This window comes from Mesorhizobium loti CJ3sym, assembly GCF_000472785.1.
GTDB classification, from domain to species: domain Bacteria; phylum Pseudomonadota; class Alphaproteobacteria; order Rhizobiales; family Rhizobiaceae; genus Mesorhizobium; species Mesorhizobium loti_E.
In genome coordinates this window covers 1-225,945 of sequence record NZ_AXAL01000007.1, presented here as the reverse complement: position 1 = coordinate 225,945, position 225,945 = coordinate 1, and the positions used below count along the sequence as shown (strand labels likewise).

Sequence of the window (225,945 nt, the reverse complement as noted above, 5' to 3'; positions counted from 1 at the left end):
CGACTCGTAACGCGGCTTGAAGCCGTCGAGCACATGGCTGCATGCCTGGGTATGGACGCCTTCGGTGCCAAACAGGTCTTTGATGCCCAGCGGAATGCCTTCCAGCGCACCGCCCTCGCCCTTGACCAGCCTGGCGTCGGAGGCCTTTGCCATATCGCGCGCTCTGTCGCCGGTGACCGCGACATAGGCATTGAGCGCCGGATTGGCGCGATCGATCGCTGAGAGATAGGCCTCGGTAATCTCGGTCGCGGTGATTTCCTTGCCGCGCAGCTTGGCGCGGGCCTGCGAAATCGTCAGTCGGGTCAGGTCGCTCATCAAAGGCTCTTTTCGTAAAAAACCGACCATTCGGAATCGGGATAATCCAGCACCGGGCCGCAGCGCGAAAATCCGGCACGTTCGTAGACGGTCCAGGCGGCGGGATGACGATCGCCCGTCTCCAGCACCAGCCGTTTCAGCCCTTCATCGCGGGCCAGCGCCTCGACCCGTTCGACGATCTTGGCGCCGATCTTGCGGCCGCGATGCGAGGGCCTGGTATACATGCGCTTGACCTCGCCGATGGCGTCGCCATGGCGCTTCAGCGCACCACATCCAATAGCGATGCCATTGTCGCGGGCGATGAAAACGGTCGTGTCCTGGCCCGCCATCTGTTCAACCGTCAAATGGTAGCAATGCTCCGGCGGCGTCAATTCGAGCAAGGTCTCATTGAGTTCTTTGACCAGGCCGCGCACATCGTCTTGCAGCGGCGTCTCGATGGCGATCTCGATGGCCATCGGCGCCTTACTCCACGACCTTTGGCACGAGGAAGAAATTCTCTTCGGTCGCCGGCGCATTGGCGACGATGTCGGCCGCCTTGTTGCCGTCGGTGACAACATCCCGGCGCTTCTTCATTTCCATGGGCGTCACCGAGGTCATCGGTTCGATGCCGGAAACATCGACCTCGTTCAGCTGCTCAACGAAGCCAAGGATAGCGTTCAGCTCGCCGGTCATGCGTTCGGCATCTTCTTCGCTCACCGCGATGCGGGCGAGACGCGCGACGCGCTTCACAGTCTTGACATCAACGGACATGTATTTGCCTCGGGGAAAAACCAGTCCGGGCTATAGCGGCGCCGCGCGCGGCGCGCAACATGCATCGTGCCGGACGCAGTGCTAGACCGCCGCGCTGACCCGGTCCTTGGGGCGCCGCAGCGGGTTGGGCAACTCAAACAGTCGCTTCTTTGCCGAACACATGCTGCATGCGTCCTCGTCTTCAAGCGCGGCGAAGGCCTGCAGTTCCGCGTTGGAACAGCCTGGCTCAAGCGGTCGATACGCCAGATAGGGATCCCACTTGCCGGAAAGGCGGTATTTTGCCTTCTGCATCGGCAGATAGGCGAGAGGCGCGCACTTCCAGATCTGCCCGGCGTGGAGTTGCTTGCATTGGCGAGCCGGGCAGATTTCCCAACTGGCGCGAGGATCGCCATCCTCGAAGGGCAGCATGGCGTCGCCGAAGCCTTCGTAGCGACGAGTCCAGTTCTTGTCGGAGGGGCGGATCTCGGTCTGCAGCCCGTGTTCCCGGCGCCACGCCTCCAGGAGATCGAAGACCGGTTTCAATCTCTCCTGGTACTCCTCCGAACCATGATGAACCGAGACGGTCAGCCGGGCGTTGCGATCGGCGGCGAGAATCGCCGGCAATGTCGGGTGACGGTGCAGGAAGAAGCCATTGCTGACGATCTCTATGCGGGTATCAGGCCAGTGCCGGCGGACCAACCCGACGAAGGATGGCAGCTGCGGGTGAATGGTGGGCTCTCCGCCCAGGATGTTGAACCACGTGACCGATACGCGTCGACTCCAAAGTCGCATCCAGCGGTCCGCCTCCTCAAGCGAAACGGTGCCGGAATGGGCGTGATTGGAATAGTGCGAACAACTTTCGCAAGACAGATTGCAGCCATGCGCGACGTGCAGTTCCAGTTTTGGGAACACCGGTCGCTCGCGGCGAAAAAGCGACCTGACACGTTTCAGCATCGTCATGGCAGGGCAACGCCCTCGCACAGATAGTAGCTGCCGCTGTTGCCGCTGGCCTCGCTTTCGTCGTCGATGGGCCGGACCGAGACGAGATCAACCTGAGTCGGGTTCATTTGCGTCACCGAGAGCACGTCTGGAAAGACATAGCCCGGCTCCTGGCAGATGGCTGTCACCGCCCAGCTTGGCGAGCGTGTTGCCTTGCTGATCTGAACGAACTCGCAATTGTATTCAACGCCTTGCAGGCCGTGCGCCGACAACACGACATTGCCGGCGTCGATCAGCGTCTGCAGCGTATCCTTCTTGGCCTGTGCACAAAGCTCCTCGGACTGGAGGTAGACGCCTTCGATGAAGTCATCGGCGGCAAGCGCCGGCGACGCCGCGGCAAACATCGAAATGAAAAGAGTTTGCCGCAACGCCATGGATTTGTTCCGCTTTAGCCGTCTCTAGATCGTAATCGTCTCACCAATCTTCGGCAACGCTATTTCGACGCCGGACCCTTCCAGGCCGGCCTGGAATTTCTCGGCCGTCGGATCGATCATTGGAAACGTACCGAAGTGGCAAGGAACCACCGTTTCGAACTTGAAGAAGCGGCGGCAGGCGAGTGCCGCCACAGCACCGCCCATGGTGAAACGGTCGCCGATCGGCACGATGCCGATCTTGGGCTCATGCAACTCGTTGATCAACGCCATGTCGGAGAAGATGTCGGTATCGCCCATGTGGTAGAGAGTCCGGTCTTCCGGGAAATGCAGGACGAGACCGCCCGGATTGCCGAGATAGGTGTTCTTGCCCCCGTCTTCGCCAAACGAAGAGGAGTGCAGCGCCTGGACGAATGTCGTGGTGAAGCCGCCGCAATCGACCGTGCCGCCAATGTTGCCGGGATTGATCTTGTTGCCGTCGGCACCCTTGCCGACCAGATACATGCAGATCTCGAAATTGGCGACCAGCTGGGCGCCGCTCTTGCCGAGGACTTCCAGCGCGCCGCTGATGTGGTCGCTGTGCCCGTGCGTCAGCAGAACATGCGTTACTCCCTCCGCCGGTCCTTCCCAGCCGCCCGTCCAGGACGGATTGCCGACCAGATAGGGGTCGATGAGGATCTTGGCGTCGCCGGTTTCGATACGGAAGGCCGAGTGGCCGTACCAGGTCAGTTTCATGAATGCTTTCCTCGATTTTTGCCAGGCCAAAGGATAGAACGCCGATAGCCCCGAGATCAAAGGGTTACTGTGCCCATTGCGCGTTTGACAAAACACGTGGTGGTGAAAAGGCGAAGGACCACCGTTGAGCATTATCACGATCGAAGAATTGCCGGCCCGGCTTGCCGGCGGAAAAACATTGGCGGGGCTCGATCTCGGCGACAAGACGATCGGCGTTGCGGTTTCCGACCGGAGATTCTCTTTCGCTCATCCGCGCCCGGTCATCATGCGAAGGAAGTTCTCGCTCGATGCCGCAGTCCTGCTGGCCTTGATGCAGAAGGAGAACGTTGGCGCGGTGGCGATCGGGCTGCCGATCAACATGGATGGTTCGGAAGGTCCGCGTGCGCAGAAGTCACGCGCCTTCGTACGCAACATGGCGCAGCTGAGCGACCTGCCCTTCGTGTTCTGGGATGAGCGGCTGTCGACGGTCGCCGCCGAACGGACGCTGATCGAAATGGATTTCTCGCGCGCCAAACGCGCCGGCAAGATCGATTCGGCGGCCGCGGCCTTTATTCTGCAGGGAGTTTTGGACCGGCTTCAGTCACTCGATGCAGCCGATCGAACGGGACAGGACCCGCCCAGCGCCGTCTGACCCAGCCGGCGATTTCGCGGCGGCGGCGAAACGCCCATAACGCCATCAGCAGAAACCCGTCGAAGATGCAGGCCTTGGCCACCATGCCGGGGATGATCGCCGGATCAATGCCGAGCATCTGGCCATAGAGCTGGAACACAAAATCATGCAGTTGCCGGGTCAGCATGACATAGCCGAAATTCATGTCGTTGAGCGACAGGTAGAACCAGCCCCAGAACAGCGCCATCGGTGCCGCCCACAATGCGAAGATATAGCGCATCAGCTGCCTCCCTTGCCGTTCGGTCCGGTTCGGCCCGATATCATGGAGAGCAGCGAATTGTGGGCTGCCGCCTTCGCCATGCCGTGTGCCGTGGCGCGAAAATCGGCGTCATCCGACACGGCTGCCGAGCGCCGCTCGGCGAGCATCGCGACATAGGAGGCCAGAAGTGCGGCGAGTTGCACGGCCACCACCATGAACAACCCGTTGATGCCTTGGGCCGCGCCGCCGATCAGGATCATCGACATCACACCAGAAGCGGAAATGAAAGCGATGCGCACCACGCTGTCGGCACCGGGGCTCGCCGCATCGTTGATCAGCGTATCGATAAAGGCCCAGAAGAACAGCACCGACACGACCAGCAGTGCAACCGCCAGCGGCGCGACCACGACGATGTTTTCCAGATTGACGAAGCGGGCGCTCTCTATGGTCACGCCCAGCACGCCAAGCGCTGCCGCAACACCGCGGTTTCCATCGATGCAGATCAGCGCCAGCAGGGCGAAAACGATCGCCCAGTGCACAGACAAAAAGGAGGTCAATACGTGTCGCATCGTGGTTCCTGCTTCGGCAGGAATAACAGTGGGCTTTGCCGCCCGCCGCCGCAACGGAAACCATTTGTTAAGGTTAACGGCCATCCACAGGGCGCACGACGATGCCCTCAGACGTTTCCAAATCCAGCGACGAGCCGCTCGCGGCTCAGTTCACCGGCGGATAGAGCGTATCGATGATCATGCGCGCGTCGTGGCGCGAATCGAGCATACCGTAGGTGTTGCGCCACTGACCGGCCAGGCGCGTCTCGACGAAGGCATCGGCAATCCGCCCTGCCCCAAGCCGGCGCAGCTCGGCCGCCGCGGCTGACAGCGCCAGCTGTTCCGTCAGTAACCGGGCTGAGCCCTCGTCGGTTGAAGCAACCTGCATCGCCGCCTTCAGAACGCCGACCGTGCCGCGTCCGCCGGCACCGAGATCACGGTCTATCCCCCCCAGCACCTCTTCGAACAGGCCGGGCGCGCGGCCAAGCACACGCAGCACGTCGAGCGCCATGACATTGCCCGACCCTTCCCAGATCGCGTTGACCGGGGCCTCGCGATAGTAGCGGGCGAGCGGCGCTTCCTCGACATAGCCGTTACCGCCAAGGCACTCCATCGCTTCGTAAAGCAGTGCTGGCGCGATCTTGCAGACCCAGTATTTGACGACCGCCGTCATGGCGCGCGCAAAGGCCGCCTCGCCGCGATCGCCCGCCGCCTCGTCGAAGGAGCGCGCCAGCCTAAACGACAGCGCGGTTGCCGCGGCGACATCCAGCGCCATGTCGGCCAGCACGCGCTGCATCAGCGGCTGCTCGATCAAGGCCGAGCCGAAAACCTGTCGATGGCGGGCATGATGAACCGCTTCCGCCAGCCCTGCCCGCATGATGGCCGAGGATGCCACCGCGCAGTCGAGCCGGGTCAAAGTCACCATGTCCATGATAGTCTTCACGCCGGCGCCGGGTTCGCCGACCATTTCGCCGATGGCGTTGACGAATTCGACCTCGGAAGACGCGTTGGAGCGGTTGCCGAGCTTGTCCTTCAGCCGCTGGAAGCGGAAGCCATTGCCCGATCCGTCGCCAAGAACACGCGGCACCAGGAAGCAGGACAGCCCTTCCGGCGCCTGCGCCAGCACCAGGAAGGCGTCCGACATCGGCGCCGACATGAACCATTTGTGCCCAGTCAGGCGATAAAAACCGCTGCCGGCGCGCTCGGCCCTCGTCACATTGGCACGCACATCCGTGCCGCCCTGCTTCTCGGTCATGCCCATGCCGAGCGTCAGCCCGGTCTTCTCCACCGGCGGCTTCTGGCTCTGGTCGTATTTGCGCGTCGTCACGCGCGGCGCCCATTCGCGAAACAGCTTTGGGCTGGCCATCAATGCCGCCAGCGAGGCGCTGGTCATGGTGATAGGACAGAGGTGCCCCGTTTCGAGTTCGGCGGTCAGATAGAAACGCGCGGCACGCACCTGGTGGCGACGGCCGATCTCGGCGTCACCATTTTCCCAGACCGAGGAATGCAACCCGTTCGCCACCGAACGACGCATCAGGGCGTGGTAAGCGGGATGGAACTCGACCAGGTCGAGGCGCCGCCCCTGGCGGTCATGTGTCCTCAGTTTCGGCGTCTCGACATTGGCGAGGCGTGCCAGTTCCTGTGCTTCCTGGGTCAGCACGAAACGGCCAAGCCCGTCGAGTTCCCTGCGCACCGGATCGGAAAAGCGCTCGGCAAGCTGGATCAGCAACGGATCGCCTCGCCAGGCGTTGCCGCCCGTCAGCGGCGGCGGCTGGTTCGTTACGTCGTCGGTCACGCCCAATCCTTCAATCCGTAGAAAGGTCCCTGTCGTGCGAAAGCCACGAATCCGAGGCCATCGGCTAGATATAGCCAAGCGTTGCCGCGCGCGCGACGAAAATACCGGGGAGAACGGCGCCAATGTAAAGCTGGTGCTTGCAGGCGCAAAATCCGCACCCTATAGCACCCCCTTGAGATGACCGACGCTTCGTCCCTGCCACTCTATCCTCACCGCCATCTTCTGGGCATCAGCGACCTTTCGCCCGCCGACATCGAGCTTTTGCTCGATCGGGCGGATCTGGCGGTCGCGATTTCGCGGCAGTCCGAGAAGAAAACCTCGACGCTGCGCGGCCGCACCCAGATCAACCTGTTCTACGAGGCATCTACCCGCACGCAGTCCTCGTTCGAGCTGGCCGGAAAGCGGCTCGGCGCCGATGTCATGAACATGTCGGTGGCGAGCTCCTCGGTGAAAAAGGGCGAGACCCTCATCGACACGGCGATGACGCTGAACGCCATGCGGCCCGATATATTGATCATCCGCCATCAGTCGGCGGGTGCGGCGGCCCTTCTGGCCCAAAAAGTCGGCTGCTCCGTCGTCAATGCCGGCGATGGCGCGCATGAACACCCGACACAGGCGCTGCTCGACGCGCTGACCATCCGCCGCGCCAAGGGTCCGCTGTCGAAGCTGATCGTGGCGATCTGCGGCGACATCCTGCATTCGCGCGTGGCGCGTTCCAACATCATGCTGCTCAACGCGCTCGGCGCACAGGTTCGGGTCGTCGCCCCTTCAACGCTGCTGCCCTCCGGCATCGAACGAATGGGTGTGATTGTCACGCGCTCGATGGCCGAAGGCCTGAAAGACGCCGACGTGGTGATGATGCTGCGCCTGCAGCGCGAGCGGATGGAAGGCGCCTTCGTGCCTTCGGTTCGCGAATATTTCCGCTATTTCGGCCTCGACGCCGAAAAGCTGAAGGCCGCCAAGGATGACGCCATGGTGATGCATCCTGGCCCGATGAACCGCGGCGTCGAGATTGCCTCGGAAATCGCCGACGGCCCGCAAAGCGTCATCCAGGAACAGGTGGAAATGGGCGTTGCCGTGCGGATGGCGGTGATGGAAGCGCTGCTCGACCCCCGCCGTAATCAAGAAGGCCGTAATCAAGAGGGCCGCGGCGCATGAGCACGACGGTCTTTGAACGCGCCCGCATCGTCGACCCCTCGCGCGGCATGGACGAAGTCGGCTCCGTCATTGTCGATGGTCGCAAGATCGTTGCCGCGGGCAAGGCGGCGTTGAACCAGGGCACCCCCGAGGGCGCCATAACAATTGATTGCGCCGGCAAGGCGATCATTGCCGGCCTGGTCGATGGCCGCGTCTTCATCGGTGAGCCCGGCGGCGAGCATCGCGAAACCATCGCCTCGGCGAGCGTCGCGGCGGCAGCCGGCGGCGTCACCTCCATCGTCATGATGCCCGATACCGACCCGGTGATCGACAATGTGGCGCTGGTCGAGTTCGTGCTGCGCACCGCCAAGGACACGGCTATCGTCAACGTCTTTCCGGCGGCGGCGATCACCAAGGGTCTCGCCGGCCGCGAGATGACCGAATTCGGCCTGCTGCGTGAGGCTGGCGCCGTCGCCTTCACCGATGGCCGCCACACCATAGCAAGCGCGCTGGTGATGCGCCGCGCACTGACCTACGCCCGCGATTTCGGCGCCACCATCGTGCATGAAACCCAGGATGCCGACCTCGGTTCATCAGGCGTCATGAACGAGGGTCTGTACGCCAGTTGGCTCGGCCTTTCCGGCATTCCGCGTGAAGCCGAATCGATCCCGCTGGAGCGCGATCTGGCTTTGGCCCGTCTGACGCGCGGTTCCTATCATGCGGCAAAAATCTCGACGGCGATGGCAGCAAGCGCCGTGACACGCGCCAAAGCCGATGGTGCTGCCGTCACCTCAGGCGTGTCGATCCACAATCTGTCGCTCAACGAAAACGATGTCGGCGAATACCGCACCTTCTTCCGGCTGACGCCGCCGCTGCGCGCCGAGGAAGACCGGTTGGCGATGATCGAGGCGGTCAGGGACGGCACCGTCGACATCATCGTCTCCTCGCACGATCCACAGGATGTCGACACCAAGCGCCTGCCCTTCGCCGACGCGGCCGCCGGCGCCATCGGATTGGAGACGCTGCTTGGCGCTGCCTTGCGGCTGTACCACAATGGTGACGTGCCCTTGCTGCGGTTGGTCGAAACCCTGTCTACCGCGCCGGCAAGACTGTTCGGATTGCCAGGCGGCACACTGAAGCCGGGTGCTCTTGCCGACCTTGTGCTTGTCGATCTCGATGAACCCTGGATCGTCAGTGAAAGCGGCATTCGCTCGCGCTCGAAGAACACCTGTTTTGAAGGCGCGCGCCTGCAAGGCAAGGTCTTGCAAACACTGGTGGCGGGCCGCACAGTGTTCTCGGCATAGATCGGGAACGGGCGTCGCGCCTGATGCGGTCGACTAGGGGGAAATGCGGGGGAAACAATGACTTACGGCCTCATCCCAGCGTTGGTGTTCGGCTATCTCTTAGGCTCGATTCCGTTCGGCCTGCTGCTCACCCGCGCGGCCGGCCTTGGTGACGTGCGCAAGATTGGCTCCGGCAACATCGGCGCCACCAACGTGCTGCGTACCGGCAACAAGGGTCTTGCCGCCGCGACCTTGTTGCTCGATGCACTGAAAGGCACGGCCGCCGTGCTGATTGCTGGCCATTTCGCGCCGGAAACGGCGGTCTGGGCCGGCCTCGGCGCCTTTCTTGGTCACCTATTTCCGGCCTGGCTCGGCTTCAAGGGCGGCAAGGGCGTCGCGACTTACCTCGGTGTGCTGATCGGCCTTGCCTGGCAGGTGGCGCTGATCTTCGCCGTCGTCTGGCTGGTGATGGCGTTCCTATTCCGGTTCTCATCGCTTGCAGCGCTGACGGCAGCCGTCGTCGTGCCGATTGCCCTGTATTTCATGAGCACCCCGCAGATAGCCGTCCTGTTCGTGGTGATGAGCGTCATCGTCTTCATCAAGCATAGGGCGAATATTTCGCGCCTGCTTGCCGGCACCGAGGGCAAGATCGGAGCCAAGGGGTGAGCGAGCACGCCACCGCGATGAGCGAGCCTGCCGCCGGGCCGCGCCTCAGCGACCGGCAGCGGCTGAGCTGGCTGCGGCTGATCCGCACCCAGAATGTCGGCCCCGCCTCCTTTCGCGACCTGATCAACCGCTTCGGGTCCGCCGAGGTGGCGCTGGAAATCCTGCCGGAACTGATGATTTCGGGCGGTGCCAGTCGGATCGCCCGCATCCCGTCCATTGCCGAAGCCGAGGCCGAACTGGAAGCAGCCCGCAAGGCCGGTGCGCGCTTTGTCGGCATCGGGGAGCCCGACTATCCGCCATTGCTTAGAAACATGGACAATCCACCGCCTCTGCTGGCGGTGAAAGGCAATGCCGCCGTGTTCCGGTTGCCGGGGGTTGCCATTGTCGGTGCCCGCAACGCATCGCTGGCCGGCATCAAGATGGCGCGCATGCTGGCTGCCAGTCTTGGCGGCGACGGCTACGGCATCGTGTCGGGGCTGGCGCGCGGCATCGATACGGCGGCACATCAGGGCAGTCTGTCAACCGGCACGATCGGTGTGCTGGCCGGAGGCCTCGACCTGCCCTACCCGCCCGAAAATGCCGGTCTGTGTGACGAGATTGCCGAGCGCGGCGCCATCATCTCCGAAATGCCGTTCGGCTGGCAGCCGCGCGCCCAGGATTTTCCGCGCCGCAATCGCCTTGTCGCGGGCGCCGCCCTTGGGCTGGTGGTGGTCGAGGCGGCGCAGCGTTCGGGATCGCTGATCAGCGCCAGGCTTGCCGGCGAAATGGGCCGGCTGGTCTTTGCTGTTCCCGGCTCGCCGCTGGACCCACGCGCGGCCGGCACCAACGGCCTGCTCAAGGACGGCGCCACCCTGGTCACCGAAGCCTCCGACATTTCCAGGGCAATCGCGCCGTTGACCGGCATGCGCGCGCCGGAAATGCCTCCGTTTGAAGACCCGCCGGATTTCTCGGCCACACCGCCGCCCGGCGAGAGCGACCGCGCCCGCGTCATCGAGGCACTCGGCCCGACGCCGGTGTCGGTCGACGAGATCATCCGCCACACCGGCCTGCACCCCGCCCAGGTCTTCATGGTGTTGCTGGAATTAGACCTCGCAGGTCGGCTCGAACGCCATGCCGGCGGTAATGTTTCGCTGGTTTTCGGGGACGGCTGAGCGCGACCGTCAATGGCGGTTGCGGCCCTTCCCGCCGGTCTCTGCATAATCCGCTGTGTTGGCTCCAAACAAATCGTTCTCGACAGCCTTGCGCCAGACTGCGTCGGCGTCTGCGGGACGCAAAGACTCAGCTGCCGTCTTGGCATCACCGCTTAGTGGCTCAGAGCGCCGCCTAAGCCAGGCGGGCATGATTTCCCGGATGAGGCTTGTCAGTTGCGTCATTACAAACTCCTTTCCATGCGCGCCTGAAGCAGGAGTGGCTCGGGTGCCATCCAGTTCATTTCGCCATTGCGGCCAGCGTGGCCGCGGTCTCGCGTCTGCTCATCCCGTCCAACCAGGCCAAGGCCGCATCCACACCGGCCAGCACAAAAGGTGCCGCTGTCGATCCATGCGGCTTTATGCGAACCGAGATGCCGTCCAATTCGTTGACGACCTCGAACCCGTTCTCATCGGATGTATCGTCACCGAGGAACACCGGCCGCCGTCCCCTGAAGGCCGGAACTTGCATGAAGCGCCGGATGGCTGCTCCCTTCGCCGCCTCCAGCGGCATCAGCTCCACACCGGCATTTCCGGCCAAGACCCGATATCCCGCGGGTAACTTGTGCAGTGCCTGTTCGACCAACTCAGTCGCCCGCTGCAGCAAATGCGGGGCCGCGCGCGTGTGAATGGCCAGGATCGGGCCCTTGCGCTCGATATAGACCTCCGCATTGTCCAGTTCCGTCGCGATTTCGTTGGCAAGTGCGGCGATGTCAGCCGGTTCGCTGGCCGCCTCGACCGGCCCATCACGCGCCAGCCTGTGTTCGAGGCCATAGAGGCCGGCGGCGCGCAATCTGAGGGGCTGGAAGAGATGGTCGACGGCGGCGATCGAGCGTCCCGTGATGAACGCCAAGGCTCCGTCCAATTGTGTTTCAAGCCGTGCCAACAGCATGCGCAGCTCCTCACTGACAACCACCGCATCGGGATGTGCGGCATGTTCGAGAAGCGTGCCATCGATATCGAGGAACAGGCTCCATGGCCCTTGCGGGACGACGGGTTCCGGAAGGTTTGACGATATCGACATCACAGTGCCGCCACGCGTTTGCGTTCGAGCAGTGATATTACGTTGGCAGGGATCGTGGGAGCAGCGCCGACGGCTCGGTCGACTGCATCACGCTTGCGCAAACGCGCCGCGTCGAGAAGCATGCTGCCTGCCCATCGATAGACATTGTTTTCGCGCACGATCTCGCGCATGCGTCGCATGCGCTGGGTTTGCTCGTCTGGCGACATGGTCAAGGCCTGCAGCAGGACGTCACCCATCATTGCCGCGTCATAGGGATTGACGATCAGCGCCTCCAGCAGCTCCTTGGAGGCGCCGGCGAACATGCTCAGCAGCAAGACGCCTTGCTCATCGTCGCGCGCGGCGACAAACTCCTTGGCAACCAGGTTCATGCCGTCATGCAGGCTGGTGACCATGCAGACGTCGGCGGCGCGGTAGATTTCGTAGACCTGCAGCTGCGAGTGATGTTCCGTGACCATCAGGACGGGCGTATAGCCTTCGCGGCCATAGCGCTGGTTGAGATCCTCGGCATGGCGCATGCACTCTTCGTACAATTGCTGGTAGGCGGGCAAGGTTCCGCGGCTGGGCGCCGCGATCTGCAGGAACGACACCTTGCCGATCCATTCCGGGTGAAGCGTCAGCAATTCATCGAGCGCGTTGAAACGATCGAGGATGCCCTTGGTGTAGTCCAGACGCTCAACGCCGACGCACAGTTTGACATGTTCTGCCAGTCCGAATTTCTCGCGAACCTGGCGACGGCACTGCGCCACGTCTGGCAGCTTGTCCAGTTGCGGCGGCGACCATTCGATTGAAATCGGATAGGCGTGAACCAGACTGATCTGGCCGCCATAGGAGATGGCCGAATCCTCGCGCTCGATCCTGCTTTCCAGGAAACGGTCGACGCTGTCGATGAAGTTGTTGCAATGGAACTGGGTGTGAAAGCCGACGATTGAACTGCCGAGCAGGCCCTCAAGGATCTTCTCACGCCACGGGCAGATGCTGAACACTTCCGAATTCGGCCAAGGGATGTGCCAGAAGGTGATAATAATCGCCTCAGGCAGGCGCTCCCGGATCATTCGCGGCAGCAGTGCAAAATGGTAATCCTGGACCAGCACGATCGGCCGCTCGTTACGGGCTTCCGCTACGACAGTGTCGGCGAATTTGCGGTTGACCGCTTCGTAGGCTTCCCAATCGTAGGCACGGAATATCGGCCGGGTGAAGGCGATATGGCACAGCGGCCAGAGGCCCTCATTGGCAAAGCCGAGATAGTAGCCTTGCTGCTCTTCCTCGCTCAGCCAGACGCGGCGCAACGTGTAGGAAGGATTGTCAGGCGGCACCTCGATCCGGTCGTTCTTGTCGACCACAAGCGCGTCGGCCGAACCGCCGCCATAGGCGATCCACGTGCCCGCACAGGCGCGCGTTATCGGCTCCAGGGCGGACACGAGCCCGCTGGCGGGTACGACCAGCTCGATGTCGTCGCCCTTGCGGTTGTGGATGTACGGCTCACGATTCGAGACGACGATCACCTGGGCATCGGGCAGTTCCGTGGCCAGTATGTGGCGCAGCGTCTCGGGCGACCACTGTGCCAGCGCGGCGACGGTGGACTGCCCATTCTTCTCGAATTCCGGCACCGGGCTGGGAGCCGGATCGGCCTTCACAGCAGCAAGCCTGCGGCTCCTGCGCGACCGCACCATCATCGTCATCAGCGCAATAAACAGGACGCCAACAGCTACAAGGATGAAGAGCCACAATGCGAAGATGGGAATGACCAGGGACGAACTGTTGTCGGGCATTAAAATCGATTACCTTTCAATGGGATACCGAACAGACTCCATCTTCTGGAACTTCGGCGCCCATAGTCTGTTGACCAACGCCCCACCACGCATGATGGTTCCGGTTTTTCAGCTCCTCACCACAAGAGGCACCAGCCCCTCATGCGGCTCGGCGAGGAAAGCGCCAACACGATCTCCGACGCGCTGGAACGTCAGATCCACCGTCGCCTGCCCGACCGAAAGATGACGAAGGACGAGGCTGTCGATGCCGATCGGCAGGCGCGGCCGGGTAACATGGATCTCGCCTGCCCAGCCATCGATCTGAAGCCCGAGGCACGACTGCATGAGCATGAAGGCGGAGCCGGCGGACCAGGCTTGCGGCAGGCACGCCACCGGATAGGCAATCGGCGCTTCGCCAGCCGCGCGCGTAAAACCGCAAAACAGTTCCGGCAACCGCATGTTGAAATGAACGGCGGATTCGAAGGTCCCACTCATCAGCCGCACCACATCGTCGCGGATACCGTATCGCGCCAGTCCGGCGGCGCAGATCGCGGTATCGTGCGGCCAGATCGACCCGTTATGATAGGACATCGGATTGAAGAAGATCGCGTCGTCCGCCAGCGTTCTCAATCCCCAGCCGGAATGGAACGAGGCCGACAGCAGCTGGTCGGCGACCATGCGTGCGCGATCAGGGCTGGGAAGGCCGACGTAAAGCAGGTGACCGGCATTGGATGTGCGCACCTTGCAAGGTTGACCCTCGCCGTCCAGTGCCAGCGCATAGTAGCTCAGGTCTTCGATCCAGAAATGGCGTTCGACTTGCTGGCGAAGTGTATCGGCGCGTATTTCCCACCCCTCCGCCCGCTCCGTTTCGCCACGCAGCCGCGCCAGTTTCGCCAACCCCTGGAACGCCGCGAAGACGTAGCCCTGCACCTCGACCAGTGCGATTGGCCCCTTCGGAATGCTGCCATCGGCGTGAAAGACGGAATCAAAACTGTCCTTCCATCCCTGGTTGGCCAGGCCGGATTCCGCAGCGCGCTGGTAGGTGAGGAATCCTGTCGAACGGCTCGCCGTTTCGATCCACTCGGCCGCGGCACACAGCGAGGGCCACAGCGTATCGATGAAGGCTGTGTCCCCCGTGCGATCCGCATAGGCGCAGGCAAGATGGATGTAGAGCGGCGTCGTGTCGACACCGCCATAGTAACGGCCGAAAGGCAGCTCGCTGAGCGCCACCATCTCGCCCTTGCGGGTCTCGTGCATGATCTTGCCGGGTTCGGAATCGCTGAACGGCGAGGTCTCGGTCGCCTGGTGCTGGGCAAGAAACGCCAGAACGCCTCGCGCCAGCCCGGGATTGAGCCAAAGCATCTGCAGGGCTGAAATCACACCGTCGCGGCCGAAGGCGGTGGAGAACCACGGAATGCCGGCATAGGGATAAGGCCCGGTCGGCAGTTCCGTCGTGAGCAGCGCGACATCGGCGCGAGCCCGAGCCATCCAGTCGTTGAAGACGCGGCCCGAACTGTGCAGTGTCGCACCATGCCGGCGTTTGGCGCGCATGCCGAACCGAGCGCGGGCGGCCGCAGCGCGAAACCGGCGGCTTTCGGGGCGTTCGTCTGTCTCATTGCCCACTTCCAGGTAAAGCGTCTGGCTGCTGCGCTTGGTGACGGCGATGACGAAATCCGCCTGGTCGGCCGTCAGCTGATCGGGCGTCTGTGAAAATGATATCGCCGATGTCCGCACCACGTCGTCCAGGCCATCGTAGCGCAGCACGACCGCGTTGCGGGCAATCTCGGCCGTGTGGGCAGTTCCACGCTTCGCGCGGGTCGAGCCCCGGACCTCGAACATGTCGCGGAAATCGGCACCAAAGCGCAGCGACAGCAGGATCGTCGAATGCTCCCTGCTGTAATTGGAGAGCGTTATGCGCTCATACAGCCTCTCCTCCCACAGCAGCCGGACGCGCTCGATATGGATCGCGCCTTGCGGAATCTGGCGGCCCGCGGCGCTCTCGATCGGCAGATTGGTCAAATTGGTGGTGAACAGGACATTGTCCTGGCTAAGCGACGCGCCAAGCAACGACGTCGACCGCCCGCCAACGGTGAGGCGAAACTCGGAAAGCACGCGCGTGTCGTCGCGGAAGAACCCGTCGCCAACGCCGCGTATGTCACCATAGGCATCGGCGACGACAAAGCAGTCGCCGTGCTTGAGGGCGAACTGCCTGTGCGGCTCCCGGGGCGCTGTCTCATCGAGAGACGCCAGTGCTATCGCTGGATCGAGCGTGCGCTCGTCAAGTTGGCTGATGGTCAAAGTGGCCTGTCCCTGTTCATTCCGAAGACGACGCCGCTACGAGGCCTTGGCGTGACCGCCGGCGTCGACCAGCTCCGCGTAAGCAGCGGCGTAATCCTGACCCATCCTGCGGGCTGAAAAGCTCCGCTCGAACACGGCCCTGACGCGCCGCCTGTCGAGCTGCAGGAGAGCCGGCATCGAGGCAACGGCATCCTCGATGGTTTCGACGACGAAACCAGTGACTCCATCACCGACGATCTCGGGCATGGCACCGCAATTCCAGGCCATGACAGGTGTCCCGCAAGCCATCGCTTCGATTACGGCAAGACCGAACGGCTCCGGCCAATCGATCGGGAAAAGCAGAGCGGCCGCGTTTCCGAGAAACGCCGTCTTCTGCTCCTCATTGATCTCGCCGACATATTCGACCTGGTCGCCATCGATCATCGGTTGGACTACCTCCTCGAAATAGGCGCGATCGTCGGCACCGACCTTGGCCGCGAGCTTGAGCTTCAGGCCGGTACGGCGGGCGATCTCGATCGCCCGATCCGGCCGCTTGTCGCGCGACATTCTGCCAAGAAACGCAAGATAGCCGCCATCAGGGCCTGTCTCGAAATTGGGTCTGTAGAGATCGACAGGCAGCCCGTGGTGGATTGTCGCCAGCCAGTTCGCCGATGCAAACCGCGCCCGCTGGCTGCGGGATATGGAAATCATCGGGAACCGCGGGAACCGATCATAGGCTTGTGCCAGGTCCGCGTAATCCAGCCTGCCATGCGGCGTCGTCACCGTGCGCTGCGGCATATCGCGGAAAAACGGAAAATGCAGGAAATGGCTGAGATGGAAGTGGATAACGTCGAAATCGTCGGCCCGTTTCCTCACCTCGTCCAGCATCGACAGATGCGCCGCGATCTCGGATTTCAAAGGACGGGGATCGAGACGAAGCGCCCGTTCACGGCATGGCACAAGCTTGGCAGAGGTCTTCGTATCGCCGCTGGCAAACAACGTCACGTCATGGCCAAGATCGACGAGACCCTCGGTCAGGTAGGAGATGATACGCTCGGTACCACCATAAAGCCTTGGCGGCACCGATTCGTATAGTGGTGCGACATGGGCAATCTTCATGGCCCGGCCTTCCCTCAATGAGCTGGTCATGGAACCCAATGCTTCAGCAGCGGGATCGTTCCTCCATCAGTGGAAGATGCGTCGGATGATTGATCCGTTCCCCGTTTGATGTTCGATCAAGCCGCCCTACTTCGTCTTGGTGATGCCGACACTCACGGCAGCCCAAGGAGGCCGAGGTGCAGGAACCCAGGGATGTTGCAGCCCGACGCCTGAGCATGATCATCGAACAATATGTCGAGGCCAGAAAACGGCACTATGGCTTCGTGTCCACGGACCAGGCTGCCATGGTTATCCGCAAGATCCTGAAACCCACCCTTGCGGACCCAGCCCTCACCGACCGCCAGCTCGATGATATGGTCGCTGCACTGGCCGTAAAGAACGGCTTGGCGGTCATCTTCGATCGCGGCGCCAGAGGATCGGCCATCGAGGCCGACCTCAACAGGAAGGAACCGGCGATGCGAGCACCAACGGAGATCTCGGATGTTGTCGGCGCAGTGGATGCCATCCTGCGCGGCCAGATCGCCCCGCTTTCGATGAGCGCGATAGTCTCGCTGCTGCGCGAACGGACCGGCACCAAGCGCTCGGACGCGGATCTGGAAGGCCTGATTGCCAAGAAGGCCGCCGTTCTGGACGTGCATCTGTCGCGGAGCGTCTGAACGGTCAAAGCGCGTTGCAGAGGTTCACGGGCAAATCAAAGGCGCTGGTAAGTCCTTTGACAATGGTGAGCGCGATGGGATTCGAACCCATGACCTACTGATTAAAAGTCAGTTGCTCTACCGGCTGAGCTACGCGCTCCCGCGAGCCCGAAAAGGCGGCCCTCGAAATTGCGCGGAACATAGGGAGAGTGCCTCGACCGGTCAACCGGAAAAAACGGACCCGGGAGCCAAGCTTTTCCGGCGTCGTCGCCTTGCCCAAACGGCCACTTCGATCGAGGGAGATACAAGCTTGAAAGAGCCATTGGCTGAGCACTTTGCAGTCCTAGTGTTAGGCAAGAGAAACATTACAGATCAGTAACTTGGTGTTTTGGGAGGAACCATCCCGTGTATTGCTCGTTGTCTCGCCACAAGGGACGTCAATCACCCTTTCGAAGGAGAAGACAATGAACAAGATCGTAACGGGTATACTGGCGACCACTTTGTCAGTTTCGTTTGGAGCAGCCGCAGCCATGCCGGCCAATGCGGCGCAAATGTTCGTGCCGCAGGCGGCATCGACTTCGAGCGACGTGCAGAGCGTCGACTACAAGCCTTGGATGAAGAACCACCACGGCAATCGCAATTTCGGCAACCGCAATTTCGGAAATCGCAATTTCGGCGGTCGTAACTTCGCCCGCAACAATGATGGCGGCGGCTTCTGGAATGGCCATCGTGGCTATCGCGACTACCATCAGGGTTATCGTCGTCACGGCGACTATTGGTTCCCGCTCGCGGCCTTCGCGACTGGCGCCCTGATCACCGGTGCGATCGTCAACAGCGAGAACAACCGCTACGAAGGCAACTCGCATGTGCAGTGGTGCTATGACCACTATCGCAGCTATCGTTCTTCGGACAACACTTTCCAGCCGAATTACGGTTCGCGTCAGGAGTGCCGTTCGCCTTACTGATCCAAGGGTGAGTATCAGTAGACAACAAGTGTGAGTAAGGGACCCGCGTCGGAAACGGCGCGGGTCTTTCTTATGCGCTCAAGGTCCTGCGCACGGCGTCGCGCCAGCCTGCGAGTTTCGCTGCACGGTCGGCGCCTTCCATCTCCGGCTGGAACCGCCGCTCCAATGCCCAGCTTTTCGCGAACTCTCGTGCCTTCGGCCACACACCCGCCTTTGAGCCAGCAAGCCAGGCCGCACCCAGCGCCGTCGTCTCCAGAATGGTCGGGCGATCGACCGGCGCGTCGAGAATGTCGGCCAGCCGTTGCATGGTCCAGTCGGACGCCACCATGCCGCCATCGACCCTGAGCACTGTCCTGGCCGAAGCCCCCTTCCAGTCCTTGCGCATGGCGTCGAGCAGGTCGCGTGTCTGGTAGGCGACGGCCTCCAGGGCGGCGCGGGCAAATTCGGCCGGTCCGGAATTGCGGGTCAGCCCGAAGATCGCGCCGCGTGCCTCCGCATCCCAATGCGGCGCGCCGAGACCGACAAAGGCTGGCACCAGATAGACATTCTGCGTCGGATCAGCCTCGGCAGCCAGTTTGCCGCTCTGCTCGGCCTTGCTGATCACCTTGATACCATCACGCAGCCATTGCACGGCAGCCCCGGCAATGAAGATCGAGCCCTCCAGCGCATAGGTGGTCTTGCCATTCAGCCTATAAGCAATGGTCGTCAGCAGCCGGTTCTTGGAGCGCACGAGATCCGTGCCGGTGTTGAGCAGCGCGAAGCAGCCAGTGCCATAGGTCGATTTCATCATGCCTGGCTCAAAGCAGGCCTGACCGATGGTGGCGGCATGCTGATCACCGGCAACGCCAAGGATCCTTATCTCCGCGCCAAACAGACTTTTCTCCGTGATTCCATAATCATCGGCGCAATCCTTTACCTCGGGAAGCATTCTAGCCGGGATGTTGAGAATGCCCAGAAGCTCATCGTCCCAGGCGTTTTTCTCGATGTTGTAGACCAGCGTGCGCGAGGCATTGGTGGCATCGGTGGCGTGAACCTTGCCGCCAGTCAGCCGCCAGATCAGAAAACTGTCGATGGTACCGGCGAGCAATTCGCCCTTCTCGGCGCGGTTCCTGGCGCCCTTCACCTTGTCGAGCATCCAGGCGATCTTGGTGCCGGAAAAATAAGGATCGAGCAGCAACCCTGTCTTGCGGGTGAATTTCTTTTCCAGGCCCTGCTTCTTCAGTTTCTGGCAGAGCGGCGCGGTGCGCCGATCCTGCCAGACGATGGCGTTGTGGATCGGCTTGCCTGTCGCTCTGTCCCAGATGACGACGGTCTCGCGTTGATTGGTGATGCCGATGGCGGCCACTTCGGAGGCGTCACGACCTGCCTTCTTCAACGCGGCCTTCACGGTCGTCAGAACACTTGCCCAGATTTCTTCCGGATCGTGCTCGACCCAGCCCGAGGCCGGATAGTGTTGGGCGAATTCCTGCTGCCCGCTGCCCACGACTTTCATCTGGCCATCGAACAGGATCGCTCGGGTCGATGTCGTTCCCTGGTCGATCGCCAGCACAAAACCACTCATTCCCGCATCCTCCGCCTCGATACAAAGAAGGGAGACGGCAACGCGCCGCCTCCCCAATTTCACACGGGCGCGAACGCCCGCATAGACAGTCTTACTTCTGCCAGCTCTTGACCAGCTCGTCGTAGTTGATGGTGATCGGCTTGTCCTTCTCCTTCTCGAGCTTCAGCTGAGGCGCCAGATTGCCGCCCTTGACCGCGTCGGCGTTCCAGTAGGCAAGGTCATGCTCTTCGGCCATCTTCGGTCCGATGTCGCCCTGGACACCGGATTTCTCGATACGGGCCATGACTTTTTCCTGATCGGCGCAGAGCGAATCCATGGCTTCCTGCGGTGTCTTGGCACCCGAAGATGCGTCACCGATGTTCTGCCACCAGAGCTGCGCCAGCTTCGGATAGTCCGGCACGTTGGTACCGGTCGGCGTCCACTGCACACGGGCCGGCGAGCGGTAGAACTCGATCAGACCGCCGAGCTTCGGCGCACGTTCGGTGAAGCTCTTGTCATGGATGGTGGAGTCGCGAATGAAGGTCAGGCCAACCTGGCTCTTCTTCACGTCGACGGTCTTCGAGGTGACGAACTGCGCATAGAGCCAGGCGGCCTTGGCGCGGTCGGTCGGCGTCGACTTCATCAGCGTCCAGGAACCGACGTCCTGATAGCCGAGCTTCATGCCGTCCTTCCAGTAGGAGCCGTGCGGAGACGGCGCCATGCGCCACTTCGGCGTACCGTCGTCGTTCATGACCGGCAGGCCGGGCTTGACCATGTCGGCGGTGAACGCGGTGTACCAGAAGATCTGCTGGGCAACATTGCCTTGCGACGGCACGGGGCCGGATTCGGAGAAGGTCATGCCCTGGGCTTCCGGCGGCGCATAGGCTTTCAGCCAATCAAGATATTTCTGGATGGCATAGACCGATGCTGGTCCATTGGTGTCGCCGCCGCGCGCGGTGCACGAGCCGACAGGCCGAGAATTCGCATCGACCTTGATGCCCCATTCGTCGACCGGCAGGCCGTTCGGCAGGCCCTTGTCGCCGTTACCGGCCATCGACAGCCAGGCGTCGGTGAAGCGCCAGCCGAGCGACGGATCTTTCTTGCCGTAGTCCATGTGGCCATAGACCTTCTTGCCGTTGACGTCACGGCCCGTGAAGAATTCGGCAATGTCCTCATATGCCGACCAGTTGACCGGCACGCCGAGATCGTAGCCGTACTTGGCCTTGAAGTCGGCCTTGTTCTTCTCGTCGTTGAACCAGTCATAACGGAACCAGTAGAGGTTCGCGAACTGCTGGTCCGGCAGCTGGTAGAGCTTCTTGTCCGGCGCGGTGGTGAACTTGGTGCCGATGAAGTCGTCGACATCGAGCATCGGATCGGTAACGTCCTTGCCTTCGCCCGCCATCCAGTCGGTCAGGTTGCGCACCTGCTGGTAGCGCCAGTGGGTGCCGATCAGATCGGAATCGTTGACCCAGCCGTCATAGATGTTCTGGCCGGTCTGCATCTGGGTCTGGATTTTTTCGACGACGTCGCCTTCCTGGATGACGTCATGCGTGACCTTGATGCCGGTGATGGCGGTAAAGGCCGGTGCCAGCACCTCTGATTCATACTTGTGGGTCGTCAGGGTTTCCGAGACCACCTTGATATCCATTCCGGCGAAGGGCTTGGCAGCGTCGATAAACCACTGCATTTGCTTTTCCTGGTCGGCGCGGGAAAGCGTCGACACGCCGCCTATCTCCTTGTCCAGAAAGGCTTTTGCCTCGTCCATCCCTGCATAGGCATTGCCTACGCCGAGCAACAGGACAAGGGCCGTTGTTGATGTTAGAAATTGCCGTCGCATGTGTTTCCTCCACTGTTTCAGGTTTCAAGTGCGATCTGGAGCGGCGGCCGGCACGCTGCCGCTCCAACAGTTTCTCCCTCTATACGTACCGGAACACGCCGATGGCGTAGACCACGGAGAGAGCGAGAGCCCACCAGAGGCTCGGTCCGACAAGACCCAGCCAAGCGAGATGGATAAAAGCGCTGCCGAGCAGCGATAGGAACAGGCGGTCGCCGCGCGTTGTTTCGAAGCGCAGCACGCCGACGCGCGGATTGCCGCCCGGCGAGGCGTATTCCCAAGCACCCATGCCGACCAGCAGCAGGGCGATGACGGCAAAAAAAGCGGCCGTCGGCCAGGTCCATGCCATCCAGGAGAAGTCGAAGTTCATGATCACACCCTCCCTAGGGCGAAGCCCTTGAAGATGGCGTTGCGAACGAACTCTTGCGTTCGTTTCATTATACCCTCCCTAGGGCGAAGCCCTTGGCGATGTAGTTGCGCACGAACCAGATCACGAGCGCGCCTGGGATCAGCGTCAGCACCCCTGCGGCGGCCAGCAGTCCCCAATCCATGCCGGAAGCCGATACAGTGCGGGTCATGGTTGCGGCGATCGGCTTGGCATCGGTCGTGGTCAGCGTACGGGCGATCAGCAGTTCCACCCATGAAAACATGAAGCAGAAGAAGCAGGCGACGCCGATGCCGCTGGCGATCAGCGGCATGAAGATTTTCAGGAAGAAGCGCGGGAACGAATAGCCGTCGATATAGGCGGTCTCGTCGATCTCCTTCGGCACGCCCGACATGAAGCCTTCGAGGATCCACACTGCCAGCGGCACGTTGAACAGGCAGTGGGCGAGCGCCACCGCGATGTGTGTGTCGATCAGGCCGAAGGCCGAGTAGAGCTGGAAGAATGGCAGCGCGAACACCGCTGGCGGCGCCATGCGGTTGGTCAAAAGCCAGAAGAACAGATGCTTGTCACCAAGGAAGCGGTAGCGCGAGAACGCGTAAGCCGCCGGCAGCGCCACGGACACCGAAATCACCATGTTCATGACCACATAGGTGATCGAATTGATATAGCCGGAATACCAGACCTTCTCGGTGAAGATGGTGACATAGTTGGCGATCGTAGGCTGATGCGGGTAGAGCGTCAGCGAATTGACGATCTCCGCATTGGTCTTGAAGCTCATGTTGATGAGCCAGTAGATCGGCAGCAAGAGCACGATGATGTAGAGCGTCGGCACGATCCACCACCAGCGCGATTCCTCGCCCCGCCGGCGCATGCGCCTGTCGAGATCGCTTTGCGACAGCGTACTGGCGAGACCTTCCGAGGCGGTCCCGTTCATCGCATTGCGCTCGGTTCGTTCATTGGCGCCGGCCATTTCAGCGCTCCGCGTCGTAATTAGTCATCACGGTGTAGAACACCCATGACAACAACAGGATGATGAGGAAGTAGACCAGCGACATCGCCGCCGCCGGACCGAGGTCAAACTGGCCGAGGGCGGTCTTGACCAGGTCGATGGACAGGAACGTCGTCGAGTTACCAGGGCCACCACCGGTGACGACGAAGGGTTCGGTGTAGATCATGAATGAGTCCATGAAGCGCAGCAGCACGGCGATCAGAAGCACGCGCTGCATCTTCGGCAGCTGGATGTAGCGGAACACCGCCCAGCGCGAGGCACCGTCGATTTTGGCTGCCTGGTAGAAGGCATCCGGGATCGAGACCAAGCCGGCATAGCAGAGCAGCACGACGAGGCTGGTCCAGTGCCAGACATCCATGATGATGATCGTCACCCAGGCGTCGAAGGGATCCTGCACATAGTTGTAGTCGATACCGATCGCGTTGAGGTAATAGCCCATGAGCCCGATGTCGTTGCGGCCGAACACCTGCCAGATCGTGCCGACGACGTTCCACGGGATCAGCAGCGGCAGCGACATCAGGACGAGGCAAACCGGCACGCCCCAGCCTTTTTTTGGCATATTGAGCGCGATGAAGATGCCAAGGGGCACTTCGATCGCTAGGATGATGAAGGAGAAGGTCAGGTTGCGGACCATCGCTTCCCAGAAGCGGCTGGACGACAGCAACTCCTCGAACCATTCGGTGCCGGCCCAGGTGAAGACATTGTTGCCGAACGTGTCCTGCACCGAATAGTTGACGACCGTCATCAGCGGGATGACGGCGGTGAAGGCCACCAGCACCAGAACCGGCAGCACGAGGAACCAGGCCTTGTTGTTCCAGGTCTTGTCCATCTATGCCCCCATCTCGACACGCCAGGAATCGGCATAGATGTTGATGCCCGCCGGATCGAAGCGTACCTTCGGCTCAGCCGGAACGGTCTCGTCCTCGCCGATGACGGCCGCGATGTCGCGGCCTTCCAGTTTGGCGCGCACCACCTTGTGGCGGCCGACATCCTCGACCTTGCTTATCGATACGGCCATGCCCTCGCGGCCGAGCCTGATATATTCGGGGCGGATGCCGAGCTCGACAGCGCCGTTGGCCGTCTTCGGAGCGCCCGGCAACTCGATCCGCTGCGAGCCGAGCGTTGCCGTCTTGCCCTCGATCGCCACCGGCATGACGTTCATCCCTGGCGAACCGATGAAATAACCGACAAAGGTGTGGCGCGGCCGCTCGAACAGTTCCGCCGGCGTGCCGATCTGGACGATGCCGCCATCATACATCACCACAACCTGGTCGGCGAAGGTCAGCGCTTCGGTCTGGTCGTGCGTGACATAGACCATGGTGTAGCCGAAGCGGCGGTGGAGCTGCTTCAATTGCGAACGCAGCACCCACTTCATATGCGGGTCGATGACGGTCAGCGGCTCGTCGAAGAGGATGGCGTTGACGTCGGAGCGCACCAGGCCGCGACCGAGCGAGATCTTCTGCTTCTGGTCGGCGGTCAGGCCCCTCGCCTTCTTCCTGGCCCAGGACGCCAGGTCGATCATCTCCAGCGTCTCGCGCACCTTGCGATCGACGTCTGCCTCCGGCACGCCGCGATTGCGCAGCGGGAAGGCCAGATTGTCGTAGACGGTCATGGTGTCGTAGATGACCGGGAACTGGAACACCTGCGCGATGTTGCGTTCCTGCGTCGACAGATTGGTTACATCCCTGCTGTTGAACAGCAGCTGGCCGTGCGAGGGATGCAGCAGACCCGAAATGATGTTGAGCAGCGTGGTCTTGCCGCAGCCTGACGGCCCGAGCAGCGCATAGGCGCCGCCATCCTCGAAAGTGTGATGCACTTCCCGGAGCGCGAAATCCGCATCCTTCTGCGGGTTCGGCAGATAGGAATGCCTGACATGATTGACGTCGATGCGCGCCATGGCTTGCTCCCTATGCCGCTAGCTTCGGCGCGCTGACGGCGCGGCCTTGCCCGTCGAAGACCATGATGTGACGCGGGTCGATGAACACCTCGATCACTTCGTCGGTCTCGAAATCGCGGATGCCGTGAGTCAGCATGACCCAGCGGACGTCGGCGAAGTCGAGATGGATGAAACTCTCCGACCCCGTTATCTCGGTGATCGTGACCTTGGCCCGCACCGGCACGGCGGAGGCATTGGGCCGTTCGAGCGAGAGATGGTGCGGCTGGAAGCCGACCGTATAGTTGCCGTCGGCTATGCCGACGAGTTCCGCGGGCACCGGCAGCTTGACCCCGCCTTCAAGCAGGAAGTCGGCGCCCTTCTTGGCCAGCACGATAGTGTTGAGCGGCGGATCGGCGAAGGTTCTCGCCGTCACCAGATCGATCGGCTTGCGAAACACGTCGATGGTCGACCCGAACTGGGTGATGCGGCCTTCCGACAGCGTTGCCGTGTTGCCGCCGAGCAGCAGCGCCTCGTGCGGTTCGGTGGTGGCGTAGACGAAAATGGTGCCGGCGGCGGCAAAGATCCTCGGCAGTTCGGCCCGCAACTCCTCGCGCAATTTGTAGTCGAGATTGGCCAGCGGTTCGTCGAGCAGCACCAGGCTGGCATTCTTGACGATGGCGCGGGCAAGCGCGGTGCGCTGCTGCTGGCCGCCCGACAGGCTGAGCGGCGTGCGGTCGAGATAAGGCGTCAGCTTGAGCAGTCCCGCGGCCTCGCGCACCTGGCTGTCGATCCTGGCCTGCTCGACGCCGGCTACCCTGAGCGGCGAGGCTATGTTTTCATAAACTGTCATCGCCGGATAATTGATGAATTGCTGGTAGACCATCGCGATCTTGCGCTTCTGCACCGGCGTGCCGGTGACATCCTGGCCGTCGAACCAGACCGAGCCGGAGGTCGGCACATCGAGACCGGCCATGAGCCGCATCAAGCTGGTCTTGCCGGACAGTGTCGGTCCAAGCAGAACGTTGAGCGAGCCGTGCTGAAGCGTCAGCGACACGTCGCTGATGTGCTCGACCGCACCAACTGTCTTGGTGACGTTCCTCAGTTCAAGCATGACGCCTCCTCCCAGGCTTGCTGCATCACCTCAAGACCCTCTTCATTCGGCCGCCGCCACATGCTGCCGGCTTATGCCGCGCATAAATTCATCAAGCGCCGCCACCTGCTCGCGGCTGAGATGCAAGCCGCGCTTGGTCCGGCGCCACAGCACATCTTCAGATGTCACAGCCCATTCGTTTTCAATGAGATAGCGCACCTCTGCCTCATAGAGGTGGCCGCCGAAGTCCCGGCCAAGATCGGCATTGGACTTGGCGAGACCGAGCAGAACCTGGGCACGCGTCCCATAGAGCCGCGTCAGTCGGCGGGCGAGCCGGGCATCGAGAAACGGATAGGCCGCCTTGAGCTTTGCAACCTGCGCGTCGAAACCGGTAGCCGGGAAGTCGCCGCCCGGCAGCGGCGCATTGGAAGTCCATGGCTTGCCGCGCTTGCCGAGGAAACCTTCAATCTTTTCCAGCATCGATTCCGACAGCCGGCGATAGGTGGTGATCTTGCCGCCGAAAGCATTGACGATCGGGGCCGCGCCCTCGCCGCCCTCGGCCTTCAGCACATAGTCGCGCGTCGCTTCCTGTGCCTTGGAGGCGCCGTCATCGTAGAGCGGGCGCACGGCCGAATAGGTCCAGACGATGTCCGAGCGCTTGACGGGTTGCGCAAAGTATTCGCTGGCCGCGGCACAGAGATAATCGATCTCGGTGTCGCTGATCTTCACGTCGTGCGGATCGCCGGGATAATCCTGGTCGGTGGTACCGATCAGCGTGAACTCATCCTCGTAGGGGATGGCGAAGATGATGCGCCCATCCTTGTTCTGGAAGAAATAGGCACGCGGATCGTCGAATTTCTTGGCGATGACGATATGGCTGCCCTGCACGAGGCGAACATTGTGCACATCGTTGAGGCCGACGACGCCGGAGAGTACATGATCGACCCACGGTCCGGCGGCATTGACCAGCAGCCGGGCCTTGACCTCTTCGGTCTCGCCGCTCTGCAGGTTCTCGATCTTGATCGTCCAGATGCCGCCTTCGCGGCGCGCGCCAACAACCTTCGTGCGGGTCCGGATCGTCGCGCCCCGATCTGCGGCATCGCGTGCGTTAAGCGCGACCAGCCGCGCGTCATTGACCCAACCATCCGAATACTCGAAAGCTTTTTTAAACAGCGGCTTCAGAGGCTTGCCCGCCGGATCGTTGGTCATGTCCAACGTCTTGGTCGCCGGCAGCAATTTGCGACCGCCAATATTGTCGTAGAGAAACAAACCGAGCCGGATCAGCCAGGCGGGACGCAGGCCCTTGGCATAGGGCAGCACAAAGCGCATCGGCCAGATGATGTGCGGCGCGTTCTTCCACAGAACCTCGCGCTCCATCAGCGCTTCGCGCACAAGGCGGAATTCGTAGAATTCGAGATAGCGCAGGCCGCCATGAATGAGCTTCGTCGAGCCTGAGGAGGTTCCGCTGGCGAGATCGTTCATCTCGGCCAGAAAGACAGAAAAACCGCGCCCAACGGCGTCACGGGCGATGCCGCAACCGTTGATTCCGCCCCCTATGACGAAAATGTCCCGGACTGAAGATGTGTCCACCGAACTCCTCCACGATTTCGCATTGCACCATTTGTGGCTTTTTACGAAACCGTGGCGGAATTATTTCGAAATGAGAACGAATGTCAAACGAAATATCACAAACCCGTGAGAGGCCTGTGACGGCGCCTAGGCGAGCGATGTCTCGATCAGTTGAACCTCTGCTTCCTGGCAGATCTTGCGCACGGACGGGATGTCGCAACGGTCGGTGATGAAAGTGTTGACCTGGGAGAGGTGGCCGATGCGCACCGGTGCCGTCCGTTCGAATTTGGTCTGGTCGGAAACCAGAATCACATGCCTGGCGTTGGCAATGATCGCCTGCGCCACCTTGACCTCACGGAAATCGAAATCGAGCAGGGCGCCGTCATGGTCGATGGCCGAGGCACCGATCACGGCGTAGTCGACCTTGAACTGCCTGATGAAATCGACGGCCGCCTCGCCGACGACGCCACCGTCCGAACCCCGCACCACCCCACCGGCGATCACCACCTCGATCGAGGGATAAATGCGCATCCTGTTGGCAACATTGATGTTATTGGTGATGACCATCAGGCCGCTATGGTCGAGCAACGCCTTGCTGACCGACTCCGTCGTGGTGCCTATGTTGATGAACAGCGAGGCATTGTCGGGTATCAGCCTGGCCGCAGCGCGCCCGATTGCCTCCTTCTCGTCCGCCGCGATCTTGCGTCTGGCCTCATACTCCATGTTCTCGATACCGGACGGGAACAATGCGCCACCATGGATGCGCGAAAGCAGCCGCTGATCGCAGAGATCGTTGAGGTCCTTGCGTATGGTCTGCGGCGTCACGTTGAAGTGGTTAGCCAGATCATCGACCAGCACGCGGCCATGGTCCTTGGCCATCTGGATGATCTCGGCATGACGTGGCGACAGATACATTGAGAACCTCCCCGTTTTCGTTTTTCTTGTCTATAGCGGAAAACGAAAGCGATGGGAAGGTGTAAGCCGGCTAATTGAAATCGCCTGATTGCAAAGGCAAACCGCCGTGCAATGCCGACTGAGTGCGTCAGACCTGTTCGACGGCTTTTCGGGAAACGGTGACTGCCTTGCCGGGCGAACGTATCATCAGGAACGTGCCGGACCAGTAGCCCTTGATCCGCCACGTTCCCTCAATCTCCGTGGCATCACCATTCAGAACACCGCTATATTCAACCGGATGTGGGTTCCGTTTGAGGTTGTCATATGTCTTGACGAACGTGACGATGGCCCCCGCGCAATCTCCCAGTATAGTCGCGTAAACCATCGAACCATCCAGCGAAGACGCGGGTTCGTGGACTGCACCTGTGAGCCTTGTAGCGGTCTCGATCAGCGTCGCAACAAACGAGACCGGCTCCAGGCTGCGCGGATAAAAATATCGCCCGTGCCAAATGCCTGTCAGGCTTTCTGTTGTTTTCTCGCCATTCGCGCTCACATTGGCCCTCTAAGGCAGTGCGGTGACCCTGATCCCCGTTCTCATGTTTTGTTGTCAGGCGACAAGTGATCTTGCGCATTCGCAAATCACATCGAAGGCAGTATCGACATCTTGCGCCGTTGCCTCGAACTGGCCGACCTGAAAGCGGATTGCCACATGGCCATCGACCCTCGTCTGCGTCAGGTAGATACGGCCATCGTCGTTGATCGCATTGACCAGCCGCAAATTGTGCTCGTCGGCGTCAGCGCTTGGCGCCGCCTTGTGCCTGAACGAAAACAGCGACAGCATCGGTTCGCTGACGATCTCGAAATCCGTCTCCCTTGCCAGCCGTGCGGCAAGGCCCTCGCTCCATGCGACATGGTTGCGGATGATGGTGCGCAGGTTTTCCAGTCCGTGCGCACGCAGCAGGAACCACAATTTCAAGGCGCGGAAGCGGCGGCCAAGCGGCACCGACCATTCAGAATAGTTGATGATGCCGTCATGGCCGTGAGTCCTGAGGTAGTCCGGCTTGATGGCCAGCGTCCTGACATGGCTTTCGGGATCGCGCAGGAACTGGATCGAGCAGTCGAACTGCGCGCCGAGCCATTTGTGCGGATTGAAGACGATCGAATCAGCGCCTTCGACACCGGTCCAGAAATGTCGGTATTCCGGACAGATCATCGCCGATCCGGCCCAGGCCGCGTCGACATGGAGGTAGAGGCCGTGCCGCCTGGCGACATCAGCGACGGCCGCAATGTCGTCCGTACCGCCGGTGCTGGTGCCGCCAACGCAAGCAATGATGCCAGCCGGCAGCAGCCCGGCTTTCCGGTCAGCAATGATGGCTGCCTCCAGGGCTGCGGTATCCATGGCGCGAAAACGGCCGGAGACCGGAATGCGCACCAGATTGTCCTCGCCGATGCCCGAAACCCAGATCGCCCGGTCGATCGAGGTGTGCACCTGATCCGAGGAATAGATGCGCAAGCGCCCCTGCCCGGCCAGTCCCTTTTTGTTGCCTTGCCAGTCGAGTGTACGCTCGCGCATGGTCAGTACGGCGTTGAGTGTTGCCGAAGACGCAGAATCCTGGATCGCCCCGGAAAAACCTTCGGGCAGGCCGAGCGCCTGACGCATCCAGTCGACGATGCGCGTTTCGAGTTCGGTCGCCGCCGGCGACGTCTGCCAAAGCATGCATTGCGCAGCCATTGCCGAGACCAGGTACTCGGCCACCACCGAGACGGGTGCCGCATTGGCCGGGAAATAGGCGAAGAAGCGCGGATGCTGCCAATGCGTCATCCCCGGTACGATCTTGTCTTCGAAGTCGGCGAAGATCTTTTCCATCGGTTCGGCGTCTTCGGGCGGGGATGCTTCAATGCTCCTGAAAATTTCGCCCGGCGTGATGACAGGTCTTACAGGCCGATCGCGAAGGCCAGCGCGGTAATCGGCGCCCCAGTCGGCGGCGCGCCTTGACCAGTCGCGGAATTGCTCGTTGTCCATGTGTCCTCCCAGCGCGGCGCTAAGCCCAGCCGTTGAATTTTTGATTAACATGTTAAATACAATGAGGCAACTGCGGCCCCGATTGTCCGCCCTACCCCGGGAAATCCGGCAGGCTGGCAAAGGCCGTCTTCAACGCATTCGACCAACCGTCGGAGATCGTGCGGTAATATTGGTCATCCTGGCCGATCCGCTTCTTCAGGCCGACGTTGAAAGCGTCCTTTTCCAGGAACAGCAGGTCGAGTGGCAAGCCGACCGAAAGATTCGATTTCAGCGTCGAATCGAACGATACCAGCAGCAGCTTCACGGTCTCGGCGAGGCTCATCGTGCGCTCATAGGCGCGGATGATGATCGGCTTGCCGTACTTGGTCTCGCCGATCTGGAAGAACGGCGTGTCGTCGGTCGATTCGATAAAGTTGCCCTCGGGATAGATCATGAACAGCCGTGGCGGGCTGCCCTTGATCTGGCCGCCCAGAATGAAGGAGGCGTTGAAATAGGAATCGGCCTTCTCGCCGGCGGGCGACGAATGCGCGATCACCTCTTTGACCGTGTCGCCGACCAGCCGAACCGTCTGATACATGGATGGCGTTTCAAGCAGTGTGGCGCGGCGGTCCGCCACGGCTTTCGTGCGCTCTTCGAGCAGGCTGACCACCGCCTGTGTCGTCGCCAGATTGCCAGCCGACATCAAGACGATGACGCGCTCACCCGGCTCTTCCCAGACATGCATCTTCTTGAAGGTCGAGATCGAATCCATGCCCGCATTGGTGCGCGTGTCCGACATGAACACGAGCCCCCGATCGATCTTGAGGCCGACGCAATAGGTCATGGAATCTCTTCTGGCGCTAATCCTTGGCGGATTACTGCTCTACCGTGACGGTGACCGCAAGTTGTTCTTCCGCCTGTCCCAGTCGAATTCCCGACACCGGCGTGGCGTCGCGGTAGTCACGGCCCGTTGCCACCTTTACATAACGTTCGTCGGGAGAAATGCCATTGGCGGCGTCGAAGGCAACCCAGCCCAGACCCGCAACGTGGGCTTCGGCCCAGGCATGGCTTGCCGCCTGTTCGACCGTCGCATCCAGCATCAGATAGCCGCTGACGTAACGGGCCGGAAAGCCCATGGCGCGCGCCGCGGCAGCAAAGATATGGGTGTGGTCCTGGCAGACACCGGTCTTGAGCGCCAAGGCCTGCTCGGCCGGCGTCGCCGCATTGGTGGTACCGGGCGTATAAATCACCCGCTCGCCGATGACAGCCATCAGTCGGTGAAGCCGTTCAATATCGGTTCCCTTGCCGACCGATGCGGCGAGTTCGCGAACCCCATCGCCGATCGCCGTCAATGGCGTTTCATGACTGTAGAGCCAGAGCGGCGTAAAACCCTGGTGTGGTCCGGAAACGCCCGCGGTGTCGCGTGTCACCACTTCGCCAGCCGCTTCCACCGTGATGAAATCGCGTTCGCCCTCGACGCTCAACAGCCTTGTGTCGTTGCCGAAATGGTCGACAAAGCGAACCTCTTCGCGCGCGCCCTCGATGGTCAGCGCCCAGGACAGGACGGTCTGCGTCGATCCACTGACCGGAAGCAGCCGCAGCCGCTGTAGCAGATACTGCACCGGCGCATCGTAGCGGTATTCGGTCCGGTGGGTGATCTTCAGCCGCATTTCAATTAAACCGGTAATCTTGCGCGATCTCGTCGCCGAGCTTGGTATTGTCTTGAATGAAATTGGCCAGGAATTCGTGCAGGCCGGCGTCGAATATGTTCTTGATCGATCCTGCCCTCAGCATCGACTGTGTCCTTTCGACTGTCGCGTGGCAGGCATGATGTTCGCCGTAGTCGTCACTGAGGAATTTCAGATGTTCCGACAGGAAGCGGTAACAGAAAGTCAGCGAGCGCGGCATACGCACATTGAGGATAAGGTAGTCAGCGATGTTCGTCGGCTTGTATTCGGCGTCGTAGACCCAGCGGTAGGAGCGATGCGCCGACACCGAGCGCAGGATCGATTCCCATTGATAATTGTCGAGCGTCGAGCCGACCCAGGAGATCGACGGCAACAGCACATAGTATTTCACGTCGAGGATGCGCGCCGTGTTGTCAGCGCGCTCGACATAGGTGCCGAGCTGAGAGAAGTCGAAGATTTCGTTGCGCAGCATGGTGCCGTAGAACGAGCCGCGGATCAGCGCTGTCTCGCGCTTGATCGCGTCGAGGACGCTTGGCAGATCGCGCTCGTCGATGGGTCGTGCCAGCATCCGCTTCAACGACATCCAGGCTTCGTTGATGCTTTCCCATGTCTCGCGTGTCAGCGCGGTACGCACCATGCGGGCATTGTTGCGGGCCGTCTCGATCGATGACATCGTGCTCGACGGGTTCGATGTGTCGCGCAGCAGGAAATCCGACACGTTGGCTGCAGTGTATTCCGAATACTTCTGCTTGAAGGTGACGTCGGAGCCGGCGCTGAGCAGCACCGAATTCCACTCTTCCGAAGCGCTCTGGGTGCGGGTCAGCGCCATGCGCAGCCCGGCGTCGACCAGCCGCGCCATGTTTTCCGCCCGCTCGATATAGCGGTTCATCCAGTAAAGCCCGTTGGCGGTCCGGCCTAAAAGCATCCAAACCCCTTCAAATGAAAATCAATCATCCAACACCCAAGTGTCTTTCGTGCCGCCACCCTGCGAAGAATTCACAACCAGCGAGCCTTCCTTGAGCGCGACGCGCGTCAGTCCGCCCGGCACGATCTGGATGCGGTCGGAGACCAGCACATAGGGCCTGAGGTCGACATGGCGCGGCGCCAGGCCCTTTTCCGTCAAGATTGGACAGGTCGACAGCGCCAGTGTCGGCTGGGCGATATAGTTCGAAGGCTTTGCCGCCAGCTTCTTGGCGAACGCCTCGCATTCCTTCTTGGTCGCTGCCGGCCCGACCAGCATGCCGTAGCCGCCGGAACCATGCACTTCCTTGATCACCAGTTCGTGGATGTGCTCGAGCACATATTTCAGACTGTCCAGCTCCGAACAGCGCCAGGTCGGGATGTTGCCGAGGATCGCCTTGCGGCCGGTATAGAATTCGATGATCTCCGGCATGTAGGAATAGATTGCCTTGTCGTCGGCGATGCCGGTGCCCGGCGCATTGGCGATGGTGATGTTGCCGGCGCGGTAGACATCCATGATCCCGGGTATGCCAAGGGCTGAGTCTGGCCGGAAGGTCAGCGGGTCGAGGTATGAATCATCGACGCGGCGGTAAAGCACGTCGATCTGCTTGTAGCCTTCGGTCGTGCGCATCGCGACATGGCCGTCGACGACGCGCAAATCCTGACCCTCGACCAGTTGAACGCCCATCTGGTCGGCCAGGAAGGCGTGTTCGAAATAGGCGGAGTTGAAACTGCCGGGCGTCAGCACCGCGATCGTCGGCGCGCCCTTGGTGCTTTGCGGGCGCACTGCCGCCAGCGACTGGCGCAGCAGCTGCGGGTAGTTCTCCACCGGCCGCACCTTGATCTTCTGGAACAGCTCGGGGAACAGCTGCATCATCGTCTCGCGGTTCTCCAGCATGTAGGAGACACCGGACGGAGTTCGCGCATTGTCCTCCAGGACATAAAACTCGTCCTCTGAGATGCGCACGATATCGACGCCGATGATGTGGGTGTAGACGCCGGCCGGCGGCCGCACCCCGATCATCTCAGGCAGGAAAGCCTCGTTCTTGGCAATCAGGTCCCTGGGAACGCGGCCGGCGCGCAGGATCTCCTGACGATGGTAGATATCGTCTAGGAAGGCATTCAGGGCCTGAACGCGCTGCTCGATGCCTTGCGTCAGGCGCCGCCACTCATTGCCTGAAATGATGCGTGGAACGATATCGAACGGGATCAGCCGTTCGGAGGCTTCCTGCTCACCGTAGACGGCGAAGGTGATGCCGGTCTTGCGGAAGACGCGTTCGGCATCCTGCATCTTCTCGGTAAGCCTGGCTGGATCCTGCTCCTTCAGCCAGCGGTCATAAGCCGAATACGGTCTTCTCAATCCGGAGACTTCCGGAAGCATTTCGTCGAACGCTGCCAATCGCATACTCCCCTGTGACACCATTTCAATGGCGTCGCCGGAGAAAATCAAGCGCAATCGGCGATTTGGCGGAAGCGGGCGATCAGTATGTTTCGGCTGCCTAAAATTTAGGCAGGAGAAACATAGCCTTGGTCAGGCTTTGCCCGACGCCCAGGCAGATACGTTGCCTGGCTAGAAGGCGCGAAACGTGACGACCGTAAACGTATCCTTGATGCCAGGGAGAATCTGCACCTTCTCGTTGACGAAGTGGCCGACATCCTCCTCGTCATCGACGTAGAATTTGGCGAGCAGGTCGTAATTGCCGGCGGTGGAGTAGATTTCCGAGGCGATCTCGGCATCGGCAAGCGCGCTGGCGACCTCATAGGATTTGCCCAGCTCGCATTTGATCTGCACGAAAAACGCCTTCATGGCTTCGTCCCGCTAAACGTCCAAGTCCAAGCGGCCCTTCTGGCAGACTGGAGGCGGGCTTTCAAGCGTTGGAATCCGCACTTAGCCGGCGCGGGCCTTGGCCACGGCCTCACGCAGCTCCGCAACCGGCATGCCGCGCTTGAACAGCCTGCCACCGATCACCAGCGCCGGCGTGCCCTGCAGCCTGAAGGCCGTTGCCTGGGCATCGTTGCGCGAGAGCAGTGCGTCGATCTCCGGCTGGCGGGTGGCAAGGCCGGCGCGTGCACCGGCGACATCGACACCGATCGCGCGGAGAATATCGTCGGTGCGATGCGCGGAAAGCCCACGTTCATTGGCCATCAGCGCATCCACCGCGGCTGCATAGTGCTCACCGGCCGACAACGCCATCCGCGCCGCGTCGCGCGAGATGTCGCCGAAGATCGGCCAGTCCTTCATCACCAGCCGGATGCCAATATCCTCTGCCATTAGCTTCTTCAGTTCGACAAAGACGAGCTTGCACACCGGGCACTGGTAGTCGACGAATTCCGCAATGGTGACGTCGCCTGAGGGATTGCCGAGCGCCGGTACAGCCGGATCGAAGGCAACTTCGGTAACCGTCGGCGCCGTCCTCGCCCAGGCCGGCAGCGGTGCCAAGGCAACAAGGCTGCCGGCAGCTTTCAGCAAGAAGCGTCGATCAACCGACTGCGTGAAAATCATTCGTCCCATGGGTTTTGCACGCTCTCTCCCCCAGCCTACGATGAACGCCCTGCCTTAACGGAAGCTTAAGCATACGGAATCCAGCACGGCGAGACGAATATTGGCAGTCGCTGAAACCGTGGAGCGCTGTTGCGCGTATGTTAGGTTGTCGCCTGGAACAGCTTTCCGGAGGCATCTTTCGAGGGACAACGGAGACAGGCCATGCGCCGCCCCTTTTTCGCATTCGCATTCGTCATGCTGGCTTCCTCGGCATTTGCCGGCGACGCCGAGATCAAGGCGGGCCAGACTGTCATCGACGGCCAGCTGAAGGCTCTCATCGCCAATGACGGCGCCCGGGCCTACAGCTTCGCCGCTCCCAATGTGAAGCAGATCTTCCCGACCGTCGACGCTTTCATGAACATGGTGACCAATGGTTACCCGCCAGTGCGCAAGCCACAGTCCTATTCTTTCGGCAAGGTCGAGCAGACAGGCCCGGGTTCGATTGTCCAGCAGGTGCTGATCGTCGGCCCCGACGGCAAGGATTACGAGGCGGTCTACACGCTGCAGCAGCAGCCCGACGGCACATTCCAGATCACCGGCTGCAGCTTGCGGGCGTCCAACTCGCTGAGCACCTGAGGTTTACAGGACGGGGATATCGCCCCTCGCCCAGCCTTCCGTGATCTCAGCCCCACGCGCCTCGAAGCTGCCAATCCCGATCGCGGCGCGGATGTCCTGCATAAGCTTTTGATAATACGAAAGATTGTTCCAGGTCAGCAGCATCGCCCCAAGCGCCTCTTGCGAGCGCACCAAATGATGCAGATAGGCGCGCGAATAATCGCGCGCCGCCGGGCAGTCGCTTTCCTCGTCCAGCGGGCGCGGATCGTCGGCATGGCGAGCGTTGCGCAGATTGACCTTGCCGCGCCTTGTATAGGCAAGGCCGTGGCGGCCGGCCCGCGTCGGCATCACGCAATCGAACATGTCGATGCCGCGCGCCACCGATTTCAGGATATCGTCGGGTGTGCCGACGCCCATGAGATAGCGCGGCTTGTCGTCAGGCAGTTCCGGACAGGTGATGTCGAGCATTTCGAGCATCACCGCTTGCGGCTCGCCAACGGCCAGCCCGCCGACAGCATAGCCCTTTAGCTCCATCGCGCTCAGCGCCTGCGCCGAGCGCACCCTCAAATCTGTATTGTCGCCACCTTGCACGATGCCGAACATCGCCTTGCCCGGTTGGTCGCCAAACGCCGTCTTGCAGCGCTCGGCCCAGCGCAGCGATAATTCCATGGCGCGCTCGATCTCCTTCAACTCGGCCGGCAGCGCCGTGCATTCGTCGAGTTGCATCTGGATGTCAGAATCAAGCAGCCCCTGGATCTCGATCGAGCGCTCCGGCGACATTTCGTAGGCTGCGCCATCGATATGAGAGCGGAAGGTGACACCCTTTTCGGTCAGTTTCCTCAATTTCGACAATGACATCACCTGAAAACCGCCGCTGTCGGTCAGGATCGGATGCGGCCAGCGGGCAAATTCATGCAAGCCGCCAAGCCGCGCCACGCGCTCGGCGCCCGGCCGCAGCATCAGATGATATGTGTTGCCCAGGATGATGTCGGCGCCGGCACCACGCACCTGGTCCATATACATCGCCTTGACGGTGCCGCCGGTGCCGACCGGCATGAAGGCGGGTGTGCGGATCTCGCCACGCGGCATGTCGATCAAACCGTGCCGCGCCTTGCCGTCGGTGGCGAGGACCTTGAAGCTGAACGGCTTAGCCATTGAATTCCTTGTCGTGGATCGGCGCGTCAGGCGCCTGTCTGTCGAGCGATTGACGATATTGCACGCAGCCGCGCATGAATTTGGGCCAGGGTGGCACGGCGATCGACGGCTCGGTCTTTTCAGGCAGCAGATCGCACAGATCGGGATGATGCCAGCAGAGATCATGGCTCGATGTGTCGCGATGTGCGCGAATACCGGCGCGCAGTTTCTTCACCTCGGCGATCAGGGCCTCGCGATCAAGGGTCTGCAGGTCATCGTCCATCGCTAATCTCCGCGCGATAAAGCAGGCTTGCGTCTCCATAGGAGTAGAACCTGTAGCGGTTCTCGATGGCATGCGCATAGGCGGCCCGCATCGTCTCGAGGCCGCTGAAAGCCGAAACCAGCATGAACAACGTCGAGCGCGGCAGGTGGAAATTGGTCATCAGCATGTCGGCGGTGCGAAAGCGGTAGCCGGGCGTGATGAAGATGTCGGTCGGGCCGGACCACGCGGGCAACATACCGTCCTCGCGTGCCGCACTCTCCAGCAGGCGCAGCGAGGTCGTACCGACCGCAATGATGCGCCCGCCCTTCGCCTTGGCCGCGTTCAGCGCATCGGCGGTCGCTTCGCTGACCGAGCCGATCTCGGCATGCATCTTGTGGTCGGCGGTGTCGTCCGCCTTGACAGGCAGGAACGTGCCGGCGCCGACATGCAAGGTGACGAAGCGGCGCTCGACACCTCTGGCGTCGAGTGCCGCAAACAGCTCCGGCGTGAAATGCAGGCCAGCGGTGGGCGCCGCAACGGCGCCTTCCTTCCGGGCATAAATGGTCTGGTAGTCGGCCCGGTCGCGCTCATCGTCGTCACGCTTCGACGCGATATAGGGCGGCAACGGAATATGCCCGACGGCGTGCAGCGCCTCGTCGAGGAAAGGCCCCGACAGGTCGAAGCCGAGCAGCGCCTCGCCGCCCTCGCCCTTCTCGATCACCGTTGCGTCGAGCTGGCCTAGGAAACAGGAATTGCCGTCATGGCCGAAATGGATGCGATCGCCGGCGGCAATGCGCTTGCCCGGTCGCATGAAGGCCAACCAACGGTCCGGCGCCACGCGCATGTGCAGCGTCGCTTCGACCTGCGCCTGTGCTTCGCCGCGCCGCCTTATGCCTTTGAGCTGGGCCGGAATGACCTTGGTGTCGTTGAACACCAGCACATCGCCGGCTCTGAGCATGGACGGCAGGTCGCCAACTGTCCGGTCATCGAGTGCCTCGCCCGGTTTGACCACCAGTAGCTTGGCACTGTCGCGTGGCTCCGCCGGGCGAAGCGCGATGCGCTCCTCCGGCAGGTCGAAGTCAAAGAGATCGACACGCATCAGTAGAGCCGGACGAGCAGCGCTCCGGCCAAGAGCAGCACCGCGCCGGCGATGCGGCCGAGCGAGATTTCACGTACCGCAACGCCGAGGAAGCCGATGCGGTCGATGAGCATGCCGGCCAGCAATTGGCCAGCCACCAGGAACGCCATCAGGGCAGCAGCACCGATGCGCGGCGTCAGGATCGTGGAGAGCGTCACATAGAAGCCGCCGAGCATGCCGCCGGCGACGAACAGCCAGGGCGCAGGCGCTTTCCAGTCGAGCGAAATGCCTTGCAGCTTCACCACCGTGACGGAGATGATGCCGAGCACGACCGCGCCCGACAGGAACGAAAACGCAGCCGCCGCGACCGGGAGGCCCAGGCCGCGAGCGAGCTGCGAATTGATCGGTGCCTGAATGGCAATGAAGGCGCCGGACAGGATGCCGAGAAGCGACCAGACGACGCCCATCATTGTCGTTCTACCTTACTTGACGTCGGCCGCGACCTTCAGCGACACGATCTTGTCGGGATCGACCACTGGCTCGCCGCGCTTGATCTTGTCGACATTGTCCATGCCTTCGATGACCTGGCCCCAGACCGTGTACTGGCGGTTCAGGAAGGCTGCGTCGTCGAAGCAGATGAAGAACTGCGAGTTGGCCGAGTTCGGGTTCTGCGAACGGGCCATCGAGCAGGTGCCACGGCCATGGTTGGCGTTGGAGAACTCGGCCTTCAGGTCCGGCTTCTCGGAACCGCCCATGCCAGCGCGGGATGGAGCAAAGGTGGGCTTGCTCGAATTGCCGAACTTGACGTCGCCGGTCTGCGCCATGAAGCCTTCGATCACGCGGTGGAAGACCACCCCGTCATAGGCGCCTTCCCTGGCCAGTTCCTTGATGCGGGCGACATGGCCGGGAGCCAGGTCGGGGAAAAGTTCGATGACGACCTTGCCCTTGGTCGTTTCCAGGATGAGCGCGTTCCCGCGGTCCTTGATCTCAGCCATGTCAGATGTCCTTTTTTCTCAAAAACAGAATTATTTGTCTGCGGCGATGCGCACCTTGATCATCCGGTCGGGGTCGGAAACCGTACCGTTGTCGGCCTCGTCACCCTTCTTGATCTTGTCCACCAGCTCCATGCCGCTGACGACATTGCCGACGATAGTGTACTGGCCATCGAGCGGCGGCGCCGGCGCGAACATGATGAAGAACTGCGAATTGGCGGAGTTCGGGTCCTGCGAGCGGGCCATGCCGACCACGCCACGCTTGTAGTGCTCGGTCTGGGAGAATTCAGCCGGCAGGTCGGGCAGATCGGAACCACCAGTGCCGACGGCCTGGGCATTAAAGCCCTTTTTCATGTTGCCGAACTTGACGTCGCCGGTCTGCGCCATGAAGCCGTCGATCACGCGGTGAAAAGCGACATTGTCATAGGCATGGTCACGCACGAGCTTCTTGATCTGCGCGACATGCTTGGGCGCGAGATCAGGCCGAAGCGCGATGGTGACGTCGCCATCCTTCAACGTGACGATCATGGTGTTTTCCGGATCAGCGGCATAGGCCGAGACCGATGCGGTCACGAGACCGGCAAGCACAACGAGGAACGAGGCAAGCTTTTTCAGCTGCATGAGGATTTTTCTCCGGACTTATTTTGCGAATTTGGCTGCGAGCGCGCCGGCAACAGCGGCCGGCACGAAGGGGCGGATGTCGCCTCCCATCGAGGCTATCTGGCGCACAAGTGTGGCGGTAATGGTGCGTACCGACGGGCTGGCGGGCAGAAAAACCGTCTGCAGCTCGGGCGCCATGGTTTCGTTCATGCCGGCCATCTGCATTTCGTAATCGAGATCGGTGCCATCGCGCAGGCCGCGGATCATGATCGAGGCGCCCTCTCTTCTGGCAGCATCAATGACCAGCCCGTCAAAGGCGACCACCCTGATGCGGGCGCCATCCCTGCCGAATTCGGCTTTCGTGGCGGCTTCGATGAGCTGCACCCGCTCCTCGAAGGAAAACAGCGGCCTCTTGCCCGGATGAATGCCGATGGCGGCATAAACGATATCGGCAACCGCCAACGATGCCTTCAGCACGTCGAGATGGCCGTTGGTCAGCGGGTCGAAGGAGCCGGCATAAAGGGCGGTGCGTTCAGTCATGGCAGGTGCTTCTAGCGAGCCTCTCTCGCAAAGGCAAATCCGATTGGCGCAACGGCCGTGAACCTTTTCCGGCGCATGAACGACAGATGAACACGCTGATCACGAACCCTTCACCCAGCGTTCACTAGATTGCACCTTAATAAGATGAAACCAAAATCCCATTTATCCGTTGTAAGGCGCAGGAGAACACGCAAATGCTGATCTACATGCTCGCCACCGCAATGACCGTCGCCATGCTGATCGCCACCGTATTTGGGCTGCATCAGGAGGCACAACGCGTCCGCGTCAAGGCAACCACCAAGCGCTTCGAAGGCTTCGGCCCGCGCGAGCCGTATCGTCACTACTAAACTCAGTCCAGACTTGCTGCCGCGCCGGCAAATGGGCCGGCGTTGCTATGTCAAAACCTGGTCCGGCACTTATTCAGCGCTATCCGGACCAGCGTCAGTTCCAGAAGTAGGCTCAGCGCCACCCTCGACGATCTCTTCGCTTTCCTCGTCAGATTGCGGCTCCGAGATCCGCTCGACCGAAACCACCTTTTCACCTTCAGCCGTGTTGAAGATGGTCACGCCCTTGGTGGCGCGGCTGGCAAAACGGATGCCGTTGACCGGCACCCGAATGACTGTGCCGCCGTCCGACACCAGCATGATCTGGTCATCATTGCCGACCGGGAAAGTCGCCACCAGCCGGCCGATCTCCGCCACTTTCGACACGTCAGTGGCGCGAATACCCTTGCCGCCGCGGCCGGTCAGGCGGAAATCGTAAGACGAAGAGCGCTTGCCGTAGCCATATTCGGTCACCGTCAGCACATACTGCTCATGTGCCTTGAGGAACTCATAGCGCTCGTCGGAAAGCTCTGTCTCCTCGCCGACCTCTTCATTGGTCAGCGCGATCTCTTCCTCTTCGCCGGCCGCGATACCGGCGGCAGTCCGCCGTTCGGCCGCCGCCCGCTTGAGATAGGCGGCACGTTCGGCCGGCGGCGCATCGACATGCTCGATCACCGACATCGAGATGATGCGGTCGGTCTCGGCCATGGTGATGCCACGCACGCCGACCGAATTGCGGCTCTGGAAGACGCGCACGTCGCCGACCGAGAAGCGGATGCACTGGCCGGAGCTGGCGGTCAAAAGCACATCGTCATTATCGGTGCAGGTTTCGACGCCGAGAATCTCGTCGCCCTCCTCCTCCAGCTTCATGGCGATCTTGCCATTGCGGTTGACCTGGACGAAGTCGGACAGCTTGTTGCGGCGCACGGTGCCGCGTGTGGTGGCGAACATCACGTCGAGTTCGCCCCAGCTGGTCTCGTCCTCGGGCAGCGGCATGATCGTGGTGATGCGCTCGCCCTGCTCCAAAGGCAGCATGTTGATCAGCGCCTTGCCGCGTGACTGCGGATTGCCGATCGGCAGCCGCCAGACCTTCTCCTTGTAGACGATGCCGCGCGAGGAGAAGAACAGCACCGGCGTGTGGGTATTGGCCACGAACAGCCTGGTGACGAAATCCTCTTCCTTGGTCGACATGCCCGAGCGGCCCTTGCCGCCGCGACGCTGCGCCCGGTAGAGCGACAGCGGCACGCGCTTGATGTAGCCGGAATGGCTCACCGTCACGACCATGTCCTCGCGCTGGATCAGGTCCTCGTCTTCCATGTCCGCGCCACCATCGGTGAGCTCGGTGCGGCGTGGCGTGCCGAACTCGTCGCGCACGGCGGCGAGCTCGTCCTTGACGATCTGCTGAACGCGCGCGCGCGACGACAGGATGTCGAGGTAGTCCTTGATCTCGTCGCCGATCGTGTTCAGCTCGTCGGCGATTTCGTCGCGGCCGAGCGCGGTCAGGCGCTGCAGGCGCAGTTCGAGGATGGCGCGCGCCTGTTCCTCGGACAGATTGTAGGTACCGTCCTCATTGATGCGGTGGCGCGGATCATCGATCAGAAGGATCAGCGATTCGACATCGCCGGACGGCCAGCGCCGCTCCATCAACTGTTCGCGCGCCGTCTGCGGATCCGGCGCGGTGCGGATCAGCTTGATGACCTCATCGATATTGGCAACAGCGATGGCAAGGCCCACTAGCACATGGGCGCGGTCGCGCGCCTTGCGCAGCAGGAATTTCGTCCGCCTTGTGATGACTTCCTCGCGGAAGGACACAAAAGCCTTCAGCATGTCGGTCAGGTTCATCACTTCCGGCTTGCCGCCGTTCAGCGCCACCATATTGGCGCCGAAGGAGGTCTGCAGCGGCGTGAAACGGTAAAGCTGGTTGAGGATGACGTCGGCGACCGCATCGCGCTTCAGCTCGATGACGACGCGATAACCCTGGCGGTCGCTCTCGTCGCGGATGTCGGAAATGCCCTCAATGCGCTTGTCGCGCACCAGTTCGGCCATCTTCTCAATCATCGACGACTTGTTCACCTGATAGGGAACTTCGGTGATGATGATCGACTCGCGGTCATTGCCGCGCGCCTCGATGTTGACCTTGCCGCGCATGACGATAGAGCCGCGGCCGGTCGAATAGGCACTGTAGATGCCGGAACGGCCAAGCACGATGCCGCCGGTCGGGAAATCAGGCCCCGGAATGATCTCCATCAGCGCCGGCAGGTCGATCGCCGGATTGTCAATGACAGCGATGGCGCCGTTGCAGACTTCGCCCAGATTGTGCGGCGGGATGTTGGTCGCCATGCCGACGGCGATGCCGCCAGAGCCGTTGACCAGCAGATTGGGAAAGCGCGCCGGCAGAACCTTGGGTTCGGTGTCCGAGGCATCATAAGTGTCCTGGAAATCGACGGTATCCTTGTCGATATCCTCCAGAAGCTCATGCGCGACCTTGGTCAGCCGCGATTCGGTGTAGCGCATCGCTGCCGGCGGATCGCCGTCGATCGAGCCGAAATTGCCCTGCCCGTCGATCAGCGGTACGCGCAGCGACCAGTCCTGCGCCATGCGCACCAAGGCATCATAGATCGAGGCATCGCCATGCGGATGGTATTTACCCATCACGTCGGCGACCGGGCGCGCCGACTTCACATATTTGCGATTCCAGTGATAACCGCTCTCATGCGCCGCATAGAGAATGCGGCGATGCACCGGCTTCAGGCCATCGCGCACATCGGGCAGCGCACGGCTGACGATCACGCTCATGGCGTAAGAGAGATAGGAGTTCTGCATCTCCTCGATGATGGAGATGGGCTCGATGCCGGTGGGGCCGCCGTCGGCGCCGCGCGGGGGTTTTTGGTCGGTCAAATCGGATCACAATCTAATCAGGAATCACTGACCGCTTATATAGGAAGCAACGCCGAAACTCCAATGTTCACGGCACTTTTCCAGTGTCATTTTTGGTGGTAATTTCAAAAGGATACCGCACATTGCGACGATATGGCCATCACGCTTTTCGCCGCCACCAAGGCAAAAGCCGGCAATGGACCAATTTCCCCGAACAAAAGCCGTGAGCACCATGAATTGGAGCCAGTGGCTGCCTTTGCGGGCGCTGAGCGGCTGGCAGCCCCGGGATCTCAATGGTGATCTGATCGCCGGTCTGACACTGGCCGCGATCGCCATTCCCGAGCAGATGGCAACGGCCCGGCTCGGTGGCTTTGCCCCCGAGATCGGCTTCTTCGCCTTTGTTGCCGGTTCCGTGGCGTTCGCCCTGTTCGGCGCCAATCGCCATCTTTCAGCCGGCGCGGACTCGACCATCACGCCGCTGTTTGCCGGCAGCCTGGCACTGCTTGCCACTGCGGGTTCGCCGCACTACCTGGCGCTGGCCGCCATGTTGGCGCTGATGGTCGGGCTGATTGTGACGGTCAGCGGTGTCTTCCGCCTTGGCTGGATCGCCGATCTGTTGTCGGTTCCGGTCACGACAGGTTTTCTGGCCGGCATCGCCGTCCACATCATCGTTTCGCAAATGCCCGGACTGCTCGGCCTGCCTTCCGAAACCGGCGAAACCTTGAGACGAATCAGTGAGATCACCGGTAGTCTCCACCTCACCAACCCCTGGAGCCTTGGGCTCGGCCTTGGCGTGTTCGCAATCGTGTTCGGTGCCGAGCGCATCAGCGCCCGCATTCCCGGCGCCTTGATCGGCATGGTACTCGCCACGACAGCGGTAGCCGTCTTCGGCCTCAAGGATCGCGGCGTCGAGGTGCTTGGCGCCTTGCCCAACGGCCTGCCGCAGCCCGGCCTGCCACTTGCAAGCTTCGACGATGTGCAGGCACTGGTTCCACTGGCGCTGCTGATTTCAATCGTTGTCATGGTGCAGACGGCGGCCACCTCGCGTTCCTTTGTGCCGGAACAGGGCGACCCCGACGTCAATCGGGATTTCGTCGGTGTCGGCGCCGGCAGCATCGCGTCCGGCCTGTTCGGCGCCTTTGCCGTCAATGCCAGCCCGCCGCGCACGGCCATCGTCTCCCAGTCGGGCGGCCGCTCGCAGCTGTCAGGTCTGATTGCCGCGGCCATCGTGCTGGTGCTCGGCGCCTTTGGCGGCGGTCTGCTCGCCGATGTGCCGCAGGCCGCCCTTGCGGGTGTCCTGATGTTCGTTGCCCAGCACATATTGCGCTGGAAGGTGTTCGCCAATGTCTACCGGCAGGCGCCTGTCGAATTCGTGTTGATCCTGATCACCATGGCGGCGATCGTCGTGTTGCCGATCGAGACCGGCGTGGCGGTCGGCATCGGCCTGTCGCTGCTGCACGGGATCTGGAGCGCCACCCGCACGCTGCCGATCGAACTCGAACAGGTGCCGGGAACTTCAGTGTGGTGGCCGCCGGGCAAGCCAAGTGCTGGCGAACAATTCTCGGGCGTGCTGGTGGCGGCCTTCCAGGCGCCACTCTCCTTTGTCAATGCCGACCGCTTCAAGCGCGGCCTTTGCGATCTTATCGACGCCAGGAACGAAACCGTGAAACTGGTCGTGCTGGAGGCCAGCAACATCGTTGAAATCGATTACACCGCCGCGCAGGCGCTGAAAGACACCATCACCCATTGCCGCAAGACAGGCGCGATTTTCGCTATCGCCCGGCTGGAATCGCTGCGCGCCCAGGCGGCTTTGGCGCGGTTCGGCATTGCCGAGCTCGTCGGCCCGCAGCGGATTTTTCACAGTGTCGATGCAGCGATCAAATCACTTGGTCCGGGGACACAGCAGCAGCAAGAGCAGGATGGAGCGCCATGATTGACCCCCGAGAACCCAGTGTCACGCCGGTTCCCGTCGCCGAACTGAGGCCGACGCAGATAACGGTTGGCATGCGGGAAGTTGCGCTGAAGCGCCAGATGATCCGGGCGCAGGACGCCAGGAAGAAGACCGGCGCTTTTCTCGGCAGACACATGGTGCCGGTCGTATTGGGCCCCAAGAATCGCAATTACGTCACCGATCACCATCACCTCGCTCGCGCCCTCCTCGAGGAAGGTGTCAAGGACGTGCTGGTGACCGTGATCAGCGACCTGTCCGCGCTCGACAAGGACGCGTTTCTTTTCGCGCTCGACAACAGAGGCTGGATGCACCCGTTCGATGAGAACGGCCGGCGCCGCGATTACTCGGCAATTCCAAAGACAATCGGCGAGCTGATCGATGATCCTTACCGGAGCATGGCGGGCGAACTGCGCCGGATGGGCGGTTTTGCCAAGGACACGACGCCGTTCAGCGAATTCATCTGGGCAGATTTTTTGCGCCGGCGCATCGCCAGGGATGTCGTGGCCAAGAGCTTCGACAAGGCGATGAAAGTGGCGCTGACACTCGCCAAGGGCAAGGACGCGGACTACCTGCCGGGTTGGTGCGGACCGACGTCGGATTGAGCTTGTCTCCATCGAGCCACCCGCATGCCGGAACTGCTTGATCGGCGGGCGCGACAAGCGCTTGGCGTCTCGCCCATGATGCTTCGGAAACGGCGGTTGAAGGTCGACAGGTCGTTGAAGCCCGCCTCGAACGCGATTGTCGAAATGGCCTCGTCCGACAGGCGCAGCCGCACCGCCGCTCTGTGTAATCGCGTTTTGAGCAGGAACTGGTAGGGCGTCATCCCGGCAACCTGCCGAAAAATGCGCAGGAAATGATAGGGGCTGGTCGCCGTCTCATCCGCCAGTGCCGACAGCGAAATCGGCCCGTCGGCATCGAGTTCGATGCGCCGCACCGCTTCAGCTACCCGTTTCTGGTCGCGGCGGCTCGGCGCGCGCCTGACCGGCGAGACGCCGGAAGCCGTGGCCACGGCGGCGGCGGCAATGCGCAAGGAGAGTTCCTCGAAGGCACCCTTGTCGGCCATTTCGCGCGCGGCCTCCGCCTCGGCCAGCAACGGCGCCAGGGCCGGCAAGGGCGGCAGGCGCGGCGCCCCGAAGGTGAGCGTCCTGGCGCCCGGCACGCCGGCGACGATCCGCTCCAGTTGGGCCGGCTCGAAATGGAACGAAAGGCAACGGTCGCCGCAGCCATGCTCGTGTCCGCATTCATAGCAGGTACCGGAATTGCCGAGCAGCAGGCTGCCTGGCGCCAGCATCGCCGTGCCTTGCTGCGCGCGGTAACGGAACGTGCCGCTGGTCACGGCCGCGACGCAGAAATCCTGATGGGCTTCCTCGAACGGCCGGTCACCCACACCGGCCGTGCAGATCACATCCGCCACGTGCCAGCCCGGTCCCGATGCGAGCGTGCGGGTCGTCGCTGTCATGGCTGAAATATAGCAATTTTTCCCAAGCCCTGAACCCCGTCAGCGCCTACTCCTTGCGGTCTCCTGACACGAAGAGAGACCGCAGCCATGTTCGACCCCTTTGCTGAAGCTTTGCACAGTCCCGGACCGATCGGCGGGCTTGGTGAAAAACTGAACCTTTACGGTCGTTTCGTCGGCGCCTGGACCTTCGACGCCTCGCGCCACATCGAGGACGGCACCGTGCTGACCGGGCGTGGCGAGGTGCATTTCGGCTGGGTGCTGGAAGGCCGCGCCATCCAGGACGTCTGGATCCTGCCCGCGCGGAACGCCGGTCCCTCGCCTTCGCTCGGCAAATGGACTTTCTATGGCACAACGCTGCGGGTCTATGATCCCGGCGAGGACGCCTGGCACATTTTCTGGAGCGATCCGCGCAATCAGTATTTCAGCCGTCAGTTCGGCCGCGCCGAGGGCGACGCGATCGTGCAGGTTGGCGCCGACGGCACCGGCTCCGCGGTACGCTGGAGCTTTTCGCGCATCACGAAAGACAGCTTCCGCTGGCTCGGCGAGCGCTCTCACGACAATGGCCAGACATGGCGGCTCGAAGTCGAGTTCCTGGCACGGCGAGCGAATGAAGATCGATAAGCTTTTGAAAGGTCTATCGAAATGGTAGGTAACGATCCTTCGCGCTGTCCCACCAGCATAAAGGCTGAGCCTGGCATTTCACGGCCAGAGCCTGTTTTCAGTGCTCCCGCTTTGCTCTACCAATACCGTGGTACGGGCTCGGCCCGGTGGGAGGGGTCAGCGATGCCGAGTTTCGACAGCCTGTTCAATGCCTTCGTCACCATTCTGGTGACCATTGATCCGCCCGGGCTGGCGCCGCTGTTTCTCGCCGTGACACGCGGCATGAACCGCGACGAGCGCCGTCAGGTTTCGGTGCGCGCTTCGATCATCGGCTTCCTGGTGATGGCGCTGTTTGCTGTTGCCGGCGCCTCGATCCTGTCGGTGTTCGGCATCACCTTGCCGGCCTTCCGCGTCGCCGGTGGATTTCTGCTGTTCTTCATCGCCTTCGAAATGGTGTTCGAGCGCCGCCAGGACCGCAAGGAAAAGATCGGCGACGTCGCCATCACCAAGGACATGATCCACAACATCGCCGCCTTCCCGCTGGCGATCCCGCTGATCGCCGGTCCCGGCGCCATTTCGGCGACGGTGCTGCTCTCCGGCTCGTTTCAGGGTTTTGCCGCGCAGGCCGCACTGGTCGGCATCATCTTCGTCTGCCTCGCCATCACCTATCTGGTGTTCGTGCTGTCGGAACGCATCGACCGCATCCTCGGCCAGACCGGCCGCTCGATCCTGACCCGGCTGCTCGGCGTCATCCTGGCGGCACTGGCGGTGCAATTCGTCGCCGACGGCATCAAAGCACTGATGGCGGGGTGAACAGCAGTCCCTACTGCCCTACTGCCCTACTGCCCTGCCGTATCAATCACTTCAAAATCATGCGTGATCGTGGCCGTCTTGGCCATCATGGCGGAGGCGGAGCAGTATTTTTCGATCGACAGGTCGATCGCCCGCTTGACCTTGTCCGACGACAGCGCCCGGCCCTTGACGATGAAATGCATGTGGATGCGTGTGAACACCTTTGGATCGGTCTCGGCCCGATCGGCATCGAGTTCAACGACGCAGTCCTCGACCGCCTCGCGGCCCTTCTCGAGGATATGGACGACATCATAGGCCGAACAGCCGCCGGTGCCGATCAGCATCAGTTCCATCGGGCTTGGCCCCGGCGTCTTGCCATCAGGGCTGGAGGCTGTGCCGAGCACGATCTTGTGGCCACTGCCGGATTCGCCGACGAAGGTGCGCTCTTCGACCCATTTTACCCGTGCCTTCATCTAACTCGTCCTTTCAGTCCTTTTGATCCCAAATCAACAATGCAAAACCCCGAAAGTCCATGCAGGACTCTCGGGGCGTATCGATCCCACGGCGTCAGCCGTTTGGTATTTGCTTGCAATCAGAACGGGATCTCGTCGTCCAGCTCGCGTGACGAACCGCCACCGCCGCCCCTTGGAGCGCTGCCGCCGCCACGGTTGAAGCTTTCGCTCGGGCTGGACTGGCCGAAATCGGAACCACGGCTGCTGCCGCCACCGGCATAGCCGCCGACCTGGCCGCCCTCGCCCTGGCCGCGCGCGTCGAGCATCTGCAGCTCGCCGCGGAATTTCTGCAGCACGACTTCCGTCGTGTACTTGTCGGCACCGGTCTGGTCCTGCCATTTACGCGTCTGCAGCTGGCCCTCGACATAGACCTTCATGCCCTTCTTCAGATACTGCTCGGCCACCTTGGCGATGCCCTCATTGAAGATGACGACATTGTGCCACTCTGTCTTTTCCTTGCGCTCGCCGGAATTCTTGTCGCGCCAGCTTTCCGACGTGGCGATGCGGATGTTGACGACCGGCTCGCCCGAGTTCAGGCGGCGGATTTCAGGGTCGGCGCCGAGATTGCCGACCAGAATGACCTTGTTGACGCTACCCGCCATGATTTTTCTCCGCGCTCATCCGAAACAAATTTTTGTCGCAGCACCTTACAGCTTGCCGACAGTCACCGCCTGCTAAGGCTGGCTTTTCCCACAAGGTTTTTGTTCCCTTTTCGTTCCTATATGCATGACCACTGATTGTCAAGGAATGGCAGCAATGGCCGAAGCCATCATATGGGTCTCAAAACAGCGCTTGCCAAATCAATAAGTATCGACTTATGCTTTTGCGATGATCGAAGCAGAGATTTTCCGCGCCCTGGCCGACCCAACGCGCCGCGCCGTCTTTGAGCGTCTCGCCACAGCCGAGATGAGCGTGTCGGAATTGCGCAACGGCCTGACAGTATCACAGCCGGCCGTATCGCAGCATCTGGCGGTGCTGCGTGGCGCCGGCCTGGTGGTCGAGCGGCGGGCCGGCCGCAACGCCTACTATCGCGCCGATCCGCAGGGACTTGCTCCCTTGCTCTCCTGGATCGACCGCTACCGGACCTTCTGGCCGGAGCGCATCGAAAGGCTGAAGACGGTTTTGAAGGACATGGATCAATGAATAGCAAAAACGAAATCGCCGAGGATGCGCTGGAGTTCGAATATGATCTCGCCGAACCACCGGAAAAGGTATGGCGGGCACTGACCGTGCCGGAACTGCTGGCCGCCTGGATGATGCCGAACGACATCAGCCCGCAGACCGGCAGCCATTTTGCCTTTGCCGGACCGGACGCCGCGATCAAATGCGAAATCCTCGCGGCCGAGCCGGAGCGCCTGCTGCGCTATTCCTGGCGCGAGCAACCACGCGATGCGTCGCGACAGGACCCGCTCGACAGCACCGTTACCTTCACACTCGCCCGCACCGTTTCCGGCGGCACGCATCTGCGCATTGTCCATGACGGCTTTGCTGGGAAAGCGATGCCTGCTGTTGCCATGGCGGGCGCCGGCTGCCGGCTCTCGCTGGGTTTGAGGGGTACTAGAAAGCCCATCGCCGCCAACACACCGCACCTTCTGCTGCGCGCGGCCTGAACACGGAATCGGAGACAAAAAATGAGCGGTATTGCCAGTCTGGTGCCGATGGTGATCGAGCAATCGAGCCGCGGCGAACGCGCTTTTGACATTTTCTCGCGGCTGCTGCGCGAGCGTATCGTCTTCATCAACGGCGAGATCAACGACGATGTCTCAGCCCTTGTCTGCGCGCAGCTTCTGTCGCTGGAGTCGGACAATCCCGACAAGGAGATATCGCTCTACATCAACTCGCCGGGCGGCGTGGTGACCAGTGGCTTCGCCATCTACGACACAATGCAATATATCAGTTGCCCGGTGTCGACCGTATGCATGGGGTTTGCCGCGTCGATGGGGTCGTTCCTGCTGATGGCCGGCACGGCGGGGCGGCGCATTGCGCTGCCCAACGCCACAATCCTGCTGCACCAGCCGCTCGGCGGCTTCCAGGGTCAGGCCTCCGACATCCAGCGCCACGCCGAGCGCATTGGCAAGACCAAACGCCATATGGCCGAACTCTACGCGCAGCATTGCGGCCGCAGCTATGAGGAGGTCGAACGCACGCTCGACCGCGACCATTTCATGACCGCCCGCGAGGCCCAGGCATGGGGCATCGTTGACCACGTCTTCGACACCCGCAAAAAGGCTGCGTGAAGGCAAGGCAGGATCGAATTCCCCACCGGGTGTCAAAGATTTGAGGACGCCGGGCTGGTTCCCTTAGCGGCACGTCCCTATAATCCCGGCATGACCGACACGCATCCGCCCAGAACATCGCACCGTGTTGTCGCTGCTGCAGTGCTGGCTATCGCCGGCCTCGTGTCCGGCACGGCACTCGCCGAGGACGCGTCATCATCGACGCAGAAAAGCACCCTGCCGGGCGTGAGTGGCGACTATCGCATCGCCAAGCCGGCGCCACAGCCCGAGCCCGACGATGCGCTGCCCGCTGACGGCAACGGTACGTTCAAGATCGGCAATACTGATGTCAGGATCGGCGGCAGCATAACCCTCGATGTCGCCACCGGCGGGATCAAACCACCAAGGTAGGGTAACCGCGTCGCGGTTAGCCCAGGCTCCGCGCAAAAAACAGCCCCGCCGTGCCTAGGCAAACGGACGGGGCTTTTCTGGATATCAAATCCACTTTTGCCGGGAGTGTACTGCCGGCGTTTGATTTCGGATGCTTCGCGGCATCAGCCGACGATCCGACTAGCAGTCTCTGATTTTTGGGGGATACGGCAGGTCACGGTTTGTCGGGCGGCGCAAACGCTCGGCCCTGGCACTTATGCCTGCCGCGGCTCCAGTGATACCTGGAACCCTAGGGGACTGTCAGGTGGCGTCATGGCCCCGCTCCTCTGTCCGTTGCGATAGTGTCGTCCCGAAGCACAAATCGCAGATGCCTGCGGCGTCTCGCAGACCGCCCCCTGGGCGGCGAGGCCATCAAAAGACGGCCGACTTCGTTTGACTTCAGGAGTCTGCTCCCCTGATTCGGAGACGTCAACCTTCAATAGCCGGTTACGGAAAAAAGTGATCGCGGGACGCATAACGGAGCCGGGCTGGTACATAGGATTTGTCAGGAGCGTGTTCGGCCTTTGTTCTTTCCGCTTGCCCCCTCGCGCGAAAGACGGTTAAACGAATTCGTCGAGAATTGTGGCGTCTCTCGACGTGGCGGCAAAAACACCTACATAGGGGATGGCCGGGAAAAACCCGCCAATCCCACGAATTCCAGATTTGAGGCGGCGACCGGCGATGGCCGACCATAAGTATCTTTCCATTCGCGGGGCGCGCGAACACAATCTCAAGAACGTCGATCTCGACCTGCCGCGTGACAGCCTTATCGTCATGACCGGCCTGTCGGGCTCCGGCAAATCGTCCCTCGCCTTCGACACCATCTACGCCGAAGGCCAGCGCCGTTATGTCGAGAGCTTGTCGGCTTACGCCCGGCAATTCCTCGAAATGATGCAGAAGCCTGATGTCGACCAGATCGACGGCCTGTCGCCTGCCATCTCCATCGAGCAGAAGACCACATCGAAGAACCCGCGCTCGACGGTCGGCACCGTCACCGAAATCTACGACTATATGCGCCTGCTGTTCGCGCGTGTCGGCATCCCCTATTCGCCGGCCACCGGCCTGCCGATCGAGAGCCAGACGGTTTCGCAGATGGTCGACCGCGTGCTGGCAGTCGAGGAAGGCACGCGCCTGTTCATCCTGGCGCCGATCGTGCGCGGCCGTAAGGGCGAGTACCGCAAGGAATTGCTCGAACTGCAGAAGAAGGGGTTTCAGCGCGTCAAGGTCGACGGCGTCTTTTACGAAATCGCCGATGTTCCTGCGCTGGACAAGAAGTACAAACATGATCTCGACGTCGTCGTTGACCGCATCGTCGTGCGCGGCGATCTGGCGACAAGGCTTGCAGACTCCATCGAAACGGCGCTGAAGCTCGCCGAAGGGCTGGCGGTGGCCGAGTTCGCCGACAAGCCGCTCGATTCCAGCCAGACCGGCGAGGATTCAGTCAACAAGTCGAAGAACGAGACGCATGAGCGCATCCTGTTCTCGGAAAAATTCGCTTGCCCGGTGTCCGGCTTCACCATTCCGGAGATCGAACCGCGGCTGTTTTCCTTCAACAACCCGTTCGGCGCTTGCCCGACCTGTGATGGTCTGGGCAGCCAGCGTGCTATCGATCCCAATCTTGTCGTGCCTGACGAGAACGCATCACTGCGCGACGGCGCGGTCAGCCCGTGGGCGAAGTCGAGTTCGCCCTATTACGTGCAGACGCTCGAGGCATTGGGCAAGGCTTACAATTTCAAGCTCGGCGATAAGTTCAAGGATTTGAGCACGGAAGCCCAGGACGCGATCCTGCGCGGCACCGGCGAGCGCGAACTCACCTTCCAGTATGATGACGGCCTGCGCTCCTACAAGACGACCAAGACCTTCGAAGGCGTCATCCCCAATCTTGAACGGCGCTGGAAAGAGACGGAATCCGCCTGGATGCGCGAGGAGATCGAGCGCTTCATGTCGGCGACGCCCTGCCCCGTCTGCAAGGGCTACCGGCTGAAACCCGAGTCGCTGGCGGTGAAAATCGCCGGCAAACATATCGGCGAAGTCACCGAGCTTTCGATCCGCAAGGCCGACCAGTGGTTCACCGACCTGCCGCCACATCTCAACGCCCAGCAGAACGAGATCGCGGTGCGCGTGCTGAAGGAAATCCGCGAGCGCCTGCGCTTCCTCAACGATGTCGGGCTCGACTATCTGACGCTGTCGCGCAATTCCGGCACACTGTCGGGCGGCGAGAGCCAGCGCATCCGGCTGGCGTCGCAGATCGGTTCGGGTCTGACCGGCGTTCTCTATGTGCTGGACGAGCCGTCGATCGGCCTGCATCAGCGCGACAATGCGCGCCTGCTCGATACGCTCAAGCATTTGCGCGACATCGGCAACACGGTGATCGTCGTCGAACACGATGAGGACGCCATCCTGCACGCTGACTATGTCGTCGACATGGGCCCGGCCGCCGGTATCCATGGCGGCGAGATCATCGCCCAGGGCACGCCGCAGCAGGTGATGGCCAACCCCAATTCGATCACCGGCAAATATCTGTCGGGAGCACTCGAAGTGGCGACACCCGGTGTCCGGCGTGAGGCAAAGAAGGGCCGGCGGCTGAAGGTTGTCGGCGCGCGCGGCAACAATCTGAAGAATGTCACCGCCGAAATCCCGCTTGGCACCTTCACCGCCGTCACCGGCGTGTCGGGCGGCGGCAAGTCGACATTCCTCATCGAGACACTGTTCAAGGCGGCCTCGCGCCGCATCATGGGTTCGCGCGAGCATCCGGCCGAGCATGACCGCATCGACGGCCTGGAATTCCTCGACAAGGTCATCGACATCGACCAGTCGCCGATCGGCCGCACGCCGCGTTCGAACCCCGCCACCTACACCGGCGCCTTCACGCCGATCCGCGACTGGTTCGCAGGCCTGCCCGAAGCCAAGGCGCGCGGCTATCAGCCCGGGCGTTTCTCGTTCAACGTCAAGGGCGGCCGCTGCGAGGCCTGCCAGGGCGACGGCGTCATCAAGATCGAGATGCACTTCCTGCCAGACGTCTACGTCACCTGCGATGTCTGCCACGGCAAGCGCTACAACAGAGAGACGCTCGACGTGCTGTTCAAGGGCAAGTCGATCGCCGACGTGCTCGACATGACGGTCGAGGAAGGCGTCGATTTCTTCGCCGCCGTGCCCGGCGTGCGCGACAAGCTGGAGACGCTGAAGCAGGTTGGGCTGGGCTACATCCATATCGGCCAGCAGGCGACGACGCTGTCGGGCGGCGAAGCGCAGCGCATCAAGCTTGCCAAGGAATTGTCGCGCAAGGCGACCGGCAAGACGCTCTACATCCTCGACGAGCCCACCACCGGCCTGCATTTCCACGACGTCGCCAAGCTATTGGAAGTGCTGCACGAACTGGTCGACCAGGGCAACACTGTAGTCGTCATCGAGCACAATCTTGAAGTGATCAAGACCGCCGACTGGGTGCTTGATCTTGGCCCCGAAGGTGGCGATGGCGGCGGCGAACTGGTTGCCCAGGGCACACCGGAAGCGATCGTGCGCGAAAAGCGCAGCTACACCGGCCAGTTCCTCAAGGAGCTGCTGGAGCGACGCCCCGGAGGCAAGCGCGAAGCGGCGGAGTGATGGCTGAGGATGGTCTCATTACGGTCGAAAGCCGTTTTGGCGTGACCGAAACCATCGACCGCCTGGTTGAGGTGGTGAAACGCGCGGGGCTGCTTGTGTTTGCCCGCATCGATCATGCAGCCGGCGCGCGCGATGTCGGCGCGTGGCTGCGGCCGACCGAGCTGCTGATCTTCGGCAACCCCAAAGGTGGCACGCCGCTGATGCAGGACAGGCAGCTTGCAGGCATTGACCTGCCGGTGAAGGCGCTGGCCTGGGAGGATGAACAAGGCAAGATCTGGCTTTCCTACAATGATGCGGACTGGATCGCCGAGCGCCATGGCCTGGGCAACGCCAGCCGTGCCGCGGTCTCGGCCATTGCCGCCGGCATGGAAAAGGTGATCGCCGCTGCCGCTGAAATGGATCAATCATGAGGCTTGCCCGCTCCGAAGATCTCGCCGCGATCGTCGCGCTGACCGAAGCGGCCTACGCTCCCTATGACGCTATACTCGACGCACCGCCGATCCCGGTTACCGAGGACTATGCGCCGCGCATCGAGCATGGCGAAGTCTGGCTTTTGGAGGATGACGGCGCGCTTGCCGGCCTGCTCACACTGGTGCGGCATGAGGATCACGCGATGATATGGCGAAGGCGGTCAACGAGAGCACGACAGCCTGATTTTTTCTCAATTCGGGAGGACAACAATGAGCAAATCGGGAACAATCCGCTCCGGCATGGGCGGCTGGACCTTCGAGCCCTGGGACACGTCCTTCTATCCGGACAAGTTGTCGAAGGCCAAGCAGCTGCAATATGCCAGCCGGCAGGTGCCCAGCATCGAGGTGAACGGCACCTATTATTCCAGCTTCAAGGAGCCGACTTTCCTCAAATGGGCAGCTGAATCGCCGGACGGTTTTGTCTATTCGCTGAAGGGCAATCGTTTCGTCACCAACCGGCGCGTGCTGAGCGAAGCCGGTGAATCGATGATGCGCTTCCTCGGCTCTGGCGTTGTAGCACTCGGCGACAAGCTCGGGCCGATCCTGTGGCAGTTCGCGCCGACCAAGAAATTCGATCCCGACGATTTCGAAGCCTTTTTGAAACTGCTGCCGGAAAAGCAGGATGGCGTCGCGCTGCGCCACGCGCTCGAAGTGCGCAACGATAGCTTCATCGTGCCGGAATTCGCGGCACTTGCCCGCAAATACAAGGCGGCGATCGTCTATGCCGACCATGCCAAATATCCCGATATCGCCGACGTGACCGGTGATTTCATCTACGCGCGCTTGCAGACCGGCTCGGACGACAATCCCGATTGTTACACGCCAAAGGGTCTCGATGAATGGGCGGCGCGTGTAAAAACCTGGGCGGAAGGCAAGCAGCCAACCGATCTGCGGCGCGCCGATCCAGCCACCGACGCACCGGTGCAGCCACGCGACGTGTTCGTCTACTTCATCACCGAGGGCAAGGTGCGCGCGCCGTTCGGAGCGATGGCGCTGATGAAACGCGTGGCCGATTGACGAGCATCGATCTGTATCCGGCTACATGCTATGCGCGAGCCACATACGCGTTTTACGTGTAGTAGAGGCGCTATTCGTGGCATCTTCGCCACCATCGTAACCTTATCGACACTTCCTTCCTGCATGAATACGGCGACGCGAAGCCACAGAGCTGGAGCCGCCGCCGGCAGGGAAATAGGGGCATGTCGCTCGACTACACTTCACTTCTGCTGGCTGTCGGGTTCTCCGCCGCGTGCCTCAGCCTGACATTGTTCGGCATGTGGCTGACCGCCCGCTCGGAAAAATTCTTGCTGACATGGGCGATCAGCCTGGTGTTCGTGGTCGGCGATATCTTTGTCTATGACGCCTATATCGACATGCCGGGGCGCCTGCTCGGCATAGCCACGCTTGCTTTGTTGCTGCTCGGTTTCTCAACCATGCTGGGTGCGGCCTACCAGTTCCGAACCGGTGGCTCGCCGCTGCCGCGGGCGATGCTGGGCTGCGTTTCGCTGGTGGTGGCGCTGCCTGCCATGGCTTTGGGCTATGATGGCCTTGGCTTCATGTTCGAGAACATGTTCGCCGCCTTGCTGCTGTTTGCGACGGCGCTCGAATACTGGAGAGGCCGCGACGAGGCTCCTGCCCTGACCATCGGCATCACCGCGCTCTATTCGGCGACGGCCACCTCCTTCGCGCTCTGCGCCATGGTTCTTGCCTGGGATGGAAAACTGATTCTCGGCCACGCACCCAGCAACTGGGCCGAGGAGCTGAGCCTCATCGTGGTTATCGCCAGCATGACGGGTATTGGCGCCCTGTCGCTTGCTCTCAACCAGGGGCGTCTAGCCAGGCACCACCGCCGCAACGCCTTGACCGATCCCCTGACCGGCCTGCTCAACCGGCGCGCGCTGTTCGACGTGCATGGCCATGTCCCGGTCGGCGCCTTCACCGCGGTAGTCGTCTTCGACCTCGACAATTTCAAAGCCATCAACGACGAATTCGGCCACGCGGCCGGCGACGAGGTGCTGAAGGTGTTTGCGAGCGAGCTTGCCGGCAATCTTCGCCAGACCGACGTCGCCGCGCGCATGGGCGGCGAGGAATTCGCACTGGTGTTGAAGCGCACCCTGCCGCAAACGGTTGAGGAAGCAGCAGAACGCATCCGGACCGCTTTCGCGACGCGCCTGATAGAGACCGAAACCGGCTCCCTGACGTGCACGGTCAGTGCCGGGTTTGCGTTTGGCAGCAAAGAGGGCCTCAGCTTCGACAAGGTGCTCAGCGCCGCCGACAAGGCGCTCTACGATGCCAAACGTGGCGGCCGCAACCGCGTCACCGCCTCTCCATTGCGACGCGCTGGCTGACCGCGCGTATCGATGCCGCGCCAGTGATTGTTGGATAGCGGCTCTATGCCGCCATGACGATCTCGTTGAAGGCATCAAGGTCGACATAAAACACCTTGGTGATCTCATCGATCAGATCATCGTAATCGCAGCCCTGTGACCTCAAGATATTGATGGCTGCGATGATGTCGACGCGTTCGGTAAGCCGCCGCTTCTGGTAGTCTTCGACGTAACGTTCCATGGCTGTCCCTTGGCCTGTGTGCTCAAACGCGTTGAACGACAGAGATCGCAGGAGGGAAGCTAGGAAGCCTTGCTTGCGTGGAACTTGCCCAGGCCGCGCCTCGATCTGCGATAAACCAGACTGATACGGAAGCGGCCGACTCACAAAGCCAAGAAAAGACTAGCACGCGATATTGCACGTGCCAGAGACACGGATGACGGACGGAAGAAATATTGAACTTGCCAAGAGCCTCGGACCGTCACCGGAAGTCCAGAACCGATTCTAGACAGTAAGGAACTTCCGAACATCAGCGCGGTCTAAATCTTCCGCAGGGCCGGTATGGACGATCTGGCCACGATCCATGATGTTGACCTCGTCGGCCAGTTCACGGCAGAAATCCAGATACTGTTCGACCAGCAGCACGGCAATGCCGGCCTGATCACGTAGATAGCGGATGGCCCGGCCGATATCCTTGATGATCGATGGCTGGATGCCTTCCGTCGGCTCATCCAGCACCAGAAGTTTCGGCCGCATCACCAACGCCCTGCCGATGGCGAGCTGCTGCTGCTGGCCGCCGGAGAGATCACCGCCGCGACGGCCGAGCATCTGCTTCAGCACCGGAAACAGTTCGAAGACGTGCGCCGGCACATTGCGGTCGGCACGCTTCAACGGAGCAAAGCCCGACTCGAGGTTTTCGCGCACCGTGAGCAGGGGAAAGATCTCCCTGCCCTGCGGCACGAATGCGATGCCCGACCGGGCGCGATCATACGCCGCGCTCCGGTCGAGCGCCTTCCCCTCGAAGGCAACGCTTCCGCTCGTCAGCCGGTGGTGGCCGACGATCGATCTCATCAAACTGGTCTTGCCGACGCCGTTGCGGCCGAGCACGCAGGTGATCTTGCCCGCGCCCGCCTTCAGCGACACGCCGCGCAGCGCCTGGGCCGCACCGTAGTGGAGCGTGGCGTTGGAAACTTCGAGCATGTCAGCGCCTTTTCCAGAAGCGGAGGAAAGACAGATCGAAGCGATGGAACTGCACACGCCACACCATGCTCATCTCCCCAGATAGACTTCGACGACGCGCTCGTCGGCCGATACGAAATCGAGTGTGCCTTCGGAGAGCACCGAGCCCTCATGCAGGCAGGTGACCTTGACGTCGAGTTCGCGCACGAAATGCATGTCGTGCTCGACGACGATGACCGAATGGTCCCGCGCAATGTCCTTGAGCAGCCGCGCGGTCTCCTCGGTCTCGGCATCGGTCATGCCGGCGACCGGCTCGTCGACCAGGAGCAGCTTGGGGTCCTGCGCGAGCAGCATGCCGATTTCGAGCCACTGTTTTTGGCCGTGGCTGAGATTGGCCGCTAGGTCGTAACGCTTAGCACCAAGCCTTATGATGCCAAGAATGTCATCGATCTGCCGCGCCTCGGCAGCCGAGCGGCGGTGGAACAGCGCCGGGAAGATCGAACGCGGTCCCTTCAGCGCCAGCATCAGATTCTCCTCGATCGTGTGGCTTTCGAACACCGTCGGCTTCTGGAATTTGCGGCCGATGCCCATCATGGCGATCTCGGCCTCGTCATGCTTGGTGAGATCGATCTGGCCGTCGAAGAACACCTCGCCCTGGTCCGGCCGGGTCTTGCCGGTAACGATGTCCATCATCGTCGTCTTGCCGGCGCCGTTGGGGCCGATGATGGCGCGCATCTCGCCCTTGTCGAGCACCAGCGACAGATTGTTGATGGCGCGGAAACCGTCGAAGGAGACCGAGACGCCGTCGAGATAGAGGATGGTGTTCGACTTGCTCATGGTCGCTTACTCCGCCGCCTGCGGTTCAGGGTCGGACCAGGACCATTCGCCTGGATTTCTCGCCGGCGAGCGAGCGGGCTTCGAGGTCGCGTGCGCCACTCCAACCTCGGTGCCGGCTTCTTCAGCGACGGAGGCCGCGCGCAACGCCTTGGCATTGCCGCGCCAGGAATCCCACATGCCGATAACGCCCTTCGGCAAGAACAGCGTGACGGCAACGAACAGGCCGCCCAGCGCAAACAGCCATAGTTCCGGCAGCAAGCCGGTGAACCAGGACTTCCCGGCATTGACGAGCAGCGCGCCGATGATCGGCCCGACAATGGTGCCGCGCCCGCCGACGGCCGCCCAGATCACCACCTCGATCGAATTGGACGGTTCGAATTCGCCGGGATTGATGATACCGACCTGCGGCACGTAGAGCGCGCCGGCAATGCCGGCCATGACGGCCGACACGGTAAAGGCAAACAATTTCACGTTCTCCGCGCGCCAGCCGAGGAAACGCGTGCGGCTCTCGGCGTCACGAACCGCCATCAGCAGCTTGCCGTATTTGGAACCGACGATCGCCCATGTGACGAACACCGCAAATGCGAGCATCACAGCGCTTGCGGCGAAAAGGGCCGAGCGCGTCGCGTCAGCCTGCACGTTGAAGCCCAGAATATCCTTGAAATCGGTCAGGCCGTTATTGCCACCGAACCCCATGTCGTTGCGGAAGAAGGCCAGCAGCAGCGCATAGGTCATCGCCTGGGTGATAATCGAGAGATAAACGCCTGTGACGCGGCTGCGGAAAGCGAACCAGCCGAAGACGAAAGCGAGCAGGCCTGGCACCGCCAGCACCATGATCGCGGCGAACCAGAAATGATCGAACCCGGTCCAGAACCAGGGCAATTCCTTGTAGTTCAGGAACACCATGAAATCAGGCAGGACCGGATTGCCATAGACGCCGCGCGAGCCGATCTGGCGCATCAGATACATGCCCATCGCATAGCCGCCGAGCGCGAAGAAGGCGCCATGGCCGAGCGAGAGGATGCCGCAATAGCCCCAGACAAGATCGAGCGCCAAGGCAAGCAGCGCATAGCAGAGATATTTGCCGGTCAGCGCTACGATATAGGACGGGATGTAGAAGGTGCTGGTCGGCGCAACAGCCAGGTTGAGCACCGGCACGATGATGGCCACCGCCAGCAGGAGGAAGATGGTGATGGCGATGCGGCGGTCCGCGCCGGCGGCAAAGAAGCGCCCCGTGATCATGCTTCCACCGCCCTGCCCTTGAGCGCGAACAGGCCGCGCGGACGCTTCTGGATGAACAGGATGATCAGCACCAGCACGACGATCTTGCCGAGCACGGCGCCAGCATAGGGCTCAAGAACTTTGTTGACGATGCCGAGCGAAAAGGCACCGACCAGTGTGCCCCAAAGATTGCCGACGCCGCCGAAGACGACGACCATGAAACTGTCGATGATGTAGCCGCGGCCGAGATTGGGCGAGACATTGTCGATCTGGCTGAGCGCGACACCGGCGATACCGGCAATGCCGGATCCCAGCGCAAAGGTCAGCGCGTCGACCCATGGCGTCCTGATGCCCATCGAGGCTGCCATGCGCCGGTTGGCGGTTACGGCGCGCATCTGCAACCCCCAGGGCGTGCGCTTCATCACGTAGAGCAGCACGCCAAAGACGGTAAGCGCAAAGACCAGGATCCAGAGCCGGTTCCAGGTGACGGCAAGCTGTCCGACATTGAACGAACCCGACATCCACGAGGGGTTGCCGACTTCCTGGTTGGTCGGTCCGAAGATCGAGCGCACCGCTTGCTGCAGGATCAACGAGACGCCCCAGGTCGCCAGCAGCGTTTCCAGCGGCCGACCATAAAGGAAGCGGATGACGCCACGCTCGATGACCAGGCCGACAAGTGCGGCGACCAGAAAGGCCAGTGGCAGAGCGATGACCAGCGACCAGTCGAACAGGCCGGGATATGAGGTGCGGATCACCTGCTGCACAACGAAGGTCGTGTAAGCGCCGAGCATGACCATCTCGCCATGCGCCATGTTGATGACGCCCATAACGCCAAAGGTGATGGCAAGGCCGATTGCCGCCAGCAGCAGCACCGAGCCCAGTGAAATGCCGTACCAGATGTTCTGGCCGGCATCCCAGAAAGCCAGCGTCGAATTGATGCTCGCGATTGCGGCCGTCGCCGCTTCCTTGACTGCTCCAGAGGCGTTGGCCTCGACGGAGGTGAGCAGCGAAACCGCGTTGCGGTCACCACGCGCACCAATCAGGGCGATCGCGGCGAGCTTGTCTGCTTCGGGCTTGTCTGAAACCAGTATGGAAGCAGCACGCGCCTGCTCCAGCAAAGCTTTGACGCTCGCCACGCTTTCACCGGCGATCGCTGCGTCGAGCGGCCCGATGTTGGCGGCATCAGGTGTCTTGAACATGGTGTCGGCGGCGGCGATGCGGACAGTCGGATCCTTGGAGCCAAGCGTCAACGTGCCCAATGCATCGCGGACGGTGCGGCGTAAGGTGTTGTTGACGCCGATCTGGGTTAAGTCATCCGCGGAAGCCTCGCCTGCGGCCTCGCCGCTGATCGGGTCGAAAAGCTGGATGCTGTCGCTGCCTTCCTTGCCGACAAACACCATCGAGTCGGCCGCGCGAATGTAAAGATTGCCGTCCGCCAATGCAGCAAGCGACCGTTCGACAGCCGGATCGCCTGTGGCTGTCAGCTCAAGAACGATAGCTCCCGTCTCGGAAAAGTCCGCCGCTGTCGCGAATTTGGCGATGATTGCACGCAGATCGGCTTCCGCAGCGCCCGAAGACGACAGCGTCGCCAGCAGGAACAAGAGCGTCAGGCCCATCGCATGGAAAATCTTCATCGGTTTTTGGTGACCCTTGAAGGTTGAATGGGCGTCCGGACGGTGGAGGAAACCGTCCGGACGCACGCGGTCTTGGGCATGGACCTCAAGGTCCAAGCCCGGGGAGGATCAGTTGGTGCCCTTGCCGCCGCACTTGCCGGTTTTGACGTTGAAGTTGCCGCAGCTGAGCGGCGCGCGCCAATCGGAGATCAGGTCCTTGGAGTCGGGCAGATAGTCGGACCATTCGTCGCCCATCACCAGACCCGGCGTCTTCGAGACCGTCTGGAACTGGCCGTTGGCCTGGATTTCACCGATCAGCACCGGCTTGGTGATGTGGTGGTTCGGCATCATCGTCGCATAGCCGCCGGTCAGGTTCGGCACCGAAACGCCGATCATGGCATCGATGACCTTGTCCGGATCGGTGGTGCCGGCCTTTTCAACCGCCTTCACCCACATGTTGAAGCCGATATAGTGGGCTTCCATCGGGTCGTTGGTGGTGCGCTTGTTGTTCTTGATGAACTTGTGCCAGTCGGCGATGAACTTCTTGTTCTCGGGCGTGTTGACGCTCTCGAAATAGTTCCAGGCTGCGAGATGGCCGACCAGCGGCTTGGTGTCGAGACCGGCCAGCTCTTCCTCACCAACGGAGAAGGCCATGACCGGGATGTCCTCGGCCTTGATGCCCTGGTTGCCGAGTTCCTTGTAGAACGGCACATTGGCGTCACCATTGACGGTCGAGACGACAGCGGTCTTCTTGCCGGCAGAACCGAACTTCTTGATCGCCGAGACTTCGGTTTGCCAGTCCGAGAAGCCGAACGGCGTGTAGTTGGTCATGATGTCTTCAGCGGGAACCCCCTTCGACTTCAGATAGGCTTCGAGGATCTTGTTGGTGGTGCGCGGATAGACGTAGTCGGTGCCTTCCAGCACCCAGCGCTTCACCGAGCCGCCGTCCTTGCTCATCAGATAGTCAACGGCCGGAATGGCCTGCTGGTTTGGAGCCGCGCCCGTATAGAACACGTTGCGTTCGCTTTCCTCCCCCTCATACTGGACGGGATAGAACAGGATGTTGTCGAGTTCAGAGAACACCGGCAGCACCGATTTGCGCGACACCGAGGTCCAGCAGCCGAACACCGCCGCCACCTTGTCCTTTGAAATCAGCTCGCGCGCCTTTTCAGCGAACAGCGGCCAGTTGGAAGCCGGATCGACGACCACGGCCTCCAGCTTCTTGCCGAGCAGGCCGCCCTTGGCGTTCTGTTGCTCGATGAGCATCAGCATGGCGTCCTTCAGCGTCGTCTCCGAAATCGCCATGGTCCCCGAAAGCGAATGCAGAATGCCAACCTTGATCGTGTCCTCGGCCGCCCTGGCGGGTGCGGACATCAGCAGGCCGGCAGCGACCACGCTTGCCGAAAACATTTTTGTTATTGTAGAGAAACTACCCCTCATACCGAAGACTCCCAAGCTGGTTGATTGCACCGCAACAATGCAATGCAACCCCCATGCCAACTGCTCGGGCGATGTTTAAAAGGCAAAATATCCTAACATTCTCAAGCGGTTATTATATTAGTTTGCGTAAATGTAAGAAAGCCGGTTAACAATTGGTTGAGGGAAATTTGCGCAGCGCAAAAAGGCAATTGCCTAATTTTCGCCCAAATTGGCCGTGTGCCTATATTTTGATCCCGACAGCCAAATCGCAAACAGCGGATGTTGCGGCACAGCGCGTAAATAGGGCAAGCTCCCCCTCCAACCGGGCGACGTCATGGCTTCCCTGATTTCACGCATCTTTATCGGCATGGCGCTTCTGACGGCAGCGACCGGTGCCGCACGGGCCGACTTCAGCGACGGCAAAATGCCAGACGGCACCTATCACTGCGAAGTCTACCTGCTCGGCATGTTCCTCAACCTCGGCGACATCACCATCAAGGGAAATGTCTACACCGGCCCAGTCACATTCGGGGCCGCCTTGCAGGCTTACAATTATCAGATGGATGCAAACGGCGTGATCTCGTGGCTCGGACCGCTCGGTGGCTACACCGCCGGTGGCAACGCGCTGTCGATGACCCAGGCAACGCTGGATGGCCAGAACCCGCCCTCCTTCGACATCATCATGAAACAGCCCGACGGCGCCTTCACCGCCTCGACCTGCACCCGGAGCATCGCTCAATAGATGCTTGTCGGGCCGCAACCACCGGCTCTGTAGGCAGCAAGCACGGGCAGCCGGTTGGCGCCTGCTGCCAACAAAAAGGCGGAACGCGTTTTTCGCGTTCCGCCTGGAGGTTTGGGAGGTGGTTAGATCGTCTTTGCCGACATTTGCGACGCGATGTACTCCGCCTGGCGGATCGCCAGAGACACGATGGTCAGGGTCGGGTTTTCGGCCGCGCCAGTCGTGAACTGGCTGCCGTCCGACACGAACAGGTTCTTGATGTCGTGCGTCTGGCCATGCTTGTTGACGACGCCGTCCTGCGCCTTCTCGCTCATTCGGTTTGTGCCGAGATTGTGGGTCGAGGGATAGGGTGGCGTCGGGAAGGTGCGTGTGGCGCCAACCGCATCGTAAAGCGCCGTGGCCTGCTTGTAGGCATGGTCGCGCATCGCCGTGTCGTTGGGGTGGTCGTCGAAATGCACGTCGGCAATCGGCATGCCATGCGCGTCCTTCTCATCCTTGTGCAAGGTGATGCGGTTTTCCTCGCGCGGCATGTCCTCGCCGACGATCCACAGGCCGGCCATGTGGTCGTAGTGGTCGAGCGCCGTGGTGAAGGAGCGTCCCCAGCCGCCTGGATTGAGGAAGGCGGCCATGAACGGCAGGCCGAGCGACAGCGTCTCGAACTCGTAGCCGCCGACAAAACCGCGCGATGGATCATGGCGCGCCTCGTCGCGGATGATGCCGGCCATGGTGGTGCCGCGGTACATGTGCACAGGCTTGTCGAAGATGGCATAGACCGAGCCGGTGGTGTGGCGCATGTAGTTCTTGCCCACCTGCCCCGACGAATTGGCGAGGCCGTGCGGGAACTTGGCCGACTGCGAATTCAGCAGCAGGCGCGGGCTCTCGATGGAATTGCCGGCAACGGCAACGATGCGGGCTTTCTGCTCTTGCAGCTTGCCGTCCTTGTCGGCGTAGACGACACCGGTCACCTTGCCTGAGGCATCATGGTTGATCTTGATCACCATAGAGTTCGGCCGGACTTCGAGATGGCCTGTCGCTTCACCCTTGGGGATTTCGGTGTAGAGCGTCGACCATTTGGCGCCCCATTTGCAGCCCTGGAAGCAGAAGCCTGTCTGCTGGCAGGAGTTGCGGTCGTCGCGCTCGACCGAATTGATCGCCATGTTGCCGGTGTGGCATTCCTTGTAGCCGAGCTTGTCGGCGCCGGCCTTCAGCACTTTGAAGTTGTTGTTGCCCGGCAATCGCGGCCAGCCATTGGTTCCGGTCACACCCATCTTGGCTTCCGCCTTGGCGTAGTACGGCTCCATTTCGGCCAGCGTGACCGGCCAGTCCAAAAGGTTCGCGCCTTCCAGCTTGCCATAGGTCGACGCTGTCTTGAACTCATGCTCCTGGAAGCGCAGCGAGGCGCCCGCCCAGTGCGTGGTCGAACCGCCGACCGATTTGACGATCCAGGCCGGCAGGTTCGGGAAATCCTTGGCCACGCGCCAGTCGCCGGACGTCGTGCGCTTGTCCGTCCACGCCAGCTGGGCGAACGAACCCCACTCATCGTTGATGAAGTCTTCATATTCGTGGCGCGCGCCGGCCTCGAGGATAACGACGTCGACGCCTTTCTGCGCCAGTTCGTTGCCGAGCGTGCCACCGCCGGCGCCCGAGCCGATGATGACGACCACACCATCGTTTTTCAGATCAAATGAAGCTGCCATGGTTTCCTCCCATGAATTCCTGTTTGCGGGTTACTGGAACGATCGAGGCTCAGAGCCACTCGATGTCGCTGAAACCGCGCGCGATATAGCCACCCTTGGAGTAGGACTCGCCCTCGTAGCCGAAGATCGGCCACACCTCCTGCTGGTTGTAGAGGCTCACCACCAGGCCGCCACGAACCGTCTGGAAGAAGGGCGTCTTCTCTATCTCGGTGAGCAGCGCCACACGCTGCTCCTCCCAGCCGAGCCCGCGATAACCACCCTTGCCGGCCTTCTTGTCGAGTTCGGCAATTCCCTTCTCGATCAGCTCCTTGTGGGCCGGATCCTTGGCGGCTGTCTCGTCATGACCTTTGACAGCGATGGCGTAATATTTGTCCGGCACCTGGTCGTGCGGGTAGATATCGCGCGCCACCTGGATCAGCGTCGCCATCGTCTCGGGCTTCAGCGTTGAGGTTTCCAGCCCCCAGGCCTGTTCCGGGTTGATGACGGCGCTGCCGGAGATGACGAGCAGCGCACCGATGCTACCGCGCTTGAGAAGTTCACGACGCGAAAGTCCAGGCTTCCCGTCATAGATCGTGACCATTTGTTTCCTCCCTGCTTGCTATTTGCACCCCTAGGAGTGCCGTTGCTGGCGTCCGCGCCGATGGGCACGGCCGAATAATCCCCCTATTGGAAGCGTCCTCCACGCTGCAGGACCTCGATCTTGTAGCCGTCGGGGTCCTCGATGAAGAAAAAGCGGGCGATGAGCGTACCGTCACGGTTGAACTCGACGATCTTCTTCGGGTTGAGGCCGAGCGCACCGATACGGTCGTGTTCAGTGTCGAGGTCGGCGACCGAGACCGCGAGATGGCCGTAACCGTCGCCAAGTCCGTAAGGCTCGCTCCGGCCCTTGTTCACGGTCAGTTCAAGTTCGAACCCTGTCTCGGCGTTGCTGAGATAGATGAGTGTGAAGGTCTCGAAGTCCAGCCTGTCGGCGATATCGAGCCCAAAAGCGTTTCTGTAAAAATCAACGGATCGGGCCTCCTCGAGAACCCGGATCATGGAATGAATCGCCTTCGCCAAATCAGTCTCCGCAGTGATGTGTGGAACCGATTATGAGCGGCACGCGGAAAAGATGGTGGCAGCCGGTTACCACGCCCAAAAGCGTGAATTATTCCGCGAAATGCGATACGGACGAAAGTCCGATTGCCGTCACGGCTTTTTTGCCGGAAGGTGATACCGGGGATGGTTTGCGCTGCAGCGAATGCAATGCGGTCCATCCACCCAAGACCAACGAGCATGGGAGGTTTGTCGGATGTGCAGGGTATTTGCGGGCCAGGATCCCGAAGGCTATCGTCAGATCAACCGGTCGATCCGTATCGACGGGCACTCGACCAGCATCCAGCTCGAAGCCACGTTCTGGGCGCTGCTCGACGAGATCGCGGACAGCCAGGGTTTGACCACGCCCAAGTTCATTTCGAAGCTCTACGACGAAGCGATCGAGATCAATGGCGCCATTCCGAACTTCGCATCGATGCTGCGCACCACCTGCGCGCTCTACCTGCGCGGCCACCGGCCAGACATGGACGAGCAGATGGTGCCGAAGCGGCGGGCCGCCTGATTGTCTGGAGAGCATCCGCCGTTTCCGTGAAACGGTGAACTGCTCTAGGACTCCAGCACATCCTTGACGATCGTCGCCAGTTGCTTGAGCGAGAACGGCTTCGGCAGGAAACCGAAATGCGCATCGGCCGGCAGGTTCCTGGCGAACGCGTCCTCGGCATAGCCTGATACGAAGACGAACTTGATGTCCGGCTGGCGCTTGCGCAACTCGCCAAGCAGGGTCGGCCCATCCATCTCCGGCATCACCACGTCGGAAACGACGATATCGACCTTGCCGCCAAGGGCTTCGAACACTTCCAGCGCTTCGACACCCGAGGACGCTTCATGCACGGTATAGCCGCGCGACACCAGCGCCCGCATGCCGCCCATACGCACGGCATCCTCATCCTCGACCAGCAGCACCGTTGCTGACCCGGACAGGTCCTTGGTGCTATCGACCGGTTTGACCGGCACGGCTGCCGGTGTGTCACCGGGTTCGGCCGCCTTTTTCGCTTCGGCGATATGACGCGGCAGGAAGATGCGGAAGGTCGATCCCTTGCCGACCTCGGAATCGCAGAAAATGAAACCGCCGGTCTGCTTGATGATGCCGTAGACCATGGACAGACCAAGGCCCGTGCCCTTGCCGACCTCCTTGGTGGTAAAGAACGGCTCGAAGATCTTCTTCAGCACATCAGGCGCGATGCCACTGCCGGTGTCCTCGACTTCGACAACGACATAATCGGCCGCGGTGAGTTCGCGGTAAGGGAAGGTCTTGCATTCCTCGGCGGTCACGTTGCGGGTCCGCACGGTGATGTCCCCGCCGGTTGGCATCGCATCGCGCGCGTTGACGGCCAGGTTGACCACCACTTGCTCGAACTGGCCGATATCGACCTTGACCGGCCACAGGTCGCGGCCATGATCGACCTTCAGCTTGATGTCGTTGCCGACCAGGCGGGCGAGCAGCATCCTGAGATCGGCCAGCACGTCGGTGAGGTTGAGCACTTCCGGACGCAACGTCTGCTTGCGCGAGAAGGCCAGCAACTGCCGCACCAGCGAGGCCGCCCGATTGGCATTCTGCTTGATGTTCATGATGTCGGGGAAGGATGGATCCGACGGTCGATGATTGGTCAAGAGCAAGTCCGAGGCCATGATGATGGCGGTCAGCACGTTGTTGAAGTCGTGGGCGATGCCGCCGGCGAGCTGGCCGACCGCCTGCATCTTCTGGCTTTGCGCCATTTGCCCTTCGAGCGCCTTCTGCTCGGTCGTCTCGACGGCATAGACGATGGCCGATTCCTCGGCGCCCTCGCCGCCGGTGCCGTCGGCGACGGCGTTGACGTAGAAACGGATGTGCCGGTCGTCGTTGCCAGGCAGCAGCGTGTCGATCGGTTCGATGTCAGCCTGCCGCTGCCTCGCCTTTTCGAACGCAATTGCAAAGGTCGGTCGGTCGCGTTCGTGAAGCACTGTATCGAGACGCACCCGGCGATCGACGGCGTCCCGGTCGACGACCGAGGAAAACAGCGACAGGAATGGCGCGTTGGTACGCAGGATGCGCCCACTGGCATCGACACCCGCGATCGCCATCGGCGTCGAATTGAAGAAGCGGGTGAAGCGCACTTCCGAAGCGCGCAGATCGGCCGAGGCGTCCTCGCCCTGCGTGCGGTTGAGCACGATCGTGCGTGTCGGGCCGCCGATACCTTCGCGGCTGGCTGAAACGCGATGCATGAAGCGCACCGGCAGCGCTTCCCCCGTCATGGTGGTCAGGTCGAGATCGATGACCGCATTGCGTGTCGTGCCGGGATCGGCCTTGACCGAGCGCACCAGCGCCATGCCATCACCGGCAACGATATCGGGCAAGGTCACGGCGCCAGGCGTGAAGGAAGCGAGATCGATGCCCAGCCATTCCGCCAGCGTGGCGTTGATGTAGGTGACACGGCCGTCCTGGTCGGCGGAAAAGAAACCGGCCGGGGCGTGATCGAGATGATCGATGGCCTTCTGCAGGTCGAGGAAGAAACGCTCCTGCTCGGCCCGTTCCTGCGAAATGTCGGAGAGCTGCCAGGCCAGCATCGGCAGCCGCTGGGCCGGAACGCTGAAGGCACGGGCGCGTGCCCTGTACCATCGGGCCCCCGGTTCGGCGCCGGGCCGGATCGATTGCGCCAGCCGGAACTCGCCGTCGCCCGGTTGGCCATCACGCAGGCCGGATGCCAGCCGATAGATGGTCACCGAGGCCTCGGGAACATCCGAAAGCAGCCCTTCGACCGTCTTGAGGTCGGCGGCCGAGGAGGCTCCGGTCATGTCGGCATAGGCCCGGTTGGCGTAGACGACGCGGCCCTTGGTGTCCGTGACCAGCAGGCCTTGGCCCATCGAATCGACGAATGCCTTGGACAGTTCATCGCCGGTCGAGCGCGGCGTGACCTGTACGAAGCCAATCGCGGTCGCGAACAGGAAGCCGACACCGATCATCGCCAGCACGCCGAGCATGCCGAGCAGGAAGGGATCGCCGAGGCGCTCGCGGAACAGGCCAAAGACGATCGCGGCGCCCGTCAGGACGACGATGAAGATGATGAGCCGGGTGACCGCGCCCGGTCGCGTATTCTGGTCGACGATCGGTACCGGATAGAAATCGCCGCGCGCTTCCTTGGCCATATGCCCCCTGCTCGTGAAGTCCGATGTTCCGACACCCGCCCCTAATGCATGTCGCCCAAAAATGACTTCGATTTTGGGAAAACGACATGCATGAAAACAGGGACCTAGAGCGCGTCGCATGAATCGGCTTCAGCGCGACGCGCTTTAGCCGGTTGAATCACATTCTCCTGGTCCCGAAAAGGCCCGGGCGGCAAATGTCGGATAAAAATGATGCCGGCCAGCCTTGCCGGTGTTTCAAGCTGTTCACGATGCGTGAAGGCAACTTGCGGTAGCCAGTCCCAACGGTCTAGTGTCGCCTCACTTTCCAAAACCGATCAGGGGAAACCAATGCAGTGGCTGGATAGCGTGGCGGGCCCTGGTTATGCGGCAGCACTCCTGTGGACCTTCGCGGCGCTGATCCTGCTGGTCATCGTGCTCGTCATCATCAGGCTCGTGCGCAACCTGACCTTCGGCACGTTTGTCGCCGGTGGCCGGAACCGCAAGACGCGGCTCGCCGTCATGGACGCCACTGCTGTCGATAGTCATCGCCGGCTGGTGTTGGTGCGCCGCGACGACATCGAACATCTGCTCCTGATCGGCGGCCCGACCGACGTCGTCGTCGAGCGCGACATACGTCTTGCCGCGCCGCGCCGTCCGGCGCTGACCGGAGATGGCGGCCTGCAGCCTGTCCAGGCCACCGCTGCCCCGGCGGCCAAACCCCGGCCGCCTCAGCCGGCTCCCGCTCCGGCACGACCCGCACCGCTGCCGCAGCCGGTGACGGCGGCAACGCCGCCTGCCCGCCCGCGCCCGGCAGCGCCACCGCCGGCCCCGGTGCCCGCACCAAAACCGGTGGCGCAGACCTATCAGTCGACCAATGTCACGCCGCTGCCTGCCTATGGCTCCGCCAACGCCAATGCCGTCAGGCACGCGCCGCCGCCGCCGAGGCAGGACAGCATCGATGATACGCTGATGAAGGACCTCGAAATTTCGCTCGACCAACCCCGCTCCGGTGGCCCGGTGGGCAAACCGGTCGCCAAGGCGCCGCCGTCGCTCGACGATGAAATGACCAGGCTGCTCGGCGAACTTTCAAGCCAGAAGAGATGATTGGCGCCTGAACCCGCCCGGACAGCCGGCGAGACCTGCCAAGGTTTCGAGTACGTCTCGCTACTGCGGTGGATCACTCACCAACAAAAATGGCCGGGAAACCCGGCCATTCTTAGTATCAACTTCGTTGTGCGCTCAGTCGTCGCGATAGACTTTTTCGCGGCGCTCGTGGCGTTCCTGCGCTTCGATCGACAAGGTGGCGATCGGGCGCGCATCGAGCCGCTTCAATGCGATCGGCTCACCGGTTTCCTCGCAATAGCCGTAAGTGCCTTCATCGATGCGCTGCAGCGCCGAATCGATCTTTGAAATGAGCTTTCGCTGACGGTCGCGGGCCCTGAGTTCAATGGCGCGGTCGGTTTCCGAAGAAGCACGGTCGGCAAGATCGGGGTGGTTGGCGTTTTCCTGCTGCAGGATTTCGAGAGTTTCGCGCGCTTCGCGCAATATGTCGTTTTTCCAAGTGACGAGCTTCAGGCGGAAGTAGGATTTCTGCCGTTCGTTCATGAACGGCTCGTCTTCGGAGGGTACGTAATCGGCGGTAACGATGTCGTTCATTCGACTCACCCAAACTGCCCCAAATTTCGGGCCTATATATTCGCCACCCGACGCCTGCACAAGCGCAATCGGCCACCGACTCACGCAATTGTTAAAGCGCCCCCAGCAACCCGCGTCGGCGCGAGATGCAGCTGATTCGATGGCGAAAGGGCGTCAACCCTTTGCCACGCCGTCTCCTGCCTGATTCATTGCACAGGGGAACACAGGGGAACACAGGGGAACACAGGGGAACACGACCATTGTGCGCAACGCCCTTCTCGTGGCTAATCGCGGTGTGGCTTCGGCTTCGATAGCGTTGGAGGTTGGGTGAGCAGGCTCTATCTGTTGCGGCACGCCAAGGCCGGCTGGGCGCTGCCCGGCATGCGAGATTTCGATCGCCCGCTCGACGCATCCGGCCGTGCCGATGCCGAGGTGATGGGATCTGCCATGCGCTCGCGTGGCTATGTCCCGGACCTGACGCTGTGCTCCAATGCCAAGCGCGCCAGGGAAACTCTTGAAGGCCTGGCCGGCCAGACCGACACCGGCAAGGTCTTGTTTTTCGACACACTCTACAGCGAAGATGCGGCTGGCTATCTCCGCCTCATCCGGGACCACGGCGGGCTTGGTTCCCTGCTGGTCATCGGCCACAACCCGATGACGGAGGATCTTGCCATGGCGGTCTCGGGCGACGGCGACGAGGCGGCGCGGGCCATGCTCAATCATGGGTTCCCGACCTCGGGCCTGGCGGTCGTGCGTTTCCTGGACGATCTGGCGAAAGCGACCCAGGAAGCGGGGTATCTCGAAGCGTTCCTGACACCGGCTGATCTTTGATAGCGCTTCCCGAGCCATTTCAAAGCCGGGTTGCAGAGCCTATATCGGGCGGACGCAAGCCCTGAGAGATCACATTTTGGCATCATCGCTGACCACCTTCACCGACGAGGCAAGGATTGCCCTCGATACGCTGTCGGGACGCGCCACGGGGCTTTTTTCTCCGTCGCTGCGGTTGGGCGTTACAGGGCTTTCGCGCGCCGGCAAGACGGTGTTCATCTCCTCCTTGGTCCACAATCTGATCCATGGCGGGCGCCTTCCTTTGTTCGAGGCGCAGAAATCCGGGCGCATCGCGCGCGCCTTCCTCGAAGAACAGCCCGACGACGCCGTGCCGCGCTTCCAGTACGAGGACCACATCGCCGCATTGGTCAACGACCGTGTCTGGCCCGATTCGACGCGCGCCATTTCGGAACTGCGGCTGACCATCGAATATGAATCGGCTTCCGGCTGGAGCCGCATGTTCTCTTCAGGCAAACTCTCGGTCGACATCGTCGATTACCCCGGCGAGTGGCTGCTCGACTTGCCCCTGCTCGGCAAATCCTTCACGGACTTTTCACGCGAGGCCATCGAGATGGCTGCTCTGCCGGTGCGCGAGGATCTTTCGCAGGCGTGGCGAGCGATCTCCGCGGAAATCGACCCGAATGCCGGCGCCGACGAGATGACGGCACGGCGCCTGGCCGAAAGCTTCGCTGCCTATCTCAAGGCCTGCAAGCTCGACGAGCGGGCGCTTTCGACCTTGCCGCCCGGCCGCTTCCTGATGCCTGGCGATCTCGAAGGCTCGCCCGCGCTGACCTTCGCGCCGCTGGCCGGCCTTGGCGACAGGCGTCCACGCCCGGGCTCGCTGCACGCCATGATGGAGAGGCGCTATGAGGCCTACAAGACGCACGTCGTGAAGCCCTTCTTCCGAGAACACATCACCCGCCTCGACCGCCAGATCGTGCTGATTGACGCCATGCAAGCGCTGAACGCCGGCCCCGGCGCCATGGCCGACCTCGAGCGCGCGGTGACCGAGATCCTCAGCTGTTTCCGTCCCGGGCGGGGCAGCTTCCTCACCGACCTCTTCTCGCGGCGCATCGACCGCATCCTGGTCGCCGCGACCAAGGCCGATCACCTGCACCATGAAAGCCATGACCGGTTGCAGGCGATCGTACGGCGACTGGCCGACCGCGCCGTGGCGCGAGCAAACTTCACCGGCGCCGATGTCGATGTGGTCGCAATGGCGGCGGTGCGCGCCACCCGCGAAGGCACGGTCAAGCAGGGCCGCGAGACGTTGCCGGTCATCATCGGCACGCCGATCGCCGGCGAGAAGATCAACGGCGAAACATTTTATGGAAAGGCGGAAACCGCCATATTTCCCGGTGACTTACCGGAGAAGATTGATGCAGTGTTCGACGTCTCGGGACCCGACCACAGGCAAGATTCCACGGACCCTGCAATCCGCTTCGTCCGGTTCCGCCCGCCAAAACTCGAACGCACGGCCGAAGGCGTCACATTGTCGTTGCCGCATATCAGGCTCGACCGTGCCGTGCAGTTCCTGATCGGAGACCATCTGGCATGACCGCTCCCCGCAAGCCGGCGGCATTCCGCATCGAGCCGGAAGCCGCGCCGAAACAAGGGGCGCCAGAGGCGCGCCAAGCCGAGCTTTCGCGCAAACCTCGGGCGCTTAAGACGGACGTCGCGCTGGTCATACCGGCCGAGGTCGACGTGTTCGACGAGCCAGACATCGTTGCGGCCGAGCCGCCGCCGGCGATCGCACCCAGAAAACGCTCGCTGTTCGGCAGCCTTTTCTTTGGCGCGATCGGCGTGCTGGTTTCGCTGGCTGTCGGTCTGTGGACCGACCAGCTGATACGCGATCTATTCGCCAGGGCCGAATGGCTGGGCTGGCTGGCCGCCGGCATGGCAGCAATCGCCGTTCTGGCGCTTCTGGTGATCCTGATCCGCGAGTTCCTGGCGATCGCGCGCCTCGCCGAAGTCGAAAAACTGCAGAAGCGGGCACTCGATGCCATCGCGCGCGACGACCCCAAGGCGGCGCGATCGGTGGTCGACGAGCTTTCGGCCTTCGTTGCGGCCAAGCCAGAAACCGCGGCCGGCCGGCGCGCGCTGGCCGAACTGCGCGGCGAAATCATCGACGGCGGCAATCTGGTGCGTCTGGCCGAAGCGGAAATTCTCGGCCCTCTGGACGCCAGGGCAAGGGTGATGATTCTCGAGGCCGCCAAACGCGTCTCGCTGGTGACGGCAGTCAGTCCGCGTGCGCTCGTCGATGTCGCCTATGTCGTGTTCGAGGCCGGGCGCCTCATTCGCCGGCTCTCGGAACTCTATGGTGGACGCCCGGGAACGCTGGGTTTCTTCCGCCTGGCGCGCAGCGTGCTGGCGCATCTGGCGGTTACCGGTTCGATCGCCGTCGGCGACAGTTTTGTCCAGCAGATTGTCGGCCATGGCCTGGCGGCGCGCCTGTCGGCAAAACTTGGCGAAGGGGTTGTTAACGGTATGATGACGGCGCGCATCGGCATCGCGGCGATGGAGACGGCGCGTCCCCTGCCCTTCAGCGCCGCGAAGCGCCCGGGACTGGGCGATTTCCTCTCGGCATTGACATCGTTCGCCACAAAGAAAGACACCGAAACAGCGGGCTCCGGCAAATAGCGTTCTGTTCTTCCTAGCGATGAGCGGATTGCGGTTTCGAGGCCCCGCAGTGACGAAGCATTAACCAATCTTCTTCATGGTCAAACCGGTTCCAAACAGCCACTTTGTTGCCGGGTGTCGTCGATGAAAAGCGTAATTCTGTCCAGCGTCCTGCCCCTGGCCGTCGCGATCACAGCAGTCGTCGGTATCGCCTCGGGGGCTTCCGCTGCAGAGGCGGACAAGCAGTTCTTCCAATCGGCCGAAGGCAAATGGGTTGGCCCGGGCGAAATCGTCGCCGGCAAGTACAAGGGCACGAAATTCAACTGCTCTTTCACCGGCTCCACGCCCGACGGCAAGATGGGTATGACGCTCGACGGCGGCTGCCGGGTCGGTGTGTTCACCCAGCCGATGTCGGCCACGATCGAGCGCAAGGGCCGCGACTACAAGGGCTCCTTCATGGGGGGGGCGGCCGGCTCCGGCCTCGATATCATCGGCGGCAATGTCGTCGATGCCCGCAAGGTCATCTTCACCATCAACCGCAACCAGCTGCGCGGCGTCATGCAGGCCCGCATTCCCGACGACAATTCGATGACCGTGACGATTGCCGTGCGCGTGCAGGACCAGTTGGTGCCGGTGATCGGCATGAGCCTAAAGCGCGTCGACGCGGTCGAAGTCGGCTCCATCGCGCCGAACTGAGCCCGTATCGCGCTACCGTCAGATACACCCCAAAAAAAGAGGCGGCGGCCCATCGCCACCGCCTCCTTGAACAGTCGAATCAGGCGTCAGCCCTTGATCGCTGCCGTCACTTCGTCATAGGCCTTGCACGCGTCGGCCAGGGTCGTGGAGCCCTGATACTTGGTTGTCACGGCCTGGACCTTGGCGGTCAGGTCGGCCGCCTTGGACGGATCCTTGGTGATCGCTTCCTGCAGCGCGGAAGCCATGTCCTGCGCCTTCTTGGTCGCGATCTCGGTCGTGCATTCCGGCGCCTTCGAACAGGCTGAACCGGCAAGCACCGCCAGGCCGACGGCAACAAGCAAAAACTTCTTCATGTCAGTCATCTCCTCAAAAGGGCGCGACTTGATCGCCGCTCACCCTCCAATGGCCGAAGCCGAACGTCCTTAGCCTTCGATTGTGGCAACAAGCAACGCACGCCCGGCGTAAACTTGTGTAACGCGCCTGCAACATCGCCGGCGGCCGGATTTAGGCTACTGTGTCAGCGGCAGCAAAGTTCAGCTGCGTGGCTGTAACAGCGCCAAGGCGGCTGTCGACGCGGCAAGGATAGCGGTCACAGTCAAAGGCGCTGTAGGGCCATAGCTGTCCACGACATAACCGCCGACAACCGCGCCGATGGTGATGGCAACCTGGAAGGAGGTGACCATCAGGCTGCCTGCTGCTTCCAGCGCATCAGGCGCCGCGCGCGACATATTGGTCGGCAGCACCACCGGCGCCATGCCGAAGGCGAAACCCCACAGCGTGGCGAAGCCAAAGGCAACGCCAATGTGCACGCCCCAAAGCACCAATGCCAGCGCCGCGAACGCCATCAATGCGGCGGTAACCACGAGAGCCATGTGGATGTTGGCGTCGGCCATGCGGCCACCGGCAATATTGCCGATCACCGCGGCGATGCCAAAGCCGAGCAGCGCCAGGGCAATTGGTCCGGTTGTAAGGAGCGTCACATGTTCGAGGAAGGGGCGCACATAGACCGAGCCGGCAAAATGCCCCGTCATCAGCAAAACAATAGCAAGCATGCCGAGTTGAATGCCACGCCGCCGTGTCAGCCGAAATACGTCTGCAAGACTATTGCTTGCCGCTGCGGGCAAGGTCGGCAGGCTAAGCAACTGCAGCAGCATGGCAAGCAAAGCCAACCCCGCTGTCATGGCCATGGCACTGCGCCAGCCTATCCAGTCACTGATCAACGCGCCCATCGACGGTGCGGCAATGGTGGCGAGCGAGACGCCGAGGGTGACGATAGCCATGCCGCGACCTGTCGCATTGGCGCCAACCAGCCTCGCCACGACGGCAACTGAAAGTGCCCAGAAAGCGCTGAGCGCGATGCCCAACCCGGCCCGGCCCAGCAACAACAGCCAGAAATTGGGCGCCAGCGCCGCAAGAATATTGGAACCGACTGCCAGGGCCATGAGGCCAATCAGCACCGTCTTGCGGTTCAGTCGGCCGATGAGAACGTTGCTCAACATGGCCGTCACGGCGCCGACGGAAGCCGTGGCGGTGACGACCTGTCCGGCCGTTCCCTCGCTGATGCCGAGATCGCGCGCCATTGGCGTTAACAGGCCTGCCGGCAGGAATTCGGCTGACACCAGGGCAAAGCTGGTGGCGGCCAATGAAATGACCGCGAACCAGGTGGCCGCGCTCCACGCGGCTGGGGCGTCGGCATCAAGGCCGATCGCGGCGTCTTCAAGCTGTAATGTTGTGTCAGTCACGGGAGTATCTCCAAAGTTTGGAGATCTTAGATAGGCGAGTCCGGTCGGATTATATGTACCTTAAAATCCGAAATTCATGTCTATTCGTCCGGGAATTGTGCGGCGCACAACGCCCGGCGAGACATTGGTGATGCGCTTGAACGCGCGAGCGAAGGATGCCTCGGAATCATAGCCCAGGCGGGTAGCGACCTGGGCCACCGACAAGCCGTTTTGGCCCAACAACTCACGGGCAAGCTGCATGCGCAAACGGGCGAGATAGCGGGCCGCGCCCTCCCCCAATACAGCGCTGAAGCGCTCCGCGAAAATCGAGCGCGATTGGCCTGCCAGGCCGGCGAGGCTTTCGAGCGTCCAGTTATGGCCGGGGTCTCTGTGCATGGCTGCCAGAGCTCGGCCAATATGGGGGTCGCGGATGGCTGCAAGCCAACCGGTGGTCGAAGCTCCATTGCAATTGACCCAGCAGCGGATGAGCCGGGCCGTCAGCAAGTCCGCCATACGCGACAGAATCGTGGCGCTGCCCATCTGCGGTTGAGCGGCCTCCGCCGTCATGGCCGCCAGCAGAGGGCCGACAATCGGGTCATTGCCGGCCACGTCGCAACCCTTGATGATAGGCGGCATCAACGTGATCAATGGGTTAAGCGCACAAGACCCCAGGGCCATGGAGCCGCAGAAAAGCGTGCTCGTCGCGCCCGTTCCTTCCCGCACCACCTCGCAGAAATTGCCGCCCAACTTGATCACCTGGCAACCCTCGAGCGAGTCGCCTGCAACGTCCGGGGCACTCGCCAGCCGATGGGCGATGCCTTGCGGCAACAGCACCAGATCGCCGTCGCGCAACTCCTGCCATCCCTGCGCTTCTGTATGGATCCAGCACGGACCCTGGCCAACAAAGTGAAAACGAAGCAGCGGTTGTTGCGGAAAGGCGATGCTCCATGGGTGTCGGAGCTCGCAGCGGCCATAGTTGACGCCACTCAAGCGAAAGTCCTGCAGAACCTCGCTGAGTGCGTCCATCGGGATATGGGACGGCGGAGACGGCCGGGACGAATGGTCAGTCATTCCCTCGATATAGACACCAATCGTCCGGCGAGCAAGCGGAGACCGTTGCTCCACCAGGGAAACGCTTCAACGGCACCCTACCCGTGCTGGCAGGCTCCCCGCCCTTGCCTCCCGCTCCAACTGCATGCAAGGAGTTGCTGTCGGACATAGGGACAAGAGGCATGGCAGCGGAAGCATCGGGCAGCGATCTCATTCAGGTGGTGGCGCTGCTTGCCGCGGGGGTCATCGCCGTTCCCATCTTCAAACGCATGGGTCTCGGTTCGATCCTGGGCTATCTGGCCGCCGGCGTCGTGATCGGCCCGTTCGGCATCGGCGTCTTTTCCGAATCGGGGGCCATCCTCCATGTCGCCGAACTCGGCGTCGTCATGTTCCTGTTTATCATCGGGCTTGAAATGCAGCCGTCGCGGCTTTGGGGCCTGCGCCGGGAGATCTTTGGGCTCGGTGCGCTGCAAGTAGGCGTCTGCGCGGTTCTGTTGACCGGTGTCGGTGTGGCCGGAGGCTTCCCCGTCTCGCAATCCTTCGTCGCCGGGGCCGGTTTCGTGCTGACCTCGACGGCGATCGTCATGCAGCTTCTCGAGGAACGCGGCGAGATCGCCTCGCCGAAAGGCCAGCGCATCGTTTCCATCCTGCTGCTGGAAGACCTGGCCATCGTGCCGCTGCTGGCCCTCATCGCGTTCCTGGCGCCCGGCGGTGCCGACACCAGCCTGTCGGAACGGTTGACCGAGGTCGGCATCGGCATTGCCGCGATCGTCGGACTGGTGCTGGCCGGACGCTACCTGCTCAACCCCTTCTTCCGCATTTTGGCGGATGCCCGTGCCCGCGAGGTGATGACGGCCGCGGCACTTCTGGTCGTGCTCGGATCGGCACTCGCCATGCAGCTCAGCGGCCTGTCGATGGCGATGGGCGCCTTCCTGGCCGGCGTGCTCCTGTCCGAATCGACCTTCCGCCATCAGCTCGAGGCCGACATCGAGCCGTTCCGCGGCATCCTGCTCGGCCTGTTCTTCCTGGCGGTCGGCATGTCGCTCGACCTGCATGTGGTGGCCGCGAACTGGAGGCTGATTGCGATCTATGTCGTCGCCTACATGGTGATGAAGGCGTTCGGCATCTACATCGTCGCCCGCATCCTCAAGACCGGCCATCGCGAAGCACTGGAGCGCGCGGTCTTCATGGCGCAAGGCGGCGAATTCGCCTTCGTCCTCTATTCAGCGGCCGCAGCGGTCGGCATCATCGACGGCAACGCCAACGCAACGCTGACGGCAATCGTCATCATCTCCATGGTGCTGACGCCGCTGGCGATCATCGCCTTGCGCTATATCACGCCGCGCGACGAGCAGTCGCTCGACGGCGTCGATGTCGCCGACGGCCTGACCGGCAGCGTGCTGGTCATCGGCTTCGGCCGCTTCGGCCAGATCGCCAGCCAGCCGCTGCTGCTGCGCGGCATCGACGTGTCTATCATCGACAATGATGTCGAAATGATCCAGGCGGCGGCCGATTTCGGCTTCAAGGTCTATTATGGCGATGGCACACGGCTCGACATCCTGCGCGCCGCCGGCGCTGGCCAGGCGCGCGCAGTGTTGATCTGCGTCGACAAGGCCGATGCCGCCGTTCGCATCGCCGAGCTCGTCAAGGCTGAGTTTCCCTTGCTTACCGTGCTGGCGCGCGCCTTCGATCGCGGCACGGCGCTGCAGCTCATTCGTGCCGGCGTCGACTTCCAGCTGCGCGAGACCTTCGAATCGGCACTGGTTTTCGGCGGCTCGGCGCTGGAATCGCTTGGCGTTGATCCTGAGGACGTCGCTGAAACGATCGAAGACGTCAGGCGCCGGGATACTGACCGTTTCGAAACCCAGCTCGCCGAAGGCATTCGCGCCGGCCAACGCTTCTTGCGGGGCAATATCGGCACGCCAATCCCGACACCGCTCTCCACGCCGCGCCGCCCCGGTCGAGCCCTCAACGAGGAGACGGCCGGCGTTCTGCACAAATCCGAAACGACCGACTGAACAGGGAACCAGGCATGGAATTGGACAGCAGGGCTCTGTCGGTTACCAAATTCTGGCGTGACGCCGGCGAGGATGCATGGTTCGAGAAGAACGAGGCTTTCGATGGCGGTTTTCGCGACCGCTTTCTCGACCTGCACTACGCCGCCGCGCGGCGGGAATGCGACGACTGGTCGGAGCACGCCGAAGGATCGCTGGCGCTGATGATCCTGCTCGACCAGTTTCCGCGCAATTGCTTTCGCGGCACCGGCCACATGTACGCCACCGATTCCCTGGCAAAGCATTTCGCTCAAAAGGCGATCACGGCAGGGCATGATCTGGCGCTGGAACCGGAAGTCCGCGTCTTCCTCTATTTGCCGTTTGAACATGCGGAAAACCTTGCCGACCAGGACACTTCGGTCGAACTGCACACCGCCAAGGCCGAATTCAACCTGAAATACGCGCTGGAGCATCGCGACATCATCCAGCGCTTCGGCAGGTTTCCGCACCGCAACAAGATACTTGGCCGCGAGACGATACCGCAGGAGCAGGCGTTTCTCGACGGCGGCGGGTTCTCCGGCTGACCGCTACGACGGCCGGCAGCCGCCCAAAGGAAAGCTCAGCTCAGCCACCAATCCCGGCCGGATGCCAGACGCTCGATCCCTGATGTATCGACCACAGCCAGGCGCTCCGACACACTTCGTCCGCCGACGGCAAGATCCGGCGCGATCTCGGCCAGCGGCGCCAGCACGAAGGCGCGTTCCAGCATGCGGGGATGCGGCACTTCCAGCCCGGTCTCGTGAATGATCTGGTCGCCGAACACCAGAATGTCGATGTCGATCAGGCGCGGCCCCCAGCGCTCCTCGCGCACCCGCTTCAGCTTGCGCTCCGCATCGAGGCAGAGGTCGAGCAGCGCCCGCGGCGGGAGCCGCGTCGACAATTCGGCGGCGGCGTTCAGAAAATCCGGCTGGTCGAGCTTGCCCCAGGGCGGCGTGCGGTAGAGCGAAGAAACGGCGATGACGCGCGTGTCCGTATCGGCATCGAGAATGCGCAGCGATGCGGCCATGGAGGCCGCAGGATCGCCCAGATTGCCGCCAAGACTGAGGTAGACGGTGTTATTCTGGCCAGACAACGGTCACCTCGACATAATCGAGCACACCGGGCACCGGTGCGTTCGGCTTGCGCACGGTGATCTCGGCCTTGCGTATCTGCGGAAAGCGTGCGGTCAGCGCCTTTGCCACTTCCAGTGCCAACGCTTCGATCAGGAAGCGCCGCTGCCCGGTGATGATCTTCTCGATCACCGTGAAGGCAATACCGTAGTTGACGGTTTCCCCGATGGCGTCATCGACGAGCGCGCGACCGGGTTCCACGGTGAGCTCAGCGTCGACATAAAAGCGCTGACCAAGCGCCTCCTCCTCATCGAGCACGCCGTGCCGGGCAAAGAAGGCGCAGTTCTTCATGCGGATGACATACATGGCTCAGCGTTCCGATCTGTGGTCCGACCTGACGGTTTCCCGCGCCAGCATAGCATCCGCCACGGCCAGCGCGTCCACGTTGATTGCGACATCATGGACGCGAAACAGATGCGCGCCCTTGAGCCTGAGAATGACGCTGGTTGCCGCCGTCCCGGCAGCACGATCGGCCGCCTCGCGACCGGTGACGGTGCCAATGAAGCGTTTTCGCGAAGTGCCGGCCATCAATGGAAAACCGAGCGCATGAAGCTCGGAAAACCGCGCCATCAAGTCGAGATTCTCCTGCGCCGTCTCCTTGGCAAAGCCAAATCCGGGGTCAAGCACGATGTGGTCGTCCGCAACGCCACTGTGACGGGCGATCTCTAGCGATTTCTCCAGAAAAACAAACTGGTCGGCGATCACGTCGGGCAGTTTCTCGCGATCCCGCCCGGTATGCATGATGATCAGCCCTGCACCGGTTTCGGCCGCGATATCCGCGATATCGGGCTCGCGCTGCAGGCCCCAGACATCGTTGACGATATGGGCGCCGGCCGCCACCGCAAGCCGCGCGGTTTCGGCGCGATAGGTGTCTACGGAAATCAGCACCTCGCCGGCCTTCGCCAGCGCCTCGATCAGGGGCAGGATACGCGCCTGTTCCTCGCTGGCCGACACCGCGGCGGCACCGGGCCGGGTCGATTCTCCACCGACATCGATAATCCGGGCCCCCTCCCCGATCATGCGACGCGCCTGGGCCAGCGCCGCTTCGGGAGCATCAAACAGGCCGCCGTCGGAAAAACTGTCGGGGGTGACGTTGAGGATGCCGACGATCACGGCCTTGCCGCCAAGGTCGAGATGGCGTCCATGCGCCAGCTGCCATCGCCTCGCCGTCATTGTTCATCAACCATGGGGCTCATCAACCAAGGGCTCATCAACGATGTGTGATCCGCAAAGGATCAATTCCGTTGCGCCGGCAACGGCCGTAAAGCAAGGTGGTCGAAGAGGCAATATGATGAAACGATCCCTGCTCTGCGTGCTGCTGCTTGCCGTAACCGCCGTACCGGCTGGCGCAGCCAATCTCGTGAAAACATACAGCTATTTTTCCATCGGCGGCAGCACGCTCGACGAGATCGAGAAGCAGCTCTCCACACACGGACCCCAGGTCAAAAGCACGGGCTCGCGCCACCCCGGGGCCACCCAGATGGCCTTCACCACCCGTATCAGCTACGCAAGGCAGGCCAGTTCCTGCCGGATCGCCGACGCGGCCGTGACCGTCAAGGTCAAGGTCATCCTTCCGGAATGGCGCCGACCACGCAAGGCGGACCCCGAAGTGAAGCTGTTCTGGGACACGCTGGCGGCCGACATCAAGCGCCACGAAGAACGCCATGTCGAGATAGCCAAGAACCACGCCCGCGAACTGGAAGACGCGCTGAAGGCGGCCTATCCGCAGAAGGATTGCGATGCGGCCAAGGCCAAGGCGGCCGAGATCACCGCCGCCGTCCTCGCCAGGCACGACCGCGCCCAGGTGCAGTTCGACCGCGTCGAAAGCGTCAATTTCGAAAGCCGTATCCTGCGGCTCATGCGCTATCGCATCGAGCGCATCGAGAACGGCCAGCTGCCGCCACCGGCCTGAATTTCGTCGGCGCACTCAATGGCGCCGACGCAAGCCAAGCGGGCCGAAGCGTAGTGCCAGCTTCGAAAAATTTTCGAGCAGGGGTCGAAATCGGCTTATACGGAACGACATATCACGGGGTTGGCAGGACACAACCCTCGAAGCACGAGCACCACGATCGATCGCGCCGCGGATGCACCAGGCAAGCCCAATCGGTGAACGCGTAGCGCGCAAACACACGGACAAGACTATGGACCAGGCTGTCGATAAGCAGACCATCGCGGCTGCCGCAACGCCACTGACCGAACGCGAGAAGAACGCCATCATCGGCGGCGTGCTGCTATCGATGCTGCTGGCCGCGCTCGATCAGACCATCGTCGCGCCCGCTATGCCGACTATCGGGCGATCGCTCGGCCATGCCGAATACCTGCCGTGGATCGTTACCGGCTACCTTCTGACGGCAACTGCCGTTGCGCCCCTCTACGGCAAGATTTCCGATGTCTATGGCCGCCGGCCGACCGTCTATGCGGCAATCCTTATCTTTCTCCTCGGATCGCTGGTTAGCGCACTGGCTCCCAACATGTTCGTCCTGGTCCTCGGACGCGCCATCCAGGGTGCCGGTGGCGGCGGCCTTTTCGCACTGACGCAGACCGTGGTCGGAGACCTTGTTCCGCCGCGCGAGCGCGCGCGCTACGCGGCTTGGTTCTCCGGTACGTGGGCCGTCGCCAGCGTCGCCGGGCCGCTGCTGGGCGGCACTTTCGCGCAACATCTGCACTGGTCGCTGATCTTCTGGATCAACATCCCGCTGGGTTTCGTTGCGATGGCAATCATCAACAAGCCACTCAAGAAACTGCCGATCGCCGCCAAGAACCACAGCATCGATGGTCTTGGCGCGTTGCTTCTCATCGTGGCCACGGCCCTGCTGCTGCTGGCACTGAACTGGGGTGGCAGCGCCTATCCCTGGATCTCTCCGGAAGTCATCGGCGTCCTGGCCTGCTCCGCTGTTTTCTGGAGCGCCTTCGCCTTGCGCCTCATGCGAGCCGCCGAACCGCTCATCTCGCTCGAGGTGCTGGGCAATCCGATCGTGCTCGCCGGCACTCTGTCAATGTTCCTGTTCCAGGCCTCCAGCGTCGGCGTTGCCGTCTACCTGCCTGTCTATCTCCAGTCGATACTTGGCCTGACGGCCAGCCAGTCCGGCATCGCAATGCTTGGCCTTCTGCTTGGAACCGTTGGCGGGGCCGCTTCCAGCGGCCGCCTGATACCCCGCTTCACCCACTACAAGCGCATCGCGATGACCGGCGTCATCTTCGCCTCGGCGTGCATGGGCCTGCTGGCCTTTGTTGCCGGCCATGCATCGCTGATTGTCGTCGAAGTCCTGACCATCTGTATCGGACTGGGAACCGGCACGACATTCCCGGTAACCACCGTCTCCGTGCAGAACGCTGTCGATCGCATACACCTTGGCGTGGCGACGGGCGTGCTGACCTTCCTGCGTTCGCTGGGCAGTGCATTGGGTGTCGCGATACTCGGCGCCGTCGCCCTGGGCTATGGGTTGCCATTGGCCGGCGAAGGCGTGCAGGTGGCTGGACATGTCGCATCGGTCCAACCCTTCGTGATGATCTTTCTCGTCGCGGCCGCGACTTTAGTGCTGGGGCTCATCACGCTGACGCTGATGCCCGAGAAAGAGCTTCGCGGCCATGTCGACAATCCGGCGCCGATCCTGGCGGAGTAAGGGCCTAATTTAGGGTATGTTGAGATTCAGGTCAGGCCGAGGCGAGAACGCTGGGTTCCGGGGTCGCCCCTTGCGACGAGCGGAGCGTACTTTTCGTACATGAGCACAGTTCTACTGCGACGCAGTAGAACGGGGAAGCGCAGGAAACCATCGTTCGCAGGCCGGCATCACCTGAATATCAACGTATCCTAACCCGAAACGCCGAGCTTCTTCTGCAGGCTGGTCGACGAGGTCGTGTACTGAAAGACGATACGTTCGCCGGGGCTGATGACGCGCTTGGCGGCCTGCGCCATCAGCGCCACCTCGTGGAAGCCCGACAGGATCAGCTTCAGCTTGCCCGGGTACCAATTGATGTCGCCGACCGCGAAGATCCCGGGCACCGATGTCTGGAACTTCTCGGTATCGACCGGGATCAGGTTCTCATGAAGATTGAGCCCCCATTCCGCGATCGGCCCGAGCTTCATGGTCAAGCCGAAGAAGGGCAGCATGCGCGTGCATGGCACTTCGATATCGCCATCCGGCCCCCCCTTGATGGTGGCTGATGACAGCTGCCCATCGGCCCCAGTGAGCCCGGTCACCTGGCCGACCCTGAACTCCAGTTGCTTCATCTCCTGCATGGCATACATCTTGTTGACGCTGTCGGGTGCGGCGCGGAATTCGGGCCGTCGATGGACCAGCGTCACGCTCTTTACCACCGGCTGCAGGTTCAGCGTCCAGTCAAGCGCCGAGTCGCCGCCGCCGACAATGACGAGGTCGTGACCGCGAAAATCCTCCATTCGGCGCACCGAATAAAAGACGCTCTTGCCCTCATAGGGCTCGATGCCCGGGATCGGCGGGCGCTTCGGCTGGAACGAGCCACCACCGGCGGCGATCACCACCACCTTGGCTTCGAACACCTCGTTCTCGTCTGTGATGACGCGAAAGCTGCCGTCCTCAAGCTTCTCCAGGCTCGAAACCATGCGGTTGTAGGTGAAGTCAGGCTTGAACGGCGCGATCTGCTCGAGCAATTTGTCGACCAGCCCCTGCGCCGAGATCGAAGGCCAGCCGGGAATGTCGTAGATCGGCTTCTCCGGATAGAGTTCCGCGCATTGGCCGCCGGGCTTGTCGAGGATGTCGATCAGGTGGCACTTCATGTCGAACAGGCCGAGTTCGAAGACCGCGAACAGGCCGACCGGCCCTGCCCCGACAATGAGGACGTCTGTGCTGATGGTCCCGGTCATGCGCTGTGCCTCGCTGCTGGATTGGCGTGAGACTGCATGACCACTGGCCCGCTGCCAAGCAGCGAGTGTCAAAGAAATTGAAACTTGGGCCAAAGGCGTGTTGCGATTCAGGTCAGGCCGAGCCGAAAACGGTGGATCCCGAGAACCGGAGCGGAGCGTACTTTTCGTACGTGAGCACCGGAAGCGCAGGGAGCCGCCGTTTGCAGGCCGGCATCACCTGAACATCAATACGCCTTAGCCCTGGCGCTCCGGCACCCGCACCACCAGCCCGTCGAGCGCGTCGCGCACCTTGATCTGGCAGGACAGCCGCGAATTCGGCTGGACGTCGTAGGCGAAGTCCAGCATGTCCTCCTCCATCGCTTCCGGCTCGCCGACTTCCGCCGTCCATGCCTCATCGACATAGACGTGGCAGGTTGCGCAGGCGCAGGCGCCACCGCACTCCGCCTCGATGCCCGGCACGGCGTTGCGGATGGCATTCTCCATCACCGTCGAGCCGTTTTCGGCATCCATGTCGAAATGTGTGCCGTCATGGGCGATGAAGGTCAGCTTGGTCATTTGTCACCTGAAGGGAGTTACCGCCGAGATAATCACTCCGGCTGACAAGTCAACTGTCGCGCGAAAGCGCCGCTCCGTGACGTTTTTCCGCAAACCGGCCTAGCGATTGATGGCGGCGATGAAATCGCGCACCTCGTCGATCAGCTTGCCAAGCCGCCTGAGCGTCTGGCTGTCCTCCGGCCGCAGCTCGATCTCGGTGGCGCAATCGGCGATGGCGAAGGCGCCCACACCGCGAGCCGACCCCTTCAGCCCATGCGCCAGCACCAGTCGGTCCTTGATGCCGGCATCGACTATTTTGTCGCGCACCGACAGTGCCTGCTGTACAAACAGCGCCAGCACCTCTTGCTCAAGAGCTCGGTCACCCATCGTCTGTCGGGCAAGATGTGCCAAATCGACTGGTCGGGACTGCCTCGTTCCCGATACGTCGCCCCCGGGCATTGAAAAGGCAATGCCGCTTTCGCCACGCATGAACTCGAACTCCATTTTCTTCGATCGCCTGAAAAACTAGGCGAATCCAGTGGACAACGGGTTAATGAATGGCCTGGAAAAATGTTGCGAAAGCGGCGTCCAAATCACGCTTCCGTTAACCTTATATTTAAAGTTTTACGTATCTCGCGGAATGCATGTTTTCTTTACCCCCCTGTGTCATTACGATACGAGGGTCCATTTTCAGCCTCCTGCGCGGGGGTACGACAAAGACAATTATAAGCCCGCGGCAGCTAGTACAGGGTAGCGAAGGCATGGCAAAGAAACCAACGACGACGAGAACTCTCGACAGCGACGTGGCCAGGGAACTGGAAAAAGCGCTCGATCTCGACCTCAGCAGCGATGCCGGCAGCGGTGACCTCGACATCGCGGCTTCGATGGAAGATCTGGAAGCACAGATATCGCAGGCCGCCGACGAGCTGGCACGCGAGGGACGCAGCCAGAAGCCGGCGCCCGCCGCCAATCAGGCCCCTATCACCAATCAGGCCGTGAAATCCGCCCCAAAGGCCAAGCCCGCCGAGCTGCGCCCCGTTGAAACACGCAATGCCACCCAGCCAGCAGGTTTCGCGCCGGCCAACGACGATCGCCAGAAGGACTACAAGACGCTCCTGCACAGCCTAAACAGGCGTGCCTCCAACACCGTCTACTGGATTATTGCCTTTGTCTCGCTCGCCTGGATCGCGGGCGCCGGCGGGCTGGCCAACCTTTTGTTTGGACCGACCATCTGGCGGATCCGCACGCTTGACCAGCTCCTTGCCCGTCCCGAGCTGATTGGCCTCGCGATCGCGGCGATCGTACCCGTCATCCTGTTCTGGGCCTTCGCGGCCATGATTCGCCGCGCCCAGGACATGCGCATTGCCGCGCAGTCGATGACCGAGGTGGCTTTCCGTCTGACCGAGCCGGAAAACATGGCGCAGGATCGCGTCATGATGATCGGCCAGGCCGTTCGCCGCGAGGTGGCGGCCATGGGCGAAGGCATCGAACGCACGCTTGCCCGCGCCGTGGAACTGGAAACGCTGGTCCACAGCGAAGTCAACCAGATCGAGCGCTCCTATTCGGAAAACGAAACCCGTATCCGTTCGCTCGTTGACGGGCTCGGCAGCGAGCGCGAGGCGGTCGTCACCCATGCCGAGCGGGTCCGCGCCTCGATTTCGGGGGCGCATGAGACGCTTCGGGATGAAATCGGCGCTGCCAGCGACATCATCCGCGACTCGATCCTCAACGCATCGACCAAGCTGTCGATGACGATCACCAATTCCGGCGACACGTTGATCGACCGCATCAATGAAAGCTCGATGTCGATCTTCGATTCGGTGGAAGGCCGCCTCGACAACATCACCGACCGGCTGTCGACCTCTGGTGAGGCCTTCGCCAGCCTGCTCGACACGCGCATTGCCAAACTGACGGATACGACGGACGGCTTGACCCGGTCGCTGACCGATCTGCTCGACGATCGCACCACCGGCATGGTGTCGCTGCTTGGCGGCGCCGCGCGCACCCTCAATTCGGAGTTCGAAGCCAGCCTCAACGGCATCGAGCGCACGCTGGCCGAACGCGGCCAGGCGCTGATCAGCGAATTCCAGACCCGCGCCGAAGCGCTGGACACCGGCACGCAGAAGCTCAACGCCGCTCTCGAGGCCCGCGCCCGCCAGATCAACGAGACGCTGGTCGAGCGCGCCCGCGAGATCGCCCACACCTTCGCCGAGAGCAAGGATACGCTTTCCGCGATGATCGATCAGGGCAAGACCCAGATCGGCGCCGATATGGCCGACATCGTCACCTCGACTTCGAGCATGCTCGAAGCCCGCGCCAGCGACTTCGCCGGCCGCATGGAAGCGGCGCGTCATGTCGTCTCGCGTTCCTTCGACAGCGATATCCAGCGGCTTGCCGACGCCCGCGTCGGCATCGAGGAAGCCGTCGAAAACCACAGCCGCAAGCTGTCCGAAAGCCGCGAGCGCATGGCGTCCGCCATGCAGGCGGACCTGGCGAAGTTCGCCGAGGGCCGCGCCGGCATCGATGCCGCGGTAACCAACCAGGTGCAGAAGCTGGCCGAAGGCCGCACCCTGATCGCGCGTGCCCTCGAAGAGGATCTGCGCAAGGTCAACGAATCGCGCGCTGCCATCGATGCGTCGCTCGGCAGCCATCTCGAAAGGCTGGAGGAAGGCCGCAACCGGCTCTCGCTGGCTCTCAATGAAGACTCCGGGAAACTCGTTCAAGCCCGTACGATCATTGATGAAATGGTCGCAGGCCATGTAGGAAAATTGGCCGAAGGCCGCAACATCCTGTCGCGCGCCCTGGAAGCAGACCTCGGCAAACTGTCCGACAGCCGCGCCAGCATCGATGGTCTGGTCGCCGGCCAGGTCGAGAAGATCGCCGAAGGCCGTGCGGTGCTCGCCAAGGCTCTGGAAAACGACATTGTCGGCATCAAGAGCCTGATCGAGACCCATTCGGCAAAGATTGCGGAAGACCGCACCCAGCTCGGCCGTTCTCTCGAGAACGACCTCTCGGGCATCAGGGGCCTTCTCGACGATCATTCGGGCAGGCTTGTCAGCGACCGCAGCCTGCTGTCGCAGACGCTCGAAGCCGACCTTGCCAAGCTGGCCGAAAGCCGCTCGAGCATCGACGGCCTCGTCGCCGGCCAGGTCGAGAAGCTGGCAGAGGGCCGCGACATCCTCAAGCGCGCGCTGGAATCCGACCTCAACACAATCAAGACTGTCATATCGAGCCAGTCGGAAAGGCTGGCGGAGGATCGCGGACAGCTTTCGCGGGTCCTGGAAGCCGACCTGCAGAATGTGAACAGCGTCATCGCCGACCATATGAACAGGCTGGTCCAGGATCGTTCTACCTTGTCGAAGGCTCTCGAGGACGACCTCGCCAAGCTGGCCGACAGTCGCTCCAGCATCGACGGCTTGGTCGCTGGTCAGGTCGAAAAGCTGTCGGAAGGCCGCGACATCCTGCGGCGTGCCCTGGAAGCCGACCTCAGCACGATCAAGAACACCGTTGCCGACCAGTCGCAGAAGCTGGTCGACGACCGCGCTCAGTTCGCCCGGGCGCTCGAAGCGGATCTTGAAAGCGTCAATAGCCTCGTCAACAGCCACTCCGAACGGATCGTTCAGGACCGCTCGACCCTGTCGAAAGCATTGGAAGTCGACCTCGGAAACGTCAGCGGACTGGTGAACAACCACGCCGAAAGGCTCGTCCAGGATCGTTCGGCACTTTCCAAGGCGTTGGAAGACGATCTCGCCAAACTGGCGGAGAGCCGCTCGGGTATCGACGGGCTGGTTTCAGGTCAGGTCGAGAAGCTTGCCGAAGGCCGAGATATCCTCAAGCGCGCGCTGGAAGCCGACCTCAACACGATCAGAGGCACGGTTGCCGACCAGTCACAGAAGCTTGTCGATGACCGCGCACAGTTCGCGCGCGCTCTGGAAGCCGACCTTGAAGGTGTCAGCGGCCTGGTAAATAGCCATGCGGAAAGGCTCGTTCAGGATCGTTCGACGCTATCGAAGGCGCTCGAGGACGATCTTGCCAAGCTGGCCGAAAGCCGTTCGAGCATCGACGGTCTGGTCGCCGGCCAAGTGGAGAAACTGGCTGAAGGGCGCGACGTTCTCAAGCGCGCCCTCGAAGCGGATCTGGCCAAGCTGGCCGAAAGCCGCTCCAGCATCGATGGTCTGGTCGCCGGCCAGGTCGAGAAGCTCGCCGAAGGCCGCGACATTCTCAAGCGCGCGCTTGAAGCGGACCTGCAGAAGCTGACCGAAAGCCGCGGCGATATCGACGGCATCATCGCCGGTCATGTCGGCAAACTGACCGAAGGCCGCAACATGCTGAGCCGTGCGCTGGAAGACGATCTCGTCAAGCTCGCCGACACCCGCAAGGACGTCGACCGCTCGCTGTCGGGCCATATCGACCAGATCGCCGCCAGGAGCACCGACATTTCTGCCGCTATCGCCGCCGATGTGGAGAAGATCGAGCAGGCATTCAGCCGTCAGACCGGCATCATCGAGGAACGCTCCGGAACAATGGAACGCGCGCTCTCGACCGGCGTCGACAATGTTCGTAGCGTGCTCGAGAAGAGCGCGGTCTTCGTTGCCGGCGCGTTGCGCGAAAAGGTCCTGGAAGTCACCAGCACGCTGCATGAGCAGGCCGGTGCAGCCTTCAGTGACGCCGATCGAAAGATCGCCGAGCGCGCCGAACAGACGTCCGCCGCCCTTCTGGCGCGGGCCGAAGACATCGCCCGCACCTTCGAGGAGGCCGATCGTCGCCTCCACGCCCGTGCGGAAGATACCTCGAACGCCTTGCTTGCCCGTGCGGACGACACCTCCAGCACGCTGCTGGCCCGTGCCCACGAAACCGCCGATCAGCTGGCCGCACGCGCCGGCGAGATCGCCGGCACCTTCGACTTGGCGGACCAGAAGCTCGCCGCCCGTGCCCAGGACACCGCCGATCAGCTTGCTGCCCGTGCAAGCGAGATCGCCGGCACGTTCGACGCGGCCGACCAGAAACTGGTTGCCCGTGCTGTGGAAACCGCGCAGTCGCTGGCAGCCCGCGCCGGTGACATCCTGCGCAACTTCGAAAGCGCCGACCAGCGGCTCGGCATGCGCATCGGCGAATCCGCCGAGGCGCTGGCCGCCCGTGCATCCGATCTCGGCCGCATCTTCGATGCCGCCGACCAGCAATTGGTCTCGCGCATCGCCGAAGGCTCGGACGCGCTGTCCAGCCGTGCGTCGGAAATCGGCCGCATCTTCGACGACGCCGACCAGCGTCTGGTCTCGCGCATCGCCGACAGCTCTTCGACGATCGGCGAGCATGCACAGACCATCGTCGGTGCTTTCGCCAGCACCGAGCAGAGGGTCGCCGACCGTGCGCGCCAGACGGGCCAGGAAATGGCTGTGCATGCCCGCGAGATCGAGCAGGCACTTGCCGGCGCCGACGAGCGTCTTGCATCGAGCGCCGCGGCTGCCGCCGCCCGTGTCGAGGAGCAGATCGCCAGCGTCGAGAACCGGCTCGCCTACACCACCGAGGCGATGGGCCAGAGGCTCAACGAGCAGGTTTCGACCGCCGAGGCGCAACTGGTTTCGCGCGCCAATGTGATCGCCGAGACCTTCACCGCGGTTGGCCAGCATATCGGCCAGAGCACCAACGACGCCGCCAAGACGATCGGCGCCAACACCCGCGAACTCAACACCATGCTCGCGGCGCGGTCGGCCGAAATGGCGAAGATCCTCGACGAGACCGCACGGCCTCTGGTCGAGCGTTTCGCCCAGGGTGGCTCGGAACTGCAAAAGAGCATGGAAGAGGTCACCGAACGTGCCACCGAGAAGCTGCGCAGCGAAAATGCAGCCCTCGTCAACGCGCTCGCCAACCGCACCGCCGAGACCTTGTCAGCGGTCGAAGGCGCCCGCTCGTCGCTGTCCGACAGCGTTGCCGATCTCATCGGCCGCATGACCAAGTCGAGCTCGCAGCTCGGTCAGCTGATCGAGCAGGCCGCGGTCAATCTCGGCCAGGTCGATGAACGTCTGAGCGGCAGCACGCAGAGCTTCGCGGCCACCACCGAAAAGGCGGCGCAGACCTTTGCTAGCTCGGCGCGTCTGGTCGATTCGAACACGACAAGGCTGACGGAACTGTCGTCGTCGACCTTGCGCGAAGTGGCCTCGATCGCCACCAAGTTCGACGAGCACAGCCGCTTGCTGTCCAGCGCCTCGGACCTGCTGAGCTCCGCCCAGAGCAACCTCGAACACACGCTGGAGAGGCAGTCGTCGCTCGAAGACCTCGCCGTCGGCCTGGTCAAGAAGTCGGAAGATCTCGAAAGGGTCATGCGCTCGTTCGAAAACCTCGTCGGCCAGACGCTGCAGAACGCCGAAGGCAAGACGATGGAGTCGGCTGACAAGATCCGCATTGCCATCACCGACGTCGTCGATTCGGCGACTAAGCGCTTCGCCGATGCGACCGAGGAGATGCGGCGCACCGCCGGTTCGATCAAGAGCGAACTCGACCTCACCCGCGCCGAGCTCAAGAAAGGCGTCATCGAGATGCCGGAAGAGGCAAAGGAATCGACCTCCGCCATCCGCCGTGCTGTCTCCGAGCAGATCAACGCCCTGAAGGAGCTTTCGGACATCGTTGCGAAGTCCGGTCGCGGTGGCGACACCTCGGAGCCGCGCAACCTGCGTCCGGCCCCGCAGGCTCCGGCAGCACGTCCCGCCGAGCCGCCACGTCGCGCGCCGGCACCGCAGCCGGAGCTTCGCACGCCACAGGCGCCGCTGGGCGGCGCAGCACTACGCGGCACGCTCGACCTCGAGCGTCCGGCCGAGGCGGCACCGCGCCCGCGTCCAGACGCCAACACCCGCACGCCACAGGGCGGCTGGGTGCGAGACCTCCTGACCGCGGCATCGACCGATGCGGATCTGAGGCCCGCAGCACCTTCGGCGCCCGCGGAAGCACCGCGCGCGGCCCCTGCCCAGCGCTCGCCGGCGCATGTCGTGGAATCGCTGAACTCGCTCTCCGTCGACATCGCGCGGGCCATCGACCATGATGCTTCGATCGAGTTGTGGAACCGCTATCGGCGCGGCGAGCGGGACGTGTTCACACGCCGGCTCTACACGCTGAAGGGCCAGCAGACGTTCGACGAGATCCGCCGCAAGTATCAGGGCGAGGCCGAGTTCCGCGCCGCCGTCGACCGTTACTGCGACGACTTCGAAAAGTTGCTCAAGGATGTCTCGCGCAACGACCGCGACAACGTCATGGCGCAGACCTACCTGACCTCGGACACCGGCAAGGTTTACACCATGCTGGCCCACGCCAGCGGCCGTCTGCACTAAGCCAGGAGTTGAACAGGCGGGGCCGTCGCCCCGCCTGTGCCTGCCCCCAGACTTTCGGCCCGTGCTGAGCTGCCCTCAGCGGTTTGTGTGATCGGGATGCGTTCGAAACTATCCCGAAGCCAAAGTCCGACAGCACGAAGGCTACAGGCGAAACCGCTGCCCTGAGCCCGATACCAAGGGTGCTGACCGTGAAGACGGCAATCATATTCGACTGCGAATTTCTCTGCCTTGAGGGCTCGCAACGCAGGTTCTGGTGCGGCCCACGACCCCGACCCCGTCCTCACGCAAATTGGCGCGGTCAGGCTTGGGCTCGAAGATGATTTTCCCCTGCTCGGGACACACAAGGTCTATGTTAGGCCGATCGACCGGTTTGGTGAGAGATACGCGCTCGACCCATTCTTCACCAAACTGACCGGCATCACCGAAGACAACATCGAGGCCGAGGCGCGCGCGCTGGGAGAAGCCCTTGCCGAGGTCGATCGGTTTTCCGGCGGTGCGCAGTTCTGGTCCTGGGGCAAGGACGAGCTGAACATGATCGCCATCAGCTGTTATGTCGCGGGCATTCAGCCTTCCATCCCGGCCACCCGGTTTGACAACGCCGTCAAGCTGCTGATCGCTGCCGGGATGCCGATCGAGGATTTGGCGAGGACGCCGAGCAACAAGCTCGCGGACTATTATAGCGTCGACCACCCGCCATTGCAGGGCCACGACGCGCTCGATGATGCGCTGTCCGTGACCTATACCCTGCAGCACCTGATGAAGACTGGAAAGCTGCGGCCGGACGTCTTCGACCGCTTGTAGCGCTGAAGCTCAGATCACCGAATCGGTCCAGCGAACGATCTGCTTGGCGGCATCGCCGAAAGCACTGTCGAGCGCACCGACATAGGCAGGGTTGCCGCTGCCCGAAACAGGCGCGGATGCCGTAAAGCTCTTCGACGCGCGCACCTCGCCGTTGCGGTCGTTGAGAATGCGCACGAACAGATCGACCTCGGCGTATTCGCCGCCTTCGACGCGCACCTCGAAGGACCGGATCTCGACGATCACCTGGTAATCGATCGCTAGGCCCTCGCCCGGCTTGCCGACACCGGCAAAGCTACCCGAGCGCTGGAAGGTCTCAGCCAGTCGCGCCTGTACGATCAGCGGCAGCCGGTCGGCCCATTGCGCACCCTTGAGATACTGGATCGAGCGGTCGGAAGGCTTGATGACGATGTTCTGACTGTCCAGCGCCTTGAGCGCCGAAGGCTGGGCAATCAGGATTTGCTTGCGGCTGTGGCCGTGGGCGTCAACCGACGGCGCCGAAAGCTCGAATGTGTCGAGCGGCGCGGGCTTGCCGCCCAGTACCGCACAGCCGGCAAGCGATAACGCAATCAGCGCCGCAGCCGGTGTCCATCCAACCGTTCTCACCCACACCGACCTCACGCGCGATCCCCGTTGTCCCCGGATCGTAAGATCAACCCGCATCCGCAGCTCATGTTCTTGGGGCTCGCCGACGCCGAAGTCAACGCCGCGCCCTGCCGTCAAACTGCCGAACCTCGCCGTCGCCACCGGAAAGAATGCGTTGCGGATTGCGGCTGAGATCCGTGACCGCCTCCTCGATGCGGCCGATCGAGCGGCGGCTGTCCTGCACCAGCGCTTCGACATTCGAGAGGCCCTGGCCCGAGAAGCGCGCCAGATTGTCGGTGATGACGCCAAGCCGCGCGTTCAGCGTATCGGCGACCTGCTTGAACGACTTCAGCGTATCCCTGGCGTCCGCCATCACGCCATCGGCCTGCCCCGATCCAAGCAAGGTATCGACCTTGGCGAGGATGCCGTCGACACGCACCGAGGCATCGTTGAGCCGCTGCGTCAGTTGCCTGGCATCCTTGATCGTCTGGTCGATATCGTCGGCGCGGTTGGCGAACTTTTCGGTCACCACCGCGATGTCGGCAGCGGCCTTGTTGGCGTTTTCGCTGGCCTTCTGGATATTGGCCAGAGCCGCACGCACTTGAGCCGGGTCGACACCGTCGAGCACGCCGTCGACCTTGGCCAGCGTGCCTTGCGTCTGCTTGGCGAAATCATTGACGGATCCGACCGCCGTATCGACGTTCTTGATCACGCCGTCGAGCTGCTGCGATGTCTCCTTGAGGTTCGCGGTCACCGTGTCGACATTGGCAACAATGCTCTTGATCTTGTCCTTGTCGACAGCATTGAGAATCCCTTCGGCGGCTTTAAGCGTGCCGTCCAGCTTGCCGGAAACGCCTTTTAGCTCATCGGACAGCGCACTGACGGCGGACAGGAACTTGTCGATGCCGTCGGCATTCTTGGCCAGCGCATCGGAGAATGTCTGCGCATTCTGAACGGTCTGCGTCAGCGGCCCGCGAACATCCTTGGTGAAGCCTTCGAGTTCCGAAAGAACCTTGTCGGCACGGGTGAAGATGTTCTGCGCCGTCTGCAGCAGGTTGGTCACTGCGGAGGGGTTGGCTATGATCTCCGCGACCTTGCCTTCCTTCTCAGCCTGGTCAAGCAGCTTGACCTCCTTGGGGTCGGCGCCCTTGAGTTCGATATTCGCCTGGCCAGTGAGGTTGGCAAGGCCGAGATCGGCCTGCGTCGACTTGGTGATCGGTGTCAGCCGGTCGACTTGAGCGTCGGCGATGGCGACCGTCGGATTGTCGAGATCGAGATAGACGCGCTTGACCACACCGACCTTGACGCCGTTGAATAGTACCAGACTGCCGGGGCCGAGGCCGGAAGCCGAACCCGGAATGCGCACGCGCAGCACCGCGGTCTCGCCCCTGTCACCGATCGCGGCCGTCCAGTAGACGAAGGCGAACGCCGCCAGGATCGCAACCAGCGTGAAAATGCCGACAATGACGTAGTTGGCTCTGGTTTCCATTACTTCACTTATGGCTATGCACGTGCGGCAAGATCAAGTTGCCGGGCGCGTTTTCCGCGGAAATAGGATTTTACCCACGGTTCTTCGCTCTTCATCATGTCGTCGATGGTGCCTTCGACCAGCACTTTCTTGTTGCCAAGCACGGCCACCCGGTCGCAAGCGGTGAAAAGCGTGTCGAGATCGTGCGTCACCATATAGACGGTCAGGTCCATCGTATCGCGCAGCTTGACCACCAGTTCGTCGAACTCCGCCGCGCTGATCGGATCAAGACCCGAGGTCGGCTCATCCAGGAAGACGATGTCAGGGTCGAGCGCGAGCGCGCGTGCCAAGGCCGCGCGCTTGATCATGCCGCCCGACAGTTCGGAGGGAAACTTCTGCGCCGCATCAGGCGGCAGGCCGACCAGTTCGATCTTGAGCAGCGCCAGCTCGTCCATCAGCTTCTTTGGCAGGTCGAGGTATTCGCGCATAGGCACCTGGACGTTTTCCTGCACGGTCAGTGCCGAAAACAGCGCCCCATGCTGGAAAAGCACGCCAAGCCGCATGTCGACACGAAGGCGTTCCATGTCGCTCGCTTTATCGACATCGACGCCGAACAACTTGATCGTTCCGGATTGCTTGCGCAGCAGGCCAAGAATGGTGCGCAAAAGCACCGATTTGCCAGCACCCGAGGCGCCGACAAAGCCCAGGATCTCGCCGCGCCTGATGTCGAGCGACAGCTTGTCGAGGATGAGCTTGTCGTCCAGGGACACCGTGATGTCGTGGGCGGAAAGCACGATATCGCCCTCGTCCGCATTGCTGACCGGTGTGCTCGCCCGCTTCCTGTCTCGCAGCTTCATCTCAGAACTCGATCGCTGCGTAGAAGATGGCGAAAAGCCCATCCAGGATGATGACGACGAAGATCGACTTCACCACCGAGGCTGTCACGTGCTGGCCGAGCGATTCGGCGCTGCCGCCGACCTTCATACCTTCGACCGAGGCGATCGTGCCGATGATCATGGCCATGAAAGGCGCCTTGATCAGTCCGGCAAAAATGGTGCTGAGGTCGATGGCGACCCGCAACCGGTCAATAAACGCCGCTGGCGTAATGCCGGAATAAAGCCAGGCGGCGGCCATACCGCCGCCAAGTGCCGCGAAATTGGCGATGATGGTCAGGCAAGGCAAAGCAATGACGAGCGCGACCAGCCGCGGAAAGACCAGAACGCCGATCGGGTTGAGGCCGATAACCTTCAGCGCGTCGACCTCCTCACGCATCTTCATCGAGCCGATCTCGGCGGTGATCGCGCTACCGGAGCGGCCGGCGATCATGATCGCCGTCATCAGCACGCCGAGCTCGCGCAGGATCAGTACGCCGACGAGGTCAACGACAAGAAGGTCAGCGCCGAAATAGCTGAGCTGATAGGCGCCTTGCTGGGCAACGATGGCGCCAACGATCGCCGACATCAGCACCACCACCGGTATGGCGCCGACGCCCATGCGGTCGATCTGGTTGAAGATCGCCGCCGGGTTGACGCCGTGGCCGCGCCCGAGCTTCATCTGCGCGCCGCGGATGGTGGCGCCAAGGATGTTCATGGAAGCAAGGAAGTCGTCGCGCATCTCATAGACGCGCCGGCCGACCAGCTCCAGCGCCCGAATGACGATGTTGGGCGGCCGCGCCGGCGCGGATTCGGGTTCGCGCCGGACAGCTTCGGCGACCGCGTCGAGCAGGATCGAAGCGATCTCGCTTTGGCCTTGCATCCGGACCTCGACGTTTTTCTTCTCGAAGACGCTGACCAGCCGGTCGATCAGCCACGCACCGGCCGTGTCGATCTTCTCGATATGGGAAAGATCGAGGGCCAAGGTCTTGAAACCGCTTCGTTTCTCGATTTTGCGCATTTCGGCGTCGATCAGCGCCACGGTTCGCGTCGTCCAGATTCCGGAGAAAGCGCAGCCGAGGACGCCACCCTCCTCGCCGACCGCCACGCGTGGTTGGTGGTCAGCCTCCGAGGCGGTCGTACCGCTTGCGTCGCGCTTGCCGATGGTCAACATGGCGTCCTGTTTAGCCTGATGGGTCCGACCTTGTCGATTTGCCGACAACCCTTCTCGCATAGCGGGAGCAGAAAAATATGGCGCGTGTCATTTCGGTTGAGGCCGAGCGTTTTCCAATCGCCGGTACCTTCACCATTTCGCGCGGCTCCAAGACCGAGGCCGAAATTATCACCTGCACGATCAGCCAGGATGGTCATAGCGGGCGCGGCGAATGCGTTCCCTACAAGCGCTACGGCGAGACCATGGACGGCGTGCATGCCGCGATAGAGGCCATGCGAGACCGGATCGCCGGTGGCGTCGACCGGATCGCCCTGCTCGACGCAATGCCGACGGGAGCCGCCCGCAACGCCATCGATTGCGCCCTTTGGGACCTTGAAGCCAAGATAAGTGGCACCCCGGTGGCGAACGCAATCTGGCCGGGTCCTCTTCATCAACTCGAAACCGCCTACACATTGTCGCTGGGCGAACCCGACGCGATGGCGGCACAGGCCCGCGCCAACGCCAGCCGGCCGTTGCTGAAGGTCAAGATCGGCGGCGACAACGACGTCGCCCGCATCCAGGCTGTCAGACAGGCGGCACCCCGGAGCCGAATCATACTTGATGCCAATGAGGGCTGGACCGACGACAACATCGTCGCAAACCTCGCTTTTGCCGCGCAGCAAGGCATTGCGCTCGTCGAACAGCCCCTGCCCGCGGGCCACGACGAAATCCTGCGCCACATCGGGCATCCGGTGCCGATCTGTGCCGACGAAAGCGTGCATGAGGCGAAGAACCTGGAAACGCTGGTCGGTCTCTATGACGCCGTCAACATCAAGCTCGACAAGTCGGGCGGGCTGACGGCGGCGCTCGTGCTGCGCGACCGCGCCCGCGAACTGGGCTTTGGCATCATGGTCGGCTGCATGGTCGGCACATCACTGGCGATGGCACCGGCGGTCCTGCTCGCCCAGGACGCCGATTTCGTCGACCTTGACGGTCCGCTGCTGCTTGCCCGCGACCGTGTGCCGGGTCTCGTCTACCAGGGTTCGCTCGTCTCACCCCCGGACCGGGCGCTTTGGGGCTGAGCGCGCCGCAAGCCCGATCAGTACCAGTCCAACGATCGCAATCGGGATCATCACCAGGAACCCGTCGACGCCGAGGCGGTCATAAAGCGGGCCGGAAGCAAGCGTGACGGCGGCCATGAAGAAGCCGTTGAAGAAATAGGCGATGCCTTGCGCGGCACCCGTGCGCTCTTCGGAGACGGTTTCAGCGATCATTTTCTGCAGGCCGATCAGCACCATGGCGACAGACACCGAATGCAGCGATTGCACGGCGAAGAAGCCGGCGATGCCAAGGCCGAGCGGCCATATCAGGGGGAAGATGATCCAGCGCACGATCGACCCGATGCCGGCGATAACCATGACCTTGACGACCGACACGGAGGCGAAAATACGATTGAAAAACAAAAACATGCAGACTTCGGACACGACGCCCCAAGCCCATAACAGGCCGACGACGGAATCGCTGATGCCGATCGATTTCCAGTAGATGGAAACGAAGCCGTAGAGGAAGGCGTGGCTGGCGGTAATGATGCCGACGCCAAAGGTGAAGTAAAGGAAATAGGGATTGAACAGGCTGGGCGCCGCGTGCTGGATTTCCGTGGCCGACAGCGGCGAGGCCTTGCGCGGCCGCCCCATGCGCGGCGCCAGAAGCCCGGCGATGAGTGCCGCGCCAAGGGCAAGGAATATGATCACCGGAACGGCTTGAGGGCCGGTGGCCGCCAGGACGAAGCCGCCCGCGACATTGGCGCAGAGATAGCAGATCGAACCCCATTTGCGCATGCTGGCGTAATTCGAGCCGAAGCGGCGCACGCCCGAAAGCGCCAGCGAATCGGCAATCGGCGATTGTGGCGTCCAGACAATGGTCAGCGCCAGCGAGACCGCCAGCACCATCGCGTAGGTCGGTGTGAGGAAATAACCCGCCGAGAGCAACAGCGAGGCTGCCACCAACGCGACATAGACATTGGCGCGGTCACTCGCCCGATCGGCGAGCGTCGTCAGCAGCGGCGTCGACACGACGCGCAGGAACATCGGCGCCGCCAGGATGACGGCGATCTGCTCGGCGTGAAACCCCTTGGCCTGCAGCCAGAGCGGGAAATAGGGCAGATGCGTGCCGAGCGATATGAACAGCGTGCCGAAAATCAGACTCATGCGCAGTTCGAAATGGCGCGGCTTGACGAGCTGTTCTGGCGAAAGCGGCGGCAGGGACATGAATCGATCCAATTACGCCGCGCATGAATGGCCAGCGACGGTGATCGATCCCTTAACATGGCGGAAAACTGGACGAAACCGGCTGGACCAATCGATCAACGCTTAAAGTCGTCGCGACGTTCGCGTCAGGCCGCCTGCCCCACGCGATCTTCGATGAGCATCGGGATGAAAGGTTCATCCAGCGACTCGGGCAGCACCTGCGCCCAGGTCAGGATTTCCATCCGGCCATCGAAGTGCTCGACCACGGCGGTGCAGCTTTCCACCCAGTCGCCGGTGTTGATGTAGCGCACGTCATCGAAATTCTCGATCGCGGCATGGTGGATATGGCCGCAGATCACGCCATCGACATGCGAGCGACGGGCCTCCTCGGTCAGCACGGTCTGGAACGAGCCGATGAAGTTGACCGCCTTCTTGACCTTGACCTTGGCCCAGGACGAGAACGACCAGTAAGGCAGGCCAAGCAACTGTCGCAGCCGCGTCACCACGCGGTTGACGATCATCGCCGCGTCATAGGCATGATCGCCGAGATAGGCGAGCCAGCGCTGATTGTGGACGACGGTGTCGAACTGGTCGCCATGGACGACGAGCATGCGCTTGCCATCGGCCGTCTCATGGATGGCGCGGTCGGCAACGACGATGCCGCCGAAATGCACGCCCTGGAACTGGCGCGCGAATTCGTCGTGATTGCCCGCGATGTAGGTGATGTTTGCGCCCTTGCGTGCCTTGCGCAGCAATTTCTGCACGACGTCATTGTGGCTTTGCGGCCAGTGCCAGCTGCGCCGCAACCGCCAGCCATCGACGATGTCACCGACCAGATAGATGATGTCGGCATCGTGGTACCGCAGGAAATCGATCAGGAACTCGGCCTTGGCCGCCTTCGAGCCGAGATGGACGTCGGAAATGAACATGCTGCGGAAAGTGCGGGGCTCTTGGCCTGACATCGCGATTTCACCCTTGCTTTCCAGCAGCCTATGCCCCGATTCATGCAACAACCGTATGACGGTTGCGATTGGTCCAGCCTAAGGACTAGCTTGCCGGCCAAATCACAGGAGAAATCGTCATGGATCTCGGTATCCGCGGAAAGAAAGCCATCGTCTGCGCTTCGAGCAAGGGGCTTGGGAAGGGCTGCGCCATGGCGCTTGCCGAAGCCGGTTGCGATATAGTAGTCAACGGCCGCAACGCCGAACTGGTCGCGAAAACCGCAGCGGAGCTGCGCCAGCGCTACGGCGTGACCGTGAGCGAAGTCGTCGGCGACGTTTCAAAGCCGGAGGTGCAGAAGGCGCTGCTCGCCGCCTGTCCTGAACCCGATATCCTGGTCAACAACAATGGCGGCCCGCCGCTGCGCGATTTCCGCGAACTGGATCGCACCAAGATCCTTGAAGGCGTCACCCAGAACATGGTGACGCCGATCGAGCTGGTACAGGCCGTTCTCGACGGCATGGCCAAGCGCGGCTTCGGCCGCATCGTCAACATCACCTCGCTGTCGGTCTACGTTCCCATTCCAGGCCTCGACCTGTCGTCGGGTGCGCGCGCCGGACTGACCTCGTTCCTCGCCGGCGTGGCGCGAACGGTGATTGACCGCAATGTGACGATCAACAGCCTTCTGCCGGGCAAGCTCGACACCGACCGGCTGCGTGGCCCGCATGAGGCGGGCACTGTGGAAGATCCGGCCGCGGCCGCCGCGCGCAAGACCCGCATCAGTGCCGATGTGCCAGCCAAGCGGCTCGGTACGCCAGAGGAATTCGGCCAGATCTGCGCCTTTCTCTGTTCGGTCCATGCCGGCTATCTGACCGGGCAGAACATACCGGTCGACGGCGGTCTCTACGTCAGTGCGTTCTGATCAACTTGTCGGTGAAACAGCTGGATCAAACAGCCATCAAATTCTCTTAAGCATCTGATAGAATGTGATTTTATGTGCGCCGGCAGGTAAAGCCGCCGGCGCGTCATTTAGCATCGTGAAAAAACTGGGGTGCGTGCTAAAAGGAATCTTGGGGCAGATTTCGAGGAGCGGCCGCATGGAAGGCGAGAACAAGAAAACGGCACGTTCGGACCTCGATGAAGCCGCGCTCTACTTCCACAAGTATCCGAGGCCGGGAAAGCTCGAAATCCAGGCAACCAAGCCGCTTGGCAACCAGCGCGACCTGGCGCTTGCCTATTCGCCGGGCGTCGCCGCGCCTTGCCTGGAAATCCGCGACGATCCAGCAACCGCCGCCGACTATACGGCGCGCGCCAATCTGGTTGGGGTCGTCTCCAACGGATCGGCCGTGCTCGGCCTCGGCAATATCGGCCCGCTGGCCTCTAAGCCGGTGATGGAAGGGAAGGCCGTCCTTTTCAAGAAATTCGCCGGCATCGACGTCTTCGACATCGAGATCGACGCCCCTGGGATCGAGCGCATGGTCGAGACGATCTCGGCGCTGGAGCCGACCTTCGGCGGCATCAACCTCGAGGACATCAAGGCACCTGAATGCTTCGAGGTCGAGGAACAGCTCAAGGCGCGCATGAAGATACCGGTGTTCCACGACGACCAGCATGGCACCGCCATCATCGTCGCCGCCGCCGTGCTCAACGGTCTGGAATTCGCCGGCAAGACCATATCGGACATCAAGGTCGTCACATCGGGCGCGGGTGCGGCTGCCCTTGCCTGCCTCAATCTTTTGGTCTCGCTCGGCGTGCGGGTTGAAAACATCTGGGTCACCGACCGTTTCGGCGTCGCCTACAAAGGCCGCGTCGAAGAGATGGACCGCTGGAAAGATCCCTATGTAAAAGACACGGAGGCGCGCACGCTGGCCGATGTCATTCCGGGCGCCGACGTCTTCCTCGGCCTCTCGGCAGCCGGCGTGCTGAAGCCTGAACTGCTCCAGCACATGGCGCCAAAACCGTTGATCCTGGCGCTGGCCAACCCCAATCCGGAGATCATGCCGGAAGAGGCGCGCGCCGCCCGCCCCGATGCCATGATCTGCACGGGCCGCTCCGATTTTCCCAATCAGGTCAACAACGTCCTGTGCTTTCCCTACATCTTCCGCGGCGCGCTCGACTGCGGCGCCAGTGCCATCAACGAAGAGATGAAGATGGCGGCCGTGCGGGCCATCGCAGCCCTTGCCCGCGAAGAGCCTTCGGACGTCGCCGCACGCGCCTATTCGGGCGAGACGCCGATCTTCGGACCCGAATTCCTGATCCCCTCGCCCTTCGATCCCAGGCTCATCCTGCGCATCGCGCCGGCCGTCGCCAAGGCAGCCTGCGACACTGGTGTGGCGACACGGCCGATCACCGATTTCGCCGCCTACGTCGACAAGCTCAACCGCTTCGTCTTCCGTTCCGGTCTGGTGATGAAGCCGGTGTTCTCGTCCGCCAAGGCATCGAGCGCCAAGCGCGTCATCTACGCCGATGGCGAGGATGAGCGCGTGCTGCGCGCCGCCCAGGTGGTGCTCGAGGAAGGCATCGCCGAACCGATCCTGATCGGCCGTCCGCACGTCATCGAAGTCAGGCTGAAGCGCTACGGCCTGCGCATCAAGCCGGGCGTCGATTTCGGCCTGATCAACCCTGAGGACGATCCGCGCTACCGCCACTATGTCGACCTGCTGATCGAGCTCGCCGGCCGGCGCGGCGTGACGACGGAGGCGGCGCGCACCATGGTGCGCACCGACAACACGGTGATCGCCGCTCTGGCGCTGAAGCGTGGCGATGCCGACGCCATGATCTGCGGCCTCGAAGGGCGTTTCGAGCGGCATCTGCGCAATGTGACCCTGATCATTGGCCCTCGCGAAGGCATCAAGGACCATGACCTGTCGACACTGTCGATGCTGATCTCGCAGCGTGGCATCATCTTCCTCACCGATACCCACGTCTCGGTCGACCCAACGGCTGAGGAGATCGCCGAGATGACCGTGCTGGCGGCCGAGGAGATCCAGCGCTTCGGCATTGAACCGAAGGCGGCGCTTCTGTCGCATTCGGATTTCGGCTCGCGCGACTCGCCAAGCGCGCTGAAGATGCGGCAGGCGGCGGCGATCCTGGCGCGCATCGCGCCGGAGCTCGAATGCGATGGCGAAATGCATGCCGATACCGCTCTGTCCGAGCATCTGCGCCAGCGCGTCTATCCCCACTCCAGGCTGAAGGGCGAAGCCAATCTGCTGGTTTTCCCCAATCTGGACTCGGCCAACATCACCTTGACCGCGCTTAGAACCATGATGGACGCGCTGCATGTCGGGCCGATCCTGCTCGGCACGGATATGCCGGCGCACATACTGACGCCTTCGGTCACGTCTCGCGGCGTAGTCAACATGACGGCGCTGGCGGTGGTCGAGGCCGCGCACAAGGCGCAGGCGGTCGTCAATCTCAGCTGAAACGGCTCCAGCCGGCTTGCCGGCAACCGCCTCGTTTCAAAAATCGGGTGTTGCGGTCCGGCAACTTGCGATTGCGGAAATTCGGTGCTGGCGGAAGCGGATTTCACAGGGAAGGCCGATCTGATATGGTTGCCTATCTGATTTGACGGCGAGGACGTCATGAAGGGCCTGTTGCTAGCATCCGCATTGCTGTCCCTGATCAGCGGACAAGCTCTGGCCGCGGACGCCATCAGTGCCGAGCCCGCAGCCGTCCACGACTGGTCCGGCGTCTATGTCGGCGGGCAAATTGGCTATGGTTTCGGAAAGACCGACGCGGCTTACAGTTTGCCGAACACCCCAACAATCAGGGGGTCGCAGGATTACGATACCGACGGTTTCCTGGGCGGCGTTCAGGTTGGCTACAACTATCAGATCAACTCGGTTGTTCTCGGCGTCGAAGCCGATTTTTCCGGAGCCGACATCAAGGGGCACTCCGACGAGATCACCTCCGGCCTGGGCGATAGCTACGATACCAAGGTGGACTGGTTTGGAACGCTGCGCGCCAGGGCTGGCTACGCGTTCGATCGTACCTTGATCTATGGAACCGGTGGCCTCGCTTACGGAAGCGTCGAAAACCAGTATCTCGACGGTCCCGCCAACAGCTTTTCCGAGACGAACACCAAGGTCGGCTGGACCATTGGCGCCGGACTGGAGCAAGCGATCACCGACCAATGGTCGGCAAAGGTCGAATATCAGTATGTCGACCTGCGCGACCAGACCATCGACTACAGCGCCAACTCCAGCACCACCTTCGACAACACGTTCAATACGGTCAAGATCGGCATGAACTACAAGTTCTGACAACCAACCGGACCGCATCCGAAATAGACGATTAACCGCGTACGGGGTAGCTTGGCGACCACAGGCAAGCGGGATTTGAGGCGGATGACAAGCGGAGGGTTGAAGCGGGCGCATGCTGCCATGCTGCTTGGCCTGCTGCTGTCCGGCGCCACCATCATTGAACCACAGGCCGCCTCGAGGGCCTGCAGCCAGTTGGAGGCAGATCTTACCGCAGCTTCACGCGGCGGTGGCGGTGGTCCGGCAATGATCCGGAAATACGACGCCGCGATCGACCGGCAACGCGAACAGATCTCGAAGGCGCGCGGCCAGGCGAATAGCTCCGGTTGCGGGTTTTCGCTGTTTTCGCGCAACATCAATCAATGCGCCGGGCTCAACGCCACCCTGGACCGCATGAACGCCAATCTCGACAGTCTCCAGGCCAAGCGCGCCCAGATCGCCGGCGGCGGCTCGCGACGCGACCGTGGCCGCATCCTGGCCGCGCTGGACGCCAATGGCTGCCGTGACGACACGGTTGCGCGGCGCCACGCACCGCAGGAGGAAGCAGACCGCGGAGACGATGGCAGCACAAACCTGTTCGACCAGCTTTTCGGTGGCAACAGCCAGCAGAGCGACACGCCTGACCAGCCAGATGACCCCGGCGAGGAACGCAATGTCCGCCGCGTCCTGAACCAGCCCGGCATTCCGGACTTTCCGAGCACTGGCGGCGAGTTCCACACCAGCTGCGTGCGCACCTGCGACGGCTATTTCTTCCCCATGTCGAACGCCGCCTCGGTCAGCGACTTCGAACGCGACCAGAAGAATTGCGAATCGAGCTGCCCCGGCACTGAGATGCAGGTCTTCTATTCGCGCGGCATGGACGACGATTCGGCATCGATGACGTCGTCCGTCACCGGCAGGCCCTACAGCGAATTGCCGACCGCCTATCTCTACAAGCAGTCCAACATGCCGCGACCGCCGGCCTGCGGCTGCAACGCCGCCACACAGAATTTCCAGATCATTGGCGGCAACCCGCCAAATCCGGCGCAGTCACAGCCCGAAACCGAGGCAGCGCCACTCATTCGCGTGCCGGCCTCGAAGCCCGATCCTGGCGCGGACCCGGAAACCCTGGCCAACATGGAAGGCGGGCTCGACCGCGAGGCTATCAAGCGGCTTTCCGCCAAGCCGGTCACGTCGCCCGTGTCCGCCTTGCCGCCGGAACAGCGCAAGGTCAGGGTCGTCGGGCCAACGTTCCTTCCCGACCCATCAGCGGCAATAAATCTGCAAGCTCCGGCCCCGAAGGCAGTCCAGTAAGGGCAAGCCTCAGCGGCATGAACAGCCCCTTGCCCTTGCGGCCGGTCGCTTCCCTGATCTTGCCGGTCCAGTCCTTCCAGACGGTGCCATTCCAGGGCTCCTCCGGCAGCAGATCGAACGCCTTTCCGAGGAACTCACGATCATCGTCGGAGAACTCCGGCCTGTCCTGTGACCCCTCGCGCAGGATGCGCCACCAGCCCACTGCATCGGCAAGTCGGTCGAGGTTGCCGCGCACCGCCAGCCAGAACGGCTCGGCCTGTTCGCCGGAGATGCCAAGCACCATCAGCCTGTCTCGCGCCTCGTCGAACGGCATATGATGCAGGAGCACGCGGTTGAGCACGAAAAGCTCGTCCGGATCGAACTTGGCCGACGATTTCGAAGTTGCGGCCGGGTCGAAATGGCCGGCGAGTTCGCCCAAATCATGCGCGGCCGCGACATTTTCCGAAGTGCCGACCAGCACGGCCAGCGACGCGACGGCCATGGGCTCGATGCCGTCCTCGCGCAGGCTTTCGATCGAGAGCGCGCCGGTGCGCTTCGACAGCCCCTCGCCCGAGACGGTGGTCAAAAGATTGTGGTGACCGAAGACTGGCAGCTCGGCGCCCAGCGCCTTGAACAGGGCGATCTGCACGCCGGTGTTGGTGACATGGTCGTCGCCGCGAATGACATGGCTGACACCCATCTCGATGTCGTCGACGACGGAAGGCAGCGTGTAGAGATAGGTGCCGTCCTCGCGCACCAGGACCGGGTCGGACAGCGAGGCCAGATCGACAGTTTCCTCGCCGCGCACCAGATCGTTCCAGTGGATTTCGGTGCGCTCCGGCTGCAGCGCATCCCCAGTGAAATTGGGAAGCAAAAAGCGCCAGTGCGGCCGGCGGCCATCGGCCTGATACTCGGCCACCTGCTCTCGCGTCAGCGCCAACGCCTCGCGGCCATAGACCGGCGGCAGGCCGCGCGTGCGGCGCACTTTTCGCCGGAGATCAAGTTCTTCCGGTGTTTCGTAGCAGGCATAGAGCACACCCGCCGTCTTCAGCCGCTCGACCGCCGCGTCATAGATCTCGAAGCGCCGCGACTGATATTCGGTGGCGTCCGGAAAAATGCCCAGCCAATGCAGGTCATAGAGGATGGCGTCGGCGAATTCCTGCTTCGAGCGGGCGATGTCGGTGTCGTCGAAACGCTGGATAAAGCGGCCCTTGTTATTCAGGGCAAACAGCCAGTTGAACAGAGCTGTGCGCGCATTGCCGATATGGATGCGGCCTGTCGGTGATGGGGCGAAACGAACGGTAACTGTCATGGGCGGGGCGTACCGGATGCTTTTGTGATTGACAAGACGCGCCCCCGCGCCGGTCGGCACACATAGAACATGACGCGCGCAATGAAAAGACCAAGGGCTATGCGATACGCTTGGCCCTTGTTCGGTCAGATCAGATCATTGAAGGCGATCAGCGGCCGAAATCATCGGAACTGAGGCGGGTCCAGCGGTCGCCCATCAACCCGCCGATGAGGATGTCGCCCGAACGCACCGCTTCCGTAACCTCGGGAATACGCGAGCGCACCATCGTTCCCCCGGCATAGCGGAAGAAGACATTCTTGTAGCTGAAGAGTTGCGGCATGAGCCTGATCTGCGTCTGTCCGATGATGCCTGCGCAGCCCATATTCCACGCGTCCGTCATCAGGGCATCCAGCGTTGCGCCCCAGTGAGATCCGAAGGCTTGGATTTGCAACAGGTTGGCGATGCCGCCGGCTTGACCGTAGAAAGCGTAGCAACCGAGAATTTTACCAGCTTCGTCGTAGGTCCCGCCGAAATGAAGCGGCCCATCCGCTCTCTTCTCGGCCGCCAGCGCGAGCAGCCGTGGCAGTTCGCCTTCCTGCCAATTAGGCCGAAGCGCGTAATCGGACACGACGGTTGGCAACCGCGCCGCAAATTGCGCGGCATCCATCGGCTCGCGATGGACCCGGTGTGACGAGGAATGCTGGGGGGGCGGCTCGAACCTTTTTCTCGTAAGAGGATCGAATGCCCTGGCGCAAGGATCGAATACGAAGCGAGACAGGGCCGGCCATTTATCGCGCACTGCGGCGGAAGCCACCGCGGCCGGGCGGAAAATGCGGGTCCATCCCAGACAATGTGCCGGCAGGAGCTGGTATTTCATCGGGCGCGCAAACGCCAGGGATACCCGGTTGGCTGAATCCGTCAGTTGCAGATCGAATTCGCCTTGATGCACGGCACGCAGCAATTGCGGTCCGGCCGAGCCATGATCGGTGCCGGGGTCGGACATAAGCGGCCCGATAATCGCCGCGTCCAATCCCGCTCCGTTGAGCTCATAGCGGGCTTTCAGGACGCCGAGGAAGCCACCCAGGTCACCCTGCGGAGTGATCTGGACAAGAGCGTTGCTCGCACCGCCGGCAGGATCAAGATAGATCCTTCTCATATACTCAGCCGTCTCCGCGATCGCGCGATCGAGGAGGTGGCGCCGCCGCCGCCGAAACTTCGTCAGGAAGAGTGCTGCGACGCGCTCGAGTTCTCCGGCAGCAAGCGGCCGAACCAAGCCATGCTGGGAGCCCAGCACAGCCGGCGCAAACACCTTCTCCACACCGCTAATTTTGGAAACAAGTTGCATCGCGAAACCTATGGAGGTCGTCTGCCGGAGGGCGAAATCCTGCGCTGATCAATCGAATCCCGGGATGCGCATCAGTCGTCCTTGGGTTGCTTGGAATAAATGTATACCAATCAATGGTTGAAACAACATGTGTCGCTCAGTATCGTAAACGGGCGCCTCAAAATTCAAGATCTGGAAAAGAATTGGATACCGCTTGGTGTCGCGGATTTTGCTCTGCCAGCAAACGCGGAGCGACAGGCATTCGGACAGCTCATGCCTCGCCGACGTGCTCGCATCTGCTCGGCTCCGCACTGCCATTGCGTGCCCCACACCAACCGCCCGCCTGGCTGACAGGGCCTGATAGAGATGGCCTCCAGCCGAAGCCGGAGGCCATCTCGGGTCAGATGACCAGTCCCTTGGTCAGCTCAAGCGCCTGGCGTTCGAACAGGCGGCGGTAGATGCCGTCCTTCAGCCGGATCAGCTCGTCATGCGAGCCTTCCTCGACGATCTTGCCGCGATCAAAGACCAGCAGCCTGTCGAGCGCCCGCACCGTCGACAGCCGGTGCGCGATGACCAGCGTGGTGCGGCCGACCATCAGCCGCTCCATCGCTTGCTGGATCAGCACCTCCGATTCCGAATCGAGGCTCGATGTCGCCTCGTCCAGGATCAGGATGCGCGCATCGGCCAGGAAGGCGCGTGCGATCGCCACGCGCTGCCGCTCGCCGCCCGACAGTTTGACGCCACGCTCACCGACCAGCGTGCCATAACCCTTCGGCAGGCTGATGATGAAATCATGCGCGCTCGCAAGCTTCGCGGCATGCTCGATCTCGTCTTGTGTCGCGCTCGGCCTGGCATAGGCAATGTTCTCGGCCAGTGACCGATGGAACAGGATCGGCTCCTGCTGGACGATGGCGATCTGCCCGCGCAGCGACGCTTGCGCAACCTGCGATATGTCCTGGTCGTCGATCAGGATCTTTCCCGCATTCACGTCATAGAGCCGCTGGATCAGCTTGACGAAGGTCGTCTTGCCTGACCCCGAGTGACCGACGAGCCCCACACGTTCACCCGGCGCGATATCGACCGAAAAGTCGCGATAGAGCGCCGTGCGATGGCTGCCATAGTGGAAGGTGACATTGTCGAAACTGATCGTCCCTTGCGTGATCCGGATCGGCTTGGCGCCGGACAGGTCCTCGATACCAAGCGGTTCGGATTGGAAATCGACCAGTTCCTCCATGTCGTTGACCGAACGCTGCAGATTGCGGATATGCGTGCCGATATCCCTGAGATAACCCTGCAGCACGAAGAACGAGGTGAGCACGAAGGCGACATCGCCGGCGCTCGCCTGCCCCCACGACCACAGCATCAGCGCCAGACCGATCACCGCGGCGCGCATGACCAGAAGCAGCACCCCTTGCGTGGTGCCGTTGATGGTGCCGCGAACCCAGGTACGCCGCGTGCGCGCACGCCATTTGGCGACGACCCTGGCAAGGCGGCGCTCCTCGCGCTCCTCGGCGCCAAAGCCCTTGACCACGGCGTTGCAGCTCACCGCGTCGGCCAGCGAGCCGCCGAGGCGCGTGTCCCAGGTGTTGGCGAGCCTTGCCGCCGGCGCGACATAGCCAAGCGACAGCATTGCCGTCACCATGATGAACAGCACCGAACCTGCAGCCACGACCGCGCCCATCAGCGGCCAGAACCAGCCAAGCAGCAGCGTGGAGCCGACGAGCATGACGATCGACGGTAGCAGCGCGATCAGGATGGTGTCGTTGAGCAGGTCAAGCGCCCACATGCCGCGCGTCACCTTGCGCACGGTCGAGCCGGCAAACGAGTTGGCGTGCCAGTCGGTGGAAAAGCGCTGGACGCGATGAAAGGCGTCGGCGGCAATGTCGGCCATCATCTTCAGCGTCAGCTCGACGATGCCCATGAAGGCAAGGTTGCGCAGGACGAGACCGCCCAACGCCAGCGCCATCAGGATGGAAAACGCTGCCATCGCGGCATTCCAGGCAATGGCGTTCGCGCCGGCGCTGCTGGCGACGGCGTCGACCAGCCGGCCGGAATAGAGCGGCGTCAAAACGTCGGCGAGCGTCGACAACAGGAAGCCGGCCATGATCAGCGAAAGCCGCCAGGGCTGGCGCCGCCAATGGGTGAGCGTGAAACCAAGAACGCTGCGAAAGGCGCTTGCGCGCAAATCGATTTTGAAACGAGCCATGATGTCATTCGGGCGCAAACGAGCCCGATCCCAGTAAGGTCGAAAATTGAAGAAGCCGCGCAAGGACTAATGATCGCCCAGAAGCGGAGTGGCATATTTTGGCGTCACGCCCGCAATCGGGCGGCGACCGGCATCGGCATAAGCCTGTGCTCAAACCGGCTCCGACACGAAGGAAGCACCTTCGCGGAGCGCAGGTAGAGACCTAAGCTTCGCGGCCTCGCATTACCATTTCAAATACTGCCATTCGGACCTCCCGCAAATGAATCGCGGAACGGTCTTTATAGATGCGCCCCGATGCATCGCCAAGACGGGCTCACGCCCAAAAGCCTATCTGGTCCAAGCACTGAGGTTATTTTGCAACAACGCGTTCAACAGGCCACGCTTACGGCACTACGAGATAGGCCTTCTGGTCGGCAATCGCGATCGTCACATCCGTGCCGGAATTGAACTCGACGAAATCGACCTCCATTCCATCGCTGAAGATGACGCCGCCCTTGCTTTGCCGCGAAGAGACGACGAGTGGCCGGTCGCGGGTGATGACACCATGGACGAGCGACACGCCCGTAATGTTGCTCGGAAACGGCTCGCGTACCGAGAAGAACAGCTGCTCGCCTTCGCGGTCGTAGCCCTGCGGCGGCACTGTCGGCACCGATGTATCGCCATAGGCCGCCGCCAGTCCGGCGGCACCCGCCATCACCGAGCGCAGCCAACCGGTGGAGCCGGCGCCGGTCGAAATGATGATGCCGCTCGATGATTGCCGCTCGGTCCTGCCGCCATAGGTCAGTTCATAGCGGGCCGAAACATGCGTAGAGGCGCCGACGAACAGATCGTTAAAGGCGATCAGCCGCCTTCCGTCATTGGAGCGCGCCTCGGCCATCACCACGGCCTGGCGCTTTGCCTTGCCGGAAAGTGTGAGCCCGAGGACAGTTTCGGTGTCGCCGGCATTCCAGGGCAGCAGCGCGCCGTCGAAAAGCGCCGGGTTCGGGTTGATTCCAATCAATGGCTGGTAAGGAAGATACTTGGCCGTGTTGGAGACCAGCCCGTCCTGGCCAATCGCAATGACCACATCGGAACCGAACTCGAACTGCGGCACCAATTCCCGGTCGAGCCGCAATTGCTTGAGCCCTTGGGGCAGCGAGCCCATCACCCGGTCGAGCGCCTGATGGTAGGTGTCATGCGCCGTCTTGACCGGATCGAAATCCATGCCGGCCTGCTTGAGATAGAAGCGCGCCTGTCCCTGCGTGTTGAAGCGAGCCGTCAACTCCTCAAGCTCGGTCTTGCGGGTGACGACGATCACCCGGTCGATCGGCCTGTCGCTCTGGTCGCCGGCCATGCTGGACTTCTAGCTTCCGGCTTTCGGCGTCGAAAGTTGGCTCAACGCGCTGGTCAGCATGTCAGGCGTAATCGACAGATTGCCGACAGAACCACCCTTTTCCGCCCAGGCCTTGAAGGCCATCGCCGTCAGCACGTGTGCAGGCGCCGACGAATAGACGGTCAGTTCGAGCTGCTGCGCCTTTGCTTCGGCCTCTGCCAGCGTCAGCTTGTTGCGCGCCTCGGTATCGACCAGCAGCTTGTTGCGTTCGGCAAGCTCGATCTCGGTCGCCAGTTCGCTCTGCTTGATCTCGCGCTCCTTCTCGACGCCCCAGGCCCGGCGCCCATAGATCGCGGCATCGGCCTGGCGCTGCAGCGCCTCGCGATATTCAGTCTGCAATGCCTTGCGGATTTCCGGTGTCGGCTGGACCGAGGTGATATGGACCTCCTCGATCGACAGGCCGGCCGTCGCGGCGATCGGATCGCTGCGCAGCAATTCGGCCAGATTGCCGCCGAGTTTCGTCACTTCGGCGAGCGCCTGTTCCAGCGTCATGCTCGACACCACGGCCCGTGCGCGGCTCTGGATGGCCAGCACGAGGCGCTCGGCGATCTTCTCGCGGCCGTCGCCGGCAACGTCGGAGTTGCTGAGCTTGGCGCTGAAATCAAAACCTTCCGCCGCCTTCACCGGATCGACGATGCGGTAGCTGACCGACCCCTGGATCGCCAGATCCTGGAAATTGGCCGTGGTTTCGGTGAAGATGAACGGATTGTCGAGCGACGTCACCGGCACCATGGCGATGGTGGTGCCCAATGTGCCGTACCAGAAGCTGATGCCGCGCCCCTGTCCGCGTATCTTGCCGTTCCTGAAGCGAACGATGTGATACTCCGGCGTTCCCTTGAAATAGCTGATGAACATGCACGCCCCCAAGGTTTCTCAAAGCAGTCGAGTATCTAGCCGCGATCCCTGAAACGGTTGGTGATGGGATAGCGGCGGTCGCGGCCGAAATTCTTCCGGGTGATCTTGACGCCGGGTGCTGCTTGCCGGCGCTTGTATTCGGCGATGTAGAGCAAATGTTCGATGCGCGTCACCGTCGCCCGGTCATGGCCGCGAGCCACGATGTCGTCGACACCCATCTCATTCTCGACCAGGCATTCCAGGATATCGTCCAGCACCGGATAGGGCGGCAGCGAATCCTGGTCGGTCTGGTTCTCGCGCAATTCCGCCGACGGCGCCTTGTCGATGATGTTCTTCGGGATCACCTCGCCCGAAGGCCCGAGCGCGCCAGGCGGCACATGGCTGTTGCGCCAGCGCGACAGTGCGTAGACCTGCATCTTGTAGAGATCCTTGATCGGATTGAAGCCGCCATTCATGTCGCCGTACAGCGTGGCGTAGCCAACCGACATCTCGCTCTTGTTGCCTGTGGTGACCACCATCGAGCCGAACTTGTTGGAGATCGCCATCAGAATAGTGCCGCGCGCACGGCTCTGCAGGTTTTCTTCGGTGATGCCTTCCTTGGTGCCTTCGAAAAGCTGCGTCAGCGTATGCAGAAAGCCTTCGACCGGCTCGAAGATCGGCACGATGTCATAGCGGCAGCCGAGCGCGCGGGCACAGTCCTCGGCATCCTTGAGCGAATCCTTCGAAGTGTAGCGGTAAGGCATCATCACCGCGCGCAACCGCTCCTCGCCAAGCGCGTCGACGGCAAGGGCAGCGCAAATCGCCGAATCGATGCCGCCGGAAAGGCCAAGCACGACATTCTTGAAGCCGTTCTTGTTGACGTAGTCGCGCAGGCCCAGCATGCAGGCGCGATAGTCGGCCTCTTCCCGCTCCGGGATTTTCGACATCGGCCCTTCCGAGCAGACCCAGCCCTCCTCCGTGCGCTTCCATGTGGTGACGTCGACTGCGTCCTCGAACTGGCTCATCTGAAACGCCAATGTCTTGTCGGCACCGATAGCGAAGGACGCACCGTCAAAGATCAACTCGTCCTGGCCGCCGAGCTGGTTGGCGTAGATCAACGGCAGGCCGCATTCGATGACCTGCTTGATGACGACCTGATGGCGCACGTCGATCTTGGCGCGATAATAGGGTGAGCCGTTCGGCACCAGAAGGATTTCGGCGCCGCTTTCGGCGAGTGTCTCACAAATGCCGACATCGCCCCAAATGTCCTCGCAGATCGGAACTCCGATGCGCACGCCACGGAAATTGACCGGCCCCTGGATCTCGGGCCCGGCCTGGAAGACGCGCTTTTCGTCGAATTCACCGTAGTTCGGCAGGTCGAGCTTGTAGCGTTCGGCAATGATCTTGCCGCCATCGGCGAAAACGATGGAATTGTGCGTGCCGCTCTTGCGCTTCAGCGGCGTGCCGATGATGACACCCGGCCCGCCATCACCAGTATCGGCTGCAAAATCTTGTGCCGCCTTTTCGCAGGCCTTCAGAAAGGCCGGTTTCAGCACCAGATCTTCCGGCGGATAACCGGCGAGGAAAAGCTCGGTATAGAGCACGAGATCGGCACCCTGGCGCGCGGCATCCGCCCTCGCCTCGCGGGCTTTGGCGAGGTTGCCTGATATGTCGCCGACAGTCGGATTGAGCTGGGCGATTGCGATGCGCAGGATATCGAGCTTCTTGGTCATGGCTGCCGGTTTAGCGCGGCGGAATTGCCCGGGCAATGGCGATCATTTGGACCAATTCAGACCCAGACAGAATGACGAATGTCGATCGCGGCCGGGTGACCGACGATCAGTCGTCGCCCATATATTGGCGCAATGCTTCTGGCGAGCGGTTCTCGCCGATCGACATCGCCAGGATCCGCGAAATGTGCCGGCGCGACAGACCTGTATCGGCCGCCCATTGATTGATCTGCGCCTGGATCTTGTCGAGGTCCTTCTTCGAGGTCGGGCTTTCGGCAATATCGAGGCCGGCATCACGAAGGGCTGCCCCGACATCAGCCGAGATGACGAAAGCATCCCAGCCGATGAAGCGCAGAAAATACTGGCCGGTATTGCCGCCAAGGCGGCTGCCATGCTTGCCGAAATAAGCCATCAGTCCGATCTGGTCATCCGCGGGCCAGTCAGCAAGGAATTTGCCGAAGCCGCCATGCTCCTTTGATATCCGCTCGACGAAAGCCGCATTGTCACGCACCGACTTGATCTTCTGAGGGTTGCGCACGATGCGCTTGTCTGCAGTCAGTTCGTGCCAGAAATCGTCCGGCTGGAACAACAGCCGCTTCGGCTCGAAGTGGAGAAAGGCTTCTTCAAAGCCCGGCCATTTCTGCTCGATGACGCGCCAGACAAAACCGGCGGCAAAAACGCGCTCCGCCATAACAGACAAAATGCGATCGTCGGTGACCGCAGCGATGGTGGCATTGTCGGGCGCTGGGCCTAAAAGCGCGGCAAGCCCCACCTCGCCGCCCTTGCGTTTTGCCGCGCGCAGGCGAATTTTCTTGAAATCGGCCATCGGTCCCTCGCTGTCGGCTTAAATGTAACACTTCCCGTGCGGGCCAGCAGCCTCTACGTCTTATGGCAAGGCAAGCCCTGGAGACGGCCATGAACAAGACAATCGACGAGCTGGCAAACCGCTGGTTCAAGCGGCGGCCGGACGGCCTGAGTGTGCTCGAAAGCCGGGTGCTGCAGTCGACCCTCGAACGCACCACCATCACTCGCGACACCAACAAGGCCGTCGCCTTTCACCAGACCTTCGGCGACCGGCTCGCCGACTCGATCGCCCGCATCGGCGGCTCATGGTCGTTCATCGTGACCTTCCTCGTCTTTCTGGTCCTGTGGACATCAGGCAATGTCTGGCTGCTGTCGCGCAACGCCTTCGATCCCTACCCGTTCATCTTTCTCAACCTCGTGCTGTCGATGGTCGCTGCTCTGCAAGCGCCTGTGATCATGATGGCACAGAACCGCCAGACCGAGCGCGACCGCATCGATGCCGCCCACGATTATGAGGTCAATCTGAAGGCCGAGATCGAGATCATGGCGCTGCACGAAAAGCTGGATGAACTGCGCCACGGCCAGATCATCGGCATGCGCGACGAAATCTTGCAGCTGACCGAGATGGTCAAGCGGATCGACGAAAGACTGTCCCAGCAGCAGTCCGCGTCATGACCGAAGGCATCCATCATTTCATCGAACAATACGGGCTGCTTGCCGTCTTCTTGGGTTGCATTGCCGAGGGTGAAAGCATCGCCATCCTTGGCGGCTTCTTCGCCCACCAGCATGTCTTCGTGCTGTGGCAGACCTTTGTTGCGGCGGCGCTGGGCGCTTTCCTCGGCGATACGTTCTTCTTCATCCTCGGCAGAAGTTTCGCCGACAACCGCTATGTCGTCAGGTTGCGCAGGCGGCCCGGCTTCCGCCGCGCCTATCGCCTGCTCAACACTCACCCCAACATCTTCGTGCTGTCGAACCGCTATGTCTACGGCATGCGCCTGGTCGGCGGCATCGCGGCTGGCCTTTCGACCATACCGATGCCGCGCTTCATCGTCCTCAACGCCATCTCATCGGTGATATGGGCGGTGCTGTTCAGCTCAATCGGCTACGTTTTCGGGCTGGGCGCTGAGCACTTCGTCGGCCAGGCTTTGCTGCGCCACGAGCGGTTGCTGATCGGGCTTGGCATCGGCCTGACGGTGGCAATCCTTGCCTGGCTCATCGCTCGCCACATCGCCAAGCGGGAGCGCGCCAAGGAGAGCTGATCGTCAGTCGATGCCGAGTGCCTGATCACCCCGGTCGAGGATCAACGGGATGATCAGGTCCTCCTCGTCGGCGAGATGCCGGGTCAGCATGGCGATCAGACGGCTGTTTTCGTCGGCATAGGCATCCGCCGCGAAGCGCTGCTTGTCCTCGCTCTCCTGAAGCGTCTTGATGAAGGCATTGGCCGCCTCGGCATTGCGCTCCAGTCCTTCATGGATGGTGTGGTGATCAGCATCGAGAATCTTGAAGCCGCGCTTCAGCCGTGTCTCTGCCCTGGCGAAGACCGGAAAGTAATGATGATCCTCGACATTGTGGTGGCCATCAAGATTGCCGAGAAAATGGTTGAGGCGCGGGGCGAACCAGCGCGCGAAGTCAGGCGCTGTCATCCTGCCCTCGCGATAGTCGCCAATGCCTTTCGTCAGCATGCCACCGAGTTCGCGGAACATGTCGTGCCGCTGCAGCCACATATTGGCGATGCCGTGGATGTTGGCATGGCTTTGCCAGTGTTCACGCGGGTATTTTTGCGCCAGCCAGCGCAGATCATCCGGTAGGCCCAGGCGTTCGAGAAGCAGAAAATTGGCGGTTTCGGACATGACAGTTTCCTTTGGTAACTGTCATGTAAGAGCAGGGATGCTAAATCGGTAGGCCCGTGATCCGCTCGATAAGCGCGATGCCCCAGACGCCGGCGACGATGACCACCGAGATCAGCACCGCCAGCGAGCCGCAGTCCTTGGCCAGTTGGATGTCGACATTGAACTCGCGGCTGAAGGCATCGCAGGCCGCCTCGATGCCGGTGTTCAGCACCTCGACCATGATCAGGAGCAGGACCGCGCCGATGAGCAGGGCATAACCACGCCACGATACCGAAACGAACCACCCGGAGGGCAAGGCCAATGCGAGCAGCATCAGTTCCTGCTGGAATGCCTTCTCGCTGGCGGCCAGCTTGCGGAACGCCCGCACAGAATTGATAAAAGCATCGATCAGCCGCTGCATGCCCAAACCCCGTTCGGAATCACCGGCACGAGATAAAGCAATGGCTCGGTCAATGGAATAAGGCGGCCCGTCCAAAATTCATTCGGCGACCGGAATTGATGGCGTCGATTTGTCAAACTGCGGCAACCCGTCATCGATCGAGTAGTAATCGCCCTTGTCGCCGACGAAGATATGACAGTCGCCCTTGAGGCCGGTGGGATTGTCGAACGATCCGGCCATGACCGAAATATAGTCCTGATCCGCTGGCTTCCAGAACAGCACCGACCCGCATGTCTTGCAAAAGCCGCGCCTGGCGAAGGCGGACGCTTCATACCAGGTGATGCTTTCCGCGCCTTCGATCACGATGTCGGCGTCGGCAACATTGGTCGCGGCATAGAAATGTCCGCTCTGCTTGCGGCATTGCGAGCAATGACAGTAGACGACGCCGCGCAGCACCCCACTCGTTCGGAAGCGCACCGCTCCGCACAGACATGATCCCTGGTGACTGTCGCTCATTCCGGCTCTCCCTGGAGAAATCCTGTCTAACATAATCGTCAGGATTCCAGCTTTGCGGTGGTTACGCGCAAGCAAATGCGACATGGACTGGCGTGACAAATTCGAAATTCAGTTTCATTTCCAGCAGCGCGCCGCGTGGATTTCAAATTCAAAGCCGACAAACTGGGTGTTGTCGCGCGACGGTGGTGCAAAAGTTTATGCTTCTACAGCCGCAGGTAGAGAAAAACCTGTGAAAGCCCCACGAATTAAGGAAACTTTAGCGCTGCCGCACTTATGGTCTTTCAAGCGAAGGTCGTGGGTGGGGACGCGTCTCTTCGCAAATTGTTCTGGAATGTCGGTAGGGCCCCCCAAGTCGGCGACGAGTGGAACCCGCAAATTCTGTCGGGATCCCAGGGGGAAAGTGAATCAGACATGCAACCGGCAGCAGCCCCAACCGAAAAAAGCACCGATATCGCATCTGCTGTTCTCGCCACCATGCGCCAGCTGGGGGTACTCGGCCTGCCACGCAATTACGAAATCTTCTACGAAGCCCTGAGCGGCACCAATCGCGAACTTAGCCTCGCCGTCCTTGCGCTGAGCGGGCGGCCGACACAAGACGAATTGGACAAGATCGGGCGCGCTTTCTTTGCCCAGAACCATGGTCCCAGCATCGTCGCGCATGCAAGAGATGTCATCGCCAGGGAGCTCGAGGACGTCGCCTCGCTATTGCGCAGTGAGCGCAGCCACATCGAAAAATATGGCAAGATTCTCGATGAAACATCGAGCGGCCTGAGCGGCCGCAGTCTGCTCTCCCAGGATCTTCTACAGAAGATCGCCAACGCCATGGCGGTCGCCACCAATTCGACCATCGATCACGGCCGGCAGATAGCCTCGACGCTTAACGACAAGACGGCCGAGCTCGAGAGCGTCAAATCGAAGCTCGAGGAATACAAGCGGCTGGCGGACACCGATCCGTTGACCCAGATCTGGAACCGCCGCGCCTTCGACAAGGAAATCACCCGAATCTACAACAGCAACAAGGGTATCCTGTTCAATGCCTTGATCCTTGCCGACATCGATCGATTCAAGGACATCAACGATAGATACGGCCATCCTGTCGGCGACAAGATCATCAAGATCATCGCCGAGATTTTCCAGACCAGCATCCGCGGCGACATGTTCGTCGCCCGCACCGGCGGCGAGGAATTTGCGCTGATCATCGAGGGTGCCAGCGAAGACGCCACCTACGAGAGCGCGGAGCGCATTCGCGCCCTGATCGAGCAGACGCCGTTCACCAGCAGCCAGACCGGCATGAATTACGGCACCGTGACGGTGTCGATGGGCGTCTGCATGGCGTCAGAGGCCGAGGGGCCCGAAGATCTCTACACCAAGGCCGACAGGGCGCTCTACCGCTCGAAGGTGAGCGGACGCAACCGCGTCACCAAGCATTCGACAATGGCCGGCCGCGCCGGCAAGAGCTGGCTGCTCTACAAGAAGGACTGACACCTTCCGTCTTGCCGGTCCCAGTGTCGCCGGCGCGTCAGCTAATCTGGCGCTGAACAGCCGCTAAAAAGCGCCGGATTTCTCCAGCGCTTTTCAATTCCGATAGAAGCTGAAATCAGCCGTTCACAGCCTGCTTGTGCTGGACCGGATGGCTCTTCTTCAAGAGATCCGACACCAGGAACGCCAGTTCGATCGCCTGGTCGGCGTTGAGACGCGGGTCGCAATGCGTGTGGTAGCGGTCCTGCAATTCCTCGGCCGTGATGGCACGCGCGCCTCCCGTGCACTCGGTCACGTTCTTGCCGGTCATCTCGACATGGATGCCGCCCGGATGCGTGCCTTCAGCGCGATGCACTTCAAAGAAGGTCTGCACCTCCTTCAGGATGCGGTCGAACGGCCGCGTCTTGTAGCCGGCGGCTTCGATGGTGTTGCCATGCATCGGGTCCGACGACCAGACGACACTGCGGCCTTCCTTCTGCACCGCGCGCACCAGCTTCGGCAAATGATCGGCGACCTTGTCGGAGCCAAAGCGGGCGATCAGCGTCAGCCGGCCGGGCTCGTTCTCCGGGTTGAGCAGGTCGATCAGCTCCAGCAAGCCGTCAGCGGTCAACGACGGGCCGCATTTCAGGCCGAGCGGGTTCTTGATGCCGCGGCAATATTCGACATGGGCGTGATCGGGCTGACGGGTGCGGTCGCCGATCCAGATCATGTGGCCTGAGGTAGCGTACCAGTCGCCAGAGGTCGAATCGACGCGGGTCAACGCTTCCTCATAGCCGAGCAGCAGCGCCTCGTGGCTGGTGTAGAAATCGGTCTCGCGCAGCGCATAGTTGGTTTCCGAGGTGATGCCGACGGCCTTCATGAAGTCCATCGTCTCGGTGATGCGGTTGGCAAGCGCGCCGTATTTCTCACCTTGCGGGCTGTCGGCGACGAAGCCGAGCATCCAGCGGTGCACATTCTCCAGGCTGGCGTAGCCACCCTGCGCGAACGCGCGCAGAAGGTTGAGCGTCGCCGCCGACTGGCGGTACGCCATCTCCTGGCGTGCTGGATCGGGAATGCGCGACTTGGCGTCGAACTCGATGCCGTTGATGATGTCGCCGCGATAGCTCGGCAGTGTCACCTCGCCCTTGGTCTCGTTGTCGGACGAGCGCGGCTTGGCGAACTGACCGGCGACGCGGCCGACCTTCACCACCGGCTGTGCGCCGGCGAAGGTCAATACGACCGACATCTGCAGGAAGACGCGGAAGAAGTCGCGGATGTTGTCGGCACCGTGCTCGGCAAAACTCTCGGCGCAGTCGCCGCCCTGGAGCAGGAAGGCGTCGCCGTTTGCGACAGCCGCCAGCTGCTTCTTCAGCTTGCGCGCCTCGCCGGCAAAAACCAGCGGTGGAAAGGTGGCAAGCTGGGCTTCCGTGCTCTTCAGCGCGGCAAGGTCCGGATAGGCAGGAACCTGCTTGATCGGCTTTGCTCTCCACGAATTCGGCGACCATTTCGTCATCGCTGCACCCAACACTCTTTCCGGCGAGCACCCTCGCCCGCCATTTCCGCCCCTATATGGGTTGGCGGCTCCATACACGAAGCCGATTTCCTATTCTAGACTGGAATTTCAGCACTGGCGAATGCACAAGCCGTGCAGAGTGCGTAGAGATTCAGGTCAGGCCGAGCCGAAAATGGTGGGTGCCGAGAACCGGAGCGGAGCGGACATTTGGGTCCGTGAGCACCGGAAGCGCAGGAAACCGGCATTTGCAGGCCGGCATCACCTGAATATCAATGCACCTCAGGCCGCCTTCTCCACCAGCCGTGCCAGTTGCGTCATGACCACCGCCGAGCCCGCCAGCCGCTTCTCTGGCGTTGGCCAGTCGCGGGTGAAGACGACGCTGTGGTCCGGCCGGATCTTGGCCAGTGAACCCTGCTCGCCGATGAATTTGACCAACCCGACCGGGTTGGAGAACTCGCGCTTGCGGAAATGGATGACGACGCCCTTCGGCCCGGCATCGAGTTTTTCGACATTGGCCTTGCGGCAGAGCGCCTTGATGAAGACGATCTTCAGGAGATGCTTCACCTCGTCCGGCAGCGGGCCGAACCGGTCGATCAGTTCGGCGCCGAAAGCGTCGATCTCCTCGGTGTTTTCGAGATCGCCAAGGCGGCGGTACAGCGCCAGCCGCAGTTGCAGGTCGGGCACATAGCTTTCCGGGATCATCACCGCCGTGCCGACGGCGATCTGCGGCGACCAGCCGCCATCCTGGACCTCGCCGGAATCCTTCACCTCGGCCACGGCCTCCTCCAGCATCTGCTGGTAGAGTTCGAAACCGACCTCCTTGATATGACCGGACTGTTCTTCGCCCAGAAGATTGCCGGCGCCCCTTATATCAAGATCATGGCTGGCGAGCTGGAAGCCGGCGCCCAACGTGTCGAGCGACTGCAGCACCTTCAGACGGCGCTCGGCCGTGTCAGTCAGCTTTCGGTTGGCCGGCAGCGTGAACAGCGCATAGGCGCGCACCTTTGAGCGGCCGACACGGCCGCGCAGCTGGTAGAGCTGCGACAGGCCGAACATGTCGGCGCGATGGATGATCAACGTGTTGGCCGTTGGGATGTCGAGGCCGGATTCGACAATGGTGGTCGACAGCAGCACATCGTACTGGCCGTCATAGAAGGCATTCATGATGTCGTCGAGTTCGCCCGGCGGCATCTGGCCGTGGGCCACGGCGACTTTCAGCTCAGGAACCGATTCCCTCAGGAAATCATGGATTTCCGCGAGATCACTGATGCGCGGAACGACATAGAAGGAATGCCCGCCGCGATAGCGTTCGCGCAGCAGCGTCTCGCGAATGACAAGCGGATCGAAGGGCGAGATGAAGGTGCGCACCGCCATGCGGTCGACCGGTGGCGTCGCGATCAGCGACAATTCGCGCACACCCGTCAGTGCCAGTTGCAGCGTACGCGGGATCGGCGTCGCCGACAGCGTCAGCACATGCACGTCGGTCTTGAGGTCCTTCAGCCGCTCCTTGTGCTTGACGCCAAAGTGCTGCTCCTCATCGATGATCAGCAGGCCGAGATTTTTGAACGAGATCGCGGAACCGAGCAGCGCATGGGTGCCGATGACGATATCGACCTGGCCTTCGGCGATGCCTTTCTTGGTTTCGGCCAATTCCTTGGCGCCAACCAGCCGCGAGGCCTGGCCAACCCGGATCGGCAGGCCGGAAAAGCGCTGCGAAAATGTCTTGAAATGCTGGCGCGACAACAGCGTCGTCGGCACCACCACGGCAACCTGGAACCCTTCCATGGCCGCGATGAAGGCGGCGCGCAGCGCCACTTCGGTCTTGCCGAAGCCGACATCGCCGCAGATCAGCCGATCCATTGGCTTGCCGGCGCCAAGATCGTCCCTGACCGAGTCGATCGCGCTCTGCTGATCGTCGGTCTCCTCATAGGGGAAACGGGCCGAGAACTCGTCATAAAGGCCTTCGGCCGGCACCAGCGCAGGTGCGGCGCGCATCTGCCGCTCGGCGGCAATGCGGATCAGTTGCCCGGCCATGTCGAGCAGGCGCTTCTTCAGTTTCGCCTTGCGTGACTGCCAGGCGCCGCCCCCCAGCTTGTCCAGCGTCGCCTCGGCGGAATCCGAGCCGTAGCGCGACAGAAGCTCGATGTTTTCCACCGGCAGGAACAGCCGGTCGTCGCCGGCATAGTGAATCTCAAGGCAATCATGCGGCGCACCGACCGCTTCAATGGTGCGCAGGCCAATGAAGCGACCGATGCCGTGGTCGGCATGGACAACGATATCGCCAGCCGACAGGGCCGAGGCTTCGGCAATGAAGTCGGAGGCGCGCTTCTTGCGCTTCGAACGCCGGATCAGCCGGTCGCCCAAAATATCCTGTTCGGCAACAACGACCAGTTTTTCCGTTTCGAAACCGGATTCGAGCGGCAGCACGGCCAATGCCGCCTGCCCCGGCTCGAGCCTTTCGGCTTCGGCCAGTGTTTCGACCGGCTTGAGATTGCCGAGATGATGTTCAGCCAGGATCTGGCCCAGGCGGTCGAGCGAACCCTCTGTCCAGCCGGCGATGACGACGCGGCGGCGCGCGGCGCGCTCATCGGCGATATGCCTGACGACGACATCGAAGACGTTGACGTTCGGGTCGGCGCGCTCCTCGACAAAGCTGCGGCCATGGCGGGAGCCGGCGTGGTAGACCTTTTTCGCGCCGGCATCCGGCGCATCGAAAGGCGTGAAATCGATCGCTTCACGCGGCCCGAGCGAGGCGATCAGGTTTTCCGGCGAGAGATAAAGCAGGTCGGGCGCCACCGGCTTGTAGGGCACGGCATCCTTCAATGCGGCGTCGGCCTGCTTCTTGCGCGCCTCATAGTGATCGAGGATCAGCGTGTGGCGCTCGGCCAGCGCCTCATGCGCCAGATGGTCGAAAATGACAGGCGTATCCGGCAGATAGTCGAACACCGTCTCCAGCCGATCGTAGAAGAACGGCAGCCAGTGTTCCATGCCGGCGAACCGCCTGCCCTCGCTCACCGCCGCGTAGAGCCCGTCATCGCGCTGGGGAGCGCCGAAGGCTTCGATATAGGAGCGACGGAAGCGGCTGATGGTTTCCGGCGTCAACGCCACTTCGCTCATCGCCTGCAGCGCCATCGACTTGCGCTGGCCGATGGTACGCTGGGTGGCGGCATCAAAGACGCGGATCGATTCCAGCGTATCGCCGAAGAAGTCGAGCCGAAGCGCCTCGGTCCAGCCCGGCGCGAAGAGGTCGAGAATGCCGCCACGCACCGCGAATTCGCCGATGCCGCGCACCGTCGGCACCCGCTCGAAACCGGACGTTTCCAGCCGCGACACCAGCGCGTTCATGTCGATCTGGTTGCCGGGCCTGGCATGAAACGTCTGCGTTTCGACCAAATCGGCCGGCGGAATGCGCTGCAGCAGCGCATTGGCGGTGGTGAGGATGACGGCGCGGTGCGGCTTCTTCGCCAATGCGATCATCGCGGTCAGCGCATCGAGGCGCTTGGCGGCCGCATCCGAACCGGGCGAGACGCGGTCATAGGGTAGGCAATCCCAGGCCGGCAGTTCCAGCACCGGCAGGCCGGGGGCAGCAAAGGACAGCGCCTCGATGATGGCCGGCAATCGTTGGCCATCACGCGCCACGAACAGCACCGGCTTGTCGGGAGCGATCTCGAGTGCCGCCTGCACCAGCGCGAAGGCTTCATAGCCGTCGGCGACACCGTCGACGATGAACTGGCCGGCACGGCCTTTCGGCAGGCCAATGGTGGGAATGAGGCTCATCAAATCACGGTCTTGGTTTTCGTTCAGAATGTCATGGTCCGGCGGGACGCCAGGATCTTTTGCAGGACGGCACAATCGATATCAGAAGGCGCCGGGCGTTCGCCCGTGACCAGCGGCAGAAATTCGGTGTCGGTGATGTCGAGGAGCCTCTCATATTGGTCGATTTCCTCGTCGGTCAAGGCAGCAATCTCGGCGTCGGCGAAGGTGCCGAGGATGAGGTCCATCTCGCGCATGCCGCGATGCCAGGAGCGGAACAAGAGCTTGCGGCGCCTGATATCCAGCCCCTCGCTTGATCGTTTCGTTCCGGTCATTGTGCCGCATCCTCACTTGCTGCGGCGCATATAGCGTGGATAGAGGGTGCTGTCAGCCTTGCGCTGAGGCCGTCGCGACATAAGCTGACATCATGCGCCCTTCCATCCTCGATCCACTGTTTGTCCCGATCACTTCGCTTGCCGGCATTGGGCCGAAGGTCGGCGCGCTGATCGAGAAGGTGGTCGTAGCCGATCTCGGTGATCGCGCCGCGCGCGCGGGCGATCTTCTGTTCGTGCTGCCGCACACCGTCATCGACCGCCGCAGCCGGCCAGGCATTGCAGGTTCCGCGGAAGGCCAGATCGTCACGCTCGATGTGCGCATCGACCGCCGCCAGCCGCCGCCGCGCGGCAACAGATCGGTGCCCTACAGGGTCTATGCCCATGACGATACGGGTGAAATCGGCCTGACCTTTTTCCATGCGCATGCCGCCTATCTCGAAAAGGCAATGCCCGTGGGCGAGCATGTCGTGGTCTCGGGCCGCATGGAATGGTTCAACGGCCGCCCGACCATGGTCCACCCCGACCATATCGCGCTGGCCAGCGATGCCGAAAACCTGCCGCTGGTCGAACCGGTCTATCCGCTCACCGCAGGCCTCTCAGGCAAGGTGCTGCGCCGAGCTATAGGCCAGGCACTGGCGCGCTTGCCTGAACTGCCCGAATGGCAGGACGGCGCCTTCATGCGCCGCCAGACTTTTCCCACCTTTGCCGACGCGCTCACCCGCATCCACAATCCGGCGGACCCGATCGATGTTTCGATCGACGGCGCGGCATGGCGGCGTCTTGCCTATGACGAGTTGCTGGCCGGCCAGGTCTCGCTGGCGCTGGTGCGGGCAAAGGTCCACCGTCTGTCCGGCCGTCCGCTGGTCGGCGACGGCCGCCTCGTCGAGAAACTGCGCGCCGCCCTTCCCTATTCGCTGACATCGAGCCAAGAATTCGCGCTGGCCGAAATCAATGCCGACCTCGCCGACCCCGAACGCATGCTGCGGCTGTTGCAGGGCGATGTCGGCTCCGGCAAGACGGTGGTCGCGCTGCTTGCCATGGCGCGCGCCGTCGAAGCCGGCGGCCAGGCGGCGTTGATGGCGCCGACCGAAATCCTGGCGCGCCAGCACCTGGCGACGATCACACCGCTTGCCGCCAAGGTTGGGTTGCAGATCGCCATCCTGACCGGCCGGGAAAAAGGCCGCGAGCGCACCGAAACTCTCGCCGGCCTGGCCAGCGGCGAGATCGACATCGTCGTCGGCACCCACGCGCTGTTTCAGGAGACGGTGACCTTTCGCGACCTCGTCTTCGCCGTCATCGACGAGCAGCATCGCTTCGGCGTTCACCAGCGGCTGGCCATCACCGCCAAGGGTGATGCGCCCGACATGCTGGTGATGACCGCCACGCCGATCCCGCGCACGTTGGTGCTGACCGCCTTTGGCGACATGGACGTGTCGAAACTGACGGAGAAGCCGGCCGGCCGCCAGCCGATCCGCACCGTCACCTTGCCGCTGGAACGGCTCGACGAGTTGGTCGCCCGTATGGAGGATGCCGTCGCCGGCGGCCAGAAGATCTACTGGATCTGTCCGCTGGTTGAGGAGTCCGAAGAGATCAAGCTGATGTCGGCCGAGGATCGCTTTGCTTCGCTGAAGCCGCTGTTCGGCGACCGCATCGGCCTTGTCCATGGCCGCATGAAGGGTGCCGAGAAGGACGAGGCGATGCGCGCCTTCAAAGAGGGCGAGACCCGCATCCTGATCGCCACAACGGTCATCGAGGTCGGCGTCGACGTGCCGGACGCCACCGTCATGGTCATCGAACATGCCGAGCGTTTTGGCATGGCGCAACTGCACCAGTTGCGCGGCCGGGTCGGACGCGGCGATAAACCTTCATCCTGTGTGCTGCTCTACAAGGATCCGCTCGGCGAGACGGCAAAACGCCGGCTTTCTGTCATGCGCGAAACCGAGGACGGTTTTTTGATTGCCGAGGAAGACCTCAAACTGCGCGGCGAAGGCGAGCTTTTGGGCACTCGCCAGTCCGGTACGCCGGGGTTCCAGGTGGCGCGCATCGAGGCGCATGCCGATCTGCTGGAGGCCGCCCGCGATGACGCTAGGCTGATCCTGTCGCGCGACCCGGAACTGCAATCCGATCGTGGCGAGGCGCTGCGCCTGCTGCTCTATTTGTTCGGCCGCGACGAGGCCGTGCGGCTCTTGCGCGCCGGATGAGGCCCTAGCGGCGGATTGGCGACCGTTCCGTTGATCGGCTCGCCATTCAGCGTCACCATCTTGCTTTTCACCTCGGGCGCCACCAGCCCGGCCGACACGATCAGCTTGGCGCCCTCTTCGATCGTCATGTCGAGCAGCACAATGTCGGATTTCAGCACATACATCAGGAAGCCGGTCGTCGGGTTTGGCGTGCAAGGCATGAACACGGCGATCAGCGGATCGCCTTCCTGGTCGAGCTTCTGGTTTATCTCGGTTTCCTTCTCGCTGGCGACGAACACCAGCGACCAAACGCCCTTGCGCGGATATTCGACCAGTCCGACCTGGCGGAACATGTCGCCCTTGTTCGACAGCACGGTCTCGAAAATCTGCTTCAGTGAACCATAGATGCCGCGCACCAGCGGCATCCGGCCAAGCAGGCGATCGCCGAAACCGACAATGGCGCGGCCGACGATGTTGGCGGTGAGAAAACCGATCAGCGTGATCAGGATCAGCGCGACGATCAGCCCGAACCCCGGAACCGGAAACGGCAAATAGGTGTCGGGACTGTAACGTGCTGGAATGTATGGCTTTACCCAGGAATCGACCCAGCCGATGAACGACCAGGCGATATAGGCGGTGATCGCCAGCGGCGCGCAGACGATGAAGCCTGTGAGGAAATAGTTCCTCAGCCGGGTCATGCCGGAGGTCTTCGGAGCATCGGACATGGTTCACCGGGGGCGCGGGTTGCAGCGCAACATAGTGAACTGGAAGGAGGTTTGAAACTGCGAAGTTTTTAAAAGGTGCGTGTTTGACCCGCCTACTCCACCGTCACCGACTTCGCCAGATTGCGCGGCTGGTCGACGTCGGTGCCCATGAACACGGCGGCGAAGTAGGCCAGCATCTGGATCGGCAGCGCATAGATGATCGGCGAGATGATCTCCGGCACATCCGGCAGGATGATCGTCTCCATCGTCTTCACGCTCACCTGTGCCGCGCCTTTGCTGTCGGTGATCAGGATGATCTTGCCGCCGCGCGCCGCCACTTCCTGCATGTTGGACACGGTTTTCTCGAAAATGCGGTCATGCGGCGCAATCACGATGACCGGCATGTTCTCGTCGATCAGCGCGATAGGCCCGTGCTTCAATTCGCCCGCCGCATAGCCTTCGGCATGGATGTAGGAGATTTCCTTGAGTTTGAGCGCGCCTTCCATGGCGAGCGGGAAATTGGTGTCGCGGCCGAGATAGAGCACGTCCTTGTAGCGCGAGAGTTCGCGCGCGATCCGCTCGATCTGCTCTTCAAGCTTGAGCACCTGGTTGGCATAGCGCGGCGCTTCCGAAAGCGCGCGCACCAGGGTCTTTTCCTGGTCCTTGGAAACAGTGCCGCGCGCCACGCCGGCGCGCACGGCCAGAGACGCCAAAACCGAGAGCTGGCAGGTAAAGGCCTTGGTCGAGGCGACGCCGATCTCCGGCCCGGCCAGTGTCGGCAGCACGACGTCGGATTCGCGCGCCATCGTCGATTCGCGCACATTGACGATGGCGCCGATCTTCATGCCGGCCTTGCGGCAGTAGCGCAGCGAGGCCAGCGTGTCGGCGGTCTCACCCGATTGCGAGATGAAGAAAGCGGCATCATTGGCCGAAAGCGGCATTTCGCGATAGCGGAACTCCGAGGCGACATCGATATCGACCGGTAGCCGCGCATAGCGCTCGAACCAGTATTTGCCGATCAGGCCGGCGAGATAAGCGGTGCCGCAAGCCGAGATTGCCAGCCGGCCGATCTTGGCAAAGTCGAATGGCAGGTCGAGCGGCTTCGAGACGCCGGAGACGAAATCGACGTAATGGGCCAGCGTGTGCGAGATCACTTCAGGCTGTTCATGGATTTCCTTCTCCATGAAATGGCGACGGTTGCCCTTGTCGACCATGAAGCTGGTCGAGAGCGACTGCTGGCGCCTGCGCTCGACCTTTTTGCCATCGATGTCGAAGATGGTGACACCCTTGCGGCGCACCACCGCCCAGTCGCCGTCTTCGAGATAGGTGATCGAATTGGTGAACGGCGCCAGCGCGATGGCGTCCGAGCCCAGAAACATCTCGCCGTCGCCATGGCCGACAGCCAAAGGCGGGCCGTTGCGGGCGCCGACGATCAGGTCCTCGTCGCCCTGGAACATGATGGCCAGCGCAAAGGCGCCTTCCAGCCGCTTCAGTGCCTGGTGCGCGGCTTCGACCGGCTCCAGCCCCTTGGCCAGTTCCCGCGCCACCAGATGAGCGACGACCTCGGTATCGGTCTGCGACGAGAAGGAATAGCCGTCGCGGATCAGTTCGTCGCGCAGTTCGGCGAAATTCTCGATGATGCCGTTATGGACGATGGCGACGCCATTGGAAAAATGCGGATGCGCGTTGGTCTCGTTGGGCACGCCATGCGTCGCCCAGCGGGTGTGGCCGATGCCGATCGTGCCGTCGAGCGGCTCGTCCTTGAGGCGGCGTTCGAGATTGACCAGCTTGCCTTCAGCACGGCGGCGGCCGAGCTGCCCCTTCTCGATGGTGGCGACGCCGGCCGAGTCATAGCCGCGATATTCCAATCGCTTCAGCGCATCGACGATAAGCGGCGCAACCTGCGAATGGCCGACAATTCCAACGATACCGCACATGCAGACAGTCCCCGATTCCCCATGCAAAACCAGCGCTTATTTAGGGATGGCCGGCCCGCCGCGAAAATCACATTGCATTTCGTCCGTTGTAATGGACGCTTCTGAACGCATGCATCATGACAGACCGCTCTTGCAATCCGGTTACTGCAATTGTTCGGTTTTCGGCGATCCTGTTCTCGTTCCGGCAATATTTGGCTAAGCTTCGAGCATGAATGAAACCACACCACCAACCGTCACACTCTGGCGTCCGGTCGGGCCTGAAGAGCTGAAACTGATCGAGGCATCGGCAATGCGCGAATTCCCGCCGCGCCTGCCCGAACAGCCGATCTTCTATCCGGTTCTCTCCGAAGCCTATGCGACGCAGATCGCCCGCGACTGGAACGTACCGGCCAGCGGCGCGGGCTTCGTCACCCGGTTCGATGTGCTGAAAAGCTTTCTCAACCGCTACAGGGTCGAGCATGCCGGCAGCAAGGCGCATTTGGAATACTGGATACCCGCCGAAGACCTCAATGATTTCAACAAGGCAATCGTCGGCAAGATCGAGGTGACCGCCACTTTCGGTCGGGATACGGCGGCCGGCTGACCGTTAGTGGTCTGCCCCAGCCGCCTTTTTCTTCGCCGCCGCGGCCGACGCAAACCGCTCGCGCAATTCCTTGCCCTTGCCGGGGATCGTCTTCTGGCGAGCGCGGCCAAAGGCCAGCGCATCGTCGGGCACGCTTTCGGTGATGACGCTGCCGGACGCGATGTAACCGCCCTTGCCGATCGAAACCGGCGCCACCAGCGAGGAGTTCGAACCGACAAAGGCGCCCTCGCCGATGTCGGTGAAGAATTTCGAATAGCCGTCATAGTTGCAGGTGATGGTGCCGGCGCCGATATTGGCGCCTGCGCCAACGCGGGCATCGCCGATATAGGTCAAATGGTTGACCTTGGCGCCCTCCTCGATGACGGCCTGCTTGACCTCGCAGAAATTACCGACCTTGGCTTTCTGCTTGAGGTCGGCGCCCGGGCGAAGCCGCGCGAACGGACCGACATCGCAATTGGACGCAATGGTTGCGCCTTCGATATGGCTGAAGGCGTGAATCTTGGCGCCTGTCGCGATCTTCACGCCCGGACCAAACCAGACATTCGGCTCGACGATCGTGTCGGCGCCAATTTCGGTATCGTGCGAGAAATAAACGGTTTCCGGCGCAATCAATGTCACGCCCGACAACATTGCCTCCTGCCGGCGCCGTGCCTGCCAGATGGCCTCGGCCTGCGCGAGTTCGGCGCGGTTGTTGATGCCGAGCGCACTTTCGAAACTGGCTTCGGTGGCAACGACGTCGAGCCCCCGGGCGCTGGCGATCTCGACAATGTCAGTCAGATAATACTCGCCCTTGGCATTCTTGTTGCCCACAGCGTCGAGCAGCTTCAGCGCCTGCGCCCCGGCCACCGCCATCATGCCGGCATTGCAGAAGCCGATCTTTCTCTCCTCAGCACTGCAGTCCTTCTCCTCGCGGATGGCAATCAGCTTGCCATCCTTTTCGATCAGCCGGCCATAGCCGGTCGGATTGGGCGGGCGGAAGCCGATCACAACGACAGCCGCACCTTCCGCCAACCTCAACCGCGCCACCGTCAGGGCATCCGCATCGATCAGCGGCGTGTCGCCGAACATCACGAGGACGTCGTCATAACTCTTTGATATCGCTTCGCGAGCAGCAAGAACCGCATGCGCTGTACCAAGCCGGTTTTCCTGTACGAAGGTCTCGGCCTTCGGCGCAAACTTCGCCGCCGCCTTGCGCATCTCATCGGCGCCATGGCCAATCACCAGCGCCTGGCCGCTGGCGCCGGCGGCTTCGGCTGCCAGCACCACATGAGCGACCATCGGCAGCCCGGCGATCTGGTGCAGCACCTTCGGCAGCGCGCTCTTCATGCGCGTGCCTTCACCGGCGGCGAGGATAACGGACAGGCAGGATCTCTGGCTCATGGGAGGCAACCGTATTAAGGGGTTGGGAATCAAATCATGCTAGCAGCGGCGCCATGCTGCACCAATGCGGTTAAATTCCGATGCGATTGAGTGCAGGGGCTAAAGCACGACGCCATCTTGTCGATTTATTCAAAATAAATGTTTGGTCGGCATTGTTACAAAAAATTTCCGCATCGTAAAAGGTAGATGCATGGAGGTTTTATCTAAATTAGTTGTTGCCGCCTTCGGCCTGTTAGCCTGCATCTTTGTTGGCGCAGTCGTAGGCTTGGGCCTATCATTCATTTCAGTGTCAAACTCAAATGTTTCAGGTTTCTTGGAACACGCCTTCATATTGGTTCCCGTATGCGCTTTAGCCGGCGCGGTCGCTTGCTTTTTTATATTGAATTCCGTGACAAGGCGGGGATCGTCCAGCAATTACAATGACGGCGACCAATAGCTCTACCCCAGCCGTCCCAGCACCGGAAAATTCTCCAGCAGCCAGTAAGACACCGTCTGCACACCACCGGTCAGGAAAAACACGCCGGCGACAACCAGCAGCGCGCCGATGGCCTTTTCGACGCGGCCGAGATGGACGCGGAATTTGCCGAGGAAGCGCATGAAGGCGCCTGAGAACAAAGCGGCGATCAGGAACGGAATGCCGAGGCCGAGCGAATAGGCGGCGAGCAGCAGCGCGCCCTCGCCCACCGTTTCACGGCCGCCGGCCAGCGTCAGGATCGGCCCCAGCACCGGGCCGATGCACGGCGTCCAGCCGAAGGCGAAGGCGAGGCCCATGACATAGGCGGCGACGGCGCTGGCCGGCTTGCCCTGCGACTGAAAGCGCGCCTCGCGCGACAGCAGCGGAATGCGCAATATGCCGAGGAAATTCAGGCCCATCAGGATGATCAGCACGCCGGCGCCCATCGCCAGCGGTTCCTGCCAGACGCGCAGCAGCCGGCCGATGGTCGAGGCGCCGGCGCCGAGCGCCACGAACACTGTGGAGAAGCCGAGCACGAAGGCGATAGAAGAGTAAAGCAGCGCACCGCGTGCGCCCTGCCTTGCCGTTGCACCCGCATTGCCGCGAAAATCGTCGACCGACACGCCAGCCATATAGCAGAGATAGGGCGGCACCAGCGGCAGCACGCATGGCGACAGGAACGAGATGGCGCCCGCTCCGACCGCGCTGACATAGCCGATGTCCAATGCCATTCCAAAGCTCCGACTGTTTGGCGACGATATAGCGGCGCTCTGGCCTGTGCGCCAATCACCAATGTGTGGCAACCAGTCGCTGTCCGGCAATCGAACTGGCCGGGAATCCCGCTGCGCCACCATCCAAGTACGACCGGAACAGGAGAATTGTTACCGGCCTGCCGGCGATCGATTCCCAATCCTCTCGGGAAGATACCGCGACCGCCAGGCGTTGACACAACGAGACCGCGATTTCCCGCGCGTCTCCAAGTATCAGCCAGGGAGATTTCCATGAAGACCATAACCGTAGGGCTGGCCGCGCTTTTGCTCAGCACCGCCGCCTCCTTCGCCGCCGAGGCGTGGAAGGAAGCCGAGGTCAATGGCACCAAGATCTACACCGACGCCAACGGCATGACGCTTTACACCTATGATAAGGACGAGAAGGGCAAGACCAACTGCTACGACAAATGCGCCACCAACTGGCCGCCGCTGAAGGCCGAGGCCGGCGCCAAGGCCGACGACGAATGGAGCGTTGTCGACCGCACCGACGGCACCAAGATGTGGGCTTATGACGGCAAGCCGGTCTACACCTTCATCAAGGACAAGAAGGCTGGCGACGTGACCGGCGACGGTGTCGCCGACGTCTGGCACATCGTCAAGGCCGACTGAGCCTGGAAGCCTATTCCCGCTTACTAGGTGGGATATCAACTGGTCGCCGGGCACCCTCCGTGCAGCCGGCGGCCGGTTTTTTGAGAGAGGGTGATATCTGGTCGCTGTCCTGTGTGTGGTGGAACGCATCGACTCGCCGAACATGAAACGGGCTGTTTCCGCCGGCTCCGTGCCATCCTCCTCAAAGCCAAAATTCTGTGATTTTCTACATACACTCTAAGAGTGTATTGCTGCGGAGTGCCCCGCAATTTGGGCGCTTCCCCTTGACCGGATGCGAAAGCGCGGCCATGTGAGCGACATACAGAACCGAGATTTCGTCGCGCGCAGCGGAATTCTTCTGCCGCATCACAGCTGATAATGAGACCTCATGGACGTCGTCGTCGTCGAATCGCCGGCCAAGGCGAAGACAATCAATAAGTATCTCGGCAAGAACTATAAGGTTCTGGCCTCGTTCGGCCACGTCCGCGATTTGCCGGCCAAGGATGGCTCCGTGCGTCCTGACGAGGACTTCGCCATGTCCTGGGCGGTCGACACTGCCTCGGGCAAGCGCCTCTCCGACATCGCCAACGCGGTCAAGGATGCCGACGGCCTGATCCTCGCCACCGATCCGGATCGCGAGGGCGAAGCGATTTCCTGGCATGTGCTGGAAGTGCTGAAGCAGAAGCGCGTGCTGAAGGACAAGCCGGTCAGCCGTGTCGTTTTCAACGCCATCACCAAGTCGTCTGTGCTGGAGGCGATGGCCAATCCGCGCCAGATCGATGCGCCGCTGGTCGATGCCTATCTCGCCCGCCGCGCGCTCGACTATCTCGTCGGCTTTACGCTGTCGCCGGTGCTGTGGCGCAAGCTGCCGGGCGCCCGCTCCGCCGGCCGCGTCCAGTCGGTGGCGCTTCGCCTCGTCTGCGACCGCGAATCCGAAATCGAACGCTTCATCCGCGAGGAATATTGGCAGATATCAGCTCTGCTCGGCACCCCGCGCAACGACACTTTCGAGGCACGGCTGACTGCGTTCGAGCGCAAGAAGCTGCAAAAGCTCGACATTGCCAACAAGGCCCAGGCCGACGACATCAAGACGATGCTCGAAGGCGCCACCTTCAAGGCGCTGTCCGTCGAAGCCAAGCCGACCAGGCGCAATCCCGGTCCGCCCTTCACCACCTCGACGCTGCAGCAGGCCGCCTCGTCGGGGCTGGGCTTCTCCGCCACGCGGACCATGCAGGTGGCGCAGCGGCTCTATGAAGGTATGGAGATCGGCGGCGAGACCACCGGCCTGATCACCTATATGCGAACCGACGGCGTGCAGATGGCGCCCGAGGCGATCGACGCAGCCCGCGACGCCATCGCCAAGGAGTTCGGCCCGAAATATCTGCCGGAAAAGCCACGCCAATACACCGCCAAGGCCAAGAACGCCCAGGAAGCGCACGAAGCGATCCGACCGACGGATTTCATGCGCAGTCCGGCATCGGTCCGGCAATATCTCGATTCCGACCAGATGCGGCTCTATGAGTTGATCTGGAAACGCGCCATCGCCAGCCAGATGCAATCGGCCGAGATCGAGCGTACCACCGTCGAGATCGAAGCCGTAAACGGCGCCCGCACCGCGGAACTGCGTGCGGTGGGTTCAGTCGTTCGCTTCGACGGCTTCATCGCCGCCTACACCGACCAGAAGGACGACGACGCGGAAGACGAGGAAAACCGTCGTTTGCCCGAAATCCGCGCCGGCGAGCGGCTTGCCCGCAACGCAATCAACGCCACCCAGCACACCACCGAGCCGCCGCCGCGCTATTCCGAGGCGTCGCTGATCAAGAAGCTGGAAGAGCTCGGTATCGGCCGCCCGTCGACCTACACCGCGATCCTGAAGACGCTGGAAGACCGCGACTACGTCACCATCGACAAGCGCCGACTGGTGCCGCAGGCCAAGGGCCGCCTGTTGTCCGCCTTCCTGGAAAGCTTCTTCGAGCGCTATGTCGAATATGACTTCACCGCCTCGCTCGAGGAAAAGCTCGACGAGATTTCCGACGGCAAGCTCGCCTGGAAGGACGTGCTGCGCGACTTCTGGAAGGATTTTTCCGGCGCTGTCGCCGACATCAAGGAACTGCGCGTCACCGACGTCCTCGATGCGCTGAATGAAGAACTCGCGCCTCTGGTGTTCCCGACGCGTGAGGATGGCTCCAATCCACGCATCTGCCCGAAATGCGGCTCGGGCAATCTGTCGCTGAAGCTCGGCAAGTTCGGCGCCTTTGTCGGCTGCTCGAACTATCCCGAATGCTCGTTTACCCGCCAGCTCGGCGACGCCGCCAACCCGAATGGCGAGAATGGCGGCGGCGACGACGGCACCAAGGTGCTTGGCAAGGATCCTTACACGGCAGAGGAAATCACGCTGCGCTCGGGCCGCTTCGGCCCCTATCTACAGCGCGGCGACGGCAAGGAAGCCAAGCGCTCCAGCCTGCCCAAGGGCTGGACACCCGAGTCGATCGACCATGAGAAGGCGCTGGCCCTGCTGGCGCTGCCGCGCGATATCGGCAAGCATCCAGAAACTTCCAAGATGATCTCGGCAGGGCTCGGCCGTTACGGCCCGTTCGTGCTGCATGATGGCACCTACGCCAATCTTGAAAGCATCGAGGATGTGTTCTCCATCGGCCTCAACCGCGCCGTCACGGTGATTGCCGAGAAGCAGTCGAAGGGCAAGGGCGGCCGTAATGGCGGCACTGCCGCTGCGCTCAAGGAGCTTGGCGACCATCCCGATGGCGGCGGCAAGATCGTCGTGCGCGACGGCAAATACGGGCCTTACGTCAATTTCGGCAAGGTCAACGCCACGCTGCCGAAAGGCAAGGATCCGCAGTCGGTGACGATCGAGGATGCGCTGGCGCTGATTGCCGAGAAGGAAGCCAAGGGCGGCGGTGGCAAGAAGCCGTTCCGCAAGGCAGCGGCGGCCAAGGCGCCGGCAGCCAAGAAGGCAGCCGCAAAAAAACCGGCTTCAAAGAAGCCGGCAGCGAAGAAAAAAGGGTAGGACAGAGTGGCGCGCAGGATCACCGGACGAAGCCACGGCGATCCACGCACCGCCGACACGAGAGCCAAGGTCAAGGATGACTATAAGCCCTCGCGTGACGAAATCCTGCGCTACATCGCCGAAAATCCCGACCGTGCCGGAAAGCGCGACATCGCCAAGGCGTTCGCACTGCGCGGCGACGACCGCATCTGGCTGAAGGATCTCCTGCGCGACCTGCAGGACGAGGGCGTGCTCACCAAGGAGCGCAAGCGGCTGGCCCGCGTCGGCGCCCTGCCCCACGTCGCCGTGCTCGACATTTTTGGCCGCGACGGCGATGGCATCTTGCTGGCGCATCCCGCCGAGGCCGTCGGCCCCGGCGAACCGCCCGTGGTCTCGATCCGCGTATCGCGCAGCGGCAACAGCCCGGCGCCGGGCATTGGCGACCGCGTGCTGGCCAAGACCTTCCCGACCGATGAGCCGACCGGCCCCGCCTATACCGGCCGGGTGATGAAGATTTTCGAGAAGCGGACCGATGCCGTGCTCGGCGTCTTCCGCATCCTCCAGGACGGCACATTCCGCATCGAGCCGGTGGAACGGCGCCAGCCCGAGCTGATCGTCGACAAGGAATTCCAGAACGGCGCCAAAAATGGCGATCTGGTCGAAGTCGAGCCCGCGCGCGCCTCCCGCTTTGGGTTGCCGAGAGCCAAGGTGCTCAACGTGCTGGGTTCGCTGACCAGCGAAAAGGCGGTCTCGATGATCGCCATCCACGCCCACGACATTCCGCACATCTTCCCGGCCGACGTCATCGCCGAATCCGAAGCCGTCAAGCCAGCGACGATGGATCATCGCGAAGACTGGCGCGACCTGCCGCTGGTCACCATCGATCCGGCCGACGCCAAGGATCATGACGACGCCGTCTTCGCCACGCCCGACCTCGACGAAAAGAACCCGGGCGGCGTGATCGCCACCGTCGCGATCGCCGATGTCGCGGCCTATGTCCGCTATGGCACGGCACTGGACCGCGAAGCGCTGAAGCGCGGCAATTCGGTCTATTTCCCGGACCGCGTCGTGCCGATGCTGCCCGAGCGCATCTCCAACGATCTCTGCTCGCTGCGCGAAGGCCAGGATCGCCCGGCGCTGGCGGTGCGCATGACCTTCTCCGCCGATGGCCGCAAGATCAGGCACTCCTTCCACCGCGTGATGATGAAATCCGCGGCGAAGCTTGCTTACCCGCAGGCACAGGCGGCGATCGACGGAATGCCTGACGACAAGACCGGCCCGATCCTCGACACGGTGCTGAAGCCGCTCTGGGATGCCTATGCGATCCTGAAACGTGGTCGCGACGGTCGCCAGCCGCTCGAACTCGACCTGCCGGAGCGCAAGATCCTGCTCAAGCCGGATGGCACGGTCGACCGCGTCATCGTGCCGGAGCGGCTCGATGCCCACAAGCTGATCGAAGAATTCATGATCCAGGCCAATGTCGCCGCCGCCGAGACGCTGGAGACGAAGAAGCAGGCGCTGGTCTACCGCGTTCACGACGCGCCGTCGCTCGCCAAGCAGGAATCGCTGCGCGAGTTCCTGCAGACGCTTGGCCTGTCGCTGGCGCGCGGCGCGCAGATGCGGCCCGCTCAGTTCAACGGCATCCTGGAACGCGTGCGTGGCGCCGACAATGAGGCGCTGGTCAACGAGGTGGTGCTGCGTTCGCAGAGCCAGGCTGAATACTCGCCGAAGAACATCGGCCATTTCGGCCTCAACCTGAAGCGCTACGCGCATTTCACCTCGCCGATCCGCCGCTACGCCGACCTGATCGTGCATCGCGGGCTTATCGCCGCACTCGGCCTCGGTCCGGGCGGTCTGACGCAGGATGAGGAGGCACGGCTCGAAGACGTTGCAGTGCTGATCTCCGGCACGGAGCGGCGCGCCATGGCGGCCGAGCGCGACACGGTCGACCGGCTGATCGCCGCCTATCTCGCCGAGCGCGTCGACGACCGGTTCGACGCCCGCATTTCCGGCGTCACCAAATCAGGACTTTTTGTCCAATTGCCGCAGTTTGGCGCAGATGGCTTCATCCCGGTGTCAACTCTGGGCGGCGATTACTATATATACGACGAAACGGCTCGCTCCCTGTTCGGAGAACGCACGGGCAAAGGCTACCAGCTCGCGGACCGCGTCGAGGTTCGGCTCATCGAGGTGGCACCAATGGCCGGCGCGATGCGCTTCGAGATGTTGACCGACCCGAAGCCCCTGCCAGGCTCCAGCAAGTCGTTTCACAAGGCCAAGGGCCGCGCCCGTGCGTCGCAATCGCGACCGGGTTCGCGCGGCAGGAGACGGTGATGCCAAAAGAATTAGGGATACAAGAACAGGTTTTCGGCGGCGAACATCAGACGGGCCGGGTTGCCCGCCCCCTGTGGACGGCGATGAAACGCGGCCTTTTGGGCCGCTGCCCGAACTGCGGCGAAGGCAAGCTGTTTCGCGGCTTCACCAAGACCGTCGAGACCTGCAGCGTCTGCGGCGAGGAAATCCACCACCATCGCGCCGACGACCTGCCGGCCTATCTGGTCATCGTCATCGTCGGCCACATCGTCCTTGGCGCCTTTATGGGCGTGGAGGCGACATCCGACCTGTCCACCTTGCAGCACATCCTCATCTGGGTGCCGCTGACCATCGTTTTGTCGATTGCGCTGCTGCAGCCTGTCAAAGGCGCCGTCATCGGACTGCAATGGGCCTTCTATATGCACGGCTTCGGTGGCGAAAAGGATGGGACCGAGTCCCACCACGGCGCCTGAAGCGCCGCTGGCGCAACATACCGACCGTGGAAGGCCACTTTCGTTTGCAAGAAGTTTCCGCTAGGTCCAGCGCATGGAAGCAATGACCAAGGCGGCCGTCGACAAGCTCGACAAGGGTCTTGCCGCACATAGCGGCCGGCCTCTGCGTCCGCGCGACGCCGCGACGCTGATTCTGCTCGACCGCAAGGGCGATGACGTGCTGGTGCTCATGGGGCGCCGTCACGCCGGCCACGCTTTCATGCCTGGAAAATTCGTGTTTCCTGGCGGCCGCACCGATCCGGCCGACAGCCGCATCGCGACAGCCACCGCATTGCATCGCGATGAGGAAGCGAAGCTGCTTGCGGGTCCCGGCCGCACAAGTGCTGCGCGAGCCCGGGCTGTCGCGCTGTCCGCAATCCGCGAAACCTATGAGGAAGCCGGGCTGCTGATCGGTCAGAAAGCCGCCTTTGCGACCGACAAGCGAGATTGGCAAGGTTTTGTCGAACACGGCGTAAGACCTTCACTCGAAACGCTGCGTTTCATCGCGCGCGCCATCACGCCGCCCAACCGGGTGCGCCGCTTCGACACCCGCTTCTTCAGCGCCTGGCGCAGCGATGTCGCCGTCGAACTGCCTGATGGCGGCCCGACCAACGAGCTCGAGGAACTGGTCTGGTTGCCGCTTGCCAAGGCCAGGGAAGCCGACATACCCGACATCACCCGAATGATCCTGGACGAGCTGGAAAAGCGCCTCGCCCATGATCCACTGCTGCGTCCGGGCGGTCCCGTGCCCTTCTACCGGCTTGTCCGCAACCGCTTCACCCGCGAACTTCTGTAGAGCAATTCCAGGAAAAGTGTGACGCGGTTTTCCACCCGGAATTGCGTAAGATCAAACAGATAGAGTATTCAGCATCCCATGACGGTCGATACCCAACCACAGGGCGACGAACGCGTACACTGGCTGCCGATGGTGGCGGCGATCTCGTCGATCAGCGTCGTCGGCATCGCCATTGGCCTCGGCATGCCGCTGCTCAGCGTCATCCTGGAAACACGCGGCCATTCGGCCTCGATGATCGGCCTCAACACGGCCGTCGCCGGCCTGGCCTCGATCGCCGGTGCGCCGCTCGCCACGCCGCTCGCCATGCGCTTCGGCGTCGCCTGGACCATGGTCGCCATGATTGCCGCCGGCGCGCTGGCCTTTGTCGGCTTCCATTTCGCGCCCGATTTCTGGATGTGGTTTCCACTCCGCATCGTGCTGCACATCGCGCTGACGGTGCTGTTCATCCTGTCTGAATTCTGGATCAGCACGTCGGCGCCGCCGCAGCGCCGCGGCCTTGTCCTCGGCATCTACGCCACTGTCTTGTCGCTCGGTTTTGCAGCGGGACCGTGGATCTTCGCCCATCTCGGCAGTTCCGGCTTCAGGCCGTTCGGCGTCATCATAGGATTGGTGACGCTGGCCGCGATACCGGTGCTGGCCGCGCGCAACGAAAGCCCGACCATCGTGGCCGATGGCGAAACCAGCAATTTCCTGCGCTACATCTGGCTGGTGCCATCGGCTACCGCGGCCGTGCTGGTGTTCGGCGCGGTCGAAACCGGCGGGTTCGCGCTATTTCCCATCTACGGCAACCGCATCGGCTATTCGGAGGCCGACGCGGCATTGCTGCTGACCATGATCGGTCTCGGCAACGTGCTGTTGCAGATCCCGATCGGCATGATCAGCGACCGCGTCAGCGACCGCCGCTATCTTTTGCTCGCTTGCGCTACCGTCGGCCTTGCCGGCACGATCTTCATGCCCTTCTTCGCATCGAACTGGCACTTGATGGCCGCCCTCCTGTTCGTCTGGGGCGGCGTGGTCGCTGCCATGTACACGATCGGCCTTGCGCATCTCGGGTCGCAGCTTTCCGGCCATGAACTGGCATCCGCCAACGCCGCCTTCGTGCTCTGCTACGGCGTCGGCATGGTGCTCGGTCCGCAGGCGATCGGCATCGGCATGGATGCGTTCGGGCCGTCCGGTTTCGGCTGGTCGCTCGGCCTGTTCTTCGCCGCCTATATGGCGCTGGTCGGCGTCAGGCTCGTCCGCAAGATTCTGCTTTGACCTTTCGACATAGCGACCGCTGCTGACAGAACCGTGTCAGCAGCGCTGGGTTAGAAGAGTGTCCCAAAAACATCGGAAGTTGAGGACACTCCCATGATCGACAGCGGTTTTGAAACCACATCCCTGCGAATGACGCTCCTGCTGCTAGTGACCTTCCAGGCCCCGGCTGCCGATGTCGACCGCATCATGGACGCGGTGGTTGCGATTGCCCCGCTGGCCATGGGCAAATATGACCGCAACGCTTATCAGTCGGCACACGGCATCGAGCGCTACAGGCCGCTTGAAGGGGCCGCGGCCGGCGCCGAAACCGAATTGCGCCGCCGCCCGGGCACGGTCGAGGTTTCATTCGAACTGCCTGACGACCAGGCGTTGGCAAGCCGGGTCGTCGAGGCGATTTTCCAGGCCCATTCCTACCAGGAGCCGGTGATCCGCATCCAGCCGATCCTCGCCAGCCGCTCCAAGGGGCTGGACGACCGCGCCAATCCGAATCGCTGGTGGAACACGACCGGAGACTGGAAGAAGGTTGCGGCGCCTGAGGCGGAAACCGTCTAATTTACGCGTAATTCATAGCCCGGGCGGGCCGCATCAGGTCCACTGGGCTTGACTTTCCAGGCACGTTCTTTATGTGTCGCGCCAAGTTTCCCGCGTCCGGGTGTTTTCCCGTGCTCCAGCGGCCAAAACCCCACGAACATAACGGACTGAGATCATGGCCAAAGCCGCAAACATCAAGATCAAGCTTCTGTCGACCGCCGACACCGGTTTCTTCTACGTGACCAGCAAGAACAGCCGTACCAAGACCGACAAGCTGTCGTTCCGCAAGTACGATCCGGTCGCCAAGAAGCACGTCGAATTCAAGGAAACCAAGATCAAGTAATCTGGGTTTTCCCTCTGGAATGCCGAAACGCCGCCCACTGGGCGGCGTTTTAGTTTGCGAGGCAGAAGCTGCGGGCCGCGTTCTGTCAGCCCCGGCTGAATTTCGTCAGCCGATGCGATCGCCGCTTTTCGGGTCGAACAGATGCAGCGAGGCCGGATCGGCCGACAGCCGCACGATATCGCCAGGCTTCACGCCGGCACGGCCCATGGCAAAGACGCACAGCTGCTGATTGGCCAGTTTGACGTAGAACTGCGTCGAGAGCCCGAGCGGCTCCACCACCCCCACCTCGCCCTGCAGGGCGCCGTCATCGGCCAGCCTTATATGCTCGGGCCGCAGACCGATGGTGATTGCGTCGCCATCCCCGAGCGGCAGGCCGTCCGGTAATTTCAGCGCCTGGCCGTCAGCCAGCACGGCCTCCGAAGTGGCACCCTTGCGAACCGTCGCCGGCAGGAAATTCATGCCGGGTGAGCCGATGAAGCCGGCCACGAACATATTGGCCGGGCGGTCATAGAGATCGAGCGGCGCGCCGACCTGCTGGATCAGCCCGTCATGCATGACGACGATGCGGTCGGCCATGGTCATCGCCTCGATCTGGTCGTGCGTGACGTAGACCGAGGTGGTCTTCAACTGCTGATGCAGCGCCTTGATCTCGGCGCGCATATGCACGCGCAGCTTGGCGTCGAGGTTCGACAGCGGCTCGTCGAAGAGAAAAACCTTGGGATCGCGTACGATGGCGCGGCCCATGGCAACGCGCTGGCGCTGGCCGCCGGACAGTTGCCGCGGCAGGCGCTGAAGATACGTGTCCAGGCCCAGCCGCTTGGCCGCACCGTCCACCCTGGCGTCGATCGTCGTCTTCTCCGCCTTCTTCAAAAGCAGGCTGAAGCCCATATTCTTCGACACGTCCATATGCGGATAGAGCGCATAGGACTGGAACACCATGGCGATGTCGCGGTCCTTGGGTGCCACGTCATTGACCAGCCGCTCGCCGATGCGGATCTCGCCGCCGGAGGCTTCCTCCAGCCCGGCTATCATGCGCAGCAGCGTCGATTTCCCGCAGCCGGACGGGCCAACAAGGACGACGAATTCGCCGTCGGCGATTTCAAGGTCGACCGCGTGCAGGACGCGGACGGCACCATAATCCTTGCGGACCTTTTCGAGCGTAACAGAGGCCATCGATCTATCCTTTGACGGCGCCGGCGGTCAGGCCGGTGACGAGATAGCGTTGCAGGAAAGCGAAGAAGATGCAGACCGGGATCAGCGCCAGGATCGACGCCGCCATCATCTGCCCCCAGTCGACGGCGAACTTGCCGATGAAGGTGAGCAGGCCGACAGCAAAAGTCTTCTGGTCGTCGCTGGAAATCAGCATCAGCGCGAACAGAAGCTCGCTCCAGGCGGCGGTGAAGACGAAGCCAAGCGTCGCACCCATGCCGGGCAGCGTCAGCGGCACGATCACCTTGCGCATCGCCTGTGCACGGGTACAGCCGTCGATCATCGCCGCCTCTTCCAGGTCCTTCGGGATGCCATCGAAGAAGGACTGCATCAGGAAGGTGGCGAATGCGGTGTTGAAGGCGGTGTAGATGATGATCAGCCCGGTCAGGCTGTTGATCAGGCCGATCTCACCCATCACACGGTAGATCGGCGGAATGACCATCACCAGTGGGAACGTCTGGGTCAGAAGCAGCATCAGCGCCAGCGTCGCCTTGCCGCGAAAGGTGAAGCGCGACATGGCGTAGCCGGCGAGTGTGGCGATCACCGTCACCAGGGCCGCCGTCGACACCGAGACGATGACGCTGTTGAGGAAATAGCGTGGGAAATCGGTGGCTTCGAGCACGGTGACGAAATTCTGCAGCGTCATGTGCGAAGGCCACAGCGTGACGCCTTCGGAATAAAGCAGCCGCTCCGGCGTGACCGAGATCTTCAGTGTCCAGTAGATCGGGAACAGGGCGAAGATCAGGTAGACACCGATTGCCGCGTAGAGGCCGATGCCACCGAAGAAGCGTTGCGAGGCTGAGCGTCCGGCGATCATCAGACGTGCCTCACCAGGGAGCGGCGGATGGCGATCAGCGCGATCGCATAGACAATCAGCAGCACGAGCAGCAGCACGGCGACCGCCGAGGCATAGCCCTTGTCCAGCGATTTGAAGGCGCTGACATAGATGTAGACTGGCACCGTATTGGTCGAGCCAGCCGGTCCGCCCTCGGTCATGACGAAGATCAGGTCAGCGAAAGTGGCGATCCAGATGGTGCGCAGCATCACGGTGATGGCGATGGTCGGCGCCAGGAACGGCAGCGTCACCTTGGTGAAGCGCTGCCAGGGCGAAGCGCCGTCGATCGCGGCCGCCTCATGCAGTTCGGACGGGATAGACTTCAGCGCCGCCAGAAGCGTGATGGCGAAGAACGGGATGCCGAACCAGACATTGGCGATGATCGGCCCCCACATCGCGGTGGCCGGATCGGACAGGATGCTGGTGGTCGGGTCGGCCCTCAGCCCCAAGGCGAACAGCCAGTGCGGCAGCGGACCAACGATCGGGTTGAACAGCCAGGCCCAGGTCAGGCCCGACAGGAAGGACGGCACCGCCCAAGGCAGGAACACCAAGGCCTGCACCACCTTGCGGCCCCAGAACGGCTTGTCGAGCAGTAGCGCCAGGCCAAGGCCGAGGAAGAACTGGAAGAACAGGCTGGCGACCGTCCACCACAGCGTATTGACCAGCGCCTGCCCCAGCACCTGATCCGAAAACATCGCCTGATACTGGCCAAGCCCGACATATGCCGACTTGAAGGCCGAGAATTTGCGGAAGGAATAACTGATGCCGATGACTAGTGGCACAAGCAGCACCACGACCAGCAGGATGATCGCCGGGCTGAGATAGAGCCAGGGCTCGATAGCGGCATGCGACAGCCGCTTGCGGCGCGGCTTGCCCGCGGATCGTATTTCGGACACGGCATAGGTCATTGGGGTTGGATCGGCTCCGTGGCGTCGGGGATAGCGTCCTTCTCCCCGTTCACGGGGAGAAGATGCCGGTCCACCCTCCGAAGCGGCAGCGGAGCGGCTGCGGAGGACGGGCAGGCGGATGAGGGGCAGCGCGGGCCTTGGGGTGCTGGCGCCGCCCCTCATCCGGCCCTTTCGGGCCACCTTCTCCCCGTGAAACGGGGAGAAGGGAAGAAAACTACTTCTTGTTCTTGGCCAGCCAGTCCTGCTGTTCCTTGGTCAGGAAGGCAGCCCATTGGTCGGCGACGTCCTTGGCCGTCTTCTGGCCAAGCAGCACTTCCTGGAAATTCTTGATCGCCACCTGGTCGACGAAATTGCCGAGGTTTTCCAGATGCGTCGGCGGCGTCACCATTTCATATTTCGAGCTGTCGCTGAGCTCGGTGAACCAGCCCTTGAACTGCTCGGTCTTGAAATGCGGATCCTGGTCGGCGCCATTGTGGATCGGGACGACGCCGACTTCCTTGGCCCATTCCAGATTGTCCTTGGGCGAGAGCAGCGTCGACATCAGCTTCCAGGCATCGTCCTTGTGCTGCGAGTTGGCGAACATCGCCCAGCCGGCATAGCCGAGCGTCGGATAGGACTTGCCGCTCGGACCGACCGGCAATGGCGCCACGGCGAAATCGTCAGCGCTCATCTTGTCGGCGATGCCGAGCAATGCGTCCGGATCCTGGTTGAGCATGGCGCAGGTGCCGGAATAGAAGCCCGTCACGGTTTCGTTGAAACCCCAGCTTACGGCATCCTTCGGCGCAAGGCCGTTTTTGTACATGTCGGCCAGCATCTGCAGGCCCTTGACCGAGCCCTCATCGTTGATGGTCGAGGTGCCATCTTCGTTGAAGTAACCACCCTTGCCCGCGGCAATGTTCATGAACATGTGCATGCCGTTGAAGGCACCGGGTCCGCCGCGCAGGCAGTAGCCGTATTTACCCGGGATGGCCGAAATCTTCTTGGAGTCGGCGATGAAATCGTCGAGCGTCGCCGGCGGACCGTCGAGACCGGCTTGCTTGAACAGCTTCTTGTTCCAGAACAGCGCGTTCACATAATAGCCGTAGGGGATCATGAACTGGGTGTTGTTGACGGTCGAGCCGAATTGCTTGGCGCGGTCACCCAGCGTCTTGGCGTCATCCCATTTGGCCATGTAGGGACCGAGATCCTCAAGCTGGGCGTTGTTGGCATAGAGGCCCATCCAGCGCTCCGGCATCTCGACCACGTCTGGCGTATCGCCGGCCTGCACCATGGTCAGGAACTTTTCGAAGGCCTGGCCCCAGGGCAGCGAGATCAGCTCGACCTTGACGCCTGGATTGGCGGCTTCGAACTCGGCGATCTGCTTTTTCAGGAACTCTGTGCGCGGCGGGCTGGTGATGACTTCGACCATTTTCAGGGTCGAATCGGCCAGCGCGCCTCCGGCGGAAATCGCCAGCCCCGCAACGGTGGCAAGCATGACGGTCAGTTTTTTCATGTTCAAGACTCCCATTTTGAACCCGCTTGTTATTTTCTGGCTTTTTCGAAGGCCTGGGCGACGTCGGCCCAGAGGTCTTCGACACTTTCCAATCCGACATTGAAGCGGATGGTTCGGGGGCTGACGCCGAAGCGCGCCATCGAATTCAGTCCTGGCGTCTGTTCCAGCGACGCCTTGGCCGGCACGACCAGGCTTTCATGCCCGCCCCAGCTGACGCCGATGCGGAAATAGTTCAACGCGTCGACGAAGACGGGAATGTCGATATCGTCCGTCACCTCGAAGGAGAACAGACCGGCATAACCGGCCAGCGTCGCCTTGCCCGGATGGTTCGAATAGACGGGATGGTTGACCCGCTCGACACTGGGATGCGCCTTCAGCCGCTCGGCGATAATGAGCCCGCTCTTCATGTGGTGCGGCAGACGCAGCGGCAGCGTGCGCAGGCCGCGCAGCAGCAGCCAGGCCTCGAACGGCGACAGCTTGCCGCCAAGATAGGAATAGGTCTGCTCGTTGATGTGCTTGATATGGGCGGCCGAGCCCGCCACCACACCGGCGACGGTGTCGCTGTGGCCGCCGAGATATTTCGAGGCCGAATGCAGCACCAGGTCGACGCCGTGCGTGATTGGCTTCTGGAACACCGGCGTCGCCCAGGAATTGTCGATCGTTGTGATAATGCCTTGCTCTTTCGCCAGCCGCGTCAGATGCGGCAGGTCCTGCAGCTCGAACATCATCGAGGTCGGGCTTTCCAGATAGAGCAGCTTGGCGCCGGGAAGAGCCGCCGCCACCGCATCCGGGTCGGAGCCGTCGACATAATCGACCTTGATGTTCAGCCGCGGCAGCAGCCGTTCGAACAGCCGATAGGCATCGCCATAGCAATTGCGCACCGCAACGATGCGCTCGCCTGCCCCGACAAAGGCAAGCACCGTGGCGCTGATCGCCGCCATGCCGCTGGAGAAGCCGCGCGCGGCCTCGGCGCCCTCGAGCGCGGCCACGCGCGCCTCGAACTCCATTACCGTCGGATTGTCACCGCGTGAATAGATCGGCTGCTTTCGTTTGCCGGCAAAGGTGTCGGCCATTTCGGCATAGTTGGCGAAGGTGAACAGCGACGTCTGATAGATCGGCGGCACCACCGCGCCGCCGGGGAACGGCTCGTCATGCGCCAAAAGCGTAGCCGCCTCGGCAAGATAATCGTGGTCGAAACCTGAGGGATGCTCGTTCATGTCTGGCTCGAGAGTTTGAGTTTGGCGGCACCGCGCTTCAAATCGTCCTCGACGGTAGCGATCAGCTTGAGCGCCTCGGCACGGGCGCCTTGCGGGTCGCGAGCGATGATGCGTTCGTACATGGTGCGGTGGTAGGGAAAGCTGGCGTGACCGAAATCGCGCACGCCGAGCGGATGCTCCCAGAAGCGGTGGAACAGCTCGTGCATGGCGGCGATGATCTGTTCGAACAGCGGATTGCCGGAGACGCGGTAAATCGCCTGGTGGAACTCCCAGTCCTCTTCCGACGACATGCCGTCGCGGGTGCGAAAAGCCTGCTCCATGATGTCGAGCTTGCGCTCGATCTCGGCGATATCGGCCGGGCTGGCGCGTTCGGCGCACAGGGCAGCCGCTTCAGCTTCGAGCGCCCGGCGGATTTCCAGCGTCTGCATCAGGCTGGTGAAATCATTGCCGCCCGCCAGGGTCAGCGGCATGTGCAGCATGTCGGGTGACACAGCCGCCTTGAGATAGGTGCCGCTGCCTTGCCGGCGCTCGACGAGGCCGAGCCCTTCCCAGCGCGTCAGCGCCTCGCGCACTGTGTTGCGGCTGACCTTCAGCCGCTCGGCCAGGATCCGCTCGGTCGGCAGCCGCTCGCCAGGCTGCAAGGCCTCGGCGCGAACAAAGCCCACCAACGCCTTCAGCACGGCGTCATCGCGCGCCGTCGTCTGAATGGGTGGCAGGCTGTTCTGATCCACAAATCCTCCCCGAAAGCGATGCACAAGTGGTCCAATGGTCCAACCAATTCTGCATGGACGGCGAGACGTGTCAACAGCCGAAACGAGGACGGACCGAACGGCACGCCATGGCGTCGTTCGGCCCGTCAGTTCAAGCCTGGCTTCGCGCTGGCGTGACGGCTGCGCGAGTGGCGCGCCAGCGCGCGAACATGTCCTCGCGAACCCGCCTCGAACCCGCGAGCCGCTTCTTTGCTTCCGCCAGCACGGAAGGTGAAGCCTGTGCGGGCGTGCCCGATTGGAACGGAGGAGCCGGGGCATATTCGAGCGAGAGCTGCACCGTTTCGGCCTCGGCCTGACCGAGAAGCCTGGCGACAAGGAGAAGACCGAAATCGATCCCCGAGGTGACGCCACCGGCGGTTATCAGGTTTCCGTCCTCGACAATTCGCTCATCGACTGCAATGGCGCCGAATTCAGCAAGAAAATCATGCGCATACCAATGCGTCGTCGCCCGCCTGCCTTTGAGCAGGCCGGCGGCACCCAGCACCAGGGCGCCGCTGCATACCGAAGTGACATAGCGTGCCTGCGCAGCGCGCTCCCGCACAAAATCGAGGACGGCCTGGTCCTCCAGCAGCGTGTTGACGCCGCCTCCACCCGGAATGCACAGCACATCGAGAGGTGGGCAATCGTCGAAGGTCGCCGTTGGGCTGAGCGACAGTCGCGTCGACGACATCACCGGATTGCGATCCTTCCAGATCAATTCCACCTCGGCGCCCTCTGCCGATGCCAGGACTTCATAAGGGCCAGTGAGGTCGAGCTGCTGGACATTGGGGAAGACGAGAATGCCGAAACGAAGGGTCATGGAACGCTCCATAGGTTGACTCCAGCCAATCTAAGGCATCATGCTTTGGCACGATCGCCAATCATCCCTCGTTTCAAGCCAAATCGCCATGCGCCACATCGAAATCCTTGCCTATCCCGACATCCAGCTCCTCGATGTCAGCGGGCCGCTTCAGGTTTTCGCCAGCGCCAACGACTTCAGGACGCAAGCCGGCGAACCAGCTCCCTACCAGGTCGCGGTCGTCGCCGCCTCGCCGCGGATCAGGACATCGGCCGGTCTCGTGCTGGAGACAGCGGCGCTGCCGCCGCACGGGCTGGAGATCGACACGCTGATCGTGCCTGGCGGATGGGGCGTCAACGCGGCCTGCGAGGATCCCGAACTCGTCCAGTGGATAGTTGGCCGCTCGCACGACGCCACACGAACGGCTTCCGTGTGCAGTGGCGCTATGCTTCTGGCGACGGCAGGACTGCTCGACGGCCGGCGTGCGGTTACCCACTGGGGACGCTGCGCCGAGTTCGCGAAACGCTTTCCGGCGGTCCGCCTCGAACCCGACCCGATCTTCATCCGTGACGGCAATGTCTGGACGTCGGCAGGCGTGACGGCGGGCATAGATCTCGCCCTTTCCTTCGTCGAGACCGACCTTGGCCGGCGCGTGGCGCTTGCAGTGGCGCGCGAGTTGGTGGTCTTCCTGAAACGCCCCGGTGGCCAAGCGCAGTTCAGCCAGACGCTCAAGCTGCAGCAAGGCGACGAACGCTTCGACCGGCTGCATGGCTGGATCCAGGACAATCTGGACGGCGACCTTTCGCTGCCGACCCTGGCCGAGCGCGCCAATATGAGCCCGCGCAGTTTCTCCAGGCACTATCGGGTGGCAACGGGCCGCACACCTGCGCGCGCGATCGAGGAGATCCGGATCGAGGCGGCGCGACGGATGCTGGAGCGGGGCCAGGCCGTCAACCAGACGGCCCGCCGCTGCGGCTTCGGATCGGAAGAGACGATGCGGCGCGGCTTTCTACGCGTCCTCGGTACAAACCCGCGCGATTATCGCGAACGCTTCTGACGCAAAGGCCTGCGGCACCATTTCCAGTCCGAAGTGCGCAGCGACCAGGAGGTCGCCGCTAACTGGCCGCGGGCGGTCCGAACCAGGTGATCAGCGCGTCAGCCAGCCCCTGCTGGGTTCCAGTCCCAACCCAAGCCACATATCCATCGGGCCGGACCAACACGGCGTCGGGCACGGCGACCGTCCCGAGCACCGGAAGCTCCCAGGTACCATCATACAAAGCATCGATCTGCCGAACCCGATCCGCCCAAGGCGTAATGTCCAGCCTGCCTGGTTCGCCAAGGTTGAGAAGCACCGGCCGCGCATCGTGCAACAAGCTGAAGACCCGCAACGGGCCATTGGTAGTGATCAGATCGAAATCGGGCATTCGCCGCCCAAGCAGGGGGTGCCCCTCGCCCAGGTCATAGTGAACGCCCAGTCCGGACATCTCCGCGGCAATTCGTTTGCGGGGCTCGTCCATGCCGAGCAGTTCGGCAACAGTGTCGGCCAAGGCCTTGGTGCGGTCATCGGTACGACGAAGAGCGACCTGCGCCATCGTGTTGCGCAGGACGCGGGCGGCGACCGGATGACGCTCGGCATGATAGCTGTCGAGCAGGCTTTCCGGCGAGGTGCGCTTGACCACCTGGGCCAGCTTCCATCCCAGATTGACCGCGTCCTGCACTCCGATGTTGAGGCCCTGCCCGCCCGTTGGGGGATGGATATGGGCGGCATCGCCGGCCAGCAGGACGCGTCTGTCGCGGTAGGCGGCAGCCTGCCGTGTCATGTCGGTGAACCGGGAGAGCCAGGTCGGGCTGTGGACCCCGTAGTCGGTGCCGTAGACAGCGACAAGCGCCTCGCTGAGATCGCGCAGCGTCGGTTCGCCGCCGATGGTCAGTTGCCTCTCAGTCAGCACGACACCCACCCGGTCGCTTTCCTCGATCTTGCCTATCGCATGAATTCCGTAGGCGTCGCTGCGAAAGCCCAATGCCGGTTCCTGCGCCATCTCGACCTCGGCGATCATCCAGCTCATCGTCGGGTCCCATCCGGTGAACTCGATGCCCACAGCCTTTCGGATCGTGCTGCGTCCGCCGTCGCAGCCGACGAGGTACTGCGCCCTCAGCCGTCGGCCAACGGACAATTCCACGTAGACGCCATCATCATCCTGGGCAAAACCCGTGACTTCTTCTCCGCGATAGATCGGCACCTCCAACTCGTTGATCCAGTCCGCCAATATCCGCTCGATATGGTTTTGCCGCAGCGCCAACAGATAATTGTGCCGGCTGGGAAAGTCGCCGATGTCCAAACGGATCATATGGAAGCCGACGGTCGGGAAGCGCTGTCCCTGAGAGAGAAACCGGTCGGCAATTCCGCGCTGGTCGAGCAACTCGATGGTGCGCGCGTGGAGGCCACCCGCGCGCAAGCCGATGAGGTCCTGGTTAGGACGCCGCTCGACAATGGCGACATCGACGCCGGCTAACGCGAGCTCGCCCGCGAGCATCAACCCCGTCGGACCGCCTCCGGCGATCACCACAGCATGCCCCCGACGCAACCCATCTGCTGGCGACACAATACCCATTCTCGTCACTCCCGTTTCCGCTGGCTTGGGGCCGCGGTTTTACGGGAACAACCGGGTCTTGCCGCAAGCCCCTTGTGCGCCATATGTATGATACGGAGGGGGTAGATGCCCCCGTTCCCCTGTACGGCAATAAGAGTCACTGCGTGCGCGGCAGCAACGCATATGCAGCTGTCACAGTTCAGGAAGCGCTACTGGACTTCGCGCACAAAAAAGCCCCGGCACTTCCGGGGCTTGGTTCAGAATCCTGATGTCTCGTCGGACAAAAGGGGGCCGGTCGGCGTTTGGCAGCGGTACGAGGAGGCCACTATGTGCCAGCGCCGGCCGGCCGACCCCACGGACCCAGGAGATGCGGCGGACCTGAGCATCATGGGGTATTTCTAGGGATCGAGCCGGCTATCTACCCTCGTGCCGGCTTCGTCTTGGCCTGCACATTTGCGCAAGAGCTTATGAAAATCAACAGTTTCTTAACCAACGCTCGCGAATCGCTTGGATTAAGGTAAACGGGTAACCCTGTCGGGTTGACTGGACAATCCAGCCTGGGCGGTCATGCCGCCTTGGCAACGACACGGTTGCGGCCGCCGCTCTTGGCTTCGTAAAGCGCAAGATCCGCGCGCTTCATCAGCGCGGCCACGGTATCAACGCCCTTCAGCACCGACGACACGCCAACGCTGACCGTGACCTCGATCGTCTTGCCGTCTGCACCGATGGCAAACGGCATTTGGGCGATTTCGGCACGGATGCGTTCGGCCACTTTTTCGGCCACCACGCCATCTGTATCCGGCATCACCACCACAAACTCCTCACCGCCGAACCGGCAGGCAAGGTCGATACCCCTGACATTCTTGCGCAGCCGCCGAGCGAATTCCCGCAGCACCTCGTCGCCGCCATCATGGCCGTGCGCGTCATTGATCGACTTGAAGCGGTCGAGATCAGTGATCATCACCGACAGCGGCCGGCGCCGCGCGACAGCGCGGTCGAACAGCGTCTGCAGATGGCTGTCGAGATAGCGGCGGTTGTGCAGGCCGGTCAGGCCGTCGGTCACCGCCATTTCGATGGTCTGGGTGACGCTGGCGCGCAGCTGGTCGTTATAGCGCTTGCGGCGCACCTGGGTGCGCAGCCGTGCGGTGAGTTCCTGCTGGTCGATCGGCCGCATCAGATAGTCGTTGATGCCGAGTTCGAGGCCGCGGATGATGCGCTCCTCCTCGCCCTCTTCCGCCAAAAGGATGATCGGCACGAAACGGGTGCGGTCCAACGAGCGCAATTGCGAGCAGAGCCGGAGCGGATCGAAATCGGCAAAGGCTGTCGAGATCATCACGCACTCGTAGGATGTCTCGGCCGCCTGGAAGAACCCGGCATGCGGGTCGCCGGTGACGTCGAGGTCGGCGCGATCACGCAACATTTTCTGAATGCGCTCGACGGACGATTTGCGTTCGTCGATCAGCAGCACTTTCGGCATCGTGTCTTCCGACGCGTAATTGCGGCTGAGCAGTTCTTCGATGCCGATGTTGCGCGTTGTCGAAGCCCGAAGCCGCAATTCGTCGGTCAACGACTTCAGCCGGACCAGGCTCTTCACGCGCGTCATCAGTTGCAGGTCGTTGACCGGCTTGGTCAGGAAATCGTCGGCACCCGCCTCCAGCCCGCGCACGCGGTCGGACACCTGGTCAAGCGCGGTGATCATCACCACCGGAATATGCGCTGTCGCCGGGTCGCTCTTCAGCCTGCGGCAGACCTCGAACCCGTCCATGTCGGGCATCATCACGTCGAGCAGCACGACATCGACCTTGCCGTTCTCGCAGGTCTCGATGGCGTCAGGCCCGTTGCTGGCCGTCAACACCTCGAAATATTCAGCCAGCAGCCGGACTTCCAGCAGCCTGACATTGGCAGGGATGTCGTCGACGACGAGGATCCGCGCGGTCATTTCACAAGGCTCCGGCTCGGCTGGAAAGGCACATCAGGCATCCCCCAGGTAGGATTTGATGGTTTCGATGAAACGCGGCACCGAGATCGGCTTCGAAATATAGGCCTCGCAGCCACCCTGGCGGATGCGTTCCTCGTCGCCCTTCATGGCAAAAGCGGTCACCGCGATGACCGGGATGACGTGCAGATCGTCGTCCTCCTTCAGCCATTTGGTCACTTCCAGCCCCGACACTTCTGGCAACTGGATGTCCATCAAGATGAGATCCGGACGGTGCTTTCGCGCCAGGTCGAGCGCCTCCAGACCGTTGCGGGTGCGCACTGTCTCGTAGCCGCTTGCTTCGATGAGGTCCCGAAAGAGCTTCATGTTGAGCTCATTGTCCTCGACGATCATGACCTTCTTCGGCATCGACATCCCGTCCCGGCCGTCCTTCCGCTCGAAGGTGGCCGTCATGCGCCCTTCGTTGAACGCACCAAACCCTGCTTCACTATACGGCAATATGATTGACGAAACGGAAACCCTCGGGCTGCAAGGCAGCACGAATTCCATCTCGCCTGCCTGCGCGTCCAATAGGCGCGCCCGCGCTGTAGAGGCTTGCCGCAAGCAATTCTTGCCATTAATGCGGAAGAGACTCATTTCCACATACCAAAGGTAGTGATGGCAAACGCGACGTCAATGCGCGAAGAGGCGGAAACCATTGCCGTGAAGGCGCTGGGCTTTGTCGCCTCCGATCCGGAGCTGTTGCCGCGTTTTCTGGCGATCACCGGAATAGAGGCGCATTCGATCCGCAAGGCCGCCGGCGAGCCGGGTTTTCTGGCCGGCGTGCTGCAGTTCATTCTCGCCCACGAGCCGACCCTGATGCGCTTTGCCGAGGAAACCGGCACGCCGCCGGCAGCCGTCGGCAAGGCGTTGCGCGCACTGCCGCTCGGCGACGACAACCATGAGCATTCCATATGAGCGATGATCCAGAAACCTTGCGCCAGATCGAGGAACTTTCGGCCGACGACCGGCCCTTGCTGGTGCTTGACGTCGACGACGTGGTGCTCGAGTTCATCCGCCCCTTCCCGCATTTCCTGAAGTCGCGCGGGTACGGCCTGACGCTGGCGTCCTTCCGGCTGACCGGCAACATCGCCGAAACGGCCAGCGGCCGCCTGATCGAACAGCCCGAAGTCACGACTTTGCTAGGCGATTTCTTCGACGCGCAAGCCGATTGGCAAAGCATCACCGACGGCGCAGCGGAAGCCCTGGCAAGGCTTGGCGACCGCGCGGAAATCATATTGCTGACGGCCATGCCGCACAGGCATCGTGGCGTCCGTCGCGCGCATCTCGATGCCCTGGGGCTGAAATATCCGCTGCTGACCACGGAAATGGCCAAGGGACCGGCGGTCGCCAGGCTGCGCGGCGAGAGCGGCAGGCCGGTGGTCTTCGTCGACGATCAGCCGCACAATCTGGCGTCGGTCCGGGAATCGGTCGGCGACGCCAATCTTTTCCACCTGATGGCCGACAATTCGCTGCGCGCGTTCCTGCCGGCGGTCCCGGACGATATCATCGTCGTCCAGGACTGGCACGAAGCCGCGCCGAAGATCGTGGCCGCGCTGGGGCTCTGAACGTCGAGCAATTCCAGGAAAAGTGTGAAGCGGGAAAAGCGCATGGCGCTTTCCCTTGGGAATTGCTTGAGAGCCGAACCCTCAAGGGCTCAGCTTAGCGCCGGCCCCACCGTTGTCGCCGCCGCCATTGTCGCTACCGCTATTGGCGCCGCCGCCAGCGTCCCCGTTGTCACCACCGTTGACGCTGTCGTCCACCGCCGGATCGGCGGCCTTCAGCATGACGCCATTGACGGTGACCGAGCCATCAGCCTTGGTGCTGACAGCCCATTCCAGCCGGCCGTCCGGCAGCGTCTTGGCAAAACCCTTGGCCATGAGAGCGACAGGCACATACTGCCCCAACTCCGGCTCCGCCTTTGCAGCGTCCTGCAGATGCGCCATGATCTTGTCGAAGCCGGCGACATCGACGGTCAGATTTGCATCGGGCTTCTCGCTGAAGCTTGTCATCTCGCCTTCCAGCGCGATCTCCATGTCCTTGTTCTTGATCGTGCTGTGGCCGACAACGACCTTCGGCGCCTTGGCCAGGAAGTCGGCTTTGAGCTGGTCGCCGAACTCGGCCGACAGCGGCGGATCCTGATTGAGATCAAAGGTTTCGATCGCCTTCTTCGCCATGCTGTCGAGATCGATATTGGCGCCGCCGAAGTTCAGGTCGATGTCGGTGGGCAGCAGTGCCACGCTCCAGCTCGGCAGAAGCTGCTGCGGCACGGTCAGCCCCGACGCCTTGATGCCATAGGTGATCTTGCCGCTCTGAGAGACGCCGTCGGTACCGAACGAAGTGCTGAGCTGCGTCGCCCCGAACGTGCCGATCGGGCTGTCGACGGCGAAATCCTTGAAGCCATAGGTACCTTCGATGCGCTCCCATACCGGAAGCGCGGCGAGCAGAAGCGACTTCAGCTGCGCCTGGTTTGCCTTCAGCGTTTTCTCGTCCTCATTGGCCACGGCAAATGCCAGGAGGTCGAGCAACGGTTTGGTCTGCACGCCCTTGCCGCTGGCTTCCACCGACAATTCCGGCGACTTCACTGTGACTGGAAAATTCAGCCCGTTCTCGGGATCATTGAATTTTACCGCTTCGACGAAATTCAAGACTTTCTGCGACGTGGTGAAATCAACACCGCCATTGGCGGCTTTCGTGGCAGCGATTGTCGCGGTGCCGGCACCAGCGCTCGCTTCGATCTGCTGCTTGCCATCCTTGGAAGCCATCGTCATGCCGGCGATCGAACTGGCGCCGCTGATGAAGGCCGCCAGCTTTGGGTCGTAGACGCCGGATCCCTTGCCGTCCTTGATCGAAAACTGCGTGCTTTGCAGCCCCTCCGGCCCATTGAACTCGAAGGACGCGCTTTGCGAGAAGTCCATCGAGACATCCCAGGTCCCGTCACTGCGCGGCTTGACCAGCAAGGCGTAGGGGGCAAAGTCGAATTTCCCCAGCTTCTGATCGGGGAAGGTCGCGGCCAGCGCCTTGAAATCGAAGACGATCTTGTAGGCGTCGCCTTCGGCCGAAACCTTCAGGATGCCCTTGTCGAGCGCCTGTTTGCCGACATAGCGGGACAGGTCATCGGACAATTGCTTCGCACCCTGGCTGTCGACGCTCTGGCCGAAAGCGGGCGCGCTGAGCAGAAGCGCGGTAAAGGCAACTGGCAACATACGGTTCACGAGGATTCTCCGTTTGGTCGAAAGGCAAAAATTGTCTCATCCTTCTGGTAGGGAAATACCATCACAACTGCAAGACGATGATGTTCAGGCACCCGGTTCCAGCATCAGCCGCATCAGCGGCCGGCCGGCCTTGCGTTCCACAAGCCTTTCGAAACCGGCCTTCTCGAAAACCTGCGATGAGCCGACAAACAGGCCGATCGAACGCGAATCGCGCGACAGGTCGATCGGGCAGGCCTCGACAAGCCGTGCCCCATTCTGGCGGGCGAAATCGATGCCCCCTTCCACGAGGCGATGCGTGATGCCCCGGCCGCGCGCCTTGGCGCGGATGAAAAAGCACGAGATCGCCCACACGGCCGGATCGGAAGCGTCGGCGGGATCGATCGGTGCCGAGCCCCTGCCCTTGTTGTTCCATTCGGGCACGTCGGCGCGGGGCCCGATCTGCATCCAGCCGACCGCACTGCCATCCTCGAACGCCAGCACGCCGGGCGGCGGGCCTGCTTCGATACGCGCCTTGATATGGTCCTTGTTGCGTTCGCGGCTGCTCTCGCGCCGCGCCGCCGGCGCCAGTCGGAAATGCGTGCACCAACAGCCGTAGCAGGCGCCCTGCTTGCCAAAAAGGTCCTCGAATTCAGGCCAGAGCTCAGGCGCCAGCGGCACTATCGTCGTGCTCATGCGGTTCTCCCCAGGCCAAGCTTGTCGCTGGCCTTGCACTGTCGTACCATTGCGTTTGTTCTCTTTATGTTCGCAGCGATGGCGGCCCCTGTCAACAATCCCGATCACGGTTTTTGCCGCGACTGCCTGACGTTTCAGCGCGGTGAAACGCGCCGCTGCGAGCGCTGCGGCAGCCCTCGCCTTGCCCGCCATCCCGAGCTCTACCGGCTGCATCTGGCCCATATCGATTGCGACGCTTTCTACGCGGCGATCGAAAAGCGCGACAACCCGGCGCTCAAGGACAAGCCGCTGATCATTGGCGGTGGCAAGCGCGGGGTGGTCTCCACGGCATGTTACATCGCCCGCATCCGCGGCGTGCGCTCGGCCATGCCGATGTTCAAGGCGCTCGAGGCCTGCCCCGAGGCGGTCGTGATCCCACCCAACATGGAAAAATACGTGCGCGTCGGCCGCGAGGTGCGCGCCATGATGCAGGCGCTGACGCCGCTGGTCGAGCCATTGTCGATCGACGAGGCATTTCTCGACCTCGCCGGTACCGAGCGGCTGCACGGCCTGCCGCCGGCGGTGGTGCTGGCGCGCTTTGCACAGGCGGTAGAGAAGGAGATCGGCATCACCGTTTCGGCCGGGCTTTCCTATTGCAAATTCCTCGCCAAGATCGCTTCGGACTTCCGCAAGCCGCGCGGCTTTTCGGTCATTGGCGAGGCCGAGGCGGTCGGTTTCCTGGCCGAGCAGCCGGTGACCATGATCTGGGGCGTCGGCAAGGCGTTCAACGCCACGCTGGAGCGCGACGGCATCCGCACCATTGGCCAGCTTCATAAGATGGAGCGTGGCGACCTGATGCGCCGCTACGGCGTGATGGGCGACCGGCTCTACCGGCTTTCGCGTGGCGAGGATGCTCGCCGTGTCGACCCCGACCAGGATGCCAAGAGCGTATCGGCCGAAACCACCTTCGACACCGACATCGCGTCGCTGGAAGAGCTGGTCGCGGTGCTGAGGGGCCTGTCAGAAAAGGTCTCGGCGCGGTTGAAGAAGTCAGGCATTGCCGGGCGCACCGTGGTGCTGAAGCTCAAGACCCAGGATTTCAAGCTGCGCACGCGCAACCGCCAACTCGGCGACCCGACCCGACTCGCGGACCGTATCTTTCAGACCGGGGTGGAGCTTCTGCGCAAAGAAACCGACGGGACGAAATTTCGATTGCTCGGCATCGGCGTCAGCGATCTCTCGGACGACGACAAGGCCGATCCGCCGGATCTGGTCGACGTCCAGTCGCGCAAGCGCGCCATGGCCGAAGGTGCCATCGATGCGCTGCGCGACAAGTTTGGCCGCAAGGCGGTGGAGACTGGCTATACGTTCGGCAGGGGCCGCGATGCCCACCCATCGGAGCCGCTGGAAGACTGATGCCGGATGCAGCGATGAGCTAGACGCGCGTCAGATCGATCCTGCTCGTCACCACGCTCTTGCCAGTTTTCGGATCGGTATCGATGACCGTCAGCCGGATCCCGTTCTCGCCTCGCTTCTCGACCGTCATCTTGGCCTTGCGATCACCGTTGACCTCCTTCGCCCAGCGGATGCCGAGATTGATCGCGTTGCCCGACCGGCTGCCATTCAGCTGTGCCGGCCCGGTGCGAGATCCGACATAGACGCCACTGTACTTCGCCCCTGTGACCTTCAGATTGGCGCTGATAGCCCGCGACACCACAACGAGACCACGGCAATTGCCATCAAGGGAGAGCGAGGTTGAGGTCGCGTTCGACTTGAAGCTGCAAGAAACACTGACGTTCGGCACATCCGTGGTCACCTGGACTGTGCCCTTGCCGGCGAAATTACCCTTGAACGACTGGAGAAATTTGGTCTCGTCGGCATGAGCAGCGCCTGCGGCCATCACCAGGCAACCAGCAAGCGCGACTTGCGCGAATGGTCTCATGAAACTCTCCTTGTCGATATTGGAAAGGCAGGTTTGCAAAGCAAGGATAAAATGTCGGGACTCAACGCCCGTGCCGGTATCAGGTTCCGCCAACACCGCCAGCTGGTCGCGACAACTGGCCCAGAAGAATACATCGGCTAGCGATTGCGGCAAAAGCCCCGGCCTGCGAGATATCCGCCATGGCACCCACCCCCTCGATCCCCAAGGCTGCGTTCTGGATGGCGCTGTCGATCACCTCCTTCCTGGGGATGTCGATCGCCGGCCGCGCCACGACAGCCGAACTCAACGTCTTCCAGGTGCTGGAACTGCGCTCGGTGATCGGCTTGTTCATCCTGTTGCCATTGGTGTTCACGAGCGGTGGCTTTGCCGCGATGCGCACGCAGCGTCCGCTCGCCCACATTGCCCGCAACGTCGTTCACTACACTGGCCAGGCGGCATGGCTTTACGCGTTGACGCTGATCCCGCTGGCGGTGCTGATTTCGATCGAATTCACCACGCCGATCTGGACGGCAATCCTGGCGGTGACTTTTCTCGGCGAAAGGCTGAGCCGTCCCAAGCTTGCGGCGGTCGTGCTCGGCCTGATCGGTGTGGTGGTCATCGTCCGTCCCGGCGTCGACGCGGTCGATCCGGGGCATCTGATCGTGCTGGGCGCAGCGGTCTCCTTCGGCATCTCCCTGGTGCTGGTCAAATCGCTGACGCGGACTGACAGCGTCGTGCGCATCATCTTCTGGATGTTGATCATCCAGTCGGCGGTCGGCCTCATCCCGGCGCTCTACGTGTGGCGCACCCCATCGCTTGAGCTTTGGCCGTGGATCCTGCTGATCGCCTTCACCGGCATGTCGTCGCATTTCTGCATGGCCCGCGCACTCACCTATGCCGACGCTACGATCATTTCGCCCATGGATTTCCTGCGCGTGCCTCTATCGGCGCTGGTCGGCTGGCTGCTTTACAAGGAACAGATCGACGCCTTCACCGCCGGTGGCGCGCTGCTGATCCTGATGGGCAATCTGCTCAACCTGCAGCGCAAGCCGGCACAGGCGGCTGAAGTGGCCGCCTCATAGCAGTCAGATCCCTTCGTCCGGTATGTTGAGAACATGCCCGCAGGCCTTGCAGTGCACCGCATCCGGTTCGTGCCGCTGCAATCCGCATTGCGGACAGGGAGAGAAGACCTTGGCCGGCCGAAAGATGGCCTGCGCCAAGCTGACGAACAGCGATATGCCGATGATCATGGTGACGATCGCCGTCAGCTTGCCGGCCATTCCCGGCAGCACGATGTCGCCAAAGCCGGTCGTGGTCACGGTCGCGACGGTGAAATAAAGCGCGTCGATATAGTTCTCCAGCCCGGCCCCGTTGCTGAAGAAGAAGGTGTAGACAAAGCCGGTGATGACGAAAAGAAACGTCAAAAGGTTGATCACCGCGTGGCTCGCCTCGCGCGGGTCTCAGCCCACGCATCTCGAAATGCCGCCAGATCGAACCGCTGCGCGACATCGACCATAGCCGCAGGATGCGCAAAAAGCCGAGATTGGCGAGCGCCGTCGGCATCAGCAGCGTCAACAGGATGAAGACATCCACCCAGGAGGTCGGCTGCTTCATCAGGCGCAGCATGCCGTTGGAGGCCAGTAGCCTGGCGATCAGATCGGCTCCGACGAGCGCGGCCACGGCATAATCCAGCCACAGGAACGAGGCCGATTGCTGGATGACCGGTGTCGCTATGAAGAAGGCGATGATTGCCAGATCGATGGCGATTGCAGCCACCTGAAACCGGAAGGCGGCGGGTGTGCGCCCATGGTAGAGTTTGCGCAGCCTTTGGCGCAGCCACACCAATGCGAAATCGCCCTGCGGTGCGTCCTTCTCCGCGACCTTCATGCCGATCGCGATGACACGAGCGGCAGATGCCGACGCCTGTCAACAGCGGGGATCACACCAGCTCCACTTCGACCACGCCAGGCACGGCGCGCATCGCGGAGGCGATCTGTGGCGAGACGCGGTAGCCGCCCTGCAAGGCAATCTCGACCTCGCCCTGCGCCTCTTCCTTGATCACTATAATGCTCACCTGGCTTTCGCCGCGCTGGGTAAGCTGGGACTGGATTATCGATGCCGGTCCATCGTTCCTGACGAAAATCCGCAGTGCCTTCTGGATGCGGCTTGCCTCGTCTTCCAGCGACTGGACCGAGTTGATGCGCAAATTGACGCCCTCGGGCCTGTCCTCAGCCGCGACGGTGATAACGACGGAGCGGCCGGCTTCCAGAAGGTCACGATATTGCGCCAGCCCTTCCGAAAACAGCACGGCCTCATACTGGCCGGACGTGTCGGAAAAGGCCACCACGCCCATCTTGTTGCCGGTGCGCGTCTTGCGCTCCTGCTTGCTGGTCACCGTGCCGGCCAGACGGCCGGCGGAAGCGCCGCGTTTGACCGCTGCCGAGAACTCCGCCCAGTTTTGCACCCGCATCTTCTGCAGCGCCGCCTTGTATTCGTCGAGCGGATGGGCCGAGAGATAGAAGCCGACGACCTGGAATTCGCGGTGCAGCCGGTCGGCGGCGAGCCATGGGTCCGTCGGCGGCAGATTGAGCGCCTGCGACTGAGCGCCCAGCGAGGCCCCGAAAATGTCGGCCTGGCCGGAAACGGCATTCTGCTGGGCAAGTGACGCCAGCCCCATCATCCGTTCGACGCCAGCCAGCATCGCAGCGCGGTCGTGGCCGAAACAGTCAAGCGCGCCAGCCATGATAAGGCTTTCGAAGACCCGCTTGCCGACGATCTTGGGATCGACCCGCTCGCAGAAATCGGCGAGATTCTTGAACGGCTTTTCGCCACGTACCGTGACGATATGCTCGACCGCCGCGTCGCCGACACCTTTGAGAGCGGCCATCGAGTAGTAGATGCGGTTCTCGCCGACCTCGAAAGGCCGAAAACTCGTCATCACCGACGGTGCCAGAACCTCGATTCCGAGGCGCAACGCGTCCTGGCGGAAGTCGGCCAGCTTGTCGGTGTTGCCCATGTCGAGCGTCATCGACGCCGCCAGGAACTCGACCGGATAATGCGCCTTGAGATAGGCGGTCTGGTAGGAGACGACAGCGTAGGCGGCGGCATGCGACTTGTTGAAACCATAGTCGGCGAACTTTGCCAGCAGGTCGAAAATGAAGTCGGCTTGCGGCTTGTTGACGCCGCGTTCCACAGCACCCGAGACGAAACGTTCGCGCTGCTTGTCCATCTCGGCGCGGATCTTCTTGCCCATGGCGCGACGCAAAAGATCGGCTTCGCCGAGCGAATAGCCGGACAGCTCCTGTGCGATCTGCATGACCTGTTCCTGGTAGACGATGACGCCTTGCGTCTCCTTCACCAGATGGTCGATCTTGGGATGGATCGAGGCCATCTCCTCTTCGCCATGCTTTCTGGCGTTGTAGGTCGGGATGTTCTCCATCGGACCCGGACGGTAGAGCGCGACCAGCGCGATGATATCCTCGATGCAGTCGGGCCGCATGCCGATCAGCGCCTTGCGCATGCCGGCACTTTCCACCTGGAACACGCCGACCACCTCGCCGCGCGACAGCATGGCGTAGGTGTCGGGATCGTCGAGCGGAATTGTCGCCAGATCGATGTCGATGCCGCGGCGGCGGATCAGCTTGACCGCTGTTTCCAGCACCGTCAGCGTCTTCAGGCCGAGGAAGTCGAACTTCACCAGCCCGGCCTGCTCGACATATTTCATGTTGAACTGGGTGACCGGCATGTCCGAACGCGGATCGCGGTACATCGGCACCAGCTCCGACAACGGCCGGTCGCCGATGACGATGCCGGCAGCGTGCGTCGAAGCATGGCGATAAAGCCCCTCCAGCTTCTGCGCCATGTCGAGCAGCGTCTGGACGATCGGCTCCCTCTCGGCCTCTTCGGCAAAGCGCGGCTCGTTGGCGATGGCATCTGCAAGCTTGACCGGATTGGCCGGATTCTGCGGCACCATCTTGGACAGCTTGTCGACCTGGCCATAGGGCATCTGCAGCACGCGGCCGACGTCGCGCAGCACGGCGCGGGCCTGCAGCGTACCAAAGGTGATGATCTGGCCAACCTGGTCGCGGCCGTATTTCTGCTGGACGTAGCGGATCACCTCTTCGCGGCGATCCTGGCAGAAGTCGATGTCGAAGTCGGGCATCGACACGCGGTCCGGATTGAGGAAGCGCTCGAACAGCAGCGAGAAGCGCAACGGATCGATGTCGGTGATGGTCGTCGAATAGGCGACCAGCGATCCGGCGCCCGAACCGCGGCCCGGCCCGACCGGAATGCCTTGCGCCTTGGCCCATTTGATGAAGTCAGCAACGATGAGGAAGTAGCCGGGAAATTTCATCTTCTCGATGATGCCGAGCTCGAATTCGAGCCGCTCGCGATACTGCTCGACCGTGTAGCCCGGTGTTGGTCCGTGCAGCGCAAGTCGAGCGTCCAGCCCCTCGCGCGCCTGGCGGGCGAGTTCGGCGGCCTCGGCCTTTTCGGCCGCATCCTTGTCTAAGGCATCACCGCCAGTAAAACGCGGCAGGATCGGGCTGCGGTTTTTGGGATAGTAGGAGCAGCGCAGCGCGATCTCGACCGTGTTGTCGATCGCTTCCGGCAGGTCGGCGAACAGCTTTGCCATGTCGGCCTGGCTGCGCAGGAAATTGTCCGGCGACAGCCTGCGCCTGTTATCGACGGCAACGACCGAGCCCTCGGCGATGGCGATCAGCGCGTCATGCGCGTCATAATCGTCGCGCGAGGAGAAAAACGCCTCATTGGTGGCAACAAGCGGAAGTTCGTGCGCGTAGGCGAGATCGATCGTCTGATGTTCGATGACGCGGTCGTAGCCCGCGACCCGATCCAGCTCGACATAAAGCCGGTCGTCGAACAGCGCTTTCAGCGTCAGGAGCCGCGTCTCGGCCAGATCGCGGCGATCCTCCTTCAAGGCGTTGCCGATCGGGCCGCGCGGGCCGCCGCTGAGGCAGATCAGCCCATCGGCCCGCCCAACCAGCGTGTCGGTGGTCAGGTGTACCGCCTCACCGGGCGGTGTTTCCAGGTAGACGCCGCTGACAAGCCGAACCAGATTGGAATAGCCGGCCTCGGTCGCGGCGAGCAGGACCACAGGCCGCATTTCCGGCCCTTGGCGTCGGCGATCACGCTGGCCGTCGCTGTTTTCACCGGAAAAGGCGAGCGCGATCTGGCAACCGATGATCGGCTGGATGCCGTCCTTCACCGCCTTCTGTGCGAACTCCAGCGCGCCGAACAGATTGTTGGTGTCGGTAACGGCGATGGCCGGCGCTTCGTCCTTGACCGCATGACCGACGACCTTGCTGAGTTGAAGCGCACCCTCGAGCAGCGAATAGGCCGAATGCACCCGCAGATGGACGAACGGCCGCGCCGGCACCTCCGGACGCGCGGCCGCAATCGCGGCTTCGCGCTTCAGGGGGTCGCGTGGAAGTTTGTCGTCCGCCATGGTTTCTCGCGCTGCTAAAGGCTTTGAGTCGATGGAGATGTATTGTCCGGGACCGGGCGATACCAGTCTAGCACAAACGATCGCCGATCACAGGCTTCCAGTCCGCCTAGGCGAATTCCATGATCACGGCGTCCACAGCCAGGCTGTCGCCCGGCTTGGCGTTGAGCTTCGAGACGACAAGATCGCGCTCGGCACGCAGCACGTTTTCCATCTTCATCGCCTCGACCACGGCAAGCGTTTCACCGGCCTTGACCTCCTGGCCTTCGACAACGGCGATCGACACGACGAGGCCGGGCATCGGGCAGAGCAGCAAGTTCGACGTATCCGGAGCCACCTTTTCCGGCATCAACCGTTCCAGCTCGGCGGTGCGCGGCAGCATCGCGCGCGCGGTCACCGACATGCCCTTCCAGGCGATGCGAAGACCGTTGGCGACTGGCCTGATCTGGGCGGCGACGGTGCGCTTGCCGACCGTGCCGTGCCAGATCAGGTCGCCCGGCCGCCAGTCGGAGGAAACCGTCAGCGCCTTGCCACCGTCGATCGACAGGTCGATCTCCATCGGTATGGAAATCATGCCCTCGAGGATGGATGCCTGGAGGTAATCCTCGCCGATCTTCACCACCCAGTCGCGCTTGAGCGCGCCCGAATGCGGCGCCAGCCGCCCGCCCAGCCGGTCGAGCCGGTCCCGGCGCAGCAGTTCCACCGCGGTGGCGATCGACGCCAGCACTGCTTTTTCTTCGACGGTCGGAACGACAGGCGCAAAACCGTCGGGATATTCCTCGGCAATGAATCCGGTTGAAATCGCCCCTTCCCGCCAACGCGGGTGCTGCATCAGCGCCGCCAGGAACGGAATGTTGTGCTCAATGCCATCGACCACAAAACTGTCGAGTGCTTCCGACATGGCGTCGATGGCTTCGATGCGCGTCGGCGCCCAGGTGCACAGCTTCGCCAGCATCGGGTCGTAGAACATCGAAATCTCGGAGCCCTCGGTGACACCGGTGTCGTTGCGGATAACGATATCGCCGAATTGCCCTTCCTTTGGCGGCTGGTAGCGCGTCAGCCGGCCTATCGACGGCAGGAAATTGCGATAGGGATCCTCGGCATAGAGCCGGCTTTCCACCGCCCAACCATTCAGCTTGACGTCGCTCTGCTTCAGGCCAAGCTTTTCGCCGGCGGCGACGCGGATCATCTGTTCGACCAGATCGATGCCGGTGACGAGCTCCGTCACCGGATGCTCGACCTGCAATCGTGTATTCATTTCAAGGAAATAGAAGTTCTTGTCCTTGTCGACGATGAACTCGACTGTGCCGGCGCTCTGGTAGTCGACGGCCCTGGCCAACGCCACCGACTGTTCGCCCATCGCCTTTCGCGTCTTGGCATCGAGGAAGGACGACGGCGCCTCTTCAGCCACCTTCTGGTTGCGGCGCTGGATCGAGCATTCGCGCTCGCCGAGATAGAGCGTGTTGCCATGCGCGTCGGCCAGCACCTGGATCTCGATATGGCGCGGATCGACGACGAATTTTTCGATGAAGACACGGTCATCGCCGAACGAGCTTTTTGCCTCGGATCGAGCCCGGTCGAAGCCATCGCGCACTTCAGACTGGTCCCAGGCAATGCGCATGCCCTTGCCGCCGCCGCCGGCCGAGGCCTTGATCATCACGGGATAGCCGATCTCGCCGGCGATCTTTTCGGCATGGTCGGCATTCTCGATGACGCCGAGCCACCCTGGAACCGTCGACACCTTGGCCGCGTTGGCGAATTTCTTCGATTCGATCTTGTCGCCCATCGCCTTGATCGCCTTGGGCTTCGGGCCGATGAAGACGATGCCTTCCGCTTCCAGCGCTTCGCAAAAAGCTGTCCGCTCCGACAGGAAGCCATAACCGGGATGCACGGCCTGTGCGCCGGTTTCCTTGCAGGCGGCGATGATCTTTTCAGGAATGAGATAGCTCTGCGCGGCCGGTGACGGCCCGATATGCACCGCCTCGTCGGCCATCTCGACATGCACGGCATCACGATCGGCATCGGAATAGACCGCGACGGTGGCGATGCCCATCTTGCGCGCCGTCTTGATGACGCGACAGGCGATCTCGCCACGATTGGCGATCAGGATTTTCGTGAACATGCTGAGGTCATTCCCCTCCGGTCGGTCGTTCCTTTTATGGCCTGTGCTTGCGGGGTCAAGCCGACCATGCAAATCACTGCCTTTCAATCGATTTGCGATTCCAATTCATCGCTGTGGCCCAGTCTCGGCACCAGCTTCCAGTTGATCGTGTCGATAAAACCTGAAACCTTGGAAAAAAATTCGCATTGGAGGACGCCTGATGAAAACCCGCGCCGCTGTCGCCGTCGCCGCTGGAAAACCGTTGGAGATCATGGAGGTCGACCTCGACGGTCCGCGCGAGGGCGAGGTGCTGGTCGAGATCAAGGCGACGGGCATCTGCCACACCGACGAATTCACGCTGTCGGGCGCCGATCCCGAAGGGCTGTTTCCGGCCATCCTTGGCCATGAAGGCGCCGGCGTGGTCGTCGATGTCGGGAAGGGCGTCACCTCGGTCAAGAAGGGCGACCACGTCATCCCGCTCTATACGCCGGAATGCCGGCAGTGCCCGTCATGCCTGTCCAGAAAAACCAATCTGTGCACCGCCATCCGCTCGACGCAAGGGCAAGGCCTGATGCCGGACGGCTCGTCGCGCTTCTCGATCGGCAAGGACAAGATCTTCCACTATATGGGCTGCTCGACCTTCTCCAACTTCACCGTGCTGCCCGAGATCGCGGTCGCCAAGGTCAACCCGGACGCGCCCTTCGACAAGATCTGCTACATCGGCTGCGGCGTCACCACCGGTATCGGTGCCGTGATCAACACCGCCAAGGTCGAACAAGGCGCGACGGCGGTGGTCTTCGGTCTCGGGGGCATCGGCCTCAACGTCATTCAGGGGCTGAAACTTGCCGGCGCCGACATGATCATCGGCGTCGACCTGAACAACGACAAGAAGGAATGGGGCGAGCGGTTCGGCATGACGCATTTCGTCAATCCGAAGGAGATCGACGGCGATGTCGTCCCTCACCTCGTCAACATGACCAAGCGCGGTGCCGATCAGATTGGCGGCGCCGATTACACCTTCGACTGCACCGGCAACACCAAGGTGATGCGCCAGGCGCTGGAGGCCTCACATCGCGGCTGGGGCAAGTCGGTCGTCATCGGCGTCGCCGGCGCCGGCCAGGAAATCTCGACCCGCCCGTTCCAGTTGGTCACCGGCCGCACCTGGATGGGCACCGCCTTCGGCGGCGCACGCGGCCGCACCGACGTGCCGAAGATCGTCGACTGGTACATGGACGGCAAGATCCAGATCGATCCGATGATCACCCACACGCTGAAGCTTGAGGATATCAACAAGGGTTTCGATCTCATGCATGAGGGCAAGTCGATCAGGAGCGTCGTCGTTTACTGAAGAAAGCCACAAGCCGCCGACCGACCGGCCAGCGACCTCTGTGGTTCACAACTGGGAGGAGAAAAGAATGGCGGAGAAACTGCATCCGAAAATCGACAATGGCCTGCCGAAGGAGAGCGCAAGCTTCGCCGGCGGCACGCTGGTCTGCGCTTGCACCAGCAAGCCAGTGAAGGTGAAGGTCAAGGGGCAGATCGCCCACAACCACGCCTGCGGCTGCACTAAGTGCTGGAAGCCGGATGGCGCGGTGTTCTCGGTGGTTGCCGTTGCCGGTACCGGCGACGTCACCGTCACCGAGAACGGCGACAAGCTGAAAGTGGTCGATCCCTCGGCATTGATCCAGCGCCATGCCTGCACCGGCTGCGGCGTCCATATGCATGGACCGGTCGAGCGCGACCATCCGTTCAAGGGGCTGACCTTCATCCATCCCGAGCGCTTCCAGGAGGATGGCTGGTCGCCTCCAGGTTTCACCGCTTTCGTCTCGTCGATCATCGAATCCGGTGTCGACCCGAAGCGGATGGACGGCATTAGGGCACGGCTGAAGACAATCGGGCTCGAGCCCTATGACTGCCTCAACCCTGGCCTGATGGATTATATCGCCACCTGGACGGCGAAAAAGTCGGGCGCCTTGCCGGCCTGACAGTTTGTGAGATTTCAGGTATGGGGCCGGACACGTGTCCGGCCCCATCCGTTTCGGAGAGAGAATGCCCGCACCTGCCATCTACGTCGACGCCGACGCCTGCCCGGTAAAAGCCGAGGTCGAAAAGGTCGCGGAACGCCTCGGCGTCGTCGTCACCTATGTGTCCAATGGCGGCTTGCGGCCCTCGCGTGATCCGATGATCCGCAACGTCGTCGTCTCCAAGGGTGCCGACGCTGCCGATGACTGGATTGTCGAGAATGCCAAATCCAACGACATCGTGGTCACCGCGGACATACCTCTAGCCGCCCGCGCCGTAGCGCTCGGCGCGCATGTGCTTGGACCCACCGGGCGCCCGTTCACGCCGGAAACCATCGGCATGGCGGTAGCGATGCGCGATTTGAAGCAGCATCTGCGCGAGACCGGCGAAAGCAAGGGCTATAACGCCAGCTTCGCGCCTCAGGACCGTTCGCGGTTCCTGGGCGAACTCGACCGCATCTTGCGGCGCGCCCTGAAATCCGCCACACCCAGCTAGAAACCGAGCGCCACCCAGGCTGGAGACCGCCATGGCCGCCGAACCCCCGATCAAGAACCCCTTTCAGCGCCACATGCTGTTCGCAATGTCGGCCTGTTTCGGCGCCGTAGTGCTTGTTGTGGCGTTGCTTCTGCATGCCCCACTCGCCTATTCGATCGGCGCCAACGCGTTTTTTGCCGCTTACGTCATTCTTGTCGTCAGCCAGATGCCAACATTTACCGGAAAATATCTGAGCAAGAATGCGCGTGCCACCGACCTGCCGGTGCTGGCCATCTTCGGGGTGACGCTCGTCGTCGTCGGCGTTGCCGTTGTCTCCTTGTTCCTGCTGATCAATCAGAAGGACAAAGGCCATCCCGTCGAAATTGGCTTTGCGCTGCTGTCGATCCCGCTCGGCTGGTTCACCATTCATGCCATGGCGGCACTCCATTATGCCCATGTCTACTGGATGGACGGCGACGAGGTCGACACCAAGACCAAGAAGAAGATCCCGGTCGGCGGATTGCTGTTCCCGGGCGACAAGCGGCCGGAAGGTTGGGATTTCCTCTACTTCTCGGCGGTCATCGGCATGACCGCGCAGACCGCCGACACCAACATCTCGACGACGCATATGCGTTGCGTGGTGCTCGTCCATTCAATCCTGTCGTTTTTCTTCAACACGGCCATCGTCGCCGCCGCCGTCAACCTCGCCGTCAGCCTGGGCGGTCCATAATAAATCCGTGATCGGATGAAACATCGGTTTGTATCGCGACGTATCAGGAGGACAATGAGCGCGCAGGCCACGTTGCGACGTTGGGAGACGAGACAAGATGGAATCGGTTGCCAGAAGCCAATCCGCCACCGGACCGGGCAGTCCCGCATCAACGGCGAGGCCGTTGATCTACCGGCAGTCACGCTGGACGCGGCTGACCCATTGGCTCTGGGCCATCTCGCTGTTTTTCATGCTGCTTTCCGGCCTGCAGATCTTCAACGCCCGGCCGCAACTCTATATCGGCAAGCAATCCGGTTTCGGTTACAACAACACGATCTTCGAGATCGGCGCCGAGAACACAAGCGCCGGCACGCGCGGCTACACCGAAATCTTTGGCCATCGCTTCGACACGACGGGCGCGCTCGGCTGGTCTGGCCCGGCAGGCAATGAGACGGCGCGCGGCTTCCCGTCCTGGGCGACCATCCCGTCCTATTATGATCTCGGCACCGCCCGCGTCATCCATTTCTTCTTCGCCTGGATCCTGACCACGACCCTGATCGTCTGGTTCGTCGCCAGCCTGGTCAACGGCCATATCAGGCGCGATCTGGCACCACGCCTCGACGATCTCAAGCGGCTGCCGCAGGACATCATCGACCACGCCAAGCTGAAGTTCCATCACACACGCGAATACAACACGCTGCAAAAAATGGCCTATGGCGGCGTGCTGTTCGTGCTGTTGCCGCTGATGATCATCACCGGGCTTGCCATGTCGCCCAGCATGAATTCGGTGTTGCCGTTCCTCAACGATCTGCTCGGCGGCCGTCAGACGGCGCGCACCATCCATTTCACCGTCATGTTGCTGCTGGTCGGCTTCTTCATCATCCACATCCTGATGATCCTGGCCGCCGGGCCTATCAATGAACTGCGCTCCATCATCACCGGCTGGTATCGCACCGATCCTCCCGCGCATGACGACAAAACGCCTGAGAGGAGTGCGTGACATGGCAAAATTCGAAATCAGCCGTCGTAGATTCCTGACCGCAGCCAGCCTCGGCGCCTCCGGCATCATGCTGTCGGGCTGCGACGCCTTCGACAGCCAGCTGAGCATTGGTAGCGGCCTGCGCAGTTTCCTCGAAAACGCCAACGGCCTGACGTACCGCGCGCAACGCCTGCTTGCCGGGCGTGACGCGCTGGCGCCGGAATTCACCGAGGCCGATATCCGCCAGCCGCAACGACCAAACGGCGTCACCTCGCCCGACGATGATGACTACAAGGCCCTGCTCGCCAACAATTTTGCCGACTGGCGATTGGAGGTATCGGGTCTTGTCGAGAAGCCTTTGTCGTTGAGCCGCGAGCAGCTCATGAACATGCCGAGCCGCACCCAGATCACGCGCCATGATTGTGTCGAAGGCTGGAGCTGCATTGCCAAATGGACCGGCACGCCGCTGTCGCTGCTGCTCGACCAGGCCGTGGTCAAGCCGCAGGCGCGCTATGTCATGTTCCACTGCCTCGATACGATCGACCGCAGCCTGTCCGGCGACGTCAAATATTATGGCACGATCGACCTGATCGACGCCCGCCACCCGCAGACGATCCTGGCCTACGGCCTGAACGGCAAGCCGCTGCCCGTCGAGAACGGCGCGCCGCTGCGTGTCCGCGTCGAGCGCCAGCTCGGCTACAAGATGCCGAAATATCTCTACAAGATCGAACTGGTTGACGGCTTCGCCGATGTCGGCGGCGGTCGCGGCGGTTATTGGGAAGACAATGGCTACGACTGGTACGGCGGCATCTAGCCCCGTCACAAAGTGATGGTTAGCCCGTGGGAGCCACGGGCCAACCGCCAATACCGTGCTACGATTTGAGCCCCCCGGCCCCGCTCAATAGCCGGCGTAGATCCACTGACAATTGTTGTAGGAATCGCAGCTGTAGTACCAGTAGCCGTCGCTGCGTGCCGTTTCCCCGTTCGATGTGGCCATGCTTGCAACAGCATCGGCCTTCTTGCCGTCGGCGCCCATCTCCTTGGCCATTTTGGCCATCTTGGCGGTGTTCATGAGTGTCGGCTTGCCGTCCTTCATCTTGGCGCCCTGCTCGGCCACCGGTCCGGCCTCCGCCAGCATTTTGGCAGCGACGAGCATGGCGTCGCCGTCCTTGTCAGCCTTGGCGATGTTGGCCAGCGCCACGGCTGTTTCGACCTTGGTGCGCGCGTCGGCCTGTTTTTCCGGCGTCATCCCGCCGGCAAAAGCCAGTGTTGTCGAGCCAAGGCCGGCGGCAAATGCAAGAGCAAGCACCTTACGAAGCATGGTCATGTGTTATTCTCCCCTGAGAGTGGACGTCCCCGCCCGACACTAGAGGAGTTTCATGGCCGCCGAACCCTATCGAAACAGCTAGGGTGTGACACGCAGCCGACGCTGGTTCCTTCAGGCGACCTTGTCGAGCAACGGCCTGAGCGCCGGATGGATCTCCGGCGAAGCGTGCTTGATGAGCGTGAGCAGAGCACGCTCATTCTCATACAGAGGCCTGTCCGACCCGATATGTTCGACAAGCCATTTGGCTTCGCCGGCATCGATCGTTTCGGCACGGCGGGCCAGCGCCTCGGCCGCTCTGTTCTTCGCCTCCCACTCGGCCTCGATGTCATTCGGGGAACGGTAGGCTTCGATGATGCCGGCAAGGCCGCCGGAAACCATACGGCTAAAGAAGCCGCCGATTTCCGGGTCCGCGCGTTCGAGGAAGCTTTCCTGGCGCAGCGCCACATCGCGGGTCGGGGCTTCATAACCGGCCGAGCACATGACGAAATTGGCGATCGCCTTGACGAACAGATCATTCCAGGACGGATCGTTCTTGGCCTGGGCGGCCCGCTCGTTGATCCTGAACAGCACCTCGGCCTCGCTCCGGGTGATGGCGATGTTGCCGTCACCGCCATGGGCATGAAGGATGCGCCGTAGCAATTCGACTTCCGCCTTGGCGATCAGCCCGGGCACCAGAGCGCCGCCCAGCATCAGCGGCCCCTTGCCGTCGACAACGGCATGGGCGACCTGCTCCAGCGCGTAAACACAAAGCTGGCTCGGCGACGATCTTGCCTCTTCCAGCACATGGACCAGCAATTCGAGTTCGGTGCGGCTGTCGACCATGCCGTCGCGCGAGATGGTGCGGATCAGCCAGTCGGCATTGTCCTGCGAGATGTAGCCCGAGGGCTTTTCCTGATGAACGATATAGTCGGTCACCGCCTCGACGAAGAATGGCGCCCAATCCGCGCATTTGTTGCGCGCTGTCTGGTCGAGCGCGAACAGCGCCTCGGCTTCGCCGCGCGTCACCACGCCGTCGGCGAACACCTCGCGGCGCAGCATCGCGACATCTTCCGAGGCAATGCGATTCTTTGAAGTCAGCCCCGCCACCGGCGCGCTCATGATCAATTCGCCCATTTGCCGTCCCCGTCCGCCCCAAAGCGTTACATCGGCCTGTTCTATCAGCAGTGTCTTGAAAAACCGGCAAACGGCGTGGTTACCGAAGAGTTGTCAGCCAATGCATGTCGCCCAAAAGTGTGCAGCGGTTTTGGGAGAACGACATGCATCAAAACAAAGAGCTGACTCCGTTTCGACACGACGCACCTTTGATGTCGCTGGGAGGTGACAAGGTGTCGCCGACGGGCTATGGATGACGCGTCGAGGGCTCAGAAATGAGTCCTACCTGTTTGCGGGAGAGAACAGCGAGAGCTGTCGCCGAAGGGGAAATCGCCCGAAATCTCTCAGGCAAAAGAACCGTAGACGGGAAAGACACTCTGGAAAGTCGGGGCTTGCCCCCGCGCCGAAGGTGTAAGCGCCGCTGACAGAGTTCCGGCTGCGCGAGTCTCTCAGGCTTCAGACAGAGGGGCACGGACTGGTCGCCATCAGCGGCCGATTGCGTGCGACTCTGGAGACGACATGACGGGCGACGACAGCAAACACCTTCCCCTCGAAGATATTCACACCGCGGCCGGTGCGCGCTTTGGTGCCTTTGCCGGCTGGTCGATGCCGCTGACCTATCCGGCCGGCGTCATGAAAGAACATCTGCACACCCGCGAGCATGCCGGCCTGTTCGACATCTCGCACATGAAGCTGTTCGAGGTCAGCGGGCCGCAAGCCGTTGCGCTGCTCAACCGCGCCTGCCCGCTGGACGCCGGCGCGCTCGACATCTCGCAGTCGAAACTGTCCTTCTTCCTCAATGAGGCCGGCGGCATCCTGGACGACCTGATCGTCACCCGCCTCGGCGATACCAGGTTCATGGTGGTCGCCAATGCCGGCAACGCCGTCGCCGACGAAAAGCATCTCCGCGCGCTGGCCGCTGATTTCGATGTCAAGGTCGAGCCGCTCGACCGCGTCTTCCTGGCGATCCAGGGTCCGGAAGCCTGGGCAGCACTCTCACGGGCCGGCATCGAAACGGGATCGCTGCTGTTCATGCACGGTGTCGAGCCGCGAAAAAACTGGTTCATGAGCCGGTCGGGCTATACCGGCGAGGACGGTTTCGAGATCGGCCTGCCGGAGGCGGACGCGCGCGATTTAGTCGCGAAATTACTTGCCGATGAGCGTGTGCTGTGGATCGGCCTTGCCGCGCGCGACTCTCTAAGGCTGGAGGCCGGGCTCTGCCTGCATGGCCAGGACATCACGCCGGAGACCGACCCGGCCGCGGCCGCGCTGATGTGGGCAATCCCTAGGGAAATCCGCGCTTCCGGCGCCTTCATCGGCGCCGATGCCCTTCGTGACGCGGTGGAACGCGGACCGGCGCAAAAGCGTGTCGGGCTGAAACCGGAGGGCCGTCAGCCGGTGCGCGCCGGTGCTGCCCTGTTCGACGCCAACGGTAACCCCGCCGGCCATGTCACGTCGGGTGGCTTCGGCCCCTCGGCAGGCCATCCGGTCGCCATGGGCTATGTTGCCACAGCGCTGGCAAAGCCTGGGACACGGGTTTTCGCCGATGTGCGCGGTACGAAAATCCCCGTCGACATCAGTTCCCTGCCCTTTACCCCTCATCGCTACCGCAAAGGATGAATTCCATGGCAACGACCTATTTCACCACTGATCACGAATGGCTCCGTGTCGAGGGCGGCATCGCCACCGTCGGCATCACCGACTACGCGCAGGAGCAGCTCGGCGACCTCGTCTTCGTGGAACTGCCCGAGATCGGCAAGAAGCTGGCCAAGGGCGATACCGCCGTCGTGGTCGAATCGGTCAAGGCGGCCTCGGATGTCTACGCGCCGGTCGATGGCGAAATCACCGAAGCCAACGGCACGCTGTCGTCCGACCCATCGCTGGTCAACTCGGCGGCGACCGGCGCCGGCTGGCTGTGGAAGATGAAGCTGGCCGATGAAAGCCAGCTCGCCGGCCTCATGGATGAAGCCGCCTACAAAGCCCATATCGCCTGATAACAGGACTTAAAAACGATGAGCGCAGCACTTACCCCCTTCTCGGCCCGCCATATCGGTCCTGATGTCAGCGATGTCAGAGCCATGCTTGCGGTGATCGGCGTTCCCTCAGTCGAGACGCTGATCAGCCAGGCCGTGCCGCAATCGATTCGCCTCGACGCGCCGCTGGCCCTGCCCGCACCGGCGAGCGAAGCCGAGGCACTGGCCGAATTGTCGGCGACCATGGCTGGGAATACCGTGCTGAAGAGCTTCATCGGCGCCGGATATCACGGCGTCTACGTGCCGCCGGTCATCCAGCGCAATCTGTTCGAGAATCCGGCCTGGTACACAGCCTACACGCCCTATCAGGCCGAGATCAGCCAGGGCCGTCTGGAAATGCTGTTCAACTTCCAGACGCTGGTCACCGAACTGACCGGCCTGCCGGTAGCGTCGGCTTCGCTGCTCGATGAGGCAACCGCGGTCGCCGAAGCGGTCGGCATTGCGCTGCGCCATCACCGCGACAAGCGCACCAAGGTGGCGCTTGCCGGCACGCCGCATCCGCAGACGCTGGATGTCGTACGAACCCGCGCCGAACCGCTCGGCATCGAGATCGACGGCGAGACGATCGACGACAACACCGCCGCTCTGCTCGTTTCCTGGCCTGACACCTTCGGCGTCTACGGCGACCACAAGGCCGCGATCGACAAGGCCCGCGCCACCGGCGCCATCGTCGTCTTCATCGCCGATCCGCTTGGCCTGACGCTGACCGATGCCCCGGCGAAACTCGGCGCCGACATTGCGGTCGGCCCGATGCAGCGCTTTGGCGTGCCGATGGGCTTTGGCGGCCCGCATGCCGCCTATTGCGCCGTTTCCGACAGGCTGACGCGCCTCATGCCCGGCCGGCTGGTCGGCCAGTCCACCGACAGCAAGGGGCGTCCCGGCTACCGCCTGGCCTTGCAGACGCGCGAACAGCATATCCGTCGCGACAAGGCGACGTCCAACATCTGCACCGCGCAGGCGCTGCTCGCCAACATGGCGACAGCCTATGCCATCTGGCACGGCCCTGCCGGATTGCAGGCGATTGCCGGGCGCATCCACACTCTGGCCAATCGTCTGGCAAGCGGCCTCAAGGCGGCAGGCGTTTCGGTGCTCGGCGCCAGCCGCTTCGACACGGTGACGGTGGAGGCGAAGGGTAAGGCCGCGCAGATTGCCGCCGCCGCCGAAAAGACCGGCCGGCTGCTGCGCGTCATCGACGCCGACCATGTCGGCATCGCCTTCGACGAGACCTCGACCGACGCCGATCTCGACGCGATCGCGGCCCTGTTCGGCGCCAAGGCCGCTCCCTCGGCCGACAGCACGGTGCCCGGCAAGCCGCGTGGAAAAGAGTTTCTGACCCAACCGGTCTTCCATGAAAACAAGTCGGAAACCGACATGATGCGCCTGCTGCGCCGGCTGGCCGACAAGGATCTGGCGCTCGACCGCTCAATGATCCCGCTCGGATCCTGCACCATGAAGCTCAACGCGGCGGCCGAAATGATGCCGGTGAGTTGGCCAAGCATCGCCAATCTGCACCCCTTCGCACCACCGGCGCACTCGGCCGGTTACCGTGCGATGATCGGCGAGCTTGAAGGCTGGCTGTCGGAGATCACCGGCTTCGACGCGGTCAGCCTGCAGCCTAATGCCGGCAGCCAAGGCGAATATGCCGGCCTGCTCGCCATCCGCGCCTATCATCGCGCACGCGGCGAAGGCCATCGCACCGTCTGCCTGATCCCCTCCTCCGCGCATGGCACCAATCCGGCAAGTGCAGCGATGGCCGGCATGAGCGTTGTCGTCGTGCGCTGCCTGGAGGACGGCAACATCGACATGGACGATATGCGGGCCAAGGCCAACGAGCATTCGAAGAACCTTGCCGCGCTGATGTTCACTTACCCCTCGACGCACGGCGTCTACGAAGAAGGCGCGCGCCACCTCTGCGCCCTCATCCATGAGCATGGCGGCCAGGTCTATTTCGATGGCGCCAACCTCAACGCGCTTGTCGCGCTGGCCCGCCCCGCCGATATCGGCGCCGATGTCTGCCATATGAACCTGCACAAGACCTTCTGCATCCCGCATGGCGGCGGCGGCCCCGGCGTCGGCCCGATCGGTGTCAAGGCGCATTTGCAGCAGTACCTGCCGGGCCATGTCACCGAGGGCTCGGCGCATGCCGTGTCGGCGGCACCGTTCGGCAGCGCCTCCATCCTGCCGATCACCTGGATGTATATCCGCATGATGGGTGCTGCCGGCCTGAAGCAGGCAACGGAGACCGCCATCATCTCGGCCAACTACGTGGCGACACGGCTCGCGCCGCACTTCCCGCTGCTCTACAAGGGACGGAGCGGCCGCATCGCGCATGAATGCATCCTCGACACCCGTGTGCTCAAGGAGAGCGCCGGCATCAGCGTCGACGATATCGCCAAGCGCCTGATCGACTACGGTTTCCACGCGCCGACCATGTCGTTTCCGGTCGCCGGCACGCTGATGGTCGAGCCGACGGAGTCCGAGCCCAAGCGCGAACTGGATCGCTTCTGCGAGGCGATGATTGCCATCGCCGGCGAGGCAGCCAAGGTGGCGAAGGGCGAGTGGCCTTTGGCCGACAATCCGCTGGTCAACGCACCGCACACCGCCGCCGAGGCGCTGGCCGGCCAATGGACCCACCCCTACTCGCGCCTGGAAGCAGCCTATCCCGCCGGCGACGCCGGCACGGCGGCAAAGTACTGGCCGCCCGTGTCGCGCATCGACAATGTTGCCGGCGACCGCAACCTGGTCTGCTCCTGCCCGCCGCTGTCGGACTATCTGGGTGCGGCCGAATAGTCGCCTCTAGGCTTACGCTGAGCGCAAGGCCGGCCTATCCGGTTCGGCCTTGCCGATTCTTGTGCGGCTGATGACGCGATTTCGGCCAGCCCGCTTGGCGGCGTAGAGTGCGGCATCCGCCTCGGCCAGCACCTCGTCGAGCGTGCTGCCATCGGTGCCGCCGACACCGATGCCACCGCTGACCGTGCTGCGCAGGGGACCGAGCGGGGTGGCAACGATTTCGGTGCCGAAGGCAACGCCGACCTTACTGGCCAGATCATGGGCCCGCTCTTCCGTCATCCGCGACATGACGATGGCGAACTCCTCGCCGCCCAGGCGAAAGGCGTCGACGCCGGTCCTGGCATATTTGCGGATGACGGCGGCGAAGCGGCACAGCACCTGGTCCCCGACGGGATGACCGTAGATGTCGTTGGTCCTCTTGAAGTGATCGAGGTCAAACATGACGATCGCCATGAACGGACCAAAGGTCCGTTCGCCATAGAGCGACGTCAGCCCGCGGCGGTTCATCAGCCCGGTCAACGGATCAGTCATGGTCTCGGCCTTCAGCTCGATCTGCGCCTGCAGATGGTGCAGCGAGAGCGTCAAGGCGCCGAGACCGGTCATGCAGGCGACGGACACGACGGAATTCAGGCGTTCGGCCCAGTTGTCGGGCGCAGCGCCGAGCGTCCATTGCCCCTTGGCCATCAGAACCACGCCGCAAAGGGCAAACGACACCGCGCAGCTGCCGCTCAGGAACGACACCACCAGCAGGATCCGGCGATCGTGACTGCCATTGATCCAGAACATGGCCCCGATCGTCGAGAGCAGCACGGTCACCACTGCGTAGGTGACGATGAAGCCGACACCGTCAAGGCCGAGAAAGGTCAAGGCCGCGCAGACAGCCATGGCCGCGAATGTCGGCACAACCGCACGCCTGTAGTCCGACACGCCGAGATACTGCATCGCCGAAAGGCAGAGGATCAGGAAACCCAGGCTGAGCAGGGCAAGCGCGATCTGGCAAAGCAGCGGATCGGGATCCCTCGTATATCGCCAGAACAGGATCACATGCGCGACGAGCACGAGAATGCCGCTCGCCACCGTCAGCACAAAGCCCGCGCGCGGCGCGGTGAACCAGATCGCAAACATGGTGAGCGCCAGGCAAGTACCCGACAGCGCGGCTGCGAGCAAGAGCGAACTGAAATCCAGCATGTCGGGCGGGGGCCTCTCGAGCGTCAGCGGTTGCGCCACATTCTAGGTCAGCGGCAGCGCTCGAACATGGTTTTCAGCCGATCTTTCGACCCAAGCTGCGGTTAGGGTTTACAAAGCGTCGATACCACCTGCCTGGAAACCGCACCTTTTGCCCGGCGCGAGGACCGGACGGGCATCAGCCCTTGCTGAGCAAGGCGATATTGGCGTTGACGACCGCGGAGTCGGCCATGCCGGCCTTGGCTTCGAGCAGCAGCGCCCGGGCTTTCTTCTTGTTGCCACGCAACAGTTGCGAATAGCCCATATTGTTGACGATTTGCGGTTTGCGGCCGGCGACCTTCAGGAGCTGGCTGTAGGCGCGGTCGGCAAAGTCGAAGCGGCCGAGCTCGTCATAGGAAGCAGCGAGCCCCATCCAGGCCTCCGCATTGTCGGCCTTCAGCTCGACGGCCTTGCGGAAATGCTGTTCGGCGAGGCCGTAATTGGCATCGCGAAACTGCGCCTTGCCTTGCGCCAGATCGGACGTGTCGACGGCCTTCGCCGCCGGTGGGATCGCGGTCGTCTTGGTTGTGTCGACGTTGCTGTTCGTCGTGCACCCGGTGATCATCAGGACGGCTGCCATCGTGGCGACCGCCGCAAATTTTGTCTGACGCATGCCCTGCCCCGTCGCCCGATTTGCCGGGTCGTTCTTCAGAAATCACGGTACAGAAGAGCAATTAAACTTCAGTGCCGAAATGCACCTAAGATTTGGTTTCCACAATACCGGCCATTAACCATTGGCACGCAACGCCTCAATCACGGCAGACGCGGGCGGCTGCTCTCACGGCGGATCCAGGGCCTTGAGCGCTGCCGGAGCCCGATAGCGGCTGCCGTCATAGCGCAGCCGGTAGGTCCGGCTCACGGACTTGCCGGGATGGGACTGGCACTCGCCATCCTTGTCGGGAGCTGGCTCGTCGGTATCCTTCCGCTCGACCGCGGTGATGTCATGGTAGCCGTGATGGACCGTCGGGCTCATCGCCAGGCTGACCTGGTTCGAATGAAAGGATCCCGCGCAATTGGTGTCGCCTTCGCCGCCATTGCCGGCCACCACAAGACCGTCGAGCACCAGTCGCAGCGCATTGCCGGCGACGGCGTAGAGCCGCAGGTCGGTTTCGCTGAAGGGATTGGGCTGCGAATGGTTTGCCATCTCGATGCGCAGGCCAAAGGCGGTGACACCCGGCGCCAGCCCATAGCGGCCAGTGTCGAGTGCGATGTCGCGGATCGCGATGGCATCGTCGTTCATCAACCCGGGCTGGAGCAGGCGCTGGCGCACTTGCAGGCTCTTCCTGTCGACGACCAGAAGCTCGATATCGCCGATGTGCTGGCCGTCGATGGACTGGGCGCTGTCGATCAGCGGCACCGCGACCAGCAGCAGATCGTCATGGGCAGGCCAGACCTTGCAGACCAGGCCGGGCGTAAGATCCTGCGGGAGCGCGAGCGCGATGCTGGTATGTGGTTCGAGCGTGAACGAGCCGCCGTCGGCGCTTTTCTGAACCTTGGGATAAGCCTGCCGCAACAGCGCAGCAGCATCGCCGAGCCTGGGCGGGTCCCCAACTGATGGCGGCGAGACCGAGGAAAAGGGTGCGCAACAGCATTCGCATTATATCCTCGCGGCGCCGGGTTGGAGCAAGATGAGAGTTATCGGCGTGCCCGGCTGAATATCAACCCAAGCTAATGCGCGCCCGTCATCTTTACGATGATCGGGATGATCGCGATCATCAGCACCACCGGCAGGATGCACACCGTCACCGGTATCGACATCTTGGCCGGCAAAGCATGCGCCTTTTCCTCGGCCAGCGACATGCGTTTGTGGCGCATTTCGTCGGAGAAGACGCGCAACGCGCCCGACAGGCTGGTGCCGAGTTCCTTCGACTGCTGCAACAGCGTGGCGAAGGAGCGCACCTCGTCCAGGCTGAGGCGCTCGGCGAGCGCTTTCAGCGCATCGTCGAGGCTGCGCCCCGCCCTCAGTTCCAGCGACACAAGCTGAAGGTTCTGGCTCAGCGCCGGATAGGTTCGGGCGAGTTCCCTCGAGACGCGCTCGATGCCGGCCTCCATGCTCATGCCGGCATCCGAGCAGACGATCATCAGGTCCATGAAATCGGGAAAGCCGTTGCGGTATTCGCGCATTTTCTCCCGCGTTTTCTGGGTCAGCACCAGGCTGGGCAGGAAGTAGCCGGCCACGCCCGACAGGATGATGAACGCCCAGCGGCTGGCCATCGTCGCGTCGGCACTGGCCATCAACTGGTTGAGCACAAACGCGCCAAGCGCCCCGCCGACCAGCGCCGAAAAGCGTATGATGAAGAACATGCCGACGGCGCGCGGCTCCATATAGCCGGCCTGGATCAGCTTCATGCGCAGCCGAGCGACATTTTCCGGATCGCTTTTGGCGTAAAACGCCTGCGCCCGCTTCACCGCCTTGTCGCGCACGACGTCGGTGTTCTTCTTCTGCACGGGTTCGGGTTTCGTCGCCACCGGGCCATGGTCGACCTTGAGACGGCGCTTCACGTCGTTGCGGTCGCCCTTCGCCGTCACCATCGGCCAGGCGACCGCGACGGTGCCCAGGGCCAACAGCAGGATGGCCACCGGCATCAATGAGGTCGGTGCAAGCGAGGCGAGGAATTCGACGAAGCCCTGCATGTCAGAACCTGAAATTCGACATCTTGAACATGATCAGATTGCCCAGCATCAGCCAGGTCACCGACCCGCCGATCAGGTACCAGGTTTTCGCCTCGCCCCAGACGTCGCGGTAGAAGCCCGGCATCAGCGCCATGATGGCGGCAAACAGCAGTGCCGGTATCGCCGTCAGGATGTAGGCCGACATGCGACCTTCGGTCGAGATGGCGCGCACCTTGCGGCGCAGCTTGCCGCGCTCGCGGATCGTCAACGCCAGGCCGTCGAGGATCTCGCGCAGATTGCCGCCCGAACTGGACTGGATCGAGACGGCGGTGATGAACAGCGGCAGATCCTCATGGCCGACCCTGTCGAACAGCGAATTCAACGCCGAGACGAGGTCGGAACCATAGGTGACCTCATCGGCGATGACGCCGAATTCGGTGCCGATCGGATCAGGCATCTCGCGCGACACCATGGCAATGGCCACAGGCACCGGGTGACCGGCCTTGAGACCGCGCGTGATCAGCTCCAGCGCCTCGGGCAGTTGGGTGCCGAACCGCTTGAGCCGGCGCTTGCGCTTGAAGCGCATCACCATCACCGGCACCAACGGCACCAGCACGACGAACAACAGAAGCCCCATCGGCGGCGGCAAGCCATACCACATGGCGACCAGGGCCATCGCCAGCGCTACGCCTGACGTGATCATCAGGAACTTCGACATCGGCATGATCATGCCCGACTGCGTGCGCAAGGCGCGAAACCGATCCGGCGAGAACAGCGATGTGCCCGCATCCAGGCCGCGCTCCTTGCGCAGCTGGATCAGCACCTGCTCCTGGCTGATCTTGCTTTCCTGCAGCTTCATGCGCCGGTTGATGGCGGTTCGCTTGTCACTGCGGCCGGCATAGAGAAGATAGCAGGCCTCGGCGATCATAATGCCGGTGAGCGCTGCCCCGGCATAGATGACATAGATCGCGCTGAACCCGTCGGACACCTTGGCTACTCCTGCGGTCGGCCGGGTTCGAAATAGCGTCCGGGAAACTCGATGCCCATGGCGCGCAGATCCTCGAGGAAGCGTGGCCGAATGCCCGTCGCCTCGAAATAACCGAGAATCCCGCCGTCGGCGTCCATGCCGGTGCGCACGAAGCGGAAGATCTCCTGCATCTGGATGACGTCGCCTTCCATGCCGGTCACCTCGGCGACGCTCGTCACCTTGCGCTTGCCGTCGGAAAGCCGGGTCAGCTGGACGATCAGGTCGAGAGCGCTGGAGATCTGGCTGCGGATCGACTGCACCGTCATCGGCATGCCGGTCATGCCCAGCATCTGTTCGAGACGCGAAATGGCATCGCGCGGCGTGTTGGCGTGGATGGTCGCCATCGAGCCTTCATGGCCGGTGTTCATCGCCTGAAGCATGTCGAAAGCTTCCTCGCCGCGGCACTCGCCGAGGATGACACGGTCGGGTCGCATGCGCAGCGCGTTCTTGACGAGATCGCGTTGCTTCAGTTCGCCATGGCCCTCGATGTTGGCGGGGCGCGTCTCCATGCGCGCGACATGCGGCTGCTGCAGCTGAAGTTCGGCCGCGTCCTCGATGGTAATCAGCCGCTCATCTTCGGAAATGAAGGCCGACAGCGCGTTGAGCATCGTCGTCTTGCCGGTGCCGGTGCCGCCTGAAATGATCGTCGTCTTGCGGGCGTGGACCGCCGCCGCCAGCACTTCGGCCATGTTCTGGGTGATGGCGCCGAACTCGACCAGCCTGTGCAGGCCAAGCTTGTTCTTGGAGAATTTGCGGATCGACACCAGCGGTCCGTCGACGGCCACCGGGCGGATGGCGGCGTTGAAGCGCGAGCCGTCCAGCATGCGCGCATCGACCATCGGCTGCGATTCGTCGACACGGCGGCCGACGGCGGCGACGATCTTGTTGACGATGCGCAAGAGATGCGCCTCGTCCTTGAACGGAATGTGGACCTGCTGCAGCTTGCCCTTCTTTTCGACGAAGCAATTCTGGTGGCCGTTGATCAGGATGTCGTTGATGTCTGGGTCCTTGAGCAGCGGCTCGAGCGGACCGAGGCCGACCATCTCGTCGACGATATCGTCGACCAGCGCGTCGAGTTCGGCGGTGTTGATCGCCATCCGCTCCTGGCGGGTTTTTTCCGAAACGAAATCATGCACTTGCCGGCGCATTTCATCCTTGGGCAGACGCTCCAGTGCGACGAGATTGATCTCCTCGAGCAGCATGCGGTGAATGCGCACGCGCGCATCGAGCACCTTGTTGGCGTTCTTTGCCGGTGCGACGTCAGGTTTTGCCGGCAAAGCCTTTCGGCTGGACGGAATGACGACCGCATGGTGCGCGACCGGCACTGGGTCCGACGGACGCTGCGGGCGCGCGTCGCGATTCTGCAGATTGGAGAAACGGCTGGTCATCCGGCCTTCCTCTTCAACAGGCCCCTGCCGAGACCGAACAGCGACTTCGATTTACTCGCGGTCGCGGCAACCTCTTCCGGAAGGATGATCTTCTTCAAATCGTTGATGACATTGGCGTTGGGATCGATCTCGTGCAGCGGCACGCCGCGGTCGACCGCCTCGCGCACCAGCCGATAATTGTTGGCGATGCCGCCGACGAAATGCTCGCCGAGGATTTCCTGGACATCCGCCTGCTTGATGCCGTTGTCGAACATCTTCTGCTCGAAACGGTTGACGATGACGTTGGGCTTCACTTCCTTGCCAGCGGTCTCGTAGACCGCCTGGATCAGCCTTTGCGTGTGGCGCAGGCACGGCACCGTCATCTCGGCGACGATGTAGAGCTTGTTGGAACCGAGCAGCACGGTCTCCGTCCACGGGAACCAGGTGCGCGGCATATCGATGACGACATTGTCGAAATAGGCCGAGACGAGGTCCAGCATGCGCACCACGACATCGGTCTTGAACGAGCGCATCTCCGCCGGGTGCGTCGGCGCCGCCAGCACGCACAGCCCGCTGGCATGCTTGGACAGCATCACGTCGAGCAGTTGCCGGTCGAGGCGCTCGGGCTGGTTCTCGATCTCGGTGATGTCGAAACGCGGCTCGAGGTCGAGATATTCGGCGCAGGCGCCCTGCTGGAAATTGAGATCGACGACGCAGGTCGAGGCGCCGCGCGTCACCGAGTGATGCAACTGGAATGCCGTCTGCAGCGCCAGCGTCGTGGTGCCGACGCCGCCGGCGGCCGGCATGAAGGTGTAGATCTGCGACTCGGTGTTTTCCTCACGCCCCGGCCCTTGCAGGGTCCGCACGACCGAGCGGACGAGATCGGCCGTGGTGATCGGCTTGACCAGAAAATCGGCGACCTTGAGTTGCACCAGGATGCGCACGGCGGCGGCATTGAACTCCTGGGTGACCACGACCACCGGCGCCTTGCCCTCCAGCCGGCGCATGATGCGCTGCAGCGACTCGACCTCCTCCAGCCTCGCCGCGTCCATGTCGACGATGATGGCGCCGAAATCGGTCTCCTGGACCTCGCCGCGCAGTTCGGTGACGCTCTTTTCCACCGTCGAGAGTTGGATGATCTCGGAGGCGGCGAACGCGGTCTTCGTGTCCTGCACGAAGGTCCTGTCCGTCGATACGAGCAGGATCTTCCTGGTCTTGATGCCGTTTGCCATTCTCGCCGCCTGTCAGATAGCCTTGTGGATCAGTTTTCGGTGCTTGCCTGCGATGCCTTCGCGCCCGCCGCCTGATCGGGTGTGACGGCTCCCGCATTGTCACGCTTGGCCGGCACGAGAAGCCTGGTGTTCTGGACGCCGTACTTCCACGGATCGACCATCTGCATGACGGTGTTGGCGGCCTGGGCGTTGCCGGCGCCGGTCGTCACCCCTTCGCTGCGTGTATAATCGTCGCTGGTGCAGCCGCCGGCCAAACCGGCAAGAAGCAGGGCAATGCTCGATCTCAGGACCAGACGCATGGCTTTAGTCCTTCGGCAGGTCGAGGAAATGCCCGACCGTTGTGGTGGGAGCGGCCCGTGCGGCATTGCCATCAGCCATCGCCAGCGCGCGGCTCGTGTCCGACGCCTTCACTTCCTCGGTGTTGTTGAGGAAGTAGTCGGCATTGCTGGGTGGCTGCGTGCCATCGGTGGGTTCAACCATTTTCTTCGACGGATCGACCGGCTTGACCAGATAGGGCGTGACCAGGATGACCAGGTCGGTCTCGCGCCGCTGGTAGGATTTCGACGAGAACAGCGGTCCAAGAACGGGCATCTTTCCGAGGCCGGGGATGCGCGACGTGGTGACGTCGTTTTGTGTCTGCAGCAGCCCCGCGATCATGAAGCTCTGGCCGTTCTTCAGGTCAACCGAGGTCTTGGCGCGGCGGACAATGAAGCCCGGTACCGAAATGTTGCCGATGTTGTAGGACGCCGACGCATCGATCGAGGAGACTTCCGGCGCGATGTCGAGGCTGACCAGCCCGTCCTTCAGCACGGTCGGGGTGAAGTCCAGGCTGACGCCGTATTTTTTGTAGGTGACGGATATCTTGCCGTTGTCCTCCGAAACCGGGATCGGGAATTCGCCACCGGCGAGGAAGCTCGCCGTCTGGCCGGAGCGGGCAATCAGGTTGGGTTCGGCCAGCATCCGGGCAAGACCGCGCTCCTCCAGCGCCTTGACCGCGATATCGATTGAAACGCCGTTCGACAGCAGGCTGCCAATGATCTCGCCGGTCCCTGCGGCAGGCACTGTGCCTGGATCGAGGGTGACGTTGCGCCCGCCAAGACCGTAGGCGAAATTGGCGCTGTATTTGGCGCCGAGGTCCTGCCCCGCCTGGCGGTTGATCTCGACGAAGCGGACATTGAGCTGGACCTGCTGCGACGACGATATATTGACCGAGTTGATCACGTCCTCTTTGCCAGAAAAGCGCGTGGCGATCTGGTTCGCCTTCTCGGCGGCGACCGCGTCATCGGCCTCGCCCGACAGCACCACACGGCCATTGGCCGAGCCGACCTTGATCTTGGCGTCCGGCACGCTGGCGCGGATGGTGCTCGCCAATTGATCCGTGTCGAGCGTCACCTCAATGTCGACGGTGCCAACGAGCTGCTTTTTCTCGTCGAACAGCGCGATGCCGGTGGTGCCGAGATTATTGCCCAGCACATAGAAGGATTTGTCGGTCAGCGGGTTGACGTTGGCGATGTCCGGATCGCCGATCACGATCTGGTAGAACGCGGCGCTCGTCACGATCGTCTTGGGCTTGCCCTTGGCAACCTTGATCGAGGCATTCTTGGTCGACGAGACATAGACCACGTCATTGTCCGCCTTGGCCGCGCCGGGCAAGGCGAGCGTGCCACTCGCAACCAGTGCAACCATCGTCACCAGGGCCCGCGCGAGGCGCGACCGGTCCGTCATTCGATATAGGCTACGCATCAGCATTGTCCCGTCCCGCCCGGTCCCCACCGGCCCTTACTTCTGGTTCTGGTCCCGCGCGGGAACCTGATATTCCTCGGCCTTCGTGCCGCGCGTCACGATGACCGTCTTGAATTTCGGCTTCTCCGGCTCCTTGGTCATGGCGCCGAATAGCGAGCCGGCCGCGGCCTCGGCCTTGGCCGCCACCGATCCGCCGAAGGAAGAGATGGTGGTGACGCCGTTGTTGCCGTCGCCGCCTTCGCTGGCGGAACGCAAAGACAGCGACAGCGTGCCGACGGTGCGGGCAAGCGCTACTTTCTGCGCGCCTTCGGTCGTCACCTCGATGGTCACGGAATTGGCAACCTGCGGCGTCGTCTGGCGCACGTCGGCGCCCTGGCCGACGCTCAGCACCTTGGCGTCGGCAACGACGATCTCGGAGGTGACGGTCGAACCGGCCGCCCCTTGCGCGTTCTTGGCGACTTCCTGGATTTCGCCGGCATCGCGCGTCAGCACGATATCGACGCGGTCGCCCGGTGTGACGAAGCCGCCGACACCGGCGATCTCGTCGGTGCGGATGGTCACCGCCCGCATTCCGGGTGTCATCATGTTGGAAAGCGTCGCGCGGCCATTCGGCCCCGACAATTTGGTCAGCAGCACCGGTTCGTTGATATCGATCGGCGACAGCACGACGCGGCTGCCTTGGCCGAGCAACCCATCGATGGTGGGAAACGCACCTTGCGGCAGGGAATCCTGCGGCCAGGGGATTTCGCTGAGCTTGGCGCGGTCGAGTTCCATGCCGTAGCGCAGGGACGCGTTTGCCACCACGATCGTCTTGAACTCGATCTTCGGAGGCGCCGGAGCAACGATAAAGGCCGTCTTCTCCCCGGCATCGGCCTTGGCCTGGCTTTTGACCCAGAAATCCGCGGCAAAGATCGATATCGCGCCGAAAACAGCGGCGATGCCGATCATCGTTATGGCCTTGCCCCTCACGCCGAAACCCCTGATGCCCGCAGTTTCTTGTTATATTGGGCTCACGCTAGGCCGCATTGTTAAAGAATGAGGAATCTTGTGCGGCGGTAGCAGACCTATTTCCGCCCGGTTGGTTATCGAATGGTTTTAGGATAAGAGGGGTCAAATCCCCGAACGTAACAGGAACCTCCGTCGCCTGGCGCCGCAAAGCGTGGCAGTATCGACGGGTGATTCGCAGCATCGGACCCGATGGCAGGCATGGACGACAACAACGATCTTTTCGGCAATCTGGGCAAGGAGCCGCAGCCAGTTCGCACACCGGCGCGCCCGGCGGACCCGCTGGTGCAGGCCGCCAAGCGTCCCGCCGCGACCAAGGATGGCAGCGAGGGCTATAGCGCCGCCGACATCGAGGTGCTCGAAGGCCTGGAGCCGGTGCGCCGCCGGCCAGGCATGTATATTGGCGGCACCGACGACAAGGCGATGCACCATCTGTTCGCCGAGGTTATCGACAATTCGATGGACGAGGCGGTCGCCGGCCATGCCACCTTCATCGACGTCGAGCTTTCGGCCGACGGCTATCTTGCCGTCACCGACAATGGCCGGGGCATTCCGGTCGACCCGCATCCGAAGTTCAAGAAGCCGGCGCTCGAAGTGATCATGACGACGCTGCATTCGGGCGGCAAATTCGACTCCAAGGTGTACGAGACATCAGGCGGCCTGCATGGCGTCGGCGTGTCCGTGGTCAATGCGCTGTCGGACCATCTCGAGGTCGAGGTCGCACGCGGCCGCCAGCTTTATCGCCAGCGTTTTTCGCGCGGTGTTCCCGTAACTGGCCTGGAGCAGCTTGGCGAGGTCCACAACCGGCGCGGCACCAAAATCCGCTTCCATCCCGACGAGCAGATCTTCGGCAAGGGCTGCGCCTTCGAGCCGGCGCGGCTCTACCGCATGACGCGCTCGAAAGCCTATCTGTTCGGCGGTGTCGAAATCCGCTGGACCTGCGATCCCTCGCTGATCAAGGAAAAGGACCAGACACCGGCGAAGGCGGCGTTCCATTTTCCGGGCGGCCTCAAGGACTATTTGAAAGCATCACTGGGCGACGACTTCCAGGTTACCCGTGAAATCTTCGCCGGCAAGAGCGAGAAGCAGGGCGGTCATGGCTCGCTGGAATGGGCGGTAACCTGGTTCGGCGGCGACGGCTTCGTGAATTCCTACTGCAACACCATCCCGACCGGTGAAGGCGGCACACACGAGGCCGGCTTCCGCAACGTGCTGACGCGCGGGCTTCGCGCCTATGCCGATCTCGTCGGCAACAAGCGGGCTTCGATCGTCACCTCGGAAGACGTCATGATCTCGGCGGCTGGCATGTTGTCGGTGTTCATCCGCGAGCCGGAATTCGTTGGCCAGACCAAGGACAGGCTGGCGACGATCGAAGCGATCCGCATTGTCGAGACGGCGATCCGCGACCCCTTCGACCATTGGCTGGCCGACAATCCGCAGGAAGCCTCGAAGCTTCTCGAATGGGTGATCGCGCGCGCCGACGAGCGGGTGCGCCGGCGGCAGGAAAAGGAAGTGTCGCGCAAGAGCGCGGTGCGCAAGCTGCGCCTGCCCGGCAAGCTCGCCGACTGCACGCAGAATGCCGCGGCCGGCGCCGAACTCTTCATCGTCGAAGGTGATTCCGCCGGCGGCTCGGCCAAGCAGGCGCGCGACCGCGCCAGCCAAGCCATATTGCCGCTACGCGGCAAGATCCTCAACGTCGCCAGCGCCGGCAATGACAAGCTGGCAGCCAACCAGCAGATATCGGACCTGATCCAGGCGCTCGGCTGCGGCACGCGTTCGAAGTACCGTGACGAGGATCTGCGCTATGACCGCGTCATCATCATGACCGACGCCGATGTCGACGGCGCCCACATCGCTTCGCTTTTGATCACCTTCTTCTACCAGGAGATGCCGGCGTTGGTGCGCGGCGGCCATCTCTATCTGGCGGTGCCACCGCTTTACTCGATCAGGCAAGGCGGCAAGGTCGCCTATGCCCGTGACGATGCGCACAAGGACGAGCTGCTGCGCACCGAATTCGCCGGGCGCGGCAAGGTTGAGCTCGGCCGCTTCAAGGGCCTGGGCGAGATGATGGCCTCGCAGCTCAAGGAGACCACCATGGACCCAAGGAAGCGCACGTTGCTTCGGATCGACGTGATCGATGCCGAGGCCGCGACCAAGGACGCGGTCGACGCGCTGATGGGCACCAAGCCGGAAGCCCGCTTCCGCTTCATCCAGGAACGCGCTGAATTCGCCGAGACGGAAGTGCTGGATATCTAGCCGCTGGCCGGTTTAGCTTGCGCTTCCGATATGGAGACCAGCATGTGACCTGGGCGCGGCTGAAAACCTATTACGAAACAAGTTTGGCCGGACTGACGCAACCAACACGGTCGGACTGGATTTTCGCGCTGCGCACGGTTTCGGCCGGCCTCATCGCACTTCTCGCCGCCTACGCGCTCAAGCTCGACCACCCGCAATGGGCCATGATGACGGTGTTCATCGTTGCCCAGCCGGTCGCCGGCATGGTGCTGGCCAAGGGCTTCTATCGCTTGCTCGGGACACTGGCGGGCGGCATTGCGGCAATCGCCATCACAACGGCCTTCGGCACCAATCCATGGGTGCTGGTGACGGTGCTGGCCGTCTGGATCGGCATCTGCACCTTCGTCTCCTCGCTGTTGCGCAATCCGGAAGCCTATGGTGCGGCCCTTGCCGGCTATACCGCGATGATCATCGGCCTGCCGGCGTTCGGTCAGCCGCATCTCGTCGTCGACCTCGCGGTCGCGCGCTGTGCCGAGATCGTGCTCGGCATCGTCTGCGCCGGCCTGACCAGCCGGCTGATACTGCCCAGCCTGGCGAGCGAAGCCATCATTTCGCGATTGAAGCGTTGTATTCTCGACCTCGCCATCTACGCCGCCGGCGCTTTTTCCGGCGGCGATCGGGCAACGCTCATCGGCCAGCATCGAAAACTGGTGGCCGACGCCCAGACCCTCGGCGAAATGCGGACCTATGCACGGCTTGAAGCACCGAGTTTTGCCACCCGCGCGCATCCGGTCCGGCGCACCATCGGCCAGCTTCTGTCGGCGCTCTCGGCGGCGCGCGCCTTGCATGCCCATGCCGCGCCTAAGAACGCCGCACTTATGCCCGTACGCACCGAGTTGCACGATCTTGTCGGCGAACTGGCGGCCAAACCGGGCGCACTGGATGACACCGCGCCCTGGGTGGCTCGTCTCGATGTGATCGCGAGCAAGGCTCGGGAGATGCCTTTTGCGCCGAACGAACAAGGCGACGACAAGGTTGGCACCGTCACCCGCCTCACCATCGCCGCCGACTTCGCCGAAGCCCTGAAGCAGGTGTTGCGTGGCCTTGATGCCTTGCGCATTCCCGCCACCCGCCCGGCCCGCGACCGCCGGCAGCCGGCGCTGGTGGTGCATCGTGACTATCATGGCGCATGGCGCAACGCCGTACGCGCTGCCCTTGCCACGCTCCTGGTGACGGCCTTCTGGTTGACGACCAAATGGTCTGAGGCAGCGGGCACGGTTATCCTTGTCGCCGTTGTCTCAAGCCTTTTCGCCTCCCGCCCCGATCCCGTGCAGGTTTCCTGGGGTTTCTTCAAGGGAACGTTGCTGGCCCTGCCCTTTGCGTTTCTTGTCGGTCAGCTCGCGCTTCCCATACTGCCTGGCTTCGGCTGGTTCGCTGTCTTCGTCGTGCCGATCCTGCTACCCACCGCACTGGCGATGGCCAATCCACGCTACGTCGGCGTAGCCACGGCCTTCGCGATCAACTTTCTTGCGTTCCTCAGTCCGCATCAGGCGATGACCTACGACCCCGGACCCTTCTTCGCCGGCTCGGCATCGGTTCTCGTCGGCATCCTTTTGGCGATCGGTGTCTTTATTGTCGTGCTGCCAGCCGACCCATGGATTACCGTAAACCGCATCGTGCGCGCCATGCGCGAGGATCTGGCGCGGCTTTGCCTGCATGAACGTGTGCCAAGGCGCTCAGCCTATGAGAGTCTCGCCTACGACCGGATCAACCAGCTGATGCCGCTCGTGCAGCAGACCGGCAAGAAAGGCGATCCTGTCCTCGGCGGCAGCGTTGTCGCTGTCACCGTCGGCCTTGAAGTCCTGCGGTTGCGCGCAGCCCAGCACAATTCGGCAATCCCGCACGAGACCACGCAGTCCATCGCGAATTTCCTGCGCGGGCTGGCGCGTGAATTGCTGTTCCGCGCGCCTGGCGAGCCGCAGACCTCCACCATAACTGTCGCCAGGCAGTACGCGGCGGGCATAGCCGAGCGCAGTGACAGCGGCGAAATGCTCCAGATCGCGGCTTCGCTGCGCATCATCGCAGCCGGTATGGAGGATTTTCCCGAATTCTTCGCCAGGCAACGAGGCTGAGCTTCCTTACTATGCGGCGGCGATCGCCAGCGCGTGCCCGCGCGCATTCTCGCGCAGCGCGTCGAGATGGATCGACTTGACCAGAGCGGCGAGATCGCCTTCCGCGGATTGCCCGCCCAATTCCTTTAGCATCAGCCAGCTGACTTCCTGCACGCCGGCGACGCGCTTGCCGTTGGCGACCTCGCGCCAGATCTTCAGCGCGCGCAGGATGACCGGGTGGGTGGCGGCAGCCAGACCGGCACCGCGAAACAGCGCCTGCAAGGCGACGTCATTCCCGCCGGCCAGCAGCGCCCTCACCCTTTGTTCGGATTGCTGGCTGAGCGCGACCAGCGCCGAGCCGAAGAAATCGACCTTGCCATGCGCGATGGTGCGGATGAGGAAGCTGGCGGTCAGGTCGCCGCGCAGGCGCAGATGCTCGATCAACGCGGCATGTTCTTCCTGGCGCGTACCCTCGATCAGTGTCACCGAGGCCTTGACGCAAGCGTCCCGCATGACGCGCTCGGCCCGGGCGGCGCCCATCAACGCCATGACCAGCGGCGATGTCTTCAATGTCTCGCCGAGCTTGATGAGCAGCATATGCCGGCAGTCGGCAGGCAGTCTGACATCCGATATCAGTGCCTCGCGCACCAGCGGCAGATGCCCGTGGCGTTCCGCCATGCGGCGGAAACTGAGTGAAGCAATCTCGGCGCCGCTGTTGGCGAGCAGGACGGCGCAGGCTTCCGCCTCGCCGATCTCGGCGATCGCCGCCGACAGCGCCATCGAGACAACAGGACGATCGGCGATAAGCTTCTGTGTCGCCTTCTGGCTCGCCGCCACGCGGTTGATCAGGTCGGCATCGGTGAGCAGCGGCGAACGCGCCAGCACGACGCCGGCGACTTCCGGCTGGTCAGAGGCCAGAACGCTGATGATCTGCAGCGGCGCGTGGTGGCTCATGGAGAGCGCTTCGGCCATTGCCAGTCGCACTTTCGACGAGGCGTCGTCGAGCAGCAGCGTCAGCGCTGCCTCGGCAGCACAGCGATCCTCGAACGGCAATTCGGAATTGACATAGGCCCGAGCCAGCGCATTGGCAGCAGCCGCGCGCTCCGACACCCTGGCCGTGTAGATCCATTTCAGGAAATGCGAAACAACAACCATGCCCGCCTGCTTACGCCCCTTGTCAGAAGCTTTCTGACCCCGCTCATGACCGTAGGCAGAAATGGTTTACGAACGGTTCACCATGTTCATTAACTGGCTTGCGAGCGCTGGATGCAGCGCCTATCAACCGTCAAACAGCGCAGGAGACAGAAATGGCAGGGCTATATCTCGAAGAGTTCGTGGTCGGCCATGTCTTCCAGCACACGCTGCGCAAGACCGTCACCGAGAGCGACAACATGCTGTTTTCGGTGATGACGCTGAATCCGCAGCCGCTGCATATCGACTTCGATTTCGCCGCCAGAAGCGAATGGGGCAAGCCGCTGGTCAACTCGCTGTTCACGCTCGGCCTGATGATCGGCATTTCGGTCAACGACATCACGGTCGGCACGACGGTGGCCAATCTCGGCATGAAGGAAACCGTGTTTCCGCATCCGGTCTTCCACGGCGACACCATCCGCGTCGAGACCACTGTCATCTCGGCGCGGGAGTCCAAATCGAAGCCGGATCGCGGCATCGTCGAGTTCGAGCACCGCGCCTACAACCAGCATGGCGATCTCGTCGCCAAATGCACGAGGCAAGCGATGATGCTGAAGAAAGCCGCTTGAATGCGCTCGCTGCTTTTCGTTCCCGGCGATTCCGAGCGAAAGCTGGAAAAGGGTTTTGGCGCCGGGGCCGACGTGGTGATCGTCGACCTCGAGGATTCCGTAGCGCCGCAGAACAAGGCGCAGGCGCGTGAAATCGCGGCACGCTTCATCGCCGAACGCAGTGGGCAAACCAGCTCGGCGATCTATATCAGGGTCAACGACCTGTCGACCGGGCTGACGGATGACGATCTTGCCGCGCTCGTTCCGCTGAAGCCGGATGGCATCATGCTGCCCAAGTCCAACAGCGGCCAAGACGTCCAGCAACTCGCGGCAAAACTCAGGGTGCGCGAGGCCGAGAACGGCCTGCCTGATGGCGTGACAAAAATCCTGCCGATCATTACCGAAACACCGGCCGGCGTGCTTGCCGCGGCGACCTATGCCGGGGCAAGCGCGCGGCTCGCCGGTCTCACCTGGGGCGCGGAAGACTTGTCGGCCGCGATCGGCGCGCGCTCTGCCCGCGACGAGCGCGGCCGCTACACCGATGTATTTCGCCACGCTCGCCTGATGACCATCCTCGCCGCTGGTGCGGCGGAGGTCGATGCGATCGACACCGTGTTTCCGAATTTTCGCGACATGGCGGCCTTCGCCGTGGAATGCACTGAAGCCGAGCGCGATGGCTTCACTGGCAAAATGGCGATCCACCCTGATCAGGTGCCCGTCATCAACGCCGCCTTCACGCCCTCGGCGGAGGCGGTGAAACAGTCAACGGCGATCGTCGCAGCGTTCGAAGCAGCGGGAAATCCCGGCGTCGTCGGCATTGACGGCAAGATGTTCGACCGCCCGCATCTGCGGCTGGCCGAACGGCTGCTGGCGAGGGCCCGGGCGGCTGGGATGTCGGCTAGCCTTAGTCCCGCGCCAGCACGATGATCCGGTCCTCGGGCAGATAGGCCAGCGCTTCCGACTTCGACGGATTGACGGTGACGCCTCCCAGCGCCCGATGGTCAGTGTCCCCGGCACGGATGCGCCGGTAACCAATCGCAATCTCGCCGCGCAACCGCGCCGATTCCGCGATCGTCCAGAACGTCACAGGCTGATCGATGGCGACATAGTCGCCGACCGGGCGCATGTAAATTTCGGAGCCCTGTTCATCGAGCAGATCATCGAAGATCGCGGCGAGGTACTGGTTCTCCGACGCCTGCGCCAGCATCAGGCTGACCAGCCTGTTGCTGACGACGAAATCATCGGCCTTGGTCACAGCCGCAAGCTCGCGGTTGCGCACGTCGATCATCTCGCTGACGATGCTGATATGCACACCGGCATCGTCCGCGATCTTGCGCAGATGCAGCAGCGTCACCAGCGTGCGCGTATCGGCCGGCTGCGCGGCCATGGTTTCGCTGTAGCCGAGGACGAGCACGTGGTCGTAAGAAGGCACGTCCAGGCTTGCCAATGCCGTGCTGCTCGACGTGTCGGTGATGCGGCAGGAAACCGACAGATTGTCGCCGGCGACCGGCAGTTCGGCCACTTCCTGCCCGAGGCCAGGCGTGTCGGCAGCGATGGTCAGGATCGACCCAGGCGCGACGTAGCGCGACAGTTCATAGGTGATGATCGGGCCACGCCGGTTCCAGCCGAGGATCAGGGTGCGCTCCGGCTTCGGCTCGATGGAGCGCGGGCTGCGGATCGCCGCCGCGTCAATCTTGATCACGGTGCTTCCGAGCTTAATTGCTGCATCGTCCTCGGCGATGATAATGGCGCGCATGTCCCCGCCGATCACGAGGTCCGACGGAGGGTTGAGATTGACGCGCCCCTTCTGGTCGCAAAGCCCGATCAGCGCGCAGTGTTCATACGCCATCACCGCCTCGCCGAAGGTCTTGCCGGTGAGATCAGGCTGCTCGGTCGTGTAGATTTCGCAGCCGTCGAAATCGAGCAGCTCCGAATAGACGCCGCTCAGACCCGACTGCCGGCTCGAATGCACGACGATGCGTGAGATCAGCTGGTCGGCCAGCACGAGTTGCACCTCGGCTCCGCCGACGACGCGGGCGACCTCGGCATTTCTGCCGTCGCGGATCTCGGCGGCGATATTGTAAGGGTCGGTGCGCCGGCCCGGGTCGTTGACCAGCGCCAGCACCGTCTTGATGACCTGCGAATCGGGATCGTCGCCTTGCGGCGACAGCACCACGACTGACCGCGAGGTCTGCGGGTTGACGATGGCCAGATCATAGAGATCGGTTGGGTCGCCGCTGCGGCAGATGACGCGCGTGTTGCACAGTTTGCCGACCTTGGCCGCGATTTCGTCCTCCATCTCGACCTTGTCCATATTGGCCATGACGACGATACGCGGGCGGCGGCGGCTGGCATTGGCAACGACGAGTTCGGAGATGACGTCGAAGATCGATGGCGACCAGTTGAGGATGATGGTGTGATCGGCCTCCAGCACGCGCGAGCGGCCCTTGCGCAATTCATCGAGCTTGCCGTCGACACCGGCGCTGAGCACGCCGATGAGGGCCGACACGACGAAGATGCCGGCAAGCGTGACGACCAGCATGACGAGACGGAAGGCCCAGCCGGTGTCCCCGCCCATCGTGCCGGAATCGAGCGTGCGCATCAGCGATTCCCAGAACGCTTCGAAGAAGCCCAGCGGCTCACCGCCCTCCGGCGCAATACGGGTCACCGCAAGGAAAGCCGCTGCGGCGATGATGATCAGCAGCGAAACGATAGCAAGCCAGCCGATCAGCGCGATCGGGCCGGCGGCCATGCTCCTGTCGAACTGGTAGCGCAGCCGGGTTGCCAGCGAGTCTCGTTTATTCATGTCGCCGGTGCCCCCGCACTATCCCCAAGGTCGATGCGCCAACGCAACGCCGAAGTCGCTCTCTTAGCCTGTGTTCAGGTGAAGGGGAATCGCTATTCGCGTGTTCACGGCTAAGGAATCCACCACGATGACGAACCGCGCGAGGGGGCAGGCATTCCGCCTGGCCGCTACCAGACCATCGGGATCAGGCGGTAGCGAACCTCATTTGCATAATTGTCATAGCCGCGCAGGCCGGTGCGAAGCGTTTTCTCTTCGATGAAGGTACGGATGGCCAGGAGAGCGATGAACACGAGCACCAATGCCAGCCCCCACCAGGAGCCAAGCAGAAGCGCCGTGCCGGCGAGAAAGAGAATGGCGCCGGCATACATCGGGTGGCGGACATAACTGTAAGGCCCCGTGGTGATCACGCGCTGTCCACGCTCATCCTGGATTTTCACGACGGGTGCAGCAAAACTGTTCTCTAGCATGGTCAGATAGCAGATCCAGATGCCGACCAGCAGGACCAGCGTGCCGACCACCTGTGCCCAGACCGGAACCGTCGACCAGCCGTAACGGATGTCCAGTCCCATGAAAATCTGCCAGCCAAGCATGGCGAGCAGAAATATGGACAGCAGGACCTTGTCGGCCGCCGTCTGGTTCTTCTGGATGGGAGGGCTCAGCCGCTCATTCATCAGGCCGGGGTCGCGCTGCGCCAGCGTAATTCCCATGATGAGACTGAGCCCCACCATCCCCAAAAGATAGACCCAGGCCCCCGGCCAATGCAGCGTGCCGGCCGACAGGAAGAGCAAGGCGCCCATGACGCCGAACCAGATGAATGTCTGAAGAACCAATTTCGCGATCATGATCGACCTTCCACGGTTGGCCCCCGCGACGACAAGCCGGCAAGGCGCGGTGATTTGCCAGGCTCGAGCCTACTCCTTGCCCCAGCGTGGCCGGCGCATCGAAAAGACCTCGCTGACGCTGGCATAGTCCATGTAGCCGAGACGAGCGACATTGCCGGCCTTGGTGATGTCGAACAGGCCGTCTTTCAGGAAGGCGTCGTCAATGTGCACGCCGACCACTTCACCGGCGACGATGACGGCGCTCGTCGGGGTTCCGTCCAGCGCCTTTGGGCGAAAGACCTCCGTCACCCGGCATTCCAGCGCCGCGGGCGCTGCCGCCACGCGCGGTGGCTTGACGAGGCGCGAAGGCGCCATGGCGAGATCGGCATAGACGAATTCGTTGATGCCGCGCGGCGCGTTGACGGATGTGTAGTTCATTTTCTCCGCAAGATCGCGGCTGACCAGATTGGCGACGAACTCGCCGGTCTCCTGAGCGAAAGAGGCGCTGTCCTTCTCGCCCTCCGAGGAAAACCAGACGATGAAGGGCCGCGTCGAAACGGCGTTGAAGAAGGAGTATGGCGCGAGATTGACCTCGCCCGCCTCGTTCAGCGTCGATATCCAGCCGATCGGGCGTGGCGCGACGATCGCCTTCGACGGATCGTGCGGCAGCCCGTGCCCCTTGGACGGTTCGTAGAACATTCAGCCCGCCCAGGGTCCTGAATAATCGGCACAGAGCTTGGCCGGATCGGGCCGTGGCCGCTCCGGCGCCGGGCCAGCATAGGAGCCGATATGGATGAAACCGACGACGCGCTCCTGCGGCGCCAGTCCAAGGATCGCCCTGCCCTCCGGCACGTCGGAATACCAGTTGCTGATCATGTTGGTGCCGTAGCCCAGCGCATTGGCGGCAATCATCAAATTCATCGCCGCCATACCGCCGGACAGGAACATCTCCCATTGCGGGATTTTTGGATTTTCCCTGGGCACCGACACAACGCCGATCACCAGCGGCGCACGGGAAAAGCGCGCCAGTTCCTGGTTGCGGCGGCCTTCCGGTAGCGGCCCTTCGCGTTGTTCGGCAAGCGTGGCCAACTGTCTGCCGATCGCGATGCGAACATCGCCGCGATAGAGGATGAAGCGCCAGGGCTCGAGCCGGCCGTGGTCGGGCACGCGCGTGGCAGCGGCGACCATCGTTGCGATATCGGCATCGCTCGGTGCGGGCTCCCTGAGGTCCGGAATTGGCGCTGAATTTCGGGTCAGCAGGAAGTCGATGATCGGCGACGCCATGGGCGCAAGTCTCCTAGACACTCTGTTTTGAGCTGAAGCGCACCATCGGGAATTCGGGCGGCTCGGGCAAAGGCGCGCAAGCGCCGGGCGGAAGAGCCATGGATTGGACTCTTAAGCCTTGAAATTGCCACCGCCATGGGCTTCAAAGCAAGGCATGTTTGAGGGGCGACTGCGTCTTTTCCTGGTCTGGCTCTGCGCCGCGCTGTTCTTGGCGCCGGTTTCGCTGGCTGTCGCGCAGGAAAAGGACGGTGTCAGCGACCTGAAACTTCCCGGAATTTCGAGTTACGCGACGCCCAAAAGCGAAACCCCGCTGGCGCTCGGAGGCGGTGGCGCCCTCACCTTGTCGGCCCAGTTGACCGACAAGGGCACCGACATCACCCGCGGCCTGGTCTGGCGCGTCTTCAAGCCTGAAGCCGTCAACGGCAAATTGCCTATGGTCGCCTCCGCGCATGGCGGCAGCGCTGTCTTCCAACTCGAACCCGGCAGCTATCTGGTCCACGCCTCTTATGGCCGCGCCGGCGCCACCAAGCGCATCACAGTCGGCAAGGAAGCCAAGCGCGAAAGCCTGGTGCTCGATGCCGGTGGCCTGAAGCTTGACGCGGTTCTGTCCGGCGGCGTGCGCATTCCCCCGAAAAAACTGCGCTTCTCGATCTATGAGGGCACCGCCGAAGCCAATGGCGACCGCGCTCTGATCATTCCCGATGTCGAGCCTAACAGCGTCGTGCGGCTCAATGCCGGCATCTACCACGTCGTCTCGACCTACGGCGCGGTCAATGCGGTCATCCGCTCCGATATCCGCGTCGAGGCCGGCAAGCTGACCGAAGCCACCGTCGAGCACCACGCTGCCGAGATCACGATGAAGCTGGTGCGCGAGGCCGGTGGTGAAGCGATCGCCGACACGTCGTGGTCGCTGCTCAACGAATCCGGCGATCCGATCAAGGAAACCGTCGGCGCCTTCGCCTCGATGGTGCTTGCCGAAGGTGACTACACCATCATCGCCAAGAACCGCGACCGCATCTACCAGAAGGATTTCACGGTCGTGGCCGGACAGAACCTGGAGATCGAGGTTCTGGCGACGGAAGCCGCGGCGATGGATCCCGAAGAAGGCGCGGATTAGTCTTCAGGCGGCCAGTTTCATCCGGGCCGGCAGGAAGGGAATCCGGCGGCGCGGCAGCTGCGGCGCCAGGTCGAACACGCCGCGGTAAAGCCGGTCGAGCAATGCCTTGCGATCGCGCAGCGGCTCCAGTTCACTCCAGCTCAGCACCTCGCCGACGCGCACGTCGATCGCCTTGCCGGACAGCCGCGCGAATTCGTGGATGAGCATCGAAAGGCGCAATGTCAGCGATGCCTTGCCGACGAATTTGGCCACGCGGCCATCGCGCTCCGCCATGTTCATCGGCCCGCTGACCAGATGGAACAGCCGGCCATTCTGCCCGGAAAAATGCATCGGAATGACGGACGCCTTGGCATCCTGGACCAGGCGTGCCGGAAACATCTTCCATGGCAGGTCGCGCGCCCGGCCAAAGCCCTTCGGCGCGGTGGCGACGCCACCGGCGGGAAACACCACGATGGTGACGCCCTCCTTGAGCAGCCGCACCGCCTCGTGGCGCACGGCCATGTTGTTCTTCAGCGCGTCCTTGGTCTCGGAAAAGTCGATCGGCAGCGAATAGGGTTCCATCTCGCGGATCTTGAGCAGATCCTTGTGGATCATCACCCGGAACGGCCGCCCAAGTTGCTCTACCAGTGACAACACGGCAATCCCGTCGCCTATGCCGAACGGATGGTTGGCCACGATCACCAGCGGCGTGTCCGGCAATGGCGTGGGCGGCCATTGGTCGGCGGTCCGTATCCGCACATCGATCAGGTCGAGCATGCGGCTGAATATGCGCTCGCCTGATGGCACCACCTGGCGGCGCCAGAAATCATAGAGCGCGGCATACCGGTCGCGTCCCGACAGGCCTTCAATGGAATGAATGACCCAGCGCGTCAGCGCCGGCTGATGCGGGTTGGCATAGGAAAGCTCGGGAAACGGTTTTTCGCGCAATTTCAGCTTGAGCATGGGGGCTCGTTACAAGATCGGCGTGACAAGGATATGAAAATGGCGGTGGACCGCTCCACCGCCATCACCAAAGGGCTGTTCAATCAGGCGGCGCGCTTGCGCCGGCGATCGGGTGTGATCGCTTCTTCGGTCAGCCGTTCGATCGCCTCGGCAAGCCCGAGCGATTCCTGGTCGCGCGAGCCGAGCCGGCGGATATTGACCGTCTGCTCTTCCGCCTCGCGCTTGCCGCAGACGAGGATGACCGGCACCTTGGCTAGGCTGTGTTCGCGGACCTTGTAGTTGATCTTCTCGTTGCGCAAATCGGCCTCCGCCAGCAGCCCGGCGGCCTTCAGCTTCGCCACCACCTCGGTCGCATAGACGTCCGCCTCGGAGGTGATCGTCGCCACCACCACTTGCAGCGGCGCGAACCACAGCGGGAAATGGCCGGAATAGTTCTCGATCAGGATGCCGAGGAAACGCTCCATCGAACCGCAGATGGCGCGGTGCACCATGACAGGCTGTTTCTTCTCCGAACCCGAGCCGATATAGAAGGCACCAAAGCGTTCCGGCAGGTTGAAGTCGACCTGCGTCGTGCCGCATTGCCATTCGCGGCCGATGGCGTCCTTCAACACATATTCGAACTTTGGCCCGTAGAAGGCGCCCTCGCCCGGATTGATCGAGGTCTTGATCCGGTTGCCGGACCGCGTCCTGATCGTCTCCAGCACGTTACCCATGATCGCTTCGGCATGATCCCACGCCTCATCGGTGCCGACGCGCTTTTCCGGCCGCGTCGACAGTTTTACGCTGACCTCTTCAAAACCGAAATCGGCATAGGTCGACAGGATCAGATCATTGATGCGCAGGCATTCGGCCGCGAGTTGCTCTTCGGTGCAGAAGATATGGGCGTCGTCCTGCGTGAAGCCGCGCACGCGCATCAGCCCGTGCAGCGCGCCGGACGGTTCGTAGCGATGCACATTGCCGAATTCCGCAAGCTTTACGGGCAGATCGCGATAGGATTTCAACCCATGCTTGAAAATCTGCACGTGGCCCGGGCAGTTCATCGGCTTCAGCGCAAAGACTCGGTCGTCGTCGGTATCGTCGCCGGCGACAGTCACTTTGAACATCGCGTCGCGGTACCAGCCCCAGTGGCCCGACGTCTCCCACAGGCTCTTGTCAAGCACCTGCGGCGCGTTGACCTCTTGGTAGCCTTGCTCGTCGAGGCGCCGGCGCATGTAATTGACCAGGTTCTGGAACATCTTCCAGCCCTTGGCATGCCAGAAGACGACGCCCGGCCCCTCTTCCTGGAAATGGAACAGGTCCATCTCGCGGCCGACCTTGCGGTGGTCGCGCTTCTCGGCCTCCTCCAGCATCGTCTGATAGGCGTCGAGCTGCGCCTGGTCAGCCCAGGCCGTGCCGTAGATGCGCGTCAGCATCGGATTGTTCGAGTCACCACGCCAATAAGCACCGGCCACCTTCATCAGCTTGAAGGCGTTGCCGATCTGGCCGGTCGAGGCCATGTGCGGACCACGGCAGAGATCGAACCAGTCGCCCTGGGCATAGATCTTGAGATCCTGGTCCTCGGGAATGGCGTCGATCAACTCCAGCTTGTAGCGCTCGCCCTTGTCGGCGAAGACCTTTTTCGCCCGGTCGCGCGACCAGACTTCCTTGGTGAACGGCTTGTTGCGCGCAATGATCTCGCGCATCTTCTTCTCGATCACCGGGAAATCATCGGGGGTGAACGGCTCGTTGCGGGCGAAGTCGTAATAGAATCCGTTCTCGATCACCGGTCCGATGGTCACCTGCGTGCCCGGCCATATCTCCTGCACGGCTTCCGCCAGCACGTGGGCGGTGTCGTGACGGATAAGCTCCAGCGCGCGCGTATCGTCGCGGGTGATGATCTCGACCTTGCCGGACTTGCCCAGCGGATCGCTGAGGTCGCGCACGGTACCGTCGATGGCGTAGGCGACAGCCTTCTTGGCCAGCGACTTCGAGATCGATTCGGCGAGGCCGGCACCGGTCATCGCCGCGTCGTAGTCGCGGACGGAGCCATCGGGAAATGTCAGGGAAACGGAATTCAGCATCATGGTTCTCCTATCCAGTCCCGCAAACGAGCGCGGGTGGTCGTGGGGTAAAGCCGGATGCGCCAATCACAGGGACAAACGGCAGCGGGCGGGTTTTAGAGGCAGTGCCGCGTCAGGTAAAGAGTGCTGATCGGCCCGGCTGTCAGGAAATGTCGCCAGAGATGTCGCAGGCGGCCATCAGGCCTTGCGAATAGCGCCGCAATCGTCTGGAATCGCCGATATGGAAAACGCTACACCCAGCCGAACTGCCCTTGGCGTCGCACGCATGAGGGCCTTGCATCAGTTTTCACCGCAGGCAGGGCTGTTTCGCGATCCCTACGCGATCGCGATCCTGGGTGGGGCTGCTCCCGCGGCGCACGAGCTCGAACAGGAAGACGAGCGCCGCCGGCGCATGCGCCTGTTCGTGACCGCGCGGGCCCGGTTCGCCGAGGACTGGCTTGCGGCGGCGGTCCGTCGCGGCATCCGCCAGCTCGTCGTGCTTGGCGCCGGCCTCGACACTTTTTCACTGCGAAATCCGTATCCGGATCTCAAGGTGTTCGAAGTCGACCACCCGGCCACGCAAGCCTGGAAACGCAAATGCATTGCCGATAGCGGTCTTGCAGAGCCGCACGCGACCACATTCGTGCCGGTCAATTTCGAGCGGCAAAGTCTGTCCGTGGAACTGGCTGCGGCCGGTTTGCAGTCGACCGAGCCGAGCTTCTTCATCTGGCTGGGCGTTGTCCCCTATCTGACGAAAGAAGCGATCTTCAACACGCTGTCCTGGATAGCCGGTGTCCCGGGCTCGGAGGTCGTGTTCGATTATAGCGAACCGGCTGAGAACCGCGATGCGGCGGGCCAGGCCGCCCTGGCCTTTCATGCGGCGCGCGTCGCTTCTGTCGGCGAGCCATGGATCAGCTTCTTTGTTCCGACCGAACTGGCGAAATCCCTGAATGACCTCGGATTCGACGAGATCGAAGACCTCGAGAGCGGCGATATCGCCGCCCGCTTTTCCAGGGCCTCGAAGGGAACCACGAACAATTCCGGCGGCCACATCATCCGTGCCCGCCGAAGCGTCTGACCAGACTCATTTCACCAGCTGCGGCAGATCCTTCAGGAACCCGGAACGAGTGCTCCAGCCCTTCGGCACATCGGTGCGCTTGGTGTCGACGATCAGCCGGGCAAAGACAATCTGCTGGCCGTCCTTTTTCGCCCACCCGACGAACCAGCCGAGCGAACGCTTGTCCCTGACCTTGTCGGCATCATTGGCCAGCCTGGTGCTGCCGGTCTTGCCTTGCACGGTCCAGCCTCCCGCCTGGAAGGTCGGGATGATGGCCGATGTCATGTCATAGGCCTTGGCCGAGACCGGCAGCTTGCGGGCAAGCAGCTTGCGCAGGAAGTCGACCTGCTGGACCGGCGTGATCTTGAGCGAGGAATTCACCCAGGAATGGGTAAGGCCGTCATTCTTGCCGGGATTGCCCGAAACATCTTTGTTGCCGTAGTCGAGTTTCGAGACGTAGCCGGCAAACTTTTCGCCGCCGAGCCGTCGCGTGATCTCGCGGGAGAACCAGATAATTGAATCGCGTTCCCAGATCACCGGATCGACGGTCTTCTGATCCCGCTTCACCGCGTTGAATTCCGGCTTGTAGTCCCAGGTCGGCGTGTGCTCGTTGCTCAGGATGCCGGCATCGTAGCCGATCAGCGACAGCGGTACCTTGAACGTCGAGGCCGGGCTGAACCGCTGGTCGCAAGTGCCGTCCTGATAAAGCGTCTTGCCGCTCGCCGCATCGGCGATCAGCGTGCACCGCACATCCCCAAGCGGCGCCGACTGCGCGCGCATCGGGAACCCCAGCAACCAGGCGAGCAGGAACAGGACTCCAGCCAGGATAAAGGGAAGACGGTCGATGTTACGCATTGATGCTCGCTCCAGAAGGGTGTGTTCGCGAGCGGGCTTAGCGAGGTCTCTTGTCTCGATTTTGTCTCAAATGCGCAGTCTTTGTGCAGGCTTGCGTTAACCCTACCGGATCGTAAACACGCACTGTCGCCCGAGGCGTGACCGGCGCAATCATGCCTTGGTTTCGGCGTGCTTGCGGCCGATCCGCCAATATCGCCACGGCATGAACCAGACATAACGATCCGCCAGCACTTCCGGCACCAGATCGATGCCATGCGTGCCGAACGGTCCGCAGCGCAGCACCCGGAAAAATCCCATCCAGCCGCCGGCCCACAGGCCATGGCGGGCGATCGCCTCATGCGCGTATTCGGAGCAGGTCGGCAGATGCCGGCACGAATTGCCGACAAAGCCGGAAAGCATCAGCTGGTAAAGGCGCACGAACGACGTGCCTAGCAGACGCCCGGGCGTCTTGCGCCACGGGCCGGGCCAGTTGCGGCCACGCCCCGGCGGTTTGGCAGTATGGGCATGCCCAAGCGGGTCGTGCACCGCATTCTCCGTATCGCGTTCCAACTCGATAGATGTGGGCTTCCGTGGGAGAACGCAATCCCATCCCTTGTCTGCCTGCTGTCATGGGCGAGAGCGGCGAAATGGCTGCCTGTCAACCGGAGCTGGCCACCGGCCAGAGCTGGCCGGCTCTTCGCTGCGCTTTGCACCATGCCTTTCGTCACGCCATTGGAACGTTGCGATCCGCATGACATCGCCGAAAATGTTCAGGAACTGGATCATGGTCGCGTCTCCTTTGATGCGATTAGACCGCCGCTGGCCTTCGCCTTCAAACGAGTATAATTTCCACTTCAGATAATCCTGGGTTATGCGAAAATGAAGCGCGGACGCATGCCGTTGACGGCATTGAGGAGTTTCGAGGTAGCGGGCCGGCATCTGAGTTTCAGCCGGGCCGCCGAGGAGCTGTTTGTTTCGCAGGCGGCGATCAGCCGGCAGATCCGCGAGCTCGAAACCTTCCTGCGCCAGCCCTTGTTCGAACGCCACCATCGCCGCGTCGAACTGACGAATGCGGGCGGCCGGTTGCTCGCCCAATTGGTCAGGAGTTTCGATGACATCGACAAACTGCTTTCAGAACTGGTCGCCGCCCCCGTGCAGTCCGTGGTTCGTGTCAGCGTTGAGCCGTCGCTTGCCTCCGTATGGCTGGTGCCCCGCCTCAACCGGTTTCGCCAATTACGGCCTGACATCGACGTCTCCCTCGAAGTCGATCCGAGGCTGATCGAGTTCCGCAGCGATCAGCCCGAGCTTGCCTTGCGCTTCAGCGCGAACGCAAACTCCTGGCCCCGCAGCCAGGCCGAGCGGCTTGCCTCGACGGTCGATTCGCCGGTTCTGTCGCCGGCGCTGCTCGCCTTGGGTCCTCCCCTTGAGAAGCCGATCGACCTTGCTCGCTACACGCTTTTGCATGAGGAGAATCGCCAGGGCTGGGCGCGCTGGTTCGAGGCAGCCGGCGTGCCTGCCGATGCCGTGCCGGGGCGGGGCCCCATGCTGGCCGACGCATCGCTTTCGAAACAGGCCGCGCTGCTCGGGCATGGCGTGGCGCTGGGCGATCTCCTGCAGATCGGCGGAGAAGTCGCATCCGGCGAGCTGGTCAAGCCCTTCGAAATCGATGTCGCATCCGGCGCCTATTGGCTGGTGGCCAGAAATCTACGCGATCTCTCGGAACCGGCCGCAGCTTTCGCAGATTGGCTGAGAAGTGAGTTTGCTAAAAGCAGGCGGGCGCTGGGCGTGCAGGACAATACGACTTAAGCCGCTTCTTCGCCGCGCTTTTTCTCGATCTGGCCGATGGCGTCGACCACGGCATCGAAGGTCAGCATGGTCGAGGCATGGCGTGCCTTGTAGTCGCGCACCGGCTCCAGATATCTGAGGTCGGCGAAGCGTCCCTCCGGCGGCGCGCCATTGTCCTTCAGCATCTTCAGCATGGTATCGCGCACCGCGCGCAATTCCTCGGCACTCGCGCCGACGACATGCTGCGCCATGATCGAGGACGACGCCTGCCCAAGCGCGCATGCCTTCACGTCATGGGCGAAGTCGGTGACCACGCCATCCTGCATCTTGAGGTCGACGGTAACGGTCGAGCCGCACAGCTTGGAATGCGCCTTTGCGCTCGCGTCGGGATGATCGAGCCGGCCGATGCGTGCGATGTTTCCGGCAAAACCGAGAATTTTCGCATTATAGACGTCGTTGATCATTCTTTTCCAATCCGTCGCCGCCAAGCGAACAGCGTTTGCCGCTATAGCGTCTTCCTTTCGCTGCGCCAGACCATATATAATGCTGGCAGTTGGGTATCGACAAGGCAACCGAAGCGGGTGCCTTTACCTGATCTGTTCACGCCACTTGCGGGGCTGGAAACCGGGCGGGTTCCGACACCGAAAAGTCGTGGTCCGTTCAACTCGTTCCTCCGCAGAGAGGAACTACGGGAGACGCCTTTATGGATGCCGTTATCAAGAAGCTCATGCCGCAGTCGGCGTATATGGACAAGCCTGTCACCGACCGGCCGAGCGAAGCCGAAGTTGAAGCCGCGGTGCACACGCTTTTGCGCTGGACAGGCGACAATCCGGACCGCGAAGGGCTGATCGATACGCCCAAGCGTGTGGCCAAGGCCTACCGCGAAATGTTCGGCGGCTATGACATGTGCCCGGCGGATGAGCTCGGCCGCACCTTCGAGGAGGTCGCCGGCTATGATGACCTCGTCATCGTCAAGGACATTCAGTTCCACTCGCATTGCGAGCATCACATGGTGCCGATCATCGGCAAGGCGCATGTCGGCTATCTGCCGGACGGCAAAGTGGTCGGCCTGTCCAAGATCGCCCGTGTGGTCGATATCTTTGCCCATCGCCTGCAGACGCAGGAAGCGCTGACCGCTCAGATCGCCGGCGTCATCCAGGATGTGCTCAACCCTCGCGGCGTCGCCGTCATGATCGAGGCCGAGCACATGTGCATGGCCATGCGCGGCATCCGCAAGCAGGGCTCGACCACGCTGACCTCCACCTTCACCGGCGTCTTCAAGGATACGCCCGAAGAGCAGGTTCGTTTTGTCACCATGGTGCGCGGCGGGGCGTAAGCCCCTCGCCGGCATCACGGTCAACAGGAAAATAGACCGGCAATGTCGGCACTGGAATTTCCCAAAGCTCCGTCAGACAAGCAGGTTCTCGAAGAAGGAGCGGTGTTCTCGCCGCGCTTCGACGCAGCCGGGCTCGTCACGGTTGTGGTCACCGATATCAAGGATGGCATGCTGTTGATGGTGGCGCACATGAATGCGCAGGCATTGGCGCTGACTCTGGAAACGGGTACCGCCCATTACTGGTCGCGCTCGCGCAATGCGCTTTGGAAAAAGGGCGAGACCTCGGGCAATTTCCAGCACGTCGTCGAGATGCGAACCGACTGCGATCAGGACGCATTGTGGCTTAGCGTGAAAGTGTTAGGCCACGACGCAACCTGCCACACCGGCCGGCGTTCCTGCTTTTATCGGACGGTGGGGCTGGTTGACGGCAAGACGACGCTTGCCGACGATGGCAGCAAGCCGCTGTTCGATGCGGAAACCACGTATCGGAAGCCATAGTCTTGAACCTTCTGCCTCACACCAACCACACAGATTCATCATTTCGATACGGCCCGTCCGTATATTAGCCTTGGGACAAGGGAGATCGTGATGCTCGAGTGGGCGTCATTGCGTAACAGACCGGATGTAAGAGAGGCCAACGGCCCCGCTTCGTCCGGCGGCGCGTCCGAGCAAAAACCGGCGAAGAAAACAGGCATTTCGCTCGCCCTTGGCGGTGGCTGTGCCAGAGGCTGGGCCCATATCGGCGTGCTGCGCGCGCTCGATGAAGCCGGCATTGAAGTCTCGATGATCGCCGGCACCTCGATCGGCGCGCTGGTCGGCGGCTGTTATCTCGCCGGCAAACTGGATGAGCTGGAAGCGTTCGCCCGCAGCCTCACCAAGCGGCGCATTTTTGGCCTGCTCGATCTCAATCTGCGCGGCAGCGGCCTGTTCGGCGGCATGAAGCTCGATGCCCGGCTGCGCGAGCATGTGGCGGGCATCCGCTTCGAGGAGCTGCCCAAGCCATTCGTCTGCGTCGCATCGGAAATCCGCACCGGCCACGAGATCTGGCTGTCGAGCGGCTCGCTGATCACCGCGATGCGTGCCTCCTATGCACTGCCCGGCGTGTTCGAGCCGGTGAACTGCAACGGCCGCGTGCTCGTCGACGGTGCGCTGGTCAATCCGGTACCGGTTTCGGTCTGCCGCGCCTATGAGCAGCCGCTCGTCGTGGCGGTCAACCTTCACTACGATCTTTTCGGCCGCGCCGCCGTGATCAAACACAGCGCCGGCGAACTGGTTGTCGAAAAGGACGCGCCCCGCGCTGGCCACCTGGACCCGAACCATCAGTCGCATCAGACGCGCCTCGGCATCACCGGCGTCATGGTCGAGGCCTTCAACATCATCCAGGACCGTATTTCGCGTGCCAGGCTTGCCGGCGATCCACCCGACATGTCGCTGCAGCCCAAGCTCAGCCATATCGGCCTCACGGAATTCCATCGCGCCGACGAGGCGATCCAGCTCGGCTATCAGGCGACGATGGCGCAGATCGGCGAACTGACCCGGCTGCAGGCGGTTCTCGCCTGATCAAATCAGGATAGCTCTCACGCCCGCGCCGCATCGATGACGCGAAACTGCACGGTGCGGTTGCCGTTCCAGTAATTGCCCGACAGCGAGCCGGCGACATGGACCGTCTTGCCCCGGTTCTTGAACAGGAATTCGCCAAGCACCGTATCGACGGCGCGAAAGGCGATCGCCTGGATGCGGCCACCGCTGTCCGACTGCAATTCGCAGCGGATATGGTTGGTGCCGACCGGCCTGGCGTCTGCCAGCCGATGGCGAGGCAGCACGAAGACCGGCGCGACATGGCCGGCGCCAAAGGGACCGGCCTTGTCGAGTGCCTCGAGCAGGCCAAGCGTCGCGCCCTCCGCGGCAAGCGCGCCGTCAATCGCCAGGCTTTCCTCGTCCTGCAGCCGAAACACCTCGGTGGCCGCCCGTTCTTCGAAGAACGCCCTGAGTTCGCCCAGCCTGGCGCGTTCGACGGTGATGCCGGCCGCCATGCCATGGCCGCCGCCCTTGACGATCAGCCCGGCATCGGCGGCTTCGCGCACCAATCGGCCAAGATCGAAGCCCGAAACGGAGCGGCCCGAACCGGTGCCAACGCCATTGGCATTGAAGGCAATGGCGAAAGCCGGCCGACGCGCATGGTCCTTAAGCCTTGATGCGAGCAGGCCGACAATGCCGGGATGCCAATTGTTGCTGGCGGTGACGATAATCGCCGGACCGTTGCCGCCGGCAAGCTCGGCATCGGCCTCGGCACGCGCCGCGGCCAGCATCTCCTGCTCCATCAGCTGCCGCTCCTGGTTCAGCCGGTCGAGCGTCTCGGCGATGGTCCGTGCCTCGACCGGATCGTCCGTCGCAAGCAACCGGCTGCCGAGCGCCGCATCGCCGATGCGACCGCCGGCATTGATGCGTGGACCGATCAGATACGAGAGATGAAAGGTGCTGATCGGCTCGCCGATGCGCGAAACCCGTGCCAATGCGGCCATCCCTTCATTCTTCTGCTGGCGGGCCACTTGCAGCCCTTTGACGACGAAGGCACGGTTGACGCCGATGAGCGGCACCACGTCGCAAACGGTCGCCAATGCAACGAGATCAACCAGCGAAAGCAGGTCGGGCGGCGCCACATCGCTCAGGCCACGCAGGACCTTTGCGGTCTGCACCAGGGCAAGGAAGACGACACCGGCGGCGCACAGATGCCCCTGGCCTGAAAGATCGTCATCGCGGTTTGGATTGACGACGGCAATCGCGGCCGGCAACGCGCCGCCGACCTGATGGTGGTCGAGCACCACCACATCGGCGCCGGCCGCATTGGCGGCATCGACGGAAACGGCGCTGTTGGTGCCGCAATCGACAGTGACGATCAGCGTCGCGCCACGCGAAACAAGTTCGCGCATGGCATCGGGATTCGGGCCATAGCCCTCGAAAATACGATCCGGAATATAGATTTCCGACGGTATGGAGAAATGCGTCAGAAACCGCTTCAGCAAGGCAGACGAGGCTGCGCCATCGACATCATAGTCGCCGAAGATCGCCACCTTCTCCCTGGTCATCACCGCCGCCGCGATGCGGTTGGCGGCTTTGTCCATATCGGTCAGCGAGGCTGGATTGGGCAACAGGTCGCGGATCGTCGGGTCGAGAAACCGCTCGGTCTCATCGGCGGTAACGCCGCGTCCGGCAAGAACGCGCGCGACGATGTCGGGCACGCCATGGCCTTGGGCGATGGCCAGCGCGACCATGTCCTGCCGCTCGGTCAGCCGGTGCTCCCAGGAGAGACCGGTCGCCGACTGCCTGACATCGAGGAAGAGGCGCTTGTCGCCCATCATGTGCTTTGCCAACTCATGGTTGGCGACAGGATAGTGCATGTCGCCCAAAAGTGTGCAGCGGTTTTGGGATAACGACATGCACAAACAACAGCCCAAAGGCGGGCAAAGCCAAGCGGTTCGCTATGATGCGCCGTCACGGAGGATTTCAACTAAGAACTACGCTTTCCGCTTTTCAGCCTGGCGCCGGACCCATTCGTCGGCTGCATCCCCCATCGTCTTTTCCTGGCCATCCTTGAGCCAGGCCATGAAAGTTCGATCGAACCTGAACCCATCGCCGCATTCGCGGGTGAAAAAGCGGCGCACATTCTGGGTGTTGCGGTAGGATTTGGTGATGGGCGTGGCACGCGAAATCGGATCCGCGTGCCAGTCGAACGCTTTCATCATCAATCCTTGCGCCGCCAAGTTCAGATGCAGCCAAGGGCTAGCAACTGCGGCGCGGCTTCGCAAGCAGCTCTAGAACTTGTCCAGATCCTGGTGCCGGGCCTTGATCTCGCGCACGGTCCGAGATGAGGAGCGCAGCACGATCGTGTGCGTGGTGATGAAGGTGCGGCCGAACTTGACGCCGGCCAGCATGTTGCCGTCGGTGACGCCGGTTGCCGCGAACAGCACATCGCCGCGCGCCATGTCTTCCGCGTGATAGACCCGCTTCGGGTTCGAAATGCCCATCTTCGCCGCGCGCGCGACTTTTTCCGGCGTATCGAGGATCAGCCGGCCCTGCATCTGGCCGCCGGTGCAACGCAGTGCGGCCGCCGCCAGCACGCCCTCCGGCGCACCGCCGGTGCCGAGATAGAGATCGATGCCGGTCTCCTCCGGATCGGTGGTGTGGATGACGCCAGCCACGTCGCCATCGCCAATCAGCCGGATCGCAGCGCCCGTGGCGCGCACCGCATCGATCAGCTTGGCATGGCGCGGCCGATCGAGGATGCAGGCGGTGATATCGGATACCGCGACGCCCTTGGCCCGGGCGAGGCTCGCGATGTTCTCGGCCGGCGAAGCATCGATGTCGATGACGCCATCGGCATAGCCCGGACCAATGGCGATCTTGTCCATATAGACGTCGGGCGCGAACAGCAGGCTACCCTTCTCGGCGATGGCGATGGCCGCAAGCGCGTTGGGCAGGTTCTTGGCGCAGATCGTCGTGCCTTCGAGTGGATCGAGCGCGATGTCGACCGCCGGACCTTTGCCGGTACCGACTTCCTCGCCGATGTAGAGCATCGGCGCCTCGTCGCGCTCGCCCTCGCCGATCACCACCGTGCCCTTGATGGCAAGGCGGTTGAGCTCCTGGCGCATGGCATCGACCGCGACCTGGTCGGCAGCCTTCTCGTCGCCGCGCCCGCGCAGCCTGGCTGCCGCCACGGCGGCCCTTTCGGTGACGCGCACCAGTTCCATGGTGAGTATCCGGTCAAGGCCGGCGACGATGTTCTGGGCCACATTCATTGGGGGAAAATCCTCGTTCACAAGCGCCTCCCGCCGGAGGCGCGCCTGTTTTGTCAAACGAGCATGACAACGGCAAGACCTGGTAAAAATTTTATCGAAAACTCTGCAATATCAATCGATTGAACCCTATTTCCAACAAAAAGTCGGCCCGGTCGTTTCCGACCGAGCCGCCTTGAAGAAGTACAGATGATGGCTGTCGCGATCTAGAAAACCGCGAGATATCTGAGCAGCGAAATGATGCCGATGATGATGACGACAACCTGCACGATCTGCCGCATCCTGGCGTCGAGCGGCAGGCGCTGCACCAGATAGAGAACGAGAATGATGACGAGGAATGTGATCAGGATGCTGATCAACATGGATGAAGCCACGGTGCCCTCCTAGAAATGATTGCCTGAAATGGAGAATCGAGCCGGCGACGCCGGCTCGATGCCGGCGCGGTCAATACCAGCGGCGCGACGTGTCGTTCGTCGATTGACCGATGGCAAAGCCGGCCAGGAAGCCGAGCAGGCCGATCACACCGATCACGGCTGTCGTCGTGCCCGGGTTTTCGCGCGCGACGTCCGAGACCGCCTGGGCCTGGCTGCGCAGCTGCTGCGCGGTTCGTGACGCGCGGGCCGCGGCGGTGTCGTAGAAATCCGAAGCCTGCTCGCTGGCGTCATCGAGCAACTCAGCGCCCCTTGCCGAAATGCTCTTGTTGATCTTGGTGATCTCCTTGCGCAGTTCGGCGATCTGCTTTTCCAGCGTCTTCTGGATATCGTCGATATCGGGCAGGTCGGACTTGTTGGTATCGGCCATGAATTGGCTCCCTTGGTTGTTGACCAAGAGAACGGCGTCGACGCGAATTCGTTCCGGCGGATCGCGGCTGTTTGCCATCAGCCGGGCAAAACGCTTGCAGGGGTTCCCGCGCTACAAGCGAATTGAGAGCTACCCTGCCCGCTCGATGCGGATGACCTGTGGCTTGTCGGTCAGGTGACCGTCCTTGGTGATGCCGTCGACGGCCTTGCGCACGGCGGCCTCGGTGGTCTCATGCGTGACGAGGATCACCGTCTTCTGCACGGCGGCCTCGCCGCTGACCGCGTGCTGGACGATCGATTCCAGCGAAATATCATTGTCGGCCATGCGCTTGGCGATCGCGGCGAAGACGCCGATGCGGTCGTGCACGGTCAGCCGGATAAAATAGCCGCCGGCATGGCTGCGCATCTGCGCTTTCTTGTAAGGCCTCAACTCCTTCGCCGGCCGGCCGAAGACCGGGCCGTGCTGGAAGCCAGGCCGGCTCTTGGCGATGTCGGCGATGTCGCCGATGACGGCCGAGGCCGTGGCATTGCCACCGGCGCCGGGGCCTGACAGCAGCAGCTCGCCAAGAATGTCGGTCTCGATCGCCACCGCATTGGTGACGCCGTGCACCTGCGCTATGACCGAGGCGGTCGGCACCATGGTCGGATGCACGCGCTGCTCGATACCGCTTTCGGTGCGCTGGGCAACGCCGAGCAGCTTGATCCGGTAGCCGAGGTCGCCGGCCGCGCGGATGTCGGCCTGCGTGATGTTGGAAATGCCTTCCATATAGATGTCGTTGGCCGCGATCTTCGTACCGAAGGCAAGGCTGGTCAGGATCGACAGCTTGTGCGCGGTGTCATGGCCCTCGATATCGAAAGTCGGGTCCGCCTCGGCGTAGCCCAGCCGCTGCGCGTCCTTCAGGCATTCATCAAACGAGATGCCCTCGGCCTCCATGCGGGTCAGGATGTAGTTGCAGGTGCCGTTGAGAATGCCGAACACGCGGGTGACCGAATTGCCGGCCATCGCCTCACGCATCGTCTTGATGACGGGAATGCCGCCGGCTACCGCCGCTTCGTAGTTGAGCAGCACGCCCTTCTTCTCGGCGATCTCGGCCAGCGCTACACCATGCTTTGCGAGCAGCGCCTTGTTGGCGGTAACGACGTGGCGGCCGGCTTCAAGCGCCGCCTTCACCGACAGGCGCGCCGGCCCTTCATCGCCGCCGATCAATTCGATGAACACGTCAATGTCGGCACTCTGCGCCAGCTTGACCGGGTCGTCGAACCATTTTGCCGAACTGACATCGACGCCACGGTCGCGTTTCGGATCACGCGCCGAGACCGCGGTGACGACAATCTCGCGCCCGCACTGCCGGGTCAGTTCCGCAGCCTTCTCGCGCAGCACCCGCGCCACCGACGCGCCGACCGTGCCAAGTCCGGCAATTCCAACACGCAGTGCTTCAGCCATGGAAGGCGACGTCCCTCAAATCAGATCGAATTTTTGCTTACCGGTGGGCGGACAGCGGCACCACATTGTTGGGCTGCTTGGCGCTGCTCGACAGGAAGCGCTTGATGTTGCGTGCCGCCTGGCGGATCCGGTGCTCATTCTCGACCAGCGCAACGCGCACGAAATTATCGCCATGTTCGCCGAAGCCGACACCAGGCGCCACCGCCACGTCGGCGTGCTCGATGAGCAGCTTGGAGAATTCGAGCGAGCCGAGATGCTTGAACGGCTCCGGGATTGGCGCCCAGGCGAACATCGAGGCGGCCGGCGCCGGAATGGTCCAGCCGGCGCGACCGAACGAATCGACCATCACGTCGCGGCGCTTGTGGTAGATGTCACGCACCTCGGCGATATCGGCGCCGTCGCCATTGAGCGCATGGGCCGCCGCCACCTGGATCGGCGTGAAGGCGCCGTAATCGAGATAGGACTTTACCCGGGTCAACGCCGAGATCAGCCGCTCATTGCCGACGGCAAAACCCATGCGCCAGCCGGGCATGGAGAAGGTCTTCGACATCGAGGTGAATTCGACGCAGACATCCATGGCGCCAGGAACCTGCAGCACCGAAGGCGGCGGATTGCCGTCGAAATAGATTTCGGAATAGGCAAGGTCGGACAGGATGATGATGTCGTTCTTCTTCGCGAAGGCGACCACGTCCTTGTAGAAATCGAGCGAAGCGACCAGTGCCGTCGGGTTCGACGGATAGTTGAGGATCAGCGCCAACGGCTTCGGGATGGAATGGCGAACACCGCGCTCCAGCGCCGGGATGAAGCCGTCATCAGGCTCGACCTGCAGTGAGCGGATGACGCCGCCCGACATGATGAAACCGAAGGCGTGGATCGGATAGGTCGGGTTCGGGCACAAGATGACGTCGCCGGGCGCTGTGATCGCCTGCGCCATGTTGGCGAAGCCTTCCTTCGAACCGAGCGTGGCCACCACTTGCGTGTCGGGATTGAGCTTCACGCCGAAGCGGCGCTGGTAATAGGCGGCCTGGGCACGGCGCAGGCCCGGAATGCCGCGCGAGGAGGAATAGCGATGCGTGCGCGGGTCGCGCACCACTTCGCACAATTTGTCGACGATGGCTTTTGGCGTCGGCAGGTCCGGATTGCCCATGCCGAGGTCGATGATGTCGGCGCCGCGCGAACGGGCGCTGGCCTTGAGCCGGTTGACCTGCTCGAACACGTAGGGCGGAAGCCGGCGGACCTTGTAAAATTCTTCCATGGCAGTTCCAGACATCGGGGGCGTTGGGCGCGCGCTATATACTCATTTGCAGGTAGGGTCGAGGGCGGGATCGCATTTGCCTTCGATCTGCTTCAGCGTCTGCGGGCCATGCTTCTTGGCCAGATCCGTCAGCGCCGCCTGGTTGGAAACCGGTGGGCCGCCGCCTTTTTTGGCGCCTTGCCGGTTTTCATCCGCCTTCAACTGGGCAAGCTTGGCATCCCGCTCCTCATTGGTGAACTGCTTGGCTGCCACCTTCGGCGGGATATTCAGGTTCGGAAAGGTGCCCGTATCCTTTGGCCCGGCAGTCTCGGCCATCGGCACCGGACCGCCGGTATTCGTGCTCGAACACCCGGCGATCCCAACGAGGACGATCGCCGCGCCGATGCGGCAAAAGCGTGCGGCACCGAAAAAAACAGTCTCGCCAACATTAATCGTCATATTGTTTCCTTGGCAGCCGAGGTAGAGCGGGATTGGACCCTGTCGGATGTCCCATGTTAATATGTCAAGAAATCGCTTCGGGAGGAACCCCGCGCACAATGTCCAAAACACCCGATTCGGGCAAAACGGAAGATGACGAGCCTTCGACCGTCGAGCAATATCTGGTGAAGGACCCGGAACGCTTCGCCCTGAACATGGCGCGCATGGTCGAGCAGGCCGGCAAGGCGGCTTCCGCCTGGGCCGAACCGCGCGAAAAAGGCGAACTGCGCGACCACGTCGCCGAACCGGTCGTCGACATGGTCAAGACCTTCTCCAAGCTCAGCGAATACTGGCTTGCCGACCCGCAGCGCGCGCTGGAAGCACAGACGCGGCTGTTTGCCGGCTACATGACCGTGTGGGCGAACGCCATACAGCGCGTCAGCCCCAACACCGAGGCTCCCGACGATGCCGTCAAGCCGGAGCGCGGCGACAAGCGCTTCCAGGATCCGGAATGGGGCCGCAACGCCTTCTTCGATTTCCTCAAGCAGGCCTATCTCGTCACCTCGCGCTGGGCGTCCGAACTGGTCGATCACGCCGAAGGTCTTGACGAGCACACCCGCCATAAGGCCAGCTTCTACGTCAAGCAGGTGTCCAACGCCATCTCGCCGTCGAATTTCATCCTGACCAACCCGGAACTGTTCCGCGAAACCGTTGCCTCCAATGGCGAGAACCTGGTGCGCGGCATGAAGATGCTGGCCGAGGACATCGCCGCCGGTAAGGGCGACCTGAAAATGCGCCAGGCTGATTACTCGCCCTTCGAGATCGGCAGGAACATCGCGATGACGCCCGGCAAGGTGGTCGGCCGCAGCGATGTCGCCGAGATCATCCAGTATGATCCGACGACCGAGACGGTGCTCAAGCGGCCACTGCTGATCTGCCCGCCCTGGATCAACAAGTTCTATATCCTCGACCTCAACCCGCAGAAATCCTTCATCCGCTGGGCGATCGAACAGGGCCATACCGTGTTCGTCATCTCATGGATCAATCCGGATGAACGCCACGGCGCCAAGGGTTGGGAGGCCTATATCCGCGAGGGCCTGCAATACGGCCTCGACACGATCGAAAAGGCCACCGGCGAACGCGACGTCAACGCGATCGGTTACTGCGTTGGCGGCACATTGCTGGCGGCGGCATTGGCGCTGATGGCGCAGGAGGGCGACGACCGCATCCGATCGGCCACTTTCTTCACCACCCAGGTCGACTTCACCCATGCCGGCGACCTGAAAGTGTTCGTCGACGAGGACCAGGTCGCGGCGGTGGAAAAGTCCATGAACGAAAAGGGCTATCTCGACGGCACCAAGATGGCGACCGCCTTCAACATGCTGCGCTCCGGCGACCTGATCTGGCCCTATGTCGTCAACAACTACATGCGCGGCAAGGATCCCCTGCCCTTCGACCTGCTCTACTGGAACGCCGATTCGACCCGCATGGCCGCGGCCAATCACTCTTTCTACCTGCGCAACTGCTATCTCGAGAACAATCTCTCGCAAGGCACGATGGAGCTGGCGGGGCACACGGTCTCGCTCGGCGATGTCACCATCCCGGTCTACAATCTCGCCTCCAAGGAAGACCACATCGCGCCGGCGCTTTCGGTGTTCCTCGGCTCGAAATATTTCGGCGGCAAGGTCGACTATGTCATGGCTGCATCGGGCCATATCGCAGGCGTCGTCAATCCGCCGGCATCCAACAAATACCAGTACTGGACCGGCGGCCCGCCGACAGGTGATTTCGGCCAGTGGTTTACCAATGCCACCGACCATCCCGGCTCCTGGTGGCCGCACTGGCAAAGCTGGATAGAGGCCAAGGAGAACACCCGCGTGCCGGCCCGCAAACCCGGCAAGCATATGAAAACCTTGGGCGATGCTCCCGGTACCTATGTGAAGGTGCGTGTGTAACGGACTGTAATGTCTGGTGAGTTGACGGCCCGCCAAAACCGGGCGAAATGGTGTCGTCAACCATCAAGCAGCCGTAATTCGGCAATCACGGCAAAAATACTTCAAGGCTTGCGGATTTGACACAGGTCTCGTTTCCGGATCGGAGACAAAGGTCACCTTGGGCAGCGATGCTTCGGCGCCGCGCCAAGGACATACCGACCGGGCATCGAGGGGGAATTTGACTTTGAAATCAGCAGGGTGGAGCCTCGCAAAGGGAGAACGCCGCGCCATCGTGGCAGCGCTCTGCTCCGTGCTCCTGGCCTCCTGCACATCGGCCGGCGACCCGACACAGTCGGTTGGAATGCCTGGCTACAATGCCTCTTCCTCGGACATCAGCGCGGCCGCCACCGGCAAGCCGATCGCCACCGCCGATTCGACATCGCAAACGACGGCCACGCAGACAACCGTGATGAGCGAAGGCGATACGGCACTGCCCGAAACGGTCGCCTACGTGCCGGTGGCCAAGCCCGAAGCCGCCTTTCCGCTGACAACGCCCGCCGGCGCTGAGACGATCGTGGGACAAACGCCGCAGGCCTTGCAGCAGCCGATACAGACGGCGCAGCAGACCGACGCGGTCGCCCAGAAGATCGCCGCCGCCGATGCCACCGTGACCGCGCCGAAGCCTGCCGCCGCACCGGTGATGAACAATCCGGTCTATGTGACAGCTGGCGAAGCGCCGCAAGCCGACGCGCCGAAGAAAAGAGGCTTCCTGGCCTCGATGTTTGGCGCCACGCCGGCTTCGGCGACATCAGCCCCGCTGATCAACACGCGTTCAGGCGAACAGCCAATCGCACAGGCCAAGCCGGCGCCCGCGCCGGCAGCGGCAAGGCCGATCATCACCTTGGCATCCGCCGACTCCACGGCAAAGCCGATACAGTTGGCTTCGACCGGTGACGAAGCCGGTCACATCACGGGCAGCGATGCCCTACCCGGCGTGCGCCAGACAGCCCTGTTCGAAATCAAGCGCAAGTCCGGCCTCGACGACGAAAGCGACGTCGACCTCAACGAGGACGAAGGTTCGGGCGGCTCCTACCAGGTGGCATCCGCCGCCGGCATGGCCAGGCTCGCGCCCAACGGGCTGCTCAAGCAGAACGAAACCGTCGACGTCGCCTGCCTGAAGCCGTCGCTGGTGCGCGTGCTGAAGACGATTGAAGGCCATTATGGCCGCAAGATGATGGTGACGTCGGGCTACCGCGACCCGGCCCGCAACCGCCGCGCCAACGGCGCCAAGAATTCGCTGCACATGTACTGCGCCGCCGCCGACATCCAGGTGCCCGGCGTCTCCAAATGGGAGCTGGCCAGCTACATCAGGACCATGCCTGGCCGTGGCGGCGTCGGCACCTACTGCCACACCGATTCGGTCCACGTCGACGTCGGCCCCGAGCGCGACTGGAACTGGCGCTGCCGCCGGCGCAGCGGCGGTGGTGACGGTGGCGGCGACGGCTAACGGCGCGCACGCGCCGGAGCCTGTTGGCAGCCAAGGCCTTTAGGCAATGTCGTTCCAGCGGACAATTCCAGACGTTCGAGATTTGCCGAATCGTCCCCAACTTAGTCATCCACGGGCGTAGCAGGAGCGACGCTCCGTCGCGGAGACCCGAGGATCCATGCCGGGAGTCAACCGGGAGCACACCGGAGCAGAATTTCGCACCGTTGCGGCGCTTCAACGTCGCGGCATGGATTCTAGGGTCTGCGCCGCGTCGATTCGCTCCTTGCTCCGCCCTAGAATGACGAAGCGATGGGGCGTTTCTGCTAATCGCCAAGGCGCGTGGCCATGATATCCAACTCCGGCCAAATCGCCAATCCGGCAGGCTTGGAAAAAAGTTGTCCAAGGCGGCAACTGACGGGTTGCCGGTTGCGCACAACGTCAGTATAAGCCGCATCGTCTGAGCGCGCCCATCGTCTAGCGGTTAGGACACCGCCCTTTCACGGCGGTAACAGGGGTTCGATTCCCCTTGGGCGTACCAGAAACCTTCACAAACGAATTTTCGGTGCTCTATAGCAGTCTCAATCTGCTAGGGTCAGGACCTATTAAAGTTCTTGCGGAGACAGCAAACGGCTGATTCATTGGCGGTGCGAGGAGGCGCTGCAATGAGTGATTTGATCTGGCTGTCGGAGGCGCAGATGCGCCGGATCGAGCGGCATTTCCCGCTGTCTCACGGAGTGCCCAGGGTCGATGATCGGCGGATCGTCAGTGGCATCATCTTCGTGATCAGGAACGGCCTTCGGTGGCGCGACGCGCCCAGCGAGTATGGTCCCCACAAGACG

209 protein-coding genes, 2 tRNA genes, 2 pseudogenes and 1 riboswitch (1 of these 214 only partly in view) are annotated in these 225,945 nt (G+C 62.4%); of the genes and pseudogenes, 80 read left to right on the top strand and 133 right to left on the bottom strand.

Annotated elements, in window-relative coordinates; all coding sequences use genetic code 11:
• From A3A9_RS0111480 to A3A9_RS0111455, 6 genes are all read right to left on the bottom strand, one after another.
• Positions 1-315, bottom strand: the beginning of a protein-coding gene (locus A3A9_RS0111480; RefSeq protein ID WP_027058918.1) for an amidase. It extends 1,251 nt beyond the left edge of the window; 315 of the gene's 1,566 nt are visible here — the first part of the coding sequence; the start codon lies at positions 313-315; its stop codon lies beyond the left edge, outside the window.
• Positions 315-770 (bottom strand): GNAT family N-acetyltransferase, encoded by a 456-nt coding sequence (locus A3A9_RS0111475; protein WP_027058917.1) that lies wholly within the window; start codon positions 768-770, stop codon positions 315-317. The genes A3A9_RS0111480 and A3A9_RS0111475 overlap by 1 nt, the downstream gene beginning before the upstream one ends.
• A 7-nt stretch (positions 771-777) precedes the next feature.
• Positions 778-1,065 (bottom strand): Asp-tRNA(Asn)/Glu-tRNA(Gln) amidotransferase subunit GatC, encoded by a 288-nt coding sequence (gatC, locus tag A3A9_RS0111470; RefSeq protein WP_027058916.1) that lies wholly within the window; start codon positions 1,063-1,065, stop codon positions 778-780.
• Positions 1,066-1,146: 81 nt separating this feature from the next.
• Positions 1,147-1,998 (bottom strand): radical SAM protein, encoded by an 852-nt coding sequence (locus A3A9_RS0111465; RefSeq protein WP_033838509.1) that lies wholly within the window; start codon positions 1,996-1,998, stop codon positions 1,147-1,149.
• A gap of 2 nt (positions 1,999-2,000) precedes the next feature.
• Positions 2,001-2,417: a hypothetical protein gene (locus tag A3A9_RS0111460; protein ID WP_027058914.1), complete on the bottom strand. Its 417-nt coding sequence runs from the start codon at positions 2,415-2,417 to the stop codon at positions 2,001-2,003.
• A gap of 24 nt (positions 2,418-2,441) precedes the next feature.
• A complete protein-coding gene (locus tag A3A9_RS0111455) occupies positions 2,442-3,149 on the bottom strand; it encodes a metal-dependent hydrolase (protein ID WP_027058913.1) in 708 nt (235 codons plus the stop codon).
• A gap of 124 nt (positions 3,150-3,273) precedes the next feature.
• Here A3A9_RS0111455 and ruvX point away from each other — a divergent pair, with 124 nt between their 5' ends.
• Positions 3,274-3,780, top strand: a complete 507-nt coding sequence (ruvX, locus tag A3A9_RS0111450) for a Holliday junction resolvase RuvX (RefSeq protein WP_027058912.1) — start codon at positions 3,274-3,276, stop codon at positions 3,778-3,780.
• Here ruvX and A3A9_RS0111445 read toward each other — a convergent pair.
• The 3 genes from A3A9_RS0111445 to A3A9_RS0111435 all read right to left on the bottom strand — a co-directional run bounded on the left by A3A9_RS0111445 (position 3,698) and on the right by A3A9_RS0111435 (position 6,361).
• Entirely contained in the window at positions 3,698-4,039 is a 342-nt protein-coding gene (locus tag A3A9_RS0111445) for a DUF6105 family protein (RefSeq protein ID WP_033838495.1), read from the bottom strand. The two genes, ruvX and A3A9_RS0111445, sit on opposite strands and share 83 nt — an antisense overlap.
• Complete coding sequence (locus A3A9_RS0111440; RefSeq protein WP_027058910.1) at positions 4,039-4,587, bottom strand: hypothetical protein; 549 nt, start codon at positions 4,585-4,587, stop codon at positions 4,039-4,041. The genes A3A9_RS0111445 and A3A9_RS0111440 overlap by 1 nt, the downstream gene beginning before the upstream one ends.
• A 145-nt stretch (positions 4,588-4,732) precedes the next feature.
• A complete protein-coding gene (locus A3A9_RS0111435; protein WP_027029066.1) occupies positions 4,733-6,361 on the bottom strand; it encodes a DNA alkylation response protein in 1,629 nt (542 codons plus the stop codon).
• Positions 6,362-6,538: 177 nt separating this feature from the next.
• Here A3A9_RS0111435 and A3A9_RS0111430 point away from each other — a divergent pair, with 177 nt between their 5' ends.
• From A3A9_RS0111430 to dprA, 4 genes are read left to right on the top strand one after another with little or no spacing between them, the layout of a single operon-like run.
• The gene (locus tag A3A9_RS0111430) at positions 6,539-7,519 is read left to right on the top strand and encodes an aspartate carbamoyltransferase catalytic subunit (protein ID WP_027058909.1); all 981 of its coding nucleotides are present in this window, start codon (positions 6,539-6,541) and stop codon (positions 7,517-7,519) included.
• A complete protein-coding gene (locus tag A3A9_RS0111425) occupies positions 7,516-8,802 on the top strand; it encodes a dihydroorotase (RefSeq protein ID WP_027058908.1) in 1,287 nt (428 codons plus the stop codon). Before A3A9_RS0111430 ends, A3A9_RS0111425 begins: the two co-directional genes overlap by 4 nt.
• 57 nt (positions 8,803-8,859) lie before the next feature.
• Positions 8,860-9,447 carry a glycerol-3-phosphate 1-O-acyltransferase PlsY gene (gene plsY, locus A3A9_RS0111420; RefSeq protein WP_027058907.1) on the top strand — a complete coding sequence of 196 codons (588 nt, stop codon included), beginning with the start codon at positions 8,860-8,862 and terminating at the stop codon, positions 9,445-9,447.
• A gap of 17 nt (positions 9,448-9,464) precedes the next feature.
• Entirely contained in the window at positions 9,465-10,598 is a 1,134-nt protein-coding gene (gene dprA, locus A3A9_RS0111415; RefSeq protein ID WP_027058906.1) for a DNA-processing protein DprA, read from the top strand.
• A gap of 9 nt (positions 10,599-10,607) precedes the next feature.
• Here dprA and A3A9_RS0111410 read toward each other — a convergent pair whose 3' ends face one another.
• The 5 genes from A3A9_RS0111410 to A3A9_RS0111390 form a co-directional block, all read right to left on the bottom strand.
• The gene (locus tag A3A9_RS0111410; protein ID WP_027058905.1) at positions 10,608-10,820 is read right to left on the bottom strand and encodes a hypothetical protein; all 213 of its coding nucleotides are present in this window, start codon (positions 10,818-10,820) and stop codon (positions 10,608-10,610) included.
• Positions 10,821-10,875: 55 nt separating this feature from the next.
• Entirely contained in the window at positions 10,876-11,658 is a 783-nt protein-coding gene (gene otsB / locus A3A9_RS0111405; protein WP_033838494.1) for a trehalose-phosphatase, read from the bottom strand.
• Positions 11,658-13,427: an alpha,alpha-trehalose-phosphate synthase (UDP-forming) gene (locus A3A9_RS0111400; protein ID WP_027058903.1), complete on the bottom strand. Its 1,770-nt coding sequence runs from the start codon at positions 13,425-13,427 to the stop codon at positions 11,658-11,660. Before A3A9_RS0111400 ends, otsB begins: the two co-directional genes overlap by 1 nt.
• A gap of 108 nt (positions 13,428-13,535) precedes the next feature.
• Positions 13,536-15,698, bottom strand: coding sequence for an amylo-alpha-1,6-glucosidase (locus A3A9_RS0111395; RefSeq protein ID WP_027058902.1), 2,163 nt, complete (start codon positions 15,696-15,698; stop codon positions 13,536-13,538).
• 42 nt (positions 15,699-15,740) lie between these two features.
• On the bottom strand, positions 15,741-16,802 hold the full coding sequence (locus A3A9_RS0111390) for a glycosyltransferase family 4 protein (RefSeq protein ID WP_027058901.1): 1,062 nt from the start codon (positions 16,800-16,802) through the stop codon (positions 15,741-15,743).
• Between the two features lie 176 nt (positions 16,803-16,978).
• Here A3A9_RS0111390 and A3A9_RS45155 point away from each other — a divergent pair, with 176 nt between their 5' ends.
• Positions 16,979-17,458 carry a hypothetical protein gene (locus A3A9_RS45155; RefSeq protein ID WP_027058900.1) on the top strand — a complete coding sequence of 160 codons (480 nt, stop codon included), beginning with the start codon at positions 16,979-16,981 and terminating at the stop codon, positions 17,456-17,458.
• Positions 17,459-17,521: 63 nt separating this feature from the next.
• On the opposite strand, the gene A3A9_RS0111375 is transcribed toward A3A9_RS45155, so the two are convergent.
• A tRNA-Lys gene (locus tag A3A9_RS0111375) sits at positions 17,522-17,597 on the bottom strand.
• Between the two features lie 304 nt (positions 17,598-17,901).
• Between A3A9_RS0111375 and A3A9_RS0111370 the strand changes: the two genes are divergently transcribed.
• The gene (locus tag A3A9_RS0111370) at positions 17,902-18,402 is read left to right on the top strand and encodes a BA14K family protein (protein ID WP_027058899.1); all 501 of its coding nucleotides are present in this window, start codon (positions 17,902-17,904) and stop codon (positions 18,400-18,402) included.
• Positions 18,403-18,472: 70 nt separating this feature from the next.
• Here A3A9_RS0111370 and glpK read toward each other — a convergent pair whose 3' ends face one another.
• The 17 genes from glpK to A3A9_RS0111285 all read right to left on the bottom strand — a co-directional run bounded on the left by glpK (position 18,473) and on the right by A3A9_RS0111285 (position 35,761).
• Positions 18,473-19,963: a glycerol kinase GlpK gene (gene glpK, locus A3A9_RS0111365; RefSeq protein ID WP_027058898.1), complete on the bottom strand. Its 1,491-nt coding sequence runs from the start codon at positions 19,961-19,963 to the stop codon at positions 18,473-18,475.
• Positions 19,964-20,054: 91 nt separating this feature from the next.
• Positions 20,055-21,779, bottom strand: a complete 1,725-nt coding sequence (locus A3A9_RS0111360; RefSeq protein WP_027029079.1) for an ABC transporter substrate-binding protein — start codon at positions 21,777-21,779, stop codon at positions 20,055-20,057.
• A 79-nt stretch (positions 21,780-21,858) separates the two neighbouring features.
• On the bottom strand, positions 21,859-22,146 hold the full coding sequence (locus tag A3A9_RS0111355) for a DUF2160 domain-containing protein (protein WP_027029080.1): 288 nt from the start codon (positions 22,144-22,146) through the stop codon (positions 21,859-21,861).
• A 67-nt stretch (positions 22,147-22,213) separates the two neighbouring features.
• Complete coding sequence (locus A3A9_RS0111350) at positions 22,214-23,131, bottom strand: carbohydrate ABC transporter permease (protein ID WP_027029081.1); 918 nt, start codon at positions 23,129-23,131, stop codon at positions 22,214-22,216.
• 1 nt (position 23,132) lies between these two features.
• Complete coding sequence (locus A3A9_RS0111345; RefSeq protein WP_027029082.1) at positions 23,133-23,999, bottom strand: carbohydrate ABC transporter permease; 867 nt, start codon at positions 23,997-23,999, stop codon at positions 23,133-23,135.
• Entirely contained in the window at positions 24,000-25,067 is a 1,068-nt protein-coding gene (locus A3A9_RS0111340; protein ID WP_027058897.1) for an ABC transporter ATP-binding protein, read from the bottom strand. It abuts the gene before it with no gap.
• A gap of 10 nt (positions 25,068-25,077) precedes the next feature.
• On the bottom strand, positions 25,078-26,157 hold the full coding sequence (locus A3A9_RS0111335) for an ABC transporter ATP-binding protein (protein WP_027058896.1): 1,080 nt from the start codon (positions 26,155-26,157) through the stop codon (positions 25,078-25,080).
• 42 nt (positions 26,158-26,199) lie between these two features.
• Positions 26,200-27,726, bottom strand: coding sequence for a glycerol-3-phosphate dehydrogenase (gene glpD / locus A3A9_RS0111330; RefSeq protein WP_027058895.1), 1,527 nt, complete (start codon positions 27,724-27,726; stop codon positions 26,200-26,202).
• 126 nt (positions 27,727-27,852) lie between these two features.
• Positions 27,853-28,620 carry a DeoR/GlpR family DNA-binding transcription regulator gene (locus tag A3A9_RS0111325; protein WP_027058894.1) on the bottom strand — a complete coding sequence of 256 codons (768 nt, stop codon included), beginning with the start codon at positions 28,618-28,620 and terminating at the stop codon, positions 27,853-27,855.
• A gap of 127 nt (positions 28,621-28,747) precedes the next feature.
• On the bottom strand, positions 28,748-29,152 hold the full coding sequence (locus A3A9_RS0111320) for a hypothetical protein (RefSeq protein ID WP_027058893.1): 405 nt from the start codon (positions 29,150-29,152) through the stop codon (positions 28,748-28,750).
• A 54-nt stretch (positions 29,153-29,206) separates the two neighbouring features.
• Positions 29,207-30,622 carry a pyridoxal phosphate-dependent decarboxylase family protein gene (locus A3A9_RS0111315; RefSeq protein WP_027058892.1) on the bottom strand — a complete coding sequence of 472 codons (1,416 nt, stop codon included), beginning with the start codon at positions 30,620-30,622 and terminating at the stop codon, positions 29,207-29,209.
• Positions 30,623-30,713: 91 nt separating this feature from the next.
• Positions 30,714-31,445 carry a peptidase gene (locus A3A9_RS0111310; protein ID WP_027058891.1) on the bottom strand — a complete coding sequence of 244 codons (732 nt, stop codon included), beginning with the start codon at positions 31,443-31,445 and terminating at the stop codon, positions 30,714-30,716.
• 31 nt (positions 31,446-31,476) lie between these two features.
• A complete protein-coding gene (locus A3A9_RS0111305; RefSeq protein WP_027058890.1) occupies positions 31,477-32,271 on the bottom strand; it encodes a transglutaminase family protein in 795 nt (264 codons plus the stop codon).
• 1 nt (position 32,272) lies between these two features.
• Complete coding sequence (locus A3A9_RS0111300; protein ID WP_027058889.1) at positions 32,273-33,214, bottom strand: alpha-E domain-containing protein; 942 nt, start codon at positions 33,212-33,214, stop codon at positions 32,273-32,275.
• Between the two features lie 21 nt (positions 33,215-33,235).
• The gene (locus A3A9_RS0111295) at positions 33,236-34,648 is read right to left on the bottom strand and encodes a circularly permuted type 2 ATP-grasp protein (protein WP_027058888.1); all 1,413 of its coding nucleotides are present in this window, start codon (positions 34,646-34,648) and stop codon (positions 33,236-33,238) included.
• Positions 34,649-34,819: 171 nt separating this feature from the next.
• The gene (locus A3A9_RS0111290) at positions 34,820-35,056 is read right to left on the bottom strand and encodes an Lrp/AsnC family transcriptional regulator (RefSeq protein ID WP_010909609.1); all 237 of its coding nucleotides are present in this window, start codon (positions 35,054-35,056) and stop codon (positions 34,820-34,822) included.
• A gap of 81 nt (positions 35,057-35,137) precedes the next feature.
• Positions 35,138-35,761: a DsbA family protein gene (locus A3A9_RS0111285; protein WP_027058887.1), complete on the bottom strand. Its 624-nt coding sequence runs from the start codon at positions 35,759-35,761 to the stop codon at positions 35,138-35,140.
• A gap of 192 nt (positions 35,762-35,953) precedes the next feature.
• Here A3A9_RS0111285 and A3A9_RS0111280 point away from each other — a divergent pair, with 192 nt between their 5' ends.
• The gene (locus tag A3A9_RS0111280; protein WP_027058886.1) at positions 35,954-36,367 is read left to right on the top strand and encodes a DUF4864 domain-containing protein; all 414 of its coding nucleotides are present in this window, start codon (positions 35,954-35,956) and stop codon (positions 36,365-36,367) included.
• 3 nt (positions 36,368-36,370) lie between these two features.
• On the opposite strand, the gene tgt is transcribed toward A3A9_RS0111280, so the two are convergent.
• The 7 genes from tgt to coaD form a co-directional block, all read right to left on the bottom strand.
• Entirely contained in the window at positions 36,371-37,501 is a 1,131-nt protein-coding gene (gene tgt / locus A3A9_RS0111275; protein ID WP_027058885.1) for a tRNA guanosine(34) transglycosylase Tgt, read from the bottom strand.
• Entirely contained in the window at positions 37,494-37,763 is a 270-nt protein-coding gene (locus A3A9_RS0111270; protein WP_027058884.1) for a hypothetical protein, read from the bottom strand. Before A3A9_RS0111270 ends, tgt begins: the two co-directional genes overlap by 8 nt.
• A complete protein-coding gene (queA, locus tag A3A9_RS0111265; protein WP_027058883.1) occupies positions 37,753-38,841 on the bottom strand; it encodes a tRNA preQ1(34) S-adenosylmethionine ribosyltransferase-isomerase QueA in 1,089 nt (362 codons plus the stop codon). The genes A3A9_RS0111270 and queA overlap by 11 nt, the downstream gene beginning before the upstream one ends.
• Positions 38,841-39,290: a DMT family transporter gene (locus A3A9_RS0111260; protein WP_027058882.1), complete on the bottom strand. Its 450-nt coding sequence runs from the start codon at positions 39,288-39,290 to the stop codon at positions 38,841-38,843. Before A3A9_RS0111260 ends, queA begins: the two co-directional genes overlap by 1 nt.
• Before the next feature lie 12 nt (positions 39,291-39,302).
• Positions 39,303-39,815: a peptidylprolyl isomerase gene (locus A3A9_RS0111255; RefSeq protein WP_027058881.1), complete on the bottom strand. Its 513-nt coding sequence runs from the start codon at positions 39,813-39,815 to the stop codon at positions 39,303-39,305.
• Positions 39,816-39,845: 30 nt separating this feature from the next.
• Entirely contained in the window at positions 39,846-40,340 is a 495-nt protein-coding gene (locus A3A9_RS0111250; RefSeq protein ID WP_245279018.1) for a peptidylprolyl isomerase, read from the bottom strand.
• A gap of 111 nt (positions 40,341-40,451) precedes the next feature.
• Positions 40,452-40,952, bottom strand: coding sequence for a pantetheine-phosphate adenylyltransferase (coaD, locus tag A3A9_RS0111245; RefSeq protein WP_027058879.1), 501 nt, complete (start codon positions 40,950-40,952; stop codon positions 40,452-40,454).
• A 194-nt stretch (positions 40,953-41,146) separates the two neighbouring features.
• On the opposite strand from coaD, the gene A3A9_RS45150 reads away from it, so the two are divergent.
• Complete coding sequence (locus tag A3A9_RS45150) at positions 41,147-41,299, top strand: hypothetical protein (protein WP_082222018.1); 153 nt, start codon at positions 41,147-41,149, stop codon at positions 41,297-41,299.
• Between the two features lie 69 nt (positions 41,300-41,368).
• On the opposite strand, the gene gyrA is transcribed toward A3A9_RS45150, so the two are convergent.
• Together gyrA and A3A9_RS43920 are read right to left on the bottom strand one after the other, a co-directional pair.
• Entirely contained in the window at positions 41,369-44,173 is a 2,805-nt protein-coding gene (gene gyrA / locus A3A9_RS0111235) for a DNA gyrase subunit A (RefSeq protein ID WP_027058878.1), read from the bottom strand.
• A 24-nt stretch (positions 44,174-44,197) separates the two neighbouring features.
• Positions 44,198-44,386 carry a hypothetical protein gene (locus A3A9_RS43920; protein WP_152536096.1) on the bottom strand — a complete coding sequence of 63 codons (189 nt, stop codon included), beginning with the start codon at positions 44,384-44,386 and terminating at the stop codon, positions 44,198-44,200.
• Between A3A9_RS43920 and A3A9_RS0111230 the strand changes: the two genes are divergently transcribed.
• Entirely contained in the window at positions 44,385-46,085 is a 1,701-nt protein-coding gene (locus tag A3A9_RS0111230) for a SulP family inorganic anion transporter (protein ID WP_027058877.1), read from the top strand. The two genes, A3A9_RS43920 and A3A9_RS0111230, sit on opposite strands and share 2 nt — an antisense overlap.
• The gene (locus A3A9_RS0111225) at positions 46,082-46,705 is read left to right on the top strand and encodes a ParB-like protein (protein WP_027058876.1); all 624 of its coding nucleotides are present in this window, start codon (positions 46,082-46,084) and stop codon (positions 46,703-46,705) included. The genes A3A9_RS0111230 and A3A9_RS0111225 overlap by 4 nt, the downstream gene beginning before the upstream one ends.
• On the opposite strand, the gene A3A9_RS0111220 is transcribed toward A3A9_RS0111225, so the two are convergent.
• On the bottom strand, positions 46,669-47,562 hold the full coding sequence (locus tag A3A9_RS0111220) for a helix-turn-helix transcriptional regulator (RefSeq protein ID WP_027058875.1): 894 nt from the start codon (positions 47,560-47,562) through the stop codon (positions 46,669-46,671). The two genes, A3A9_RS0111225 and A3A9_RS0111220, sit on opposite strands and share 37 nt — an antisense overlap.
• 87 nt (positions 47,563-47,649) lie before the next feature.
• Here A3A9_RS0111220 and A3A9_RS0111215 point away from each other — a divergent pair, with 87 nt between their 5' ends.
• Positions 47,650-48,183 (top strand): hypothetical protein, encoded by a 534-nt coding sequence (locus tag A3A9_RS0111215; RefSeq protein ID WP_027058874.1) that lies wholly within the window; start codon positions 47,650-47,652, stop codon positions 48,181-48,183.
• Between the two features lie 162 nt (positions 48,184-48,345).
• Complete coding sequence (locus A3A9_RS0111210; protein WP_027058873.1) at positions 48,346-48,975, top strand: MarC family protein; 630 nt, start codon at positions 48,346-48,348, stop codon at positions 48,973-48,975.
• Between the two features lie 26 nt (positions 48,976-49,001).
• Here A3A9_RS0111210 and A3A9_RS0111205 read toward each other — a convergent pair whose 3' ends face one another.
• Together A3A9_RS0111205 and A3A9_RS0111200 are read right to left on the bottom strand one after the other, a co-directional pair.
• Entirely contained in the window at positions 49,002-49,427 is a 426-nt protein-coding gene (locus A3A9_RS0111205) for an OsmC family protein (protein WP_027058872.1), read from the bottom strand.
• A gap of 119 nt (positions 49,428-49,546) precedes the next feature.
• Entirely contained in the window at positions 49,547-50,068 is a 522-nt protein-coding gene (locus A3A9_RS0111200) for a single-stranded DNA-binding protein (protein WP_027058871.1), read from the bottom strand.
• 226 nt (positions 50,069-50,294) lie between these two features.
• Here A3A9_RS0111200 and A3A9_RS0111195 point away from each other — a divergent pair, with 226 nt between their 5' ends.
• The 8 genes from A3A9_RS0111195 to A3A9_RS0111155 all read left to right on the top strand — a co-directional run bounded on the left by A3A9_RS0111195 (position 50,295) and on the right by A3A9_RS0111155 (position 58,532).
• Positions 50,295-50,609 carry an ArsR/SmtB family transcription factor gene (locus tag A3A9_RS0111195; RefSeq protein ID WP_027058870.1) on the top strand — a complete coding sequence of 105 codons (315 nt, stop codon included), beginning with the start codon at positions 50,295-50,297 and terminating at the stop codon, positions 50,607-50,609.
• Complete coding sequence (locus A3A9_RS0111190; RefSeq protein ID WP_027058869.1) at positions 50,606-51,076, top strand: SRPBCC family protein; 471 nt, start codon at positions 50,606-50,608, stop codon at positions 51,074-51,076. Before A3A9_RS0111195 ends, A3A9_RS0111190 begins: the two co-directional genes overlap by 4 nt.
• Positions 51,077-51,097: 21 nt before the next feature.
• On the top strand, positions 51,098-51,703 hold the full coding sequence (locus A3A9_RS0111185) for an ATP-dependent Clp protease proteolytic subunit (RefSeq protein ID WP_027044626.1): 606 nt from the start codon (positions 51,098-51,100) through the stop codon (positions 51,701-51,703).
• 90 nt (positions 51,704-51,793) lie between these two features.
• Positions 51,794-52,093 (top strand): hypothetical protein, encoded by a 300-nt coding sequence (locus A3A9_RS0111180; RefSeq protein WP_027058868.1) that lies wholly within the window; start codon positions 51,794-51,796, stop codon positions 52,091-52,093.
• A gap of 699 nt (positions 52,094-52,792) precedes the next feature.
• Entirely contained in the window at positions 52,793-55,714 is a 2,922-nt protein-coding gene (gene uvrA / locus A3A9_RS0111175) for an excinuclease ABC subunit UvrA (RefSeq protein ID WP_027058867.1), read from the top strand.
• Positions 55,714-56,124, top strand: a complete 411-nt coding sequence (locus A3A9_RS0111170) for a DUF302 domain-containing protein (protein ID WP_033838492.1) — start codon at positions 55,714-55,716, stop codon at positions 56,122-56,124. The genes uvrA and A3A9_RS0111170 overlap by 1 nt, the downstream gene beginning before the upstream one ends.
• A 270-nt stretch (positions 56,125-56,394) precedes the next feature.
• Positions 56,395-57,201, top strand: a complete 807-nt coding sequence (locus tag A3A9_RS0111160) for a DUF72 domain-containing protein (protein ID WP_027058864.1) — start codon at positions 56,395-56,397, stop codon at positions 57,199-57,201.
• A 182-nt stretch (positions 57,202-57,383) separates the two neighbouring features.
• On the top strand, positions 57,384-58,532 hold the full coding sequence (locus tag A3A9_RS0111155) for a GGDEF domain-containing protein (protein WP_027058863.1): 1,149 nt from the start codon (positions 57,384-57,386) through the stop codon (positions 58,530-58,532).
• Positions 58,533-58,575: 43 nt separating this feature from the next.
• On the opposite strand, the gene A3A9_RS45145 is transcribed toward A3A9_RS0111155, so the two are convergent.
• The 6 genes from A3A9_RS45145 to urtA all read right to left on the bottom strand — a co-directional run bounded on the left by A3A9_RS45145 (position 58,576) and on the right by urtA (position 64,769).
• A complete protein-coding gene (locus A3A9_RS45145; protein ID WP_080680721.1) occupies positions 58,576-58,752 on the bottom strand; it encodes a hypothetical protein in 177 nt (58 codons plus the stop codon).
• Between the two features lie 261 nt (positions 58,753-59,013).
• On the bottom strand, positions 59,014-59,709 hold the full coding sequence (urtE, locus tag A3A9_RS0111145; RefSeq protein ID WP_013895283.1) for an urea ABC transporter ATP-binding subunit UrtE: 696 nt from the start codon (positions 59,707-59,709) through the stop codon (positions 59,014-59,016).
• 69 nt (positions 59,710-59,778) lie between these two features.
• Complete coding sequence (urtD, locus tag A3A9_RS0111140) at positions 59,779-60,525, bottom strand: urea ABC transporter ATP-binding protein UrtD (protein ID WP_027058862.1); 747 nt, start codon at positions 60,523-60,525, stop codon at positions 59,779-59,781.
• A gap of 6 nt (positions 60,526-60,531) precedes the next feature.
• Positions 60,532-61,767: an urea ABC transporter permease subunit UrtC gene (urtC, locus tag A3A9_RS0111135; protein WP_027058861.1), complete on the bottom strand. Its 1,236-nt coding sequence runs from the start codon at positions 61,765-61,767 to the stop codon at positions 60,532-60,534.
• Positions 61,764-63,380 (bottom strand): urea ABC transporter permease subunit UrtB, encoded by a 1,617-nt coding sequence (gene urtB, locus A3A9_RS0111130; protein WP_027058860.1) that lies wholly within the window; start codon positions 63,378-63,380, stop codon positions 61,764-61,766. Before urtB ends, urtC begins: the two co-directional genes overlap by 4 nt.
• A gap of 108 nt (positions 63,381-63,488) precedes the next feature.
• Positions 63,489-64,769 (bottom strand): urea ABC transporter substrate-binding protein, encoded by a 1,281-nt coding sequence (gene urtA, locus A3A9_RS0111125; protein WP_245279013.1) that lies wholly within the window; start codon positions 64,767-64,769, stop codon positions 63,489-63,491.
• 343 nt (positions 64,770-65,112) lie between these two features.
• Here urtA and A3A9_RS0111120 point away from each other — a divergent pair, with 343 nt between their 5' ends.
• Complete coding sequence (locus A3A9_RS0111120; protein WP_027058858.1) at positions 65,113-65,520, top strand: hypothetical protein; 408 nt, start codon at positions 65,113-65,115, stop codon at positions 65,518-65,520.
• Between the two features lie 122 nt (positions 65,521-65,642).
• Here A3A9_RS0111120 and A3A9_RS0111115 read toward each other — a convergent pair whose 3' ends face one another.
• The 3 genes from A3A9_RS0111115 to A3A9_RS0111105 all read right to left on the bottom strand — a co-directional run bounded on the left by A3A9_RS0111115 (position 65,643) and on the right by A3A9_RS0111105 (position 68,273).
• The gene (locus A3A9_RS0111115; protein WP_027058857.1) at positions 65,643-67,214 is read right to left on the bottom strand and encodes a GMC family oxidoreductase; all 1,572 of its coding nucleotides are present in this window, start codon (positions 67,212-67,214) and stop codon (positions 65,643-65,645) included.
• Positions 67,215-67,263: 49 nt separating this feature from the next.
• Entirely contained in the window at positions 67,264-67,794 is a 531-nt protein-coding gene (locus A3A9_RS0111110) for a hypothetical protein (RefSeq protein WP_027058856.1), read from the bottom strand.
• A gap of 83 nt (positions 67,795-67,877) precedes the next feature.
• Positions 67,878-68,273, bottom strand: a complete 396-nt coding sequence (locus A3A9_RS0111105; protein WP_027058855.1) for a VOC family protein — start codon at positions 68,271-68,273, stop codon at positions 67,878-67,880.
• A 232-nt stretch (positions 68,274-68,505) separates the two neighbouring features.
• Between A3A9_RS0111105 and A3A9_RS0111100 the strand changes: the two genes are divergently transcribed.
• Positions 68,506-68,811 carry a ribbon-helix-helix domain-containing protein gene (locus A3A9_RS0111100; RefSeq protein WP_027058854.1) on the top strand — a complete coding sequence of 102 codons (306 nt, stop codon included), beginning with the start codon at positions 68,506-68,508 and terminating at the stop codon, positions 68,809-68,811.
• Between the two features lie 44 nt (positions 68,812-68,855).
• On the opposite strand, the gene cckA is transcribed toward A3A9_RS0111100, so the two are convergent.
• The gene (cckA, locus tag A3A9_RS0111095) at positions 68,856-71,432 is read right to left on the bottom strand and encodes a cell cycle histidine kinase CckA (protein WP_027058853.1); all 2,577 of its coding nucleotides are present in this window, start codon (positions 71,430-71,432) and stop codon (positions 68,856-68,858) included.
• A gap of 327 nt (positions 71,433-71,759) precedes the next feature.
• Here cckA and A3A9_RS0111090 point away from each other — a divergent pair, with 327 nt between their 5' ends.
• Positions 71,760-72,515, top strand: coding sequence for a flagellar biosynthetic protein FliO (locus A3A9_RS0111090; RefSeq protein ID WP_027058852.1), 756 nt, complete (start codon positions 71,760-71,762; stop codon positions 72,513-72,515).
• Between the two features lie 135 nt (positions 72,516-72,650).
• Here A3A9_RS0111090 and dksA read toward each other — a convergent pair whose 3' ends face one another.
• Entirely contained in the window at positions 72,651-73,067 is a 417-nt protein-coding gene (gene dksA / locus A3A9_RS0111085; RefSeq protein ID WP_006202025.1) for an RNA polymerase-binding protein DksA, read from the bottom strand.
• A gap of 306 nt (positions 73,068-73,373) precedes the next feature.
• Here dksA and A3A9_RS0111080 point away from each other — a divergent pair, with 306 nt between their 5' ends.
• From A3A9_RS0111080 to A3A9_RS0111065, 4 genes are all read left to right on the top strand, one after another.
• Entirely contained in the window at positions 73,374-73,877 is a 504-nt protein-coding gene (locus tag A3A9_RS0111080) for a SixA phosphatase family protein (protein WP_027058851.1), read from the top strand.
• Positions 73,878-73,953: 76 nt separating this feature from the next.
• Positions 73,954-75,432 carry a YcjX family protein gene (locus tag A3A9_RS0111075; RefSeq protein ID WP_027058850.1) on the top strand — a complete coding sequence of 493 codons (1,479 nt, stop codon included), beginning with the start codon at positions 73,954-73,956 and terminating at the stop codon, positions 75,430-75,432.
• Positions 75,429-76,514: a YcjF family protein gene (locus A3A9_RS0111070; protein WP_027058849.1), complete on the top strand. Its 1,086-nt coding sequence runs from the start codon at positions 75,429-75,431 to the stop codon at positions 76,512-76,514. The genes A3A9_RS0111075 and A3A9_RS0111070 overlap by 4 nt, the downstream gene beginning before the upstream one ends.
• A gap of 123 nt (positions 76,515-76,637) precedes the next feature.
• On the top strand, positions 76,638-77,189 hold the full coding sequence (locus tag A3A9_RS0111065; protein WP_027058848.1) for a hypothetical protein: 552 nt from the start codon (positions 76,638-76,640) through the stop codon (positions 77,187-77,189).
• Positions 77,190-77,275: 86 nt separating this feature from the next.
• Here the strand turns inward: A3A9_RS0111065 and A3A9_RS0111060 are convergent, their stop codons facing one another.
• The 3 genes from A3A9_RS0111060 to A3A9_RS0111050 form a co-directional block, all read right to left on the bottom strand.
• The gene (locus tag A3A9_RS0111060) at positions 77,276-77,542 is read right to left on the bottom strand and encodes a hypothetical protein (protein ID WP_027058847.1); all 267 of its coding nucleotides are present in this window, start codon (positions 77,540-77,542) and stop codon (positions 77,276-77,278) included.
• 180 nt (positions 77,543-77,722) lie between these two features.
• On the bottom strand, positions 77,723-78,931 hold the full coding sequence (locus tag A3A9_RS0111055) for an MFS transporter (protein ID WP_027058846.1): 1,209 nt from the start codon (positions 78,929-78,931) through the stop codon (positions 77,723-77,725).
• 60 nt (positions 78,932-78,991) lie between these two features.
• Positions 78,992-79,981, bottom strand: a complete 990-nt coding sequence (locus A3A9_RS0111050; RefSeq protein WP_027058845.1) for an AraC family transcriptional regulator — start codon at positions 79,979-79,981, stop codon at positions 78,992-78,994.
• A gap of 161 nt (positions 79,982-80,142) precedes the next feature.
• On the opposite strand from A3A9_RS0111050, the gene A3A9_RS0111045 reads away from it, so the two are divergent.
• Positions 80,143-81,978 (top strand): monovalent cation:proton antiporter-2 (CPA2) family protein, encoded by a 1,836-nt coding sequence (locus tag A3A9_RS0111045; protein WP_027058844.1) that lies wholly within the window; start codon positions 80,143-80,145, stop codon positions 81,976-81,978.
• Between the two features lie 14 nt (positions 81,979-81,992).
• A complete protein-coding gene (locus A3A9_RS0111040; protein ID WP_027058843.1) occupies positions 81,993-82,538 on the top strand; it encodes a DUF924 family protein in 546 nt (181 codons plus the stop codon).
• Positions 82,539-82,573: 35 nt separating this feature from the next.
• Here the strand turns inward: A3A9_RS0111040 and folK are convergent, their stop codons facing one another.
• From folK to folP, 3 genes are read right to left on the bottom strand one after another with little or no spacing between them, the layout of a single operon-like run.
• Entirely contained in the window at positions 82,574-83,086 is a 513-nt protein-coding gene (gene folK, locus A3A9_RS0111035) for a 2-amino-4-hydroxy-6-hydroxymethyldihydropteridine diphosphokinase (protein WP_027058842.1), read from the bottom strand.
• Positions 83,070-83,429, bottom strand: a complete 360-nt coding sequence (gene folB / locus A3A9_RS0111030; protein WP_027058841.1) for a dihydroneopterin aldolase — start codon at positions 83,427-83,429, stop codon at positions 83,070-83,072. Before folB ends, folK begins: the two co-directional genes overlap by 17 nt.
• Positions 83,430-83,432: 3 nt before the next feature.
• Positions 83,433-84,296, bottom strand: a complete 864-nt coding sequence (gene folP / locus A3A9_RS38645; RefSeq protein WP_033838491.1) for a dihydropteroate synthase — start codon at positions 84,294-84,296, stop codon at positions 83,433-83,435.
• A gap of 115 nt (positions 84,297-84,411) precedes the next feature.
• On the opposite strand from folP, the gene A3A9_RS0111010 reads away from it, so the two are divergent.
• Together A3A9_RS0111010 and A3A9_RS0111005 are read left to right on the top strand one after the other, a co-directional pair.
• Positions 84,412-85,035, top strand: a complete 624-nt coding sequence (locus A3A9_RS0111010) for a DUF922 domain-containing Zn-dependent protease (protein ID WP_027058838.1) — start codon at positions 84,412-84,414, stop codon at positions 85,033-85,035.
• A 229-nt stretch (positions 85,036-85,264) separates the two neighbouring features.
• A complete protein-coding gene (locus A3A9_RS0111005) occupies positions 85,265-86,746 on the top strand; it encodes an MDR family MFS transporter (protein ID WP_027058837.1) in 1,482 nt (493 codons plus the stop codon).
• A 188-nt stretch (positions 86,747-86,934) separates the two neighbouring features.
• Here the strand turns inward: A3A9_RS0111005 and A3A9_RS0111000 are convergent, their stop codons facing one another.
• The 3 genes from A3A9_RS0111000 to A3A9_RS0110990 form a co-directional block, all read right to left on the bottom strand.
• Positions 86,935-87,966 carry an NAD(P)/FAD-dependent oxidoreductase gene (locus A3A9_RS0111000; protein ID WP_027058836.1) on the bottom strand — a complete coding sequence of 344 codons (1,032 nt, stop codon included), beginning with the start codon at positions 87,964-87,966 and terminating at the stop codon, positions 86,935-86,937.
• A 234-nt stretch (positions 87,967-88,200) separates the two neighbouring features.
• Positions 88,201-88,521 carry a 2Fe-2S iron-sulfur cluster-binding protein gene (locus A3A9_RS0110995; RefSeq protein ID WP_027044661.1) on the bottom strand — a complete coding sequence of 107 codons (321 nt, stop codon included), beginning with the start codon at positions 88,519-88,521 and terminating at the stop codon, positions 88,201-88,203.
• Between the two features lie 99 nt (positions 88,522-88,620).
• Positions 88,621-88,989 carry an Hpt domain-containing protein gene (locus tag A3A9_RS0110990; protein ID WP_027058835.1) on the bottom strand — a complete coding sequence of 123 codons (369 nt, stop codon included), beginning with the start codon at positions 88,987-88,989 and terminating at the stop codon, positions 88,621-88,623.
• Positions 88,990-89,261: 272 nt separating this feature from the next.
• On the opposite strand from A3A9_RS0110990, the gene A3A9_RS41140 reads away from it, so the two are divergent.
• Together A3A9_RS41140 and A3A9_RS41135 are read left to right on the top strand one after the other, a co-directional pair.
• Complete coding sequence (locus A3A9_RS41140; protein ID WP_027058834.1) at positions 89,262-95,819, top strand: kinesin; 6,558 nt, start codon at positions 89,262-89,264, stop codon at positions 95,817-95,819.
• Positions 95,820-96,007: 188 nt separating this feature from the next.
• Positions 96,008-96,620 (top strand): annotated as a pseudogene (locus A3A9_RS41135) (exonuclease domain-containing protein).
• 9 nt (positions 96,621-96,629) lie between these two features.
• On the opposite strand, the gene A3A9_RS0110975 reads toward A3A9_RS41135, so the two are convergent.
• Genes A3A9_RS0110975 through A3A9_RS0110960 form a run of 4 tightly spaced genes read right to left on the bottom strand, consistent with a single transcriptional unit; the run spans position 96,630 to position 100,716 of the window.
• On the bottom strand, positions 96,630-97,280 hold the full coding sequence (locus A3A9_RS0110975) for an ABC-type transport auxiliary lipoprotein family protein (RefSeq protein WP_051370871.1): 651 nt from the start codon (positions 97,278-97,280) through the stop codon (positions 96,630-96,632).
• A gap of 37 nt (positions 97,281-97,317) precedes the next feature.
• Positions 97,318-98,691, bottom strand: coding sequence for an MCE family protein (locus A3A9_RS0110970; protein ID WP_027058832.1), 1,374 nt, complete (start codon positions 98,689-98,691; stop codon positions 97,318-97,320).
• 14 nt (positions 98,692-98,705) lie between these two features.
• Positions 98,706-99,527, bottom strand: coding sequence for an ABC transporter ATP-binding protein (locus A3A9_RS0110965; protein WP_027058831.1), 822 nt, complete (start codon positions 99,525-99,527; stop codon positions 98,706-98,708).
• Between the two features lies 1 nt (position 99,528).
• Complete coding sequence (locus A3A9_RS0110960) at positions 99,529-100,716, bottom strand: ABC transporter permease (protein WP_027058830.1); 1,188 nt, start codon at positions 100,714-100,716, stop codon at positions 99,529-99,531.
• A gap of 77 nt (positions 100,717-100,793) precedes the next feature.
• Between A3A9_RS0110960 and dgcA the strand changes: the two genes are divergently transcribed.
• Positions 100,794-101,777 carry an N-acetyl-D-Glu racemase DgcA gene (dgcA, locus tag A3A9_RS0110955; protein WP_027058829.1) on the top strand — a complete coding sequence of 328 codons (984 nt, stop codon included), beginning with the start codon at positions 100,794-100,796 and terminating at the stop codon, positions 101,775-101,777.
• Here dgcA and A3A9_RS0110950 read toward each other — a convergent pair.
• Both A3A9_RS0110950 and A3A9_RS0110945 read right to left on the bottom strand, forming a co-directional pair.
• Positions 101,748-102,962 (bottom strand): MFS transporter, encoded by a 1,215-nt coding sequence (locus A3A9_RS0110950; protein ID WP_027058828.1) that lies wholly within the window; start codon positions 102,960-102,962, stop codon positions 101,748-101,750. The two genes, dgcA and A3A9_RS0110950, sit on opposite strands and share 30 nt — an antisense overlap.
• Positions 102,963-103,087: 125 nt before the next feature.
• Positions 103,088-103,903 carry a UDP-2,3-diacylglucosamine diphosphatase gene (locus A3A9_RS0110945; RefSeq protein ID WP_027058827.1) on the bottom strand — a complete coding sequence of 272 codons (816 nt, stop codon included), beginning with the start codon at positions 103,901-103,903 and terminating at the stop codon, positions 103,088-103,090.
• A gap of 119 nt (positions 103,904-104,022) precedes the next feature.
• Here A3A9_RS0110945 and A3A9_RS0110940 point away from each other — a divergent pair, with 119 nt between their 5' ends.
• The 4 genes from A3A9_RS0110940 (at position 104,023) to A3A9_RS0110925 (ending at position 109,432) form a co-directional block, all read left to right on the top strand.
• Positions 104,023-104,802: an SDR family oxidoreductase gene (locus tag A3A9_RS0110940; RefSeq protein ID WP_027058826.1), complete on the top strand. Its 780-nt coding sequence runs from the start codon at positions 104,023-104,025 to the stop codon at positions 104,800-104,802.
• A gap of 175 nt (positions 104,803-104,977) precedes the next feature.
• Entirely contained in the window at positions 104,978-107,302 is a 2,325-nt protein-coding gene (locus tag A3A9_RS0110935) for an NADP-dependent malic enzyme (RefSeq protein WP_027058825.1), read from the top strand.
• Positions 107,303-107,461: 159 nt separating this feature from the next.
• Positions 107,462-108,142 carry an outer membrane protein gene (locus A3A9_RS0110930; RefSeq protein WP_027058824.1) on the top strand — a complete coding sequence of 227 codons (681 nt, stop codon included), beginning with the start codon at positions 107,462-107,464 and terminating at the stop codon, positions 108,140-108,142.
• An 84-nt stretch (positions 108,143-108,226) separates the two neighbouring features.
• Entirely contained in the window at positions 108,227-109,432 is a 1,206-nt protein-coding gene (locus tag A3A9_RS0110925; RefSeq protein WP_027058823.1) for a DUF2865 domain-containing protein, read from the top strand.
• Here A3A9_RS0110925 and gltX read toward each other — a convergent pair.
• The 7 genes from gltX to A3A9_RS0110890 all read right to left on the bottom strand — a co-directional run bounded on the left by gltX (position 109,350) and on the right by A3A9_RS0110890 (position 118,994).
• On the bottom strand, positions 109,350-110,723 hold the full coding sequence (gltX, locus tag A3A9_RS0110920; protein WP_027058822.1) for a glutamate--tRNA ligase: 1,374 nt from the start codon (positions 110,721-110,723) through the stop codon (positions 109,350-109,352). The two genes, A3A9_RS0110925 and gltX, sit on opposite strands and share 83 nt — an antisense overlap.
• A gap of 148 nt (positions 110,724-110,871) precedes the next feature.
• The gene (locus A3A9_RS0110915; RefSeq protein WP_027058821.1) at positions 110,872-112,047 is read right to left on the bottom strand and encodes a hypothetical protein; all 1,176 of its coding nucleotides are present in this window, start codon (positions 112,045-112,047) and stop codon (positions 110,872-110,874) included.
• A 379-nt stretch (positions 112,048-112,426) separates the two neighbouring features.
• On the bottom strand, positions 112,427-114,232 hold the full coding sequence (locus A3A9_RS0110910) for an ABC transporter ATP-binding protein (protein ID WP_027058820.1): 1,806 nt from the start codon (positions 114,230-114,232) through the stop codon (positions 112,427-112,429).
• A gap of 382 nt (positions 114,233-114,614) precedes the next feature.
• The gene (locus A3A9_RS0110905) at positions 114,615-115,565 is read right to left on the bottom strand and encodes a hypothetical protein (RefSeq protein ID WP_027058819.1); all 951 of its coding nucleotides are present in this window, start codon (positions 115,563-115,565) and stop codon (positions 114,615-114,617) included.
• Between the two features lie 9 nt (positions 115,566-115,574).
• A complete protein-coding gene (locus tag A3A9_RS0110900) occupies positions 115,575-116,459 on the bottom strand; it encodes an SPFH domain-containing protein (RefSeq protein WP_027058818.1) in 885 nt (294 codons plus the stop codon).
• Between the two features lie 35 nt (positions 116,460-116,494).
• Entirely contained in the window at positions 116,495-118,171 is a 1,677-nt protein-coding gene (locus tag A3A9_RS0110895; RefSeq protein WP_027058817.1) for an NAD+ synthase, read from the bottom strand.
• Positions 118,172-118,277: 106 nt separating this feature from the next.
• Complete coding sequence (locus A3A9_RS0110890) at positions 118,278-118,994, bottom strand: DNA-3-methyladenine glycosylase I (RefSeq protein WP_027058816.1); 717 nt, start codon at positions 118,992-118,994, stop codon at positions 118,278-118,280.
• A gap of 89 nt (positions 118,995-119,083) precedes the next feature.
• On the opposite strand from A3A9_RS0110890, the gene A3A9_RS0110885 reads away from it, so the two are divergent.
• Positions 119,084-119,647: a DUF1003 domain-containing protein gene (locus A3A9_RS0110885; protein WP_027058815.1), complete on the top strand. Its 564-nt coding sequence runs from the start codon at positions 119,084-119,086 to the stop codon at positions 119,645-119,647.
• Entirely contained in the window at positions 119,644-120,231 is a 588-nt protein-coding gene (locus tag A3A9_RS0110880; protein WP_027058814.1) for a DedA family protein, read from the top strand. The genes A3A9_RS0110885 and A3A9_RS0110880 overlap by 4 nt, the downstream gene beginning before the upstream one ends.
• 3 nt (positions 120,232-120,234) lie before the next feature.
• On the opposite strand, the gene A3A9_RS0110875 is transcribed toward A3A9_RS0110880, so the two are convergent.
• The 3 genes from A3A9_RS0110875 to A3A9_RS0110865 all read right to left on the bottom strand — a co-directional run bounded on the left by A3A9_RS0110875 (position 120,235) and on the right by A3A9_RS0110865 (position 121,717).
• Positions 120,235-120,822: a hemerythrin domain-containing protein gene (locus A3A9_RS0110875; protein ID WP_027058813.1), complete on the bottom strand. Its 588-nt coding sequence runs from the start codon at positions 120,820-120,822 to the stop codon at positions 120,235-120,237.
• Positions 120,823-120,862: 40 nt separating this feature from the next.
• Entirely contained in the window at positions 120,863-121,222 is a 360-nt protein-coding gene (locus A3A9_RS0110870) for a diacylglycerol kinase (RefSeq protein WP_027058812.1), read from the bottom strand.
• 78 nt (positions 121,223-121,300) lie between these two features.
• Positions 121,301-121,717, bottom strand: coding sequence for a GFA family protein (locus A3A9_RS0110865; RefSeq protein WP_027058811.1), 417 nt, complete (start codon positions 121,715-121,717; stop codon positions 121,301-121,303).
• Positions 121,718-122,128: 411 nt separating this feature from the next.
• On the opposite strand from A3A9_RS0110865, the gene A3A9_RS0110860 reads away from it, so the two are divergent.
• Positions 122,129-123,199, top strand: a complete 1,071-nt coding sequence (locus A3A9_RS0110860) for a diguanylate cyclase (RefSeq protein ID WP_027058810.1) — start codon at positions 122,129-122,131, stop codon at positions 123,197-123,199.
• Between the two features lie 115 nt (positions 123,200-123,314).
• Here A3A9_RS0110860 and A3A9_RS0110855 read toward each other — a convergent pair whose 3' ends face one another.
• From A3A9_RS0110855 to A3A9_RS0110845, 3 genes are all read right to left on the bottom strand, one after another.
• Positions 123,315-124,688, bottom strand: a complete 1,374-nt coding sequence (locus A3A9_RS0110855) for a class II 3-deoxy-7-phosphoheptulonate synthase (RefSeq protein ID WP_027058809.1) — start codon at positions 124,686-124,688, stop codon at positions 123,315-123,317.
• A gap of 279 nt (positions 124,689-124,967) precedes the next feature.
• Complete coding sequence (gene mfd / locus A3A9_RS0110850; RefSeq protein WP_027058808.1) at positions 124,968-128,465, bottom strand: transcription-repair coupling factor; 3,498 nt, start codon at positions 128,463-128,465, stop codon at positions 124,968-124,970.
• A 23-nt stretch (positions 128,466-128,488) separates the two neighbouring features.
• The gene (locus A3A9_RS0110845; RefSeq protein ID WP_027058807.1) at positions 128,489-128,776 is read right to left on the bottom strand and encodes a succinate dehydrogenase assembly factor 2; all 288 of its coding nucleotides are present in this window, start codon (positions 128,774-128,776) and stop codon (positions 128,489-128,491) included.
• 92 nt (positions 128,777-128,868) lie between these two features.
• Here A3A9_RS0110845 and recG point away from each other — a divergent pair, with 92 nt between their 5' ends.
• On the top strand, positions 128,869-130,977 hold the full coding sequence (gene recG, locus A3A9_RS0110840; protein WP_027058806.1) for an ATP-dependent DNA helicase RecG: 2,109 nt from the start codon (positions 128,869-128,871) through the stop codon (positions 130,975-130,977).
• Here recG and A3A9_RS0110835 read toward each other — a convergent pair.
• Positions 130,929-131,681, bottom strand: a complete 753-nt coding sequence (locus tag A3A9_RS0110835) for a DUF502 domain-containing protein (protein WP_027058805.1) — start codon at positions 131,679-131,681, stop codon at positions 130,929-130,931. The two genes, recG and A3A9_RS0110835, sit on opposite strands and share 49 nt — an antisense overlap.
• 92 nt (positions 131,682-131,773) lie before the next feature.
• Positions 131,774-133,597: a glutamine--fructose-6-phosphate transaminase (isomerizing) gene (glmS, locus tag A3A9_RS0110830; RefSeq protein ID WP_027058804.1), complete on the bottom strand. Its 1,824-nt coding sequence runs from the start codon at positions 133,595-133,597 to the stop codon at positions 131,774-131,776.
• A gap of 208 nt (positions 133,598-133,805) precedes the next feature.
• Here glmS and A3A9_RS0110825 point away from each other — a divergent pair, with 208 nt between their 5' ends.
• On the top strand, positions 133,806-134,180 hold the full coding sequence (locus A3A9_RS0110825; protein ID WP_027058803.1) for a hypothetical protein: 375 nt from the start codon (positions 133,806-133,808) through the stop codon (positions 134,178-134,180).
• 3 nt (positions 134,181-134,183) lie between these two features.
• On the opposite strand, the gene glmU is transcribed toward A3A9_RS0110825, so the two are convergent.
• Both glmU and A3A9_RS0110815 read right to left on the bottom strand, forming a co-directional pair.
• Complete coding sequence (gene glmU, locus A3A9_RS0110820; protein ID WP_027058802.1) at positions 134,184-135,560, bottom strand: bifunctional UDP-N-acetylglucosamine diphosphorylase/glucosamine-1-phosphate N-acetyltransferase GlmU; 1,377 nt, start codon at positions 135,558-135,560, stop codon at positions 134,184-134,186.
• Positions 135,561-135,998: 438 nt separating this feature from the next.
• Positions 135,999-136,745, bottom strand: coding sequence for a cytochrome c biogenesis CcdA family protein (locus A3A9_RS0110815; RefSeq protein ID WP_027058801.1), 747 nt, complete (start codon positions 136,743-136,745; stop codon positions 135,999-136,001).
• A 270-nt stretch (positions 136,746-137,015) separates the two neighbouring features.
• On the opposite strand from A3A9_RS0110815, the gene A3A9_RS0110810 reads away from it, so the two are divergent.
• The 8 genes from A3A9_RS0110810 to rpmG all read left to right on the top strand — a co-directional run bounded on the left by A3A9_RS0110810 (position 137,016) and on the right by rpmG (position 146,107).
• The gene (locus A3A9_RS0110810; RefSeq protein WP_027058800.1) at positions 137,016-137,393 is read left to right on the top strand and encodes a COG4315 family predicted lipoprotein; all 378 of its coding nucleotides are present in this window, start codon (positions 137,016-137,018) and stop codon (positions 137,391-137,393) included.
• A gap of 367 nt (positions 137,394-137,760) precedes the next feature.
• Entirely contained in the window at positions 137,761-140,397 is a 2,637-nt protein-coding gene (gene topA, locus A3A9_RS0110805; protein WP_027058799.1) for a type I DNA topoisomerase, read from the top strand.
• 6 nt (positions 140,398-140,403) lie between these two features.
• On the top strand, positions 140,404-142,710 hold the full coding sequence (rnr, locus tag A3A9_RS0110800; RefSeq protein WP_027058798.1) for a ribonuclease R: 2,307 nt from the start codon (positions 140,404-140,406) through the stop codon (positions 142,708-142,710).
• The gene (locus tag A3A9_RS0110795; RefSeq protein ID WP_027058797.1) at positions 142,710-143,162 is read left to right on the top strand and encodes a DUF983 domain-containing protein; all 453 of its coding nucleotides are present in this window, start codon (positions 142,710-142,712) and stop codon (positions 143,160-143,162) included. Before rnr ends, A3A9_RS0110795 begins: the two co-directional genes overlap by 1 nt.
• A gap of 73 nt (positions 143,163-143,235) precedes the next feature.
• Entirely contained in the window at positions 143,236-143,976 is a 741-nt protein-coding gene (locus tag A3A9_RS0110790; RefSeq protein WP_027058796.1) for an NUDIX hydrolase, read from the top strand.
• A gap of 78 nt (positions 143,977-144,054) precedes the next feature.
• Positions 144,055-145,233, top strand: coding sequence for an MFS transporter (locus A3A9_RS0110785; RefSeq protein ID WP_027058795.1), 1,179 nt, complete (start codon positions 144,055-144,057; stop codon positions 145,231-145,233).
• A 93-nt stretch (positions 145,234-145,326) separates the two neighbouring features.
• A complete protein-coding gene (locus A3A9_RS0110780) occupies positions 145,327-145,785 on the top strand; it encodes a hypothetical protein (protein ID WP_027058794.1) in 459 nt (152 codons plus the stop codon).
• Positions 145,786-145,939: 154 nt separating this feature from the next.
• Positions 145,940-146,107 (top strand): 50S ribosomal protein L33, encoded by a 168-nt coding sequence (rpmG, locus tag A3A9_RS0110775; RefSeq protein WP_006201775.1) that lies wholly within the window; start codon positions 145,940-145,942, stop codon positions 146,105-146,107.
• 105 nt (positions 146,108-146,212) lie between these two features.
• Here the strand turns inward: rpmG and A3A9_RS0110770 are convergent, their stop codons facing one another.
• The 7 genes from A3A9_RS0110770 to A3A9_RS0110740 form a co-directional block, all read right to left on the bottom strand.
• Positions 146,213-147,280, bottom strand: a complete 1,068-nt coding sequence (locus A3A9_RS0110770; RefSeq protein WP_027058793.1) for an ABC transporter ATP-binding protein — start codon at positions 147,278-147,280, stop codon at positions 146,213-146,215.
• A gap of 4 nt (positions 147,281-147,284) precedes the next feature.
• Positions 147,285-148,133: a carbohydrate ABC transporter permease gene (locus A3A9_RS0110765; protein ID WP_027029187.1), complete on the bottom strand. Its 849-nt coding sequence runs from the start codon at positions 148,131-148,133 to the stop codon at positions 147,285-147,287.
• The gene (locus tag A3A9_RS0110760; RefSeq protein WP_027058792.1) at positions 148,133-149,059 is read right to left on the bottom strand and encodes a carbohydrate ABC transporter permease; all 927 of its coding nucleotides are present in this window, start codon (positions 149,057-149,059) and stop codon (positions 148,133-148,135) included. The genes A3A9_RS0110765 and A3A9_RS0110760 overlap by 1 nt, the downstream gene beginning before the upstream one ends.
• A 214-nt stretch (positions 149,060-149,273) precedes the next feature.
• Complete coding sequence (locus A3A9_RS0110755; RefSeq protein WP_027058791.1) at positions 149,274-150,551, bottom strand: ABC transporter substrate-binding protein; 1,278 nt, start codon at positions 150,549-150,551, stop codon at positions 149,274-149,276.
• Positions 150,552-150,580: 29 nt separating this feature from the next.
• Positions 150,581-151,768, bottom strand: a complete 1,188-nt coding sequence (locus tag A3A9_RS0110750; RefSeq protein ID WP_027058790.1) for a PLP-dependent transferase — start codon at positions 151,766-151,768, stop codon at positions 150,581-150,583.
• The gene (locus tag A3A9_RS0110745; protein ID WP_027029191.1) at positions 151,765-152,499 is read right to left on the bottom strand and encodes a FadR/GntR family transcriptional regulator; all 735 of its coding nucleotides are present in this window, start codon (positions 152,497-152,499) and stop codon (positions 151,765-151,767) included. Before A3A9_RS0110745 ends, A3A9_RS0110750 begins: the two co-directional genes overlap by 4 nt.
• 130 nt (positions 152,500-152,629) lie before the next feature.
• Complete coding sequence (locus A3A9_RS0110740) at positions 152,630-153,337, bottom strand: DJ-1/PfpI family protein (protein WP_027058789.1); 708 nt, start codon at positions 153,335-153,337, stop codon at positions 152,630-152,632.
• An 88-nt stretch (positions 153,338-153,425) separates the two neighbouring features.
• Here A3A9_RS0110740 and A3A9_RS0110735 point away from each other — a divergent pair, with 88 nt between their 5' ends.
• Entirely contained in the window at positions 153,426-154,373 is a 948-nt protein-coding gene (locus A3A9_RS0110735) for a GlxA family transcriptional regulator (protein ID WP_027058788.1), read from the top strand.
• 58 nt (positions 154,374-154,431) lie between these two features.
• Here the strand turns inward: A3A9_RS0110735 and A3A9_RS0110730 are convergent, their stop codons facing one another.
• From A3A9_RS0110730 to A3A9_RS0110715, 3 genes are all read right to left on the bottom strand, one after another.
• The gene (locus A3A9_RS0110730) at positions 154,432-155,928 is read right to left on the bottom strand and encodes an FAD-dependent monooxygenase (RefSeq protein ID WP_051370863.1); all 1,497 of its coding nucleotides are present in this window, start codon (positions 155,926-155,928) and stop codon (positions 154,432-154,434) included.
• A gap of 544 nt (positions 155,929-156,472) precedes the next feature.
• Entirely contained in the window at positions 156,473-157,846 is a 1,374-nt protein-coding gene (locus A3A9_RS0110720) for a PleD family two-component system response regulator (RefSeq protein WP_027029195.1), read from the bottom strand.
• A 33-nt stretch (positions 157,847-157,879) separates the two neighbouring features.
• On the bottom strand, positions 157,880-158,296 hold the full coding sequence (locus tag A3A9_RS0110715; RefSeq protein WP_275451165.1) for a response regulator: 417 nt from the start codon (positions 158,294-158,296) through the stop codon (positions 157,880-157,882).
• Between the two features lie 204 nt (positions 158,297-158,500).
• On the opposite strand from A3A9_RS0110715, the gene A3A9_RS0110710 reads away from it, so the two are divergent.
• Both A3A9_RS0110710 and A3A9_RS0110705 read left to right on the top strand, forming a co-directional pair.
• Complete coding sequence (locus A3A9_RS0110710; RefSeq protein ID WP_027029196.1) at positions 158,501-158,800, top strand: DUF3572 domain-containing protein; 300 nt, start codon at positions 158,501-158,503, stop codon at positions 158,798-158,800.
• A complete protein-coding gene (locus A3A9_RS0110705) occupies positions 158,797-159,450 on the top strand; it encodes a hypothetical protein (RefSeq protein ID WP_027058785.1) in 654 nt (217 codons plus the stop codon). The genes A3A9_RS0110710 and A3A9_RS0110705 overlap by 4 nt, the downstream gene beginning before the upstream one ends.
• 81 nt (positions 159,451-159,531) lie before the next feature.
• On the opposite strand, the gene A3A9_RS0110700 is transcribed toward A3A9_RS0110705, so the two are convergent.
• Both A3A9_RS0110700 and A3A9_RS0110695 read right to left on the bottom strand, forming a co-directional pair.
• Positions 159,532-161,088: a hypothetical protein gene (locus A3A9_RS0110700; RefSeq protein WP_245279017.1), complete on the bottom strand. Its 1,557-nt coding sequence runs from the start codon at positions 161,086-161,088 to the stop codon at positions 159,532-159,534.
• A gap of 93 nt (positions 161,089-161,181) precedes the next feature.
• A complete protein-coding gene (locus A3A9_RS0110695; RefSeq protein ID WP_027058783.1) occupies positions 161,182-161,769 on the bottom strand; it encodes a GNAT family N-acetyltransferase in 588 nt (195 codons plus the stop codon).
• Between the two features lie 66 nt (positions 161,770-161,835).
• Here A3A9_RS0110695 and A3A9_RS0110690 point away from each other — a divergent pair, with 66 nt between their 5' ends.
• The gene (locus A3A9_RS0110690) at positions 161,836-163,164 is read left to right on the top strand and encodes a DNA polymerase IV (protein ID WP_027058782.1); all 1,329 of its coding nucleotides are present in this window, start codon (positions 161,836-161,838) and stop codon (positions 163,162-163,164) included.
• A 19-nt stretch (positions 163,165-163,183) separates the two neighbouring features.
• Here A3A9_RS0110690 and A3A9_RS0110685 read toward each other — a convergent pair whose 3' ends face one another.
• A complete protein-coding gene (locus A3A9_RS0110685; RefSeq protein WP_027058781.1) occupies positions 163,184-163,690 on the bottom strand; it encodes a hypothetical protein in 507 nt (168 codons plus the stop codon).
• Between the two features lie 179 nt (positions 163,691-163,869).
• On the opposite strand from A3A9_RS0110685, the gene A3A9_RS0110680 reads away from it, so the two are divergent.
• The gene (locus A3A9_RS0110680) at positions 163,870-164,751 is read left to right on the top strand and encodes a DMT family transporter (protein ID WP_027058780.1); all 882 of its coding nucleotides are present in this window, start codon (positions 163,870-163,872) and stop codon (positions 164,749-164,751) included.
• Positions 164,752-164,754: 3 nt separating this feature from the next.
• On the opposite strand, the pseudogene A3A9_RS41130 reads toward A3A9_RS0110680, so the two are convergent.
• The 3 genes and pseudogenes from A3A9_RS41130 to A3A9_RS0110665 all read right to left on the bottom strand — a co-directional run bounded on the left by A3A9_RS41130 (position 164,755) and on the right by A3A9_RS0110665 (position 171,255).
• A pseudogene (locus tag A3A9_RS41130) lies at positions 164,755-165,556 on the bottom strand (potassium channel family protein).
• Positions 165,557-165,608: 52 nt separating this feature from the next.
• Positions 165,609-169,136, bottom strand: a complete 3,528-nt coding sequence (gene dnaE / locus A3A9_RS0110670; RefSeq protein ID WP_027058779.1) for a DNA polymerase III subunit alpha — start codon at positions 169,134-169,136, stop codon at positions 165,609-165,611.
• A gap of 106 nt (positions 169,137-169,242) precedes the next feature.
• Entirely contained in the window at positions 169,243-171,255 is a 2,013-nt protein-coding gene (locus A3A9_RS0110665) for an acetyl-CoA carboxylase biotin carboxylase subunit (RefSeq protein ID WP_027058778.1), read from the bottom strand.
• A 199-nt stretch (positions 171,256-171,454) separates the two neighbouring features.
• Between A3A9_RS0110665 and A3A9_RS0110660 the strand changes: the two genes are divergently transcribed.
• From A3A9_RS0110660 to A3A9_RS0110635, 6 genes are all read left to right on the top strand, one after another.
• Complete coding sequence (locus tag A3A9_RS0110660) at positions 171,455-172,582, top strand: S-(hydroxymethyl)glutathione dehydrogenase/class III alcohol dehydrogenase (protein ID WP_027058777.1); 1,128 nt, start codon at positions 171,455-171,457, stop codon at positions 172,580-172,582.
• A 67-nt stretch (positions 172,583-172,649) separates the two neighbouring features.
• On the top strand, positions 172,650-173,219 hold the full coding sequence (gfa, locus tag A3A9_RS0110655; protein ID WP_027058776.1) for an S-(hydroxymethyl)glutathione synthase: 570 nt from the start codon (positions 172,650-172,652) through the stop codon (positions 173,217-173,219).
• A 64-nt stretch (positions 173,220-173,283) separates the two neighbouring features.
• Positions 173,284-173,751, top strand: a complete 468-nt coding sequence (locus A3A9_RS0110650) for a YaiI/YqxD family protein (protein WP_027058775.1) — start codon at positions 173,284-173,286, stop codon at positions 173,749-173,751.
• Positions 173,752-173,782: 31 nt separating this feature from the next.
• A complete protein-coding gene (locus tag A3A9_RS0110645) occupies positions 173,783-174,460 on the top strand; it encodes a DUF1345 domain-containing protein (protein WP_027058774.1) in 678 nt (225 codons plus the stop codon).
• Positions 174,461-174,557: 97 nt separating this feature from the next.
• Positions 174,558-175,439, top strand: coding sequence for a cytochrome b/b6 domain-containing protein (locus A3A9_RS0110640; protein ID WP_033838488.1), 882 nt, complete (start codon positions 174,558-174,560; stop codon positions 175,437-175,439).
• Position 175,440: 1 nt separating this feature from the next.
• The gene (locus tag A3A9_RS0110635; protein WP_027058772.1) at positions 175,441-176,232 is read left to right on the top strand and encodes a molybdopterin-binding protein; all 792 of its coding nucleotides are present in this window, start codon (positions 175,441-175,443) and stop codon (positions 176,230-176,232) included.
• Between the two features lie 84 nt (positions 176,233-176,316).
• Here the strand turns inward: A3A9_RS0110635 and A3A9_RS0110630 are convergent, their stop codons facing one another.
• Positions 176,317-176,745 (bottom strand): hypothetical protein, encoded by a 429-nt coding sequence (locus tag A3A9_RS0110630; RefSeq protein ID WP_033838487.1) that lies wholly within the window; start codon positions 176,743-176,745, stop codon positions 176,317-176,319.
• Between the two features lie 111 nt (positions 176,746-176,856).
• The gene (locus tag A3A9_RS0110625; protein ID WP_027058770.1) at positions 176,857-177,858 is read right to left on the bottom strand and encodes a hypothetical protein; all 1,002 of its coding nucleotides are present in this window, start codon (positions 177,856-177,858) and stop codon (positions 176,857-176,859) included.
• Positions 177,859-178,120: 262 nt separating this feature from the next.
• Positions 178,121-178,207, top strand: a riboswitch (glycine riboswitch).
• Positions 178,208-178,356: 149 nt separating this feature from the next.
• Between A3A9_RS0110625 and gcvT the strand changes: the two genes are divergently transcribed.
• The 3 genes from gcvT to gcvP are packed head-to-tail and all read left to right on the top strand — an operon-like array spanning position 178,357 to position 182,660.
• Entirely contained in the window at positions 178,357-179,457 is a 1,101-nt protein-coding gene (gcvT, locus tag A3A9_RS0110620; protein WP_027058769.1) for a glycine cleavage system aminomethyltransferase GcvT, read from the top strand.
• Positions 179,458-179,462: 5 nt separating this feature from the next.
• Positions 179,463-179,831 carry a glycine cleavage system protein GcvH gene (gcvH, locus tag A3A9_RS0110615; RefSeq protein WP_027058768.1) on the top strand — a complete coding sequence of 123 codons (369 nt, stop codon included), beginning with the start codon at positions 179,463-179,465 and terminating at the stop codon, positions 179,829-179,831.
• 18 nt (positions 179,832-179,849) lie between these two features.
• The gene (gene gcvP / locus A3A9_RS0110610) at positions 179,850-182,660 is read left to right on the top strand and encodes an aminomethyl-transferring glycine dehydrogenase (protein WP_027058767.1); all 2,811 of its coding nucleotides are present in this window, start codon (positions 179,850-179,852) and stop codon (positions 182,658-182,660) included.
• Positions 182,661-182,672: 12 nt separating this feature from the next.
• On the opposite strand, the gene A3A9_RS0110605 is transcribed toward gcvP, so the two are convergent.
• The 10 genes from A3A9_RS0110605 to cpaB form a co-directional block, all read right to left on the bottom strand.
• Positions 182,673-183,848 (bottom strand): GGDEF domain-containing protein, encoded by a 1,176-nt coding sequence (locus A3A9_RS0110605; RefSeq protein ID WP_027058766.1) that lies wholly within the window; start codon positions 183,846-183,848, stop codon positions 182,673-182,675.
• Between the two features lie 175 nt (positions 183,849-184,023).
• Positions 184,024-184,497 (bottom strand): tetratricopeptide repeat protein, encoded by a 474-nt coding sequence (locus tag A3A9_RS0110600; RefSeq protein ID WP_027058765.1) that lies wholly within the window; start codon positions 184,495-184,497, stop codon positions 184,024-184,026.
• Positions 184,498-184,662: 165 nt separating this feature from the next.
• Positions 184,663-185,397 (bottom strand): hypothetical protein, encoded by a 735-nt coding sequence (locus tag A3A9_RS38620; RefSeq protein WP_245279012.1) that lies wholly within the window; start codon positions 185,395-185,397, stop codon positions 184,663-184,665.
• Positions 185,398-185,552: 155 nt separating this feature from the next.
• Positions 185,553-186,518 (bottom strand): type II secretion system F family protein, encoded by a 966-nt coding sequence (locus A3A9_RS0110590; RefSeq protein ID WP_027058764.1) that lies wholly within the window; start codon positions 186,516-186,518, stop codon positions 185,553-185,555.
• Between the two features lies 1 nt (position 186,519).
• Positions 186,520-187,485: a type II secretion system F family protein gene (locus A3A9_RS0110585; RefSeq protein ID WP_027058763.1), complete on the bottom strand. Its 966-nt coding sequence runs from the start codon at positions 187,483-187,485 to the stop codon at positions 186,520-186,522.
• 5 nt (positions 187,486-187,490) lie between these two features.
• Positions 187,491-188,912, bottom strand: a complete 1,422-nt coding sequence (locus A3A9_RS0110580; RefSeq protein ID WP_027058762.1) for a CpaF family protein — start codon at positions 188,910-188,912, stop codon at positions 187,491-187,493.
• A complete protein-coding gene (locus A3A9_RS0110575) occupies positions 188,909-190,123 on the bottom strand; it encodes an AAA family ATPase (RefSeq protein ID WP_027058761.1) in 1,215 nt (404 codons plus the stop codon). Before A3A9_RS0110575 ends, A3A9_RS0110580 begins: the two co-directional genes overlap by 4 nt.
• Positions 190,124-190,152: 29 nt before the next feature.
• A complete protein-coding gene (locus A3A9_RS0110570) occupies positions 190,153-190,422 on the bottom strand; it encodes a hypothetical protein (protein WP_027058760.1) in 270 nt (89 codons plus the stop codon).
• A 4-nt stretch (positions 190,423-190,426) separates the two neighbouring features.
• The gene (locus tag A3A9_RS0110565; RefSeq protein ID WP_033838486.1) at positions 190,427-191,872 is read right to left on the bottom strand and encodes a type II and III secretion system protein family protein; all 1,446 of its coding nucleotides are present in this window, start codon (positions 191,870-191,872) and stop codon (positions 190,427-190,429) included.
• A gap of 30 nt (positions 191,873-191,902) precedes the next feature.
• Positions 191,903-192,835 carry a Flp pilus assembly protein CpaB gene (cpaB, locus tag A3A9_RS0110560; RefSeq protein WP_245279011.1) on the bottom strand — a complete coding sequence of 311 codons (933 nt, stop codon included), beginning with the start codon at positions 192,833-192,835 and terminating at the stop codon, positions 191,903-191,905.
• Positions 192,836-193,072: 237 nt separating this feature from the next.
• On the opposite strand from cpaB, the gene parE reads away from it, so the two are divergent.
• Positions 193,073-195,127: a DNA topoisomerase IV subunit B gene (gene parE / locus A3A9_RS0110555; RefSeq protein ID WP_027058757.1), complete on the top strand. Its 2,055-nt coding sequence runs from the start codon at positions 193,073-193,075 to the stop codon at positions 195,125-195,127.
• 44 nt (positions 195,128-195,171) lie between these two features.
• On the top strand, positions 195,172-197,238 hold the full coding sequence (locus A3A9_RS0110550; protein ID WP_027058756.1) for an FUSC family protein: 2,067 nt from the start codon (positions 195,172-195,174) through the stop codon (positions 197,236-197,238).
• 9 nt (positions 197,239-197,247) lie between these two features.
• Here A3A9_RS0110550 and A3A9_RS0110545 read toward each other — a convergent pair whose 3' ends face one another.
• Complete coding sequence (locus A3A9_RS0110545) at positions 197,248-198,372, bottom strand: DUF2336 domain-containing protein (RefSeq protein ID WP_027058755.1); 1,125 nt, start codon at positions 198,370-198,372, stop codon at positions 197,248-197,250.
• A gap of 152 nt (positions 198,373-198,524) precedes the next feature.
• Between A3A9_RS0110545 and A3A9_RS0110540 the strand changes: the two genes are divergently transcribed.
• Both A3A9_RS0110540 and A3A9_RS0110535 read left to right on the top strand, forming a co-directional pair.
• On the top strand, positions 198,525-198,977 hold the full coding sequence (locus tag A3A9_RS0110540; protein WP_027058754.1) for a MaoC family dehydratase: 453 nt from the start codon (positions 198,525-198,527) through the stop codon (positions 198,975-198,977).
• A complete protein-coding gene (locus A3A9_RS0110535; RefSeq protein ID WP_027058753.1) occupies positions 198,978-199,883 on the top strand; it encodes an HpcH/HpaI aldolase/citrate lyase family protein in 906 nt (301 codons plus the stop codon).
• On the opposite strand, the gene A3A9_RS0110530 is transcribed toward A3A9_RS0110535, so the two are convergent.
• The 4 genes from A3A9_RS0110530 to A3A9_RS0110515 form a co-directional block, all read right to left on the bottom strand.
• Positions 199,861-201,762, bottom strand: coding sequence for a CASTOR/POLLUX-related putative ion channel (locus tag A3A9_RS0110530; RefSeq protein ID WP_027058752.1), 1,902 nt, complete (start codon positions 201,760-201,762; stop codon positions 199,861-199,863). The two genes, A3A9_RS0110535 and A3A9_RS0110530, sit on opposite strands and share 23 nt — an antisense overlap.
• A 167-nt stretch (positions 201,763-201,929) precedes the next feature.
• A complete protein-coding gene (locus A3A9_RS0110525; RefSeq protein ID WP_027058751.1) occupies positions 201,930-202,604 on the bottom strand; it encodes a methyltransferase family protein in 675 nt (224 codons plus the stop codon).
• A 69-nt stretch (positions 202,605-202,673) separates the two neighbouring features.
• Positions 202,674-203,282 carry a flavin reductase family protein gene (locus A3A9_RS0110520; protein WP_027058750.1) on the bottom strand — a complete coding sequence of 203 codons (609 nt, stop codon included), beginning with the start codon at positions 203,280-203,282 and terminating at the stop codon, positions 202,674-202,676.
• Positions 203,283-203,867, bottom strand: a complete 585-nt coding sequence (locus tag A3A9_RS0110515) for a nitroreductase family protein (RefSeq protein ID WP_027058749.1) — start codon at positions 203,865-203,867, stop codon at positions 203,283-203,285.
• A gap of 154 nt (positions 203,868-204,021) precedes the next feature.
• Between A3A9_RS0110515 and A3A9_RS0110510 the strand changes: the two genes are divergently transcribed.
• Complete coding sequence (locus tag A3A9_RS0110510; protein ID WP_027058748.1) at positions 204,022-204,984, top strand: hypothetical protein; 963 nt, start codon at positions 204,022-204,024, stop codon at positions 204,982-204,984.
• Positions 204,985-204,987: 3 nt separating this feature from the next.
• Here the strand turns inward: A3A9_RS0110510 and A3A9_RS0110505 are convergent, their stop codons facing one another.
• A complete protein-coding gene (locus A3A9_RS0110505) occupies positions 204,988-205,926 on the bottom strand; it encodes a lysophospholipid acyltransferase family protein (RefSeq protein WP_027058747.1) in 939 nt (312 codons plus the stop codon).
• Positions 205,927-206,009: 83 nt separating this feature from the next.
• Positions 206,010-207,986, bottom strand: a complete 1,977-nt coding sequence (gene thrS, locus A3A9_RS0110500) for a threonine--tRNA ligase (RefSeq protein ID WP_027058746.1) — start codon at positions 207,984-207,986, stop codon at positions 206,010-206,012.
• A 220-nt stretch (positions 207,987-208,206) separates the two neighbouring features.
• On the opposite strand from thrS, the gene A3A9_RS0110495 reads away from it, so the two are divergent.
• On the top strand, positions 208,207-209,043 hold the full coding sequence (locus A3A9_RS0110495; RefSeq protein WP_027058745.1) for a class I SAM-dependent methyltransferase: 837 nt from the start codon (positions 208,207-208,209) through the stop codon (positions 209,041-209,043).
• 6 nt (positions 209,044-209,049) lie between these two features.
• On the opposite strand, the gene blaOXA is transcribed toward A3A9_RS0110495, so the two are convergent.
• Complete coding sequence (blaOXA, locus tag A3A9_RS0110490; RefSeq protein WP_027058744.1) at positions 209,050-209,877, bottom strand: class D beta-lactamase; 828 nt, start codon at positions 209,875-209,877, stop codon at positions 209,050-209,052.
• Positions 209,878-210,027: 150 nt separating this feature from the next.
• A complete protein-coding gene (gene yidD / locus A3A9_RS0110485) occupies positions 210,028-210,402 on the bottom strand; it encodes a membrane protein insertion efficiency factor YidD (RefSeq protein ID WP_027058743.1) in 375 nt (124 codons plus the stop codon).
• Between the two features lie 333 nt (positions 210,403-210,735).
• Here yidD and A3A9_RS0110475 point away from each other — a divergent pair, with 333 nt between their 5' ends.
• On the top strand, positions 210,736-211,662 hold the full coding sequence (locus tag A3A9_RS0110475; protein ID WP_027058742.1) for a LysR substrate-binding domain-containing protein: 927 nt from the start codon (positions 210,736-210,738) through the stop codon (positions 211,660-211,662).
• On the opposite strand, the gene A3A9_RS0110470 is transcribed toward A3A9_RS0110475, so the two are convergent.
• On the bottom strand, positions 211,659-212,105 hold the full coding sequence (locus A3A9_RS0110470; RefSeq protein ID WP_027058741.1) for an iron-sulfur cluster assembly scaffold protein: 447 nt from the start codon (positions 212,103-212,105) through the stop codon (positions 211,659-211,661). The genes A3A9_RS0110475 and A3A9_RS0110470 overlap by 4 nt on opposite strands.
• A gap of 239 nt (positions 212,106-212,344) precedes the next feature.
• Between A3A9_RS0110470 and folE the strand changes: the two genes are divergently transcribed.
• The 3 genes from folE to A3A9_RS0110455 all read left to right on the top strand — a co-directional run bounded on the left by folE (position 212,345) and on the right by A3A9_RS0110455 (position 214,537).
• Entirely contained in the window at positions 212,345-212,977 is a 633-nt protein-coding gene (gene folE, locus A3A9_RS0110465) for a GTP cyclohydrolase I FolE (protein ID WP_027058740.1), read from the top strand.
• A 42-nt stretch (positions 212,978-213,019) separates the two neighbouring features.
• Positions 213,020-213,475 carry a phosphoribosyl-AMP cyclohydrolase gene (gene hisI, locus A3A9_RS0110460; protein ID WP_027058739.1) on the top strand — a complete coding sequence of 152 codons (456 nt, stop codon included), beginning with the start codon at positions 213,020-213,022 and terminating at the stop codon, positions 213,473-213,475.
• Between the two features lie 90 nt (positions 213,476-213,565).
• Entirely contained in the window at positions 213,566-214,537 is a 972-nt protein-coding gene (locus tag A3A9_RS0110455) for a patatin family protein (RefSeq protein ID WP_027058738.1), read from the top strand.
• 17 nt (positions 214,538-214,554) lie between these two features.
• Here A3A9_RS0110455 and recJ read toward each other — a convergent pair whose 3' ends face one another.
• The 8 genes from recJ to A3A9_RS38615 all read right to left on the bottom strand — a co-directional run bounded on the left by recJ (position 214,555) and on the right by A3A9_RS38615 (position 221,707).
• Entirely contained in the window at positions 214,555-216,336 is a 1,782-nt protein-coding gene (gene recJ, locus A3A9_RS0110450; RefSeq protein ID WP_027058737.1) for a single-stranded-DNA-specific exonuclease RecJ, read from the bottom strand.
• Between the two features lie 156 nt (positions 216,337-216,492).
• Positions 216,493-216,717, bottom strand: a complete 225-nt coding sequence (locus tag A3A9_RS0110445; protein ID WP_027058736.1) for a DUF6434 domain-containing protein — start codon at positions 216,715-216,717, stop codon at positions 216,493-216,495.
• 72 nt (positions 216,718-216,789) lie between these two features.
• A complete protein-coding gene (glpX, locus tag A3A9_RS0110440; RefSeq protein ID WP_027058735.1) occupies positions 216,790-217,773 on the bottom strand; it encodes a class II fructose-bisphosphatase in 984 nt (327 codons plus the stop codon).
• Positions 217,774-217,976: 203 nt separating this feature from the next.
• Complete coding sequence (locus A3A9_RS45140) at positions 217,977-218,132, bottom strand: Thivi_2564 family membrane protein (protein ID WP_343286132.1); 156 nt, start codon at positions 218,130-218,132, stop codon at positions 217,977-217,979.
• 82 nt (positions 218,133-218,214) lie between these two features.
• Entirely contained in the window at positions 218,215-218,571 is a 357-nt protein-coding gene (locus A3A9_RS0110430) for a hypothetical protein (RefSeq protein ID WP_027058734.1), read from the bottom strand.
• Between the two features lie 129 nt (positions 218,572-218,700).
• Entirely contained in the window at positions 218,701-220,014 is a 1,314-nt protein-coding gene (locus A3A9_RS0110425; protein ID WP_027058733.1) for a homoserine dehydrogenase, read from the bottom strand.
• A 37-nt stretch (positions 220,015-220,051) separates the two neighbouring features.
• Positions 220,052-221,269: an LL-diaminopimelate aminotransferase gene (locus tag A3A9_RS0110420; RefSeq protein WP_027058732.1), complete on the bottom strand. Its 1,218-nt coding sequence runs from the start codon at positions 221,267-221,269 to the stop codon at positions 220,052-220,054.
• A gap of 42 nt (positions 221,270-221,311) precedes the next feature.
• Positions 221,312-221,707: a hypothetical protein gene (locus A3A9_RS38615; protein ID WP_027058731.1), complete on the bottom strand. Its 396-nt coding sequence runs from the start codon at positions 221,705-221,707 to the stop codon at positions 221,312-221,314.
• A gap of 98 nt (positions 221,708-221,805) precedes the next feature.
• Here A3A9_RS38615 and phaC point away from each other — a divergent pair, with 98 nt between their 5' ends.
• The 4 genes from phaC to A3A9_RS0110395 all read left to right on the top strand — a co-directional run.
• On the top strand, positions 221,806-223,641 hold the full coding sequence (phaC, locus tag A3A9_RS0110410) for a class I poly(R)-hydroxyalkanoic acid synthase (protein ID WP_027058730.1): 1,836 nt from the start codon (positions 221,806-221,808) through the stop codon (positions 223,639-223,641).
• A gap of 217 nt (positions 223,642-223,858) precedes the next feature.
• Positions 223,859-225,127 carry a YcbK family protein gene (locus A3A9_RS0110405; RefSeq protein WP_033838500.1) on the top strand — a complete coding sequence of 423 codons (1,269 nt, stop codon included), beginning with the start codon at positions 223,859-223,861 and terminating at the stop codon, positions 225,125-225,127.
• Between the two features lie 442 nt (positions 225,128-225,569).
• Positions 225,570-225,644, top strand: a tRNA-Glu gene (locus A3A9_RS0110400).
• 124 nt (positions 225,645-225,768) lie between these two features.
• The coding region (locus tag A3A9_RS0110395) for a transposase (RefSeq protein WP_027058728.1) at positions 225,769-225,945 on the top strand (177 nt) is incomplete at its 3' end.

What these genes read in the sequence shown, in the direction of transcription:
- A3A9_RS0111475 (WP_027058917.1), bottom strand. Translation starts at nt 770, where the DNA reads ATGGCCATCGAGATCGCCATCGAGACGCCGCTGCAAGACGATGTGCGC.
- gatC (WP_027058916.1), bottom strand. Translation starts at nt 1,065, where the DNA reads ATGTCCGTTGATGTCAAGACTGTGAAGCGCGTCGCGCGTCTCGCCCGC.
- A3A9_RS0111465 (WP_033838509.1), bottom strand. Translation starts at nt 1,998, where the DNA reads ATGCTGAAACGTGTCAGGTCGCTTTTTCGCCGCGAGCGACCGGTGTTC.
- A3A9_RS0111460 (WP_027058914.1), bottom strand. Translation starts at nt 2,417, where the DNA reads ATGGCGTTGCGGCAAACTCTTTTCATTTCGATGTTTGCCGCGGCGTCG.
- A3A9_RS0111455 (WP_027058913.1), bottom strand. Translation starts at nt 3,149, where the DNA reads ATGAAACTGACCTGGTACGGCCACTCGGCCTTCCGTATCGAAACCGGC.
- A3A9_RS0111445 (WP_033838495.1), bottom strand. Translation starts at nt 4,039, where the DNA reads ATGCGCTATATCTTCGCATTGTGGGCGGCACCGATGGCGCTGTTCTGG.
- A3A9_RS0111440 (WP_027058910.1), bottom strand. Translation starts at nt 4,587, where the DNA reads ATGCGACACGTATTGACCTCCTTTTTGTCTGTGCACTGGGCGATCGTT.
- A3A9_RS0111430 (WP_027058909.1), top strand. Translation starts at nt 6,539, where the DNA reads ATGACCGACGCTTCGTCCCTGCCACTCTATCCTCACCGCCATCTTCTG.
- A3A9_RS0111425 (WP_027058908.1), top strand. Translation starts at nt 7,516, where the DNA reads ATGAGCACGACGGTCTTTGAACGCGCCCGCATCGTCGACCCCTCGCGC.
- plsY (WP_027058907.1), top strand. Translation starts at nt 8,860, where the DNA reads ATGACTTACGGCCTCATCCCAGCGTTGGTGTTCGGCTATCTCTTAGGC.
- dprA (WP_027058906.1), top strand. Translation starts at nt 9,465, where the DNA reads ATGAGCGAGCCTGCCGCCGGGCCGCGCCTCAGCGACCGGCAGCGGCTG.
- A3A9_RS0111410 (WP_027058905.1), bottom strand. Translation starts at nt 10,820, where the DNA reads ATGACGCAACTGACAAGCCTCATCCGGGAAATCATGCCCGCCTGGCTT.
- otsB (WP_033838494.1), bottom strand. Translation starts at nt 11,658, where the DNA reads ATGTCGATATCGTCAAACCTTCCGGAACCCGTCGTCCCGCAAGGGCCA.
- A3A9_RS0111400 (WP_027058903.1), bottom strand. Translation starts at nt 13,427, where the DNA reads ATGCCCGACAACAGTTCGTCCCTGGTCATTCCCATCTTCGCATTGTGG.
- A3A9_RS0111390 (WP_027058901.1), bottom strand. Translation starts at nt 16,802, where the DNA reads ATGAAGATTGCCCATGTCGCACCACTATACGAATCGGTGCCGCCAAGG.
- A3A9_RS0111370 (WP_027058899.1), top strand. Translation starts at nt 17,902, where the DNA reads ATGAACAAGATCGTAACGGGTATACTGGCGACCACTTTGTCAGTTTCG.
- glpK (WP_027058898.1), bottom strand. Translation starts at nt 19,963, where the DNA reads ATGAGTGGTTTTGTGCTGGCGATCGACCAGGGAACGACATCGACCCGA.
- A3A9_RS0111360 (WP_027029079.1), bottom strand. Translation starts at nt 21,779, where the DNA reads ATGCGACGGCAATTTCTAACATCAACAACGGCCCTTGTCCTGTTGCTC.
- A3A9_RS0111355 (WP_027029080.1), bottom strand. Translation starts at nt 22,146, where the DNA reads ATGAACTTCGACTTCTCCTGGATGGCATGGACCTGGCCGACGGCCGCT.
- A3A9_RS0111350 (WP_027029081.1), bottom strand. Translation starts at nt 23,131, where the DNA reads ATGGCCGGCGCCAATGAACGAACCGAGCGCAATGCGATGAACGGGACC.
- A3A9_RS0111345 (WP_027029082.1), bottom strand. Translation starts at nt 23,999, where the DNA reads ATGGACAAGACCTGGAACAACAAGGCCTGGTTCCTCGTGCTGCCGGTT.
- A3A9_RS0111340 (WP_027058897.1), bottom strand. Translation starts at nt 25,067, where the DNA reads ATGGCGCGCATCGACGTCAATCATGTCAGGCATTCCTATCTGCCGAAC.
- A3A9_RS0111335 (WP_027058896.1), bottom strand. Translation starts at nt 26,157, where the DNA reads ATGCTTGAACTGAGGAACGTCACCAAGACAGTTGGTGCGGTCGAGCAC.
- A3A9_RS0111325 (WP_027058894.1), bottom strand. Translation starts at nt 28,620, where the DNA reads ATGTATCTGTCGCCACGTCATGCCGAGATCATCCAGATGGCCAAGGAC.
- A3A9_RS0111315 (WP_027058892.1), bottom strand. Translation starts at nt 30,622, where the DNA reads ATGGACAACGAGCAATTCCGCGACTGGTCAAGGCGCGCCGCCGACTGG.
- A3A9_RS0111310 (WP_027058891.1), bottom strand. Translation starts at nt 31,445, where the DNA reads ATGACCTATTGCGTCGGCCTCAAGATCGATCGGGGGCTCGTGTTCATG.
- A3A9_RS0111305 (WP_027058890.1), bottom strand. Translation starts at nt 32,271, where the DNA reads ATGCGGCTGAAGATCACCCACCGGACCGAATACCGCTACGATGCGCCG.
- A3A9_RS0111300 (WP_027058889.1), bottom strand. Translation starts at nt 33,214, where the DNA reads ATGCTTTTAGGCCGGACCGCCAACGGGCTTTACTGGATGAACCGCTAT.
- A3A9_RS0111290 (WP_010909609.1), bottom strand. Translation starts at nt 35,056, where the DNA reads ATGAAGGCGTTTTTCGTGCAGATCAAATGCGAGCTGGGCAAATCCTAT.
- A3A9_RS0111285 (WP_027058887.1), bottom strand. Translation starts at nt 35,761, where the DNA reads ATGGGACGAATGATTTTCACGCAGTCGGTTGATCGACGCTTCTTGCTG.
- A3A9_RS0111280 (WP_027058886.1), top strand. Translation starts at nt 35,954, where the DNA reads ATGCGCCGCCCCTTTTTCGCATTCGCATTCGTCATGCTGGCTTCCTCG.
- tgt (WP_027058885.1), bottom strand. Translation starts at nt 37,501, where the DNA reads ATGGCTAAGCCGTTCAGCTTCAAGGTCCTCGCCACCGACGGCAAGGCG.
- A3A9_RS0111270 (WP_027058884.1), bottom strand. Translation starts at nt 37,763, where the DNA reads ATGGACGATGACCTGCAGACCCTTGATCGCGAGGCCCTGATCGCCGAG.
- queA (WP_027058883.1), bottom strand. Translation starts at nt 38,841, where the DNA reads ATGCGTGTCGATCTCTTTGACTTCGACCTGCCGGAGGAGCGCATCGCG.
- A3A9_RS0111260 (WP_027058882.1), bottom strand. Translation starts at nt 39,290, where the DNA reads ATGATGGGCGTCGTCTGGTCGCTTCTCGGCATCCTGTCCGGCGCCTTC.
- A3A9_RS0111255 (WP_027058881.1), bottom strand. Translation starts at nt 39,815, where the DNA reads ATGGCTGAGATCAAGGACCGCGGGAACGCGCTCATCCTGGAAACGACC.
- A3A9_RS0111250 (WP_245279018.1), bottom strand. Translation starts at nt 40,340, where the DNA reads ATGATCGTCACGTTGAAGGATGGCGACGTCACCATCGCGCTTCGGCCT.
- coaD (WP_027058879.1), bottom strand. Translation starts at nt 40,952, where the DNA reads ATGACTGAACGCACCGCCCTTTATGCCGGCTCCTTCGACCCGCTGACC.
- A3A9_RS45150 (WP_082222018.1), top strand. Translation starts at nt 41,147, where the DNA reads ATGCTGATCTACATGCTCGCCACCGCAATGACCGTCGCCATGCTGATC.
- A3A9_RS0111230 (WP_027058877.1), top strand. Translation starts at nt 44,385, where the DNA reads ATGAATTGGAGCCAGTGGCTGCCTTTGCGGGCGCTGAGCGGCTGGCAG.
- A3A9_RS43920 (WP_152536096.1), bottom strand. Translation starts at nt 44,386, where the DNA reads ATGGTGCTCACGGCTTTTGTTCGGGGAAATTGGTCCATTGCCGGCTTT.
- A3A9_RS0111225 (WP_027058876.1), top strand. Translation starts at nt 46,082, where the DNA reads ATGATTGACCCCCGAGAACCCAGTGTCACGCCGGTTCCCGTCGCCGAA.
- A3A9_RS0111220 (WP_027058875.1), bottom strand. Translation starts at nt 47,562, where the DNA reads ATGACAGCGACGACCCGCACGCTCGCATCGGGACCGGGCTGGCACGTG.
- A3A9_RS0111215 (WP_027058874.1), top strand. Translation starts at nt 47,650, where the DNA reads ATGTTCGACCCCTTTGCTGAAGCTTTGCACAGTCCCGGACCGATCGGC.
- A3A9_RS0111210 (WP_027058873.1), top strand. Translation starts at nt 48,346, where the DNA reads ATGCCGAGTTTCGACAGCCTGTTCAATGCCTTCGTCACCATTCTGGTG.
- A3A9_RS0111205 (WP_027058872.1), bottom strand. Translation starts at nt 49,427, where the DNA reads ATGAAGGCACGGGTAAAATGGGTCGAAGAGCGCACCTTCGTCGGCGAA.
- A3A9_RS0111200 (WP_027058871.1), bottom strand. Translation starts at nt 50,068, where the DNA reads ATGGCGGGTAGCGTCAACAAGGTCATTCTGGTCGGCAATCTCGGCGCC.
- A3A9_RS0111195 (WP_027058870.1), top strand. Translation starts at nt 50,295, where the DNA reads ATGATCGAAGCAGAGATTTTCCGCGCCCTGGCCGACCCAACGCGCCGC.
- A3A9_RS0111190 (WP_027058869.1), top strand. Translation starts at nt 50,606, where the DNA reads ATGAATAGCAAAAACGAAATCGCCGAGGATGCGCTGGAGTTCGAATAT.
- A3A9_RS0111185 (WP_027044626.1), top strand. Translation starts at nt 51,098, where the DNA reads ATGAGCGGTATTGCCAGTCTGGTGCCGATGGTGATCGAGCAATCGAGC.
- A3A9_RS0111180 (WP_027058868.1), top strand. Translation starts at nt 51,794, where the DNA reads ATGACCGACACGCATCCGCCCAGAACATCGCACCGTGTTGTCGCTGCT.
- uvrA (WP_027058867.1), top strand. Translation starts at nt 52,793, where the DNA reads ATGGCCGACCATAAGTATCTTTCCATTCGCGGGGCGCGCGAACACAAT.
- A3A9_RS0111170 (WP_033838492.1), top strand. Translation starts at nt 55,714, where the DNA reads ATGGCTGAGGATGGTCTCATTACGGTCGAAAGCCGTTTTGGCGTGACC.
- A3A9_RS0111160 (WP_027058864.1), top strand. Translation starts at nt 56,395, where the DNA reads ATGAGCAAATCGGGAACAATCCGCTCCGGCATGGGCGGCTGGACCTTC.
- A3A9_RS0111155 (WP_027058863.1), top strand. Translation starts at nt 57,384, where the DNA reads ATGTCGCTCGACTACACTTCACTTCTGCTGGCTGTCGGGTTCTCCGCC.
- A3A9_RS45145 (WP_080680721.1), bottom strand. Translation starts at nt 58,752, where the DNA reads ATGGAACGTTACGTCGAAGACTACCAGAAGCGGCGGCTTACCGAACGC.
- urtE (WP_013895283.1), bottom strand. Translation starts at nt 59,709, where the DNA reads ATGCTCGAAGTTTCCAACGCCACGCTCCACTACGGTGCGGCCCAGGCG.
- urtD (WP_027058862.1), bottom strand. Translation starts at nt 60,525, where the DNA reads ATGAGCAAGTCGAACACCATCCTCTATCTCGACGGCGTCTCGGTCTCC.
- urtC (WP_027058861.1), bottom strand. Translation starts at nt 61,767, where the DNA reads ATGATCACGGGGCGCTTCTTTGCCGCCGGCGCGGACCGCCGCATCGCC.
- urtB (WP_027058860.1), bottom strand. Translation starts at nt 63,380, where the DNA reads ATGAAGATTTTCCATGCGATGGGCCTGACGCTCTTGTTCCTGCTGGCG.
- urtA (WP_245279013.1), bottom strand. Translation starts at nt 64,769, where the DNA reads ATGTTTTCGGCAAGCGTGGTCGCTGCCGGCCTGCTGATGTCCGCACCC.
- A3A9_RS0111120 (WP_027058858.1), top strand. Translation starts at nt 65,113, where the DNA reads ATGGCTTCCCTGATTTCACGCATCTTTATCGGCATGGCGCTTCTGACG.
- A3A9_RS0111115 (WP_027058857.1), bottom strand. Translation starts at nt 67,214, where the DNA reads ATGGCAGCTTCATTTGATCTGAAAAACGATGGTGTGGTCGTCATCATC.
- A3A9_RS0111110 (WP_027058856.1), bottom strand. Translation starts at nt 67,794, where the DNA reads ATGGTCACGATCTATGACGGGAAGCCTGGACTTTCGCGTCGTGAACTT.
- A3A9_RS0111100 (WP_027058854.1), top strand. Translation starts at nt 68,506, where the DNA reads ATGTGCAGGGTATTTGCGGGCCAGGATCCCGAAGGCTATCGTCAGATC.
- cckA (WP_027058853.1), bottom strand. Translation starts at nt 71,432, where the DNA reads ATGGCCAAGGAAGCGCGCGGCGATTTCTATCCGGTACCGATCGTCGAC.
- A3A9_RS0111090 (WP_027058852.1), top strand. Translation starts at nt 71,760, where the DNA reads ATGCAGTGGCTGGATAGCGTGGCGGGCCCTGGTTATGCGGCAGCACTC.
- dksA (WP_006202025.1), bottom strand. Translation starts at nt 73,067, where the DNA reads ATGAACGACATCGTTACCGCCGATTACGTACCCTCCGAAGACGAGCCG.
- A3A9_RS0111070 (WP_027058849.1), top strand. Translation starts at nt 75,429, where the DNA reads ATGACCGCTCCCCGCAAGCCGGCGGCATTCCGCATCGAGCCGGAAGCC.
- A3A9_RS0111065 (WP_027058848.1), top strand. Translation starts at nt 76,638, where the DNA reads ATGAAAAGCGTAATTCTGTCCAGCGTCCTGCCCCTGGCCGTCGCGATC.
- A3A9_RS0111060 (WP_027058847.1), bottom strand. Translation starts at nt 77,542, where the DNA reads ATGAAGAAGTTTTTGCTTGTTGCCGTCGGCCTGGCGGTGCTTGCCGGT.
- A3A9_RS0111050 (WP_027058845.1), bottom strand. Translation starts at nt 79,981, where the DNA reads ATGACTGACCATTCGTCCCGGCCGTCTCCGCCGTCCCATATCCCGATG.
- A3A9_RS0111045 (WP_027058844.1), top strand. Translation starts at nt 80,143, where the DNA reads ATGGCAGCGGAAGCATCGGGCAGCGATCTCATTCAGGTGGTGGCGCTG.
- A3A9_RS0111040 (WP_027058843.1), top strand. Translation starts at nt 81,993, where the DNA reads ATGGAATTGGACAGCAGGGCTCTGTCGGTTACCAAATTCTGGCGTGAC.
- folB (WP_027058841.1), bottom strand. Translation starts at nt 83,429, where the DNA reads ATGTATGTCATCCGCATGAAGAACTGCGCCTTCTTTGCCCGGCACGGC.
- folP (WP_033838491.1), bottom strand. Translation starts at nt 84,296, where the DNA reads ATGACGGCGAGGCGATGGCAGCTGGCGCATGGACGCCATCTCGACCTT.
- A3A9_RS0111010 (WP_027058838.1), top strand. Translation starts at nt 84,412, where the DNA reads ATGATGAAACGATCCCTGCTCTGCGTGCTGCTGCTTGCCGTAACCGCC.
- A3A9_RS0111005 (WP_027058837.1), top strand. Translation starts at nt 85,265, where the DNA reads ATGGACCAGGCTGTCGATAAGCAGACCATCGCGGCTGCCGCAACGCCA.
- A3A9_RS0111000 (WP_027058836.1), bottom strand. Translation starts at nt 87,966, where the DNA reads ATGACCGGGACCATCAGCACAGACGTCCTCATTGTCGGGGCAGGGCCG.
- A3A9_RS0110995 (WP_027044661.1), bottom strand. Translation starts at nt 88,521, where the DNA reads ATGACCAAGCTGACCTTCATCGCCCATGACGGCACACATTTCGACATG.
- A3A9_RS0110990 (WP_027058835.1), bottom strand. Translation starts at nt 88,989, where the DNA reads ATGCGTGGCGAAAGCGGCATTGCCTTTTCAATGCCCGGGGGCGACGTA.
- A3A9_RS41140 (WP_027058834.1), top strand. Translation starts at nt 89,262, where the DNA reads ATGGCAAAGAAACCAACGACGACGAGAACTCTCGACAGCGACGTGGCC.
- A3A9_RS0110975 (WP_051370871.1), bottom strand. Translation starts at nt 97,280, where the DNA reads ATGCGGGTTGATCTTACGATCCGGGGACAACGGGGATCGCGCGTGAGG.
- A3A9_RS0110970 (WP_027058832.1), bottom strand. Translation starts at nt 98,691, where the DNA reads ATGGAAACCAGAGCCAACTACGTCATTGTCGGCATTTTCACGCTGGTT.
- A3A9_RS0110965 (WP_027058831.1), bottom strand. Translation starts at nt 99,527, where the DNA reads ATGAAGCTGCGAGACAGGAAGCGGGCGAGCACACCGGTCAGCAATGCG.
- A3A9_RS0110960 (WP_027058830.1), bottom strand. Translation starts at nt 100,716, where the DNA reads ATGTTGACCATCGGCAAGCGCGACGCAAGCGGTACGACCGCCTCGGAG.
- dgcA (WP_027058829.1), top strand. Translation starts at nt 100,794, where the DNA reads ATGGCGCGTGTCATTTCGGTTGAGGCCGAGCGTTTTCCAATCGCCGGT.
- A3A9_RS0110950 (WP_027058828.1), bottom strand. Translation starts at nt 102,962, where the DNA reads ATGTCCCTGCCGCCGCTTTCGCCAGAACAGCTCGTCAAGCCGCGCCAT.
- A3A9_RS0110945 (WP_027058827.1), bottom strand. Translation starts at nt 103,903, where the DNA reads ATGTCAGGCCAAGAGCCCCGCACTTTCCGCAGCATGTTCATTTCCGAC.
- A3A9_RS0110940 (WP_027058826.1), top strand. Translation starts at nt 104,023, where the DNA reads ATGGATCTCGGTATCCGCGGAAAGAAAGCCATCGTCTGCGCTTCGAGC.
- A3A9_RS0110935 (WP_027058825.1), top strand. Translation starts at nt 104,978, where the DNA reads ATGGAAGGCGAGAACAAGAAAACGGCACGTTCGGACCTCGATGAAGCC.
- A3A9_RS0110930 (WP_027058824.1), top strand. Translation starts at nt 107,462, where the DNA reads ATGAAGGGCCTGTTGCTAGCATCCGCATTGCTGTCCCTGATCAGCGGA.
- A3A9_RS0110925 (WP_027058823.1), top strand. Translation starts at nt 108,227, where the DNA reads ATGACAAGCGGAGGGTTGAAGCGGGCGCATGCTGCCATGCTGCTTGGC.
- gltX (WP_027058822.1), bottom strand. Translation starts at nt 110,723, where the DNA reads ATGACAGTTACCGTTCGTTTCGCCCCATCACCGACAGGCCGCATCCAT.
- A3A9_RS0110915 (WP_027058821.1), bottom strand. Translation starts at nt 112,047, where the DNA reads ATGCAACTTGTTTCCAAAATTAGCGGTGTGGAGAAGGTGTTTGCGCCG.
- A3A9_RS0110910 (WP_027058820.1), bottom strand. Translation starts at nt 114,232, where the DNA reads ATGGCTCGTTTCAAAATCGATTTGCGCGCAAGCGCCTTTCGCAGCGTT.
- A3A9_RS0110905 (WP_027058819.1), bottom strand. Translation starts at nt 115,565, where the DNA reads ATGGCCGGCGACCAGAGCGACAGGCCGATCGACCGGGTGATCGTCGTC.
- A3A9_RS0110900 (WP_027058818.1), bottom strand. Translation starts at nt 116,459, where the DNA reads ATGTTCATCAGCTATTTCAAGGGAACGCCGGAGTATCACATCGTTCGC.
- A3A9_RS0110895 (WP_027058817.1), bottom strand. Translation starts at nt 118,171, where the DNA reads ATGACCAAGAAGCTCGATATCCTGCGCATCGCAATCGCCCAGCTCAAT.
- A3A9_RS0110890 (WP_027058816.1), bottom strand. Translation starts at nt 118,994, where the DNA reads ATGGCCGATTTCAAGAAAATTCGCCTGCGCGCGGCAAAACGCAAGGGC.
- A3A9_RS0110885 (WP_027058815.1), top strand. Translation starts at nt 119,084, where the DNA reads ATGAACAAGACAATCGACGAGCTGGCAAACCGCTGGTTCAAGCGGCGG.
- A3A9_RS0110880 (WP_027058814.1), top strand. Translation starts at nt 119,644, where the DNA reads ATGACCGAAGGCATCCATCATTTCATCGAACAATACGGGCTGCTTGCC.
- A3A9_RS0110875 (WP_027058813.1), bottom strand. Translation starts at nt 120,822, where the DNA reads ATGTCCGAAACCGCCAATTTTCTGCTTCTCGAACGCCTGGGCCTACCG.
- A3A9_RS0110870 (WP_027058812.1), bottom strand. Translation starts at nt 121,222, where the DNA reads ATGCAGCGGCTGATCGATGCTTTTATCAATTCTGTGCGGGCGTTCCGC.
- A3A9_RS0110865 (WP_027058811.1), bottom strand. Translation starts at nt 121,717, where the DNA reads ATGAGCGACAGTCACCAGGGATCATGTCTGTGCGGAGCGGTGCGCTTC.
- A3A9_RS0110860 (WP_027058810.1), top strand. Translation starts at nt 122,129, where the DNA reads ATGCAACCGGCAGCAGCCCCAACCGAAAAAAGCACCGATATCGCATCT.
- A3A9_RS0110855 (WP_027058809.1), bottom strand. Translation starts at nt 124,688, where the DNA reads ATGACGAAATGGTCGCCGAATTCGTGGAGAGCAAAGCCGATCAAGCAG.
- mfd (WP_027058808.1), bottom strand. Translation starts at nt 128,465, where the DNA reads ATGAGCCTCATTCCCACCATTGGCCTGCCGAAAGGCCGTGCCGGCCAG.
- A3A9_RS0110845 (WP_027058807.1), bottom strand. Translation starts at nt 128,776, where the DNA reads ATGACCGGAACGAAACGATCAAGCGAGGGGCTGGATATCAGGCGCCGC.
- recG (WP_027058806.1), top strand. Translation starts at nt 128,869, where the DNA reads ATGCGCCCTTCCATCCTCGATCCACTGTTTGTCCCGATCACTTCGCTT.
- A3A9_RS0110835 (WP_027058805.1), bottom strand. Translation starts at nt 131,681, where the DNA reads ATGTCCGATGCTCCGAAGACCTCCGGCATGACCCGGCTGAGGAACTAT.
- glmS (WP_027058804.1), bottom strand. Translation starts at nt 133,597, where the DNA reads ATGTGCGGTATCGTTGGAATTGTCGGCCATTCGCAGGTTGCGCCGCTT.
- A3A9_RS0110825 (WP_027058803.1), top strand. Translation starts at nt 133,806, where the DNA reads ATGAATGAAACCACACCACCAACCGTCACACTCTGGCGTCCGGTCGGG.
- glmU (WP_027058802.1), bottom strand. Translation starts at nt 135,560, where the DNA reads ATGAGCCAGAGATCCTGCCTGTCCGTTATCCTCGCCGCCGGTGAAGGC.
- A3A9_RS0110815 (WP_027058801.1), bottom strand. Translation starts at nt 136,745, where the DNA reads ATGGCATTGGACATCGGCTATGTCAGCGCGGTCGGAGCGGGCGCCATC.
- A3A9_RS0110810 (WP_027058800.1), top strand. Translation starts at nt 137,016, where the DNA reads ATGAAGACCATAACCGTAGGGCTGGCCGCGCTTTTGCTCAGCACCGCC.
- topA (WP_027058799.1), top strand. Translation starts at nt 137,761, where the DNA reads ATGGACGTCGTCGTCGTCGAATCGCCGGCCAAGGCGAAGACAATCAAT.
- A3A9_RS0110795 (WP_027058797.1), top strand. Translation starts at nt 142,710, where the DNA reads ATGCCAAAAGAATTAGGGATACAAGAACAGGTTTTCGGCGGCGAACAT.
- A3A9_RS0110790 (WP_027058796.1), top strand. Translation starts at nt 143,236, where the DNA reads ATGGAAGCAATGACCAAGGCGGCCGTCGACAAGCTCGACAAGGGTCTT.
- A3A9_RS0110785 (WP_027058795.1), top strand. Translation starts at nt 144,055, where the DNA reads ATGACGGTCGATACCCAACCACAGGGCGACGAACGCGTACACTGGCTG.
- A3A9_RS0110780 (WP_027058794.1), top strand. Translation starts at nt 145,327, where the DNA reads ATGATCGACAGCGGTTTTGAAACCACATCCCTGCGAATGACGCTCCTG.
- rpmG (WP_006201775.1), top strand. Translation starts at nt 145,940, where the DNA reads ATGGCCAAAGCCGCAAACATCAAGATCAAGCTTCTGTCGACCGCCGAC.
- A3A9_RS0110770 (WP_027058793.1), bottom strand. Translation starts at nt 147,280, where the DNA reads ATGGCCTCTGTTACGCTCGAAAAGGTCCGCAAGGATTATGGTGCCGTC.
- A3A9_RS0110765 (WP_027029187.1), bottom strand. Translation starts at nt 148,133, where the DNA reads ATGATCGCCGGACGCTCAGCCTCGCAACGCTTCTTCGGTGGCATCGGC.
- A3A9_RS0110760 (WP_027058792.1), bottom strand. Translation starts at nt 149,059, where the DNA reads ATGACCTATGCCGTGTCCGAAATACGATCCGCGGGCAAGCCGCGCCGC.
- A3A9_RS0110755 (WP_027058791.1), bottom strand. Translation starts at nt 150,551, where the DNA reads ATGAAAAAACTGACCGTCATGCTTGCCACCGTTGCGGGGCTGGCGATT.
- A3A9_RS0110750 (WP_027058790.1), bottom strand. Translation starts at nt 151,768, where the DNA reads ATGAACGAGCATCCCTCAGGTTTCGACCACGATTATCTTGCCGAGGCG.
- A3A9_RS0110740 (WP_027058789.1), bottom strand. Translation starts at nt 153,337, where the DNA reads ATGACCCTTCGTTTCGGCATTCTCGTCTTCCCCAATGTCCAGCAGCTC.
- A3A9_RS0110735 (WP_027058788.1), top strand. Translation starts at nt 153,426, where the DNA reads ATGCGCCACATCGAAATCCTTGCCTATCCCGACATCCAGCTCCTCGAT.
- A3A9_RS0110730 (WP_051370863.1), bottom strand. Translation starts at nt 155,928, where the DNA reads ATGGGTATTGTGTCGCCAGCAGATGGGTTGCGTCGGGGGCATGCTGTG.
- A3A9_RS0110720 (WP_027029195.1), bottom strand. Translation starts at nt 157,846, where the DNA reads ATGACCGCGCGGATCCTCGTCGTCGACGACATCCCTGCCAATGTCAGG.
- A3A9_RS0110715 (WP_275451165.1), bottom strand. Translation starts at nt 158,296, where the DNA reads ATGACGGCCACCTTCGAGCGGAAGGACGGCCGGGACGGGATGTCGATG.
- A3A9_RS0110710 (WP_027029196.1), top strand. Translation starts at nt 158,501, where the DNA reads ATGGCAAACGCGACGTCAATGCGCGAAGAGGCGGAAACCATTGCCGTG.
- A3A9_RS0110705 (WP_027058785.1), top strand. Translation starts at nt 158,797, where the DNA reads ATGAGCGATGATCCAGAAACCTTGCGCCAGATCGAGGAACTTTCGGCC.
- A3A9_RS0110700 (WP_245279017.1), bottom strand. Translation starts at nt 161,088, where the DNA reads ATGTTGCCAGTTGCCTTTACCGCGCTTCTGCTCAGCGCGCCCGCTTTC.
- A3A9_RS0110695 (WP_027058783.1), bottom strand. Translation starts at nt 161,769, where the DNA reads ATGAGCACGACGATAGTGCCGCTGGCGCCTGAGCTCTGGCCTGAATTC.
- A3A9_RS0110690 (WP_027058782.1), top strand. Translation starts at nt 161,836, where the DNA reads ATGTTCGCAGCGATGGCGGCCCCTGTCAACAATCCCGATCACGGTTTT.
- A3A9_RS0110685 (WP_027058781.1), bottom strand. Translation starts at nt 163,690, where the DNA reads ATGAGACCATTCGCGCAAGTCGCGCTTGCTGGTTGCCTGGTGATGGCC.
- A3A9_RS0110680 (WP_027058780.1), top strand. Translation starts at nt 163,870, where the DNA reads ATGGCACCCACCCCCTCGATCCCCAAGGCTGCGTTCTGGATGGCGCTG.
- dnaE (WP_027058779.1), bottom strand. Translation starts at nt 169,136, where the DNA reads ATGGCGGACGACAAACTTCCACGCGACCCCCTGAAGCGCGAAGCCGCG.
- A3A9_RS0110665 (WP_027058778.1), bottom strand. Translation starts at nt 171,255, where the DNA reads ATGTTCACGAAAATCCTGATCGCCAATCGTGGCGAGATCGCCTGTCGC.
- A3A9_RS0110660 (WP_027058777.1), top strand. Translation starts at nt 171,455, where the DNA reads ATGAAAACCCGCGCCGCTGTCGCCGTCGCCGCTGGAAAACCGTTGGAG.
- gfa (WP_027058776.1), top strand. Translation starts at nt 172,650, where the DNA reads ATGGCGGAGAAACTGCATCCGAAAATCGACAATGGCCTGCCGAAGGAG.
- A3A9_RS0110650 (WP_027058775.1), top strand. Translation starts at nt 173,284, where the DNA reads ATGCCCGCACCTGCCATCTACGTCGACGCCGACGCCTGCCCGGTAAAA.
- A3A9_RS0110645 (WP_027058774.1), top strand. Translation starts at nt 173,783, where the DNA reads ATGGCCGCCGAACCCCCGATCAAGAACCCCTTTCAGCGCCACATGCTG.
- A3A9_RS0110640 (WP_033838488.1), top strand. Translation starts at nt 174,558, where the DNA reads ATGGAATCGGTTGCCAGAAGCCAATCCGCCACCGGACCGGGCAGTCCC.
- A3A9_RS0110635 (WP_027058772.1), top strand. Translation starts at nt 175,441, where the DNA reads ATGGCAAAATTCGAAATCAGCCGTCGTAGATTCCTGACCGCAGCCAGC.
- A3A9_RS0110630 (WP_033838487.1), bottom strand. Translation starts at nt 176,745, where the DNA reads ATGACCATGCTTCGTAAGGTGCTTGCTCTTGCATTTGCCGCCGGCCTT.
- A3A9_RS0110625 (WP_027058770.1), bottom strand. Translation starts at nt 177,858, where the DNA reads ATGGGCGAATTGATCATGAGCGCGCCGGTGGCGGGGCTGACTTCAAAG.
- gcvT (WP_027058769.1), top strand. Translation starts at nt 178,357, where the DNA reads ATGACGGGCGACGACAGCAAACACCTTCCCCTCGAAGATATTCACACC.
- gcvH (WP_027058768.1), top strand. Translation starts at nt 179,463, where the DNA reads ATGGCAACGACCTATTTCACCACTGATCACGAATGGCTCCGTGTCGAG.
- gcvP (WP_027058767.1), top strand. Translation starts at nt 179,850, where the DNA reads ATGAGCGCAGCACTTACCCCCTTCTCGGCCCGCCATATCGGTCCTGAT.
- A3A9_RS0110605 (WP_027058766.1), bottom strand. Translation starts at nt 183,848, where the DNA reads ATGCTGGATTTCAGTTCGCTCTTGCTCGCAGCCGCGCTGTCGGGTACT.
- A3A9_RS0110600 (WP_027058765.1), bottom strand. Translation starts at nt 184,497, where the DNA reads ATGCGTCAGACAAAATTTGCGGCGGTCGCCACGATGGCAGCCGTCCTG.
- A3A9_RS0110590 (WP_027058764.1), bottom strand. Translation starts at nt 186,518, where the DNA reads ATGCAGGGCTTCGTCGAATTCCTCGCCTCGCTTGCACCGACCTCATTG.
- A3A9_RS0110580 (WP_027058762.1), bottom strand. Translation starts at nt 188,912, where the DNA reads ATGACCAGCCGTTTCTCCAATCTGCAGAATCGCGACGCGCGCCCGCAG.
- A3A9_RS0110575 (WP_027058761.1), bottom strand. Translation starts at nt 190,123, where the DNA reads ATGGCAAACGGCATCAAGACCAGGAAGATCCTGCTCGTATCGACGGAC.
- A3A9_RS0110570 (WP_027058760.1), bottom strand. Translation starts at nt 190,422, where the DNA reads ATGCGTCTGGTCCTGAGATCGAGCATTGCCCTGCTTCTTGCCGGTTTG.
- A3A9_RS0110565 (WP_033838486.1), bottom strand. Translation starts at nt 191,872, where the DNA reads ATGCTGATGCGTAGCCTATATCGAATGACGGACCGGTCGCGCCTCGCG.
- parE (WP_027058757.1), top strand. Translation starts at nt 193,073, where the DNA reads ATGGACGACAACAACGATCTTTTCGGCAATCTGGGCAAGGAGCCGCAG.
- A3A9_RS0110545 (WP_027058755.1), bottom strand. Translation starts at nt 198,372, where the DNA reads ATGGTTGTTGTTTCGCATTTCCTGAAATGGATCTACACGGCCAGGGTG.
- A3A9_RS0110540 (WP_027058754.1), top strand. Translation starts at nt 198,525, where the DNA reads ATGGCAGGGCTATATCTCGAAGAGTTCGTGGTCGGCCATGTCTTCCAG.
- A3A9_RS0110535 (WP_027058753.1), top strand. Translation starts at nt 198,978, where the DNA reads ATGCGCTCGCTGCTTTTCGTTCCCGGCGATTCCGAGCGAAAGCTGGAA.
- A3A9_RS0110530 (WP_027058752.1), bottom strand. Translation starts at nt 201,762, where the DNA reads ATGAATAAACGAGACTCGCTGGCAACCCGGCTGCGCTACCAGTTCGAC.
- A3A9_RS0110525 (WP_027058751.1), bottom strand. Translation starts at nt 202,604, where the DNA reads ATGATCGCGAAATTGGTTCTTCAGACATTCATCTGGTTCGGCGTCATG.
- A3A9_RS0110520 (WP_027058750.1), bottom strand. Translation starts at nt 203,282, where the DNA reads ATGTTCTACGAACCGTCCAAGGGGCACGGGCTGCCGCACGATCCGTCG.
- A3A9_RS0110515 (WP_027058749.1), bottom strand. Translation starts at nt 203,867, where the DNA reads ATGGCGTCGCCGATCATCGACTTCCTGCTGACCCGAAATTCAGCGCCA.
- A3A9_RS0110510 (WP_027058748.1), top strand. Translation starts at nt 204,022, where the DNA reads ATGTTTGAGGGGCGACTGCGTCTTTTCCTGGTCTGGCTCTGCGCCGCG.
- A3A9_RS0110505 (WP_027058747.1), bottom strand. Translation starts at nt 205,926, where the DNA reads ATGCTCAAGCTGAAATTGCGCGAAAAACCGTTTCCCGAGCTTTCCTAT.
- thrS (WP_027058746.1), bottom strand. Translation starts at nt 207,986, where the DNA reads ATGCTGAATTCCGTTTCCCTGACATTTCCCGATGGCTCCGTCCGCGAC.
- A3A9_RS0110495 (WP_027058745.1), top strand. Translation starts at nt 208,207, where the DNA reads ATGGAAAACGCTACACCCAGCCGAACTGCCCTTGGCGTCGCACGCATG.
- blaOXA (WP_027058744.1), bottom strand. Translation starts at nt 209,877, where the DNA reads ATGCGTAACATCGACCGTCTTCCCTTTATCCTGGCTGGAGTCCTGTTC.
- A3A9_RS0110475 (WP_027058742.1), top strand. Translation starts at nt 210,736, where the DNA reads ATGAAGCGCGGACGCATGCCGTTGACGGCATTGAGGAGTTTCGAGGTA.
- A3A9_RS0110470 (WP_027058741.1), bottom strand. Translation starts at nt 212,105, where the DNA reads ATGATCAACGACGTCTATAATGCGAAAATTCTCGGTTTTGCCGGAAAC.
- folE (WP_027058740.1), top strand. Translation starts at nt 212,345, where the DNA reads ATGGATGCCGTTATCAAGAAGCTCATGCCGCAGTCGGCGTATATGGAC.
- hisI (WP_027058739.1), top strand. Translation starts at nt 213,020, where the DNA reads ATGTCGGCACTGGAATTTCCCAAAGCTCCGTCAGACAAGCAGGTTCTC.
- A3A9_RS0110455 (WP_027058738.1), top strand. Translation starts at nt 213,566, where the DNA reads ATGCTCGAGTGGGCGTCATTGCGTAACAGACCGGATGTAAGAGAGGCC.
- recJ (WP_027058737.1), bottom strand. Translation starts at nt 216,336, where the DNA reads ATGATGGGCGACAAGCGCCTCTTCCTCGATGTCAGGCAGTCGGCGACC.
- A3A9_RS0110445 (WP_027058736.1), bottom strand. Translation starts at nt 216,717, where the DNA reads ATGAAAGCGTTCGACTGGCACGCGGATCCGATTTCGCGTGCCACGCCC.
- glpX (WP_027058735.1), bottom strand. Translation starts at nt 217,773, where the DNA reads ATGAATGTGGCCCAGAACATCGTCGCCGGCCTTGACCGGATACTCACC.
- A3A9_RS45140 (WP_343286132.1), bottom strand. Translation starts at nt 218,132, where the DNA reads ATGTTGATCAGCATCCTGATCACATTCCTCGTCATCATTCTCGTTCTC.
- A3A9_RS0110430 (WP_027058734.1), bottom strand. Translation starts at nt 218,571, where the DNA reads ATGGCCGATACCAACAAGTCCGACCTGCCCGATATCGACGATATCCAG.
- A3A9_RS0110425 (WP_027058733.1), bottom strand. Translation starts at nt 220,014, where the DNA reads ATGGCTGAAGCACTGCGTGTTGGAATTGCCGGACTTGGCACGGTCGGC.
- A3A9_RS0110420 (WP_027058732.1), bottom strand. Translation starts at nt 221,269, where the DNA reads ATGGAAGAATTTTACAAGGTCCGCCGGCTTCCGCCCTACGTGTTCGAG.
- A3A9_RS38615 (WP_027058731.1), bottom strand. Translation starts at nt 221,707, where the DNA reads ATGACGATTAATGTTGGCGAGACTGTTTTTTTCGGTGCCGCACGCTTT.
- phaC (WP_027058730.1), top strand. Translation starts at nt 221,806, where the DNA reads ATGTCCAAAACACCCGATTCGGGCAAAACGGAAGATGACGAGCCTTCG.